The 230,686-nt window shown below is 40.1% G+C and carries 173 protein-coding genes and 2 tRNA genes (2 of these 175 only partly in view); 119 read left to right on the top strand and 56 right to left on the bottom strand.

Going from position 1 to position 230,686, the window contains the following annotated elements:
• From ESA94_RS01140 to ESA94_RS01090, 11 genes are all read left to right on the top strand, one after another.
• On the top strand, nucleotides 1-2,261 hold the 3' portion of the coding sequence (locus tag ESA94_RS01140; RefSeq protein ID WP_164972591.1) for a DUF4979 domain-containing protein. It extends 1,852 nt beyond the left edge of the window; only the last 2,261 of its 4,113 coding nucleotides appear in the window; the start codon falls outside the window, past its left edge; the stop codon is at nucleotides 2,259-2,261.
• Between the two features lie 160 nt (nucleotides 2,262-2,421).
• Entirely contained in the window at nucleotides 2,422-3,642 is a 1,221-nt protein-coding gene (locus ESA94_RS01135; RefSeq protein WP_129129022.1) for a glycoside hydrolase family 88 protein, read from the top strand.
• Between the two features lie 4 nt (nucleotides 3,643-3,646).
• Nucleotides 3,647-5,548 (top strand): glycoside hydrolase family 97 protein, encoded by a 1,902-nt coding sequence (locus ESA94_RS01130; RefSeq protein ID WP_129129021.1) that lies wholly within the window; start codon nucleotides 3,647-3,649, stop codon nucleotides 5,546-5,548.
• A 39-nt stretch (nucleotides 5,549-5,587) separates the two neighbouring features.
• Complete coding sequence (locus tag ESA94_RS01125) at nucleotides 5,588-6,475, top strand: ROK family protein (protein ID WP_164972589.1); 888 nt, start codon at nucleotides 5,588-5,590, stop codon at nucleotides 6,473-6,475.
• Between the two features lie 46 nt (nucleotides 6,476-6,521).
• Nucleotides 6,522-7,904, top strand: a complete 1,383-nt coding sequence (locus ESA94_RS01120; RefSeq protein WP_129129019.1) for a sugar porter family MFS transporter — start codon at nucleotides 6,522-6,524, stop codon at nucleotides 7,902-7,904.
• Nucleotides 7,901-9,334 carry a glycosyl hydrolase family 28 protein gene (locus tag ESA94_RS01115; RefSeq protein WP_129129018.1) on the top strand — a complete coding sequence of 478 codons (1,434 nt, stop codon included), beginning with the start codon at nucleotides 7,901-7,903 and terminating at the stop codon, nucleotides 9,332-9,334. Before ESA94_RS01120 ends, ESA94_RS01115 begins: the two co-directional genes overlap by 4 nt.
• 66 nt (nucleotides 9,335-9,400) lie before the next feature.
• Nucleotides 9,401-10,486 (top strand): serine hydrolase domain-containing protein, encoded by a 1,086-nt coding sequence (locus ESA94_RS01110; protein ID WP_205755889.1) that lies wholly within the window; start codon nucleotides 9,401-9,403, stop codon nucleotides 10,484-10,486.
• Between the two features lie 34 nt (nucleotides 10,487-10,520).
• Nucleotides 10,521-11,909, top strand: coding sequence for a DUF1593 domain-containing protein (locus ESA94_RS01105; RefSeq protein WP_205755888.1), 1,389 nt, complete (start codon nucleotides 10,521-10,523; stop codon nucleotides 11,907-11,909).
• 56 nt (nucleotides 11,910-11,965) lie between these two features.
• The gene (locus ESA94_RS01100; protein ID WP_129129016.1) at nucleotides 11,966-13,891 is read left to right on the top strand and encodes a glycoside hydrolase family 127 protein; all 1,926 of its coding nucleotides are present in this window, start codon (nucleotides 11,966-11,968) and stop codon (nucleotides 13,889-13,891) included.
• A gap of 29 nt (nucleotides 13,892-13,920) precedes the next feature.
• The gene (locus tag ESA94_RS01095; RefSeq protein WP_129129015.1) at nucleotides 13,921-16,263 is read left to right on the top strand and encodes a heparinase II/III domain-containing protein; all 2,343 of its coding nucleotides are present in this window, start codon (nucleotides 13,921-13,923) and stop codon (nucleotides 16,261-16,263) included.
• Nucleotides 16,264-16,285: 22 nt separating this feature from the next.
• Nucleotides 16,286-17,887 (top strand): hypothetical protein, encoded by a 1,602-nt coding sequence (locus tag ESA94_RS01090; RefSeq protein ID WP_129129014.1) that lies wholly within the window; start codon nucleotides 16,286-16,288, stop codon nucleotides 17,885-17,887.
• 261 nt (nucleotides 17,888-18,148) lie between these two features.
• Here the strand turns inward: ESA94_RS01090 and ESA94_RS01085 are convergent, their stop codons facing one another.
• Nucleotides 18,149-20,944 (bottom strand): hybrid sensor histidine kinase/response regulator transcription factor, encoded by a 2,796-nt coding sequence (locus ESA94_RS01085; protein WP_240670949.1) that lies wholly within the window; start codon nucleotides 20,942-20,944, stop codon nucleotides 18,149-18,151.
• Between the two features lie 217 nt (nucleotides 20,945-21,161).
• Between ESA94_RS01085 and ESA94_RS01080 the strand changes: the two genes are divergently transcribed.
• The 6 genes from ESA94_RS01080 to ESA94_RS01055 all read left to right on the top strand — a co-directional run bounded on the left by ESA94_RS01080 (nucleotide 21,162) and on the right by ESA94_RS01055 (nucleotide 30,500).
• Nucleotides 21,162-22,547: a sugar porter family MFS transporter gene (locus ESA94_RS01080; RefSeq protein ID WP_129129013.1), complete on the top strand. Its 1,386-nt coding sequence runs from the start codon at nucleotides 21,162-21,164 to the stop codon at nucleotides 22,545-22,547.
• A 34-nt stretch (nucleotides 22,548-22,581) separates the two neighbouring features.
• The gene (locus ESA94_RS01075; protein WP_164972588.1) at nucleotides 22,582-23,490 is read left to right on the top strand and encodes a carbohydrate kinase family protein; all 909 of its coding nucleotides are present in this window, start codon (nucleotides 22,582-22,584) and stop codon (nucleotides 23,488-23,490) included.
• Nucleotides 23,491-23,539: 49 nt separating this feature from the next.
• Nucleotides 23,540-26,677 carry a SusC/RagA family TonB-linked outer membrane protein gene (locus ESA94_RS01070; RefSeq protein ID WP_129129011.1) on the top strand — a complete coding sequence of 1,046 codons (3,138 nt, stop codon included), beginning with the start codon at nucleotides 23,540-23,542 and terminating at the stop codon, nucleotides 26,675-26,677.
• 19 nt (nucleotides 26,678-26,696) lie between these two features.
• On the top strand, nucleotides 26,697-28,400 hold the full coding sequence (locus ESA94_RS01065) for a RagB/SusD family nutrient uptake outer membrane protein (RefSeq protein WP_129129010.1): 1,704 nt from the start codon (nucleotides 26,697-26,699) through the stop codon (nucleotides 28,398-28,400).
• Between the two features lie 77 nt (nucleotides 28,401-28,477).
• Nucleotides 28,478-28,951 carry a TlpA family protein disulfide reductase gene (locus tag ESA94_RS01060; protein WP_164972586.1) on the top strand — a complete coding sequence of 158 codons (474 nt, stop codon included), beginning with the start codon at nucleotides 28,478-28,480 and terminating at the stop codon, nucleotides 28,949-28,951.
• Nucleotides 28,952-29,000: 49 nt separating this feature from the next.
• Nucleotides 29,001-30,500 (top strand): glycoside hydrolase family 32 protein, encoded by a 1,500-nt coding sequence (locus tag ESA94_RS01055; protein WP_129129008.1) that lies wholly within the window; start codon nucleotides 29,001-29,003, stop codon nucleotides 30,498-30,500.
• 346 nt (nucleotides 30,501-30,846) lie between these two features.
• On the opposite strand, the gene ESA94_RS01050 is transcribed toward ESA94_RS01055, so the two are convergent.
• Nucleotides 30,847-37,512 carry a glycosyl hydrolase gene (locus tag ESA94_RS01050; RefSeq protein WP_129129007.1) on the bottom strand — a complete coding sequence of 2,222 codons (6,666 nt, stop codon included), beginning with the start codon at nucleotides 37,510-37,512 and terminating at the stop codon, nucleotides 30,847-30,849.
• A 716-nt stretch (nucleotides 37,513-38,228) separates the two neighbouring features.
• Here ESA94_RS01050 and ESA94_RS01045 point away from each other — a divergent pair.
• The 8 genes from ESA94_RS01045 to ESA94_RS01010 all read left to right on the top strand — a co-directional run bounded on the left by ESA94_RS01045 (nucleotide 38,229) and on the right by ESA94_RS01010 (nucleotide 55,392).
• Complete coding sequence (locus tag ESA94_RS01045) at nucleotides 38,229-42,275, top strand: hybrid sensor histidine kinase/response regulator transcription factor (protein WP_129129006.1); 4,047 nt, start codon at nucleotides 38,229-38,231, stop codon at nucleotides 42,273-42,275.
• 139 nt (nucleotides 42,276-42,414) lie between these two features.
• Nucleotides 42,415-43,941, top strand: a complete 1,527-nt coding sequence (locus ESA94_RS01040) for a sulfatase family protein (RefSeq protein ID WP_129129005.1) — start codon at nucleotides 42,415-42,417, stop codon at nucleotides 43,939-43,941.
• A gap of 17 nt (nucleotides 43,942-43,958) precedes the next feature.
• A complete protein-coding gene (locus tag ESA94_RS01035; protein ID WP_129129004.1) occupies nucleotides 43,959-45,455 on the top strand; it encodes a sulfatase in 1,497 nt (498 codons plus the stop codon).
• Nucleotides 45,456-45,472: 17 nt separating this feature from the next.
• Complete coding sequence (galB, locus tag ESA94_RS01030) at nucleotides 45,473-47,959, top strand: beta-galactosidase GalB (RefSeq protein ID WP_129129003.1); 2,487 nt, start codon at nucleotides 45,473-45,475, stop codon at nucleotides 47,957-47,959.
• Nucleotides 47,960-48,094: 135 nt separating this feature from the next.
• Nucleotides 48,095-51,211, top strand: a complete 3,117-nt coding sequence (locus ESA94_RS01025; protein WP_129129002.1) for a SusC/RagA family TonB-linked outer membrane protein — start codon at nucleotides 48,095-48,097, stop codon at nucleotides 51,209-51,211.
• A gap of 5 nt (nucleotides 51,212-51,216) precedes the next feature.
• Nucleotides 51,217-52,779 (top strand): RagB/SusD family nutrient uptake outer membrane protein, encoded by a 1,563-nt coding sequence (locus ESA94_RS01020; RefSeq protein WP_164972585.1) that lies wholly within the window; start codon nucleotides 51,217-51,219, stop codon nucleotides 52,777-52,779.
• Between the two features lie 414 nt (nucleotides 52,780-53,193).
• Nucleotides 53,194-54,351, top strand: coding sequence for a galactokinase (gene galK, locus ESA94_RS01015; RefSeq protein ID WP_129129000.1), 1,158 nt, complete (start codon nucleotides 53,194-53,196; stop codon nucleotides 54,349-54,351).
• Between the two features lie 3 nt (nucleotides 54,352-54,354).
• Nucleotides 54,355-55,392, top strand: a complete 1,038-nt coding sequence (locus ESA94_RS01010) for a UDP-glucose--hexose-1-phosphate uridylyltransferase (protein ID WP_129128999.1) — start codon at nucleotides 54,355-54,357, stop codon at nucleotides 55,390-55,392.
• 69 nt (nucleotides 55,393-55,461) lie between these two features.
• On the opposite strand, the gene ESA94_RS01005 is transcribed toward ESA94_RS01010, so the two are convergent.
• The 3 genes from ESA94_RS01005 to ESA94_RS00995 all read right to left on the bottom strand — a co-directional run bounded on the left by ESA94_RS01005 (nucleotide 55,462) and on the right by ESA94_RS00995 (nucleotide 57,412).
• Nucleotides 55,462-55,545, bottom strand: a tRNA-Leu gene (locus ESA94_RS01005).
• 76 nt (nucleotides 55,546-55,621) lie between these two features.
• Nucleotides 55,622-56,536, bottom strand: a complete 915-nt coding sequence (locus tag ESA94_RS01000) for a DMT family transporter (RefSeq protein WP_129128998.1) — start codon at nucleotides 56,534-56,536, stop codon at nucleotides 55,622-55,624.
• Nucleotides 56,537-56,605: 69 nt separating this feature from the next.
• Nucleotides 56,606-57,412: a 2,3,4,5-tetrahydropyridine-2,6-dicarboxylate N-succinyltransferase gene (locus tag ESA94_RS00995; RefSeq protein ID WP_129128997.1), complete on the bottom strand. Its 807-nt coding sequence runs from the start codon at nucleotides 57,410-57,412 to the stop codon at nucleotides 56,606-56,608.
• A 322-nt stretch (nucleotides 57,413-57,734) separates the two neighbouring features.
• Here ESA94_RS00995 and ESA94_RS00990 point away from each other — a divergent pair, with 322 nt between their 5' ends.
• From ESA94_RS00990 to miaA, 4 genes are all read left to right on the top strand, one after another.
• Nucleotides 57,735-58,889, top strand: a complete 1,155-nt coding sequence (locus ESA94_RS00990; RefSeq protein ID WP_129128996.1) for a glycosyltransferase family 4 protein — start codon at nucleotides 57,735-57,737, stop codon at nucleotides 58,887-58,889.
• A 70-nt stretch (nucleotides 58,890-58,959) separates the two neighbouring features.
• Nucleotides 58,960-60,378, top strand: coding sequence for a CCA tRNA nucleotidyltransferase (locus ESA94_RS00985; protein WP_129128995.1), 1,419 nt, complete (start codon nucleotides 58,960-58,962; stop codon nucleotides 60,376-60,378).
• Nucleotides 60,379-60,468: 90 nt separating this feature from the next.
• Nucleotides 60,469-61,035 (top strand): IS1096 element passenger TnpR family protein, encoded by a 567-nt coding sequence (locus ESA94_RS00980; RefSeq protein WP_129128994.1) that lies wholly within the window; start codon nucleotides 60,469-60,471, stop codon nucleotides 61,033-61,035.
• 112 nt (nucleotides 61,036-61,147) lie between these two features.
• Nucleotides 61,148-62,062 (top strand): tRNA (adenosine(37)-N6)-dimethylallyltransferase MiaA, encoded by a 915-nt coding sequence (gene miaA / locus ESA94_RS00975; protein ID WP_129128993.1) that lies wholly within the window; start codon nucleotides 61,148-61,150, stop codon nucleotides 62,060-62,062.
• Nucleotides 62,063-62,090: 28 nt separating this feature from the next.
• Here the strand turns inward: miaA and ESA94_RS00970 are convergent, their stop codons facing one another.
• Nucleotides 62,091-63,692 (bottom strand): OmpP1/FadL family transporter, encoded by a 1,602-nt coding sequence (locus tag ESA94_RS00970; RefSeq protein ID WP_129128992.1) that lies wholly within the window; start codon nucleotides 63,690-63,692, stop codon nucleotides 62,091-62,093.
• 40 nt (nucleotides 63,693-63,732) lie between these two features.
• On the bottom strand, nucleotides 63,733-64,521 hold the full coding sequence (locus ESA94_RS00965; protein WP_129128991.1) for a hypothetical protein: 789 nt from the start codon (nucleotides 64,519-64,521) through the stop codon (nucleotides 63,733-63,735).
• A 155-nt stretch (nucleotides 64,522-64,676) separates the two neighbouring features.
• On the opposite strand from ESA94_RS00965, the gene proS reads away from it, so the two are divergent.
• The 4 genes from proS to ESA94_RS00945 all read left to right on the top strand — a co-directional run bounded on the left by proS (nucleotide 64,677) and on the right by ESA94_RS00945 (nucleotide 67,280).
• Entirely contained in the window at nucleotides 64,677-66,152 is a 1,476-nt protein-coding gene (proS, locus tag ESA94_RS00960; protein WP_129128990.1) for a proline--tRNA ligase, read from the top strand.
• 85 nt (nucleotides 66,153-66,237) lie between these two features.
• Nucleotides 66,238-66,570 carry a DUF2752 domain-containing protein gene (locus ESA94_RS00955; protein ID WP_129128989.1) on the top strand — a complete coding sequence of 111 codons (333 nt, stop codon included), beginning with the start codon at nucleotides 66,238-66,240 and terminating at the stop codon, nucleotides 66,568-66,570.
• Nucleotides 66,570-66,896, top strand: a complete 327-nt coding sequence (locus tag ESA94_RS00950) for a CCC motif membrane protein (protein ID WP_129128988.1) — start codon at nucleotides 66,570-66,572, stop codon at nucleotides 66,894-66,896. Before ESA94_RS00955 ends, ESA94_RS00950 begins: the two co-directional genes overlap by 1 nt.
• 39 nt (nucleotides 66,897-66,935) lie before the next feature.
• Nucleotides 66,936-67,280, top strand: coding sequence for a CCC motif membrane protein (locus ESA94_RS00945; RefSeq protein WP_129128987.1), 345 nt, complete (start codon nucleotides 66,936-66,938; stop codon nucleotides 67,278-67,280).
• A 53-nt stretch (nucleotides 67,281-67,333) separates the two neighbouring features.
• Here ESA94_RS00945 and ESA94_RS00940 read toward each other — a convergent pair whose 3' ends face one another.
• Nucleotides 67,334-68,116 carry an RDD family protein gene (locus tag ESA94_RS00940; RefSeq protein WP_129128986.1) on the bottom strand — a complete coding sequence of 261 codons (783 nt, stop codon included), beginning with the start codon at nucleotides 68,114-68,116 and terminating at the stop codon, nucleotides 67,334-67,336.
• A 93-nt stretch (nucleotides 68,117-68,209) separates the two neighbouring features.
• Here ESA94_RS00940 and ESA94_RS00935 point away from each other — a divergent pair, with 93 nt between their 5' ends.
• The 5 genes from ESA94_RS00935 to ESA94_RS00915 all read left to right on the top strand — a co-directional run bounded on the left by ESA94_RS00935 (nucleotide 68,210) and on the right by ESA94_RS00915 (nucleotide 73,584).
• Nucleotides 68,210-69,217, top strand: coding sequence for a stage II sporulation protein M (locus tag ESA94_RS00935; RefSeq protein ID WP_129128985.1), 1,008 nt, complete (start codon nucleotides 68,210-68,212; stop codon nucleotides 69,215-69,217).
• Nucleotides 69,214-70,008 carry a DUF4129 domain-containing protein gene (locus ESA94_RS00930; RefSeq protein ID WP_129128984.1) on the top strand — a complete coding sequence of 265 codons (795 nt, stop codon included), beginning with the start codon at nucleotides 69,214-69,216 and terminating at the stop codon, nucleotides 70,006-70,008. The genes ESA94_RS00935 and ESA94_RS00930 overlap by 4 nt, the downstream gene beginning before the upstream one ends.
• An 86-nt stretch (nucleotides 70,009-70,094) precedes the next feature.
• Entirely contained in the window at nucleotides 70,095-71,219 is a 1,125-nt protein-coding gene (locus ESA94_RS00925) for a DUF4350 domain-containing protein (RefSeq protein WP_129128983.1), read from the top strand.
• A 6-nt stretch (nucleotides 71,220-71,225) separates the two neighbouring features.
• Nucleotides 71,226-72,203 (top strand): AAA family ATPase, encoded by a 978-nt coding sequence (locus tag ESA94_RS00920; protein WP_129128982.1) that lies wholly within the window; start codon nucleotides 71,226-71,228, stop codon nucleotides 72,201-72,203.
• A gap of 1 nt (nucleotide 72,204) precedes the next feature.
• Entirely contained in the window at nucleotides 72,205-73,584 is a 1,380-nt protein-coding gene (locus tag ESA94_RS00915) for a DUF58 domain-containing protein (protein ID WP_129128981.1), read from the top strand.
• A gap of 46 nt (nucleotides 73,585-73,630) precedes the next feature.
• Here the strand turns inward: ESA94_RS00915 and ESA94_RS00910 are convergent, their stop codons facing one another.
• A complete protein-coding gene (locus ESA94_RS00910; RefSeq protein ID WP_129128980.1) occupies nucleotides 73,631-74,185 on the bottom strand; it encodes a lysozyme inhibitor LprI family protein in 555 nt (184 codons plus the stop codon).
• A gap of 207 nt (nucleotides 74,186-74,392) precedes the next feature.
• On the opposite strand from ESA94_RS00910, the gene truB reads away from it, so the two are divergent.
• The gene (gene truB / locus ESA94_RS00905) at nucleotides 74,393-75,100 is read left to right on the top strand and encodes a tRNA pseudouridine(55) synthase TruB (protein ID WP_129128979.1); all 708 of its coding nucleotides are present in this window, start codon (nucleotides 74,393-74,395) and stop codon (nucleotides 75,098-75,100) included.
• A 129-nt stretch (nucleotides 75,101-75,229) separates the two neighbouring features.
• On the opposite strand, the gene ESA94_RS00900 is transcribed toward truB, so the two are convergent.
• The gene (locus ESA94_RS00900) at nucleotides 75,230-77,683 is read right to left on the bottom strand and encodes a BamA/TamA family outer membrane protein (RefSeq protein WP_164972584.1); all 2,454 of its coding nucleotides are present in this window, start codon (nucleotides 77,681-77,683) and stop codon (nucleotides 75,230-75,232) included.
• Between the two features lie 61 nt (nucleotides 77,684-77,744).
• Between ESA94_RS00900 and ESA94_RS00895 the strand changes: the two genes are divergently transcribed.
• Nucleotides 77,745-78,485 carry a TrmH family RNA methyltransferase gene (locus ESA94_RS00895; protein ID WP_129128977.1) on the top strand — a complete coding sequence of 247 codons (741 nt, stop codon included), beginning with the start codon at nucleotides 77,745-77,747 and terminating at the stop codon, nucleotides 78,483-78,485.
• A gap of 86 nt (nucleotides 78,486-78,571) precedes the next feature.
• Here the strand turns inward: ESA94_RS00895 and ESA94_RS00890 are convergent, their stop codons facing one another.
• Nucleotides 78,572-79,201, bottom strand: coding sequence for an NAD(P)-dependent oxidoreductase (locus tag ESA94_RS00890; RefSeq protein WP_129128976.1), 630 nt, complete (start codon nucleotides 79,199-79,201; stop codon nucleotides 78,572-78,574).
• 127 nt (nucleotides 79,202-79,328) lie between these two features.
• Here ESA94_RS00890 and ESA94_RS00885 point away from each other — a divergent pair, with 127 nt between their 5' ends.
• The 4 genes from ESA94_RS00885 (at nucleotide 79,329) to ESA94_RS00870 (ending at nucleotide 82,206) form a co-directional block, all read left to right on the top strand.
• Nucleotides 79,329-79,748, top strand: coding sequence for a hypothetical protein (locus ESA94_RS00885; RefSeq protein WP_129128975.1), 420 nt, complete (start codon nucleotides 79,329-79,331; stop codon nucleotides 79,746-79,748).
• Between the two features lie 290 nt (nucleotides 79,749-80,038).
• Nucleotides 80,039-80,593 (top strand): HEPN family nuclease, encoded by a 555-nt coding sequence (locus tag ESA94_RS00880; protein WP_129128974.1) that lies wholly within the window; start codon nucleotides 80,039-80,041, stop codon nucleotides 80,591-80,593.
• Nucleotides 80,594-80,754: 161 nt separating this feature from the next.
• On the top strand, nucleotides 80,755-81,615 hold the full coding sequence (locus tag ESA94_RS00875) for a PD-(D/E)XK nuclease family protein (RefSeq protein WP_129128973.1): 861 nt from the start codon (nucleotides 80,755-80,757) through the stop codon (nucleotides 81,613-81,615).
• A 12-nt stretch (nucleotides 81,616-81,627) separates the two neighbouring features.
• A complete protein-coding gene (locus ESA94_RS00870) occupies nucleotides 81,628-82,206 on the top strand; it encodes a hypothetical protein (protein ID WP_129128972.1) in 579 nt (192 codons plus the stop codon).
• A 141-nt stretch (nucleotides 82,207-82,347) separates the two neighbouring features.
• On the opposite strand, the gene ESA94_RS00865 is transcribed toward ESA94_RS00870, so the two are convergent.
• The 8 genes from ESA94_RS00865 to ESA94_RS00830 form a co-directional block, all read right to left on the bottom strand.
• Nucleotides 82,348-83,352, bottom strand: a complete 1,005-nt coding sequence (locus tag ESA94_RS00865) for a hypothetical protein (RefSeq protein WP_129128971.1) — start codon at nucleotides 83,350-83,352, stop codon at nucleotides 82,348-82,350.
• Between the two features lie 38 nt (nucleotides 83,353-83,390).
• The gene (locus ESA94_RS00860; protein WP_240670948.1) at nucleotides 83,391-84,011 is read right to left on the bottom strand and encodes a D-glycero-alpha-D-manno-heptose-1,7-bisphosphate 7-phosphatase; all 621 of its coding nucleotides are present in this window, start codon (nucleotides 84,009-84,011) and stop codon (nucleotides 83,391-83,393) included.
• Between the two features lie 3 nt (nucleotides 84,012-84,014).
• Nucleotides 84,015-84,599: a D-sedoheptulose-7-phosphate isomerase gene (locus ESA94_RS00855; RefSeq protein ID WP_129128970.1), complete on the bottom strand. Its 585-nt coding sequence runs from the start codon at nucleotides 84,597-84,599 to the stop codon at nucleotides 84,015-84,017.
• Between the two features lie 107 nt (nucleotides 84,600-84,706).
• The gene (locus tag ESA94_RS00850) at nucleotides 84,707-85,855 is read right to left on the bottom strand and encodes a glycosyltransferase family 4 protein (protein ID WP_129128969.1); all 1,149 of its coding nucleotides are present in this window, start codon (nucleotides 85,853-85,855) and stop codon (nucleotides 84,707-84,709) included.
• Nucleotides 85,856-85,895: 40 nt separating this feature from the next.
• Nucleotides 85,896-86,279 carry a GxxExxY protein gene (locus ESA94_RS00845; RefSeq protein WP_129128968.1) on the bottom strand — a complete coding sequence of 128 codons (384 nt, stop codon included), beginning with the start codon at nucleotides 86,277-86,279 and terminating at the stop codon, nucleotides 85,896-85,898.
• Between the two features lie 60 nt (nucleotides 86,280-86,339).
• Nucleotides 86,340-87,284: a glycosyltransferase family 2 protein gene (locus ESA94_RS00840; protein WP_129128967.1), complete on the bottom strand. Its 945-nt coding sequence runs from the start codon at nucleotides 87,282-87,284 to the stop codon at nucleotides 86,340-86,342.
• Nucleotides 87,285-87,291: 7 nt separating this feature from the next.
• On the bottom strand, nucleotides 87,292-87,837 hold the full coding sequence (locus ESA94_RS00835; RefSeq protein ID WP_129128966.1) for a DUF4199 domain-containing protein: 546 nt from the start codon (nucleotides 87,835-87,837) through the stop codon (nucleotides 87,292-87,294).
• Nucleotides 87,838-87,847: 10 nt separating this feature from the next.
• A complete protein-coding gene (locus ESA94_RS00830; RefSeq protein ID WP_129128965.1) occupies nucleotides 87,848-89,113 on the bottom strand; it encodes a dihydroorotase in 1,266 nt (421 codons plus the stop codon).
• Between the two features lie 194 nt (nucleotides 89,114-89,307).
• Here ESA94_RS00830 and ESA94_RS00825 point away from each other — a divergent pair, with 194 nt between their 5' ends.
• Together ESA94_RS00825 and ESA94_RS00820 are read left to right on the top strand one after the other, a co-directional pair.
• On the top strand, nucleotides 89,308-89,550 hold the full coding sequence (locus ESA94_RS00825; protein ID WP_129128964.1) for a GIY-YIG nuclease family protein: 243 nt from the start codon (nucleotides 89,308-89,310) through the stop codon (nucleotides 89,548-89,550).
• A 3-nt stretch (nucleotides 89,551-89,553) separates the two neighbouring features.
• A tRNA-Pro gene (locus ESA94_RS00820) sits at nucleotides 89,554-89,627 on the top strand.
• 515 nt (nucleotides 89,628-90,142) lie between these two features.
• On the opposite strand, the gene ESA94_RS00815 is transcribed toward ESA94_RS00820, so the two are convergent.
• The 9 genes from ESA94_RS00815 to ESA94_RS00775 form a co-directional block, all read right to left on the bottom strand.
• Nucleotides 90,143-90,379: a hypothetical protein gene (locus tag ESA94_RS00815; protein WP_129128963.1), complete on the bottom strand. Its 237-nt coding sequence runs from the start codon at nucleotides 90,377-90,379 to the stop codon at nucleotides 90,143-90,145.
• 113 nt (nucleotides 90,380-90,492) lie between these two features.
• Nucleotides 90,493-91,800, bottom strand: coding sequence for a gluconate:H+ symporter (locus ESA94_RS00810; RefSeq protein ID WP_129128962.1), 1,308 nt, complete (start codon nucleotides 91,798-91,800; stop codon nucleotides 90,493-90,495).
• A gap of 41 nt (nucleotides 91,801-91,841) precedes the next feature.
• Nucleotides 91,842-93,002, bottom strand: a complete 1,161-nt coding sequence (locus ESA94_RS00805; protein WP_205755886.1) for an endo-1,4-beta-xylanase — start codon at nucleotides 93,000-93,002, stop codon at nucleotides 91,842-91,844.
• A 31-nt stretch (nucleotides 93,003-93,033) separates the two neighbouring features.
• Nucleotides 93,034-93,864, bottom strand: coding sequence for a fumarylacetoacetate hydrolase family protein (locus ESA94_RS00800; protein WP_129128961.1), 831 nt, complete (start codon nucleotides 93,862-93,864; stop codon nucleotides 93,034-93,036).
• 17 nt (nucleotides 93,865-93,881) lie between these two features.
• Nucleotides 93,882-94,778, bottom strand: coding sequence for an alpha/beta hydrolase (locus ESA94_RS00795; protein ID WP_205755885.1), 897 nt, complete (start codon nucleotides 94,776-94,778; stop codon nucleotides 93,882-93,884).
• A 10-nt stretch (nucleotides 94,779-94,788) separates the two neighbouring features.
• On the bottom strand, nucleotides 94,789-96,507 hold the full coding sequence (locus tag ESA94_RS00790; RefSeq protein WP_129128960.1) for an IlvD/Edd family dehydratase: 1,719 nt from the start codon (nucleotides 96,505-96,507) through the stop codon (nucleotides 94,789-94,791).
• A gap of 38 nt (nucleotides 96,508-96,545) precedes the next feature.
• Complete coding sequence (locus ESA94_RS00785) at nucleotides 96,546-98,132, bottom strand: aldehyde dehydrogenase (NADP(+)) (RefSeq protein ID WP_129128959.1); 1,587 nt, start codon at nucleotides 98,130-98,132, stop codon at nucleotides 96,546-96,548.
• 222 nt (nucleotides 98,133-98,354) lie between these two features.
• On the bottom strand, nucleotides 98,355-99,950 hold the full coding sequence (locus ESA94_RS00780; protein ID WP_129128958.1) for a SusD/RagB family nutrient-binding outer membrane lipoprotein: 1,596 nt from the start codon (nucleotides 99,948-99,950) through the stop codon (nucleotides 98,355-98,357).
• A gap of 4 nt (nucleotides 99,951-99,954) precedes the next feature.
• Entirely contained in the window at nucleotides 99,955-103,176 is a 3,222-nt protein-coding gene (locus tag ESA94_RS00775) for a SusC/RagA family TonB-linked outer membrane protein (RefSeq protein WP_129128957.1), read from the bottom strand.
• 218 nt (nucleotides 103,177-103,394) lie between these two features.
• Between ESA94_RS00775 and ESA94_RS00770 the strand changes: the two genes are divergently transcribed.
• From ESA94_RS00770 to ESA94_RS00750, 5 genes are all read left to right on the top strand, one after another.
• Entirely contained in the window at nucleotides 103,395-104,282 is an 888-nt protein-coding gene (locus ESA94_RS00770) for an AraC family transcriptional regulator (protein ID WP_129128956.1), read from the top strand.
• 10 nt (nucleotides 104,283-104,292) lie between these two features.
• A complete protein-coding gene (locus ESA94_RS00765) occupies nucleotides 104,293-105,810 on the top strand; it encodes a gluconokinase (RefSeq protein ID WP_129128955.1) in 1,518 nt (505 codons plus the stop codon).
• A 102-nt stretch (nucleotides 105,811-105,912) separates the two neighbouring features.
• Nucleotides 105,913-106,998 carry a bile acid:sodium symporter family protein gene (locus ESA94_RS00760; protein WP_129128954.1) on the top strand — a complete coding sequence of 362 codons (1,086 nt, stop codon included), beginning with the start codon at nucleotides 105,913-105,915 and terminating at the stop codon, nucleotides 106,996-106,998.
• A gap of 43 nt (nucleotides 106,999-107,041) precedes the next feature.
• Entirely contained in the window at nucleotides 107,042-107,986 is a 945-nt protein-coding gene (locus ESA94_RS00755) for an RraA family protein (protein WP_129128953.1), read from the top strand.
• Nucleotides 107,987-108,026: 40 nt separating this feature from the next.
• A complete protein-coding gene (locus tag ESA94_RS00750) occupies nucleotides 108,027-109,304 on the top strand; it encodes a mandelate racemase/muconate lactonizing enzyme family protein (protein ID WP_129128952.1) in 1,278 nt (425 codons plus the stop codon).
• Between the two features lie 107 nt (nucleotides 109,305-109,411).
• Here the strand turns inward: ESA94_RS00750 and ESA94_RS00745 are convergent, their stop codons facing one another.
• The 3 genes from ESA94_RS00745 to ESA94_RS00735 all read right to left on the bottom strand — a co-directional run bounded on the left by ESA94_RS00745 (nucleotide 109,412) and on the right by ESA94_RS00735 (nucleotide 115,131).
• Nucleotides 109,412-109,747, bottom strand: a complete 336-nt coding sequence (locus tag ESA94_RS00745) for a hypothetical protein (protein WP_129128951.1) — start codon at nucleotides 109,745-109,747, stop codon at nucleotides 109,412-109,414.
• A gap of 32 nt (nucleotides 109,748-109,779) precedes the next feature.
• A complete protein-coding gene (locus ESA94_RS00740; RefSeq protein WP_129128950.1) occupies nucleotides 109,780-110,856 on the bottom strand; it encodes an SMP-30/gluconolactonase/LRE family protein in 1,077 nt (358 codons plus the stop codon).
• A 141-nt stretch (nucleotides 110,857-110,997) separates the two neighbouring features.
• Entirely contained in the window at nucleotides 110,998-115,131 is a 4,134-nt protein-coding gene (locus ESA94_RS00735; RefSeq protein ID WP_129128949.1) for a hybrid sensor histidine kinase/response regulator transcription factor, read from the bottom strand.
• Between the two features lie 718 nt (nucleotides 115,132-115,849).
• On the opposite strand from ESA94_RS00735, the gene ESA94_RS00730 reads away from it, so the two are divergent.
• The 18 genes from ESA94_RS00730 (at nucleotide 115,850) to ESA94_RS00645 (ending at nucleotide 145,321) form a co-directional block, all read left to right on the top strand.
• Nucleotides 115,850-116,425 carry an RNA polymerase sigma-70 factor gene (locus tag ESA94_RS00730; protein WP_129128948.1) on the top strand — a complete coding sequence of 192 codons (576 nt, stop codon included), beginning with the start codon at nucleotides 115,850-115,852 and terminating at the stop codon, nucleotides 116,423-116,425.
• 288 nt (nucleotides 116,426-116,713) lie between these two features.
• Nucleotides 116,714-119,725 carry a SusC/RagA family TonB-linked outer membrane protein gene (locus tag ESA94_RS00725; RefSeq protein ID WP_205755884.1) on the top strand — a complete coding sequence of 1,004 codons (3,012 nt, stop codon included), beginning with the start codon at nucleotides 116,714-116,716 and terminating at the stop codon, nucleotides 119,723-119,725.
• Nucleotides 119,726-119,742: 17 nt separating this feature from the next.
• On the top strand, nucleotides 119,743-121,572 hold the full coding sequence (locus ESA94_RS00720) for a RagB/SusD family nutrient uptake outer membrane protein (RefSeq protein ID WP_129128946.1): 1,830 nt from the start codon (nucleotides 119,743-119,745) through the stop codon (nucleotides 121,570-121,572).
• A gap of 110 nt (nucleotides 121,573-121,682) precedes the next feature.
• Nucleotides 121,683-124,652, top strand: coding sequence for a SusC/RagA family TonB-linked outer membrane protein (locus ESA94_RS00715; protein ID WP_164972582.1), 2,970 nt, complete (start codon nucleotides 121,683-121,685; stop codon nucleotides 124,650-124,652).
• A 29-nt stretch (nucleotides 124,653-124,681) separates the two neighbouring features.
• Entirely contained in the window at nucleotides 124,682-126,439 is a 1,758-nt protein-coding gene (locus tag ESA94_RS00710; protein WP_129128944.1) for a RagB/SusD family nutrient uptake outer membrane protein, read from the top strand.
• A gap of 31 nt (nucleotides 126,440-126,470) precedes the next feature.
• Nucleotides 126,471-127,499, top strand: coding sequence for a DUF5627 domain-containing protein (locus ESA94_RS00705; RefSeq protein WP_129128943.1), 1,029 nt, complete (start codon nucleotides 126,471-126,473; stop codon nucleotides 127,497-127,499).
• A gap of 104 nt (nucleotides 127,500-127,603) precedes the next feature.
• Complete coding sequence (locus ESA94_RS00700) at nucleotides 127,604-128,719, top strand: endo-1,4-beta-xylanase (RefSeq protein WP_129128942.1); 1,116 nt, start codon at nucleotides 127,604-127,606, stop codon at nucleotides 128,717-128,719.
• 177 nt (nucleotides 128,720-128,896) lie between these two features.
• Nucleotides 128,897-130,903: a family 43 glycosylhydrolase gene (locus tag ESA94_RS00695; protein WP_240670946.1), complete on the top strand. Its 2,007-nt coding sequence runs from the start codon at nucleotides 128,897-128,899 to the stop codon at nucleotides 130,901-130,903.
• Between the two features lie 59 nt (nucleotides 130,904-130,962).
• A complete protein-coding gene (locus ESA94_RS00690; protein ID WP_205755883.1) occupies nucleotides 130,963-133,428 on the top strand; it encodes a glycoside hydrolase family 95 protein in 2,466 nt (821 codons plus the stop codon).
• A 260-nt stretch (nucleotides 133,429-133,688) separates the two neighbouring features.
• Nucleotides 133,689-134,852, top strand: a complete 1,164-nt coding sequence (locus ESA94_RS00685) for an alpha/beta hydrolase (RefSeq protein WP_129128941.1) — start codon at nucleotides 133,689-133,691, stop codon at nucleotides 134,850-134,852.
• A 7-nt stretch (nucleotides 134,853-134,859) separates the two neighbouring features.
• Entirely contained in the window at nucleotides 134,860-135,936 is a 1,077-nt protein-coding gene (locus tag ESA94_RS00680) for an esterase (RefSeq protein ID WP_129128940.1), read from the top strand.
• 40 nt (nucleotides 135,937-135,976) lie between these two features.
• The gene (locus tag ESA94_RS21650) at nucleotides 135,977-137,200 is read left to right on the top strand and encodes an alpha/beta hydrolase-fold protein (RefSeq protein WP_240670945.1); all 1,224 of its coding nucleotides are present in this window, start codon (nucleotides 135,977-135,979) and stop codon (nucleotides 137,198-137,200) included.
• Nucleotides 137,201-137,214: 14 nt separating this feature from the next.
• Entirely contained in the window at nucleotides 137,215-138,507 is a 1,293-nt protein-coding gene (locus ESA94_RS00670) for a glycosyl hydrolase family 8 (RefSeq protein ID WP_129128939.1), read from the top strand.
• Nucleotides 138,508-138,525: 18 nt separating this feature from the next.
• Entirely contained in the window at nucleotides 138,526-140,451 is a 1,926-nt protein-coding gene (locus ESA94_RS00665; protein WP_129128938.1) for an alpha/beta hydrolase-fold protein, read from the top strand.
• Between the two features lie 13 nt (nucleotides 140,452-140,464).
• Entirely contained in the window at nucleotides 140,465-141,307 is an 843-nt protein-coding gene (locus tag ESA94_RS00660; protein ID WP_129128937.1) for a sialate O-acetylesterase, read from the top strand.
• A gap of 49 nt (nucleotides 141,308-141,356) precedes the next feature.
• Nucleotides 141,357-142,313 carry a glycoside hydrolase family 43 protein gene (locus ESA94_RS00655; protein ID WP_129128936.1) on the top strand — a complete coding sequence of 319 codons (957 nt, stop codon included), beginning with the start codon at nucleotides 141,357-141,359 and terminating at the stop codon, nucleotides 142,311-142,313.
• Between the two features lie 46 nt (nucleotides 142,314-142,359).
• Nucleotides 142,360-143,934, top strand: a complete 1,575-nt coding sequence (locus tag ESA94_RS00650) for a glycoside hydrolase family 43 protein (RefSeq protein WP_129128935.1) — start codon at nucleotides 142,360-142,362, stop codon at nucleotides 143,932-143,934.
• A gap of 46 nt (nucleotides 143,935-143,980) precedes the next feature.
• On the top strand, nucleotides 143,981-145,321 hold the full coding sequence (locus ESA94_RS00645; RefSeq protein WP_129128934.1) for a family 43 glycosylhydrolase: 1,341 nt from the start codon (nucleotides 143,981-143,983) through the stop codon (nucleotides 145,319-145,321).
• Nucleotides 145,322-145,819: 498 nt separating this feature from the next.
• Here the strand turns inward: ESA94_RS00645 and ESA94_RS00640 are convergent, their stop codons facing one another.
• Together ESA94_RS00640 and ESA94_RS00635 are read right to left on the bottom strand one after the other, a co-directional pair.
• Nucleotides 145,820-146,998, bottom strand: coding sequence for a Gfo/Idh/MocA family protein (locus tag ESA94_RS00640; RefSeq protein ID WP_129128933.1), 1,179 nt, complete (start codon nucleotides 146,996-146,998; stop codon nucleotides 145,820-145,822).
• A gap of 106 nt (nucleotides 146,999-147,104) precedes the next feature.
• Nucleotides 147,105-148,133, bottom strand: coding sequence for a GntR family transcriptional regulator (locus tag ESA94_RS00635; protein ID WP_129128932.1), 1,029 nt, complete (start codon nucleotides 148,131-148,133; stop codon nucleotides 147,105-147,107).
• Nucleotides 148,134-148,304: 171 nt separating this feature from the next.
• Here ESA94_RS00635 and rhaT point away from each other — a divergent pair, with 171 nt between their 5' ends.
• The 9 genes from rhaT to ESA94_RS00590 all read left to right on the top strand — a co-directional run bounded on the left by rhaT (nucleotide 148,305) and on the right by ESA94_RS00590 (nucleotide 159,527).
• Nucleotides 148,305-149,396 (top strand): L-rhamnose/proton symporter RhaT, encoded by a 1,092-nt coding sequence (rhaT, locus tag ESA94_RS00630; protein WP_129128931.1) that lies wholly within the window; start codon nucleotides 148,305-148,307, stop codon nucleotides 149,394-149,396.
• Nucleotides 149,397-149,419: 23 nt separating this feature from the next.
• Nucleotides 149,420-151,540, top strand: coding sequence for a bifunctional aldolase/short-chain dehydrogenase (locus ESA94_RS00625; RefSeq protein ID WP_129128930.1), 2,121 nt, complete (start codon nucleotides 149,420-149,422; stop codon nucleotides 151,538-151,540).
• Between the two features lie 88 nt (nucleotides 151,541-151,628).
• A complete protein-coding gene (locus ESA94_RS00620; RefSeq protein WP_129128929.1) occupies nucleotides 151,629-152,903 on the top strand; it encodes a sugar isomerase in 1,275 nt (424 codons plus the stop codon).
• Nucleotides 152,903-154,279 (top strand): FGGY-family carbohydrate kinase, encoded by a 1,377-nt coding sequence (locus ESA94_RS00615; RefSeq protein ID WP_129128928.1) that lies wholly within the window; start codon nucleotides 152,903-152,905, stop codon nucleotides 154,277-154,279. Before ESA94_RS00620 ends, ESA94_RS00615 begins: the two co-directional genes overlap by 1 nt.
• Before the next feature lie 110 nt (nucleotides 154,280-154,389).
• Complete coding sequence (locus ESA94_RS00610; protein WP_129128927.1) at nucleotides 154,390-155,127, top strand: (Fe-S)-binding protein; 738 nt, start codon at nucleotides 154,390-154,392, stop codon at nucleotides 155,125-155,127.
• Complete coding sequence (locus tag ESA94_RS00605; protein WP_205755882.1) at nucleotides 155,124-156,503, top strand: lactate utilization protein B; 1,380 nt, start codon at nucleotides 155,124-155,126, stop codon at nucleotides 156,501-156,503. Before ESA94_RS00610 ends, ESA94_RS00605 begins: the two co-directional genes overlap by 4 nt.
• A complete protein-coding gene (locus ESA94_RS00600; RefSeq protein ID WP_129128926.1) occupies nucleotides 156,500-157,084 on the top strand; it encodes a LutC/YkgG family protein in 585 nt (194 codons plus the stop codon). The genes ESA94_RS00605 and ESA94_RS00600 overlap by 4 nt, the downstream gene beginning before the upstream one ends.
• 184 nt (nucleotides 157,085-157,268) lie before the next feature.
• Nucleotides 157,269-159,191: a glycoside hydrolase family 97 protein gene (locus ESA94_RS00595; RefSeq protein WP_129128925.1), complete on the top strand. Its 1,923-nt coding sequence runs from the start codon at nucleotides 157,269-157,271 to the stop codon at nucleotides 159,189-159,191.
• Between the two features lie 69 nt (nucleotides 159,192-159,260).
• Nucleotides 159,261-159,527, top strand: a complete 267-nt coding sequence (locus tag ESA94_RS00590; protein ID WP_129128924.1) for a GIY-YIG nuclease family protein — start codon at nucleotides 159,261-159,263, stop codon at nucleotides 159,525-159,527.
• Nucleotides 159,528-159,932: 405 nt separating this feature from the next.
• Here the strand turns inward: ESA94_RS00590 and ESA94_RS00585 are convergent, their stop codons facing one another.
• Nucleotides 159,933-160,811: an AraC family transcriptional regulator gene (locus tag ESA94_RS00585; RefSeq protein WP_129128923.1), complete on the bottom strand. Its 879-nt coding sequence runs from the start codon at nucleotides 160,809-160,811 to the stop codon at nucleotides 159,933-159,935.
• A gap of 165 nt (nucleotides 160,812-160,976) precedes the next feature.
• On the opposite strand from ESA94_RS00585, the gene ESA94_RS00580 reads away from it, so the two are divergent.
• The 12 genes from ESA94_RS00580 to ESA94_RS00525 all read left to right on the top strand — a co-directional run bounded on the left by ESA94_RS00580 (nucleotide 160,977) and on the right by ESA94_RS00525 (nucleotide 171,842).
• Nucleotides 160,977-162,620: a UxaA family hydrolase gene (locus ESA94_RS00580; RefSeq protein ID WP_129128922.1), complete on the top strand. Its 1,644-nt coding sequence runs from the start codon at nucleotides 160,977-160,979 to the stop codon at nucleotides 162,618-162,620.
• Nucleotides 162,621-162,637: 17 nt separating this feature from the next.
• Nucleotides 162,638-163,414, top strand: a complete 777-nt coding sequence (locus tag ESA94_RS00575; RefSeq protein ID WP_129128921.1) for an SDR family NAD(P)-dependent oxidoreductase — start codon at nucleotides 162,638-162,640, stop codon at nucleotides 163,412-163,414.
• A gap of 31 nt (nucleotides 163,415-163,445) precedes the next feature.
• A complete protein-coding gene (locus ESA94_RS00570) occupies nucleotides 163,446-164,291 on the top strand; it encodes a fumarylacetoacetate hydrolase family protein (RefSeq protein WP_129128920.1) in 846 nt (281 codons plus the stop codon).
• Between the two features lie 69 nt (nucleotides 164,292-164,360).
• Complete coding sequence (fucP, locus tag ESA94_RS00565; RefSeq protein ID WP_129128919.1) at nucleotides 164,361-165,632, top strand: L-fucose:H+ symporter permease; 1,272 nt, start codon at nucleotides 164,361-164,363, stop codon at nucleotides 165,630-165,632.
• Nucleotides 165,633-165,646: 14 nt separating this feature from the next.
• A complete protein-coding gene (locus tag ESA94_RS00560) occupies nucleotides 165,647-165,988 on the top strand; it encodes an L-rhamnose mutarotase (RefSeq protein WP_129128918.1) in 342 nt (113 codons plus the stop codon).
• Nucleotides 165,985-166,827, top strand: coding sequence for an amidohydrolase family protein (locus ESA94_RS00555; protein ID WP_129128917.1), 843 nt, complete (start codon nucleotides 165,985-165,987; stop codon nucleotides 166,825-166,827). Before ESA94_RS00560 ends, ESA94_RS00555 begins: the two co-directional genes overlap by 4 nt.
• Before the next feature lie 61 nt (nucleotides 166,828-166,888).
• Nucleotides 166,889-167,677 carry an SDR family oxidoreductase gene (locus tag ESA94_RS00550; RefSeq protein ID WP_129128916.1) on the top strand — a complete coding sequence of 263 codons (789 nt, stop codon included), beginning with the start codon at nucleotides 166,889-166,891 and terminating at the stop codon, nucleotides 167,675-167,677.
• Between the two features lie 116 nt (nucleotides 167,678-167,793).
• On the top strand, nucleotides 167,794-169,128 hold the full coding sequence (locus tag ESA94_RS00545) for an alpha-L-fucosidase (RefSeq protein ID WP_205755881.1): 1,335 nt from the start codon (nucleotides 167,794-167,796) through the stop codon (nucleotides 169,126-169,128).
• 131 nt (nucleotides 169,129-169,259) lie between these two features.
• Nucleotides 169,260-169,901, top strand: a complete 642-nt coding sequence (locus ESA94_RS00540) for a murein L,D-transpeptidase catalytic domain-containing protein (RefSeq protein ID WP_129128915.1) — start codon at nucleotides 169,260-169,262, stop codon at nucleotides 169,899-169,901.
• 46 nt (nucleotides 169,902-169,947) lie between these two features.
• Complete coding sequence (locus ESA94_RS21720; protein ID WP_164972581.1) at nucleotides 169,948-170,559, top strand: M23 family metallopeptidase; 612 nt, start codon at nucleotides 169,948-169,950, stop codon at nucleotides 170,557-170,559.
• A 170-nt stretch (nucleotides 170,560-170,729) separates the two neighbouring features.
• Nucleotides 170,730-171,347 carry a TrmH family RNA methyltransferase gene (locus ESA94_RS00530; protein ID WP_129128913.1) on the top strand — a complete coding sequence of 206 codons (618 nt, stop codon included), beginning with the start codon at nucleotides 170,730-170,732 and terminating at the stop codon, nucleotides 171,345-171,347.
• A 9-nt stretch (nucleotides 171,348-171,356) separates the two neighbouring features.
• Entirely contained in the window at nucleotides 171,357-171,842 is a 486-nt protein-coding gene (locus ESA94_RS00525; protein ID WP_129128912.1) for a TlpA disulfide reductase family protein, read from the top strand.
• Between the two features lie 20 nt (nucleotides 171,843-171,862).
• Here ESA94_RS00525 and ESA94_RS00520 read toward each other — a convergent pair whose 3' ends face one another.
• The 9 genes from ESA94_RS00520 to miaB form a co-directional block, all read right to left on the bottom strand.
• A complete protein-coding gene (locus tag ESA94_RS00520; protein ID WP_129128911.1) occupies nucleotides 171,863-172,690 on the bottom strand; it encodes an SDR family NAD(P)-dependent oxidoreductase in 828 nt (275 codons plus the stop codon).
• Between the two features lie 160 nt (nucleotides 172,691-172,850).
• Complete coding sequence (locus ESA94_RS00515) at nucleotides 172,851-173,453, bottom strand: redoxin family protein (RefSeq protein ID WP_129128910.1); 603 nt, start codon at nucleotides 173,451-173,453, stop codon at nucleotides 172,851-172,853.
• A 32-nt stretch (nucleotides 173,454-173,485) separates the two neighbouring features.
• Nucleotides 173,486-174,457: a YihY/virulence factor BrkB family protein gene (locus ESA94_RS00510; protein WP_129128909.1), complete on the bottom strand. Its 972-nt coding sequence runs from the start codon at nucleotides 174,455-174,457 to the stop codon at nucleotides 173,486-173,488.
• 27 nt (nucleotides 174,458-174,484) lie between these two features.
• Complete coding sequence (gene mltG / locus ESA94_RS00505; RefSeq protein WP_129128908.1) at nucleotides 174,485-175,507, bottom strand: endolytic transglycosylase MltG; 1,023 nt, start codon at nucleotides 175,505-175,507, stop codon at nucleotides 174,485-174,487.
• Nucleotides 175,508-175,651: 144 nt separating this feature from the next.
• Nucleotides 175,652-175,987 carry a preprotein translocase subunit SecG gene (gene secG, locus ESA94_RS00500; RefSeq protein ID WP_129128907.1) on the bottom strand — a complete coding sequence of 112 codons (336 nt, stop codon included), beginning with the start codon at nucleotides 175,985-175,987 and terminating at the stop codon, nucleotides 175,652-175,654.
• 3 nt (nucleotides 175,988-175,990) lie between these two features.
• Nucleotides 175,991-176,995: a hypothetical protein gene (locus ESA94_RS00495; RefSeq protein ID WP_129128906.1), complete on the bottom strand. Its 1,005-nt coding sequence runs from the start codon at nucleotides 176,993-176,995 to the stop codon at nucleotides 175,991-175,993.
• 22 nt (nucleotides 176,996-177,017) lie between these two features.
• Entirely contained in the window at nucleotides 177,018-177,599 is a 582-nt protein-coding gene (locus ESA94_RS00490; RefSeq protein WP_129128905.1) for an LptE family protein, read from the bottom strand.
• A complete protein-coding gene (locus ESA94_RS00485; protein ID WP_205755880.1) occupies nucleotides 177,580-178,833 on the bottom strand; it encodes a sigma-54 interaction domain-containing protein in 1,254 nt (417 codons plus the stop codon). Before ESA94_RS00485 ends, ESA94_RS00490 begins: the two co-directional genes overlap by 20 nt.
• 5 nt (nucleotides 178,834-178,838) lie before the next feature.
• On the bottom strand, nucleotides 178,839-180,251 hold the full coding sequence (gene miaB, locus ESA94_RS00480) for a tRNA (N6-isopentenyl adenosine(37)-C2)-methylthiotransferase MiaB (RefSeq protein WP_262708008.1): 1,413 nt from the start codon (nucleotides 180,249-180,251) through the stop codon (nucleotides 178,839-178,841).
• A gap of 154 nt (nucleotides 180,252-180,405) precedes the next feature.
• Between miaB and ESA94_RS00475 the strand changes: the two genes are divergently transcribed.
• Nucleotides 180,406-182,829, top strand: a complete 2,424-nt coding sequence (locus ESA94_RS00475) for an outer membrane beta-barrel protein (RefSeq protein ID WP_129128902.1) — start codon at nucleotides 180,406-180,408, stop codon at nucleotides 182,827-182,829.
• A 10-nt stretch (nucleotides 182,830-182,839) separates the two neighbouring features.
• On the opposite strand, the gene ESA94_RS00470 is transcribed toward ESA94_RS00475, so the two are convergent.
• The 4 genes from ESA94_RS00470 to ESA94_RS00450 all read right to left on the bottom strand — a co-directional run bounded on the left by ESA94_RS00470 (nucleotide 182,840) and on the right by ESA94_RS00450 (nucleotide 185,182).
• Nucleotides 182,840-183,682: an META domain-containing protein gene (locus ESA94_RS00470; RefSeq protein WP_129128901.1), complete on the bottom strand. Its 843-nt coding sequence runs from the start codon at nucleotides 183,680-183,682 to the stop codon at nucleotides 182,840-182,842.
• Nucleotides 183,683-184,011: 329 nt separating this feature from the next.
• Entirely contained in the window at nucleotides 184,012-184,278 is a 267-nt protein-coding gene (locus ESA94_RS00460; protein ID WP_129128900.1) for a hypothetical protein, read from the bottom strand.
• A 200-nt stretch (nucleotides 184,279-184,478) separates the two neighbouring features.
• Entirely contained in the window at nucleotides 184,479-184,925 is a 447-nt protein-coding gene (locus ESA94_RS00455) for an energy transducer TonB (RefSeq protein ID WP_129128899.1), read from the bottom strand.
• A gap of 74 nt (nucleotides 184,926-184,999) precedes the next feature.
• Nucleotides 185,000-185,182, bottom strand: coding sequence for a hypothetical protein (locus ESA94_RS00450; protein ID WP_129128898.1), 183 nt, complete (start codon nucleotides 185,180-185,182; stop codon nucleotides 185,000-185,002).
• Between the two features lie 275 nt (nucleotides 185,183-185,457).
• On the opposite strand from ESA94_RS00450, the gene ESA94_RS00445 reads away from it, so the two are divergent.
• From ESA94_RS00445 to ESA94_RS00415, 7 genes are all read left to right on the top strand, one after another.
• Entirely contained in the window at nucleotides 185,458-187,350 is a 1,893-nt protein-coding gene (locus ESA94_RS00445) for a DNA topoisomerase IV subunit B (protein ID WP_129128897.1), read from the top strand.
• 101 nt (nucleotides 187,351-187,451) lie between these two features.
• Entirely contained in the window at nucleotides 187,452-188,240 is a 789-nt protein-coding gene (locus ESA94_RS00440) for a class I SAM-dependent methyltransferase (RefSeq protein WP_129128896.1), read from the top strand.
• Between the two features lie 5 nt (nucleotides 188,241-188,245).
• Complete coding sequence (locus ESA94_RS00435; protein ID WP_129128895.1) at nucleotides 188,246-189,091, top strand: DUF1835 domain-containing protein; 846 nt, start codon at nucleotides 188,246-188,248, stop codon at nucleotides 189,089-189,091.
• Between the two features lie 20 nt (nucleotides 189,092-189,111).
• Nucleotides 189,112-189,486, top strand: a complete 375-nt coding sequence (locus ESA94_RS00430) for a DUF4260 domain-containing protein (RefSeq protein WP_129128894.1) — start codon at nucleotides 189,112-189,114, stop codon at nucleotides 189,484-189,486.
• Between the two features lie 130 nt (nucleotides 189,487-189,616).
• Entirely contained in the window at nucleotides 189,617-192,130 is a 2,514-nt protein-coding gene (locus tag ESA94_RS00425) for a DNA gyrase/topoisomerase IV subunit A (protein ID WP_129128893.1), read from the top strand.
• Nucleotides 192,131-192,142: 12 nt separating this feature from the next.
• Nucleotides 192,143-193,102 (top strand): hypothetical protein, encoded by a 960-nt coding sequence (locus ESA94_RS00420; RefSeq protein WP_129128892.1) that lies wholly within the window; start codon nucleotides 192,143-192,145, stop codon nucleotides 193,100-193,102.
• A 157-nt stretch (nucleotides 193,103-193,259) separates the two neighbouring features.
• Nucleotides 193,260-193,928: a porin family protein gene (locus tag ESA94_RS00415; RefSeq protein ID WP_129128891.1), complete on the top strand. Its 669-nt coding sequence runs from the start codon at nucleotides 193,260-193,262 to the stop codon at nucleotides 193,926-193,928.
• Between the two features lie 148 nt (nucleotides 193,929-194,076).
• On the opposite strand, the gene ESA94_RS00410 is transcribed toward ESA94_RS00415, so the two are convergent.
• The 8 genes from ESA94_RS00410 to ESA94_RS00375 all read right to left on the bottom strand — a co-directional run bounded on the left by ESA94_RS00410 (nucleotide 194,077) and on the right by ESA94_RS00375 (nucleotide 203,308).
• Nucleotides 194,077-194,487, bottom strand: a complete 411-nt coding sequence (locus ESA94_RS00410) for an SET domain-containing protein (protein WP_129128890.1) — start codon at nucleotides 194,485-194,487, stop codon at nucleotides 194,077-194,079.
• A gap of 43 nt (nucleotides 194,488-194,530) precedes the next feature.
• A complete protein-coding gene (gene smpB / locus ESA94_RS00405; RefSeq protein ID WP_129128889.1) occupies nucleotides 194,531-194,965 on the bottom strand; it encodes an SsrA-binding protein in 435 nt (144 codons plus the stop codon).
• A 150-nt stretch (nucleotides 194,966-195,115) separates the two neighbouring features.
• Nucleotides 195,116-196,033, bottom strand: a complete 918-nt coding sequence (gene accD, locus ESA94_RS00400) for an acetyl-CoA carboxylase, carboxyltransferase subunit beta (RefSeq protein WP_129128888.1) — start codon at nucleotides 196,031-196,033, stop codon at nucleotides 195,116-195,118.
• Between the two features lie 36 nt (nucleotides 196,034-196,069).
• Complete coding sequence (gene fbaA, locus ESA94_RS00395) at nucleotides 196,070-197,137, bottom strand: class II fructose-bisphosphate aldolase (protein WP_129128887.1); 1,068 nt, start codon at nucleotides 197,135-197,137, stop codon at nucleotides 196,070-196,072.
• A gap of 112 nt (nucleotides 197,138-197,249) precedes the next feature.
• Nucleotides 197,250-198,761 carry a hypothetical protein gene (locus ESA94_RS00390; protein WP_129128886.1) on the bottom strand — a complete coding sequence of 504 codons (1,512 nt, stop codon included), beginning with the start codon at nucleotides 198,759-198,761 and terminating at the stop codon, nucleotides 197,250-197,252.
• On the bottom strand, nucleotides 198,745-199,572 hold the full coding sequence (locus ESA94_RS00385; RefSeq protein ID WP_129128885.1) for an ABC transporter substrate-binding protein: 828 nt from the start codon (nucleotides 199,570-199,572) through the stop codon (nucleotides 198,745-198,747). The genes ESA94_RS00390 and ESA94_RS00385 overlap by 17 nt, the downstream gene beginning before the upstream one ends.
• Nucleotides 199,573-200,347: 775 nt before the next feature.
• Nucleotides 200,348-201,706 (bottom strand): pyridoxal-phosphate dependent enzyme, encoded by a 1,359-nt coding sequence (locus ESA94_RS00380; RefSeq protein WP_129128884.1) that lies wholly within the window; start codon nucleotides 201,704-201,706, stop codon nucleotides 200,348-200,350.
• 99 nt (nucleotides 201,707-201,805) lie between these two features.
• The gene (locus ESA94_RS00375; RefSeq protein ID WP_240670944.1) at nucleotides 201,806-203,308 is read right to left on the bottom strand and encodes a S41 family peptidase; all 1,503 of its coding nucleotides are present in this window, start codon (nucleotides 203,306-203,308) and stop codon (nucleotides 201,806-201,808) included.
• A gap of 209 nt (nucleotides 203,309-203,517) precedes the next feature.
• On the opposite strand from ESA94_RS00375, the gene ESA94_RS00370 reads away from it, so the two are divergent.
• From ESA94_RS00370 to ESA94_RS00290, 17 genes are all read left to right on the top strand, one after another.
• A complete protein-coding gene (locus ESA94_RS00370) occupies nucleotides 203,518-204,363 on the top strand; it encodes an N-acetylglucosamine kinase (RefSeq protein ID WP_129128882.1) in 846 nt (281 codons plus the stop codon).
• A 9-nt stretch (nucleotides 204,364-204,372) separates the two neighbouring features.
• Nucleotides 204,373-205,194, top strand: a complete 822-nt coding sequence (gene murQ / locus ESA94_RS00365; RefSeq protein WP_129128881.1) for an N-acetylmuramic acid 6-phosphate etherase — start codon at nucleotides 204,373-204,375, stop codon at nucleotides 205,192-205,194.
• Nucleotides 205,195-205,312: 118 nt separating this feature from the next.
• The gene (locus ESA94_RS00360; protein ID WP_129128880.1) at nucleotides 205,313-206,524 is read left to right on the top strand and encodes a T9SS type A sorting domain-containing protein; all 1,212 of its coding nucleotides are present in this window, start codon (nucleotides 205,313-205,315) and stop codon (nucleotides 206,522-206,524) included.
• A 287-nt stretch (nucleotides 206,525-206,811) separates the two neighbouring features.
• The gene (gene thrA, locus ESA94_RS00355) at nucleotides 206,812-209,253 is read left to right on the top strand and encodes a bifunctional aspartate kinase/homoserine dehydrogenase I (protein WP_129128879.1); all 2,442 of its coding nucleotides are present in this window, start codon (nucleotides 206,812-206,814) and stop codon (nucleotides 209,251-209,253) included.
• Between the two features lie 5 nt (nucleotides 209,254-209,258).
• Entirely contained in the window at nucleotides 209,259-210,185 is a 927-nt protein-coding gene (locus tag ESA94_RS00350) for a homoserine kinase (protein WP_129128878.1), read from the top strand.
• A 134-nt stretch (nucleotides 210,186-210,319) separates the two neighbouring features.
• The gene (gene thrC / locus ESA94_RS00345) at nucleotides 210,320-211,615 is read left to right on the top strand and encodes a threonine synthase (RefSeq protein WP_129128877.1); all 1,296 of its coding nucleotides are present in this window, start codon (nucleotides 210,320-210,322) and stop codon (nucleotides 211,613-211,615) included.
• Between the two features lie 599 nt (nucleotides 211,616-212,214).
• Nucleotides 212,215-213,660 (top strand): circularly permuted type 2 ATP-grasp protein, encoded by a 1,446-nt coding sequence (locus ESA94_RS00340; protein WP_129128876.1) that lies wholly within the window; start codon nucleotides 212,215-212,217, stop codon nucleotides 213,658-213,660.
• 126 nt (nucleotides 213,661-213,786) lie between these two features.
• The gene (locus ESA94_RS00335; RefSeq protein WP_129128875.1) at nucleotides 213,787-214,728 is read left to right on the top strand and encodes an alpha-E domain-containing protein; all 942 of its coding nucleotides are present in this window, start codon (nucleotides 213,787-213,789) and stop codon (nucleotides 214,726-214,728) included.
• Nucleotides 214,729-214,740: 12 nt separating this feature from the next.
• Nucleotides 214,741-215,694, top strand: a complete 954-nt coding sequence (locus ESA94_RS00330; RefSeq protein WP_129128874.1) for a transglutaminase family protein — start codon at nucleotides 214,741-214,743, stop codon at nucleotides 215,692-215,694.
• Nucleotides 215,695-215,804: 110 nt separating this feature from the next.
• On the top strand, nucleotides 215,805-216,056 hold the full coding sequence (locus ESA94_RS00325; protein WP_129128873.1) for a Rossmann-fold NAD(P)-binding domain-containing protein: 252 nt from the start codon (nucleotides 215,805-215,807) through the stop codon (nucleotides 216,054-216,056).
• 68 nt (nucleotides 216,057-216,124) lie between these two features.
• Nucleotides 216,125-216,691, top strand: coding sequence for a hypothetical protein (locus tag ESA94_RS00320; RefSeq protein WP_129128872.1), 567 nt, complete (start codon nucleotides 216,125-216,127; stop codon nucleotides 216,689-216,691).
• A gap of 80 nt (nucleotides 216,692-216,771) precedes the next feature.
• A complete protein-coding gene (locus ESA94_RS00315; protein ID WP_129128871.1) occupies nucleotides 216,772-217,569 on the top strand; it encodes a DUF3575 domain-containing protein in 798 nt (265 codons plus the stop codon).
• A gap of 134 nt (nucleotides 217,570-217,703) precedes the next feature.
• Nucleotides 217,704-218,411, top strand: coding sequence for a succinate dehydrogenase cytochrome b subunit (locus ESA94_RS00310; RefSeq protein ID WP_129128870.1), 708 nt, complete (start codon nucleotides 217,704-217,706; stop codon nucleotides 218,409-218,411).
• Between the two features lie 66 nt (nucleotides 218,412-218,477).
• A complete protein-coding gene (locus tag ESA94_RS00305) occupies nucleotides 218,478-220,448 on the top strand; it encodes a fumarate reductase/succinate dehydrogenase flavoprotein subunit (RefSeq protein WP_129128869.1) in 1,971 nt (656 codons plus the stop codon).
• A 17-nt stretch (nucleotides 220,449-220,465) separates the two neighbouring features.
• Nucleotides 220,466-221,131, top strand: a complete 666-nt coding sequence (locus tag ESA94_RS00300; RefSeq protein WP_129128868.1) for a hypothetical protein — start codon at nucleotides 220,466-220,468, stop codon at nucleotides 221,129-221,131.
• 15 nt (nucleotides 221,132-221,146) lie between these two features.
• Nucleotides 221,147-221,911, top strand: coding sequence for a succinate dehydrogenase/fumarate reductase iron-sulfur subunit (locus ESA94_RS00295; protein WP_129128867.1), 765 nt, complete (start codon nucleotides 221,147-221,149; stop codon nucleotides 221,909-221,911).
• 277 nt (nucleotides 221,912-222,188) lie between these two features.
• The gene (locus ESA94_RS00290) at nucleotides 222,189-225,587 is read left to right on the top strand and encodes a hypothetical protein (RefSeq protein ID WP_129128866.1); all 3,399 of its coding nucleotides are present in this window, start codon (nucleotides 222,189-222,191) and stop codon (nucleotides 225,585-225,587) included.
• A gap of 137 nt (nucleotides 225,588-225,724) precedes the next feature.
• Here ESA94_RS00290 and ESA94_RS00285 read toward each other — a convergent pair whose 3' ends face one another.
• Nucleotides 225,725-226,711, bottom strand: coding sequence for a hypothetical protein (locus tag ESA94_RS00285; RefSeq protein ID WP_129128865.1), 987 nt, complete (start codon nucleotides 226,709-226,711; stop codon nucleotides 225,725-225,727).
• A 38-nt stretch (nucleotides 226,712-226,749) separates the two neighbouring features.
• On the opposite strand from ESA94_RS00285, the gene ESA94_RS00280 reads away from it, so the two are divergent.
• The 4 genes from ESA94_RS00280 to ESA94_RS00265 all read left to right on the top strand — a co-directional run.
• On the top strand, nucleotides 226,750-227,484 hold the full coding sequence (locus ESA94_RS00280; protein WP_129128864.1) for a 3'-5' exonuclease: 735 nt from the start codon (nucleotides 226,750-226,752) through the stop codon (nucleotides 227,482-227,484).
• Between the two features lie 79 nt (nucleotides 227,485-227,563).
• Nucleotides 227,564-228,559, top strand: a complete 996-nt coding sequence (holA, locus tag ESA94_RS00275; RefSeq protein WP_129128863.1) for a DNA polymerase III subunit delta — start codon at nucleotides 227,564-227,566, stop codon at nucleotides 228,557-228,559.
• A gap of 214 nt (nucleotides 228,560-228,773) precedes the next feature.
• Complete coding sequence (glmM, locus tag ESA94_RS00270; RefSeq protein WP_240670943.1) at nucleotides 228,774-230,135, top strand: phosphoglucosamine mutase; 1,362 nt, start codon at nucleotides 228,774-228,776, stop codon at nucleotides 230,133-230,135.
• A 190-nt stretch (nucleotides 230,136-230,325) separates the two neighbouring features.
• On the top strand, nucleotides 230,326-230,686 hold the beginning of the coding sequence (locus tag ESA94_RS00265) for a cysteine desulfurase family protein (RefSeq protein ID WP_129128861.1). The gene runs 767 nt beyond the window's last position; only the first 361 of its 1,128 coding nucleotides appear in the window; it begins with the start codon at nucleotides 230,326-230,328; the stop codon falls past the right edge of the window.

Below are 230,686 nucleotides of genomic sequence, written 5' to 3'. Positions count from 1 at the left end.
AAACGAATGGAACTTATCGTGGCGATTTTAAACGAAGCGCCGGAGCAATTGTTCATGCAGGTAATTATCCAATACTGGCCATTAAACTTAAAAAGCCAGCTGTTGTAAACATGACCTTTGATACCAATCTTGGCGCTTATGGAAACGGTGCAAATAAATGGACAGGAAAAATCGGCTCCGATATTTATTATTTCGATCTAACGAAAGGCTTTGGCGCCGCTCCAAATTTTCTGTCAACAGTTGGACAAACAAGTCTGAGTACATTTCAATTTAAAATGGCAGATGTTCCTGCAGGTGGAGATACAGTTTATACTGTAGATTGGGTGAAAACATTTAAAAGCATCAATGAAATTCTTGCTTACGATCCAAATACAGGATTGATCAATGATAATTTCACCTCAACAACTGATGGATGGTCTACACCAACTGCAGCGGCAACAGTAACGGCAGAAAATGGCCAGTTGAAAGTAGCGCTTGCGCAACAAAGTAACAGCAGTTACCGTGGCGATATCAAACGCAATGCAGGTGCAATGCTTTATGCAGGTAACTATCCCATTATTGCAATCAAATTGAAGAAGCCCGCTGTAGCTAATATTACATTCGATACAAATCTTGGCTCCTTTGGTAATGGCTCCAATAAGTTTACAGGCAAAGTAGGCGAGAGCATTTTCTATTTTGATCTTTCAAAAACAGGTTTTGGTTCAGCTAATACCTTGTTAACAAGTCCCACGAACCTTACTTTGTTCCAGTTTAAAATTGCAGATATCACATCAGGTGAAACAGGTTACCAGGTTGATTGGGTAAAGACAGTAAAGACAGTTGAAGAACTGCAGCAGTTTGTTTTGCCAATGTACCAGACAATTACGTTTCCGGCAATTCCTGAAAAGAAAGTAGGTGATGAAGATTTTTCTCCCGCAACTTCCAACTCAGGTTTAGCAGTAGTTTACACTTCATCGAACGAAGCTGTTGCGAAAATTGTTAATGGAAAAATTCAGATTGTTTCCGGAGGTTCAGCTGAAATAACTGCAACACAACCCGGCGACAATAATTATTATGCTGCCGATGCAGTTAAGCAAACATTACTTGCATTTGTTCCACCATTGGTAAAAGCTAAGAATATCCAACTATTGGTTGATGAAAATGGCAGTGCCCAGATTTCAGTCGACGATGTAAACGACGGGTCACAAAGTTTTAATGGCGAGCTTACACTTAGTATTGACAAAACAATTTTTTCTTGTGCTGATATTAATAACCCCGTTGAAGTAATGCTTACGGGAACTGATGCAAAAGGCTATAGCAACACTGCAAAAGCGATTGTAACAGTTGTTGATCAACTGAAACCAAAACTTTCAGCTATTCCAGATCAGTTCTTTTGTTTTAATACAACAAAGCAATACACAATACCACTTCTTTCAGCAAGTGATAATTGTGCAATTGCAGAGATGAAGTATAGCATTGCCGGCGCAACATTACGCACTGGTGAAGGAAACGATGCTTCGGGAATATTTGAAGCCGGTGAGTCGATCATAACATGGACGGTTACAGATGCACATGGCAATAGTGAAACATTAGCTGTAAAAGTTGTTGTAAATCCTGCTTTGACTGTTTCAATTCCGGATGTATATGCAATGAACCCATTAACCGATGTAAAGAACAGTATTTACCTTGGCTATGGGTCCGGTACACTTTCTCTTTCGGTATTAGCAGACGGAGGAGCGCCATCCTATAATTATCTATGGAACACAAATGCAACAACATCTTCCATTGTAGTAAACAATGCAGGCTCTTACTCTGCCACTGTTACTGATCAGCAGGGTTGTTCACAAACTGCAACTATCGAAATTAAACTGATCGATGTGCGCTGTGGTAGTGGCAGCAACAAGGTAATGATCTGTCATAACGGAAAAGAAATCTGTATTACTTCATCATCTGTAGAAGATCACTTGAATCACGGTGATCACCTGGGAAGTTGTACGCTTGTTTCAACCCGTACTGCCAACGAAGGAGCAATTGCATTGGAAAATAATGGCAATGGAACATTTATCTATCCAAATCCTGTTGCAGATAAGTTTACACTCAAGGTTAACAGTTTAAGTACAGGTGCACTGGTTAAGATATACAATACAACCGGTACTGTTATCAAAACAATCAGGCTTACAAATCTTGCACAGGATATTCCGGTGCAATCACTGGCTCCGGGAGTTTACTTTGTGCAGATCATTAATGGCGCTGTTACAACCAGGAAACTGGTTAAACTATAAGTGTGGATCAATTGACTATGTGAAGTTGATATTGCGTTTAAAAATTGAACAACATCGTTATCTCCGGCCGGATAAAAACCGGCTGGAGCTATAATGAAAAACGGAATGAACAAAACAGGTTTTCAACTTGCAATTACATTATGGCATTAAATAAAGTTAAATGAGAAGTATTTTGATTGAGATAGTAATCTGTGGCATATTGATAAGTGGATGTAAAAATGCAGACACAACAAAGCTGAATATTGAGGAAGCATTGAACTACTGCATTACTCAAAGTTCAAAAGCACTTAACGGACTTGATGCCGATTCTTCACGCATTCCCCGCAGTATTGCCAACGGAAAAACAGAATGGCGTTATGTAAGCTATCGAGATTGGACCTGTGGTTTCTGGCCGGGCATTCTTTGGTACGATTATGAATACTCGAAAGATGAAAAGTGGAAAGCGACGGCAAAACGTTATTCAGCTGCATTGTTTCCATTGGTAGATTCAGCGGCTATTGATCATGACTTAGGTTTCCAGGTATTTACAAGTATTGGTAATGGTTACCGGCTTACTGGTGATTCAATTTATAAATCTGTTTTGCTGCGTGCTGCTGATACTGTTTCAAAATTATTCAATCCCAAAGTAGGTACCATGCTTTCATGGCCAAGAGAAGTGCCGGGTGTTGATTGGCCTAAGAATCATAATACGATCATGGATAACATGATCAATCTTGAGTTGTTGTTCTGGGCTTCAAAAAACGGCGGCAGTAAACAGTTGTATGATATGGCTGTTAAACATGCTGAAACAACGATGAACAATCACTTTCGTTCCGATTACTCTTCTTACCATGTAGTAGTTTATGATACTGCAACAGGAAAGAAAATAAAAGGCATCACACACCAGGGACTTAACGACAGCAGCATGTGGGCAAGAGGGCAGAGCTGGGCTATTTACGGTTACACAATGGTTTATCGTGAAACAAAAGAGCAACGCTTTCTTGACTTTGCACAAAAAGTAACAGATGTGTATTTGAAAGATCTACCCGATGATTTTATTCCCTATTGGGATTTTAATGATCCGGCTATTCCAAACGCACCAAGAGATGCATCTGCTGCCTGTGTTGTTGCTTCTGCATTAATTGAATTGTCAACCATGCTTGCAGATAAGGCTAAAGCAAAAGAATATTTGGATAAAGCAGGAAAGATGCTTGTTTCACTTTCATCTGAAAAATACCAGAGCAGAGATGTAAACAATGCATTCCTCTTGCACAGCACTGGGCATAAACCAAACGGTGGTGAAATTGATGCTTCGATCATTTACGCCGATTATTATTACATCGAAGCATTACTTCGTTTAAAACGCTTAAAGGAAGGAAAACAATTAACAGACAAATTGTAAATGCATGAAACAGGTATTTGTTACGATAGGATTTCTTTTTTTGTTTACACAGGTTTTTTCGCAACAGCTCATCGATTCAACCAAAATATCGGTTAGCTCTCCCGATAAAAAATATGTGTTTACTTTTTACCAAAAGCAGCATACTGATGGTACAAGAACCATGTTTTATAAACTCGACTACAAAAACCAACCGGTTATTCTTGAATCGGTGCTCGATATTCAGTTGGATAATAATCTTTCTGAAAGAGCGATGGCGTTGAAAGTAGATAAACATGCGAACTGGTGCGAAAATCTTGTTGTAAAGAAAATCGTCACTTCATCTGTCAACAGTTCATGGAAACCTGTTTATGGTGAACGAAATATTATAACAGAAAATTACCAGGCAGCTACCATTGAAATGGTAAAGGATGATAACCCCATTTACCCGGTTAGTGTTGAATTACGTGTGTACAACGAAGGAGCAGCTTTTCGTTTTTTCTTTCCTGAAAACAGTAAAGGCACTTACTATCGCATCATGAATGAAAACACATCGTTTACATTTCCGTCAGGAACAAAAGCATGGCATCATTCATGGGCACAGGCACCTTATAAATTATTACCATTAGAAAACTGGCCCGATGAAAGTGAGCGGCCACTGATGTTGGAATTGCCGAATGGCATGTTTGCATGTTTAGCAGAAGCACAGATGGTTGATTATGCACGAACGAAATTTAAACTGAGCAAAGAAAAACCAAATACGATCCTTACCTCAATGTACACGCCCGCCGATCTGATTTCTCCATTTGCCACACCGTGGAGAGTAATCATGGCAGGAGAAACAGCTGGCGAACTTGTACAAAACAATGATCTTATTCTCAACCTGAATCAACCATCAAAAATTACTGATCAGAGTTGGATCAAACCCGGGAAGATCATGCGTGTAATGACGCAAACAACAAAAGATGCTTATGAAAACATCGATTTTGCCGTAAAACACAATCTGCAGTACATCCTGTTCGATTGGAAATGGTATGGGCCTGCCTTTAGTTTTTCATCGGATGCAACAAAAGTGGCGATCCCTGATTTTGATTTGCCTGCCATTATTAACTACGGAAAAGAAAAAGGTGTTGGCGTTTGGTTGTATTGCAATTTACAGGGTTTGTATGCACAATCAGATTCGCTGTTTCGTGTGTATAACAGTTGGGGTGTAAAAGGTGTAAAGTTTGGTTTTGTACAGGCTGGCTCACATCGCTGGACAACATGGATCGAAGAAATGTTTAAGAAAGCTGCAGAGAATAAGATCATGGTAAACGTACATGATGACTGGCGGCAAACAGGTGAACAACGCACATGGCCTAACTTAATGACTGCTGAAGGTATTCGTGGCAACGAAGAAATGCCCGATGCTACGCACAATACTGTTCTGCCATTTACACGATACATGGCAGGTGCGGCTGATTATACGCTTTGCTATTATGATAAACGTATCAAAACAACACATGCACATCAATTAGCACTTGCTGCTATTTATTACAGTCCCATTCAAACGCTTTACTGGTACGATAAACCGGCAATGAGCGCAGATGAACCTGAGCTTGAGTTCTGGGATAAAATTCCAACCACGTGGGATGAAACAAAAGTATTACAGGGAGCCCCGGGGCAGTTTATTTCAACTGCAAGAAGAAAAGGGGAAGAATGGTTTGTAGGTACTATTACCAATAACGAAGCAAGAACCGTTCAGTTAAAATTCGATTTCCTTCCCAAAGGAAAAAAATACACAGCAAGTTTTTACAGCGATGATGATAATGTTTCAACCAAGACCAAAGTAAAGGTTGAAAAAAAACAGGTGACACAGTCAACGGTAATAACAATTCAATTAAAGGCATCAGGCGGCCATGCAATTTGGATTACTCCTGAAAAAAAGTAAAGCGCAGAATAATTAATAATCAAAAATAACCGGAAGAACGTGAATAAGAAGTACGTAGCAGGAGTTGACATTGGAGGATCACACATAACAGTTGCATTGATTGATATGGCTGATGCAAAAGTGATCAAATCATCCCTGCTTAGAAACAAGTTAGACAGTAACGGAACAGCACAGGAAATTTTAGATGTATGGATAAGCACTATTCGACAAGTGATAGAGAAGAGTGAGGTTAAAGTTGAAAAGATTGGATTTGCAATGCCTGGCCCATTTGATTATGCAAACGGTATTTGTTTGATAAAAGGGTTTAATAAGTATGAGTCGTTATTTGGAATGAATATCAGGGAAATTCTTGCGGAAACTTTTTGTTTGAATCCGGAAAACATTCAATTCCGAAACGACGCAGAAGCATTTTTGGCAGGTGAATTAAATGGTGGTGCAGGTAAAGGGTTCAACAATGCAATTGGAATAACACTTGGTACTGGTTTAGGCTCTGCCAAAAGCCATAACGGAATTACCGTTGATGCAGAGTTAAGTGTAACTGAATACGGAGGTGAAATAATTGAGGAGCTTGTTTCAACCCGTGGCTTGCAGCACATGTATGCTGAGCTGAGTGGTAAAAAAGTAGAAGATGCGAAGGAACTGGCGGTTCTGGCCGAAACTGATCTGCATGCAGCGAAAACATTCAAGCTGTTTGCTGAACATCTGGCTTGGTTTCTTGAAAAGTTTATCAAGGCAGAGAGTCCTCAGTTGTTAGTGGTTGGAGGAAATATTGCAAATGCTTGGGATTTATTCATGCCTGCAGTAAAAGATACTTTAAAAAAGAACCTGCAGACGGTACCGGATATTGTAAAAGCATCTCTTGCAGAAGATGCGGCATTGGTTGGTGCTGCCTGCATTTTTGAAACAGCGTTGGCAAAAGTTCAATAATAATAAAACATAGCGTTAATTTCAGTTTACAACAAACAACAACATTATGCAAACAATTGCATCAAACGAAAGTCTTGCCAAAGGAGGAAAAAATCTTTTCGGTATTTCATTAATAGCAGCATTAGCCGGTTTTATTTTTGGCTTTGACACTGTGGTGATCTCAGGCGCCAATTTGCCCATTAAAGAACTATGGCATACTTCGCCTTGGTTTCATGGTTTTTTTATTATGAGCATGGCATTGTGGGGAACTGTTGTCGGTTCAATTTACGGTGGTGTACCAACAGAAAAGTATGGCCGCAAAAAAACATTATTGTGGATCGGTATTCTTTTTAGTGTATCGGCAATTGGTTCTGCCTTAGCAATGGATCCATATACCTTTTCATTCTTTCGTTTCATAGGTGGATTAGGTATCGGCGTTTCATCAGTTGCAGCACCAACCTATGTTTCTGAAATATCTACACCTAAAACAAGAGGTCGGTTAGTGGCCATGTACCAGTTTAATATTGTGTTTGGTATCCTCATTGCTTTTTTATCGAACTATTTTCTTGAAGGTGTTGGTGGTGTAAACGATTGGCGTTGGATGCTCGGCGTAATGGCTGTTCCATCGTTGATCTACACCGTAATGGTATTAAGCATTCCTGAAAGTCCACGTTGGCTTGTGTCGAAGAAGAACGATTTAACCGCTGCAAAAAATATATTCACACAATTGGGTGTACAAAATGCGGATGAAGAAATTGCATCTATTTCCGCAAGTATTCAACATGAAGAACATGCCGGCCAGAAAGGTTTCTTTTCTTCAAAATATAAAACCATTCTCTGGCTTGCATTCTTAGTTGCTTTTTTTAACCAGTGGAGCGGTATCAACTTTATACTATACTATGCACCGGAAATATTGGAACGTGCTGGACTGGCCGCAAAAGATTCTTTAGCCAACTCCATCCTCATTGGAGCTACCAATCTTCTGTTCACATTTGTTGGTTTGTATTTAATTGATAAAGCAGGTAGGAAAACACTGCTCATTATTGGCTCTATTGGATATATCATCAGCCTTGCAATGGTTGCCTTTGCTTTTTACAGCGGAGCAAGCTCAGGCTTTTTGTTATTCTTCCTCTTATTATTTATTGCAGCACATGCAGTAGGACAAGGTGCTGTTATCTGGGTATTTATTGCGGAGATATTCCCCAATAAAGTTCGTGCAACCGGCCAGGCATTTGGTGCAAGTGTACACTGGGTATTTGCTGCAATCATTACATTGATCACTCCGGTTTTCTTAGATGCCGACAATGGAATATTTAAAGATAATCCCTGGCCCATCTTCGCCTTTTTTGCATTTATGATGGCTTTACAGTTAGTATGGGTATTAACAAAGGTTCCTGAAACAAAAGGAGTGTCGTTAGAAGGTCTTGAAAAGAAACTGGTAAAAGAATGAACTATTTAAAAAAAGTTATTGCTGTTTCGTTTTTGCTTGTGTGGCAGTTTGTTGCTTCCGCACAGCAACTGGTAGTGTATCCGTTTCCTGTTTCGGAAACAGATGCAATGCATAATAATGATTTTTCTGTACAGGTGCGTAAACCAGGTGGCAAATGGCAGGATCTGTTTGAATACAATGTAAAAGTGGATGAAGTGAAGAATACAAAACATCATGTTGAAAATGCATCGATGTGCAGTTTTGATTTCGCAGGTGAAGTGGAAGTGGCTGTAACAAGTAAGAGATCGGCAATAAAGAAGGTAAAGATCAGGCCGCTTTCTTATGATATTAAACATGAAGTAAAAGGCAACACAATTTATTTCCGTTTATCAAAACCAGGCAACTTATCGATTGAGGTGAATGATGATATTTTTCACAACCTTCATTTGTTTGCAAATCCTGTTGATGCATTTGCAGTAAATAAACAAGATACTAACCTCATTTACTATGGTGCAGGTGTGCATAAAATAGAGGGCGGAAAAAAATATATTCCATCCGGTAAAACAGTTTATATAGCCGGTGGTGCTGTATTGATGGGACAGTTATTGGTAGAAGGCGTACAGGATGTGAAAATACTTGGGCGAGGAGTGATCGATCCTTCCGTAAAAATGGGCGTGCATATTGCCAACTCAAAACGGATAATGGTTGAAGGTATTTGTTTAACGCAATGCGCAACAGGCGGTTCAGATAGTGTAACGATCAGGAATGTAAAAAGTATCAGTTATTATGGCTGGGGTGACGGACTGAATGTTTTTGCGAGTAATAATGTTTTATTCGATGCTGTGTTTTGTCGTAACTCAGATGATTGTACAACTGTTTATGCAACACGTAAAGGCTTTACCGGCGGGTGCAGAAATATTACAATGCAGAATTCCACACTTTGGGCTGACGTGGCACATCCGATCATGATTGGTTTGCATGGTAACACTCCTAAACCGGATACAATTCAGGATTTGAAATACAGCAACATCGATATTCTTGATCATAAAGAAGCACAGATCGATTACCAGGGCTGCATGGCTATTAATGCCGGAGATAACAATTTGGTACGTAATGTTCAGTTCGAAAATATTCGTGTTGAAAATTTCAGGCAGGGGCAGCTGGTACATATCAGAATAACATTCAACAAAAAATATTGTACAGCACCGGGACAGGGAATTGAAAATGTTCTGTTCAAAAACATTACTTATACAGGCAATAACGCAACGCTGTCAATTATTGATGGTTATGATACGACACGAAAGGTTAAAAATATTGTATTTGAAAACCTGGTTGTCAATGGTGTTGTAATTACGGATGACATGCCAGCAAAACCCAAATGGTATAAAACTTCCGATATGGCAAACATCTTTGTAGGAGAACATGTGGAAGGAATAGAGTTTAAGAAGTAAATAACTGAAATAAGAGATCCTGTTGTTTAAATGAAATTCAGAAACAGACATACTGCAATCTTATTGATGTTGACATTCATAATGCCGCTGGTTGTTTTTACACAGCATTATGAGAAGGAACATAAAACGCTCAACTTTAAACCACTTGAAAACAAAATCCAATCCTGGGTTGACAGTGGTTACTATAATGGAGCGTCGATCATTATCGCAAACGACAAACAAATCTTATATAATAACTACTTCGGCAGTTACAAGCCAGAAACAGTTGTCTTTATTGCATCAGCAGGTAAATGGCTGGCAGCAGCCGCAATTGCAAGACTTGTTGATCAGGGCAAACTCAACTGGAATGACAAGGTAAAAAAATGGTTGCCGGAGTTTACAGATAGTAAAGGTGAAGCAACATTAGCACAACTGTTTTCACATACTTCAGGCTATCCCGATTATCAACCGGCCAACAAACCCGTTGATATGTATCAAACCTTGCAGGAATCGGTGAAACATATTGTTTCTCTTCCTGCTGATACATTACCAGGAACAACATTTAAATATGGAGGCTTGGGAATGAATGTAGCCGGACGCATGGCAGAAGTTGCAACAGGAAAAAAATGGGAAACAATTTTTCAGGAACAGATTGCAATACCTCTGAGCATGCAGTCAACAAGATTTACGCCGGTTGATTCCAGTGGCGGCCATGCACCCATGTTGGGAGGTGGTGCCAGATCAACATTACAGGATTATATGAACTTCCTTTCAATGATCTTTCATAAAGGAATGTTTGAAGGAAAGAGAATTTTATCAGAAGCCGCAATTGATTTTATGGAAGCAGATCAGGTGAAAGAAGCTGTTGTACTCAAAGACGATCTTGTACGAAAAGTAAGACATGAAGTTCGTACTGATATTTATGGATTAGGCGAGTGGAGAGAAGAAGTTGATGAAGCCGGTAATGCAACACTCATCAGCAGTCCATTATGGGCAGGTGCATATCCGTGGATTGACAGAAGAACAAATGTGTATGGCTTTTTTCTTACGCATATAGTTCAATTCAAGAATGGGTTTAATTCATTCCTTGCAAGTCCGGCTATTGTGAACGATGTAAGAAATGCAATTGAAGAAAATAAATATGACAAAATTTCGAAAAACAGGAAAAGATAATTGCTGTAAATTATTTATCGTGAATATGAAGTTAATGAAGCAGTTTCTCACAATAGTATGTTTGTTTGGGGCTACTTTTTATTCAATAGCGCAGGAACGTCTTCGTGTGGCAGTGTTAAGTGATATTGAAAATGAACCGGATGATGCCGAATCGTTTGTACGGTTGCTTGTCTATTCAAACATGTGGGACATAGAAGGATTGATTGCAACAACATCTATCCACCAAAAAAACAAAATTGCTGATTGGAGGATGCATGAAATTGTAACTGCCTATGGAAAGGTGAGAAATAATTTACTAAAACATGAAGCAGGTTTTCCAGAGGAAAAATATTTGCACAGCGTGATAAAAAAAGGATTTGCAGATTATGGAATGAAAGCTGTAGGCGAAGGAAAAGATTCAGAAGGTTCAGAATTGCTTATTTCTTTACTTGAAAAAAAAGATAACAGACCGCTGTGGGTTACAGTTTGGGGAGGCACAAACTGCCTTGCACAAGCTTTATGGAAACTAAAAATGAATAAGGATCCGAATGAAGTTTCAAAGCTTGTTTCAAAATTGCGTGTTTATACAATCAGCGACCAGGACGATTCGGGTGTATGGATAAGGAAAAATTATCCTGAGCTATTCTATATCGTAAGTCCTGGTATGACAACTTATGCATATCATTATTCAACCTGGGCAGGTATTAGCGGTGATGTAAGGCATAAGTTCAACGGCCCTGATTCAACAATTGTCAGCAATCAATGGCTTAATGAAAATGTACGTTTTAATCATGGACCATTGGGAGAACAATATCCGGAATGGAAGTTTCTTATGGAAGGAGATACCCCAAGTTTTCTTTACCTGGTGAGCAATGGATTAAATAATCCCGAACATCCCGATTGGGGTAGTTGGGGTGGCAGGTATGAATTGTATATTCCACGACAAAGAAAGTGGATGCCCGAACCCGAAACAAGACCAATTTGGAGCAATACAGAAGACGAAGTGAAAGGTTATGACGGGAGATGGTATATCAGTGACAAAGCAACAGTATGGCGATGGCGTGAAGCTTATCAAAACGATTTCGCTGCAAGAATGGATTGGTGTGTTAACGATTTTAAAAACGCCAATCATCCTCCAATACCAATTGTGCCAAACAAAATTATTTCTGTTAGTTCAGGAGATACAGTTTATATGAACGCAAGCAAGAGTTACGATCCGGACAGTAATTCACTAAGCTATAACTGGATGCATTACAAAGAAGTGGGTTCCTATGGTATGACTGAAAACTCTGTCAGGATAGCGAACGAAAAAAATGCGCTGGCATGGTTCGTTGCACCTAGTGTTAACAAAAGTGAAACATTGCATATTATTTTATCAGTTACAGATAACGGAAAGCCTGCATTAACACGTTATCAAAGAATAATAGTAACAATTATCCCTTAAAGAAAAGTGGAAATAAGTTTGATCGTTTTTTATGTCTAAATAGTGAAATGTGTTTTATGAAAATGATATACATTATTTTTTTTACAGTATTAAGTAACCTCATTTACTCACAATCGCATTATCCTGGCCAGCATAGTGGAAAATTTAAGTTGCAGGATCAGTTTGACCCGGTTGTAAAGGCATTTGATTTAAGTGATGTAACGATGTTGCCAAGCCGCTTTACAGAAAATACAGATCGGGAAATAAAATGGATCATGTCAATTCCTGTAAAAAGCCTGTTGCATAGTTTTCGAACTAACGCCGGAGTTTTTAGCGGACTGGAAGGTGGATATTCCCCAACAAAAGGAACACAAAAATTTGCAGGCTGGGAGTCGCTTGATTGTGAAGTTCGTGGACATACAGCCGGGCATATACTTTCAGGGTTAGCATTATTATATGCCACAACAAAAAGAGAAGAGTTTAAAATAAAAGCTGATAGTATTGTTGCAGGTTTGGCAGAAGTACAGGAAGCATTAAAGCAAAACGGATATTTATCCGCTTATTCACAAGGACTGATAGACCGGAACATAGCCGGTAAATCTGTATGGGCTCCCTGGTACACGTTGCATAAAATTTATTCGGGGCTTATTGATCAGTATTTGTATTGCGATAATAAGCAGGCACTCGATATTGTTACAAAAATGGGTGAGTGGGCTTACAACAAATTAAAGCCCTTAACCGAAGAACAACGAATCAGGATGTTGCGAAATGAATTCGGAGGTATGAATGATTCGTTTTATAACCTGTATGCTATAACAGGTAATGAACAGTTTAAATGGCTTGCCGGGTTCTTTTATCATAACGAAGTACTTGATCCATTAAAAGAAAAGAAGGATGTGTTGAATCCGAAACATGCGAACACGTTTATTCCAAAATTGATTGGTCTTGCAAGAGATTATGAGTTAGAAGGAAAAGGTGACGGAATGAGTGTTGCAGATTTTTTCTGGAACACCGTTATCGATCATCACTCCTTTGCGACAGGAAGCAACAGCGATAAAGAACACTTTTTCACACCAGATAAAATCTCTGAACATCTTACAGGTTATACCGGCGAAAGTTGCAATACCTATAACATGTTGAAGCTGACCCGTCACTTATTCATCTACAATCCGGATGCAAAATATGCTGACTATTATGAGAAAGCATTGTTCAATCACATCCTCGGTCAGCAAGATCCAGCAACAGGAATGGTCGCTTATTTTCTCCCGATGTTGCCGGGCGCTCACAAATTATACAGCACACCCGATAGCTCTTTCTGGTGTTGTGTAGGAAGTGGATTTGAAAACCAGGCGAAGTATGGCGAAGCAATTTATTATCATTCCGCCAATGATGTTTATGTGAATTTATTCATTCCTTCGAAGCTAACCTGGAAAGAGGCAAGCGTTGAACTGCAACAGGAAACAAAATTTCCGGAGAACGGAACTGTTGTTTTTACAGTACAGAAAACAAGTGAAGTACTGCAAAAGATTCGTGTGCGTTATCCATCATGGGCAAAAAATGCATCAGTAAAAATTAATGGCCAAAAGCAAACAAAGATCAACAAACAAAACGGGTACATCGTTCTCGACAGGAAATGGAAAGCCGGTGATAAAATAGAAATTAGCTATACAATGGAATTGCAGTTGATTGCCACGAATGACAATGCTGATAAAGCGGCAATTGCTTATGGCCCGATTATTCTGGCAGGCGAAATGGGAACAAAAGGATTCACAGGCAGAGCGCCTTATTCAGATCCAACACAGCACAATGATTACTATACGTATGATTTTAAAGTGCCGCAGGATATTTCAACATCGTTAACAATTAACCGTGCAAATCCTTCAGCTGATATTAAACCTGCAGAAGGAAGAACGTTGACATTTAAAACAAAAGAAGGAATTACGTTGCGGCCTTTGTATGATATACACAGAGAGCGATATGTGGTTTACTGGACGATTCAATAACATTAAAACAACAGATAAGTATGTTCTTCATGACTATAAGAAAACAAAAGCAGAATTTGTTTTTACTGCTTTGTTTCAGTGTTTTCTTTTCAAGTGTAGCAGCAAAAAATCACCCATATCTTTTTTATACCAACGATCGGGTGAATGATCTGAAGCAAAGAATTAAAATCGATTCAGCAACAGCAACTGCCTGGAAAAACATGCTGGCAAAAGCTGATGCTGCTGTGGCAGCTGGAAAAGGTGGCGATATGGAATTGCTAAGTCTGGCGTACAAAATAACAGGCGATAAAGCGTATGCCTTGCAAGCAAAAAAAATACTGGAAGCATTGCTTGCAAGAGAAAAATGGGATTTGCTTGAAGACAGAACTCCTGTTTGGCGCTCTGCATTAGGTACAGCGCACAACAACAATGTTGCAAGTACTGTATTTGATGCCATTTATGATATACTTACAGCATCTGAACGAAAAAACATGGCGCAACGTATTGTTGTGCTCGGCATTGAACCATCATTAAGTGAATGGATATCTGCTGACAAACGGATTCATACACTCAACAGCATGGGTCATAACTGGTGGAGTGCTATTGTATTCCAGGCAGGCATTGCATCGTTAGCTGTAATGAACGAAATTCCTGAAGCAAAAAAATGGGCAGATGATGTGATGCTTGCTGCCGATGAATGGTTTGCTTTTTCAGGAAGTGTATTAGAAAACAAACCTTCAAATTTCGATCCGGCAGGTGGGTTTTACGAGAGCATTAATTATGCAAATTTCGGAGTGGGAGAGTATTTGTTTTTTCGTCTTGCATGGACGAATGCAATAAGCAAATTAAGTAAACCATACGATGGTCTGCTTCAAAAAACAATGGATTGGTTTATTCACATGAGTTATCCAACCAATGGAATTTTAGAGTCGGTAAATTTTGGCGACGGTTCACATACAATCAATGCAGACAGACCTGTAAAGTTGATGAAGGCACTCGGATTTGAAAGTAAAAATTACGACTGGTATCTGAGCAAAACAAAAAGAAGCCGGTTAAGAGAAGATTTAAACAACAGCACACCAATGGGGCTGCTTTTAAGTTTGATTATTTCGGATAAAGAACCGCTGCCATCGTTAGCAACATCTTCCATTTATGAAAACATGGGATGGGCTTCATTACGTTCATCATGGAATGAAAATGCAAGTATGATCGCTGTAAAATCAGGTTACACCTGGAATCATGCGCATGCTGATGCGGGTTCTTTCATCCTGTACCATAATGGAAAAAATTTATTGATAGATGGAGGCAATGTAAATTATGGAAACCCGGCTTACAGTAATTATTCTGTACGCAGCGATGCACATAATGTAATTCTGTTCAATGGTAAAGCACAGGAATATACAGATCAGTATAATGCAGTTAAAACTCCCGGTCGCCTGTACAACCTGATTGATGGAGGTAACTTCAAATATATTTTATCTGATGCCACGGGCCCTACATCCCGTTACTTTCTGCGCAATTACAGAAATGTTGTTTGGGTGGGAAATGTTATACTCATTATTGATGATGTAAAAAGTTATGAAGCAGGAAAGTTTGAATGGCTATTGCATACTGCAGTTGATGCAAAGAAAAAAGGAATTGACCTGGATGTAACAGATGGCAATGCATCGGTTTTAGTACGACCGCTGTTTCCTGAAACATTACCGAATGGTTATCCGCACGACTTCCCTGAAAAAATGAACCTGGAAGAGAAGCAAGGCGTTAAAGATCATGACCCGAATACAAAAGTTACCTACTATTCCATTTCTCCTGCAGAACAGTTGAAACAAACAAAGTTTATAACAGCCATCATTTTACTGGATGATAAAAATAAACCGGTTGAAGGGCCTGCATTATCAAACATGGCCAGTGCAAAAGAAATGCGTACCGGTTTGCCGAAAATAGAAAAACTGGAGGGGAACAATTACATCGGTGTGCGTGTTACAGAAAACGGAATTACAACAGATGTTTATTTTAACCTGATGGCGGATGGACGGATTATGCACCGCAACAGTCATAACGAAATAAATGGCTGGGAAACGGATGCTTATTTGATGAGTATGAGTTACCCGGAAGGCAGTATTCCTTCAACTTCAAATGTGAAATCCTGGTTTGTTGCAAACGGCAGCTATGTCAGAAAGAACGGAGAAGTGGTATTGCATTCCTTATCAAAAATATTTATGCATGCAGATTTTACTAATGAAATTCCTCAAGTGTTGCTTCAAGGTCAACCGCTGATTCGTGCTTCATTATTAGTTAATAGAAAGGGAAGTAATCTCAAACTGAATGGACAGCTGATAAAAGCTGAGTTTAATGCCGGCAATATGTTGCAATTAAAATCGGATAGCAATTAAACTTAACAGAAAGATTTATTGTATGAAATACTTTTTGTTATGCTTGCTGTTTTTGATTACAGGTTATACTGAAACCAACGCTCAGGTGTGGCAATGGAGTGTTTCTGTAGATTGTGTTATTTCATCAGAAACAAATGATCATCCACAGGCTTATTTGTGGATACCGGAAAATTGTAAGCAGGTAAGGGCAGTTGTATTTGCACAACATAACATGATTGAAGAGGGGATGTTAGAACATGCGCATTTCCGTAAAACAATGCGTGAACTTGGAATTGCAGAAGTGTGGGTTACGCCTGGAATAAATATGTCGTTTGATTTTACAAAAGATGCCGGCGAAGATTTTGAATACATGATGAAGAAGCTTGCGGATGTATCAGGATACAAAGAACTGGCGAGTGTACCGGTCATTCCGCTTGGACATTCTGCTTATGCAACTTTTCCCTGGAACTTCGCAGCATGGAACCCGCAACGCACACTTGCACTTGTATCAATTCATGGCGATGCGCCGCAAACTCATCTTACAGGTTACGGCAGAGCAAATGTAGAATGGGGCAACAGAACTATTGACGGTGTTCCTGCTTTATTCATCATGGGCGAATATGAATGGTGGGAAGACAGGATAACACCTGCATTCAATTACATTGCAAAACATCCCAACAGTGCCATCAGTTTGTTTTGCGATGCAGGACATGGGCATTTTGATTACAGTGATGAGATGATTACTTATGTATGCATGTTCATTAAAAAGGCTGCAGCAAAAAGACTTCCATCTTCAATGTCTATACACAAACCGAACATCCTGCTTCCTGTAAAGGCAGAACAAGGATGGTTGATGGATCGTTGGCATAAGGATAGTTTGCCGGAAGCAGCAGCTGCAAAATATTCAGCATACAAAGGCGAAAGAAAATTTGCATCCTGGGTATTTGATAAAGAAATGGCAGATGCAACTGAAGCGTTTTATGCGAAGGTGAGAGGCAAGCAACAGCAATATATTGGGTTTAAACAAGAAGGCGCAGTAATACAACCAGACAAGTCGCATGCAAATTATAATATTAAGTTCAAGCCACAACCCGACGGAATAAGTTTCACCCTTTCCGCATTTTTTTCCGACTCAACAAAATTGAAAAAGGCAAATAAGTCTTCAAACCAAAAGCTGATAATTGATCGCATTTGCGGCCCGGTAAAAAAGATCAACGATACAACTTTTCAGATAAGTTTTAACCGACTTGGGTTTAATAACGCCAAGCGTAGTTTCGATGTATGGTTACTGGCAAGCAGTAAAGCCGACAATCATTATAAAAGTAGTGTACAGCAAATCAACATGAAGATTCCACACATCAACAATATAGGCACAGATCAACATATTCAATTCGATAGTATTCCCAGTCAGAAAAGTACAGTTAAGTCTTTGAACCTATCTGCAAGATCATCTGCAGATGAAAAAATTCAGTTCTTTGTAAAAGAAGGACCGGCATTTATCTCGAATAGTACGTTGCATATTACCGCTATTCCGCCGAGAACAAAATTTCCGGTTAAAGTTACTGTCGTTGCCTGGCAGTATGGTATTGAAGGAAAAACAAAAACAGCAGCACCTGTAACACGAACGTTTTACATCTTAAAGTAAACAAGAAAATGCCTTCTTTTTGCAAATTGAGCGGGCCTGAGAACTTTGCCTCCCATTAAAGAACAGTATGAACACAAGCAGAAACGATGACTTGATTACAGTGGGCTATTAAAAATGGAGTAAATAAAAAAGCAGTTCATTTGAACTGCTTTTTTTTATTCGTGCCCAGTGCTAGCCGGAGTTCGGGAATATTGTTCGCCGATATATACTACCTCTTAAATTAGTAAAATTTCCCGGCGTCTTAAAGGTTAAGAGAATAAATCAAGCGCTTCCTTTTTCCTTAAATGCTTTGGGAGTTAATCCTGTTTTGTTTTTAAACACTGTAGAAAAATAAGCAGCCGTGGAGAAGCCGGTTTTGTAAGCCACTTCAGCAACAGATAATTCTTCATGCTGCAAATAGTATTTTGCTTTTTGAATACGGGTATTCAAGACATACTCATTTATATTGGTATCCATCAACGATTTTATCTTTCTATGCAACTGTATTTTCGAAAGATTAAGTTCTTTGCAGATGTCATCAACAGAAAGATTTTCATTGGATATATTTCTTTCAATAATCGAAATAAAATCGGCAACCAAACGGCGGTCAGTTATTTTGCCACTGCTCTTTAACTCCACAGGTATTTCACTGCTGTAATGGCTTTTTATTTTTTTACGGTTTGCAAGAAGGCTGCTGATATTTTTTTCAAGTATTGAAAAGTTGAATGGCTTGGCCACATAGGCATCAGCTGCAATTTCAAGACCTGTCATTTGCTGCTGTGCTGATGTTTTTGCAGTTAATAATATTACCGGTATGTGAGAAGTGCGGATATCTTTTTTTAATTCTTCGGTTAACGTAAATCCATCTTTTACCGGCATCATTACATCGCTGATAACCAGGTCGGGCATTTGATCAAATACAATCTGTAAACCTTTTGCACCATTTTCTGCTTCATAAACATAATAGGTTTCTGAAAGTCTTTGCCTGAGAAATTTTCTCATTTCAGGATTGTCTTCAACAATTACAATGGCGCCAAGTTTTTCTTTTTTGCTTTCTTCATTGCCGGGTATAAAAAGATCATCTGAATAAAGATCCGACATAAATATTTCTTCTTCCTCGCTGCTGAACTTTTGTATATCGTTCGCAAGAGATAATTCTGTTTCAGTAAAGTGTTCTTTCCCAAGCGGAAGTCTTACAGTGAAAACGCTGCCTTTACTTTTTTGGCTGCTCACAGTTATACTTCCATGGTGCAATGCTATCAGTTCTTTTGTTAATGGCAAACCAAGCCCGGATCCTTTATGACTACCATAATCTCCCTGGTAAAAGATATCAAACACCTGGTTCATTTCTTCAGGAAGCATACCTCTGCCATTATCTTCAACTTTAATAATTGCACACGCAGCAACAGGATCTTTTTCCAGCGATACAGTAATGAAGCCACCCTCTGCAGTAAACTTAAACGCATTGGAAAGCAGGTTAAATAAAATTTTATCAAGCATTCCCTGGTCGGCCCAAATATATAAGGCTCTTTCCTGTGTAATAAGTCTGCAATCAATATCCCGTTTCTCTGCAATGGGTTGAAATGTTTGAATAATCTCGTTTACAAAAAGCACAAGATCTGTCTCAGTAGCTTTCACCTGCATTTTGTTAAACTCGATCTTTCGAAAATCGATCAACTGGTTTACCAGTCGCAGAAGACGTTGTGTGTTTTTTTGAATAAGCTGCAATGGCTGTTTGGTTGATGGAGGGAGTTTTGAGAAATCGAGCAATTCTTCAACCGGACCAAGTATAAGACTGAGTGGCGTTCGAAACTCATGCGAAATATTGGTAAAAAAATTAAGCCTTGCTTCGTGTGCAACTTCTGCCTTCGCCGACATTTCCATCAACTGTTCACTTTTCTTTTGTACCTCTTCGTTCTTTTGTGCAAGCTGCTTGTTCATGCGCCTGTTTACCTGGCGTGAATAAAACAGAAGTCCGGCAAAACAAAACGTCAATGCCAATGTAATCCCCAGCACATATAAAAGATTGCGTTGTGTTTGATAGGTTTGCTGCTGCTTATCCATCACGATTTGCTGCTGCTCAATATCTTTTTGTTGTTCTAATATTTTATCGGCCTGCAGCGATGTCATCCGCACATTTGCACTATCAACAATCAAAGTCTGTAAAACCGTTTCTTTTGGTACAGGTTGGTTGTTTAATAGACTTACCGCATTACGGATCGATTCTGCCCCGCCTGTTGGATATAATACTGAAGCAGTGATGATACCGTTGTTCACATATTCCATTCCTGCGCCTTTGCCTGGCAATGCATCTACACCAATTATTTTTACCGGAGGCAACTGTTTTTCTTTAAACACTTCATATGCACCAAGCGCCATTACATCGTTGTGTGCAAATACCAGGCTTGGAGTGGTTACGTTGTCAATTACTTTTAACAGGGCATCCTTGGCTATTGGTTTTACCCAGTTGCCATTCACTTGTTTTACAACCTTGATATTTTTATGCGAGGCCAAAGCATCAGCAAATCCTTTCCGCCGTTCAATGGCAGGTGATGAAGCTGGTAATCCGCCAATTTCAACAATGTTTCCCGATTCGCCCAGGAGTGAAGCAGCATAGTTGCCGGCTATTTTACCGATCTCATAATTATCGGCGCCAATATAATTGTTGTAAAGCTGTGAAGCGATCTTACGATCAACCACGATAACAGGGATGCCTTTATTATATACTTCTTCCACAATAGGGGTAAGAGGGGCGGCTTCGTTTGGAGAAATAATCAACAGATCGATATTCTCTTTCAATAACTCTTTTACCTGTTTTATTTGCACCGCACTATTATCGTCGGCTTGTTTGTATAATAATCTGAAGTTCGGGTTAAATGCCAATTCTCTCCGCATCTCTCCAATCATGGCTTTGCGCCAGTTATCTGCATCGCCACATTGCGAAAAACCAATGACATATTCCTTCTCTTTCTCTGTTTTACAGGCAGTAAAGCAACAAACCAACAGCAAAAGAAACATCCCTTTGCTCCAATGTTTAGAAAAAGGAATAATCCTGGAGATAATGGCAAAGCAGTTCATGATCTAAATGTAGGATTATTGATATTATTTTAGAAGAAGCAGATATAAAATTAAAAGCAACCATTTGGTCATTTTTTGAAATCAGGAATCTAACTTATTGATTTTCTTCAAAATTTAATTGTTTAAGCGAATGAAATAAAATCGAAACAATATGATGAAAAACCGGAACTATTTTCCTGGCCCTGCGCCCTAAGTTGTGTGAAATTGCTTTTGCCATATGAATCAGAAACTTGTTTTTTGGAGTATCGTCGTCGCTCTTGGCGGTTTACTTTTTGGGATGGATGTAGCCGTTATCTCCGGAGCAGAACAGGAAATACAGAAACTTTGGAATCTTAGTGATGTGGTACATGGCCAGGCCATTGCTTCTGCTCTTTACGGTACTATTATCGGTGCTCTTTTTGGTGGCATTCCGGCCGAAAAATTTGGACGAAAAAAAGTATTGATCTGGATCGGTATCCTCTTTTTTGTATCTGCAATTGGGTCAGCATTGGCTGATGATGTTGTATCATTCATGATATTCCGGTTTTTAGGTGGTTTGGGTGTCGGGGCATCTTCCGTGGTGGCACCTATGTTTATATCAGAGATCGCACCTGCGAAAAACCGGGGCAAGCTGGTTGCCACTTTTCAATTCAATATTGTGTTCGGCATATTACTCGCTTATTTCTCCAATTATTTTTTAAGCACTATCGGCGAAGATGCATGGCGGTGGATGTTGGGCATCCTGGCTGTTCCAGCTTTACTGTTTGTTGCACTTATGTTTTTTGTACCGGAAAGCCCACGTTGGTTAATGGTGCACAGAAACGATTACACAAAAGCCCGTGAAATTTTACAGGTATCAGATCCCGAAGGAGTGGATGATGCAATTCAAGCTATTCATAAAACCATAGACGAAGAAAAACAACAGGCAACACTTGCTTCGTTCTTCACAAAACGATTTACAAAACCGATCATACTTGCATTTCTGATCGCCTTCTTTAACCAGATGAGTGGTATTAATGCCATCATCTATTTTGCTCCACGGGTTTTTGTACTGGCAGGCATTGGTAAAAGCGCTGCGTTTTTGCAAAGCGCAGGTATTGGTTTGGCAAACCTTGTATTTACGATGCTGGGTTTGTACCTCATTGATCGTATCGGCCGTAAAAAATTAATGCTTATTGGTTCCATCGGCTATATTATTTCGTTGGGCGCAGTAGCTGCTGCTTTTTATTTTCAATGGCTTGGTGGAATAGTTGTACCTGTTCTGTTGTTTCTTTTTATTGCTGCACATGCAATCGGGCAGGGTGCTGTTATATGGGTGTTTATTTCAGAAATTTTTCCCAACCAGGTAAGGTCGTATGGTCAATCGCTGGGTAGTTCAACGCATTGGGTAATGGCAGCTATTGTAACAAGTGTGTTCCCGTTTTTTGCGAACAATCCTTCAATCGGCCCTTCGAAAATCTTTTTCTTTTTTATGCTGATGATGTTGTGGCAATTGTTCTGGGTGTTATTTAAAATGCCCGAAACAAAAGGAGTTCCTCTTGAACAATTGGAAGCTCAATTGCTGAACAAGTCGTCACAAAAAGGAAATACTGTAACTGAAAAACCTGCAACGATCGCCAGGTAAAAAATTCTTCTTTCACAACTAAATGCTTGCTGTTATGTCTCAAACTTCTTCTTACAATGTTGTTTGCTTTGGCGAAATACTCTGGGATATTTTGCCCGACAAAGCTGTGCCCGGCGGTGCACCAATGAATGTTGCCTACCACTTACACAGGTTGGGTGAAAGACCTGCTTTGCTTACACGTATTGGTATTGATGAACGTGGCAAAGAACTGCTTACGATTATGGAAAGCATGAACCTTGATACAACATTTATACAACTCGATTATGAATTACCAACCGGTATTGTTCATGCAACACCAAATGAACATGGTGAAATGAGTTATGAAATTGTAGCACCTGCAGCATGGGATAATATTCAATACGATCATGATGTTGAAACGGTGGTTAAAAATGCAGAATACTTTGTGTTTGGAAGTTTGGCCACACGTAACAAACAATCGAAGGAAACTTTATACAAACTGTTAGAGATAGCCAGCAGCAAAGTGCTTGATATAAATCTGCGTCAACCATTCTTCACAAGAGAAAGTGTAGAAGAGTTGCTCCGCAAATGCGATGTGGTGAAAATGAATATCTCGGAGTTGGAACTGATCACCGGTTGGTTTGCTGATTATAAAAGTATTGAAGAGCGCATACAACTGATACAGGACAGGTTCAACATCCGCTCCATCATTGTTACAATGGGTGCCGATGGCGCTGTCGTAAACTTTCGTGGCAATTACCACAGGCACAATGGCTATAAAGTGCAAGTGGCCGATACTATTGGTAGTGGCGACAGTTTTCTTGCTGCCTTTTTATCAAGCGTATTACAAAACAAATCACCTGAAGAAGCTCTCACGTTTGCGAGTGGTCTTGGTGCATTAGTAGCATCTAAAAGCGGCGGCTGGCCTGCTTATAACATTTCCGATATCGATTCTGTCATTAACAACACACAAACCATCCAATAATTATAAATCGACTGCTATGCTGAATTTTTCAATTTTAAAATTAACGATTATGAGAAAGTTGTTTTTTCTATTGCCATTTTTTCTGTCTGCGATCTGCTCGTTTGCACAGGTAAAAACAATTACGGGTACTGTTACAGCGAAAGCAGATAAAGCACCGCTTGCAGGAGTTTCCGTACAAAGTAAAACTGCAACAGCTGTTACCGATGCTTCAGGAAAATTTTCAATTACTGCATCTGTAGGTGATGATCTGACATTCAGTTATGTTGGAATGAAACCTGTAACCATTAAACTAAATGCCGGCGATGCAACGCTGACTGTTGAAATGGAACCGTCCATTAAAGAAGGTGATGTTATTGTTATTACAGGTTATACTGCTCAGCGTAAAAAAGATGTAACCGGTGCTGTTGCAGTGGTTGATCTGTCAGCCGTTAAAAACAATTCATCCGGTAATCCTATGCAGGCACTGCAAGGCCGTGTTGCAGGTTTGTATATTGAAAGAGGAAGTGGTTCACCAAACGGCAGCAACGGAAAAATTTTAATTCGTGGTGCAAACACACTGGGTAATACTGATCCTTTATACATCATTGATGGTGTGCCAACCACCAGGCCCGAAGTATTTCAGAATATCGATCCTGCAACTATTGCATCTATGCAGGTATTAAAAGATGCATCTGCAGCATCTATCTATGGTTCACGTGCCTCTAATGGTGTTATCATCATTACAACAAAAAATGGAGGCAACACAGAAGGTAAAGTAAACTTCCAGTTTAATACAAGCGTTGCAGCGCAATCGGAAAAAGGTGTGCGTTTTAAAATGTTAAATGCAATTGACAGGGGAAGAGCTTTGTGGCAGGCTTCAGTAAATGATGGTGTAAAACCCGAAGATGCTTATGGTGAGATCTACAATTTCGATTGGAATAATAATTTAAGCAATCCTGTATTAAATGCTGTTACGGTAAAACCATTTGTTGGTGGAGATCCGAATACACCTGCAGGTAATACCGATTGGCAGGATGTTATGTATAAAACAGGACTGGTGATCAATAATAGTCTTACAGTATCAGTAGGAAATCGCAATTCTTCTGTTGAACTTAATTTAGGACAGTTCAGAAATACCGGCATGCTCAGGCATACAGGTTACGAACGTTTAAACGGCAGCATCAATGCTATTACAAAAGCCTATAACCAACGGCTTATTGTTGGCGTGAATCTGCGTGTTGCCAATTCAAACGAAACACTTACTTCAAGAGACATTGGTGGTGCGCTTACAACAGCATTGGCCGTTTTCCAGGCACCAACAATTCCTGTTTATCAAAAAGATGGTGTAACGTTTGCCGGCGCTTCTGGTGGTGGTTACTCCGACAGGAATAATCCGTTGCATATGCAGTATTTATCAAGATGGGATAACGCCAACAGGTTAACAGCTTTTGGAAATGTATTTGTTGAAATACAACCTGTCAAAAATTTAGTTTTCAGAACAAGCGTAGGTACCGATTACTCTGCCTATTTAAGCAAAGTAATTTTGCCAACGTTTACAGAAGGTGCGTTTAACCGGACAACCAACAGTGTTACGTTCGATCAAAACAAATTAGTAAGTACTACATTTTCGAATACACTTCGTTACAATTGGGATGTCAACCGAAAACATAATCTTAAATTCCTGGCAGGTACAGAATACATCAAAACAGATCTTAACTTTCAAAACACACGCAAGGAAGGATTTGCTGTACAAACCGAAGAGTATTTTACAATTAGCGCCGGCACAGGAAACTCCAGTGTGTTTGGTGGTTCAACAGGTAACAGGTTATTCTCCTTGTTTGGCCGTGTTGATTATAATTTTTCCGACAAGTATTTAGCAGCGTTCACACTCCGTCGTGATGGTTCATCCCGTTTTGGTGAAGACAATCGTTATGGTCTTTTCCCTGCTGCATCTATTGGATGGAGAATTGACAGAGAAAATTTCATGGAAAATAACACGTTGTTTTCTGAGTTGAAATTACGTTTGGGTGCAGGTCGTGTAGGTAACCAGCAAATCGGGGATATCAGTCGTTTCGGAATATTTGAAGCAAGATATGGAACTGCGTTATCGCAATTAGTGGGTGGCTTTTGGGAGCAGTATATGAATATTGGAACAGCTTATTCATTAAGCGGCGCCAACACGGGCACACTTCCTTCCGGCTTTGTGCAAACACAGGCAGCCAATACAGGACTCAAGTGGGAAACAACAGATGAATTGAATGCCGGTTTGGATTTTGCATTTCTGAAAAACAAAATTTTCGGTTCATTCGATTATTTCACAAGAAACACAACCGGTATATTGATTACTCCTCCCGTTGCATCTGCATTGGGTGAAGGACAATCGAAACCGGTAAATGGTGCATCTAAAACCAACCAGGGATGGGAATTTGTAATTGGTTACCGTTCTGACAAATCAGATGATTTCAGTTATAATGTACAATTAAACTTTGCGCATTTCAGAGATAAGATAACAGAATTGCCGGAGGTTGTTCGTCCCGCTTATGCAGGTAATCTTGTGAATACAATTATTGGTCATTCACAGTTCGATATTTTCGGCTATAAAACCAATGGTCTTTTTCAATCGCAGGCAGAAGTGAATGCTGCACCCACGCAAATTGGTGCAGGCCCCGGAAGAATCAGGTACGTCGATATTAATAAAGACAATGTGATCAACGATCTCGACAGAACATGGATTGGAACAACGCTGCCCGATCTTGAATACGGTGTTAGAATTGACGCTGTTTATAAACATTTCGATCTGTCTGTTTTTGGCTCTGGTGTTGCAGGCCGATCTGGTTTTGATGTTTATTCAATTTTTAATAATCTCATGCGTGGCAGAGAAAATGTTGGCCCCGGTGTTTTTAACGGCTGGACTCCGCAAAACACCAACACAAATGTACCTGCGCTTACGTTGAAAGATAATAACAACGAAACACGTACATCCGATTACTTTATGGTAAATACTTCTTTCTTTAAAGTGAGAAATGTACAGTTAGGTTATAATGTTAAACCAAAATCTGTTTTTTCCGGATTACGTTTTTACCTGATGGCCGAAAATGTTTTCTGGTTTAAAAACAAAAAGTATTTGGGGCCGGATCCTGAGCGGATCGATTTCAACCCAATTCCAATTCCTAAAACGTACACATTGGGTATTAACGCATCTTTCTAACAATTAAAGACAAAGCAACATGAAACATAAATTCTTTATCGGTATAGCAGCAATGCTCTTATTAAATGCCTGCCAAAAGCAGTTGGATTATACACCAACAGGTGTATTGTCATCAACCGATCTTACAACAACAGAAGCAGCAGAAGGACTTGTAACTGCAGCTTATGCTGCCATTGGTAATGGTGATATGATCGGGCCCATTTACAGCAATTGGGCTTATGGAAGTGTGCGATCAGATGATGCATACAAAGGCGGCGGCGGTACAGGCGACGTTGGTGAAATTGACGCAATGGAACATTATAACCTGGTCACTCCAACTATGGGTGCATTTGTATCACGCACATGGCAGAATTTGTTTAAATCAATTTCGAGAGCCAACGTTGCGATGAGGGCTGTGAATGCATTTTCTGATGCTTCATTTCCGCAAAAGAAAACAAGATTGGCTGAACTGAAATTCTTAAGGGCACATAGTTATTTTACAATGAAACTATTGTATAAGAACATCCCCATCTTTGATGAAACAGCAACAGAAGCGGATATCCTGAAGACAAAAAATGATTTAAGCAATGATGCTTCATGGAATAAGATTGCAGCCGATTTTCAATATGCAATCGACAATCTTCCTGCAACGCAAACACAAATTGCAAGGGCGAATAAGCATGCTGCGCAAGCATACCTTGCAAAGCTGCGTTTGTTCCAGGCATATGAACAGAATGCAACGCACCAGGTAACATCTATTAATACAACAAGATTGCAGGAGGTAGTAAGCTTAACCGAAGCAGTAATTTCATCGGGTAAGTATAGTTTAAGTGCTGATATTGCGGATAACTTTTTACCTGAAACTGAAAACGGACCCGAGTCTGTTTTTGCAATTCAGTTCACCATTAATGATGGTACAACATCCGGCCGTCTTAATTATGAGGATGGATTAAACTATCCGCATGGTGCTCCGCAATATGGTTGCTGCGGTTTTCATGCCGGCAGTCAGAATCTTGTAAATGCACATACCACTGATGCAAATGGATTGCCTAATTTTTCAACGTTCAACAACAGCAATGCTGATTTAAGCACTGCATCTGTAGATGTACGTTTAGATCATACAGTTGGTATCGACGGGCATGTTTATAAATATGATAATACAAAACCGTTCAGCAACAGTTGGGTGCGTGACCCCGGTGTGTATGGTTATTTTCATACCATGCGTAATCAACAACTGGCAAACAGTTCTTCTTATTTCAAGAACGGACCGTTTATGGGTGTTGCAAAAAACTACGATATCATTCGCTATGATGATGTATTGCTGATGCAGGCAGAAGCATATATTGAATTAGGACAGCCAGATAAAGCGTTGCCGATCATCAACAGCATCCGTAACAGGGCTGCCGCAAGTACAGGCCGGTTGAAAAAAGCAAATGGAACGTTTGCATCAATCTATAATGTAAAGCCATATCCTGCAGCTGGATGGACACAGGCTTACGCACGCCAGGCTTTACAATGGGAAAGACGTTTGGAATTTGCTACAGAAGGTCATCGCTTTTTTGATTTGGTAAGATGGGGTATTGCAGCACAGGTGTTGAATCAATACATTTCTGTAGAAAAAACAAGACGCCCATTTTTAGCAACAGCTGTGTTTACAGCCGGTCGTGATGAGTATTTACCTATTCCACAATCGGAGATTACGTTTACCAACGGTTTGTACAAACAAAATCCTGGTTATAATTAATTGATAATTGAAATTCCCTTTCGTGCTGCATGAGCATCATGCAGCACCAAGCAGGGAGAAACATAAATTCAGAGATCATGCAAAGGTTATTATTGTTTGTACTATTTATTGTTGCATTGAATGCAGTTTGCGCACAGCAAAAGATTCCGCCTTTTCGTATGGCTTTGTCAGATGGGAAACTGTTTAGCGCAAGTAACCTGCCGATGGGCAAACCTGTTATTGTTATTTATTTTTCACCGGAATGCGATCATTGCCAGGTGTTGATGAAAGAATGGTTTAAACGATCGAATGATTTCAAAAAGGCTTCGGTTGTAATGATCACTTTTTTGCCAGTTACCAGCGTAGCTTTATTTGAAAAAGAGTATAAAACAAAACAACATCCCAATATTTTTACCGGTACAGAAGGCACAGGTTTTTTTGTGCGGAATTATTACAAAGTGCTGGATATGCCTTTTGTTGCTTTGCATGATAAAAATGGCAATCTTGTTAGCACTTATTCAAAAGATATTCCGTTAAACACATTAGCTGCTAAACTTCGGCAACTTAACTGAAAACAGACCACAGCAGCTTTCAACTTATTGTACACCTTGAATAAAAAAAATGAAAAAAAATATTTTAATGCTATGCTTCTCTCTTTTACTTGTTTCTGCAAAAAGTCAGCAGGCAGTAGCAGAACAACATCGTCCTCAACTTCATTTTTCACCAAAAGAAAAATGGATAAATGATCCGAATGGATTGGTTTACCACAAAGGCGTTTATCATTTGTTTTATCAATACTATCCCAATAGTACAGTTTGGGGACCTATGCATTGGGGGCATGCTACCAGTAAGGATTTGCTGACCTGGCAACATCAACCGGTTGCTTTATATCCTGATAGTTTAGGTTATATTTTTTCTGGAAGTGCAGTAGTTGATGTAAATAATACTGCAGGTTTTGGCAAGGGGGCTATCGTTGCCATATTTACACACCACAATCCGAAAGGAGAGCAGGAAAAACGAATCGATTTTCAAAACCAAAGCATTGCTTATTCGCTCGATGATGGTAAAACCTGGAGCAAATATGCAGGCAATCCGGTACTGAAAAATCCGGGCATTGTTGATTTCCGTGATCCCAAAGTAATGTGGTTTGAAAAAGAAAACAAATGGGTAATGACGCTGGCGACAAAAGACAGAATAACGTTTTATTCATCTCCCGATCTTAAAAACTGGAGTAAGGAAAGTGAGTTTGGTGAAACACTTGGTGCACATGGTGGCGTATGGGAATGCCCTGATTTGTTTCCGTTGACTTTAAATGGCAAACAAGTTTGGGTATTGTTGGTAAGCATTAATCCGGGAGGACCAAACGGCGGCTCGGCTACACAATACTTTACAGGTGAGTTTAACGGAAAAACGTTCACGCCTTTTGAAACAGAAACTAAATGGATGGACTATGGTACTGATAACTATGCCGGTGTTACATTTTCAAATACGGCAAACAGAAGAATACTTATTGGCTGGATGAACAACTGGCAATATGCACAGGCAGTGCCAACAAAAAGCTGGCGTGGTGCTATGACCATTCCACGGGAACTTTATTTGAAAGAAGTGAATAAGAAAATTTTCCTTGCATCAAAACCGGTGAAAGAAGTTGATAAGCTGCAGGTAAAATCAACAACGCTTTCAAATATCAACATAAAGAACAGCTACAACCTCAGTTCAAAATTAAATGCAAAAAGCAGCGTGTTTCAACTTTCGTTAAATGAAATTGCAGCGAATGATTTTTCTATTGTATTATCAAATAAGAAAGGCGAAGAACTGGTGATCGGCTATGATAAAACCTCCAACCAATATTATATTGACCGAAGTAAATCAGGTGCCGTTGATTTTGAAAAAGGCTTTGCAAAGAAACATGTAGCGCCGAGAATATCAACCAACAAAAACATCAGCTTAAGAATAATCGTAGATGTTGCTTCAGTGGAATTGTTCGCCGATGATGGACTGACAGTGATGACGGATGTTTTTTTCCCTGCTGAGCCTTATTCTTCTATCAGCATCCGTTCTGTTAAAGGCGTAACGTTAAATAGCATTCAATACATGCCGCTAAAATCAACAATGAAATAGTTGTTTTTGAAATCGAGAGTTAATGAATAGGATTACTAAACACATTCATAAATAATTTATAACAAACTTGCGGGAATAAGAAAAGCCTCGACAACAATTGCGGTCAAGGCTTTTCGTTTTATCGTGCCCAGAACTAACCGGAGTTCGAAGTTTTTCCAAACAGATTTACAAAGCATTTTAAATATTTAAATTAATCAATTCAGTTGTTCTTAAGCCTTGTAGAAACAATACTATTCTAAAGGGCTGTTCATTTATTAATATAGCCATCTATTTAATTAAAAAAAGACAAAGTTCCCACATGAGCAGGAACTTTGTTTGATTTGCATAGGAACAGGACAAACTATTCTTACTGTTTTATCAGCTTCATTGTTGTTTTCCTTTCTCCTTGCATTACTTCAACTATGTACGTACCGGGGTAATAGCCATTGCCGATTTCAATCGTTTGTCCTGCTGTTACGTCTTTTCTCAGCTCTATTATTTTGCCATCAATACTAAGAACCCTCACATTAATTGGCTTCTTAGTGTCGCTGCTTTCTATTTTAATTATAAAGTACGAACTACTTGGATTAGGATATGCCTTTATTGCAAAGTTGATTACTGGCAATAACTCAATATTCTCAACAGCCTTATTAGCTCTTAATGGTGTAGATGAGCAAACACCACCACCTGCAACAGCTACTTCACCACCGTTCAAACTTTGTTTCACTGTTGCTGTTCCATTCCATTTGCTGGAATACCAAATACCACCGGCTTTCCTGTAAAGTGTAATCGCTACTTTCTGATCACATGCATTCTGATAAACAACCATTTCAAATGTTGATCCGCCTTCTATTTGCACCAGGCTCAAATCAGGCATTTGTTCATACAAATTTGCTTTTGCAGTAAACGTAGCCGTAGCAGTTGGTGCGCCAACGTTTAAGGAAGAAATAGCAGTGGTAGCAATAATATAAGTATGAAGTTCTGTATCCAATGTTCCATCTGTTTTATAATAACTGCGTACTAATACATTGGCTTTACCTTTTGGATTTGTTCCCGATTTAGTATAAGATATATCAGCCTGGAAATCTGTATTCAACCCCGTTTTACCTTTAATGTACCCGGAAGAACTGATGTTTTCAATTCTACCTCCACCTACCATATAACCACCCGGCACCGGTTTTGAAACCGTAACTATTGTTTGTGCCAGTGATGAGTTTGGATTATTTGTATAAGCACCGGATACTCCCACTGCAATCAAAAAGTTTTGTGCATTATTTGTACCAATATTAAAGTTCACAATTGCACTGGCTGTACCAATAGAGCCATCGTTAACATCAATTAAGCCAACAGGCAGATTTTGTGCACCATTGATAGGTGTTAACGAACTGCCATTAACGAGATAGAAGGTAACTCTTGCACCTCTCATATCACCTCTTGGTGCATTATTATCTTTAATAGTAGTAGATAATGTAACAGATGCAGTAGTTGAGTTAGGCCCTGAAGTCCATGCAAACAAAGTGCCTGTATAAAAACCTACAAACTCATTGTATGGACTTGCATTGCGTTGCAATACTGTTACAGATTTTGATTGATTGCTTCCACCGTAATTAGTATTTGTGCTTGCAAATACAGCCGTTACACTGTAAGGATTTGCAGATGGAAGATTTGATACCTGTGGCATCATTGTGGCCTGCACCATACCTTCTGCATCGCCTGGTACAGGAACTACTGTAACAGGTGAACCATAATTAACACCACCGATTGAGAATTGTACAGTACCTGTTAAAGCCTGGGCGGTATTTGCTGGTTTTATTTTTGCCGTCATGGTTAATGGGTCCATGTATTGAACAGTTGCAGCACTGGTAATAAGTGTTGTTGTTGTACCGGCCTTGTTAATTGTTGCATTTGTTGATGCTGAAGAATTCAACAATGTGTAATTACCTGCATCGTTTCCGGATATAGCGATACCTTCTACTGAAACCTGCCATGTTCCTTCATTAAAGTCAGCAAAGTTGGCTGAGCTGAATGATGCTAACACATCATCTCCTGCAACTTTATCTGTAGATAATGTAACTGTGGCTGTTGTATTTCCATCAAAGTCTTTATCAACACCTGTTGCAGAAACGGTTAAGTCTTTAGGTGTAATAACTGCATCGTTACCTGTGCTCACTTGTGTTTGTGAAAATTCATAATTGTCAGCACCTGCGCCGGTAATGTTAAGACCTGAAACAGTAATAACATGATTTGTTCCAACTGTTTTAAAATCAAAATAAGCGCTACCGTAGTTAATACTGAGTACATCATTATTCACCCTGTTATCAGACAGCTTCACATTGGCTATTGTATTTGCAGCATCTGTAGTTACACTTGCATCGGTGGTTCCATCATATACTTTTGAATGATTACTTGAAGCAGTTACAGTAATTGTTCTTTTTTCTACCAGCAAGCTTCCGTTTGTTGCTGCAATCGTATAGTTTGGATTAGAACCTAATGTTACAGTGATTGGATAATTACCAACGCCTGAAAACTTCTGCGCTGTTGTTGAAACCGAGTAATCTAACATATCGCCATTTACTGTTCCGCTTACAACCGCATCAAGAGTTGGATTATCATCACCATAGGTTTTTGATTTGTTGTTTGCAGTAATTGCAGCATTACGGGTTTCAATAGACAAGCTGCCATTGTTAACAGCAATAGTGTAATTGGAATTAGAACCCAATGATACAATAATGGGATAATTACCCACTGGTGAAAACTTCTCAGCAGTTGTAGTTAACGTATAATTCAATACATCGCCATTAATGGTGCCGCCAACAACTGCATCAAAAGCAGGGTTGTCATCACCATACGTTTTTGATTTGTTATTTGCTGTGATGGTTGCTGCAACCGGGTTCACAGTAAGACTAACTGTATTGCTTGTAATAGTTCCGCAACTGTTTGTTACTATACACCTGTATTGATAGCCGCTCATAGATACTGTTAATGAAGCAATATCTAATTGTGCGGTATTATAACCTGTGTAGATGTCTCCCGGATTATTAGCAGAAGCAGTAATGTCTGAAAAGCCACTACCTGTATTGATTTGCCATTGGTAAGAAACAGTTGTTCCTTCTGCAACAAATGCAAACCGTGCTGTATCACCATAGGTTTTTTCTCTGTCAACCGGCTGTGTTGTTATGGAAGGAACAGCGCATGTTAATTCATAAGCACCGGTTATGGTACGTGGTTGTGTTGGAACAAACTGGTTGTTATATCCTTGTTGTGATGAAGCTGAAATATCTCCACCGCTTGCAGTTACACCTGTAAGTGAATACACATTTCCACCGGGAACAATAAAGGTTGACGGATATGAGAAATAGATTTGTTTATTGGTAGCCACAGGTGCTGTAAAATCAGTAGCAAGCACCAATGGAGCACTAAGTGTAGTAGGGTTTGTATAATATTGATGATTCACATTTACAGAAGTAGCGCCTGCAGGTAAACCGCTTGTTGTAAATGTAACATTGCTGATAGGCTGTTCTCTGATCAATATCTTATCTAGGAAAGGAGCATCCGCAGCTGTTGCACGCATTTCAATGGTATTAACACCTTGTATCAATGCCAGTGGTATTGTTTTTATTATTGGCGAACCACCTTCGAAACACCAGTTACCTGATGGGCCAAATGAATATGTAACATAAGCGCCACCGTTTACTGAGATTCTTAAATTGCGTGCCACTTTACTGATGTAAGAAACATCAACATCATAAGTTTTTGCTTCAGAGCATAGAAGGTTATTGTAACGAATTCCGTTAGCAGTACCTAATGGCAAATTAGCCAATGCCGTATTTGAAGCAGTGTTACAAGCTGTTATACTAGTAGTGCCAACAAATTCTGCCAACTCTGCTTCAAGCGTAACATCTGTAAGTGGAGCTTTTTCCAGTTTTATTTTATCAATAAAAGGTGAGTTGGGAAGTGGAGTTCCTGCGCCCCATGGTTTAATATCAATTGTGTTGATACCACGATTCAGATTTACAATCACTTCATGAATTGCAGGAGAACCTAATGTTGGATTTGATGCATCTATGAAACACCAGTTACCTGATGATACAGTTATTTGTCTGCCTAAAGTAGTGCCATTTACAATTACCTTAAAACTCCTGCTGTCCTTACTCATGTAGGAAACTTTCAGTTTGTAAGCACCAGGAGTTGCAGCAACGATATTCGAAAACCGTACACCATTAGCAGTTGCTGTGCCCATATTTACTTGTATTCCATTAGAAGAGTTTACACAATTTTGCTGAATAATTGTTCCAAGGAAAGTAGCAGTCTCAGCTTCAAACTCTAAGTTTTCAGTAAGCAATAACACATTCGGATCGGTTGTTTCAGGATTTTTTCCTTTTGTTGCAACCGCTAAACGATCTACCTGTACGTTACCACCTGCAATAGCAATTTTAACTGTATGCTGACCTGCTGCAAGAAAATAAGTGAAGCTTCTGTCCTGCGTTCCATAACTATAATGAAACTTTTTCCAATACCATTCAAACGTTGTACTGCCTAAACGATCCCATTTGCGGTATGGCTCATCATCAACAGCAATCCATAAACTATTCTCACCTGCATTAATGGCCTTGATCTTTGCCCAAAGCTCATATTCATCTGCTTTTGCAACATTGATGGCGAATGTCATTTGATGATCGGTGCCTGTTGGTGGTTGTGCTGAAGTAATATTATCTGCACTCTTTAAATAAGCACCAGCTCCTGTGTTTGTAGAAGTTTGAACACTCCAGTTAATGCCATGTACAGCATTTTCAGCTTCATAGAATGTAAGTACATCTGTTAAGTCTAAACCAAATTTCACATTTGATGGAGTACAGTAGCCTTCAGGTTTCATGTATGCATCTAAATTTTCCTGGCCATTCGTAATCACAATCTGGTCGAGTTTGATATTGGAGTTGGGGAACTCAACTGTTAAACGGTGCAAGCCTGTTCCTAAATCATAAAATCTTGGAATCTGAAACCATGTAAATGCAGTGCTTGTAAATGGCGACAATTGTTCCGGCACTGCACCATCCATTCCCATTTTTATAGCTCCAGTTCCTGTTGAAGCTGAACGGATATAAACACGGTAAGAACCTGCTGTTGAAGTTTCAAATTCAAAATGAATTTGTTTAGCGATTGTTGTAGCGCCTGCAAGAGTTGCATCACCTTTTATAAACATTCCATTTGATGCTGCTGCATCATTTGTAACAACCCATTGGTTGCCGATGTACTTTCCACACTCAGCTTCAAACGCTGCTGTATTTACTGTTGGTGGCGTATAGGGTTGATTTAGTCCATCTAAGTTGTTGGCACATATTTTTGTTAATGCAGTTATTGATGCTGTAGATGTGTGATTTTTATAGAGTGTACCGATATTGGTAAGATTACCTCCGGCATCATAATAATTCCCTGTATTTGAAACGGGTTGAAAATAAGCATACCGTTCTACATAATCTAAGCTTTCTAAATAAGGTAATGCTAAGTTGAGAAATGCTTCCTGTGTTGCATTGGGTCTGTTTGGATTGGCATTGAACTCTGTAATCCAAATAGGTAATTGATAAATGTTGTACACATTTTGCAGGTAAGCTTTAAAACGATTAAAGATTTGCTCCGCCGTTGCATTGGGTGTTGAGGCAGGATTGCTTGCCCAATCGTACCAATGCACAGCAACAAAATCAAAACGCACATCTTTTGCTTTGGCAATTGTGTTGAAATCTCTTAACCATCCGGTTGGTCCTTCCTCCCGTGGTGCAGGAGAGCCCAGCCTTACTCCAAGACTCATGAGATTTTCATAGTAGGCCACTGCAACCGCAGGCTGACAAAGATTATTGAATTGTCCGGATTGGTCGTTACAATTATCCGATTCATTAAAGCCCAGTACCTGTGTTGTTTTTTTCTTTGCAATCATTTGGCTTAATGCAGAAGGGAATGTTCCGCTGGCGCCCCATGCCATGGGAACGTATTCTGTATTTGGATAGGGATTGCCATTTAAATTCCAGTTGTAATACCAGCCAGCATTTAAATCATAATAAAAACCGGTTCCTTTTTTAGCAACCCAGTTCCAGGGCACCACTCTTATAAAACTTACATTGCCCTGTAAGGCAACATCAAGTGTATTCACTGTAAGGTCTGTTTCTGATGCGATGTACACCCGGCTTTTCCCGGTGCCATTATCGTTTATAGCCAGGGTGGCCATAAAACCTCTTTTTAATTTAAATGAACCAATATTATTATTCATCCCATTGGGAACAGCAGAGCCTTTGTAAATAATATCTTCATTTACACCAGCAGAAGAACCTTGTAGATTGCTATTGCTGTAAATTGTTGCAGGAGCAAATGAAGCGGAGAGTGGTCTTACCACAGAACCTGTTTGGTAATAATTATTGACACGGAAATTATTATCTAAAACACCAACAACATCATTCACAAATATGTTACTCAATCTTGCCTGGAGACCAAGAGGTGTATCTTGTTTTATATAAACCCAGGAAGCAGCATCTAAAAAGTTTAAAGAAAGTGAAGAAGACATGGCTCCTTCTTGCAGATACACGGTGCTCTCATTGTTTAGAGACAGTACGCCCTGTGTAACTGTTCCGTTCGTGATTGTAAGTTTTGAACCAACCAGCGTTAACCCTTTTTGAGCACAGGCAAAAACAATATCACCACTTGCTGCAACAGTTGCAGATGAAATATAGAGATTGAAATTGATCGGTGCACCGGGCTCCAAAGTATTTGCATCAGGGTGAGGGTTGTTTACAAGGTCGGGAGCAGACGGACATATTTTATATAACAACGGGCTGGACACATCACAAGACCCACCGGCATTATCTTCCACGCCAACTCTCCAGTTATTTTCATTAAAAAAATCATTGTCAGTCTCACCGGTCCAGTATAAATAACTTGTTGAAGCATCGCATGGGTTTCCGCCCTGAGCAAAAGTTGAGAGTGATACGGTGCATAAAAGGGAGATTGAAAAAAGCAGTACCCGGAGCTGATGACTGAATGTACGCATGGCAAGTAGTTTTGATTTTTACAGTTAAGCCAAAACTATTTAACCGGTTATACAAGCATGGTAACATTTGAATCAAGAAAGGGGGCTATTTTTTCAAATTTTGTTTTTGTTTAAGATTGGACTCTGTTAACAACAACAAGCACTGTAAGGTTATTCTTTAAGAAAATATCAGGAAATAGTTTTTGTCAAACGTTCTGTTGACAGTTCGATGTTTATTTTGAACAGAATGCCCCCCTTATTTGAGAATACAGCAACACTCAATTAAAAAGAATAAATATAGTTTTAACACATTATTTCTTTCTATGAATAAAAACTGTTGTAGCAGGAGATCTGTTTGGTTGATTTCTTTTGAATCCTTAAGATATTCACCAAACGACAACTTAAACCTTGCGCAGAAGAAACAGAAAGAAGATTTTACTTTAAAAGATCGAAAACGTTCAGCAAACAATCAGTAATAACTTATAACAACACGCCTCATGCACATACCACCAAAAAAAGAAACGATTGCCCGAAATAATAAACAGTTAAATATCAAACTTGCTGTTATCTATTTTTTATTGGTACTGCTATTTATTTCGTTAATCGTTTTTTTGTAATACCCAGATAATATGTTAACAGAACCTTACTGAATTCATTTATATTGTAAGTTCGTATTAACGATTAATTCAGTACGCTTGCCTCACATTGTTAAACGATATGTTTTTCTTCTTCTATTCATGGGAGTGGCCCTGAAGTTTTATGCACAGGAGGCCGGTAATTTTATTCGCATTTCTGATGAACTGGTGAACAACGAAGTTACTTCCATCATCCAGGATAAAAATGGATTTATCTGGTTTGGCACAAGGGGAGGGCTGCAGCGTTTTGATGGTTATGAAATGAAACTGTTGAAAAGTGATTTTACAACAGGCAATAATTTATTAAGCCAGTCAATTGAAGTATTACTCAACGGTAAACAAAACAATATCTGGATTGGTACAAAATCAGGCGGCTTAAGTTCGTTTGATTTAAAAACCGGCATCATCACCAATTATCCCAACAACAATAAAACAAACAGCGGATTCAATGCTGATTATATTCTTTCACTGTATGATGCTGATGATGAAAAACTGCTCATCGGTACCTGGAGGGGTTTTCAATACTTAAATAAAAAAACCGGCAGGTTCACTATCCTCAACAGCAGCTGGAAAACTTTTGATATACAGGCCGATGGACAAAATGGTTACTGGCTTGCTACCAACAGCGGTTTAAGACATCTCAATAAACAGTTAGTGAATGATGTTACGTATGAGTTTGATAAGCCTGATATTAATATTACTTCCATTGTTCATGATAAGCAATATAATTGTTTGTGGTTAGGCACATGGAATGAAGGATTGATTCAATTTCATCTCCAAACAAAAGCATTTAAACAATACAAACACGAAGAAAATAATCCTGCATCAGTAAGTTCAAATAATACGTATCGTTTACATCTTGATTCAAAGGGTAGTTTATGGGTTGCTACATGGGGTGCGGGGTTAAACCTATTCAACAAAGCAACAGACAGTTTTGAAAAAATGGATTTAAGCATTCCCGGTCTTAATACAAGTGATAACCGAATCATCTTAACAATTCGTGAAGACCCATCAGGATTATTATGGATTGGTACAGATGGTGCAGGTGTTTTTAAAATGGACCTCAACCAAAAAAAGTTTTCAAATATCGGGGTTAAATCCAATGCACTCATTGGTAGCACACATATCATTTCAGTTTATACAGACCCGTTTCAAAAATTATGGCTGGGAACAAAAGGAGGTGGTATTCAATATTCAACAGATGGTAAAACATTTACACAATATCGTATTAACTCCAAGCAGGATATTGCAGACCCCATTTCTTCTTACGTAAGCCGTTCATTTTTGCAAGATGGAAATTATTTGTGGGTAGGCACTAACAAGGCATTGATGCGGATTGTTAATTCCGGCACTACGCTTGGTGCGTTTGAATTATTTCTGCCGGATAGAAATAATCCTGCTTCCATCAGTGATAAAAAAATTAATGCGTTGGTGAAAGATGCAGAAGGAAAAATATGGATAGGCACGCAGGAATTCGGTCTCAATTGTATTACGGGGTTTGATAAAAACAATAAACCGATATTCAAAAAATATTTACATGCATTTGGAGTGAAAGGCGCTTTGCAAAACGAAAGGGTAAGCTGCCTGTTGGTTGATTCAAAGAAAAGACTTTGGGTTGGTACTTATAAAGGTTTGCATTTGTACAATCCTTCTGATGATTCCTTTAAAGTATTTGTTCAAACAGGCGATGGAAAAACATCTATCAGCAACAATACCATTCTTTGTTTAACAGAAGATAAAGCAGGAAATATCTGGGCAGGTACACAAAGCGGTCTCAATAAAATTTCGGTTGATAGCAATGAACAGCTGCAGGTAATAAGATATAACACTCGTGATGGATTGCCCAATGATTATGTTCATGCAGTTCTTGCTGATGATAAGGGCAATATCTGGGCAACAACAAACAAGGGGCTTGTAAGAATCAATCCCGTAAATCAATCCATTGCTGTTTTTGATAAACGGGATGGTGTGCAATCTGATATGTTTTCTGAAAATGCTTCGTTTAAAGATGCAAATGGTCAATTGTTTTTTGGTGGGTTAGAAGGGCTTACTTATTTCAAACCTGATAGTATCCGCATCAACCGGTTTCATCCGCCGGTATATTTTACCAATCTCACTATCAACAATGAATCCTATGAATTTGGTAAAAAGGAAGGCGATAGTACAGTGTTGAGTCGTCCTTTTTATGAAACAAAAAGTATTACGCTCAACTATAAAGAAAATATCTTCTCCATCGGGTTTGCTGCACTTGACTATCATGCGCCTGATAAAAATGAATACATGTACCAGTTGGAAGGTTTTCATGATGATTGGGTATATGCAGGCAATAACAGAACTGTTTCATTTACAAATTTAAAAGCAGGCACCTATACGCTGAAAGTAAAAGCAACCAACAGCGATAAAATATGGAATGATGTTCCGCATGAATTAAAAATTATTATCCTGCCACCACCATGGCGCACCTGGTGGGCTTATACCATTTATGTATTGTTGTTTATTTTCCTGTTGTGGCTTACACGTTATTTTGGGTTGAGACAAGTGGCGTTGAAAAATCAATTAACGCTTTCAAGAATGTCGAGACAGCAGGAGAAAAAGCTGTCTGATTTTAAAGAGCGTTTGTTTACCAATATCTCACATGAGTTTCGCACACCGCTTACACTCATCTTAGGCCCGTTGGAAGATTTATTGCAACGGACGAAAGTAGAAGCACCTGTTGAAAAAAGTTTACGGTTGATACAAAAACAATCCAAGCGATTGCTGCGGATGGTGAATCAATTACTCGATTATCAAAAAGCAGAAGCCGGAAGTTTAAAGCTGATATTGCAACCAGGTGAGCTAGTTACTTTTTGCAACGAACTATTTTTACTGTTTAAAGACGAAGCTGCAAGGCGAAACATGCAGTATAGTTTTCATGCACAGGAAAAATTCATTTCGTTTGTGTTTGATTTCAACAAACTGGAAATTATTGTGTTTAATGTATTGGCCAATGCGTTTAAGTTTACCCCGGATGGAGAAGCGATACACATGGAGATTATTCGCCATGCAGATAAAAGTTGTGAAATTAAAATAGCTGATACGGGTAAAGGCATTCCTGAAAATGAACGGGATAAGATTTTCGACAGGTTCTATCGTGGTAAGGAAGATGATATTGCTGCCATTTCGGGTTCAGGTATTGGCTTGTCATTTGTAAAGGAACTCGTTGAACTGCATGGCGGCACTATTACAGCAACCTATAATAAACCCAAGGGAACTCTGTTTACCATAACACTTCCACATAAAGAGCTTATTGAAAAATACCCAACAGTTGCTGAGCCTTTACAGTTCAATCAACAATTACAAGAAACAAACTTAAATATAGAAGTTATGTCAGAAGAAAATGAAATGCTGAACCAGGAACAGGAGCTGCCCATTATTCTTGTTGTAGAAGATGAAACGGATATTCAGCAATACGTGTATGAAATTCTTTCACCATCATTTAAAGTCATTACAGCTTCTAATGGTAAAGATGGATTAAGCAAGGCGCTTGAAATTATTCCTGATTTAATTGTAAGTGATATTATGATGCCGGAGATGGATGGTATTGAACTCTGCCGTACGGTGAAATCGCATAAAGACACATCACATATTCCGGTGATTCTTTTAACGGCACTGAGTGATATGGCGCATCATGTGCAGGGCATACAGGAAGGGGCAGATGTGTATTTGCCCAAGCCATTCAACTCACAATTGCTGCTGGTGCATATTCATAACCTCATTAACTCCCGTAACAAATTAAAAGAGCTATATGCAAAACGTATTTTGCTGGGCACAGGCAGTTTTGAAATTAAAACCTACGAAGAAGAATTTCTTTACAAGCTCATGAAGCTGGTGGAAGAAAATATTTCCAATAGCAATTTCAGTAATGATGAACTGGCCAATCTGATGTTTATGAGCCGTTCTACATTTTACAGGAAGTTGAAAGCAGTAACCGGCATGTCGGGCAATGAGTTTATACGAACAGCCCGTTTAAATTTTGCTGTTAAGCTGCTGGAAAGTGGTAATTACTCTGTAACCGAAGCGGCTTATGAAGCAGGGTTTAATGATATCAAGTATTTCAGAAAACGCTTCCAGGACCAGTTTGGAGTATCGCCGTCAGATTATAAGAAATAGATTTTAATAGCGGCGATTTTTATGCATTATGTAGTTTTTTTAATGCTACATCAGCACCCCTTTTTTGAAATAAAAGCTAAACCTGCTTTTGATAATTTAGCAATCATTATTATCACCTGTTTAAAAAATAAATCAGGAAATGGTTAACCGATTCTTGCTTGCAATCATTCTGCTGTTTGCGGCTGTTGCAACAAATAGCCAGTCAGTCAAAAATAAAAAACCAAACATCATTTTAATTTATACAGATGATTTAGGGTATGGTGATTTGGGTTGCTATGGCGCAACTGCTATTGCCACTCCCAATATGGATGCATTGGCAAAAAGCGGAACAAGATTCACCAATGCACATACTACATCAGCAACCTGCACACCATCACGTTTTTCATTGTTAACAGGAAAATATGCATGGCGCAAACAGGGAACAGGTATTGCTCCGGGTGATGCTTCATTAATCATTCCTGTTACTACAACCACATTGCCGGGCATGTTGCAAAAAGCGGGTTACCATACAGCAGTGATTGGTAAATGGCATTTGGGTTTGGGTGATGCAAAGGGTATTAACTGGAATGAACCAATTAAACCCGGCCCAAAGGAAATTGGATTTAATTATTCATTTTTAATTCCTGCAACCGGCGACCGTGTTCCCTGTGTGTTTGTAGAAAATCAACAGGTCATCAATTTAGATAAGAGCGACCCCATTAAAGTAAGTTATGCTGCACCGCTTGATTCAAACGCAGCTACCGGTAAAAAAAATCCGGAGTTGTTAAAGATGCATCCTTCGCATGGTCATGATATGACGATTGTAAACGGCATCAGTCGCATTGGTTATATGACCGGTGGTACAAGTGCACTTTGGAAAGATGAAGACTTTGCTGATGTGCTGGTGCAAAAAGCAAACGCTTACATCACATCACAAAAAAACAATCCCTTCTTTTTATATTTCGCTACGCATGATATTCATGTGCCAAGAACAGCACATGCACGTTTTGCAGGCAAGAGTGGCATGGGACCTAGAGGCGATGTGTTGTTGCAGTTAGATTGGACGGTTGGTGAAATCATGGCCATCCTCAAAAAAAATAATTTGCTGGAGAACACTCTCATCATTTTTAGCAGTGATAATGGTCATGTAATTGATGATGGTTATAAAGATGATGCAGTTGAAAAATTAGGAACGCACAAACCCGGCGGTATTTATCGTGGTGGCAAGTACAGTGCGTTTGAAGCAGGTACCAGAGTTCCGTTTATTGTAAGCTGGAAAGGAAAAGTGGCAGCTGGTAAAACCAATGACGCATTGTTCAGCCAGGTTGACTTGTATGCATCGTTTGCAAAGCTTGCAGGTGTAAAAGTAGAAGCTGGCCAGGCACCCGACAGTAAAAACTATTTGCCGGTATTACTCAATCAAACAAAACAATCAAGAGAGTATTTGGTGGAGCAATCACTCAACTCAACATTATCATTAATTGTAGGGCAGTGGAAATATATTGAACCATCCAAAGGACCAAAGATGAACAAAGACACCAACACCGAGTTGGGTAATTTACCTGAACCGCAGTTGTATAATTTAACCGATGACCCCGGCGAAACAAAAAATGTAGCAGCAGCACATCCGGAAAAAGTGAAAGAGATGCAGGCATTACTTGCAAAAATTAAAGAAGGCAGCAATTAAAATCATGTTTATAAAAGATGTTTACGTTCTTAAAATATCTGCTTGCTTTTGTTTGGAGTAGTGCAGTCATTTCAATTGCACAAGCACAACAAAAAAACAGCAAGCCCAATATCATCATCATTCTTGCAGATGATTTAGGTTGGAAAGACCTTACTTGCTACGGAAGTACATTTTACGAAACACCCAATCTTGATGCGTTGGCAGCAAAAGGAGTACGGTTTACGAACAGCTATGCTACCAGTCCTGTATGCAGCCCCACACGTTCAAGCATTATGACGGGTAAAAATCCCATCAACACAAAAGTAACAGACTGGATTAAAGGCCGGCAGGAAAACGGAAAAGCAAAACCATTTGAAAAATTAATTGCACCGGCAACAGCTTACGAGTTATCGCTCAAAGAAAATACCATTGCGGAGTATGCAGTACAAAATGGCTATCAAACTTTTTTTGCAGGCAAATGGCATTTGGGTGAAGAAGAGAAGTACTGGCCATTAAGCCAGGGCTTTCAAACCAATATTGGTGGATGGAGTAAAGGTGGGCCAACAGGAAAAATAAACGACAGCACAGGTGGTTTCTTTACACCTTATAATAATCCAACATTGCCCGATGGCCCCAAAGGTGAATACATTACTGACAGGCTTGCGAATGAGTGCATCAGCTTTATTCAGCAGCAAAAGCAATCGCCTTTTTTAATGATGTATTCATTGTATGCTGTACATAATCCATTGCAGGCACCATCAGCATTAATTAAAAAGTATAAAGAAAAACAGCAACAATTGGGTTATACTGATAAAGACCGTTTCATAAAAGATGAGGCTTGGATGAAGAATGAAAATGATTGGAAACAACGTTTGGTACAAGACCATGCTGTATATGCAGCAATGATTGAAAACATGGATTGGAATATTGGTCGCATCATTCAATCATTAAAAGAAAAAGGATTGCTGGAGAATACACTTATCATCTTCACATCTGATAATGGCGGATTGAGTACGGCAGAAGGAAGTCCCACATGCAATGCGCCTTTAAGAGCAGGAAAAGGTTGGTTGTATGAAGGTGGGATAAGAGTGCCGATGATTATGTATTGGAAAGATAAACTGCAACAGGCAGTTGTTACTGATGTACCCATAACCACATCAGATATTTATTCAACTATTGCAACCGCCATCAATAAAACTTATAAAAAAACAACAGCAGTTGAAGGCGAAAATATGTTGCAGCTTTTATTAAAACCAACGCAAGCGGTAAACAGAACACTGTATTGGTATTATCCGCATTACAGTAACCAGGGAGGTAAGCCGGGTGCAGCTATCCGCAAAGGAAATTATAAGTTGATTTATAATTATGAAGATAGCAGCACCGAGTTGTATGATATTGCTGCTGATGTTTCTGAAAAGAAAAACATTGCTGCTGAAAACGCACAAACAGCAAAGCAATTAAAAGAACTATTGGATAAATGGCTTACAGTAAACAAAGCAGGCAGTTTTACCCTTAACCCTGCTTACAAACAATAACGAAAAGGAGAAACAACATGAGCAACAAGTTCACATATAAATACTATCTTCTTTTATCCATTTGTTTATTCATTGTTGTTACTCTTTCAGCACAAAAATTACCTAGAGAACGAAAGCGGTTTACGGAAGAATGGTTGTTTAAAAAAACGACTGATTCATCCGCATCACAAATTCAATACAACGATAAAGATTGGCGTAAGTTGTCATTACCGCATGACTGGGCTATTGAAGGCCCTTTCAAACCTGAATACAATCCACGTACAGGAGGTCTTCCCATTTTTGATAAAGCATGGTATCGTAAACATTTTAAAATAGACGCATCAGCAAAAGGCAAAATAATTACGCTGGAGTTTGATGGTATTATGTACAACTCATCGGTGTACATCAATGGAAGTAAAGTGTATGAACGGCCTTATGGTTACATCGGTTTTGAAATTGATATTACACCGTATGTAAAACTTGGCAGCGATAATGTAATTGCCGTAAAACTAAATCCTGAAATGCTTGCATCAAGATGGTATTCCGGCGCAGGTATTTACCGGAATGTGTGGATGGAAATAAAAAACCCGGTGCATGTAAAACACTGGGGCAATCATATCAGCACACCTGTTGTTGAAAAAGAGAAAGCAAAAGTGAAGGTCGAAACAATGGTATCATCCAAACAAAAAAATCATGTTGGTAAGTATCAAATCAAAACAAGTATTGTGGATGCTGATGGTGCAGAAGTTGCAAAACTGATGGCTGATTTTAAATTTATTTCAGGAGAAGCAAAAATAATACAAGAGCTGGAAGTGGTTAATCCCAAGTTGTGGGATATGGAAACACCGCATTTGTACAAAACAGTTTCCAGCATTTACAAAAACAATATTGTTGTTGATACATACACTCAACAGTTTGGCATACGTACCATCAGCTATTCAAGAGAAGGTTTCTTTTTAAATGGCCGACGTGTAAAATTAAAAGGTGTTTGTTTGCATCATGATTTAGGAGCGTTGGGTACTGCTGTTAATTACAGGGCAACGGAACGGCAACTGCAAATCATGAAAGCAATGGGAGTGAATGCCATCCGCACATCACACAATCCTGCATCGCCGGAGCAATTAGATTTGTGTGATAAGATGGGGTTGTTGGTGCAGGAAGAAGCGTTTGATTGCTGGGCAATGCCAAAAGTAGAAAATGATTACAGCAAATATTGGGCGCAATGGCATGAGCAGGATTTAAGAGATATGATTCGCAGAGACAGGAACCGGCCATCGATTATTATGTGGAGCATTGGTAATGAAATAAGGGAACAGAATAAAGAAGATGGTTACCTGCTTGCCCGTTCACTTTCAAAAATTTGTAAAGAAGAAGACCCGAACAGACCCACTACGGCGGGCTTTAATAATTTTTCGGTTGCTATTAAAAATGGTCTTGCTGCTGAAATAGATTTAGTAGGAGCTAATTATAAACCGTCAGATTATGCAAGCACCATGCAGCAACATAAAGATTGGATTGTGTATGGTTCTGAAACTGCATCCTGCGTATCATCAAGAGGCGTTTATCATTTGCCGTTAGAAAAGTATGACAAGCATCCTTCGTTGCAGGTGAGTAGTTATGATAATCAAAGTCCCGGCTGGGCCTACCCACCAGATGTTGAATTTCATTTCCAGGATTCATTACCCAATGCAATTGGTGAATTTGTGTGGACAGGTTTTGATTATCTCGGCGAGCCAACGCCGTATGGTGGAAAAGATAATCTTACACATGGCAATTGGGATACAGATTGGCCATCGAGAAGTTCTTATTTCGGTGCAGTGGATTTAGCAGGTTTTCCCAAAGACCGTTTTTACCTGTATCAAAGTCGGTGGACTACAGAGCCGATGGTGCATGTATTACCACACTGGAATTGGGAAGGAAGCAGCGTTACAGAAATACCGGTGTACTGTTATACCAATTGTGATGAAGCGGAATTATTTGTAAATGGAAAATCGTATGGAAGAAAAAAGATGGGTGTTGATAAAACCATCGTACCTGTTGCTTTCAATGCATGGAAAAACCGGCCAAAAAATTTTGAATCACCTTACCGCCTTAACTGGAATGTGCTGTATGAAAAAGGCGAACTGAAAGTAGTGGCCTATAAAAATGGGAAAGAAGCAGCCGTAAAAACAATCAACACCGCTAAGACCCCAAATCAAATCAAATTAATACCTGATAGAAAAGTCATCAGTGCAGATGGTGAAGATTTGTCTTTCATCACGGTAAAGATTGAAGATGAAGATGGAAATTTTTGCCCTCTTGCTGATAATAAAATTGAATTTAAGCTTTCAGGCCCTGCAACCATAGCAGCGGTTGATAACGGCAATGCAGCATCAACCGAACCATTCCAGGCCAATTACCGCAAAACATTTAACGGGCTCTGTTTGTTAGTAATCAGAAGTAAGAAAGGAGCGGCTGGTGAAGTAAAGATTGAAGCTTCATCGGCGGGGTTAAAGACTTCAGCTATTATTATCAGCATTCAATAGACCAACTCCTGAACATTTCAAGCCTGTTTTGTTGACCTAAATGCACCGCTTTTTTGAAGTGTAAGCACACCCTGCAAATAAAATATTGTGCTTTACTTAGTCTCTGTAATTATTAATCAAACTAAAACGAAAGCGATGCTTGTGTTTAAAAGAAAATTCCACAACCGGTTCTGCTTCTTATCCTTGTTGTTGCTGATCAGCTTCAGTTTATTTGCACAAAACAGAACTGTAACCGGCACAGTTGTAAATGCAACTGACAATACTCCACTTGCAGGCGTATCGGTTACAGAGCAAGCTAGCAGTAAAGGAACTTCTACTGATAAAGATGGTAAGTTCAGTTTAACTGTAACGAAAGCAAAGCCGGTACTTGTTTTTTCAAGTGTAGGGTTTCAATCCTTTACATTGGCATGGGATGGCAGTGCTGATATTTCAGTAAAGCTCGAGTCATCTGCATCTACATTACAGGATGTAGTAGTTGTAGGTTATGGTACGCAAAAGAAAGTAAATCAAACAGGCGCAACACAAACGCTTAAATTAGATGATGCCGTAAACCAGCCTGTAACCAATTCAGGCCAACTCATGTACGGCAAATTTTCCGGTGTGCAATTAACGCAATCAAGCGGCTTACCCGGTGCAGATGGTTCAAGTATAAATATCAGGGGAATTGGAACATTTGGTTCATCAACACCATTGTTGGTAATTGATAATATTCAATACAGTGGGCTGGAAGTGTTTAACAATTTAGCTCCATCAGATATAGAATCTATTTCAGTTTTGAAAGATGCATCTGCCAGTGCTATTTATGGTGCCCGTGGTGCCAATGGTGTTATTGTGGTAACTACTAAAAAAGGAAAGAGCGGTGCGATGAGTGTGATCTACAACAGTTATATCGGTATGCAGGAAGTAACTGTGGTTCCAAGATATCTCGATGCAATCAATTATGCTACGCTGAAAAACGAAGCCGACATTAATCGAAACGGACCTTCAGCAGCATTAAGATATTCTGCTGCTGATATTTCAGCAATCTCTAATCGATTATCACCAGATCAATATGCAAACACTAACTGGGCCAATGAAATATTAAGAAGGGCACCCTTACAAAATCATTACATTGCTTTTTCGGGCGGCAACGATAAAACTACATACCGAACTTCTCTTGGTTACCAACGACAAGAAGCGGTAGTAAAAGGCAAGTTTCAATCAGAACGTTTTAATTTAAGTCTTAATTTAAACTCAAAGATCAAAGAGTGGTTAACGATCAGTAATGTTACCAATGCTTATTGGGCAATATTCAAAGGACCGCAAGGTGGGGCTGATGCTATTACCGGTGAAACAGGTATCATCAACCAGTTTCAACGTTCAGCACCAACGGTTCCCGTATTTTATTCGAATGGGAAATATGGAACGGTTGATGGCTCTTATTTGAAAGCAAACAACCCAAGCTTTCCTATTACGAATCCCTTGCAAAGAGGATTTCTTGGTAACTACAAAAGTGATGATATTAATATCGCAGATCGTTTTGGTATAAAAGTCGACTTTACAAAATCATTGTCTTTTGAAACAGCAGGAAGTTTAAATCTTGCTTATGGCATGGTCTCCAACTTCACACCTACCAATGATAATTATGATTGGGCAGGAAATGTGGTAACGGGTACATCTGTCAATTCATTAAATAACAATACCAGTTTTAACTATCGTCTGTTAAATGAAAATCTGTTAAGGTATAACAAGAACTTTACAGGTGATCATGATCTTTCAGTTCTTTTAGGCCATTCCGTTATTTACAACCGCAATGATGGGTTCAGTGGATCATTACAAGGCTTCCCGACAAATGATATAGAAGAATTTGATGGAGGAGGTGTATTAAATCCTGCTGTTAGTGGTAGTGTTGCAGAAGAAGCATTACAATCTTTCTTTACGAGAGTTAATTACATCTATAAAAGCAAATATTTGCTGGAATTAAATTTCCGTCGTGATGGTTCATCCAAATTCGGATCTACTAATAAGTATGGCAACTTTCCGTCTGCTTCCGCTGGTTGGAGGATCAACAGGGAAAAATTTATTGAAAGGATCAAATGGATCAGTGATTTAAAATTAAGAGCCAGCTGGGGTATTACCGGTAATGATAATATCAGCAATTATATTTTTGATCAAACTTATGGCAGCTCTAATATTGATTATTTTTTAGGCACCGCTACGGTTGTTCCGGGTGTAGCATTAACAAGGTTGGCAAACCCCACCATTACCTGGGAAACAGTGGAGCAATATGATATTGGTTTGGATGCCGGTTTGTTTAGAAACAGGTTATCCGTTACTGCAGATTATTTTAAACGTACCAGTACAGATGTATTGTATGCTAATTTTCCAATTCCTGCTACCATTGGTGTAACCAATTTAGCTGCTCAAAATGCAGCCAGCATGGTAAATAGTGGTTGGGAGATTTCAGTGAATTTTCGCAACAGCCATAAGACGTTTAACTATAGCGTGGGTGGTAGTTTAAGTTTATTTGCTGATAATAATGTAACAGGCCTCGGCAAAGATGGTGCGCCCACAGTAACAGTAGAGAATATTATTACAATTGGAGTTCCTTTTAATGCTTACTATGGTTTGAAAGTGATTGGTATTTTTCAAACGACTGATGAAGTCACAAATTCTCCAAGACAATTTGGTAGTACAACAACTGGTCCCGGCGATTTTAAATATGCTGATCTGTCTGGACCTGAGGGAAAACCGGATGGTATCATTGATGATCGTGACCGCACAGTCATTGGTAATCCGTTTCCGAAAGCCATTTACAACTTCAATACAAATTTGAGTTACATGGGAATTGATCTCAACATTTTGTTTGAAGGCTTAAACAGAGTCGATCGCTTACTCAATGATAATGGACAACTACCGTTTGAGGGCGACAGAAATAATGCACTTACTTACTGGACCGGCAGGTGGACAACTTCAAATACAGCTTCTAAACTTCCCCGACTCGGTGGACAAAACAATCAACGGGTTTCTGATTTCTATATTGAAGATGCTTCTTATTTACGCTTAAGAAATATTGAAATAGGTTACACAATACCTGATGGCATCATTCGAAAAGCAGGCATTTCAAAACTAAGGTTTTATGTAAGTGGCCAAAATATACTCACATTCACTAAAATGAAAAATTTTGATCCTGAAAGAGCAAGGGGAGGAAATACAGATCAGTTAGCGCCACTTAATAAAGTTTATACCATTGGCTTAAACCTCAAATTTTAATGAACATGAAAAAAATAATTATTATAGCGATTGTATTTGTTTTTGCAGCCTGTTCGAAAGACTATTTGGAAAGACGTTCGTTAACACAGATCAGTGAAGCCAATTTTTTCAGAACAGAGCAGGATTTTGTATTGGCGCTGAACGGCACCTACGAAGTATTGCAAGACAGGGTTCAGTACAGTGGCAGCTTAAATGGCACCGCAGGTTTTCCCATGTACGATAATTTGGGTGATAATGCCTTCAATTCATTTAAGTTTGAAGGTCCAGGAAATTTTATGGAAGCAAACATTACCCCGGATCATGACATGTTTACTTCTCTATGGAATTCGTTGTATAAAGGCATTCGTCGTGCAAATACCGTATTGGAAAAAATTGAAGCAGCACCAACCTCAGTAATACCTGATGCAAGAAAACAAATCATCAAAGGACAGGCTCTATTTCTTCGTTCACTTTTTTATTCGCATCTCGCCATCTATTACCAGGATGCTCCACTTGTTTTAAAAGTGCAGGAATTAGAAGAAGCCTATGTACCCAAGAATACTTACCAGGAAATTTCAACGCAGGTGATAAAAGATTTAAAGGACGCTGCTAATTTTCTGCCACAGTCTTATCCTGCAGCTCAATATGGCTATGCTACAAAAGGCGCAGCGTTAGGACTACTTGCAAGATTTCTTCTTTATAACAAAGATTACCAGGGTGTGTTAGATGCAACAGCTTCCGTGTTAACGCTTGGCTACACATTAAATCCAAGTTATGCGCAGCTGTTTACAGAACAAGGTGAATTATCAACTGAAATTATTTTCTCGGTAAGATTTATTCAGGATGCATCGAATAATGGAGAATTGTTTTCCGGTGTTTTTCTTACTGCACCTAAAGTAGATCAGCAACCTATGCCCAATCTTGTAAAAGATTACTATTGCACAGATGGTAAACCAATTACTACATCACCTTTATACAGTCCCGGCACTGCCACAAACAATACACCGCAAAAAAATAACAGGGATCCCCGTTTATTAGCTTCTGTCTATTTCAGAGGTGATGCATTTTTGGTTGACAGAATTGCACCTGTTGGTGTGTTTACAACAAATGCTACCACTTATGGCCAGAAGAAATATATACGCAATGCAAATTCGCCTACAGGTATTGCACCGTTTAATCCGGGAGGACAAGATTTTATTGTAATTCGCTATGCTGATGTGTTACTGATGCGTGCAGAAGCAATGGTAGAGTTGGGGCAACTTACAGGTGTGCCTGCATTGGTGAACCAAGTAAGAGCAAGAGTGAACATGCCAACAGTTGAAGTTGCAGAAGGAACTGGTTTAAGTCAGGCTGTATTAAGAAATATCGTTCGTCATGAACGGAGAGTAGAATTAGCCTTTGAAGGGTTGCGTTATTATGATTTAAAACGATGGGGTACAGTGCAGGATGCTTTTAACAGGGCAAAGGCAGATAACATTGCTAACTACAGTGCCCGTATCGGTTACCTGGACAGATCGACTATATTTCCAATACCAACAGCAGAGTTAAGAGCTAATCTTAAATTGGAACAAAACCCTGTTTGGAAATAATGACAACAATAAAATATGATTAACCGGTAATAAAGCACTTCATTGATGCATATAAGGAAAGCGTAACCCGATACAACTGAGAAACAAATTTTTATCTGTACTGTGAGAACCACAATCTTTCAATCATCGCAGATGAAGTGCTTTTCTTTAGTCTTATTTAATATATCGTTCTTTACCATCCTGCTGTGCAGCAGTTGCGGTAACAGTAACCGACCACCTGATCGCAATCGTACAAAGGATAGTATTCATTCCTGTATGCCAACACCGAAAAGGTTTGCGACTATATAAGAAGTCGTTTACATCGCTGCTGTTTTTTAAGCAACTGGTACATCCTTCTCCCTTAAATGAACAATTTATTACAAGTGCGGATTTTATATTTACTCTGGTAAGAATAACAATCATTCAAAAAAGTTCATGCAAATAAAAGAATCAATAAGAAAAGTATTCCTGGAAAAATTTCAGGAAGAACCAGTCATTGTTCGCTCTCCAGGCAGAATCAATATCATAGGTGAGCATACGGATTATAATGATGGATTTGTATTGCCTGCTGCGATTGATAAAGCTGCTTATGTAGCCATCTCTCTTCGGAACGATGATGAAATACATTTAGTGGCGCATGACTTGCATGAAACGTTTTCTACTTCGCTTGTTGGTTTAAAACCTGTGGGTGATGTAAGCTGGCCCAATTACATTTTAGGTTCAGCCATTCAGTTTTTTAAAATGCAGAAGTTATTTCGTGGGTTTAATGTTGTGCTCTCCAGTGATGTGCCGATGGGTGCCGGTCTTTCTTCATCTGCTGCTGTTGAATGTGCTACGGTTTTTGCATTAAATGAATTGCTCAACACACAACTAGATCGTATTACCATGGTTCAAATGGCACAAAAAGCCGAGCATGAATTTGCGGGTGTAATGTGTGGCATCATGGATCAGTTTGCAAGCATGATGGGCAAGAAAGATCATGTGATACGTTTGGATTGTCGCTCATTAGAGTATGAATACAAACCGTTTAAACTCGATGGGTACAAAATTCTTTTATTAAATACCAACGTAAAACATTCGCTTGCTTCAAGTGAATACAATACCCGTCGTAAAGAATGTACACAAGCTGTTACATGGATACAACAACATCACCCAAATGTAAAAGCATTAAGAGATGCAAATGAAGAAATGCTCAATCAATATGTATTACCAGAAGATGCGTTGGTTGATAAGCGAAGCCGTTTTGTAGTGCGGGAGATCAACCGCTTACTACAGGGGTGTGATGATTTGGAACACGGACAAATAGAAGCATTAGGCGCAAAAATGTTTGATACACACAAAGGGCTGAGTGAAATGTATGAAGTGAGTTGCAAAGAACTGGATTGGTTGGTTGATCGTGTAAAAAGTAATGCTTCAGTGATGGGTGCACGTATGATGGGTGGTGGTTTTGGTGGCTGCACCATCAATTTAATTAAAGAAGAAGCCATTGAGCCATTGATCAAAAATATTCAACCGCTATATGAAGCAACCATGAACCTGCCTTTGACTTATTATGTGGCCACTATTGAAAACGGAACAGAACGAATTGCATAAACCATGTTTGATTTAAAAGAGCATTCGCATACAAGGCTTAACATACTTACGGGTGATTGGATTTTGGTATCACCACATCGTATGAAGCGTCCGTGGCAGGGGAAGGTAGAAGATTTGCCTGCTGATAACAGACCTGCTTATGATGCCGGTTGTTATTTATGCCCCGGTAATAAACGTTCTGATGGGAGTATGAATCCGGCGTATGAAAATGCGTATGTGTTTACCAATGATTTTTCTGCGTTGTTGTCTGATACTCCTACAGGTGAATATAACAACAGTCTCTTACAGGCAAAAAGTGAAAGCGGTATTTGCAGGGTTATTTGTTTTTCACCTGATCATAGTTTAACACTGCCGCTCATGAGTGAGCAGGCAATTGAAAAAGTAATTGAGCTGTGGCAAAATGAATTTGCAGAATTATCAAAACATTCATTTATCAAGTACATCCAGATTTTTGAAAACAAAGGTGAAATCATGGGATGCAGCAATCCGCATCCGCATGGCCAGGTATGGGCATCTTCATCCATACCATTGGAGCTTTCAAAAGAAACTACACAACAACAAAATTATTTTCAGCAGCATGGTAAAAGTTTATTGAGTGATTACCTGCAAACTGAACTGCAACAACAGGAACGTATTATCATAGAGAACGAACATTTTGTGGCGTTGGTTCCTTTCTGGGCAGTATGGCCTTATGAAACCATGATTGTAAGCAAGCGTCATGTGCAGCATGTATTACAATTTACTGATGAAGAGAAAACAGCGTTGGCATCAATCCTTAAACAATTAACTGCCAAATACGATAATCTCTTTCATGTATCATTTCCGTATTCAGCAGGGATGCATCAATCACCCGTAAATGACGGGGTGCATGAAGAATGGCACTGGCACATGCACTTTTATCCACCATTGTTGCGAAGTGCTACCGTAAAGAAATTTATGGTGGGTTATGAAATGCTGGCTAATCCGCAACGGGACATCACTGCAGAAACTGCAGCAGCTACACTCAGATCTTTATCTGCCATACATTATAAAGAGCAATAGGCATCTATTATTATAAGAAACATCCGAAGTAAACAAAAAAGCAGTTCAAATGAACTGCTTTTTCTATCGTGCCCAGGACTGGATTCGAACCAGCACATCCTTGCGAACGCTGCGACCTGAACACAGTGCGTCTACCAATTTCGCCACCTGGGCAACTTGTCCCGACAATATCGGGGTTCAGGGGGTGCAAATGTAACGGGCTTTCAGGAAAGTAAAAAATTAAAATCGCTTAGGTCTTTTGCTTTTTCAACCCCAATATCAGGATGCCTGCAATCACCAATCCTGTGCCTACCAATTGCGACCAGTGAATCGTTTCGCCCAAAAACCACCATGCCTGTAAGATAGTTGATACTGGGCCAATGCTGGAAATGATGGCCACATTATTACTGCCGATGCGTTTAGTGCCGCCTGCAATTAAATAGGATGGAAGTACAGTTGCAATAATGCCCAACAACAAACCATATTGCCAATGTTGTTTAGCAACCGATACCAGCAACGATGCATCGTGCCCAACAAGGAAATGAATAAAAATACCGGCCGTTGCTGCAAGCATGGCGTAAGAAGTAAATGCAGTAGCACCTGTTAACGGAATTAAACGACCACTGCCTACAATATAAAGTGCATACGTAATAGAGCAGAGAAATACCAGTAAGCCACCCCAAAAGAAACCGGGCTGCAAATGATAAAGATTAAATTCACCTGCATAGGCCAACGCAATTCCGGAATAGGTGAGCAGCAATGCCAATCGCTGGTTACTGTTTATCTTCTCCCGAAAAACAAATGCATTGATCAACACCACAAAACTGGGGTAGAGGAAAAGGATCAATCGTTCAAGACCGGCTGAAATATAACGCAGCCCTTCAAAATCAAGATAACTGCTTACATAATAACCGAGCAAACCAACTGCAACCAGCTGCAACCATTTTTTTAAACTGAGCGTTGTTGTGTTCGTACGTTTTGTAACAAATAATACTGCTATGTAAAACGGTAATGCAAACAGCATACGCAATGCCAGCAGCGACAATGCATCCACTTCAATGGATGCAAATGCTTTTTTAACAATAATGGCCTTGGTTGAAAACAGGATCGATCCTGTAAACGTCAACACAAAACCAATGAATGCAAGTGATTGTTTTTTCGACATAAGGTTAAAAAAAAGAGTCCTGCATATTACAACAGGACTCTTTTAAAAAGCTAAAAAGATATTCGCCTGTTATACACTCACGTTAAAATCACGCAGCGCATCATTCAAACTTGTCTTCAGATCGGTACTTGGTTTACGCTGACCAATAATCAATGCACAACCAACACCATATTCTCCTGCGGGGAATTTTTTTGTATAAGAACCCGGTATCACCACACTGCGAGCAGGAACACGGCCTTTCATTTCAACCGGTTCAGCGCCACTCACATCAATGATCTTTGTTGATTGTGTCAATACCACGTTTGCACCAAGCACAGCTTCTTTCTCTACACGCACACCTTCCACTACAATACAACGACTGCCTACAAACACGCCATCTTCAATAATTACCGGGCTTGCCTGCAATGGTTCCAACACACCACCAATACCAACACCACCACTCAGGTGAACACCTTTACCAATCTGAGCACAGCTACCAACTGTAGCCCATGTATCAACCATCGTACCTTCATCAACATACGCTCCAATGTTTACATAACTTGGCATCAACACCACATTCTTCGCCAGGTAAGCACCGTAACGTGCTACTGCATGTGGTACTGCACGTACGCCGAGGTCTTTATAATTTTTCTTCAGCAACATTTTATCGTAAAACTCAAACGGAGCCACATCCCATGTCTGCATTTGCTGAATACCAAAATACATCAGGATGGCCTGCTTTACCCATTCGTTTACCTGCCAGCCATCACTAACTGGTTCTGCTGTACGTAAACGGCCTTTATCTACTTCTTCAATAACAGCACGCACCGCATCACTGTATTTATTATCCTTCAAAAGTTCACGGTTACCCCATGCTTCAAGAATCAAATCTTTCATTGTTGTTTCAAATTTGCTGCGAAAATAGTCAATAGTGAATTGTCAACAAGAGGATTTAAAAATTCGAAAGAATATTTTATATGTTATACCAGCGCCTGTATTTTATAGCATCGCCTGTTGCCACGCAAGCTCTTGTACGTCCGGGAATACTATTCATCAAAAACCCACCCCTGCAGTCGTTGCCTATGTGCAACACGTTGCCGCCCCTCCCGAGGAGGAGATAAGCTCCATGCCGTTTGTACAGCAATTTACAAAAACAGCACCCCATTCACTATTCACCATTGACAATTCACTATTGCACAATATTCCGCACCTTTGCGCCATGAATATTGGCTTCGATGCAAAACGGGCATATCATAATCAAACAGGGTTAGGGCACTACAGTCGAACATTGATCCGTTCGCTGGCAACAGGCTTTCCGCAACATCAGTACGTGCTCTTCAATCCTAAATCTTCTTCACTTTTCTTTTTTGATGACTTGAAGAATGTACAGGAAGTACAGCCGCAAACATTCATTAGCAAAAAACTATCATCGTTGTGGCGCAGCAACTGGATCAAGTCCGATTTAAAACGATTGAACATTGATCTCTATCACGGACTCAGCCACGAAATACCTGTAAATATTCAGCGCACCGGTATTAAGTCGGTTGTTACCATGCACGATCTTATTCATGAACGTTATCCTGAGCAATATAAAGCCATCGACAGAAAAATTTATACAAATAAATTCAGGTACGCTTGCGAACATGCCGATCGTATCATTGCCATCAGTGAACAAACCAAAAGCGATCTCATCGAATTTTATCAAACAGCTCCAGATAAAATTGATGTATGCTACCAGAGTTGTAATCCTGCATTTGCACAAACAGTTTCTGCCGATACGAAAGAACGCATCCGTAAACATTACCAGCTGCCAGAGAACTATTTCTTATACGTTGGTTCCATTATTGAACGCAAGAACCTGCTCAACCTTTGCAAGGCAATGCAGTTGATGGGCAATGAAAATCCCTTGCCGTTGGTGGTAATTGGTAATGGTGGCGAATACAAACAAAAAGTAAAAGACTTTGTTACGTTAAACCGCCTCGATGAAAAGATCATTTTTCTTTCCGATAGCAAAACAGCAAAATATTCTCCGGGGTTTCAATCGGCAGAAGATTTTCCTGCCATCTACCAAATGGCAACAGCCATGATCTATCCAAGTGTGTTTGAAGGTTTCGGTATTCCTGTACTGGAAGCGTTGTGGAGCCGCATTCCGGTAATAACGTCGAATGTTTCCTGTTTGCCCGAAGCAGGGGGGGAAGGAGCTTTTTATGTTGATCCCAATAAACCCGAAGAAATTGCAGCGCAAATGAAACGCATTTTAAACGATAGTACGTTTGTTGCACAACAGGTAGAAAAAGGTTGGCAACATGCACAACGCTTTACCAATGAAGCAACTGCTGCTAGCGTAATGAACGTTTATAAAAAATTGTTCTAAACAATTGTAACAAATCTTACTTCTAACCTCGTACTTCAAACTTGTTTTGTCTTTCTTATTTTTGCAGCGTATGATGATTGATTGTTCAAAAGAAGAGCTGAAGATTCTGCAGATAATTGGTAACTGTGCACAGAAAATGCAATTGCCCTGTTATCTTGTTGGCGGCTTTGTGCGTGATAAATTACTGCAACGTGCCTGTAAAGATATTGATGTTGTTTGCGTAGGCGATGGTATTGAATTGGCAAACGAAGTAGCGAAACAGTTTAAACCAACACCACAGGTTGCTTTCTTTAAAACATTCGGTACAGCCAATATTAAAGTTGGTGGATTTGAAATTGAGTTTGTAGGTGCACGTAAAGAAAGTTATGCTGCACATTCACGCAAGCCAGAAGTGGAGCCCGGTACTTTGGAGGATGATCAGCGTCGAAGAGATTTCACCATCAATGCACTTGCCATCAGTTTAAACAAAGATGATTTCGGTGCGTTGATCGACCCATTCAATGGAGTGGAAGACCTTAAACTGCAACTCATCCGTACACCATTAGAGCCCGGCACAACTTTCAGCGACGACCCCTTGCGTATGATGCGTGCCATTCGTTTTGCATCGCAATTAAACTTCAGTATTGTTCCGGAAACATGGCTGGGTATTATTGAAAATGCACATCGTTTACATATCATTTCAAAAGAACGTATTGCCGATGAGCTGAACAAAATTGTACTCAGTCCGAAACCATCTGTTGGCTTCGATCTGTTGTACAAGAGCGGTTTGCTTAAATTATTCTTTCCGCAAATGATCGATCTTGCCGGTGCCGAATACATTGACGGTAAAGGACACAAGGATAATTTTTATCACACACTCCAGGTGCTGGATAATATTGCCGAACATACAAACGATTTGTGGTTGCGTTGGGCAGCTATTCTTCACGATATTGCCAAACCTGCAACCAAACGTTTTGAAAAAGGTCATGGCTGGACATTTCATGGGCACGAAGTTGTTGGAGGCAGAATGGTACCGAAAATTTTTGCACAGTTAAAACTTCCAGCAAACGAAAAAATGAAGTTTGTAAAGAAGTTGGTGGAGCTGCATCTTCGACCCATCAGTTTAACCAAAGAAAACATAACGGACAGTGCTATCCGCCGTTTACTGTTTGATGCGGGTGAAGATTTTGATGCATTGATGTTGTTGTGCAATGCCGATATCACTTCAAAAAACCAACAGAAAGTACAGCGTTATCTGCAGAATTTCGAACTGGTGCGCCAACGTTGCAAAGAGGTGGAGGAGAAAGATCATATCCGCAACTGGCAACCACCCATTACCGGCGAACTGATCATGCAAATATTTAATGTGCCGCCGTCACGCATAGTAGGCGACCTGAAAACGGCCATTAAAGATGCTATTCTCGATGGTGCAATTGAAAACAGTTACGAAGCGGCATATGCCTTTATGCTCCAAAAAGCAAAAGAAGTAAATCTTGTTCCTGTGAGTTAATGTTTTTACTTTTGTAAGTGACCGTTTGAAGAGGAAAGCGATTGCATTTCATTCTCAAATTTTCAAATTCATTCATTTTCAAATTACGTTATGGCTGTTTTACGATTCAGAATTTATTGGGAAGAAGATGATGCCATTTATCGTGATGTTGCTGTAAAGCACACACAAAATTTCAGAGATCTGCACGAAGTGATCCTGAAAGCATACGAATTCGATAACAAACATAAGGCTACGTTTCATCGTAGTAACGATCACTGGCAGCGGGGTCGTGAAATATCATTAGAAAAATACGAGAAGGATTATAAGGCAGAACCTTTGCTGATGGAAGAAACGGCAGTTGGTACTGAAATACGTGAGCCTAATCAGAAGTTCATTTTCGTTTACGATTTTAATAAGAACTGGACATTCCTTGTTGAGTTGATCAACGTAAGCAAAGATGATAATCCGAAACTTACATACCCTTGCGTTGTTCGCAGCGAAGGCATTGCACCAAGTCAGTACGGTACCAAAGGTTTGGTTGGCGATAAGCTGGCCGAAATGGAAGAAAAATATGATTTGAGTGCAGTTGGCGAAGGCTTTGGTGAAGAAGGCGAAGAAAGTGAAGGAGCAGAGGAAGAAGAGGATAGCGCAACAGAAGAGGATGATGCCGCATTTTAACACATCCGTCTGACGGATATCAATGTTACTTTTTTTATTTACGTTTATAAATGTGTCGGAAGCTCCTTGAGACGCTGGACACTTGCTGAGTTCTTTACAAACTCATCAAAACATGAACAAAACAGTTATTCTTATTGCAGGGCCTACAGCAGTTGGCAAAACAGCTTTGGCTATACAGCTTGCACAGCATTACAATACTGCAATTATTTCCGCCGATTCAAGACAGTGTTACAAAGAAATTACGATTGGCGTAGCCAAACCGTCAGCTGAGGAATTAGCAGCGGTAAAGCATTATTTCATCAATTCACATTCCATTACAGGAGAGCTTACGGCAGCGTCATATGAGCAATATGCGTTAGCTGCAGCTGATAAAATCTTTACAACAAATGATGTTGCAGTAATGGTTGGTGGAACAGGGTTGTACATTAAAGCTTTTTGTGAGGGCATGGATCAGATACCTGCAGTACCGGATGCATTGCGAATGGAGTTGCAGCAAGCCTATCAGCAGCAAGGCATCAGTTGGTTACAACAGCAATTACAACAGCACGACCCGTTGTTTGCAGCACAGGGCGAAATGCAAAATCCGCAGCGTATGCTCCGTGCATTGGAAGTTGTTTTGGCAAGCGGTGAATCGATCATCAAATTCAGAACAGGGGAGAAGCAACAGCGGCCGTTCAATGTAATTAAGATAGCGCTTGAACTGCCAAGAGAAGAATTATATAGCCGAATAAATCTGCGTGTAGACCTGATGATGAAAGAAGGTTTATTGGAAGAAGCAAAAGCAGTTTATCCGCAACGGCAGTTAAATGCATTACAAACAGTTGGCTACAGGGAGTTGTTCGATTATTTCGACGGAAGCATTTCATTAGAACAAGCCATCGACAAAATAAAACAGAACAGCAGGCATTATGCCAAGCGACAACTTACCTGGTTTAAACGGGATACAGCAATGAAATGGTTTCATCCATCCAATACTGAAGCGATCATTCAATTTGTTACTGCAATAAAAAAAGAGCATTCGAAATGAATGCTCTTTTTTCTATAAAGCTGTTTGCTTAGAATTTAAACCCAACAGTTGCTACAACCTGTCCGTTTGAAATATTGTTTTTTGCAAACGGGTAAGATGCATCTTGTAAAGTGTAAGGAACATGAAAATTTCTGCCGAACGCATGTGCATAGGTCAGATCAAAAAACACACCTTTATCTCTGTAACCTAAACCAAGACTTGGCGTCATTCTCCAGCCGGGTAAATCTTCACCAAATACATCGTTTACAAAATTGCGGTTGTACGGGCTTCCCATAAAATTGAAACCTGCACGCACCATCAATGTTTTAAACTTCAGTTCTCCACCAATACGTGCATTGATCGCCATTTTGTACATCTCATCAATCTGGCTGTTTAAGCCATTGAAGTATTCTGTTTCACCAACATCGGGCGACCCCTGGCTGCTGCTGTACTTCATTGCTTTGTAATTGATCAACTCAACATCACCTGTAATAAATGCTTTTTGTTTGGTTACATCGCTTATTTCACGAAAAACATACGATAAACCTAAACCTGCACGCCATGGAGTAACGATCTGGTACGAATACCTGTTTTCATCGCCGCCACCTGTAAGTTCATTTACATCTTTTGTGTTGTACGTGTAAGATGTAGGTTTACTCGGATCGTTATTCAAGCGGCGTGAATAGTTTTCAATATTACTTGTAATGGTCGCATCAGCATAATCTGTAAGCGACATAATCGTAGGTGTATGAAAAGTTAAACCGATACGGAAATATTCAACGGGTTTAAACAAAACACCAAGCTTCGCATTAATACCACCACCTCTTGTTGCAAGATTTTCAGTGAATGTGAAACTTTCAAAATCATTATCTGTATTGCCCGTTCCGTCATTTTCCGTTACAACCGTTTGCCTGTCGTACTGAACAATCGGAATACCGATGGTAACACCATAAAGTACTTTGTCGTTGCTGTTCCAGGCAAGAGCAATAGCACCTTCCGTCATACCTCCTTTTGATTCGTATGCAAAATGCTGCGTAATATTTTTGCTGATGTCGGCATTGGTGATCAACAGATCGCCGTTAGGAGAACTGACAATATCGATGAGGTACGATTCATAAGCCTGGCTTGCACCTAAAGGAAAACTGCTGCGAACTCCATCAATTGTTGATACATTACTGTACTTGATCTCTTCCAACCATTTTTCGGTGTACGAACTGTTTAAGTTCCGTCCGCCATAAGAAAACCGTGTATTAAAGTTGGCCGTTTGGTTTACAGCAAGCGCAAGGGTGGTGTTATTTCTCGAACGGCCATATCTTCCTCCACCAAAACTAAAAATCACGCCACTTGTACCGCCATTCAATTTGCTTTTATTTCCTTTGGTGATGGTATCGTTGTAATTGATCTTGTATTTATTGAAATTGAAACCCGGAGAAAGTACAAGCTCATTGGTTTTAAATTGAGCAATACCGGCTGGATTAATAAAAACCGAACTGATATCGCCACCCAACGAAATATTTGTTCCTCCAATGGCTTGCGTACGTGCAGTTCCTGAACTTATGGGGTAAGAATAGCGTAAGGCATCAAATACATCCTGGGCATATGAGCTTTGAAGAAGGCATACAGCTATCCCCGTTATGAAAATTCTTTTCATATTCGTTTTTTGATTCTTCGTATCGTCTTATGACTTGTTATTAGTTACGGCGTCCTCCGGCTGAGCTGCCACTTGAGCTGCTTGATGAAGAGGAAGAAGAACTGCTGGATGATGATGAGCCTGAACTAATGCTTCTGCTGCTACTGCCGGAAGAAGTATTGTTATTACTGTTTCCGAACGAACGGCTGCTCGATGTTCTGTCGCCACTCCATGAGCTGTTATTATTGTTTCCGCCAAAGTAACCACTTCTGGTGCTGTTGGTATTGTTACCAAAGTAACGGCTGCCCGAACCTGTACCGGTAGGTTTGCCGTAAGTGAAGTTTGTTCCTGAATTAGGGAAACGTTGAATAGGAGCTGAGTAACGAATACCAGTGCTGTATTTTGGAGCACCGGGGCCTGCAATTACAATCAGGTTATTGCCGCCGGGTATGCAGATGTATGGGGAACTCCATTTGTTATAGTAACCGGTGTTCCAGCCACTGTTCCATGCCCATGAATTATAAGGACTGTTCCAGCTGTTCCAACCCCAGGTATTGTACGGGCTGTTCCAAGTATTCCAACCCCAGCTGTTGTAGCGTGGCGTGTTCCAGTAAATATCGTCTTCAAAACGGAAGCGTGAATCACGGATCTGCTGACGTAAACGACGGTCTTCCAAACTGCGGTCGTTGTAAGAATAACGGTCATCTTCATCACGGTCTATCTGCACATAAGTTTCCTGTGGCCGCTCGGGTGAATAATAAACGTCATCAGGAGTTTGTCCTGTACGATAGGTGGCGCAGGAGGTCAGCCCTGCTGTTACCAAACCAACGAGTAAAATTCTGGTTACCATGATGTTTTGAATTTGAGGTTTGTAATGTGAAGTTACTACTTTTGCAACTCCTTAGATAGTTCAATAAATATTTTAACAAATAGCAAGCCATTGCACTTTTTTTCGTGTATCTGGCCTGTTAAACTAACTGTAAACTTTTATAAAGGCATTCAACAATGGCAGCGGCAATTACATCTCGTGAGCAGGATTATTCGCAATGGTATAACGATCTTATCTTAAAAGGCGGCTTGGCCGATTATTCCGCTGTACGTGGCTGTATGGTGATTAAACCCTACGGCTTTGCACTTTGGGAGAATATGCGTGATCAGTTAGACAGGATGTTTAAAGAAACAGGCCATGTTAATGCCTATTTTCCGTTGTTTATTCCAAAGAGTTTTTTAAGCAAAGAAGCGGCACACGTGGAAGGTTTTGCCAAGGAGTGTGCGGTTGTTACGCATTACCGTTTAAAGAACGATCCGAATGGTGGGGGTGTAGTAGTTGACCCGGAAGCAAAGCTGGAGGAAGAACTGATTGTTCGCCCAACTTCTGAAACCATTATCTGGAATACATATAAAGACTGGATACAATCGTACCGTGATTTGCCGATATTGGTAAACCAATGGGCAAATGTTGTTCGTTGGGAAATGCGTACACGTTTATTCCTTCGTACTGCTGAGTTTTTGTGGCAGGAAGGACATACCGCCCATGCAACTGCGCAGGAAGCAGTGGAAGAAACAAGAAAGATGTTGGATGTATATGCACAATTTGCAGAAGAGTGGATGGCCGTACCGGTTATTAAAGGTGTGAAAACAGCCAATGAACGTTTTGCAGGTGCAGAAGACACGTACTGTATTGAAGCATTGATGCAGGATGGCAAAGCATTGCAGGCAGGCACTTCACATTTCTTGGGACAGAATTTTGCAAAAGCATTTGATGTAAAATTCAGCAATAAAGAAAACGAACTTGAATATGTGTGGGCTACCAGCTGGGGCGTAAGTACACGTTTGATTGGTGGTTTGGTGATGGCGCATAGCGATGACCAGGGATTGATTCTTCCACCAAAAATTGCTCCATTGCAGGTGGTGATCGTTCCTATTCACAAAGGCGAAGAACAATTGAAGGCGATTACCGAAAAGGTAAACGTATTGATGAGCGAACTGAAAGCATTGGGCGTTCGTGTTAAATACGATGACAGCGATAATGCAAGACCGGGCTGGAAATTTGCAGAGCATGAATTGAAAGGGGTGCCTGTGCGTGTGGCAATAGGCGGTCGTGATCTTGAAAATAATACGGCTGAGGTTGCAAGACGGGATGAAAAAACAAAAGCAACGGTAAGTCAGGATGGCCTTGCAGCTTACCTGCATGGATTGCTGGAAGAAATTCAGCAGAACATGTTTAACAAAGCAAAAGCTTATCGAGACAGCCATATTAGCAAAGCTGATACATGGGAAGAATTTGTTGCAGCATTGGAAAACAAAGGTGGTTTTGTATCGGCACATTGGGATGGCACTGCTGAAACTGAAGAAGAGATCAAAGCAAAAACAAAAGCAACCATCCGTTGTATTCCGTTGAACAACGAACAGGAAGAAGGTAAATGTATTCTTACCGGCAAAGCTTCGAAAGAAAGAGTATTGTTTGCATTAGCATATTAAAAAACAAACCGCATATTATTCTAAGGCCGGCTCATCGCCGGCCTTTTTATTTTGAAAAAAAGTGCAAGCCCTGTATGTTTGAAGTATGCAACTACTTCTTAGCTTTTTTGCTGATATTGTTCTTTGGCTGGAGAAGCATATGCTTACCTGCCCAAGCAGAAAGTTCCTGCATATTGATTGCCCGGGTTGTGGTTTGCAACGCAGTTATATTGCATTGCTCAAGGGAAACATTGCTGAAAGCATTCGTTTGTACCCGGCAGCTATACCCATCCTGTTACTTTTTCTTTATCTTTTGACGCATATAGCTGTGCGTTTTAAAAACGGCGCCAGAATACTTACAATCGGTTATATTTTTTGCGCACTAATAATTGTGGTACATTATATTTACAGAGTAACAACAAACCAAATACTGCATTAATGGAACAAAATCAACAACAGGATTATTTATCCAGTCAACAAACACAACAAGCCTTACCAAACGCCACAGCCGTACTTGTGTTAGGCATTTTATCCATTGTTATTTGCTTTATTACCGGCATTATAGCCTTGGTATTGGCCAACAAAGACATGGCATTGTACAGAGCAAACCCCGGTGCATATACAGCACAGTCGTACAGCAATATTAAAACCGGGCGTATCTGTGCAATCATTGGTATTGCGTTGCAGCTAATCGGCTTCCTGGTGTATATTATTTTCATCGTTTTCCTGGTTACCGCTGCAGGAGCTGCAGGTGGTTTCAATTAATCTCAGCAATCAATTCAATTCATCAAAACCAACTTTAACATGGATCAATTTCAACAGCAACGTCCGTTACCAAATGCAACAATTGTATTGGTACTGGGCATTCTTTCCATTATAGCCTGTTGCTTTTATGGCTTGGGTATTATTCTTGGTATTGTAGCTATTGTTTTGGCTGCAAAAGACAAGAAATTGTTTGCAGCGGAACCCGAACTGTATACAGCTTCAAGTTTAAAAAACTTAAATGCAGGAAGAGTATGTGCTATTATTGGTTTAATTCTTTCAGCATTGTATCTTATTCTTATCATTGTTATGATTGCCACTTTCGGTATTGAAGCCATGCGCAATCCCGATGAAATGATGCGTCGTATGCAGGAGCTGCAAGGATAAAAATCATCAGCTTTATAAAAGAAAAGCCGCTTCAACTGAAGCGGCTTTTCTTTTTATTCTTTTGTTGCAAGATAATTGTAATCGGCGATCATGCGTTCCAGAAAAGCATCTACTTCCAGGTCGCTTTCAATTTTCAGTACCGATTTTATGCGACCTGCAATACGATGAGCTGTTTCAAAATTTCCCCGTTTGTAAGAATCGTTTAAAACAGTTTTGATGGTATTGATATCCCTGTCGCTCAGTTTTAATACCTGTGGAAAAAGCACCTTGTAATCCTTCTGGTTAATTTCCATAAACACCGTATCATGTATAGAACGGTTAATACGGGTACTTACAATAGCAGTATTGGCTGCAAGATCGCCAAGCCGCTGATTGTTTTTTGTTACGGCAACAATAATCACAACTACTATTCCGAATACGCAAACGATTATGATCTGGTAAAGAATCAACAAGCCCGGTAATACAAATGCAAATACCAGTGGCCATTCCCACACACGAAAAAACCAACGTAACAGGTATTGGCTGATGGCAGGGTCGCCACCATCCAGACTCATCACCCTTATGCCCATTGCCATTTTGCCAAGACTTTGTCCGTGAAACAGAATTTCAAATACAAGGTGATACAGGAGCAGAGGAATAGATACAGCCAGTATATCAATACCAGTTGCTTTTTCGCCGCTGAGCAATAAAACATCGTACAGTACAAAGCGCATGAGCGATGCATATACAACCATCAACGTAAGATCGAGCAATGTAGCAACAAGCCGTTTGAAAAAGGGGGCTATTTCAAAGTCGAGCGATATATTAAAAGGTGTACTGATTTGTACGTTAGACATAGATCTGTTTGTATTTGTAAAATAAAGGAATAATTTATTGCACAGTTGGCTGTAATTAAAAATTACTTGCTATTTTCAATTTTCCGACTCACCATGAGAGAAGCACTCTTTATTAAAAAAAATGCGCAGAAGTGGAACGAATACCAATATCTGCAAACCGAGGACCCCGATCAGATGGCCGAAAGGTTTATTACCCTGCTCGACGATCTGAGTTACTCCAAAACGTTTTATCCGCACAGTAAGGTTACACAATGGATCAACAGTTTGGCGGTAAGCATTTATCAAACTATTTATCAAAATAAGAAACAGCGCTTCTCCCGACTCATTACATTTTGGCGTTATGAGTTGCCGTTGATGTTCCGCAAGTATCACAAAATGTTTTTGTATACGTTTCTCTTATTTGCATTGTTGTGTTCAATAGCTATACTGTCTTCGATGAAAGATGATGGTTTTGTAAAAGGTGTGTTGGGTGAGAACTATGTGGCCATGACGGAAGAGAATATTGAAAAGGGTGATCCTTTTGGTGTGTACAGCGATGAAAGCAGGTTTTCGATGTGGGTACGTATTGCATTCAACAATATCAAAGTTGGTTTTTTAATTGTTGTAAGCGGTATCACATTCGGATTCGGAACCTTGTATTTCTTCTTTCAGAACAGTATTATGGTAGGCAGTTTTCAATACATGTTCTTTGCAAAAGGTTTAGGCTGGCAAAGTGTATTGGTGATCTGGATACATGGTACACTCGAAATTTCAGGAATGATCATTGAAGCCTGTGCCGGCTTTATACTTGGCAGCAGCATTGTATTTCCGGGCACCTATTCCCGCTGGGTTTCGTTTAAACGGGGAGTGAAGGATGCGATGAAGATCTGTGTAAGTCTTGTACCCATCACCATTCTTGCAGCTTTTCTTGAAAGTTATATTACACGTTTAAGCTCTAATGCATTTGATAAAACAACCAATACCTCTTTACCAGTAGCAGCAAGCATCAGTATACTGGCGGTATCGTTGCTGTTCATTGTTTGGTACTTTGTTATTTATCCTATTCGTTTAGAAAGAAAATTGCGTAACAATCCGGCCTTTGCAGAAAAACTAAACGCATGAGATATCCTTCGTTTTTACTGGTACTGTTCTTTCTTCTGTTTTCTGCCAACATCAATGCGCAGGAGAATGATACCGTTGTTGTAAACCCACCTGTTGTTGACACATCAGTTGTGGTGGAGGATGAAGATTACGAAGAATCAACTGAGGATACAAGAGTTTACGATACAACACTTCTTTTTCAACAATGGTTTTACCCGGCAGACAGCATCAATCATCTGCGCAGAGAAAAAGATTTCAGCTATGCAAACAACCTCGACAGTTTATTAAAACTGAGGCAGGAAGAATTAAACAAACAACAAAAAAAAGTAAGCAACAGTACAGGTACATCGGTTAATATCGGAGGCGTATTACAAATTCTGCTCTGGGGCATTCTTATTGCAGCATTGTTATTTGTGTTGTACCGTGTTTTCCTTAGCGACAAAGGTTTGTTTACATCACCAACCAAAAACAAGCAGATAGAAGTAGAGGAGGAGCAGTTAACCGACGATGCATATCTCGATCAACAATTAAAACAGGCGCTGAGCGATCAAAACTACCGGTTGGCCATTCGTTATTTATACCTGCAGTCGTTAAACAAACTCAGTCAACGCAACTGGCTGCATCTTTCGCCCGACAAAACCAACTATCAGTATGTTCGTGAACTTGCAAAACCACAACTGCGAAATGGTTTTTCCAGAATTACTCTTCATTATGAATATGCATGGTATGGCGATTTTGAAATTGATGCAACGGTATACCAACAGGTAAAAAATGATTTTGATTTATTCAACCAATCTGTAAAACAATTTTGATAAAACTGCTACGATACGGCTTTTTCCTTTCAGCACTTCTCTTTTTTACATCCTGCGGAAGCAAAAACAAAGTAAAGCTGCCCGACATGACACGTAGCTACTCGAAAAGAAGCAAGAAACCGTTTGGTGCTTATGTTGCATACAGCATGCTTTCAACCAGGTACAGACAATCAACTGTACTTACAATGACAAAACCGTTTTCCGAAACATTTGCTTTTCATAACGAAAGTGGAAACAGTTTGTATGTAATTATTGCAAAACGGGTGTTAATGGTTGAAAAAGATGTGGAACTGTTGCTGAACTATGTAAGCAACGGTAACCAGGTTTTTATTTCTGCAGAATATATTGATGAACAGCTGCTCGAAAAATTAGATATTGAACCGCAATACTACACCGTTAAAAGTATTTTTCAGCAAAAGGCCGATACGGCTGGCCCAATGCGTTACACTGCAGTTTCGGTAAAACGAACCGACTCGTTAAAACCAAAACAATACAATTTCTTTTATTTTCCGTTCGATGCACATTTTGTTCGCCCCGAAGAGAAAGGAGCTGTTGTACTTGGTCAGAACGACGAAACTTCTCCCAACTATATTTCATTACAACATGGCAATGGGCGCATCTATCTGCATTTAAACCCGGAAGCATTCAGTAATTATTTTTTACTGCAAAATCAGAACAAAGGATACGCTGAAGAAGCATTTGCTTATTTACCATCGTCAAGAACAATGGTATACTGGGATGATTATTATCGCATTGGCAGTACACCTAATGAAAGCTTTTCGATGTTTGATGTGTTTCTGAAACACGAAATGCTGAAGTGGGCGCTGTTGCTTACTATGGCCTTACTCATTTTTTATGTTGCGTTTGCAAGTAAACGCAGGCAACGTTTTATTCCAATAAAAACAGTGAACAGTAACGATAGTATTTCATTTGTTGAAACAATCGGACGTTTGTACCTGCAAAAGAAAGACAATGTAAATATTGCGCATAAAATGACGACTTATTTCCTTGAGTATATCCGTACGCATTATTATCTTAATACGGCACATCTCAATGCAGAGTTTATGTCGTCGCTATCGAGAAAAAGCGGAGTAGCAGAAATAGAAGTGAAAGATTTTTTCCGCTTCTTGCAGCAACTACAGGAGAGTCCGCAGGTTTCTGACCAGGAATTATTAGAATACAATAACAGAATGCAACAATTTTTAAAATAAGCAGGCATGGAATATTCATTTTTTGAACAACGTACAGATTTGTCGCAACTCAATAACGCTATTGCAACTATAAGAGAAGCAGTTGGAAAAGTAATTGTTGGGCAGGAGCAAATGGTAGAACTTATGATCGCAGGAATTTTAGCCGACGGGCATATTCTTATTGAAGGCGTACCCGGCGTTGCAAAAACACTTTCGGCTAAACTGATGGCCAAGCTCATTGATGCAGGCTTTTCACGCATACAGTTTACGCCCGATCTGATGCCGAGCGATGTATTGGGTACATCTGTGTTTAATCCGAAGGAAGCAAGCTTTCAGTTTAAAGCTGGACCGTTGTTCAGCAACATTGTGTTGATTGATGAAATTAACCGTGCCCCGGCAAAAACACAATCGGCATTGTTTGAAGTAATGGAAGAACGGCAGGTTACAGTTGATGGTACAACCTATACGATGAATACACCGTTTATGGTACTGGCAACACAAAATCCCATCGACCAGGAAGGAACTTATCGTTTACCCGAAGCACAACTCGACCGTTTCCTGTTTAAAATAGAAGTGGGTTATCCAACATTGGAAGAAGAGGTGATCATTCTCAGCAATCAGCACCAGGCCGATAACAGAAACCTGTTGAACGAAGTGGAGAAAGTTTTATCGGCAACTGATATTGCACAATACAGGGAAACCATCCGCAAAATTGTTGTTGATCAGAAATTGCTTGAGTTTATTGCACGTATTGTATTTGAAACAAGAAATAATCCATCCTTGTTTCTCGGAGCATCGCCAAGAGCATCGCTTGCAATTGTTAAAGCATCGAAAGCATTTGCTGCAATGCGTGGCCGTGATTTTATTACTCCCGAAGATATTATTGAAGTGGCTCCGCATGTATTACGTCACCGCATTATTCTTACACCTGAAAAAGAAATGGAAGGACTTACTGCCGACGAATTAATTGACCGCATCATCAAATCGCTGGAGGTACCACGTTAATATGTTCTGGCTGCTGTTACTTTCCGGAGGTTTATTGTATGTACTGTCGCACTACGTGCTAAAGACAGTGTACCTCAGCAACCGTTTTTATGTGTTGCTGTCAATAGCTGCTGTGCTGTTCCTTGTGGCATTTTTCATTCCCGAAATTGAAACTGCAGCCCGCATCTTTTTTGTTGTACTCACGGCATTGTTTGCAGCCGATCTGTTTTTCTTATTTGTCATCAACCGTAAACCCGTAGTTGAACGGATTGTTCCCGAACGTTTGAGTAATGGTGATAATAATCCCATAAAAATTACGATACACAACCGATATCCGTTTAGAATACATGCAGAGCTGATTGATGAATTACCCGAACAGTTTGAGCAACGGAACTTTAAACTAAGTCTTACGTTGAAACCGGGCGAAACCAAAGAGCAACATTATGTTGTACGTCCGTTGGAAAGAGGTGAATATAAGTTTGGTGTTGTTCAACTCTTTGCATCTTCGTTAGTAGGTTTGGTTGAACGGAAGTTTGCAGGAGCAAGCGAAGAAATGATTCCCGTTTATCCTTCGTTCATCCGTATGCGGCAATACCAGTTACATGCAGAAGCAGCGCAAACAAAAGAAGCGGGCAACAGACGTTTACGAAAGATCGGCCACAGTATGGAGTTTGAGCAGGTAAAAGAATATGTGCAGGGCGATGATGTGCGGAATATAAACTGGAAAGCAACAGCACGCAAAGGATCGTTGATGGTGAATTCGTACACAGATGAGAAAAGTCAGCAGGTGTATTGCATTGTAGATAAAGGCCGCCTGATGAAAATGCCTTTCCAGGGATTGACCTTACTCGATCATGCCATTAATGCAAGTCTTGTAATGTGTAATGTTGCGTTGAATAAACAGGACAAGTTTGGATTAATGACCTTCAGTAACAAAGCAGGTTCTATGTTGGCTGCCGATCGTAAACCGGTGCAGCTGGAAAAAGTGTTGCAGCTTTTGTACAATCAGCAAACTGCTTTTCTTGAATCGGATTTTGAATTGCTTTACACACGTATCCGTGCAACCATCAAACAACGCAGCTTAATTATTCTCTTTACCAACTTCGAATCGTTAACGGGTATGCAACGACAGATGCAATACCTCAAACGTATTGCAAAATACCATTTGCTACTGGTTGTGTTTTTCGAAAACACCGAATTAAAAACAGTAAGCATGCAGGATGTGAACGACCTTGAAGATCTGTATGTAAAAACCATCGCCGGTAAATTCATGCACGAAAAACAACTCATTGTAAAGGAGCTGCAACATGCAGGCATTCTCAGTATTCTTTCTGCACCGGAAAATGTAACCGTCAATACGATTAATAAATACATTGAAATAAAGACAAGGCAGGCGATATAGAAGTACGAGGTTGGAGCTACGAGGTACGAAGTAAAAAGCACCCACACTAATAACTTTGTGTTGCCCGCATGTAATGTTGAAAAAGAGTAATTGTTCTTTTTTCAATAAGATCTAAATATTCAGAGGCATCAATCAATTGTTGTATTGTACCGCCGCCAGAATATTCGTCTTTACCAATAACGTCGATCAGTTTCCGTTCGTTATCCCGAAAAGTAAGCCACGCTTTTTGTGCAGCAATAAGTGCTTTCTTATCCTCCGGTTTGAGAACGTCCATCAGTCTTTTATAATATTTATTGAGCAAGCTATCATATTTTGCCGCCGCTTCATAAGTAGCCATACGCATTCCAGCAGTTGTCCAATCGTAATTTATATAAAGTTGCATGTAACGGTGCACTCGAAACGTATCTAATTCAAATTCGATACTATATTCATGATCATTGTCCTTGATTAATTTAGCTTTTAGCACATCAGCTTCTTTTGCAATATCGCTTGCGATTTTCTTTTCAATTGCAACTGTAACTTCCACAGGGTCCTTTGTTTTTTGAGAGAAAGCAACAATAGAAAATAATAAGAACAAGGCTATCAATCCAAGTTTTTTCATTTGGTTTTTTTCCAAATTTAATGGAATTAGTTATTGATTTTTTTGCTCTTCCTGACGATGCGCAAAATATAAAAACCAAAGAATAAGACACAAGGTTCAAGTTATAAAGAACCAAAAACGATAAACCATAAACAGGAAACGGCTAAGGACAACTGATTACTCATTCAACTTCACGCATCGCTCTCCATTCCCTACCTTTGCCCACGCATGAAACAGGAAGAGCAAACTATTTTTACCGAAGGGCAAGTGATCTTAGTTGATAAACCACTCGAATGGACATCGCATGATGTGGTGGCAAAAGTGCGCAGTACTATCCGTATAAAAAAGGTAGGACATGCAGGCACGCTTGATCCATTGGCTACAGGTTTGCTTATTCTCTGCACGGGCAAGTTTACCAAACGCATTAACGAATACCAGGCACGTGAAAAAGAATATACCGGTACGTTTACCATTGGTGCAGTAACACCAACGTATGATCTTGAAAGTACGCCTGAACAGGAGAAAGATTATTCGTTTGTAACCGAAGAGCTCATTCACGAAACAACAAAGCCATTTATTGGCGATATTATGCAGGTGCCGCCAACGCATTCGGCTATTAAGCGTGATGGTAAACCTGTTTACTTAATGGCAAGAAAAGGAGTGGATGTAGTGCTTGAACCAAGGCCCTTACACATTGCAGCTTTTGAAATTACAAAGATCGAATTACCTGTTTTGCATTTCCGTGTGGTATGTTCTACAGGAACCTATATCCGTAGTCTTGCCCACGATTATGGAAAAGCATTGGGTTGTGGCGCTTACCTCAGCAGCCTGCGTCGTACACGCATTGGCGAGTTTACAACCGAACATGCAAGAACATTACCTGAAACATTGGCGTGGATAAAAGAAGTGAAGGCGGGAATGATGAATGATGAATAATAAGTGCATTCAGAAATTTTAGCGAACAAGTGAATCAATGAGCAATGCTTACCATTGTATTTTCCCTCACATAGTTACCGTGAGCAAATCGCTCAGGATTTTACCGCTCTCATCATTCATTACTCATCATCAGAACTGGAACGGCAAGCCAATGCCCAACGAAATATTCATGTTTTCGTAACGCCAGTTTCTGGCAGCTTCCGAACCGTTGAAAAGATTTGCAGCATCACTGAATTTAGGAATACGCCATCCATCGTTGGTAAGTACAAAAGGATAAGCAGGGTTTTTTAAGCGGTAACCAACATCAACACGTATCAGGAAAAGGCCAACAAAATCCAAACGGAAACCGGTTCCAACACTTACACTCAAATCTCTGTACAGATTCTTTAACTGAAACACAACGGTATCGTTACCTCTGTTACTTTGATTACGGAAGTTCCAGACATTGCCGATATCGGTAAAGAGTGCTCCACGCAGAATAAGTGTGTTGGGCCATATGCTCCAGATATTGTAACGGTATTCAATGTTTCCTTCAATAAGCATATCGCCCGAGCGACTGAAGAACTGGTTACGACCTGTACGTGGATCGTTACGGCTTGCACCCGGACCTAAACTTCGTAAAGGCCATGCACGCATACTATTAGGGCCACCACCTGCAAACTGTTTAAAGAACGGCATGTTCGAAGTATCATTATCGTACAAATAACCTGCGCCAACAGCTCCACGAAAAACCAATTCCCTGTTTCGTGCAGGATTAGTAATAGCATAACGAAACTCTGCATCGGCTTTTACATACTCAAACAATTGTTCATCGAACAACTTCACCGATTTTTTAAAGCGGCCAAACAATGCACCCGACTCTTCAAAATTTACACGCAGTGCAGCAGTATGATTGTCGTGCTTTTTAATACGGAATGGTTGCTTATACCCAACATTTACAACACCTAATACAAAACCCTGGTTAAAAGAGTTACGTAAAAACGGATTATTATTCAGCTGTTCCTGGAAGTTGGTGGAAATATCGTAAAGGTTTACATATTCAACATTCAACGGACTAACACGCCACAACGCATTCTTAGGCGTTTGAAACTGCCAGCCAAATGTTGAGCTTACCGTGGTTAACGCAAACGATCCATTCTTGTTAATATTTCTATCGATGATGGAGATATTGGACGTTAAGAATGTTTTGCGATTTAGCCAACGCCGGCTTTTACGTGTAAACAACTTATCCGGTATACGTGGCCATGTAATGGAATTGCTGAAGGTTAATTCTGTTGCCTGCAAACCTGCATTAATAGGAGGTAAGCCAAACTCAATACCAGTACGAAGTGTATTGGTCATTTGAATACCCTGTTTTGCAATGTTGCGATCCTGCAAGCCAAAGTTTACACCTAAACCCACAAGGTTACCCGCACCTGTTAACTGGTTTAATGGTTGATTAAACACACCTTCGAGGTTAGTACTGAACGTGTATCGTTTGTAAGGAATCAACAAAATATCGTAATCAATTTTTGCTGAATCTTCTGTTGAAAGTTTTGGCTGAATACGGATAACCTGCCACACATTTAATTTGTTTAACTCTTCGGCAGTTTGGCTAACCTTGAGTGCACTGTACAAACTGTCTGTCCGCAATTTCAAATTGCGACGGATAAATGACGGTTTATATTTTCCTTCGTGAAAGCGAACAATAATACTGTTTCGAACGCTATCGATATAGGGGATGGAATCAGACTTATCACCACCTTTAAATTCGGGATAAACAACAATTTTGTTATTGGTGAATTGCTGAAAAACAGAAGGGTTCAGATTAGGTTTTGTGCGGATGTACACATTGATAACCGGATTCTTTCTACGTTCCTGTGCTTCCTGGAAAACTTCAAACTGGCGGATAGGGTCTAAGGCCAGCAAAGGATCGAGCAGTGCCAAAAAAACAGTATCAACATCTGCATAAATAGCATCCCTGCTGAAATTGTAATAACCATTGTTACGGAACAGTTCAACCAGGCGATTCATTTCTCCCGATACCAACTGCTCAGAAAAAGGTTTTCCTTTTTTCAGCAAACTTTGCGACAGATTGCGATTCGAAAGTTCCTGCAAAGGCAACAGGTAATTACGTCCCGAATCGTTTGGAATAATGGCAATGGAATCAATACGGAATACAGGCCCGGTGTTGGCAATAAATTTAGTTGCCACACGTATCTGTTCCTTTTCAGGATCTCCTTTGTAGATGGTATCGAAAGGAAATAATTCGTAATTAACCTTGCCGTTATAGTAACCTTCTGTCTTTAAATAGATCTCCATGTTACGGGCACTGTTAACAGCATAAGCCGTATCGTAAACTGCAGGCGATTCAAGCTTCTTAAAAAATACAAACGACTCCTTTACCACTGTTTGTAAACTATCGTCGAGTTGTGTGCGCAACCCATCACCCAAAACTGTTTTCTCATCTTTGCTCAGCTTATCGTTTACAACCTTTATCTCGTTGTAATAAACAAAGGGCTTATCTATGGGATATTTCTTTACTTTGGTATATTGACGCCGGGTTGGTTTTTTAAATGCAGCACAGGAAACAAATAACTGCATTGCAATGAAGCTGACTAATATGGTAATAACTGCCCGGGTTAATTGCATAAAAAGATGATCAATGCTCAGTAAAAACGAAGTCAAATATATCCAAAGTTTAGGCCACAAAAAAAGAAGGGACGAAGAAAGGCTGTTTTTGGTAGAAGGAAGTAAGATGGTTGCTGAGTTGGTACAGCAGTATGCAACGCAAATAGTGCGTTTATTCGCTACCGAAACCTTTTATACCAATTGTGCTGAAGCAAAAACGATTCAACAACATTTTGTTATCAGTAACGAAGAGTTGGAGCGTATTTCGCAACAGCAAACCCCTAACCAGGCACTTGCGCTTGTACATTATTTTCCGCAACAGGAGTGGAGCCCTTCTTCAACAGAATGGACACTGGTACTCGATGCCATCCGTGATCCGGGAAATATGGGCACCATCATCCGCCTTGCCGACTGGTTTGGCATTAAACACATTGTTTGTTCGCCCGATTGTGCAGACATCTACAACCCCAAAGTAATACAGGCTACCATGGGCAGCATTATGCGGGTTGCAGTACATGAAGCTGAACTGACTTCTTTTCTCAGCCAGCAGCAAGTACCTGTTGTTGGTGCCGTATTGGGGGGTACCGAATTAGCATCGTATAAATTTCCAGGCGGTGGCATCTTAGTAATTGGCAACGAAGCAAATGGCATTAGGGAAGAAGTCATTCCAATGCTTACAGATGCATTAATGATTCCACGTTTTGGTGAGGCTGAATCGTTGAACGCAGCAATAGCTACAAGTATCTTTTTGTGGGAGTTGAAGAGAGGAAAATAGAGTCACAGATGACAGGGATCAAAAAGATTTACGCAGATTTTTAAAATCAGTGAAAATCAGTTTTATCAATATACGCTGCCATTCTGTTAAATAGCTGATATGCCAACTCTGCTTTTTACATAAGCATTCTCTTCAAGTTCGGTGAGCATAAACTGGGCAAGATCGCCTGCGTTGATGCGGTATAAATTCGGTTGCGGCGGATAGTCTTTGCCGGTAATATAGTTTCCGGTTGGGCCATCATTGATAATATCCGGACTGCACACAAATGTCCAATCGAGCGAGGAAGCGTTTAAGTATTCATAAGCTTTGCGATGTTCGTTGCCAACGGGTAAATATTCCTGCGGATAATCTTTCTGATCGATGAGCAAACCCTTTTCATCTGCATTTAAAATACCCATGCCCCCCAATGCAACAATTCTGCGCACAGCAGCTTTTGTCATTTGTTTAATAATGTTTTTCATACCTAAGGAACGGGATTTATCGGCGCCATCAAATGCTCCGCCGATAACACTGATTACCGCATCGCATCCTTTTATTGCATCATACACTTCAGCTTCATCAAACAAAGCACCTTTAATCAACTGCAGCTTCGGGTCTCCGTCTGCCAATTGATGCACATTGCGGCCATATGCTTTTACTTCGTGTCCACGCCACAAAGCCTGTTTCACCACTTGCACTCCAACTTGTCCGGTTGCGCCAAATACGATGAGTTTCATGTTGTACTGTTTGTTGTACAAATTACAACAGGAACACGAATAAAATTCTGTGGCGATGGCCTGTTAATTTTATTTAACAGCCAACCACATTGCGGTTTTTACAATCTTTGCAGGTAAATTCAGTTGCTTGAAGCAGGTACTTTGTTCATTGCTGTTCCTTTGTTTGTTTTCTGTTGTTAAAGCACAGAAGATCGACAGCCTGTTTTTTAATCTGTACACCGACAGTTTAAAGAAAGGTTCCTGGAATTATATTAATGTAGATGCCAAACTGAGTAACGGCAAATACATGCCGCTAACTGCCGAACAACTCAACTTTAAAGTAAGTGCCGGCAAGCTAGAACGAAATACAGTCTGGCTCGACTGGACTTTTCCTTACGACAGTATTGTTGTTGAAGTGAGTTTGAAACAGGAACCTGCAGTACGCAAAAGCATTACGATATGGGTGAAGAAAAAAGATGAGCAACTTGATGCACCCGTGAATGATTCGTTGTTGCAACAGATCAACAACAGACCTAAAGCATCAACCAAAAAGAAAGGGAAGGGATAACCTTTCAGGCCTTCGTTGGTCGTTAACCCTTAGTTGGTCGCCTGACCAATGAACGAAATGCTTTAATCCATTTAATGAAACTTTTACGAAGGCGATACTCGTGTAACAGATAATGGATGAACAAAAGTCTGTGCCGCTTTTTTCTGCCTGTTGATTTGGTGAAAAGCAGGTTGCAAATGAATGGTTATTTAAACAAGAAGGTGCGTACATTTATGTGTTAGCGGCAAGTTTAGAAGACAGTGCTAACCTAATCCGGAAAGCGTTTTATTGGACATAGAAAAAGTAAATAAATGAGTGAGATTAAAAACTATAAGATTGATTTTGTAACCAGAACAAAAGAATTGCTCAACGACAACTTTGCTGACTTTAAGAGCAAAGACAAGGAAGTAACATTTTTACTTAACTGTTTGTTGGGCCTCATTGTAAATGTTTCAGAAAATGAGAAAAAATCAAAATTGACATTTAATGGCAAAATAGACCATGCCTTTATTTCACTACTCCCAGACAAAGTTGGTTTCATAATTAAGAAAAGACATTCAGAAGACTTGACAGATGAAAGAGTTGAAAAAATAGAAACTAAAATTGGGCATAAGTCCGACCTAAAATCTCAGGACAAATTTTGGTTTATAAATAAATTGAGAAATGGTATTGCACATCAAAACATTGAAGGTATAAATGAAGCCAACAAATGGGTTGGTGTAAAACTTTGGAATACATACAACGAAGAAAGAGACTTTGAAATTATTTTCACTGTTGACCAATTAAAAAGTTTAGCTCTAAAAATTGCTGACGACTACTTGACAAAACATAAACCGACAAATGAGAAGAAAAAAACCAGCCGCTAACAAGGTATTGCCAAAAGCGGGGGTGACGTGCCTCTATGAAACTTTTGTGCTTAACCGAGCTTTAGTTTTTCAAATCAACAGTAGTGCTGAAACGCCCCGCCTTCGGCAATACCCTCAACGTTGGGCGTAAGCTGACAAAACCCGCTTCAATAACTAAATGTATGACAACAATAGACACTCAATTAGCAGACAAATTACTTGAGGTTTTGTCAACTCAAAAAAATGTTATTACTGCAAAACGTTTAAATGAATATCACCAAATAATAAATCAACCTTTCAAATCAAATAAATTAGACACATCTCTTAAAAAAATAATTAAAGCCTACTCACATATTAAACTTCAAACTAAGAACAGAGTAATTAATGAAAACAAAGAACTGCTTGACAAATTTCAGCTAATTGAAAAAAAAGCTGAACAAAAAAATAAAGAGACTTCCTGCGACTTCAACGTTTTGAAATTATTTAGTATCAATGAACCAATGCACAGTTTTTTGCTTGCTAACATATTAAATCCTAATTCTGAACACGGACAAGGCAATTTATTTCTTCTTTCATTTTTACAAAAATTAGGCATTGAATTTCCAGAGCAAGGTCAATGGACAATTACCGCTGAAAAAGGAAGAATTGATGTTTTGATAAAGCGACAACACCCACACAGTGTAATAGTAATTGAAAATAAATCCAACTATGCTGGTGACCAGCCTAATCAACTTTATAGATATTGGTATCGTGAAATATACTACCCAAACAGACATAGGGAAAATGATTACTCTAAACATCATCCTGAAAAATATCAAGTAGTATTCTTAACCCCTGCTGATTGGAAACAACCAAGCGAAAACACAACATTAAGACCAAACAATTGGGATACAAGTTTGCCAACCATAATGCCTCTTGAAACAAAAATTTGGAAGTTTAGTAATGAAATTAATAGCTGGTTGAGCGAAACTTATAACGACATTCCAAAAGAAAATCATAGACTTAAAGAATATATCAAGCAATACATTGAATTTTGGCAATAACTATATATTAAAATGCAAAAAGAATTAATACACCAAGCAATGCTGATGTTTGACACAGCAGACAAATGGAACTCATTTTTAGAACTTTCAAGTAGTAAAGATGAAATAAGAAATCAATGGTATCAAAAAATGAAAACCCTCGTAACAAAACGATTTTGTGAAGAAGACGTTGTAAACGGTTGGTCATTTTCAAGTTGGAATTCCTGGGATTTCAGATGGTATTTGACTGAATTTGGCAGAGAGTCATTTTGTATATGGATGTTTGGAAATCGTATTGGACTATGGGTAAATCCAAACGTATTTAATTCTCAAAAAATAACAGAACTATTGAATACTGATACTTATTCTATAGTTATGTCAGTTTTTAGACCAGATGAAGTTTTTTCAGGTGATTGGAAATTAGTTGAATATGGAAATTTTGATTTTGACAGTCCTTTCAATGGTCACTTTGATAACGACAAGTTAGGATGGTTTGCAGGGAATGAATCAGAAAAATTTTCAGACCAACTTTTAGAAAAAGTAAACAAAATAAGAAAGAACGAAAATATTACGGGGCTTTTTGCAGACCTAAACAGGATTGCCAAAAAGTAAAAGCCTATACCAACATGAACTGTGTAAAAACCAAGAAGAATTTTTTTTTAAGATTTAGCTGAACTGTAATTGGCTTGGTATAATCTACGTCTTAGTTGGTAGCCTGAAGAATACAAAAGCCACTTGCTGTGGCCTTTATTTTTAATTCCCTGTTTTCTTTTTCACCGGTGGTTTTGCAACCGGCTTTTTCTGCGGTTGTTGTTTGGGCGCTGTTGGAGGTGCTTCCTCAATAATTTCACCACGTAATAGACGGTTGTTGAAATCAATTGCTTCAGGTACAGGTGCCTGTCCGTCTTCTAATTTAAAGTTGAAAACTTTATCGATGTGTTGCCATTGCCCGTTTTCCCATTTAAAGCCTTCGTAATCGCCATCGGGGATGAGTGTGTATTTTTTGCCGGGTTCACTTGTTTCTGATACAAGATGATCGAAGATGATCATATCCAATTCTTCATCGTATTGCACACGTGCACGGCCATCTTTTTTGTACTCCAGCAAAAAACGATTCGTGGCAGGCTTTGGTACAGAATCCTGTGCAAACGAAAACGCACCCTGTTTACCAAACACGGGTTTTTCATTTTCATCGAACCACATTACATCGAGCCATTTACGGGTTGTACGTGTATCGTTCTCATCGTAACCAAACAGTGTGTAATATTTTTTACCGTTGAATTCTTTTTCTACAATGCGGTAATACACTGCACCAATCCACCACAGATTGTTGGCAATGGTATCTACGTCGTTCGCAATAAACTGATCTGCATCACGCAGCGGAATAAATTTTTCAGCACCTTTGGGGTTCCGAAACTGGATAAATCCTTTTTGCCTGCAATAATCATCATCCTTTACTACCTGCCAGGTAAATATGCGGAACGAACTGTCTTCACTATAAATTTTCGAAATGGTCTTCAACGAATCGAACGGATATTGAAATGATTTATCCTGAACGATTGCTCGAACAAGAATACGTGTAAAGTTGCTGTCGCTGCGGAAGCGAACGGCTGCATCTTTACCACGCACAATTTCATAACCGAATTTTTTCAGCGAATCTTCACGCAAACGAAACTGCTTTAACTCAGCAGGAGTAAATTTCTGTGCCGAAGCAGTTGCTGCAATAAAAAGCGCAAGAAAGGTAAACAGGTTCTTCATTGATGCTATTAACTGTTTAAAGGCAAAATTATTGTGTTTTAAGCCTTGCTGCTGAGAGCTTGTGCAAATGCTAACAAATCTTTATACTGTGCATCCACAGTGGAGGGGTCGGGCTTTTCTTCGGGACGGGTAGGAAGATAAACAGTAAATGCGCCGAACTTTCTGCCAAACCACATATCGTTAGGCATGTTACCCACCATGATCGATTTCTTTAAATCAATTTCCGGAAAATCCTGCTTGGCCTGTAAAGCCATACCGGGATTGGGTTTGCGGTTGATGTGTTTGTTATCGGTTGATGTGCAGAAATAGATCTTATCAATACGTCCTCCGGCTGCAACAATTTCCTGTAGCATGTTTGCATGAATTTCTTCCAGCGTTTCTTCGCTCATCAATCCTTTACCAACACCTGCCTGGTTGGTAACCACAAAAATGCAATCGAATAATTTCGATAATGCAGCAATAGCATCCAATGTTCCTTCGGTAAAATGGAATTCGCTCCAGCTTTTAATGTAATCGCCCACCACATCTTTATTAATAACACCATCACGATCGAGAAACAAAGTCCATTCGTTTGTAACAGCTGGTAATTCTTTATGTGGCAAAGGCATAAAATAAGCGGTATTGGCCGGAACGTTTGTTGTAAGTGTTGTGTGGATCATGCATCAATTCTTTGGATTGAAATATCGCTCTTCGACCAACTGACAGATAATATGGCCGAGCATAATGTGGCTTTCCTGTATGCGTGGCGTAACAGTTGATGGCACATTGAACAGATGATCGCTCCATTCTTTCAGTTTGCCGCCGCTTGCGCCGGTAAAACCAATGGTGATCATTCCTTTTTCTTTTGCTGCCTTAAATGCTTCGATAATGTTGGTTGAATTACCGGAAGTTGATAAACCAACAAGTATATCGCCTGCATGTCCAACACCTTTAATATAACGTGCATAGGCCACTTCAAAACTGTAATCGTTGGCAATAGCTGTAAGGTAGGATGTGTTTACATGCAAGGCTTCGGCAGGTAATGCATCCCGATCGAGGTAGAAACGACCGCTGAGTTCTGCAGCCAAATGTTGCGCATCGGCAGCACTGCCGCCGTTGCCGCAAAAAAGAATTTTCTTTTCTGCACGAAATGCATCAACAATTAAATTACTGATGTCGTTGATCTTTGTAAGCATTGCTTCATCGCCAAGTAATTGCTGTTTTACAGCTATTGAATCGCTGATGATCTGTTTGATCTGTTCGTTCATTGTGCAAATGTAAATGAAAAAAGCTGCTGGCTGTTCGTACGATAGGTATGCCATACCTATCAATATTCATGATTATATTCAGCCTGGTAATAGGTATGGCATACCTGTTACACCGATGCAGCCAGTTGCAGAATAGCCACTGTCATTTTATCCCAGCCGTATTTCTTTTTCTCTTCCTGCAGGTAAGGTAGAAAATGTGCGGCTCCTGTTTGCACGTATTGCTGCATTGCTTCTGCTATTGAAGCCGCATCGGGCTCGCAAACCAACCCCACTTTTCCCTGTGGTACAAATGCAGGGAGGCCACCCACATTGGTAACGATCATGGGAATTTCAAAGTGATAGGCAAGGGGAGTAACACCACTCTGTGTTGCATTACGGTAAGGTTGTACCACCACATCAGAAGCACAGAGATAATATTTCACTTCACTGTCGGCAATGAATTCTGTTTTAAGAATCAGGTCGTCTGCAATGCCCAGTTGTGCAATCAGTTCATCGTAGTGTTTTCGGTCTTCGTAAAACTCACCAGCGATAAGAAGTTTATAGTTTATCGTTTTTTGTTTATGGTTGTTCAGCTTGCTGAAAGCTTCAAGCAGCATATCCAGTCCTTTGTATTTACGGATAAATCCAAAGAACAGAAAGATGAAATCGTTTTGATTGATGTTGAGGTGAGTTCTGGCTTCTTCTTTTGAAACAGCATTACCAAATACATCGTATAACGGATGCGGTTGCAATACTGCTGGTTTTGTGTGGGTAAAGCTGCGCAGATCAGTCATCACTTTTTCGCTCATGGTCACAAATGCATCCACAGGCTTTATAAAATACTTTGTGAATGCATGATCGCCTGTACGTTTTTCGTGTGGCACCACATTATCGGCTATGCAGACAATTTTTGTATGGCCGTTCGATTTTATTCGACGAAGAATAGTACCCAATGCGGGGCCCATTAACGGCAACCAGTAACGCACAATCAACAGATCGGGCTTTTGCGTTTTGATTTCGTTGCCAACTAAAAGCCAGTTGATTGGATTAATGGAGTTGACTTTAATGTTGATGTTGAGATCGGCAGGTGCAGGTTCGGATGAGTATTGTGTTGTACCGGGAAACAAAAAGCCGGGATATTGCAGGCTGAAAGAATAAATACTTACATCATGTCCTTCGTTTTGAAACTGCCTTGCCAAACGCTCATTAAAAATGGCGATACCACCACGAAGGGGATGAGCAGGACCGAGGATGATTATTTTTTTGGATGAATGCAATGGAGTCACTGATTAAACTGATTCTGCTGATTGAACAGATTTATTTTAGATCGTTAGTGAAAATTTTTCGTTTAACCTGCGGTTTGGTACCAAATAACAGCAAAAGACCGACTTCGTAATTTGTAGCTTTTAGATAGTTTGTGATCTGCAATTCATGATTAAGAATTGTTTCCTCCATATCGCCTGCTTTTAATTCAAGTATCACCTTACCTTCTACTAAAATATCCGCATAATAACTACCCACTTCTTTTTCCTGATAATATACTTTGATTGGGAACTGACTTTCAGCACTAAGCCCGTTATTTCTCAACTCAATCAGCAAATCATTTTCATATACTTTTTCAAGAAAGCCGTACCCGAGTTCATTGTATACGTTATAAAAACAACGAATGATTTTTTCGGTCAGCTCCTGATGAAGATACATAGATCTAAAGTTGAGTAATCAGTGTAAATCTATCCAATCAGTCAAATCTGTGTTTCTATTTTATTCTATCCCTGCTTTCTCTCCAATTAAATAAAAATTTCTTTCGGAAGAACTTCGACTGATCAACTCTCCAATAAAACCGGCAAGAAATAATTGTGTACCAATAACCATTGCCACCAACGCAATAAAAAATGTTGGACGATTGGTGATGGAGAAGTTAAAATCAACCAGCTTGGCTATAACGAGATAAGCACTGATTCCAAAACCCAGCAGAAAAAACAAGGAACCCCACAAACCAAAAAAGTGCATTGGGCGTTTACCAAACTTGCCCACGAATGTAATGGTTGCAAGATCGAGGAATCCATTTACAAAACGATCCCAGCCAAACTTGGTTACACCGTATTTGCGTTTACGATGTTCAACAACTTTCTCCCCAATGTTACGAAACCCTGCCCACTTGGCTAACACAGGAATATAGCGATGCATTTCGCCATATACTTCTATGCTTTTTACCACACGACCATTGTATGCCTTTAGTCCGCAATTAAAATCGTGCAGGTAAATGCCACTCATTTTACGGGTAGCTGCATTAAACAATTTCGACGGAATATTTTTTGTGAGCGTATTATCATAACGCACTTTTTTCCAGCCACTCACCAAATCAAAACCATCAGCTGTAATCATTTTATATAACTCAGGAATTTCATCGGGACTATCCTGCAAATCAGCATCCATTGTAATCACAACTTCACCAAGTGCAGCTTTAAAACCTTCGTTCAACGCAGCAGACTTACCATAGTTCCGTTGAAAGCGAATGCCTTTAATGTTGCTGTTGGCCGAACGCAATTCCTTGATCACTTTCCAGGAATCATCTGTACTGCCATCATCAACCAAAATAATTTCGTAGCTCAGCTGCTGTTCGTTTACCACACGTTCAATCCATGCACAAAGCTCCGGTAACGATTCGGCTTCATCTTTCAGGGGTATAACTATGCTTAAGTTCATGTGTAGTTTAAAGTGTTTGTGGCATTTCGTTTTCGGGATTCTTCTTTTTCACAATTGCAGCAATAATCAAAGAGAAGAGGAAATAAATAAAACAACTGAAAGCAAAACCCAGCAGCATGTTGCCAATACTGAAGCTGTCTTTCTTTCTTGCCTCATCCATAGCTTTTTCTATCTGATCCTGCGATGCACCGAATTTTTTCAGCATCTTTTCCGACATATTCAACGATTCTTCAACCATTGCCTGTTTAAATTCAAGATCAATGAAATTAAAAAGTATATAAGAAAGAACAGAAACGGCCAGTGCAGTAAGCACAAAAACACCAAAGCTTATTTTTAATGCTTTACCAAATTCAAGAAATCCATGATTTTGCTTTTTAGCCGCAATGCAGGCCATTACAGCAAAAATAATCGGCAGTACATAACTGGTAACAAAAGCCAACGGACTCATTAAAATTTTTACACCGCCCAGATACAAACCAATATAAGCGATAACACCAATAAGAGCCGACAAAAGACCGAACTGTAATAAGGGATTTGATTGCTTTGTTTCCATAAACAAAAGTTTAGTTGAGTTTTAGTTGATTGTTATTGATGATGCCAATCACTTTACCTTTTAATTCCTTACCAACAAAGGCAGAATTTTTCGATTTGGAACGAATGGCATCTTCAGTAAACACATATGTCGCCATCGGATCGAAGATTGTTACATTCGCCGGTTCACCTTCTTTAATTACAGGTTGCGAAAGCTGCATCAATTTACGTGGATTGCTGCAAACCAGCTCAACCCAACGTTCTGTACTCAACGCATCAGCAAATACAGCCCCCATTACACCGTAACATGTTTCAAGACCAATCATACCGGGTTTTGCATATTCAAACTCACACACTTTACTATCATATTCATGTGGCTCGTGGTGTGTAGTAATACAATCGATGCCACCATTTAAAACAGCTTGTCTTAAAGCATCACGTTCATTTGCTGTACGCACCGGCGGATATAATTTAAGGTTGGTATCGTAGGTCTGCAGATCTTCATCGGTAAAATAAAGATGAGCAGGCGTTACCGAGCAACTGATAGCTGCACCGCTTTGTTTTGCACGGTTAATATAATCAATACTCTTTGGCGATGTAATACCTGTGAAATGCAGTTTCGATTCAGCATAACGTGCAAGTTTAATATCTCTGGCAACCTGAATTTCTTCTGCAAGAATTGGTTTGCCCGGCAAACCCAGTCTTGTACTGATGATGCCTTCATTCATTAAACCATAAGTGCCGATCGTTTTATCGTCGGGTATTTGGATGATCGTTCCCTCAAATGCTTTCACATACTGCAGTGCTTTCAACAACAAACCTGCAGATTGTACAGGGTGTAATCCATCAGTAAAAGCAACAGCACCTGCAGCTTTCATATCGTACATTTCTGCAAGCTCTTTACCCTCTGTTTGTTTGGTAACTGCACCCAACGGATGTACACTCACCACTTCATTTTTTGCTTTCTGCACCATGTACTCTACCTGCGACTTACCTGTTACGATCGGATTGGTATTAGGCAAGAGGAGCACTTCGGTAAAGCCACCAGCTGCTGCAGCTGCAATACCTGTTTCCAATGTTTCTTTAAACTCAAAACCCGGATCGCAAAAATGAGCAAACACATCAACCCAGCCTGGTGACAGATGCAGGTTATTTGCTTCAATCACTTTATCGGCTTGCTGATCGGGTAGTGAACCGATTTTGCTGATGCGGCCGTTCTCAATAAAAACATCTTGTGTACTCTTATGAAAAGTTGAAAGCGGATCGATAATATGCGCCTGACGAATAAGAATAGTCATGTACCTATAGGATAATTATTGCGCCGCTAAGATCGTTTTTTTTGATTGATTTTGTGTCAAATAGATAGAATTCTTACATTTGCAACCCCGAATGAAATCCAGGGGTGGATTTTCGTTCTTTGTTCGGGACGTAGCGCAGCCCGGTAGCGCATCCCGCCGGAGGCGGGAGGGCTGCTGATCAAAATAGAGAGTTTATGTTTTACGTATATATTCTCTTTAGTAGTTCTTTAGAAAAGTATTATGCTGGCTATACTGAAAATGTAAGTATCAGATTAAATCAGCATAATGCAGGAAAAGGTAATTATACATCAAAAGGTATTCCTTGGATTTTAATTACAACATTTGAATGCACTTCTCGATCAAGTGCAGCTCAACTGGAATTGAAAATAAAAAAAAGAGGAATCAAAAGATACTTACAGGATCAAGGTCTTGTATGAGTTCGGGACGTAGCGCAGCCCGGTAGCGCACTTGCATGGGGTGCAAGGGGTCGCTAGTTCGAATCTAGTCGTCCCGACTGAATAAAAAGCTTCACTGAAAAGTGAAGCTTTTGTGTTTCATAAAACATTGAACGGTAACGCATCCCGCAATAGGCGGAAGATCGCTAGTTCGAATCCAGTCATCCCGACTATGGTGATTCTAAGTTGAATCAATCTCTATAGAATCAGCTGATTTGCAGTCTTTTTTATTTTGTCTCTGTCAAATCATATTAAAAAAACTCAAAAAAATGGTGTAAATCGGTGAGTACATTCAGGCATTTGAATTGTACTCACTGAGAAGCATCTAATTCATTGCAATCCATACTGTCGTCTCAAATTTAGTCAAGACGAAACAGAGGATTCGAAATGGATTTGAAACTGCGGACTGGTATTTCGTGAAGAGTGAATTTCAAATCATTTCAAACCTCAAACGAGACAACGTTATGGAACGACAAACATTCAGCGTTGTTTTCTTTTACGAAAATGCAAGGCAGATAAACAGGGAGCACATATTTATGTGCGCATTACAGTTGATGGCGTAAACGCAGAATTTTCAGCAAAAGAACAAATCAACACCTGTAGCAATAAATCCGGCATCTTCTTTTATCAGGTAATGACTGGTCCAGATAGAAAAACGTCCCTCGTTCACTTCATGGAAAAGTATATTGCCAAATGAATCCGTTGCCACAATATTGTTTGCAAGTTTTGGCTGGTAGTGTTTCAAGTCTCCAGGTATTTCGATCAAGTACGTAATGACACGCTTTTCAGCAGAGATAATGTTGATTTCCATAAGCTCCCATTTTAATTAGTTAGTATCCGAAATTCATAGGTGACTGATCTCAGAATCCAATTGCTTTATAACAGGAAAGAAAACACTGCGGAATAAATTACGTTATCCAGTGATCAGATAAAATAGTTTAATAACAAAACACCTATCAACCCCAAAATTGAAATCATTGTTTCCATCACCGTCCACGAAAGAAATGTTTGTTTGAGTGATAGTTTGAAAAATTCTTTATACATCCAGAAGCCGGAATCGTTGATGTGCGAACCAAATACACTGCCACTACCAACGGCCAATACCATTAACTCGGGTGATGCAGTTCCACTCGTTACTAGCGGTGCAACAATACCCGCAGCAGTAATACCTGCAACTGTTGCTGAACCTATGGTGACACGAAGTAATGCAGTGATCACCCATGCAAAGATCAACGGAGGCATTTGCCATTTGCTGCTGAACGATGCAATGTAATCGCCGGTGCCACTATCCTGCAACACCTGTTTAAATACACCACCAGCTGTAATAATGAGTAAGATCATGGCAATGCCGGAGATACCATCGTTGAGCCATTTCATTTGCTTGTCCATGCTGATCTTCTTCCGCACACCAAACACATAAAATGCAAGCAATACTGCAAGTAGTAAGGCAATGGTTGAATCGCCGATAAACAGGAAAGCGGTTTTCAGTAATCCATCTGCCAGGAAATTTTGTGCAAGAACAGCCAGCGAAATAAGTAAAACAGGAAGTAAGGCAATTAAAAAACTTGGTAAGGCTGCAGGCAGTTCTTTCCATTCTGTTTCTATTGACGTGAACAGGTTCGTTTCTTTTGATGTGATGCCTTTCACCAATCGCCCAAGGAATGGGCCGGCAACTATTACCGCAGGTATGGCAATAACAATTCCATACATCAACACCGTTCCCATATCTGCTTTAAATGCATTCACCAATACAACAGGACCCGGATGTGGTGGTAAAAAACAATGCGTAGTGCTGAGCGATGCAGCCATGGGTATAGCGATATACAACAGCGGCAATCCTGTTTTGCGTGCCAGCATAAATACCAGCGGCACAAGAATAACAAAACCAGCGTTATAATATAACGGAATACCAATTAAAAAACCGGTGAGCAATACTGCCCATTGAATATTTTGTTCGCCGAATTTTTTTATAAGGGTGATGGCAATTTTTTCCGCTGCACCGCTTGCTTCTAAAATTTTTCCAAGCACTGCACCGAGGCAAAGGATCAACGCCAATCCACCTAATGTATTACCAACTCCTTTTTCAATTGATTTCAGCAAAGCAGGAGCGGGCATGCCTAATGCAAGGCCTGCAAGAATTGCCACAATTAATAAGGAGATAAACGGGTTGATCTTTTTTACAGTGAGAAATACCTGTAAAAGAATAGCGCTAAGTATAATGAATAACTGCATGCAAACAATCGTTGAGGGCTGCCGTATAAGACAGCAAATTTTTATTTACCGGGAACTGCCATTATTGCCTGCAAGGCAGGTTTGGATTGTCGTTGACGATCCCATAACAAAGGATAATTTGTGCGTCGTGGTATGGGATAATCATTTTTCCAGTTCATTCCATCGTGCACTCCCCACAGTGTTACACGATCGATCTTATCTCTTCGTTTGTAAAAGATACTGAAAAACTCTGCATATCTATTTGTTAGTAAACGTTGCACACTATCGGGTAAACCTTTTTGATAAGGATCCAAAAATGTTTTGAACTCTTCAAGTTGAAATTGTTTATCAGCCATCCCTTGACCAATGATCTGTCCTTCTTTTGTTAACGGCAGTACATCCACATCCAGTTCCGTGATCATCACTTTTACATTACAGCCAGCATATGCATCAATCGCCTCTTCAATGTATTTTGTTTTAGGATAATTCAATCCCCAATGACCTTGCATACCCACACCATCAATACGTATGCCTTCCTTCTGCAACATTTTTACCAGCCGAACAATGCCATCCCGTTTTGAAGGACGCCATGCATTGAAATCGTTATAATACAATTCTGTGTTGGGCGCATATTGTGCAGCAAACTCAAATGCATATTTCACCAATGTATCACCGTTACCAAATGCATTTACCCATGTTGTGGGCCGGTAGTTTCCATCTTCATCAATTACTTCGTTCACCACATCCCATGCATGTACACGACCGGCATATCGTCCGGCAACAGTTTGTATATGACTCCGCAACCGTTCGATCTGTTCTTCTTTTGTATTTGGTTTTCCCTGTGCATTTGTAAAAAACCATGCAGGACATTGATTGTGCCATACCAATGTGTGACCGATGATAAACATCTTGTTCTTTTCGCCGAAGGCAACAAAATCATCTGCAGGTTTGAAATTAAACACACCGGGCTCCGGATTGATCAGGGCAGCCTTCATCACATTTTCAACGGTAATGGTATTGAAATGTTTTACTACAATATCCTGCGAAGCTTTATCGGCACCTGATGTAATGGCTGGGGTAACGGCCGCACCAATGAGGAATGCATCCTTGTACACATCTTTTAATGTTTGATCGGGAGCAATCGTTCGATTTACTTTTTTCATGGAGGCGAAGCCAATAACAATAAGTGGTAATACAAATAATAAATAGCGTAACTGTTTCAACGGAACTTGTTTTTTTATTGATGGCAATTGATTACTTCACGGTGTTCACTAATTCGCCAATACCCTCAATTGAAATTCTTATTTCATCACCGCTTTGTAAAGTGAAATCACTGCCGGGCACAATGCCAGTACCCGTCATAATTAAACAACCATGCGGAAAACTGCTTTCACGATAAATAAATGAACCCAATTCCTGTGCTGTGCGTTTCATTTGACTAATGGCAATAGTTCCTTCAAATACCACAGCAGCATTACGTTTGATTATAAGTTGAATAGTTGTATCTGGATCGAGTGGATCGTTTGTAAGATAAACACATGGACCAACTGCCGCACAGGCATCGTATGTTTTTGCCTGAGGCAAATACAATGGATTTTCTCCTTCAATACTGCGGCTGCTCATATCGTTTCCCACTGTGTAACCAATAATTTTTCCGGATGATGTTACTACCAAAGTCAATTCGGGTTCAGGCACATCCCATGTACTGTCTTTACGGATGCGTACATAATCGTTGCTACCAACAACACGATGAAAGGGGCTTTTGAAAAAACATTCAGGGCGTTCGGCTTCATATACTTTGCTGTAAAAATCGGCACCGCCTGCTGCTTTGCTTTCTTCCTTGCGGCCCACCATGCTTCTGTAATAGGTAACACCACAAGCCCATAATTCCTGGTTGCTGCCCATAGGCACCAGTACTTCATTTACTACTGAAGGATCAACTGTAGGAAGATTTGCAACTAGCGATGTTGCTTTTACAAGTACGTTATCATCATTAATGAATGTATCCCAACTTTCGTTTGCTACTAAAAAAAACTGGTTGTTCTGTTCAATTACAACGCCTGCTTTCGTTTTAAATAATTTCATGTTTGTATGATTGCTATTTATTTGTTCATTGCATCGCTCCATAGCCAGAGCAGCGACTCAGGTAATATACTGCCGCCATGTTTACCACTATGTGTGCCTGATCCTTTTTCAAATTTAAATTCATAGCCTTTAAATTGAAAGGCAGATTCCATTTCAAGGTTTGCCAACCACCAGTTGCCATGTTCATTGTCCAGATCGTTAGTGCCATCCTGCATAAAGATCTTAATATCTTTCTTTTTATGTTTACGAATGATCGATGGATAATTATTTCCTCCACGGATATTTGTATAGCTACCAATATGACTAAGCACCTTGCTGAAATATTCAGGATGTTCCCACGCTACGGTGAAAGCACAAATTGCTCCACTCGATAAACCGCCAATGCCATGCATCTTCGGATCATTGCTGATATTGTATTGCTTTTTTACTTCCGGAATAATTTCATCTATCAACAGCGTAGAATAACGATCATCCAGCACATCATATTCATCTGCACGGTTTCTTGCTGCAAACCTGTTAGGTGGGTAATCATTTGTAGGATGACCAGGATTCACAAACAAGCAAATTGTGACAGGTAATTTTTTCTGATGAATTAAATTATCATAAACAACCGGCACACGAAAGTCGCCTGAATCATTTACATAGCTATGCCCATCCTGAAATACCATTAATGCTGCAGGTTTAGTTGCATCATATTGAGCCGGCACATAAATGTAATACTCACGAAAATTATTATAGAGCCTGCTTTTCCATTCATGCTTTGTTACGGTTCCTTTTGGAACGCCATCTTTCGGATGCGAATGAGGGCCTAATTTGTAAATCGAATCCTGAGCAAACAGAGTTGAACTGAAAATCAGGAAGACAAAGCACAATACTTCTTTCATGAATGTGTTTTCAATTTTTTCATTCATCATCAAGTTGGATTTAATGTGAATCTCTTGTTACTTCACTGCCGCTGCTTCCTTGTAAAAAATCAAGATCAGCACCTTTATCTGCACCCATCACATGTTTAATATACATACTTACATAACCACGAGTAGCTGCAGGTTTAGGTGATGCCCAGGCTGCTCTGCGTTTAGCCAATTCTTCATCACTAACATGCAAGTGCAATAATCGCTTCTCAACATTTAGTTCGATCATATCACCATTCTGCACCAATGCCAATGCACCACCAATTGCGCTTTCAGGACTTACATGCAATACAGCCGTACCATACGCAGTACCACTCATTCTTCCATCGCTGATGCGCACCATATCTTTAATTCCCTTCTCCAATATTTTTTTCGGCAAAGCCATATTACCCACCTCCGGCATACCCGGGTAACCAACCGGGCCAACATATTTCAACACCATTACACAGTTTTCATCAATATCCAATTCAGGATCATCCACACGTGCATGATAATCTTCAATACTTTCAAACACCACTGCTCTGCCGGTATGTTTCATTAATGCAGGTGTTGCAGCCGATGGTTTAATAACAGCACCATTCTCTGCAAGATTGCCTTTCACCACCACAATGCCAGCTTCCGGAATAAATGGTTTGTTGTATGCAGCAATTACATCAGCATTATAGTTATCTGTTGTGCCAACAATATTCTCCTGGTGATTTTTTCCTGTAACAGTAATAACGTTTTGATGCAATTCTTTTTTCAGTTCATTTAAGATCACTGGTAATCCACCTGCATAATAAAAATCTTCCATCAAATATTTTCCTGAAGGCATCAGGTTGAGCAGGAGAGGGATCTTACTACCGATCGCATCAAAATCATCCAACTTCAGATCAACGCCAATTCTTCCGGCAATGGCAGCGAGATGAATAATAAAGTTTGAAGAACCACCAACGGCTGCATTTACTTTAATGGCATTTTCAAATGCTTCTCTTGTTAATATTTTATCGATGGTTAAATTCTCTTTCACCATTTCAACAATGCGCCTTCCACTCAACTGTGCCATTACTTTTTTACGACTGTCAGCTGCAGGAATAGCAGATGCGCCACTCAATGTTAAACCCAATGATTCAACCATCACAGCCATGGTACTTGCAGTGCCCATCGTCATACAATGACCAATGCTACGGCTCATACAACTTTCTGCATATTCACATTCTTCCTGCGTCATCTTTCCCGTCTTCATGTCTTCATCAAACTTCCACACATGTGTACCACTTCCGATGGTTTGTCCTTTGTAACGTCCGTTTAACATTGGTCCACCCGGAACAACTATCGTAGGCAAGCCAACACTCGCTGCACCCATCACAGTACTCGGAGTTGTTTTATCGCAACCGGTCAATAACACCACGCCATCGATCGGGTTACCACGAATACTTTCTTCTGCATCCATACTTGCCAAATTGCGAAACAACATCGCTGTTGGTTTTAGCAAAGTCTCACCCAAACTCATGATCGGAAACTCAACAGGAAAACCACCTGCTTCCAACACGCCACGTTTCACTGCTTCTGCATGATCACGAAAATGTGCATTGCAAGGTGTGAGTTCACTGAACGTATTGCAAATGCCGATCACCGGTCTGCCATCAAACATATCTGTTGGCATGCCCTGATTCTTCATCCAGCTGCGGTAAATAATTCCGTCTTTGTCTTTGCGGCCAAACCAATCGTGGCTTCTCAAATGTGTGCTCATCTTTTTCTGTTTATAAATTTCACGGGGAACATTGCTGTCTATTCAACATCTTTATTGGTTCTTACACCATTAATTAAACGCCAAATACCCAACGTGTTTTTGTTTCTTAATTCTGCCGGCAATAAAGCGTCAGGCATATTTTGATAACATACCGGTCTTGTAAAACGATTGATAGCTGCAGTACCAACCGACGTGTGCTTGCTATCGGTGGTTGCAGGGAATGGGCCACCATGCACCATTGCGCTGCATACTTCTACACCTGTTGGAAATCCATTAATAACAAGTCTCCCAACTTTCTGCTCAAGAATATGTATGAGATCTTTATACTCCTCCAATTCGTCTTCTGTTCCATGAATAGTAGCAGTGAGGTGTCCTGAAAGTTTTTTAGCAATCTCGATCATCTCTTTTTTCCCTGTAGTATTGATGGTAATGCTTGCCGGACCAAATATTTCTTCGCTTAATTCCGGGTTGTTGTTAAATGTTTCGCTACTTGTTGCCAGCAATACCGGTGTAGCATAATTGCTTTCATTTCCTTTTGCTGCGGCACCGGTTGCTAATTGAACCACACCGTTTACATGCAACTGTTGTTCTACAGCCTTTGTATACGAATGATAAATTGCAGGAGCCAGCATTACACCTCCGTTTGCTTTTTCAAATTCCAGTTTCAATATGTTTTTGAATTTACTTTCATTCTCTTTGTAAAACAGGAGACCGGGATTGGTACAAAACTGTCCAACACCCAATGTAATAGATGCAGCATAACCTGCGGCAATAGCGGCGCCTCGTTCATTCATCGCTTGTGGTAAAATAAAAACAGGATTACTGCTGCCCATTTCTGCATATACAGGTATGGGCTCAGGACGACTAACAGCTGCATCATACAACGCTTTTCCTCCTTTGTATGAACCAGTAAAGCCAACTGCTTTAATGTCTGGATGTTTTACCAACTCCATGCCGGCAGCTGGGCCATCGCCAAACAGCAATGAAAAAACACCATCGGGCATATTGGTATTTATTGCGGCAGTTTGAATTGCTTTGCCGATAATGGATGAAGTGGCAGGATGTGCACTGTGTGCCTTTACAATAACCGGGCAACCTGCCGCCAATGCAGAAGCAGTATCGCCACCCGCAACAGAAAAGGCCAATGGAAAGTTACTTGCTCCAAAAACAACCACCGGGCCAATTGCAATTTGTATATATCGTATGTCAGGTTTAGGAACAGGAGCCCGATCCGGTATAGCAGTATCAATGCGAGCATCCACCCATGAACCTTCACGCAACAATGCAGCAAACATTTTCAATTGATTCACCGTACGTCCTCTTTCACTTTCAATGCGTGCCGGGGGTAAACCGGTTTCGCTGCTGCACACCGTTATTAAATGCACGCCGGTGTTGCTAATTTCTTCTGCAATTGCTTCTAAAAAAGAAGCTTTTTCTTCGCCGCTTTTTTTATAATACAATTGAAAAGCAGCCGCCGCTTTTTCGGCTGCTGTATTTACTTCCTCCTTTGTTGCTTTGGGAAAAACATATTCGTTATTTGCACCGCTAGCAGGATTTAACGAATAAAACGTTTCAGTTCCTTCTATTGATGTGTTGAACCCAATGATCTGCGTTTTCTTTATCATACTAAATGTTGATTAATTGCAAGCGTCGGTATGGAAAAGACCCTTTGTAGATACAAAAGGTCTATTTCTAACGATAATGCTATGCAAGTTGGATCTTACTTCAGCTATTTGTAGTAAACTATTCCAGTCTTATTTTCTCCGATCGTTTTGAATTGCATTTAAAAAGTTTCGCTATCGACTCAAACAAGAAATAAAATCCCGAGGAAACTTTTTTCGATGTTACTATAGTTTGTCCCAAAATACTCTTGATGTTAATTTATCTCCGCCAATAGCTGCAGCTCCATTGTTATAGTGTGCTGTATTGGATGATGCTTCAAGATCAGGATATGAAAGCCTTCTTGCAAAACCTACACTGCCAAGTGCCCCTGCAACAGGGTTGGGTGTTAATGCAGGAAAGCCGCTTCTTCTGAAGTTGGCAAATGCCTCTGTTCCGTTCCTGATATTAATGATCCAATATTGCGTGTTGATCAACTTCAACGCATCAGCAGGAGTATATGCCACACCGGGATCATTTGTATATGCAAGAACTTCTGCACCAGAGATAGGAGTGGTGCCGGTGTAAAGAGAATAGGATGCCATGTCAGCTGCAATTGCATTGTCATAATAGATCTTTGCTTGTGCATCTCCTCCGGGAATCCAACCTCTTTTTGCTGCCTCTGCCAGTAACAAAGATGTTTGCGCATAAGTAACCCAAAACTCAGGTACACCCGGTGCAGCAACAATATTTACATTGAACTGAGAGTAATTAAGTCCTGATCCTCTTGCTCCTCTGTAAGGGCTTCCTGTAGCTAATATCTGATCGCTGGTAACGCCGATTGGTACACCATATTGATTTGCCAACACCATATCAGGAGTGAGATTATTTGCAATAGCACCAGGATCGGGGTATTGTGCTATCAGGAATTTACCACGAGGATCATTGGTAAGCTTTAATTGATTAACAAATGGCTCTGCAGCATAGTTAAATTGGGAGAAGTTCCGTAATGCTGCATTATCTGCCTGCGAAAAAGCTGTTCCATCATTTTTTACAAATGCATTATCTGCGTTTGATGTCATTACTCCTCCGGCAAATGCTTCGGCTACAATGGTTGCAGCTTTTGCAGGATCAAGCTTACTGTAACGCATTCCTAAGCGTAGCAATAATGAATTACCTAATTTTTTCCATTTTGTTGCCTGGTCTGCCACAGTTGAAGTTTTAGTTGATGCCTGCGCATTTGCACCATAGAAAAGATCAGCAGAAATATATTCACCTGTTGTACTTATTGCTGCTGTTGATTCTTTGATCTCTTTATACAGGTCCTCATAAATGGCTGCATCGTCATCGTATTTCGGAAAGAATTTTGCATCGATTACTGCCTTTCCTGCTTCTGAGTAAGGAACATCTCCGTAGTCATCAACCAATCCCATGAACACCTGTGCTTTCCAGATGCGGATCATGCTCTTTAGATTGATGCGGGTTGTGTTAGCACTCAAAAGTGTCAAAGCCTGTGTAAGGTTTTTTACGGGAGGTGCATTGCCATTATTCACTGCGGAATATGATTGATCCCATTTGGGATTACTGTTCCCATCAATGTCAACATTGAAACTGAAACCCTGGTTGGCCCCGGTGTTGTATGGAACAATAAACTGCTGCACAATGATATGTTCTGCATTCCATGTGCCGATATGTGTACGTTGTGCACCTGCTAACAAAAGAGCAGGGTCAATTGATGTTACAGCGTAGGGGTTGGTATTTATTTTTTCAAAATCCTTATCACAGGCTGTAAGTAAACAGCCACTGCAAATAATAAGGATGAGTTGTTTAAATATCTTCAGCATGTTGTTAGAATTTAACATTTAAAGTAAGATTGTAATTGCGTGTTGTTGGTAATGATGAATTCTCATAACCAGCCCTGATATCACCAGATGATTGGATAGCTTCAGGATCAAGACCAGGCAGATCTTTGTAAAGAATTGCCACGTTGCGGCAGGAAGCAGACAGAGATAATCCTTTTACGAATTTCAATGCCGATACTTTACCAATAAGACTGGTGAAATTATATGCTAAAGAAATGTTTCTGAGTTTTACAAAATCTGACTTGAATGTAAATGGATCACCTATCTGATCATTTCTGTAACCTGTCCATAAATTTTGTAAACCATTAGCTGCAACAGTAACCACAACAGTGTTGGGTTGTCCGGTGTTAACGTTAACACCAGGGAATACATAACCACCTTCACGACCAGTTAAAGACAACTTGCTATGACCTTGCCTTGTCATGTTCAACAGTGTAGATGATAATACGGTACCGCCGAATTTATAATCGACATGAACACCGAGGCTAAGATTCTTATAGGAGAACGTATTGTTCCACCCTCCGGTGAACTTAGGGATTGCACTGCCTACAGGAACAAAACCAGTAGTAATACCTTTGGGATTTGTATTTGATGCCAGAGGACGGCCATCGTTACCTATCAGGATATCGCCATTGGCATTTCTTCTATACGTTCTTGTGTACAGTTGATTCATAGCTAAACCTTCTGTGTACCTTATTTCTCCAAGGAATTCATTACCTGTTCCATTAAAATAAAGCAGAAGAATTGTTCCGCTGGGATTACCAACATTCAACACTTTTGTTTTAAGAAATGCGTTGTTCCAGGAAGTGGTCCAGTTGAAATTTTTGCCTTGTACCGCTTTATATTCAATCATTGTTTCCAAACCACTGTTCTTTAATGAAGCTGCATTTTGTTTGGAAGTATTATAGCCCGATGCAGTAGAAAGATTAACATCAATGATTTGTTCAGTTGTTACTTTATCAAATGCTGCAACATCTAACATCAACCTGTTCTTAAACAATCTTAATTCAAGACCTAATTCTTTTTCTGTTACTGTGAACGGCTGTAATAATGGGTTTGGAGCGCCGGTTCCGTTAATGCTTGCGGTGGTTTGTCCATTAAACAGGTTTGCACCAAGTCCATAAGTAAGCACACCATCATAAGGATTTACCGAAGCTACACTACCCACCTGTGCCCATGAAGCTCTTAGTTTACCAAATGATAACCAGTTCACATTTTTTAGGAGCTGGGAGAAAACAAAACTTCCTGATACAGATGAGTAGAACTTACTGTTGTTTTCAGGATTGAGGATCGAAAACCAATCATTTCTTGCTGTACCATTGATGTATAAAAGCCCGTTGTAACCTAACTCGAGCACACCATAAAGTGAATTCACACGTTGCTGGCTGTAGTTAAAACCATCACCTGCACCTTTCACAGTACCGTTGCGGTATGAATAAAGATCAGGAACAGTAAAGTTAGTGGCACTTTGCACCATGTTCTTCCATTCTGAACGTAATGTGTTGCCACCAAAGCTTGCATCAACAGAAAACTTACCAAATTCGTGGTTGGCACCAACCAGGAAATCAGCATTTATGTTTGTTGTTGTTGTTTGGCTGAGATTATACGCACCTCTGTATGTAACAGTAGGAGTAGTAGTAGCAATAGTAGTGTTGGCGCCCTGACCATTCAATGTGTAAGATTCCATGAAATTATCGCCACGATCGTAGTTAAATCTTCCCTGTGCATACAACCAATCAGTGATGTTGTATCGTAAAGTAGTTGTACCGAGAAGACGGTTTCTGTCTTCCTTATATTTTTGTCCGTATTGCAAAGCAAAGTATGGATTGTTCACTGTTCCCTGGAATCCGCTTGTTCTCCATTCTGCATTGGTAGCAGGATCTTTTGCATTATCACGATAAGCTTCAATAGGAACAGAAATGGGCATCCTGTTAAAGAAATTGACGGCACCATCACCTTGTGTACCTATTTGCGGAGGGTTAATATAATCTTCATCAGCATAGTTAACGTTTACCTGTAACCGAAGTTTTTTTGCAATGGTTTGATTCACGCCGATATTGAAGATCCTTCTTTTATATTCATTGCCCGGAACAATACCTTTTGCGCTTGTTGTAGAGAGTGATGTTCTGAAACTTCCATTAGTTCCGCCACCTGATAACCCAAGCGTATTGGTAAGATTTGTTCCTGTTCGTAAATAGTCAAACAACTGGAAAGGATGAGCAGAGTAGGGACGCATTTTACCATCGAAATTGATGGTTGGTTGTCCATCTAATTTAGCACCCCATCCCCACTGACCATTACCTTGGATCTGTGCAGCGGTTGTAAACTTTACACCACCTTGCCCCTGGCCATATTGCGTTTGAACGATCTCATCCATAAAATTCAAAGCCTGCGAACTGGTATAGCTCGATGTAAAATCAACACCAATACCTTGATTTTTTTGACCTGATTTTGTGGTGATGATAATAGCGCCAGCAGCAGCTCTTGAACCATAAATAGCCGCAGCGGCTGCTCCTTTTAATACGGTCATACTCTCAATATCATCAGGGTTAATATTTGCCAGGTTATCACCACGGTCACGTGATGGATTGTTTCCTTCGTTGTTTCTTGCTTCTTGATCTAGAGGAAGACCATTCACAACTAAAAGTGGGGCGTTGTTAGCTCCTGCAAAACCAACCTGTCCACGCAAACGGATCTGGTTACTCGCACCAGCACCTGCAGCAGGTGGTGTAATATTTAAGCCCGCAACCTTGCCCACAAGTGATTCACCAAGATTTGTAGTTCGCTGTCTTACCATTTCATCTGTATTAACTGATGTTGTGGAATAACCCAGCTTTTTTGCAGCTCTTCTTTCGCCCAATGCGATCACTACTACTTCTTCCATATTGGTTTCGCTCTTGGCCAATGTAACAGAAACAGTGGCTCTGCCATCTACAGGCACTTCCAGTTTTGAAAATCCAATAGAGCTGAATACAAGCACGTCGTTTCCTGCAGCAGCAATACTAAAATTGCCTGAAGCATTTGTAACAGTTGCTTTGTTTGTGCCTTTTACTGCAACGGTGGCTCCGTTAACGGGTTTATTTTCCTCGTCGAGCACAGTACCTGTAACTGTTTGCGCATTTGCAGCAGTAAAAAAAGTGAGGAGGAAGAGTGAGAAAAGTAGTCTGATCAAACCCGTTTTAAATCCGGGTTGGAGATTTTCCTTCATAATGCAATCGTTTTGGTTAAGTGATGAGTAACCTGGTAAATTAAAATAACTTACAGGGTCTTATAATCGTACGCTAAAGTATTTACAGCTGCAGGCAAAAACTTCCATTAAAAAACTTCGTTGAATTTTATAAATGCAGCTGGGATAAATTCATTTTCTTTATAACATACTGCCGTAACAGGTACGATTGCATCGAACAGAGTTGTACAGTATTACACATGAATCAATTTGTGCTTAGCCATACCACTGCTTCTGAGTTGCGCTTATTTCCTCACATTATAGAAATAGGTGCAATTAAAAATACGGCAATTCGTCTCAACGGCTTTCCTTTATCTGCAGAGCGTTCATTAAGATTATACTATATACAAGAGGGAAAATTTGAATGGAGTATCAATGAAAGACGTTTCACACTTTTTCCCGGAGACGTTGCATTAGTATTACCAGGTGTTGAATTTGGAAATGAAAGTGCAGTACTGGAGATAGGGAGTTTTTCTTGGATATGTTTAGAAATAAGTAAAAACGAAAAAGGCGAGCTGGAGCCAGGGGCATGGAGCAGTTTAACGCAGGTAGAAAGCTATGCAATTGATAAAATACTGCAAACCGATCAATCACCCGTTCTGCAAAAATTTACAGATGCAGGTGTTATACTCAAGTCAATACAAACTGAGTTATTTAAACAGGAGTTAGGATTTCAAACGAGAGTAAATCATTTAATCGATGAGATACTGATACAACTGTGCAGGCAGTTTACAAGAATGTTGAATCCCGGTCGTGATTTCCCCAAAACATTTATGAAACTGGAGCAGGAGCTACGTCAGAATTTGTCGCATCAATGGACGGTGGAAGAAATGGCTGCATTGGTTGGCTTAGGTACAACACTGTTCAACGAAAAAGTAAAAAGCTACTCGGGCTTTTCGCCGTTGAACTATCTTATCAATATCCGAATATCAGAAGCAATTAAATTATTGAAGATGCCCGATATAAGCTTAACGGACATTGCTTTGGACACCGGCTTTTATTCATCGCAGCATTTTTCAACAACATTTAAAAAACTAACCGGCTATACACCCAGTCAATTCAGAAAAAATCATTTGGGAACAAACTAATTTATATCAAATGGAATGTATCATCACCATAGAACTCGGCACGAATGCAGTAAGAGTTTATGCATTTGATCTCAACGGAAATATCATCGGGTCGCTGAAAGGATATTGCCCTACGTTTCACAGCGAGCCTGATTACAGTGAGCAGGATGCCGACCAGATTTTTATTACCATGCTGTATGTATTAAAAAATCTCCTGAATGATGTATTGCATCCAAAGAAAATTAAAGTGAGGTGTATTTGTTTCAGTTCATCGATGCACAGCGTGCTGGCGGTTGATAAGCGTGGGAATCCAATGGGGCATGCAATTATCTGGGCCGATAACAGGGCGAATAAAGAAGCAGCAGAACTGAAAAGCTCATCACTTGGAAAAAGTATTTACAACGCAACAGGTACCCCGCTTCATCCCATGTCGCCGCTTACAAAAATTGCGTGGATCAAAAACCAGGAAAATGAAAAGTTCAAGCAGGTAAGTAAATTTTTATCGCTTAAAGCATATATACTGCAACAGCTTACCGGGGAATATGTAATTGATTACAGTATTGCTTCAGCAACCGGCTTGTTGAATATCCATAAAATTAAGTGGGAGGCAGAGTCATTAAAGTTTGCAGGAATTACTGCAGCCATGTTACCTGAATTAGTACCCGTAGATACAAAGGTTGGCAAATTAAATAAAGCATACCAGGCTTCATTGGGTCTATCGGCCGATACAATCATACTGGCAGGGTCAAGTGATGGATGCATGGCGGTTCTTGGTGATGGTGTTACCGGAGAAGGAGTGGCAACTATTACTGTTGAAGATAGTGGCGCTGTAAGAGTTGTGAGTGATAAAGTAATGCAGGATGATAAGCAACGATTTTTTAATTACCTGCTTACGGAAAATAAATATGTATCAGGTGGCCCAACGAATAACGGTGGCGTCATCTTCGAATGGTTCACACGACAGTTCGGGGATTTTAAAAATCCATTCGACATTGAACATACAATGCTGGAGTTGATCAATGAAGCATCGAAAGTGCCGGCAGGTTCAGATGGGTTATTGTTTCTTCCATACCTGTTAGGCGAACGTGCTCCTATCTGGAATGCCAATGCACGTGGAGTTTATTTCGGTTTAAATATCAAACATGAAAAATCACATTTTGTAAGAGCAACCATTGAAGGTATTTTATACGAGCTCTATAGCATTGGAAAAACATTGGAAGAACACAGAACCATTAACAGCCTTTCGATCAATGGTAGTTTTGGAACCTTGCCCTTCTTTACCCAAATGGTTGCTGATATTTATAACAAACCAGTTCGTTTACGACAACAGTATCACAGTGTGAGTTATGGCGCTTACTTATTAAGTGCAACAGAGATGGGAATTTATAAATCGCTTGATGAAGCTGCTAAATCGGTTGTATTGCCCGACCTCGCTACACCAGATAAACAAAACAACAAAACGTATTTGAAGTACTTCAAAATATTCGAAAGGTTAAGTACAAAGCTGGCGAGTGAATTTGCTGACATTGCAGCGCTGCAACATGAGTAAGATCATTTCATCGTAAGTCGATTGTTGCCAATTAGCAAATTAATAAATACACTCAATCAGGAATTAAAAATCTCATATCACTGATAAAAGAATAAAATAAAAATGGAGCGTAAAAGGAAACCAGTTCTTTATTCTGCAATTGCTGTCGTACTTGCAACATTAACGATTGTACTTTGGCTGACGAACAATATAACCCTGGCAGGATGGTCCCTGGCATTATTTTTTTTAAGTCTTGCATTTGTTTTCAGAGGCATTCCATTATTAAAAGGGCTTTCGTTTACTGCTATCATTTTGGCTTCAGTTGTATTGGCTATGTGGCACCCTGAATATTTTACCAACTGGGGTAATTTTTCATTAAGCAGTACCATTATTCCATTTATTCAATTGCTGATGTTTGGAATGGGGTCGTCAATGAGTGTGAACGATTTTGCAGCAGTTGTAAAATCGCCAAAAGGAGTTGTGATAGGTGTTGCAAGCCAGTTTATTATTATGCCGTCGCTTGGTTTTATATTATCCAATGTAACAAACTTTCCTTCCGAAATAGCTGCAGGTATTATTTTGATTGGATGTTCACCAAGCGGATTGGCTTCAAACGTAATGGCCTATTTATCAAAAGCCAATCTTGCGTTATCGATCACCATTACATCCATCACTACATTAATTGCTCCATTTGTTACACCATTACTAATGAAATTATTTGCAGGAGCCTTAATTGAAATAGATGTATTGAAGATGATGTGGGATATTTTTAAAATGATCATCCTGCCAATTGGTGCGGGATTAATCTTCAACAAACTGCTGAAAGGAAAAATTCAATGGCTTGATAAAGCCATGCCGTTGATCTCAATGTTTGCTATTACAGCTATTGTTACAATTATTGTTGCCTCGGGAAGGGATAACCTGTTAAAGATTGGATTGCTCTTAACTGTTGTTGCAATAGCACACAACACATTTGGATACCTGTTAGGCTACTGGAGTGGACGTTTATTCAACATGAGCGAAAGAGATTGCAGAACCATTGCCATTGAAGTAGGTATGCAAAATGCGGGACTTGCATCCGGCATTGCAAAAGAGCTTGGAAAAATTTCAACCATCGGGTTAGCCGCCGCTGTGTTTGGGCCACTCATGAATATAACAGGGTCGGCATTGGCCAGCTGGTGGCATAATCGCCCACCCGTAGAAAAATAAATGAAAAAGAATTAAACCAGGTCACTCAATAAAAATAATCGCCATGATAAAATTTAAAAACGGCTTGCTTGCGTTGTGTTTTTTTTTATTGCTTCAACCATTGCTAGGCCAGGAAGTACAAATCAGCAAAGAACAACTGATTGCATTAACGCCACTTTGGACAGGTGAGCGTTTTCCTGACGGTCGGCCAAAAGTTCCTGATCAGATATTACAGCGAATGAAAAATGTAAGTGTGGAAGAAGCATGGGCTGTAATGAAAAACGCTGGCTATGCCTATCAAATTGCAGAAGGCTGGCAGCTCATTCATCCAGATAGTGTTTTAGTTGGTCGTGCTGTAACAGCAACGTTTATGCCTGGCCGGCCCGATGTTTGGAAAGCAATTGATTCGGTTGGAAAAAAAGCAGGCAAACGTGGACAAAATACCTGGGCTGTTGACATACTTGTAAAAGGCGATGTATATGTGGCCGATCAGTTTGGTGCACAAAAGAACGGTCCCACCATTGGTGATAATGTTGGTAATGCGATCTATGCAAAAACCGGAAACGGAATTGTGTATGATGGCGCTTTGCGTGATGTTGAAGGACTAAAAGATATCCCGGGCTTTACCTCTTTTTATACAAGCTATGATCCTTCTTATCATAATCCTCCCGGTGATTTGACTACAATGATCGTTGGCATTAATCATCCGACACGTATTCGAACGGTTACAGTTATGCCGGGTGATGTGGTGCTCGGCAAATTAGGAGTTGTTGTTTTTATTCCTCCACACCTTGCAGAACGTGTTGTTACAACTTCAGAGATTGTAAGGTTGAGAGATATGTTTGGTCATCAGCGTTTGCGTGAGGGGAAATATACCGCCGGACAAATTGATGCAAGATGGACTGATGAAATTGAACGTGATTTTTCAAAGTGGCTGAATGATCACATCAATGAATTGCCGGTAGGCAAAGCACAGATTCAAGAATATTTGAAAGATCGTACCTGGTAAGATCAATAATCAAACTATCACCATAGAAAAAAATCATACAATGTCAAATTCAAGAAGATCATTTATAACAAAAGCTGCTGTAGCTGCAGCCATGGCGCCACTAGCACCACTTGCGTCATTTGGCAAACCAATGGAAGATGCTATTGAGAAAACATCAAAATCATCAGCTCCTTCCGATCTGAAAATAGAAAATGTAACGCCTGCATATTTGCCGAATAACAGGATGTATATTAAAATAACCACTAACCAGGGTTTAGTAGGTTATGGAGAAGGTGTTGATGCTATACCAGGCACTTATCATCTCGTTAAAAATTTTGGTATTCGTCTAAAGGGTAGAAATCCGTTGGATGTTAACCGCATATTTGAAGATATACGCAAGCAAGGAATTTTCCAGGGAGCACAAGCCGGAATGTACATAGCAGTTTTGTCTGCTATCGAAATTGCTCTTTGGGATCTTGCAGGCAAAGCACTGGGTGTACCCGTGTATCGTTTGTTAGGCGGAAAGTTTAGGGATAAGATCAGGGTATATTACGATACTGTTTTTTATGCAATCAGAAATCCACCGGTTAAAGAATATGTAGATGCAGGAAAAAAAGGAGTAAGCATGGGTTTTACTGCTATTAAGTACGATATAGATGAGGCGAATGATCCAAATAAATATGATCGTTATAACTGGACGATGAGCCCCGGTGAGTTAATACGTATGGAAGAGCAGGTTGCGGCAGCAAGAGAAGCAGTGGGACCAAAGGTTGACATCTGCATTGATATGCATGGAAGGTATGATTATGTAACGGCACAAGCTGTTGCTCAGCGTTTAGAGAAATATAATTTGATGTGGCTGGAAGAACCAATGCCAACAGAAAATGTTGATATTTATAAATCGCTTACAGAATCAACCAGCATTCCGATCTGTTACGGTGAAAACAATTACCTGGCTTATGGTTTCAGAAGAGCATTGGAAATTGGAGCTGTAGATATTGTAATGCCCGATTTGCAAAAATGCGGAGGTTTGGGAGAAGGACAACGTATTGCCAATCTTGCCAATTTATATTACAAACCGTTTTCGCCACACATGGTAGCTTCCTTTCTTGGATGCATGGCCACCTGTCATGTTTGCGCATCGGTACCTAACTTTATGATACTTGAATGGCAAGCTTATTTCCATACTGAGCAAAAGTGGAAGGACATTATAAAATATGATGGCGAATGGGTAAAAGATGGATTCATTACTGTTTCAGAAAAACCGGGAATAGGTGTTGATGTAAATGAAGAAGGAGTGAAAAAGTATGCGATACCCGGCGTGCCAATTTTTGAATAAATGATCCGGAATTTTTATTGTAATCCTGCAGCATGTGAAATTACTGCAGGATTTTTTATTACAAAGATCAGTACGCTTATTGATGTTTTCTTTTCAATAGCCATTGCTTATTTAACTCTTGTAAGTTTCATTTCTCCTCTGTCATTTTTTATCAGTATTTCATTTTCACTTACAAGTTCTGCAGTGCTGCTCAATTTGTTTTCATTAAAGGAAATAGTGAAAGAAAACTTTTTCCCATCTATTTTCCCTTCCTCAAGTTTAGATTCGCCGAATTGTGTTTTCCAAATGCCGGTAACCACTTTGCCTTCAACCTTAAACGTGTACTCAACTTCAAACGTGCCGTTAGGTGTTTCACGGGTGCCTTTCCATTTACCGTCAATAGCATTTTGAGCAAAAACATTGAAACCACCTAATAAGAACAATACACAAAAAATGAATTTCATATAAACATATATTTTAGTGTGAAATAAATAATTTAAAATTTCTCTACGCCCTTAACGTTCATTTTTACTGAAGTAATCCTGTCCGGACTAGTCATGAATAGTATTTTGTTATTTGCCCCTGCAAAAACATTGTTTGTACCTCCACCACCGGGAATCGTTAATATCTTGTTGCCTTTTTTATCATAAGCATTTAATCCCGGACCGCCACTTACATAAATGTTTCCACGTTCATCAAGCGACATGCCATCACAGAAATTTAAATTGTTAACCAATGTCTGCATGTTAGAAAGTGTACCATTAGCATTGATATCAAAAACTTTGATTTGCCCAGAACCATCGTATGTCCAATTGTTCACATACAGTTTTTTACCATCAGGAGTTCCTGTGATGCCGTTAGGCCATATATCGGCATTCCAACCCGCCATTGTTGTTACCCTAACCAATGTGTTGCTACCTGGAGCGAGGTAATAAACATGACCTCCTTTGCCTGTTGCGGCCTGCTCAGAGTGTGTGGGTTCCCAATTTTGTTTGCGTGGATCAGATGCATCCCAGTAATCTCTTGGAAATATAGGGTCGGTAATATAAATGCCTCCATCTTTGGGGTTGATCCATATATCATTGGGGCCATTTAACAGTTTGCCATTGTAGTTATTTACTAATACGGTGTGAGAGCCATCCGGAGCTATCTTCCAAAGTTCTCCATGCATATCTGCACAAGCAATGAGATAGCCATCTTTGTCAAAAGCCATTCCATTAGCACGGCCTGTACCGGTTAAAAACGTAGAGATCTGCCCGGTAGATGCAGTCCATTTGTAAATTTTATCATTGGGCTGATCAGTAAAAAACACATTACCGTTTTTATCAACAGCTGGACCTTCGGTAAAACGAAATCCTTTTTGAACAGTGTCTAACACACCGTGCTGGCTTGCAGAAATAAGACCAGTGGGATCAAAAAAAGTAGTGGCAGGAAAAACCTTGCTTTCAAAAACAGAAGATTGTACTTCTTTAAGATCATTGTTTTCATTTTCAGCATAGATCATGTTTTTGGTACAGGAAAGAAAAACGAGCGTGCATAACACTCCCAGGAGAAAGAATGTTTTCTTTTTCATACAACAAACAATTTTAGATTTAAAATAAAGTCTGCAACATCCGTTGCCAATGCAGAATTCTGAATTGAAACGAAAAGTATTGTTTCCCAAAAGCAAAAACTACCAATAGAATCCAGTGGAGAATTTTAAACAACAGTGTGACTACGACTTTCTCATCCTTTGTAAGTATTCTGATGGAAGCAAATTGAATTTCGCTTTAAATGATTTGGCAAAATAATTGGGTGTAGAAAATCCAACCGAGTAGGCCACTTCAGCAATTGTCAGATCACTTTTTTCCAGCAATTGCGCTGCTTTATCAAGCTTAACAGAGCGGATAAATTCAACAGGCGTTTTGCCGGTTAATTCAAGTAGCTTACTGTATAAAGTACTTCTGCTCATTCCAACATGCTTGCTGAGATTCTCTACCGATAATTGAGTGTCTGTGAGGTTGTCTTCAATATACTTTGTAATGGAAAGAAGAAGTTTATCAGAAGCCGATTCAATTGCAATCTCTGGCGAAAGAATATCTACACGCTTACTGTAGGTATTCTTTAAAGTATCATTTAGCTGAAGAAGGTTTTTAATTTTTGCATGGAGCACCTCTGAATTAAATGGCTTGATAATGTAATCGTTTGCGCCTGTTTTTAATCCACGTATCTGCTCATGTTCTTCGGTTAATGCAGTTAAAAGGATAACAGGAATATGACCTGTGCGCTTATCATGTCTAATTTTTGTACAAAGTTCAACTCCATCCATATGCGGCATGCTGATGTCGCTCACGATCAGGTCAGGATGTTGTGCCAATGCTTTTTGCCAGCCTTCCAATCCGTTTGCAGCTTCAATAACTTTGTATCGCTGACGAAGATTGTCTTTCAAATAGAATCTGAAATCATCATTGTCTTCAACGAGTAATATCGTTGCGAATGTTTCTCCGCTATTATCTTCAAGGTTTATATCATCTTCAGGTTCTAGTTGGTTTTCAGTTTCAGCAACTGCTTCGTTTAGTTGCACAGCAATTGGGGTTATTTCGGAAGCCAATGCTGCTTCTTTCAACGGAAGATGAACAGTAAATGTGCTGCCAACTTCTTCTTCACTTTCAACTGTAATAGAACCATCATGCATTTTTACAAATTCTTTTGTAATCGAAAGTCCAATACCCGAACCCTGGTTAAGGATGGATGCTGCTGTTGGATGCTGAAAGAAGCGTTCGAAAATTGCTTCTTTCTTATCGGCAGGGATACCAATGCCGGAATCTTTTACTTCAATGGAAAACGAGGTTTGGTTTGTAATGAGGTCGGTTTCTTTTTTTTCTATTACAAGCGTTATCTCTCCGCCGGTAGTGGTAAACTTAAATGCATTCGACAACAGGTTAAAAAGGATACGCTCTATTTTGTCATGATCAAAGCTTGTATAAAATTTTTCTGCGTTACTGCTAAACCTGTATTTGATTTTTTTTCGTTCAGAAAGATCAAGAAAAGAATCGAATACCTCTTTTACAAACAAGATCAGGTCGCCATCTTTGGGTTGCAATTTTAATTCCTGCTCTTCCATTTTTCTGAAATCGAGCAACTGGTTTACAAGGTTCAGCAACCGCCGGCCATTACGTTTTATTATTCCAAGCTGGTCTTTTGATCCATTTTGATTTTCTTTTGAAAGTAATGTATCAACAGGACCTAATATCAACGATATCGGTGTGCGGAATTCGTGACTTAGATTAGTTAAAAACTTAAGTTTAAGTTGATCCAGTTCATGTATACGCTTCGCTTCTTTTCGTTCCTGCTCTGCACGAAAACTTTCCTGCTCAAGCATAAACTTGCTCCTTATTTTTTCAATTCCTCTGTGCCGGAAATAAATTAATGTACCAGCAATAAGCAGCGTATAAAAGATATAGGCATAAATGGTTCGCCAAAAGGGAGGACGAACATAGATCTTTATTGATGTTCCTTTTGTATTCCATACGCCGTTATTATTACTTGCTCTTACCCTAAACACATAATTGCCGGGAGAAATATTGGTATACGATACGGTTGAGACGTTACCAATGTTGATCCAATCCTTATCAAATCCTTCCAGTTTATATTCATATTGGTTTTGTTCAGGGGCAGTATAATTTAAGCCTACAAAGGAAAGAGCAAAGTTTTGTTTGTAGTCAAGGTTTATTTCGCTTGCTGTAGTTATGTTTTCTTCTATAGGTCCATCTTCTGATGGCACTACTGATCTGTTGGAAATTTTAAGATCTGTTATAATAACGGGTGGTATAGTTTTATTCTTTTTGAGATTCGCAGGATTGAAATAGTTGAAACCTTCGTGTCCTCCAAAAAACAGATCTCCGTTTCGTAAACGCAGACCAGATCCAAGAATAAATGTATTATGCTGAATGCCGTTGTGATAGTTGTAGTTATTGATTTTTTTGCTTTGTGTATCAAAACTGCTCAGGCCTTTATTAGTGCTTATCCAGAGCAGCCCGTCATTGTCTTCAATTATCTTATAAACATTATTATTGGTAAGTCCTTCTTTTTCTGAATAAGTAATGAATTGGTTTGTTTTGCGGTCAAATAACGCTAAGCCGCCTCCAAACGTACCGGCCCAAATATTTCCATACCTGTCTTCCAGTAATGTCAACACTTTGTCGTTAGGCAATTTGCTGTTCTGTGTTGTGTAAATGGTAAACTTTCCCGACGCAGGATTATAAATTGCAATTCCTCCGCCATGTGTTGCGATCCAGATATCGCCATTTTTTGCTTCAACAAGATCACGTATATATCCATTGATCGGTAATTTAATTTCGTTAGCTAAAGTTGGGTTGGGAGTTAACCTGGCTGTTACTTTGTTGTTATTATCCAGAATTAGAATACCGTTCCCGTTTGTACCAACCCACCTGTTTCCTTTTCTGTCTTCTTTAATGCTGTAGATATAGTTCGAATTGATATCAGTTATCTTTTCTCCCTGCAGCAGTTGTTCGTATCTTCCCGACGATTGATCGTAAGCAAATAATCCATCACCAAACGTACCGATCAGTAATTGATTATTTCTTGTCATTGTCAGGGTCATGATCGTTAGGTTATTGCTTCCTGTACGTCTTGACTTGAGATTGATTTGCTGAAACAATTTCGTTGCAGGGTCAAATAAACTAAGCCCACCGTCGTCAGTACCTACAAAAACTTTGTTGTCTTTTGCTTCTGCAAAGGAAGTAACAATTGGCGCATTCAACCCTTGTTTATCGAATGGATTACTTTGAACCAAATTAAAAAGCGTAAGGTTCTTATCATATTTATTAACGCCACCCAAAAGTGTTCCGAGCCAGCAAATACCATCATCAGCCAGGTACACATAACGAATACTGTTGCTCGACAGGCCATTGGTATTGCGGGGATTAAAATTATAACCGGTGATCTTTTTTGTTTCAGGATCAAGTATGTTCATTCCCTCCGATGTAGCGATCCACAGTTTATTGGCAGCATCAACGGCTATTGAAGAAATAATGTTGCTGTTTAATGTTTGACTGTTGCCCTGTGTGTGCTTAAACCGCACAAATTTTTTATTGATCCAGTCCAACATATTTAAGCCATCAGCAGTGCCAATCCAAATGGTGCCATACTTATCTTCCTTAATTGTTTGCACATGATTGCTGCTTAAACTTGCAGGATCATTTGCCGAATAGCTGAAACGGGTAAAATTGTTTGTTTCTTTTATATATAGGTATAACCCTTCACTTGTTCCAATCCACATTCTATGCTTGCTATCTTCAAAAAGCGCATTGCATGTTTTGTTGAATCTTGATCGGTTATCTGGTTTGAAGTCAGTAATACGTTGCGTTTTTTTATCCATGATACTGACGCCATCAAAATGACCGATCCACAATCTCCCCGAAAAATCCGTACAAAGATTCATAATCACATTATTACGGATTGAATTTTCGTCGGGTCTGGAAGTAAAACTGGTAAAAGCGTCCTTCTTTCGATTATACAGGCTTAATGAACCGCCACTTGTTCCCACCCATAAATTTCCTTCTCCATCTTCATGAAGTGATAAAATTTCATTAGCCTGTAAGCTTGATGGATCAGCCGGTTTGTTGCGGTAAACCTTAAAGTTGGCACCATCGAAACGGTCTAAACCATCATCGGTTGCAAACCACATAAACCCGTACCGGTCTTTTATGATCGCATTTACATTATTTGAAGACAGCCCGTCTTTAGTAGTCAGCGAGGTAAAATTAATATCCTCTTGCGCAGTTGCCTGAAACAGCCTGGTAAATAAACAGGCGCAGAAAAACAGGAGGGGTTTATTAATTGACATTTGTGGCTGCAGGTAATTTTTAAAGTAATATCAAAAGCACTTCTTCACTCCCCGGGGTATCATTAAATAACAATCGATTATTCAATCTTTCTCACGGTAAAACAGTACTGGATTTGTTTTCTTTTCCCGATTTGACAAGTAGAGTTTCAGTTTTTTCTAAACGCTGCTTGGCATCAGAATTTTAAAACAGAAGGCAACAAGTTTCAACAGGAATCTTTACCAAAACTTGTGATATAGTTTTCTGTCGAAACGCATTTTTTAATTCAACCCGAAAAGCAAAGAACAAATGCTAATGTAAAACTTGTTTGCAAATAAAAATGCATTTTCAAAAGTAGTCAAAAAATTAACTTATTGATTTTCAATCAATCTAATCGGTTGCATTAATTGAAACAAAACATTTCTTCTATAAGTTTCAACAAATGAGCCAGCCCTGCCGGAACGCAGAAATTAGTTTTGACAGGTAATGATTTTTTAAAGCTTCAAAGGTTTGCGTTCGGTTTGCTTTCTGAAATTTTTACATCACAAGAAGGGTATAGGAGGTTTAAAAAAAGAGAGACAACTCAACATTTGACTTTCCTTGAATTGACTGCAACCTGACTTGTTTTAACACGATTGTTTAGTAAAACATAACCAACCTTGATTAACTGCTTTGCACATTGCATAGTATTTCTATGCGGGTCACTGCATGTGATTAAGGGTCATTACTGCTGATTGCCATATGGAAGTATTAAAAGATTTACAACTACAAATTGCGCTGCACAACGACATTCGGGCATACAGGCAACTGTATCTGCTTTTGTCGGATAGGCTTCAACATTTTTCCTTTTCAATTACCAAGTCTCGTGAAGGTGCAGAAGAAATCGTTTCTGATGCATTTATTAAAATCTGGCAAAAGCGCAGCCAGTTACATGGCATAGATAATCTGAAAGCCTACCTGTATACTACAACCAGAAATCTATCGCTCAACTACATCGCAAAACAATCGAAGAGCCCGGTAAGGGTGTTAAATGAAGTACCTGCTGAAACAATTATAGAGCTCAACAGCCCGGAAGAAATGTTGATCGCAAAGGAAACATTTATCAGCATCGAACAGGTAGTTCATAGGCTTCCGGCACAATGCAAAGCGGTCTTTCAACTGGTAAAAGAAGAAGGATTGAAGTACAAAGAGGTGGCTTCGGAATTGAATATTTCTGTTTTTACAGTTCGTAATCAAATGTCGATCGCTACTAAAAAAATAGGAAAGGCACTCTTCGTTGTTGTACAGGAACCGTTTGCACAGGCGGTTTCAAATTAAACAAAAGATTGAAGCGCTTTGGTACATAATCAGGTTCTGATTGTCTTTATAAAGGGCCAATAAAGAATTGCTTAACATAAAAATGATTGCTTTAAGATATGGATACTTCCTGAACACGATTTCTCAGCATTTGGTATAGCATGTTTTAAAAACATAAAACGAAATCAAGACTTTCTACAATTTAAAAAATCAAGTATGAAATGCGTGGCTAAAAACTGGCTGCTTAGGCTAACGATTGCTCTCTGCTGTATTTTATTAACAGATTTACATGCGTCGGCACAAGGAAGTTTGAGAACAATTTCCGGTACCGTTAAAGATTCATCAGGTATACCTCTTGGTGGCGCAACAATTAAGGTGAAGGGTACCGAAATTGCATCTTCATCCGACTCAACAGGTCATTTCAAAATAACTCTTCCGGCAAAAAATAAAATGCTTGTGATCAGTTATGTTGGAATGGATGAAATGGAAGTAAGCATTACCGACCAAACTGTAATTGAAGTGAGGCTTGGTATTGCCCGCACATTATTAGAAGATGTGGTGATTGTTGGTTACGGCAAACAAAAGAAAGAAAGTGTAGTGGGTGCCATCAGCCAAACAACCGGTAAAGTTCTTCAACGTGCAGGTGGTGTATCAAATATTGGTGCAGCTTTAACCGGCAATGTTCCCGGTGTAATAACTATACAAGGTACCGGTATGCCCGGTGCAGAAGATCCGCTCATTTATATACGTGGACAGGGAACCTGGAACAGTGCAGGTCCGCTCATTTTAGTAGATGGTATTGAACGTTCTATTAACGGCGTTGATATTGGTTCTGTTGAAAGTGTTTCTATTTTAAAAGACGCATCTGCCACTGCAGTATTTGGTGTAAAAGGTGCAAATGGTGTTGTACTTATTACAACTAAAAGAGGTGTAGAAGGTAAAGCCAATATTAATGTTACTGTTAACTCTACTATTAAAATACCTTCACGTTTACCAGAAAAGTATGATGCGTATGATGCGTTAACCATCAGAAACATGGCCATTGAACGTGAGCTTGGCGTTAGCCCTGCATCGTGGCAGGATTACACACCACAGGCGATCATCGACAAATACCGCAACCCTGCAAATGCACAGGAAGCACAACAATATCCAAATATAGATTGGCAGGCTGAGTCGTTAAAGAAAATGGCAATGGCTCAGAATGCCAACATCAATATATCAGGCGGCTCGAACTTTGTAAAATATTTTACTTCTGTTGACTTTTTACATGAAGGCGACATTATGAAAATACCCAACAATGGTAAAGGGTATAAGCCGGGCTTTTTTTACGACAGGTTGAATATTCGTGCAAATCTTGATTTTAAATTAACCCGCACTACAACTTTATCTTCAAACGTATCTGCTCTTTATGGTAAGCGCCAGGATACATGGAGTGGTTTTGAATATTCATGGTACCAGGGTATTTATGGTCTTGCTCCCGATCTTTTCTACCCTGTTTACAGCGACGGTTCTTTTGGTTATTATCCGCTTGATCCTGTATCAACCAATAACCCATCACACATCCTTTCAAACAACGGTGTACGAAATACCAAAACAACACAAATGACTACGGACTTTATCCTTACACAGGATTTAAGTGCACTACTCAAAAACTTATCGTTCAAAGGTTCGTATTCATTAGATAATACATTCGTTGCACAAGGTGGCCAGTTTGATGATGGTAGTGCAATTGTTAAATGGATTGCGCCAGACGGAAGAGTACAATACCGCAACACTGCAGGACCTAACCAGTTTGATTATATTTTACCACAATGGTCTGTTAGAGCTGATGCTTTCCAGAACGGACAAACAAGAAGAAGACGTGTTTATCAGCTGCAGCTGAACCATGCAATAAAAGTTGGTAAGCATAACATTACTTCTATGGGTTTGTTCATGCGTAATGAAAATGCAGTGGGTAGCTCTTTCCCCGAATTCAGAGAAGATTGGGTATTCAGAACTACATACAATTATGGAAACAGATATTTTGCAGAAGTAAATGGTGCTTATAACGGATCGCAACGTTTTGGCCCCGATTACAGATTCGACTTTTTCCCATCTGCAGCTGTTGGCTGGACATTGACAAATGAAAAGTACATGAAAAATATTTCATGGTTATCTACACTGAAACTGCGTGCTTCTTATGGTTTGGTAGGTAACGATGCAGTTGGCGGCAACTATCTGTATTTAACACAATGGTCTTATGGTGGACAGGCACGTATGGGCGATAACAATGCAAACAGTCCGTATGTATGGTTCAGAGAAAATACAATTGGTAATCCTGATATTCATTGGGAAACTGTGGCTAAGGCAAACCTCGGTATGGATTTTACTTTGTTCAGAGGTTTGCTTGAAGGTAGTCTCGAATTTTACAGAGATCACCGTACAGATGTACTAATCAGCGGTAGCCAACGTGCAGTACCTGCATATTTCGGTGGCACACCTCCAACAGCAAATCTTGGTCAAACCATTGTACAGGGGTATGAACTTGAATTGAAGTTCAATAAAACTTTCAATAAACAACGTGATATCCGTTTGTGGGCTAACATTGCTATGACGCATGCTAAAGATGAAATCATTGATCGAGATGATCCGAAATTATTAGACGATTATCTGAAACAGGCAGGCTATCAGATCGGTCAATACAGATCGCAATTACGTGCCGGTTATTACAACACATGGGACGAAGTTTATGGCAGCAGCATTGTTGATCAAAACGACAATAATAAACTCCCCGGTAATTTTAATTTAATTGATTTTAATGGTGATGGTGTCATCAACAACTTTGATAATGTACCATATGCTTATCCTGAAAGGCCACAGAATACATACACAGCCAGCATTGGTTTCGATTATAAGCGTTTCTCCATTTTTGTTCAGTTCTATGCTGTAAATAATATAACAAGGAATTTAACACAAACAAACTTCGCTGCTGCATTGAACTCTGTATTCAAGCAAGGCGATTACTGGACAAAAGATAATACAGATGCAGTTTCTCCGCTTCCACGCTGGAAATCGAGACTTTACAGTTACGGCGACTTCTTCAATTACGACGGATCTTATGTTCGTTTGAAAACTGCAGAGATCTCTTACACATTAAATCCATCATGGTTGAAAAGAACAGGGATGCAATCAATGCGTTTGTACATCAACGGTAACAATCTTCTTTTCTGGAGTAAAATGCCCGACGATCGTGAAGCAAATGTTGGTTCCAGCAACTTCTCCGGACAGGGTGCATACCCAACTGTTCGCCGTATCAATTTCGGACTTAACCTAAGCTTATAACTGCAAAAGAATTATTTATGACAAAGCATTTTAGAAAGTTAAACTTAGCAGCAACTGTATTGCTGATTGTATTGAGTTTGGTTTCGTGTAAAAAATATTTAGACAGACCTCTGGATGCAAACATTTCAGAAAAAGATGTATTTACCAGTTTTCGCAGCTTTCAGGGTTTTACAGAAGAGCTGTATGCATGTTTGCCCGATATGTCGAAATCTACCTGGAACAGTGAATGGAATATGGGCGATGATATTTTGTCCACTACCAACGCAAACTACAGGTTGAATGCAGAATTTGATAACGGCAACTACAGAGCCTGGCAAACCGGTGGCGGTGGTTGGGATAATAGCTGGCTCGATGACAGAACTGCATCAACAAATCCCAACGAATGTCACGACAAAGGTCTTTGGCCTTTATCATGGTATGGCATACGCAAAGCAAATCTTGGCTTGGCAAATCTTGATAAATTAACAACTGCAACACAGGAAGAAAAAGATGTATTAAGAGGGCAATTGTTGTTCTTCCGTGGTTTCTTTCATTTTCAGTTAATGAGTTACTGGGGCGGATTACCCTACATCGATACAGTGCTTTCAAGTTCGGAAAGACTGGAGTTGCCACGTTTGAGTTATAGAGAAACGGCATTAAAAGCTGCAAAAGATTTTGAAGAAGCTGCAGCTTTACTGCCAAGCAATTGGGATAATTCACCTGTTGGTCAAACAACATTAGGCAATAATCAGCAGCGTGTAACAAAATCGATGGCGCTTGGATTTAAAGGAAAGGATTTGCTTTATGCTGCAAGCCCAATGATGAACAAGGAGTCAACCGGAAAAGATGGATACGATGAAGAATTATGTAAGCAGGCAGCAGATGCTTTTGCCCGTGTAATTAAAATGTCTGAAGCGGGAGAATCGTATCATAAATTATTAACGTGGGATAAATACAGTGAAAACTGGTACACCATATCTTCTTACTCAAAACATCCCGGTTATCCCGAAGTAATTTTTGGTCCTCCCACATTTGTTGGTTGGAAATCACGTTGGTCGTTAGTGAACATGTTTATTCCTCCACCATTAGGAGGCGAGGCTGGTATTTCATCTCCTGCAGCCAATTATGTAAACTATTTCGGTATGGCGAACGGTCTTCCGCTCGATGCAGTTGGTTCAGGTTATGATATAGCTGATCCATGGACCGGCCGTGATCCACGTTTCTACAAAGCAATTACCTATGATGGTGTACGGCTCATCCGTGGTACTGCTAATGCAGCTTATCGTTTTGCTAATCTTCATACCGGTGGCAATCTGCGTTTGGAGAATACAGCAAGCCGCAGCGGATACCTGGTTCGCAAGTTTGTAACCGATGGCTGTAACAACACAGACAATGAATGGAACAATATCAATATTGTTATTCCATACCTGCGTTTAGGCGATGTTTATTTAATGTATGCTGAAGCAGTATTACAGGGTTATGGTACCGCACAAAGCAGCGTACCTGGCAGTATTACTGCATTAAGTGCTATTAATAAAATAAGAACAAGAGCAGGTGTGCCGGATATAGATGTCCGTTTTCTTGGATCGAAAGAAAGTTTGATGAGTGAATTGATGAGAGAGAGAGCAGTTGAATTGGCGTTTGAAGGTTTAAGATGGCACGATCTGCGCCGTTGGGGTGTGGCAGGTGAGAAAAAATATACAGAAAAAACGGTGATCGATTTTGACAGGGGTGGTAATGGAAAGCCGCTTAACCTTAGAGAGCGGGTAGTTGTAACAAGAGTGTTTGAAAAGAAACACAACTGGCTTCCTCTGCCTACCAACCAGGTAAATCTTTATCCATCGTTTGGTCAAAATCCCGGATGGTAATCACTAAGTAAACGAACGCTTACGAACAGGATTTAAAACCTGTAACGTGCCGTGTTATCGTAAAATTCAAGTTTAAAATTTAGTTAATGAAGTATTTTAAAATATGTTGGATGCTCTGTGCAGTTATCTGTCTTTTTTCAACAGGAATAAAAGCGCAGGACGTAACACAAATCAATATTTCATCTGTAGTGTACGATGAAAAAGGAAACCCGGTTGAAGGAGCCATTATTTCTGGTAACCAGGGCAAGACTGTTGCTTATTCTGATAAAGCCGGAAAATTCCTGATTAATGTTCCGATTAATTCAGACGTGGTTATTACAGCAAAAGGTTTCAGAACACAAACAGTAAAAGCAACTGCGGGTTTTGAAAACATTATTCTTGCAGGCAACGATGCAATGTATAATGAAGTATACCTGCCCTTTACTAAAATAAATAAAAAAGATGTAGCCGGCGCTATCAGTACGTTGAATCCTGAAACATATATCGACCAGGATTTTAACCTGTCGGTTACCGGTGGTATGAATGGCAGGGTAGCAGGTATGCTTTGGAGTAACAATATCTGGGGTTTGGAAAATGCAATTGTAATTATCGATGGGATACGTCGTGAGTTTACAGATATCAGCTTTAACGAAGTACAACAGATCTCTGTTCTTAAAGGTATCAATGCAGTTGCACTTTACGGAAGTCAGGCAGCAAAAGGTGTTATTTTCATTACAACAAAGAAAGGCGAAGTGAACGGTCGTAAAATCGGTATACGGGTTAACTCTGGTGTTGCTTTGCCAAGTGAATTGCCCAATTATCTCAACTCATCTGAGTATATGACTTTGTATAACGAGGCAAGAAATAATGATGGCCTTACCAATCTTTATGATGCAACCACCATTCAGAATCATGCAAGCGGTAATCCATATCGTTATCCAAGTGTAGATTACTATTCATCACAATATTTGAAAAAGCATCAAAATGCAACTGATGCCAATGCAGAATTTTCCGGTGGTAACAGGAATGCAAGATTCTATTCTAATATCGGATGGTCGAACAGTTCTACCTTATTAAATATCGGAGAAGGTAAAAACGAAAACGATAACCGTTTAAACGTTCGTGGTAATGTTGATTTGAAGCTGAACGAGCACATATCCAGTTCGGTATATGTATCGGCAATTTTCAGCGAAAGCCGCAGGGCACGTGGTAACTATTGGAGTAATGCCGCAACATTATTACCAAACAGATTTACTCCGCTGATCCCGATCGATTTGATTTCTCCAAACGATAAAACATCGTTGGCATTGGTTGCTGCAAACCGTAATTTAATTGATGGCAAATACCTGCTGGGTGGTGCGCAACAGTTTCTTACCAACCCAATTGCAGACTTGTATGTTGCGGGTTACGACATGAACATCAGACGAGTATTCCAGGTAACAAACGAAATTAATGCAAGCCTCAACTCTGTCATCAAAGGGTTATCGTTTCATACACTGTTTAATTTAGATTACGCTAACTCTTATCTGCAATCGATCAACAATACCTATGCTGTTTATGCGCCAACATGGAGTGCTACTGCAGATACGTTAACAAGATTGCAGAAGTTTGGAGAAGATGCACGCCCGGGTATACAGAATATCAACAACACAACTCAAAGACAGAACATTGGTTTTTCTTCCTGGTTCGGTTACGATAAAACAGTTGCGGCCAATCATAACATTTCAGCCAAACTGCTTGGGTTTACTTCATCTGTTTCTGTGAATGATGTTTACCAGCCCATCACGAATTCGCATATTGCGTTGCAACTTGGCTATAATTATAAACACAAGTACTGGGTTGATTTCAGTGCTGCATATGTGAACTCTACAAAATTACCGGAAGGAAACAGAGCAGCATTTTCACCAACCTTTAGTCTTGGATGGTTATTAAGTTCAGAAAAATTTTTAGCAAGAGCTAAAGCCATTAATCATTTAAAATTATCTGCTTCAGGCGGTATTTTAAATACTGATCTTGATATCAGTGGTTATTATCTCTACGAGAATATTTATCAGCGTGGTTCATTTTTTACCTGGAACGACGGTGTGCAGGCACAGAACCAGGCAACTGCTGCAGCATATGGCGCAAGTCCAAACCTTGGTTTCCCAAGAAGAAAAGAAGTGAATGCAAGTGTTGAAGCTGCTTTCTTTAATAATCTGCTTACAATGCAATCAACTTTCTTTATTACAGAAATGGATGGATTGCTGACACAGCGTTTTTCGCAATATCCTAACTACTTCAGTTCATTTATTCCTTACACCAATTACAATGCCTATAAACGCTCAGGATTTGATCTGATGCTGAATGTAAATAAGCAGTTGGGTGATGTGCAACTTAGTTTGGGAACAAACCTTGTGTACACAAAATCTACTGTAACAAAACGTGATGAACTGTTTTTGGATAGTTACCAGAACAGAAACGGCAAACCACTTGATGCAATTTTCGGTTTGCAAAATGCAGGTTTCTTTATGGATCAGGCTGATATCAATAACAGCCCTCGTCAATTGTTCAGTGAAGTAAAGCCCGGCGATCTGAAGTATGTTGATCAGAATGGAGATAATGTAATCGACAGTCGTGATGAAGTGATGATCGGCAGGTACATCGCTCCGTTTACTTATGGAATTAATTTTTCAGTAGCATACAAAAACTTTAACCTGTTTGTATTAGGTACCGGAAACAACGATGGTTATGGACTTACCAATAACAACTATTACTGGGTAAGCGGCGATCTGAAATATTCTGATGTTGTACGCAACAGATGGACAGAAGCAACAAAAACTACTGCTACGTATCCACGCTTAAGCTCCCAACAAAACAATAACAATTTCCGCAGTTCTGATTTTTGGGTTTACAAAACAGACCGGTTTAACCTGAGCAAAGTACAGCTTACGTATAACTTTTCGAACACCATGCTTCGCCACTCTTTTGTGAAAGGATTACTGGTTTATGTTTCAGGCTCTAACCTGTACACATTTGCACAAAACCGTAAGATCCTGGAATTATCTGTTGCAAGTACACCACAGTTCAGAAGTTACAACGCAGGAATCAGAGCACAATTTTAATGTAAGATCCACACCGAAAATTGAACATTATGGTTAACAAATTACTGATACTTTTTATAACAGTGCTTGCATTGAGTGGTTGTAAAAAAATACTTGCACCACTTGATGACAACCACAGAACATTAAGCGATATCTATTCCGATCCTGCATATGCAGAAGGTATATTAATGAATGCGTACACCAGGCTCCCCACAAATGGTTACACATTCAACGAAGTAGCAACAGACGATGCGGTTACAAACGATAAGTTTAATCCGTTACTGAATATGGCTACAGGATCATGGTCGGCAGCAAACAATCCTGTTGATCAGTGGAACAACTCGTACTCTGCTATTTTGTATTTAAATCTTTTTTTGAAAGAGGTTGACAGTGTAAACTGGTCACCAATGAATAAAGATGTACGTATACTTTTTACCGATCGTTTAAAAGGCGAAGTGTATGGCTTGCGTGCTTTGTTCATGTATCATCTGTTACAGGCACATGCAGGTTACAGTGCAAATGGAGAGTTGTTGGGTGTGCCCATTATTACAGAAGTATTAACGCCCGATTCGGATTTTACAAAACCACGTAACACATTCGATCAATGTGTGCAGCAGATCTATACCGATTTAACCGAAGCTGAAAAATATTTACCGCTTGATTATACAAATATTGCTGCCGGTCAGCTTCCTGCAAAATACAGCACAATGGCTGTTGCAGATTACAACCGTGTATTCGGAACATTTAACAGGCAGCGCATGTCGGGTCGTATTTTAAAAGCAGTTAAAGCACGTACAGCTTTGCTGGCGGCAAGTCCTGCTTTTAATCCACAATCAACAGCAGCGAAATGGGAGAAAGCAGCAAACGATGCCAGTGAAGTAATAAACCTGGGCGGTGGCATTAATGGTTTAGATCCGCAGGGTGCGTTATTTTATACAGCAGCAAATGTAAACGCAATCAATATCAGCCCTTCTTCAGGTGCGCCTATTGAGCAAAAGGAAATGTTATGGAGAGGAAATATTGTTAATACAAACACACTGGAGATCAATAATTTTCCACCAACACTTTTTGGTAACGGGAGAATAAATCCAACACAGAATCTTGTTGATGCATTTCCAATGGCAAATGGATATCCTATTACTGATCCGGCAAGTGGTTATGTAGCAACAAATCCTTATGCCAATCGTGATCCCCGCTTAAGAAACTATATTGTTGTAAACGGAGGAACGATTTCTAACAAAACAATTTTCACAAAAACAGATGCTCCTACCAACGATGCTGTAAACTTACTGCCTACATCTACACGTACCGGTTATTATATGCGTAAACTGTTAAGAGAAGATGTGAATGCAAATCCTACAGCAAGTTCAACGCAAAAGCATTATCCGGTGCATGTCCGTTATACCGAACTGTTTCTTATTTGTGCAGAAGCCGCAAACGAAGCATGGGGGCCCGATGTTGCAACTACACATGGCTATTCTGCAAGGAGCATTATCCTGGCAATCAGGAAAAGAGCAGGCATAGCACAGCCAGATAATTACCTGACATCTGTTACAACAAAAGAAGATATGCGTAAGTTAATCCGTAACGAGCGCAGACTTGAGTTATGTTTTGAAGGATTCCGTTTTTGGGATATGCGCCGCTGGAAAGAGAATCTTGCTGAACCTGCAAAAGGTGTTGTCATCAACAACAATGTATTCACCATACAAAATGTGGAGAACAGACAGTACACAGATAACATGTACTATGGCCCAATACCATTAACCGAAGCACTCAAAGCAAATCTTTTACAAAACAAAGGCTGGTAATATTTGAACTATAACTATTAATGCTAGAAATATGAAACGAGTTTTTTTAATATCTGTTATTTTACTCTCAATCATTACTGCCTGTAATAAAAAATGGGAGTTTCCTGATTACAAATATTCAACGGTTTATTTTCCGTATCAATCGCCCGTAAGAACGCTTGTGTTGGGAGAAGATATCATTGATAACACACTGGATAACCAGCGCAAGTGTTTAATTATGGCAACAATGGGCGGTGTATATGAAAACAAGAAAGATGTTACGCTTACTGTAGCAGTGGATAATACACTCACACAACGCTTACGATTTGGGTCGGCAACCGGAACTGATGTGATTGCAATGCCTGCTAACTACTATACACTTCCACAGGACATGAAGATTGTTATTCCTTCAGGAAAGGTGATGGGCGGTATTGAAGTGCAGCTCACTGATGCTTTTTTTGCTGATCCCCGAGCCATCAAAAATACCTTTGTTATTCCGATGAGGATTACTTCTGTTGTTAATGCAGATTCTATTCTCAGGGGCTCAACAACAAAAACATCTCCCGATCCACGCCTTGCTGCAGATTGGGGTATTGCACCAAAGGATTACGTGTTGTATGCAATAAAATACATCAATCCTTTTCATGGTGTTTACTTACGCAGAGGTGTTGCAGAAGTGAAAGGTAATAATGGCAATACAGCGTTAGATACAACTGTAGTTTACCGTAACCAGTTTGTAGAAAAGGATGAAGTATGTAACCTGTTCACCAAGTCGATGACACAGGATAGTATTTCCTTAAATGCAAAGAACAAGGGTAATATCAATGCAGCATTTCAATTGGTATTAAACTTCGACAATGCCGGTAACTGTTCAGTTGCAGGGCCTGCGTCTGCAAGTTATACAGTGAGTGGGAATGGAGCTTTTGTAAAGAAAGGTGATATGTGGGGAAATCAAAAACGTGATGTATTGCATTTGAAATACCAGGTAAACTTTGGCACAACAACACACAGTTTTACTGATACACTTGTATTAAGAGACAGAGGCGTAAAATTCGAAACTTTCAATCCGGTAGTTTATTAAGCGCAAACGTTAATCACAGTGGTTGTTTTATGAACAGACATCAGCATGTTCATAAAACAACAGGGTAATGTCGTATATGAATGACATTTTTAATAAAGTACAACATGCAAAAAAGATTTGTAAAAAGTATAGTAATAGCAGTAGGTGGATTTGTTTTTCTTAACTGCAGCGGAATAAATGATGGCCCTTCATTGAAGGAGAGTTTTAAAGGAGACTTCTTTATTGGCACAGCATTAAATACTGCTCAGATCGAAGAAAAAATTCCGGGTGCGGCTGCGTTGGTTCCTCAGCAGTTCAATGCAGTAACACCTGAGAATATTATGAAAGCGGAGGTGATGCATCCTGAATGGAGTAGATATAATTTTGAGATGTCTGATAAACTTGTGGCTTATGCTAAAAAACATAACATCGTAGTGAATGCACATACGCTGATCTGGCATAGTCAATTACCACAATTTGTGCGCCGTATAAAAGATGCAGACTCAGTTCGTCTTTTCTTCACCGATCATATTAATACCATTGCCGGCCGATACGATGGCCAGGTGTATTCGTGGGATGTGGTAAATGAAGCATTGAATGAAGATGGTACAATGCGTAAATCAATTTTCCTGGATAAGCTGGGTGATGATTTTGTAGTGGAAGCATTTCGACTGGCGCAAAAAGCTGCACCAAAAACCAAACTTTATTACAACGACTATAATATTGAGCAGCCTAAAAAGAGAGCAGGTGCCATTGCACTTATTAAAAAAATACAGGCCGCAGGTGTGCGTATTGATGGGGTAGGCATCCAGGGGCATTGGCACATTAATCATTTGCCATTAAAAGATATTGAAGAAAGTATTCTTGAATTTTCTGCTTTGGGTATTGATGTAATGTTTACTGAACTTGATTTAAGTGTATTGCCCAACCCTCGGGACATTGTTGGTGCAGATGTAAATCAACGTGCAGCATATGAAGCAAAGCTAAACCCTTATACAACAGGTTTGCCCGATTCTGTGCAAACACAGCTTGCTAAAAGTTACGAAGATGTGTTTCGCCTGTTCTTGAAACACAAGGATAAGATCAGCCGTGTTACACTTTGGGGTGTTGATGATGGACAATCGTGGCTCAATGGCTTTCCTGTTCGTGGCCGAACAAATTATCCTTTACTTTTTGATAAAGAGTTTAAACCCAAGTCTGCTTTTTACAAAGTCATTGCATTAAAAAATAAAAGTAAATAATCTGTTCCCTGTCTTATTCAGCCGGATGATTTATTGAAGTTATTATAAAAAAGCTTTTATCACGTATAGCAATCAATAGTTAATCGTCCGCCGTTTCTACAGCGGACTTTAAATTAAGCGTATTCAAGCAGATGCCGGGCAAGAGTCTCTGCCTTGCAAAAAAGAAGTGAAGAAAAAATGGAATCACAAAAATTGAACATACGAAAGTATAAACAGAACGGTATGAATGTAAACATTCGTCGAAGTATAGCAGTTGCAAGTATATTAATAGCAAATGTATTTGTTGCGCTGGGACAGAAAGATGATATTGATTCTTCTGTTTTTTATAATCAGGTAAAAACCTATGTTAATCCTGTTTTGCCCGGCGATCATCCTGATCCTACCATGTTACGTGTTGGAGATGATTTTTACCATTGCGGTTCAAGCTTTCATTTTACACCTTACCTGCCCATTTATCATTCAAAAGATATGGTGCATTGGAAACTGATCAGTCGTGTGGTTACGCCTGCAAAAGCTTCGTTTGTTACTGATCGTCCTTCTGCAGGTATCTGGCAGGGAGCGATTACATATTTCTATGGTTCGTATTGGATCTATTTTTCAGCCAATGGTCAATGGTTTAGCAAAGCAGATTCACCTGCAGGTCCCTGGTCCGATGCTGTGCAGGTAAAATCAAATCCTGTTACCGGGCCTTTAGGATATGATAACTCCATTTTTGTTGATGATGATGGTAAGCCTTACATGGTGATCAAGAACGGACAAAAAGTAAACCGCATCCAGGCACTTGGCAGAGATGGGCAGCTAACCGACACCGTTATTAATCTTGATTGGGTGAATGCGAAGCTGCAATACAGTTGGGCCGAAGGTCCTGTTATGTGTAAGCGTAATGGTTATTACTATTATTTTCCTGCAGGTGATGTATCAGGTGGTCAATATGTATTAAGAGGAAAAGCACTTACAGCCGATTCCACACAATGGGAACGTCTGGGAGAATTTTTCAAACCAATAACCGATCCCAATGTTGGTTTTCGTCGTCCCAATCACATATCAGCTCCCATTCAATTAGCAGATGGTTCCTGGTGGACAATTGGACAGAGTTATGAACGATATGGCAATGATGATTGGTCGGGCAAAGGCCGTCAAACATCACTCTATCCTGTAATATGGGAAGACGACAGACCTTGGGGCATGGCACCAACAACGCACCCGGTTAAGAAACCCGATCTTCCAAAATCAGGTATTGCATGGAGAAGCGTGCATACTGATTATTTTGATAAAGACATCCTTGATCTGAACTGGCATTTCTTAACAAAAAATGATATTGCAAATTATTCTGTCAATGCAAGAAAGGGATGGGTGCGTCTCATTCCCGATAGCGGCAGAACAAGCCTTGTACAAAAAGAAACCGATCATTATTATTCTGCAGTAACCAAAGTTGATTTCAATGCAACAGATACTGCAGCAAAAGCCGGTCTGTATCTTTCAAATGGTAATCAGAAAACAGTTGTGCGTTTGTACAGCGCATTTGAAAATGGAAAGCAGTTGATATTTTCATTCGATACTGCTGTGCGGAAAATTTCAAACACAACCGGAAATGTTGTTTGGCTGAAAGTAGAACGGCAACTGCATAAATTATTTGGCTATTACAGTGCCGATGGAAAAAAATGGTTATCAATGGGTGCACCTATCAGTGCGATTAGTTTAGATAAGGTGCAGCCCAATTACAACTCATGGGTTGGTACAAGTGTAGGTTTGTTTGCAGAAGGCAAGCCGGCGGATTTTGATTTATTTATTTGCAAAGACGGTTTCTCTACAATGCCTGCAGTTGGCTACAGCAATTATTATGCTGTTGAAAAAGTGACTGTTGGTGATGATGTGGTTGTAACAAATAATTCTGAACATGGTGGTTGGTTTATGATCTCAGGTGTGGAAACAGGAAACAGTGCAACAAAAATTGAACTTGTTGTATCAGCATTGAAAGCAGGAGAGTTGGAAATATGGATCGACGATTTAAAAACAGGTAAGTTAGTTGCAACTATGCCTGTTGCAGCAACGGGTAAAAATCAATGGAAGTCTGTAAGCAAAAATTTAAAAAATGTAACAGGCAAACACGACCTGTTTATCAGGTTCAGAAGTGGAAGCGATCACCAATTATTTGTAAAGAGCATTCGTTTTTTGGGTAAATAAACAGCAGGTAATTGTTTGAAAGGATGATTACATTTAAACAATTGCCAGTTCATAAGTTTATGATGAAATATTTAGTATTTGTTTCGTTTCTTTTTGCTCACAGTATTTGTTTCGCTCAAACAAATACTGCTTTAAAATTGTGGTACAATACCCCTTCGGGCAGCACGTGGGAAAATGCATTGCCCATTGGCAACGGACGGTTGGGTGCAATGGTTTACGGAAACGTATCCAACGAAATTATACAGTTGAATGAACATACATTGTGGAGCGGAAGTCCGAACAGAAACGATAACCCGCTTGCATTGGATTCTTTGGCTGAAATGCGTAAGCTCATCTTTGATGGTAAACAAAAAGAAGCGGAACGGTTAGCCAACAAAGTCATCATCAGCAAAAAATCACATGGGCAGATGTTTTTACCTGCCGGTGAATTGCATCTTCATTTTGATGGGCATGACAACTACACTGATTATTACCGTGAACTCGATATTGAAAAAGCAATCACTAAAACATCTTATAGTGTTAACGGTATCAATTATACAAGAGAAGTATTGGCTTCTTTTCCCGATCGTGTAATTGTAATGCATCTTAGTTCCAGCAAACCAAACAGTCTTTCATTTACTGCTTTTTATAAAACTCTTTTGCCGAATGCACAACGTACTACAATTGCAGGCAATCAATTGACCATCGCCGGCACCAGCAATGATCACGAGGGAGTAAAAGGAATGCTTCGCTATAAAGGCATTTCAGAAATCAAAACAATTGGTGGTTCAACTTCTGCAACCGATACATCCATCAGTGTCAAAAATGCAACAGCAGTAACCATCTATATTTCTATTGCTACCAGTTTCAATAATTATAACGATGTAAGCGGGAACGAAAACGAACGTGCAGCATCTTATCTCAACAAAGCAGTTGCAAAATCGTTTCAACAGATCAGGCCGTTACATATTGCAGCGTATCAAAAATATTTTAATCGTGTAAAGATCGATCTGGGAGTAACCAATGCTACAGCACATCCAACCAATGAACGCTTGAAAAATTTTGCAAGCGTCAACGATCCGCAATTTGTTGCATTGTATTACCAGTTTGGTCGCTACCTGTTGATCTCTTCTTCACAACCCGGCGGACAACCAGCCACCCTGCAAGGAATCTGGAACAACAAACTCCGTCCACCTTGGGACAGTAAGTACACCATCAACATCAATACTGAAATGAACTACTGGCCGGCAGAAAAAACAAATCTTTCGGAGCTGCATGAGCCGTTGTTGCAAATGGTGAAAGAATTATCGGTAACGGGAGTGCAAACAGCAAAAGATATGTATGGCGCAAGAGGTTGGATGGCGCATCACAACACCGACATCTGGCGTGCAACCGGCGCAGTGGATGGTGCATTCTGGGGTGCATGGGCCAATGGTGGTGGCTGGCTCAGTCTGCATTTGTGGGAACATTATTTATACAACGGTAATAAAACATTTTTAGCAACAGCATATCCGGTACTAAAAGGTGCTGCGTTGTTTTATGTTGATTTTTTGGTTGAGCATCCAACAAAAAAATGGTTGCTGATGAATCCTGATATGTCGCCGGAGAATGCACCAAGAGCTCACCAGGGTTCTTCACTCGATGCAGGTACAACCATGACAAATCAAATTGTGTTTGATGTATTCAGCTCAACGATACGTGCTGCAGAAATTTTGCAGAAAGACAAAGCTTTTGTTGATACACTAAAAAAAATGCGTGACCGTTTGGCTCCGATGCATATCGGTCAGCATGGGCAATTGCAGGAATGGCTCGATGATATTGATGATCCCAACGATAAGCACCGGCACATTTCACATTTGTATGGTTTGTTTCCTTCGAACCAGATCTCTGCATACCGCACAGCACAATTACACAATGCAGCCAAAATTACATTGCTGCACCGTGGCGATATTTCAACCGGCTGGAGTATGGGATGGAAAGTAAACTGGTGGGCAAAAATGCTGGATGGCGATCATGCTTTTCAACTCATCAAAAATCAACTCACACCGGTTGGAACAAACGAAGGTGGTGGTGGAACTTATAATAACCTGTTTGATGCGCATGCACCGTTCCAGATCGATGGAAATTTTGGTTGCACATCAGGCATTACTGAAATGCTGATGCAGAGTGCGGATGGCGCTATTCATTTGTTGCCTGCTTTACCAACTGTTTGGCAAAATGCCGGAAGTATTACTGGCTTACGTGCAAGAGGCGGTTTTGAAATCATCAGCATGGAATGGAAAAACGGAAGGGTAGTAAAAGCTGTGATCAAATCAGCCATCGGAGGAAACTTACGGGTACGGACTCCCAATGAGTTGAAAGCAGCAAGTGGTGTTGCATTCAAAAATGCAATTGGAGAAAACAGCAACCATCTTTATGTAGTTGAAACAATTAAAGAACCGGTTGTTTCTGAAAAAGCAACTCTTGCACCTGTTGTATTAAGTAAAACGTTTTTGTATGATATAGCTACAAAACCCGGTCAAATTGTAACAATGGTTTTAAAATGAGTATTACCTGAAATAGAAAAAAGCCCGGATGTTTATAGCCGATTTGCTGACAATAAAAGATCAGATACTACTGTTTGTATAATATTTTTCGCTGTGGTTTTATGGAAGTTTAAGAGGAGTGAGCTTTATAACTTGTAACCTTCAATACATCTTAATCAACCATTACAGAACATTGCTTGAAGCCGAACGACTAAGGCCATTTCTTCTTTATTTATCAAGCCAGGTTTGTACAAAAATGTTAACGAAAGCAATCAAAAAAAATGACATCAAGTTTAATTCAACGGTTTGTTTTTGCAGTAATTGTGATTTCATGTTCTTTGCATGCGACCGCACAACCACCACGAGGGCCGTTTGTAATTTCTCCACAGGTGCATGCAGATAAAAAAGTAACGTTTCGTTATCTCGCTCCTTCAGCAAAAGAAGTAAAACTTGGAGGCAGCCAGTTTGGTGCAGCACAAGTTGCAATGACAAAAGATTCCATTGGCATCTGGAGTATAACAGTAGGTCCAATTAAACCTGATATCTATCCTTATAGTTTTGTGGTGGATGGTGTAACGGTGATGGACCCGGCGAACGTTTCTTTTTTTCCCAACGAACGATTTAAAGCAAGTCTTGTTGATATTCCCGGTGAAACGCCGTTGATTCATTCAATAAAAAATGTTCCCCACGGAACTGTTAAGTATGAATATTATCCTTCTGTTGAAGGTTCTACAGGTTCAGTGGTAGTTTACACTCCGCCGGGTTATGATCAATCAGCAGGAAAAACATATCCTGTCTTTTATCTCATCAGCGGAACTACTGATACAGAAGAAACTTTTTTTAAAGTAGGCAACAGCAATTTTATTCTCGACAATCTTATCGCAGAAGGTAAAGCAACTCCAATGATCGTGGTGATGCCATACGGCAATCCCATGGCAAGAATAGCCGAGCAGAAAAAACAACCGAAGCCTGCTGATATTGTTGGGAGAGATAGTGAAGATGCTATCACCCGTGCCAAACTGTTTGAAACAGATCTCGTCAACAATGTTATTCCTTACATCGAAAAAAATTACCGCACCATCAACAACCGTAACAGCCGGGCCATTGGTGGATTTTCAAGAGGCGGCGGCCAAACTTTACGAACTGCCTTCAGTAACACTGATAAGTTTTCCTGGATCTGCTGTTACAGCGCCTATCTATCTCCACAAGAAATGGACAGCAGGTATAAAAAATTAGTTGATAATCCAACGCAAACAAATAAAGACTTTAAACTGCTTTGGGTGAGTGTTGGTAACGAAGATTTCTTATACAAATCAACCGTAGAGTTTATTGATTATTTAAAGGCAAAGAATATCAATCACAAAAGTTTGATCACTGGTGGAGGACATACATGGATGAATGTAAAGGACTACGTGGCTCAAACAGTACCGTTACTTTTCAAATAATTAACGCATGAAATCATTCTTTATAACAACTGCATTTTTGTTCATAGGCTGTATTGTATTTGCACAACAACGACCACCTGTTATAAGCTCACCTGATGTGAATGCTGATGGCAGCGTTACATTCAGGTATTATTCAAGAACAGCACAAGCCGTGGTATTGAAAGGCGAATTTCTTTCTGCGCCTCTTCCATTTGTAAAAGATACCTCGGGTGTTTGGTCAGTTACAGCAAAAGATATTAAGCCCGACATTTATCCTTACAGTTTTAACGTCGATAATGTTGAGCTGGCTGATCCAAACAATACGTATGTTTTCGCCAATGAACGTTTTAAAAGAAGTATTCTTGACGTGCCGGGCAAAACGCCACTGGTTCATTCCTTGCAAAATGTACCACACGGAAAGATCAGTTACCGTTATTATAATTCCGCAACATTAGGTACCACACGTCAATTGCTGGTGTATACACCGCCGGGATTCAATACAAACAGTAAAACAAAGTATCCTGTCTTATATCTCATTCACGGTGGGTCTGACACCGAAGAAACGTGGACTAAAGTTGGCAACGCAAACTTCATTGCAGATAATCTCATTGCGCAAAGCAAAGCGGTGCCCATGATCATTGTAATGCCTTATGGAAATGTTCGGCCCAAGCCAATGCCCGACTTCACAAAAGATGTGATCAATGATATCATTCCTTTTATTGAAGCAAACTATCCTGTGTATACTGATAGTAAACATCGTGCAATTGCAGGGTTCTCCGTTGGTGGTGGGCAAACGCTCAATATAGGTTTAACCAACACCGATAAGTTTGCTTATGTCAGCTCGTATGCTCCGTTTACAGCAACAGAAGAGTTTCAGAAAAACTTTGCCAACTATTCACCAGATGCTGACAAAATCAATCAACAGTTAAAACTCTTTACAATCAGTGTAGGTACAGAAGATTTTTTATACGAACCAGTAAAAAAGAATATCGCCCTATTTGAAGAGAAGAAGATCAAACTAAAAAGCTACATCGTACCCGGCGGGCACACATGGATGAATTGTAAATTGTTTTTAGCTACAACACTTCAGGAAATTTTTCGATGAGCAAAAACAAACACTTCTTAACCATCATAAAACAAGTAATATGAAAATAAAATCAATCGGTATGCTGGCAGCAGCACTTGTTGCAAACAGCATAGGCTTTGCACAAACAACCATAATAGAAGATTTTAAACCATCTCCATTTAATCAACCATTTCAGGCATACCCACAGGTAAACTCACAAGGGTATGCAAGGTTTAGAATTCATGCTCCCAATGCAGACAGTGTTCGGGTTAGTCTTGGTCTTGGTGGACAAGGAGGCACAAAATTATTGAAGGCAGATAGCGGTTATTTTATTGGCACTACTGCAGGTCCAATGGATGAAGGTTTTCATTACTATCGGGTAAACGTTGACGGTGCTACGTTTAATGATCCCGGCACCGGATTTTTTTATGGATCACAACGTTGGGAAAGTGGCATTGAAATCCCTTCTAAGGACCAGGATATTTATGCATTGAAAGATGTGCCGCATGGCAATATGCAGCACATCATTTTCCCATCGAAAAGTACCAACACCCAAAGGGCAGCAGTTGTATATACTCCTCCCGGTTATGATAAGGACAATACCAAATACCCTGTGCTATACCTGCAACATGGTTGGGGCGAGAATGAAACCTCATGGGCTGTGCAGGGAAAAACAAATCTCATCATGGATAATATGATCGCATCAGGAAGAATAAAACCTTTTATTGTTGTGATGACATATGGTATGACGAATACCGGTATGCCAATCGGTCGCAGACCAACGCCACCACCTCCTCCAGCTGGTACTACTACTCCTAATCCTGCACCTCCTGCAGGCGGAGGAATGGGTGCACAAGGCATGGTTGCTACTGGAATTACTGCTGGTGAAATAACAGGGGTAGGCGCATTTCAAACTGTGTTACTCGATGAATTAATTCCATACATCGATGCACATTTCCGCACAAAAGCCAACAGAGATAATCGGGCGATGGCTGGTTTGTCGATGGGTGGTTTTGAAACGCATACTATCACATTGGCAAAGCCGGAAGTATTTAGTTACTGGGGATTATTAAGTGGCGGCAATTACACTCCTGCGCAACTGGAAGGTAAAATGAAACCAAAATTTATTTTCATTTCTTATGGAAGTAAAGAAACCCGTGGCGCTGAAGGATTATCTAAAGTAGAAGCAGATTTAAAAGCTGCAGGTTATAAAGTGGCTACCTATGTTTCACCCGGCACAGCTCATGAATTTCAAAGCTGGCGGAGAAGTTTATACGAAATGGCACCATCTCTTTTTAAATAAGATAGTAACGATAAATGAACAACCTTCGAATCTCTCAACAAAGTCAACGTTTCTTACTACTGATATCGTTAACTGCATGTGCATTGATATGTTCATATAAACATGCGGATGCACAGCCCCCAAAAAACAAGCAAAAGAATACTGCACCTGCGTACAAAAATATTTTTAAACAAGCCGGGTATAAGCAGGCTGATATAGATGCAAAGATTGAAAAAGCATACCATGATCTGTTTGAAAGTCAGCAGGGAATTTATTTCAACGTGGGCGATACCATGGGCTATGTTTCTGATCTGAAAAATCATGATGCAAGAAGTGAAGGTCTTTCATACGGTATGATGGTGGCTGTGCAGATGAATAAAAAGGAAGTGTTCGACAAGATTTGGCGATGGACGAAAAAATATACACAGCACCAGGAAGGACCGAGAGAAGCATACTTTGCCTGGAGCATTAATCCGCAAACATTAAAACGCAATTCGCAAGGATCTGCATCAGATGGAGAATTGTATTTTGTAACAAGCCTTCTATTTGCAGCAAACAAATGGGGCAATAACACGGGCATCAATTATTATGGTGAAGCACGCCGCATACTAGATGCCATGTGGAAGAAAGATGGCACCGGAAATATTTTTCATGTCATCAACAAAGAACACAAGCAGATCAGTTTTGTTCCGGAAGGCAATGGTTACTCATGGACAGATCCTTCGTATCATCTTCCTTCCTTTATGGAAGTATGGGCCATGTATGCAAAAGATGGTCATGAAGATTTTTATAAAGAATGTGCTGATACGTCGAGAGCGTATTTGCATCGTGCTTGTCATCCCGTCACCGGTTTAAATCCGGACTACAGTGAATTCAGCGGAGCTCCACACAATACAAGATGGATACCGGTTGCATTTCGATACGATTCATGGCGTGTGCCCATGAATATTTCAATGGACTATGCATGGTACAAAAAAGATGCAGCATGGCAACTCAATTATGCAAAACGTATTCAAACATTCTTCCGTTCAAAAGGCATCAACAGCTTTGAAGATCAGTTCAACATGGATGGCACAAGGCCCGATTCTATTTTACAGGCAGGAGGCTTTAAAAAACTTCGTCACTCAATCGGACTTGTATCTACGCTGGCCACAACAGAAATGATCTATTCAGAAAATAATCGTTACGATTTTGTACATGCATTGTGGAATGCAAAGTTAGAGCCATATGAAGATGGCTATTTCGATCCTTACTACGATGGCTTATTGTATTTATTCAGCTTGCTGCATTTGAGCGGCAAATATCAAATCATAAAACCGGTTAATTAAAGCAGATAAATTTCGATCATGATAAAAAAACTATTTAGTGTTGTTATTATAATCAGTTCTTTCTTACACCTGAAGGCACAGGAAATACTGAAACAGATGCCGAAAGGTTATGATGAAGTGCGTACAGAAAGTGCAAAAGGAAAAATTGATACCATCACTTATAATTCAAAAACAGTTGGCGTAAACAGAAGAGCACTTGTTTATACTCCACCGGGCTATTCAAAAAAGAAAAAATATCCTGTGTTGTATTTACTGCATGGTATTGGTGGCGATGAAAAAGAATGGCTCAACGGAGGAAAACCACAGGTGATTCTTGATAACCTCTATGCTGAAGGGAAGCTGCAACCAATGATCGTTGTTCTGCCAAACGGCAGAGCGATGAAAGACGACCGTGCAACCGGCAACATCATGGCACCGGATAAAGTGCAAGCCTTTGCAACATTCCAGCAGGATTTATTAAATGATCTAATTCCTTTTATTGAAAAGAAATTTTCTGTTTATAGTGATCGGGAAAATCGGGCTATTGCAGGTTTGTCAATGGGCGGTGGACAATCATTGAATTTCGGATTAGGCAATCTCGACAAGTTTGCATGGGTGGGAGGCTTTTCATCTGCCCCGAATACGAAGTTGCCGAATGAGTTAGTGCCTAACCCGGAAGCAGCAAAACAAAAACTAAAACTCTTGTGGATTTCATGCGGTGATAATGATGGTTTAATCAGTTTCAGCAAACGTACTCATGATTACCTGCGTCAAAACGATGTACCACATATCTATTATATTGAACCAGGTGTACATGATTTCAAGGTTTGGAAAAATGGATTGTATATGTTTTCGCAATTCCTTTTTAAGCCGGTTGATGCATCAAAGTTTTCTAAATACACCATACTGGGTACAGCCGCAGCAAGTAATATACGTTCAGCAAAATATCCGCAAATACTACCCGATAGCCGTGTGATGTTTCGCATAAAAGCTCCTGATGCACAAAAAGTGCAAATTGATTTAGGCAAGAAGTATGACATGCAGAAAGATACCGGAGGCTATTGGATCGTTACCACCGATTCAATCAGTGAAGGATTTCACTATTATTCATTGATCATTGATGGAGTTGCAGTAGCTGATCCTGCAAGCGAAACATTTTATGGTATGGGACGCATGGCAAGTGGTATTGAAATTCCATTTAAAGGTGATGGTTATTATGCGTTGAAAGATGTGCCACATGGTGATATCCGCATTAAAAAATATTATTCTGCAGTTACACGTTCATGGCGTCAATGTTATATCTATACACCGCCGGGTTATGATGCAAATACAACCATTAAGTATCCTGTTCTCTATTTATTACATGGGGGTGGCGAAGATGAACGTGGCTGGGCTACACAAGGTAAAACAGATATCATCCTTGATAATTTAATTGCTGAGCAAAGAGCAAAACCCATGATCATTGTCATGATGGATGGCAACGTTTCAGCAGGTGGCCCGGGTGGTTTTGGCGAACAGGCCTTGCGTGTTTTTGAGAATGAATTAAAGCAAACGCTTATTCCTTTCATTGAAAAAAATTATCGTGTTGCAACTGATGCAAACAACAGAGCATTGGCCGGTTTATCAATGGGTGGTTTGCAAACATTGCATGCAGGTGTAAGAAATACTGACCTGTTTTCTTATCTCGGTGTATTCAGTTCAGGATGGTGGAGTAATCAACCTGTGCTTTCCAATCCACAATATGAATACATGAAAACAAATGCAACCACCATCAATAATAATGTAAAACAATTCTGGATCGCAATGGGCGGTAAGGAAGATATTGCTTACAACAATTGCAAGATCATGCTTGCAAAATTTGATGAGCTGAATATTAAATATAAGTACAGCGAATATCCCGGTGGACATACATGGCCGGTATGGCGTAACAACATTTACAACTTTGCACAATTGCTCTTTAAATAATACGAACTATAGAATGAAAAAATTAATTGTAGCTGCATTTATCCTGGTTTCAACCTGTACAAGCGCTGTTGCACAGGATCCAAACTTTTATATTTTCCTCAGTTTTGGTCAATCCAATATGGAAGGCTATGCAAGAATTGAAGCGCAGGATACAGTGAATGTTGATCCACGCTTTAAAGTATTAGAGGCAGTTGATTGTCCGGCAATCGGCAGAGAAAAAGGAAAATGGTACACTGCAATTCCTCCGTTATGCCGTTGCAGAACCGGCCTTACACCTGTTGATTATTTTGGAAGAACATTGCTGGCGAACCTGCCGGCCAATGTAAAGATCGGAGTGATCAATGTTTCGGTTGGTGGTTGTAAGATTGAATTGTTCGATCGGGACAATTATCAAACATACACAGCAACAGCGCCAAACTGGATGATGAATGCATTGAAAGAGTATGATGGAAATCCTTATGGACGTTTGGTTGAAATGGCAAAGCTTGCACAGATGGAAGGTGTGATCAAAGGAATTTTATTACACCAGGGTGAGTCGAACACAGGTGATACAACGTGGCCGAAAAAAGTAAGCATGGTATATAAAAATTTGCTCAGCGACCTTCAGCTCAATGCAAATAATGTTCCGTTGCTGGCGGGTGAGGTAGTGCATGCAGAACAGGGTGGTGTATGCGCAGGTATGAATAATATCATCAATCAATTGCCTGCTGTTATTCCAACTGCACATGTTATTTCATCGAAAGGATGTGCCGATTCACCGGATAATCTTCATTTCAATGCAGAGGGCTATCGTGAATTTGGAAACCGTTATGCAGAAAAGATGCTGGCGATACTTGGTTATAAACTCAGCAAATAAATACATCCTTCAGGTCAAAGTAAACAATCGAACTAAATATAAATCGAAAATGAAAAAACTACTTACAATTGCAATAACAGTAATCATTGGATCAGCAACTGCCTTAGCACAAAATCCCATTATCAAACACGTTTTTACTGCAGATCCTTCGCCAATTGTACACAAAGGCACTTTATACTTATACACTGGACATGATACTGCATCGGTAACTGCTACCAATTACAAAATGCCCGACTGGCATGTGTTCTCTACAACCGACATGAAGAACTGGAAAGATCATGGTGTATTGCTTTCACCTCATACTTTTTCGTGGGCTACAGGCGATGCGTATGCAGCGCAGTGTATTGAACGGGATGGAAAATTTTATTGGTTTGTTTCAACGTTTCATAAAAAAGACAGTGTAAGTGGTGGTGGCGCAGCAATTGGTGTTGCCGTATCTGACAAACCAACAGGCCCTTTTAAAGATGCAATTGGTAAAGCACTTGTAGTTAACGAAATGACAACGGATAAAAAACATTCATGGGACGATATTGATCCTACCGTAATGATCGACGATGATGGACAAGCTTATATGTATTGGGGCAACGGAAGTTGCAAATGGGTGAAGTTGAAAAAAAATATGATTGAAATTGATGGCGGCATCAATGTGGTGAGCATTAAAAATTTCATTGAAGGTCCATGGATTTACAAACGCAAAGGATGGTACTATCTTGTTTATGCAAGCGTTGGCACCAAACCTGAAATGATTGAATACTGTATGGCCAAAAGCCCAACAGGGCCATGGGAATACAAAGGCATTATACAGGAAAATGTACCGAATAGTTTTACGACGCATCCCGGCATCATTGATTACAAAGGCAAATCGTATTTCTTTTATCACAATGGTACTTTGCCAACAGGTGGCAGTTACAGGCGGTCGATTTGTGTTGATTATATGTATTACAATGAAGATGGAACCATTCAAAAAATCATTCAAACTACAGAAGGGGTGAAACCTGTTAAGTGATCGTAATTAGTTTTTGAAAATATCTTTCGCAGAAATATCGATATAAATGAACAAAAATTTTCTTTTAGTCTTTGGCGCACTTGTTTGCTGTCTTAATTTATTTGCACAAACAAATCAGGCCATCAATCCTGTTATACATGCTGATGTTCCCGATCTGTCAATGATACGTGTTGGCAACAACTATTACATGAGCAGCACCACCATGCACATGAGTCCTGGTGTGCCTATAATGAAATCAACCGATCTCGTTAACTGGAAACTGATCGGCTATGCATATGACACATTGGTGAGCAATGATGAAATGAATCTTGTAAATGGAAAATCTACTTATGGTCGAGGTTCGTGGGCCAGTAGTATCCGTTACCATAAAGGCACGTACTATGTTTCAACATTTGCTGCTACAAGTGGAAAAACGCATATCTACAGTACGAAGAATATTGAAAAAGGGCCATGGAAAGCTATTACGTTCAAACCTGACCTGCATGATCACTCTTTATACTTTGATGACGATGGCAAAGCATACATGATCTATGGCAACAGAAAATTAACGCTGGTTGAATTAAAAGATGATCTGTCGGGCATTAAAGAGAACGGTATCAAACAGGTGATCATTGAAGATGCAACCCAACCCAGCCAAAGCGTTGGACAAAGTGGTTTGGGTGAAGGCTCGCAGTTGTTCAAAGCAAACGGCATGTTTTATCTTTTCAACATCACATGGCCAAGAGGAGGGATGCGTACAGTGGTGATTCATCGTGCAAAAAAACTTACCGGTCCATGGGAAGGTAAAATTGCATTGCAAGACCTTGGTGTTGCACAAGGTGGATTAATTGATATGCCCGATGGCAGATGGTTTTCATATTTGTTTCGTGATTATGGAGCTGTAGGTCGTATTCCATATCTTGTTCCTGTGAAATGGGAAGATGGTTGGCCTGTGCTCGGTGAAAATGGGAAAGTGCCTTTAACACTCAACTTACCTGCGAGCAAAGGATTGATTCCCGGCATTGTTGTTTCTGATGAATTCAATCGCATAAAAGCTGAAGCTGCTCTTCCACTTGCGTGGCAATGGAATCATAATCCTGATAATCGTTTTTGGTCTGTTACAGCACGAAAAGGTTTTTTACGCTTAACAACTGGTAGAGTTGATACAAGCTTTCTTTCAGCAAGAAACACATTAACACAAAGAACGATTGGCCCTGTTTGCACAGGTGTTACAGCATTGGATGTATCAAACATGAAAGATGGTAATGTTGCCGGATTTGGTCTTTTGCAAAAGAATTATGGCCTGGTGGCTGTTAAAGTAACAGGAGGAACAAAAGTGATTGTCATGATCAATGCAAGTACCGGGAAGCCTGTTGAAGCAGAAAGTATTCCTTTCAATCAAACAACAGTACACTTTAAGGCTGAGTGCAATTTTACCGATAGAAAAGATGTGGCAGATTTCTTCTATAGTCTTGATGGGAGAACCTGGAAGCGAATTGGAACTCAATTAAAGATGGCTTACACTCTTCCGCATTTTATGGGTTATCGTTTTGCATTGTTCAATTATGCAACGAAGCATGTGGGTGGGTCTGCCGACTTTGATTATTTCAGAATCAGTGATACAATATCTAAAAGTGAGTAACAATAAAGCGTGAATAAGGATCATCATTCACCTTAAATAAATTGAAATGAAAAAAATTATTACAGCTTGCGTGAGTTTGCTGATTTGTGCAAATAGTTTATTTGCTCAAAATCCTTTTATCAGAGATCAATTTACTGCCGATCCATCTGCAAGAGTCTTTGGCAACAGAGTTTATGTTTATCCATCGCACGACATACTTGCAACAGAAGGTAAAGGCCGTGTAGGTTGGTTTTGCATGGAAGATTATCATGTGTTTTCATCGGATAATCTAACTGACTGGACTGATCATGGGATGATCGTAACCCAAAATAAAGTACCATGGGTTAGACCCGATAGTTACAGTATGTGGGCGCCTGACTGTATTGAACGCAATGGTAAATATTATTTCTATTTCCCAACAGCAGCAAAAGATACGGTTGCGTACGGACGAGGATTTACTATCGGTGTGGCAGTGGCCGACAAACCTGAAGGGCCATATATTCCGCAAGAAACACCTATAAAAGGAGTGCGGGGCATTGATCCAAATGTGTTTATTGATAATGACGGACAGGCATATCTCTATTGGTCGGCAGGAAATATTTATGGTGCAAAGTTGAAAGCAAATATGCTGGAGCTTGATTCGGAAGTGAAAATATTAGGTGACTTGCCAACAAAAGGTTTGAAAGAAGGTCCTTACGTGTTTGAGCGCAATGGTATTTACTATATGACCTATCCACATGTTGAAAATAAAACTGAACGCCTGGAATATGCAATTGGTGATAATCCATTTGGGCCTTTTAAAATTGTAGGGGCTGTTATGGATGAATCGGCAAGCGGTTGCTGGACCAATCATCATTCGATTATCCAGTTTAAAAATCAATGGTATCTTTTTTATCATGATAAAGACTATTCTCCAAGGTTTGATAAAGCAAGGTCGATACGGATAGATAGTTTATCATTCAATGCAGATGGAACGATCAGGAAAGTAATACCCACGCTACGAGGCGTAGGAATTACAAAAGCAACTTCACAAATTCAAATCGATAGATATACGCAATTAAGTACGGATGGTAGCTCCATTGCATTTCTTGATACGATGAATAGGTTTAAAGGATGGGAAACAATTTTTGCTAAACCGGGAGCTTGGTCGCAATACAACAAAGTTGACTTTGGAAGCAAGCCGTTAAAATCAGTAACAATTAATGCAAGATCTGTTGATGGCGGCATATTAGAAGTACGCATTGACAATTTAAACGGGCCGGTCATTGCTGAAATTAAAATTCCTAAAAGTAATGAGTGGAAATTGATAGAAGCGCCGGTATTAAACTATAAAGCAGGAATTAAAAATCTGTTTGTGATTTTAAAGAATGGCACCCAAACCGGAACAGATTGGATAAGTTTTAAATAGACTCGAAGAAGCACAACTACTTTTAATCTGCAAGCTGTTGTGTTTAAAAAAATTGCGGGACGATCTCTAATTGATTCTGCAACGATATCAGTCACAAAATGACTGAGTTTTGAAACAGTACGAAGGCCGCTTTCCAGCGGCTTTCTTTTTAACATCAGTGATGGTAATTGATTCATTTGCGATACAAACTCTGTGTTACAGAATTTTAATGCACAGGAACCGCCTTCCTGCTAGATCCCAGGTGTTAGCAAGCAATTCAATATTTTATTACTCAGGTGCAGTCTTAAGAAAGTATCTATCTGTTTTCCTAACTTATATACCTTCGGGTAGTTCTTCATAATACTACTTAGTGAGTAGTTCAGTGAGCATGTTTTGAAACATTTTACAAGGTATTGATCGTCATCATATTTTGGGACTGGCTCGAATCTAGTCGTCCCGACAATTAAAAAAGCTTCACAGCAATGTGAAGCTTTTGTTTTTATATCGCATCTGTTTCTTTTATTTTTTCAGAGTCAGCGTTTTTGCATTTTTCTGTGCCAGCAATGCCAGCTCTGTTGCAAGAAAACAATGGGCTTGGCTCATGGCAGTTTCTGTACGGTTCAATACATCATCCACTAACAACGGACCAAAGGGTAGTGCTTCGTTGTTGCAATCCATGTGAAGCATTTCTTTTTTATTGACGAGGTATAACTGATTACCGCCTTTTTTACCTGAAACAATATCAATGTTCTTTCGCACTTCAATGGTTCCTTCTGTTCCCATAATGATCAATCGTCCATCGCCCCAGCTATCTAAACCATCTGGTGTAAACCAATCGACACGGATATAACCCACGCCACCATTACCACTTAGCATCACATCGCCAAAATCTTCAAACAAAGGAGCTTCCGGGAAATGCACATTGCCTACCTGCGACATCAATACTGTTGCTTCAGTTGAGTTGGTAAAATGCAAATACTGATCAAACTGGTGCGAGCCAATGTCAGTTAAAATTCCACCATAACGTTTTTTGTCCCAGAACCAATCCGGCCGCACGGCCAAACCCGAAGTACCATATTTATTGCTGATCCTGTGTGGCGCTAAATTGATCGTTTGTATTACATTGCCAATTGCACCTGCTTTTACTAACTGACTTGCTTTTTCTGTGCCTTTGTTTTCCAGGCGCTCACTATACATAATAGAATAGATGCGTTTGGTTTCTTTCTGCACTTTTTTTACAGCAGCTAATTGTTCGAGGCTGATGATACCCGGCTTATCTGTTAAATAATCTTTGCCGTGCTGCATTACACGAATACCTAATGGTGCTCTTTCATCGGGTATGCCTGAGCTCAACACAAGTTGTATAGAAGGATCTTCTAAAATCTCTTTTTCGCTTTTTGCCAGTTTTGCTTCGGGGTACGCTTTTGAAAATGCTGCAACTAAATCTGCTTCTTTAGCATATAACGCAACCAATTCTCCACCACCTCTTTTGATAGCATCCGTCATACCATAAATATGCGGATGGTTGATATTAATAACTGCAAATCGGATGCGGTTGGGAGCGGTAATGATCTCTTTTTGTTTTGAAGAAGACTTGACCGTCTTAAAATTTTCCATCATCGGCGTCATGAAGAGTAAGCCCGATGCTTTTACAGAGTCTTTTAGAAACTGTCGTCTGTGTTTTGTTTCGTTATTCATTTGGCAAGTAGTGGTTTAATTATTGTTTGCTAAAAAATATAACATTGAAAAAAGGAGTTAACTCAACAAGAATGTATTATACAGTAGAAGCTATAGGAAGCAAATGCTACAGCGAATCTCTTAACACTAACGAAAAAGGAACTTCTGCCCGTTTCGGCTCACCTTTCAAAACAACTTCGGCAGCCATTTCGCCCATACGTTTAAAATCGGTAGATATCGTGGTGATGCCATTCAGGATAAAACGTTTCCAGGGTGTTTCGTTGTACGAAATAATACCAATATCTTTTCCAACAACAAGATCGGTCTCCTTTATTTTGTCGAGTAATACAACCAAATCATCTTCCATCAGGTTAATATATACTTCACCTTCCTTAATAGGCTCTTTTGCTATTTCATGTACCACTTTATAATTGAAAGCGTATTCCATGCAAAAATGTTCAAAGCCACGTAATATTTCATCGGGGAAATAAGTGTACGAAGGAAATACCAATTTAAGGTTCTGGTAATTGCTCAGCTTTGGCAGCGCATCTTTCAATGCATTGAACAGATCCTTTTCAAAATTTTCATACACTGCTGCATAATCCCGTTTAATGCCGGTTATCAGTTTATCTAACAAGATCAACTGTCCATCGGTAATTTCATTAATTACTTCGTAGGCATTTTCGCCACCTTCAAGAAAATGGGGGATGATTACATAATGCGTATAACCTTCTTTACGGTTTTGCAGCAGCTTACGAAAGAGGGCATAATCATTATTGTAAATATAAAAGTCTATGGCAGCTTTATCACCAAGGGTTGCCACAAATGAATCGTAAATAAGCTTCTTATGGGAGCTTAGCTTGTTGAAGATGAGAAACACCTTTACATCCTGCCGTATGTCGGTTTTCGAAATAAAATAACCCTTGCCCGGTACCGAACCCACCACACCAAGTTGTTTCAACTGGCGGTAAGCTTTTTCTGCAGTATCTCTTGCTATGCTTAATTCAAAACTAAGATCGTTGATGGAAGGCAACAGGTACTCTTTTTGAATTTTGCCCATTTCAACCGCCTTCAGAATGGAGTTTACAATTTGTACATACTTGGGGGTAATGGACTGCTCATCTATTACGATATGGCGGTAAATATTGTCGCTCATAAACAGGGTTTGTAGGCAATTATAATCGGTAAGGGATGTAAATGTACAGTTTATGACCGAACCAAATGCGGCTTCACTTTTTCTTCAGCTCAGGATAGTACATGACGGAATTTATGCTGTTGCGAACTACTTTTATCTTTTCATGTCTTGCCATATAAATCAAGGATTACAATGCAGGTATTATTAGGCGTTATTTTTCACTTCATCGGCGGTTTCGCATCGGGCAGTTTTTACATTCCTTATAAAAAGGTAAAAGGTTGGCATTGGGAAAGCTACTGGATTGTTGGTGGTTTATTCTCCTGGCTCATTGTACCTCCAATTGCTGCGTATTTAACCATTCCCGGTTTTGGCGATATCATCAGCGGAGCTGCAAGTTCGGCTTTGGCACTCACTTTTATGTTTGGTGTACTGTGGGGCATCGGTGGTTTAACCTATGGCCTTGGGGTGCGTTATCTCGGCGTATCGTTGGGCAGCAGCATCATCCTTGGGTTATGCATGGTGTTCGGCGCATTGATTCCCGCTATTTATTACGATTTTAATCCTGTTGCAGGAAAAGATACATTCAGCGCAATGGTTGGCTCTACCTGGGGTTTAACCATTATTGGCGGTTTATTGGTTTGTGTTCTCGGTATCATCATTAGCGGTAAGGCAGGTGTGATGAAGGAGAAAGAACTGAAAACTTCGGGCACTGATTCGCATGGTGCGGAAACAAGCACCGAATTCAAATTCGGTTTGGGTATGTTCGTTGCCATTGTTTCGGGTGTGTTGAGCGCCTGTTTCAATTTTGGTTTGGAAGCAGGGCAGGAAATGGCAACTGTTGCCAACGATGCATGGAAAGCCGCCAACCCCGGCGAAGGCGAATTCCTTTACCGTAACAATGTTATTTATGTAGTGTTGCTTTGGGGTGGGTTAACTACCAACTTCATCTGGTGTATGATCTTAAATGCACGCAACAAAACCTTTGGCGATTATACCAATCAAAAAGCACCCTTATTTAAAAACTATCTCTTCTCCGCATTGGCCGGTACAACCTGGTTCCTGCAGTTCTTCTTTTACGGAATGGGCGAAAGCAAATTAGGAAACGGTCCCAGTTCATGGATCTTACACATGGCATTTATTATTCTTATTGCCAACATGTGGGGGCTTGTGTTGCGTGAGTGGAAAGGCGTAAGTAAAAAAACCATAACAACCATAACAGTAGGCATTGTCATCATTATCCTGTCGGTATTACTGGTAGGACGTGGTAACAGCCTCCATATATAATAATCAACTGAAAAGAACAGCGTATGTCAGTAGCAACTAAGAATTTTAAACATGTAAGCTATTTGTGGGATGATGCAAAGGCTGCAGAATTAGCCGGTGATGAAGTGGCTTTATTAGTATATCGCTCCAACCTGTTGGGTGCCGATCTTCGTTTAACCAATTACGGTGGTGGTAACACTTCGTGCAAGGCCATGGCAAAAGATCCGCTTACAGGTAACGAAACGGAAGTGATGTGGGTGAAGGGTAGTGGCGGCGACCTCGGTACCATGAAGCGTAACGGTTTAGCAGCATTGTATGTTGATCGCTTGCGCAGCTTAAAAAATATCTATCGTGGTATTGAACACGAAGATGAAATGGTAGAACTCTTCAACCATTGTATTTATGATCTTGCTTCAAAAGCTCCATCAATCGATACACCGTTACATGGCTTCCTTCCGTTCAAACACATCGACCATTTACATCCCGATGCTGCCATTGCAATTGCAGCTGCAAAAGATGGCGAAAAGATCACTAAAGAATTATTTAACGGAACCATTGGTTGGGTAAAATGGCAGAAGCCCGGTTTTGATCTTGGTTTGCAATTGAAGCAATGCTTAGATGAAAACCCCGGCATCCGTGGTATTATGCTCGGCTCACATGGTTTGTTTACATGGGGCGATACCGCTTACGAATCATACATAAACACACTGGAAGTAATTGAGCGTTGTGCAGAATATTTGCAGGATAACATCAGCAAACAAAAAGCAATATTCGGTGGTGCAAAGATCGAATCATTGCCGGAAGCTGAACGTAAATCGCAAGCAGCTGCATTAGCACCTGTACTCCGTGGTTTCTGCTCATCGCAAAACCGCATGATCGGTCATTTTACCGATGATGCCCGTGTATTGGAATACATCAACTCAAATGATCTTGATCGTTTGGCTCCTTTGGGAACAAGCTGTCCCGATCACTTCCTTCGCACAAAAATTTCTCCGCTTGTATTAAATCTTGAAGCCGGAGAAAGCCTGAGCGATGTAAAAGCGATCAAAGAAAAAATTGCGCCTCTGTTTGAAGCATACCGTGCCATGTACACAGAGTATTATAATACCTGTAAGCATCCAAACAGTCCGGCTATTCGTGATACAAACCCTGTTGTAATTATTTATCCGGGTGTTGGTATGTTCACGTTTGCAAAAGATAAACAAACCGCACGTGTAGCAGCAGAATTTTATATCAATGCCATTAATGTAATGAAAGGTGCAGAAGCAATTTCTGAATACACTTCATTACCTCGCCAGGAAGCTTTCAACATTGAGTACTGGTTGCTCGAAGAAGCAAAGCTGCAACGTATGCCTAAGCCGAAAGCATTGAGTGGTAAAGTTGCGTTGATTACCGGTAGCGGTGGCGGTATTGGCAAAGCCATTGCAAAACGTTTTGCTGAAGAAGGCGCATGTGTGATCCTGAACGATATGAACGCAGAACGTTTAGCTGAAGCAAAAGATGAATTTGTAAAACAGTTTGGTAAAGATGTGGTAGCTGCCGATGTATTGGATGTTACCAAAGAAGCTACCATCCTCGATACACTTACAACATCTGCACTGGCATTTGGCGGTGTTGATATTGTGGTGAACAATGCAGGTTTGTCCATCTCTAAATCAATCGAAGATCATACCGAAAAAGATTGGGATATTCTATACGATGTATTGGTAAAAGGCCAGTTTGTGGTAACACAAAAAGCGGTAGAAGTAATGCGCAAACAGGGTATTGGCGGCGATGTATTGAACATCGTTAGCAAAAACGCATTGGTAAGTGGCCCGAACAATGCAGGTTATGGATCTGCAAAAGCAGCACAACTGCATTTATCAAGATTGAACGCTGCAGAATTAGGCAAGGATAAGATCCGTGTAAACGTGGTTAATCCTGATGCGGTAATTGCAGGCAGTAATATCTGGAGTGGTGGCTGGGCCGAAGGTCGTGCCAAAGCTTATGGTATTACTGTTGAAGAATTACCGGCTTACTATGCAGGTCGTACATTATTAAATGAAATCATTTTACCGGAAGATATTGCAAATGCCTGCTACGCTTTTGTTGGCGGCTTATTAGGCAAATCAACCGGTAACGTATTAAATGTGGATGGCGGTGTTGCCAACGCATTTGTACGCTAAGATTTTTTGTTCATAATCAATAGTTGACGGGTTGGTAGTTCCCTATCGACCCCTTTTTTTAACTTCACACAACATTTAAACTTGCTTTATGATTCTCGATAAAAACAGGATTGCTGAATTTAACGGATTGCATGCATCTGCTCACAAACGCAAATTCGATTTTCTTGCTTCCGAAATAAATAATGTTGAAGATGTGCTGCAAAAGCTTATCGATTTCCAGGTAGCCATTCCCAGCTGGGCTTTGGGTACAGGTGGTACACGTTTTGGCCGTTTTGCAGGCGCCGGCGAACCTGGCAGTCTTGAACAAAAATTAGAAGATGTTGGTTTGCTGCATGCGCTCAACCAATCGAGTGGTGCAATCTCATTGCATATTCCCTGGGATATTCCTGAGAACTATGCTTCTATTAAAGCACAGGCTGCACAACTTGGATTGCAGTTCGATGCAGTTAACTCTAACACGTTCCAGGATCAGAAAGACCAGGAGTTGAGTTATAAATTCGGTTCACTGCAACATGTAAACAAAGCAGTTCGCAAACAAGCCATTGAACATAACATTGATGTAATTAAACATGGTGTGGAACTTGGCTCAAAATCACTTACTGTTTGGTTAAGCGACGGTAGCTGTTTTCCAGGCCAATTGAATTTCCGTAAGGCATTTCAAAATACACTGGAAAGCTTACAGGAAATTTATGCAACACTGCCCGAAGACTGGAAAGTGTTTGTTGAATACAAAGCATTTGAACCCAACTTCTATTCAATGACAGTAGGGGATTGGGGACAATCATTACTGTATGCAAACAAACTTGGTCCGAAAGCGTATACATTGGTAGATCTTGGTCATCATCTTCCCAATGCCAACATCGAACAGATTGTTTCGTTGTTGCTGATGGAAGGTAAACTGGCAGGTTTCCATTTCAACGATAGTAAATATGGTGATGATGATTTGACCGTTGGCAGCATCAAACCTTATCAACTGTTCTTAATTTTTAACGAACTGGTTGAAGGAATGGATGCAAGAGCAATGGATCATGCAACCGATCTTGGTTGGATGATTGATGCAAGTCATAATGTAAAAGATCCGCTGGAAGATCTGCTGCAATCTGTTGAAGCCATTATGCTGGCTTATGCACAGGCATTAACTGTTGACAGAAAAAAACTCAACGCAGCACAGGAAGCGAACGATGTTGTAGCAGCACAGGAAATTTTACAAAATACATTCCGCACCGATCTGCGTCCATTGGTTGCAGAAGCAAGATTGCGCAGTGGTGCAGCATTGTATCCTTTACAATTCTTCCGTGATCAGCAATTGCGTGCTGAATTGATTAAAGAACGTGGAACTAAAACAATTGCAACAGGTTTATAATGACAAAGCTTCCGGTTATAGCAATTTTTGATATTGGTAAAACCAATAAAAAGCTATTGCTGTTCGATGAACATTATAAAGTTGTACACGAAGAAAGCACACAACTGGAAGAAACAGCAGACGAAGATGGCTTTGCATGCGAAGACGTAACACTGCTTACCAATTGGGTAAAAGAAACGTTTGAAAAAGTTTCGCAAGACGAACGTTTTCAAATAAAGGCAGTCAACTTCTCGGCATATGGCGCCAGTTTTGTTTATCTCGATAAAAACAATGAAGTCATCCTCCCGCTTTACAACTACCTCAAACCTTATTCACCCGAGTTACAGAAATTTTTCTACGATACATATGGTGGAGAGAGTATGGTTTCGAAAGAAACCGCATCTCCGGTTTTAGGTAATCTTAATTCGGGCATGCAGCTGTACCGTTTACGTTACGAAAAACCGGAAAAATTTGCACAGATCGCATACGCATTGCACTTACCACAATATCTCAGTTTTGTATTAAGCGGCAAACTGCATACCGATATAACCAGCATTGGATGCCACACCAATCTTTGGGATTTTCAGGAAAAAAGATACCACGAGTGGGTAAAGGCAGAAAGCATTGCAGAGAAGTTTGCACCCATTTTAAAAAGTGATGCCATTGCAGGTTATACAGAAGAAAAAATTCCTGCAGGTGCCGGTTTGCACGACAGCTCATCGGCATTAATACCTTATCTCGCTTCATTTCATGAACCGTTCGTACTACTTTCAACCGGTACATGGTGCATAACGTTGAATCCGTTCAATCATTCGCAACTGAGCGATCTTGAATTGCATCAGGATTGTTTGTGTTATCTTTCGTACGAAGGCAACCCTGTAAAAGCATCCCGTTTATTTGCAGGTTACGAACACGAACAGCAAACCAAACGTTTGGCAGAATTTTTCAATGTACCAAACGATCATTATAAAACTGTAGAATACAACCCGGCGATTGTTCAAAGCATCATCGAAACAAAAACATTTGCAAAAACAAGCGATGATGATGTAATGATCAAAGAATCGGCTTTTGCCAACCGTGAGCTGTTACAGTTCAGCAATTACGATCATGCTTATCATCAATTTATTGCTGATCTTATAACACAACAGGTGTACAGCACCAATCTTGTGTTGAAAGGCACTAAAGTAAAACGCATTTTTGTAGATGGCGGTTTTGGAAAGAACCCCATCTTTATGCATATGCTGGCAGACGCATTTACAGATGTTGAAGTGTTTGCGGCATCGGTTGCGCAAGCTTCATCGTTGGGTGCAGCACTGGCTTTTCATAAAAACTGGAACACAAAAGCATTACCAACCGATATCATCGAGTTGAAATTTTATGCTGAATCAAAGCAATAAAGTGCCAATCGTATAACACTTGTTATAAAAGATAATCACATAGTTTTGCTTTGCGAATACAGATGATCCTTGATAAATAACATCTGTAAATCATTATAAAGGACGTAGAGATGAAAGTTGGATTATTTATTCCCTGTTATATTGATCAGTTTTATCCGAATGTAGGTATTGCAACATTGCAGTTGCTGGAAAAACTGGGGTGCGATGTAAGTTTCCCTCTCAATCAAACCTGTTGCGGTCAGCCGATGGCCAACAGTGGTTTCGCTTCACTCAGCAAATCATGCGATAAAAATTTTGTGTCAAACTTCCGTGGCTTCGATTATATCGTTGGGCCGTCGGGTAGTTGTGTGTTGCACTTAAAAGAACATCTGCATGATGAGCAACATCCGGGCGAAGCAGAACATATCCGCAAACATGTGTACGAGCTCACTGAGTTTTTAGTAGATGTGTTGAAGGTTGAAAAACTCAACGCATCATTCCCTTATAAAGTTGGGTTGCATAACAGTTGTCATGGTCAGCGTGGGTTACATCTTTCATCTATGAGCGAACGCAATCTTCCTGCATATTCCAAACCGCAGCAACTGCTCAACATGGTAAACGGCTTGGAATTAAAGATGCCAACACGCAGCGACGAATGTTGCGGTTTTGGCGGAACGTTTTGTGTGTTTGAAGAAGCGGTGAGTGTGAAGATGGGGAAGGATCGTGTGGCGGATCATCAACAAAACGATGTGCAATACATTACCGGTGGCGACACCAGTTGCCTCATGCATTTAGAAGGAATTTTAAAACGCAACGGCAGTAAAGTGAAAACCATTCATATTGCAGAAATTTTAAACAGCAACGCATGAGCCACAACAGTACAATGAAGCATGCCGAAGCTGCTGCAAACTTTATTAAAGACGAGCCACGTACTAACTGGCACGATGAAACGCTTTGGTTTGTTCGCCAGAAAAGAGATAAAGCCGCACATGGTTTACCCGAATGGGAACAGTTGCGTGAATGGGCTTCGCAAATAAAACAACACACACTTTCCAATCTCGATAACTATTTACTGGAGTTTGAACGCAACGCCAAAGCAAATGGTGTTACGGTGCATTGGGCAACCGATGGTGCTGATCATAACCGTATCATTTACGATATCATTCAGAAAAACAACATCAGTAAGATTGTTAAGAGTAAAAGCATGCTTACGGAAGAATGTGGTTTTAATGAATTTCTGCATGCAAAAGGAATTGTAACAGTTGATACAGATTTAGGCGAACGCATTGTGCAGTTGCGTAACGAAGCACCAAGTCATATTGTATTACCTGCTATTCACTTGAAGAAACAGGATGTGAGTGATACGTTTCATGAACATCTCAATACTGAAAAAGGAAATAACGATCCGCAATATTTAACAGAAGCTGCACGTCAGCATTTGCGTGAAAAATTTATTGAAGCTGAACTGGCCATCACCGGTGTAAACTTTGCCGTTGCAGAAACAGGTGGTTTTGTTGTTTGCACCAACGAAGGCAATGCCGATATGGGTGCACATGCTGCACCAATTCATATTGCCTGTATGGGTTTTGAAAAAATGATTCCGAAAGCGGAACATCTTTCTGTGTTTTTGCGTTTGTTGGCACGCAGTGCAACGGGCCAGCCCATTACAACTTACTCCAGTCACTTCATGAAACCGAGAGAAGGGCAGGAGATGCACATTGTGATTGTTGATAACGGCAGAAGCAGACAACTTGGTCGTGCCGATTTCAGAAATTCATTGAAGTGCATCCGTTGTGCTGCATGTTTTAATACTTGTCCGGTTTACAGAAGAAGTGGCGGACATAGTTATCATACTGCAGTTGCAGGTCCTATCGGTTCTATTCTTAATCCAAATATTGATATGAAAGCAAATGCTGATCTTCCGTTTGCTTCTACACTTTGCGGCAGTTGCAGCAATGTATGCCCGGTGAAAATTGATATACACGATCAGTTGTGGAAATGGCGACAGGTATTAGTGAGTGAAGGTTATGTTGATTCAACAAAGAAGGCTGGATTGAAAGGAATGGCTTTTTTATTGGCAAGACCTGGGCTGTATCGCTTTGCTGGAAAGATGGGAAGAAGCGTGATGCGTTTATTTCCGTGGATCGTGAACAACAAACTCAATCCCTGGTATAAACAAAGGAAAATGCCTGCGCCACCCAAACAAAGCTTCCGTGACTGGTATCTTCAAAACAAGAAACAATGAGTGCAAGAGAATCGATACTGAAAAATATTACTGCCAATAAACCACAACTTGTGGAACTTCCTGCAATTGATTTGAATGACGTTATTCAATACAATGATCTTGTACAGCAATACAAAACCGTATTGCAAAGCATTGGCGGTGGTACGGTTGAATTGCAGGAGCTTTCTTCACTGCAAGAGGAGTTTGCAACAAAGAAAGCCAATGGCGATTTTGTGGTGAATCGTATTGAAGCATTGGGCGAAGTAAGTGATTCGCTTAACACATTAACCGCAACTGATCTTGCAGCTGTTGATACAGCTTACATTAACGGCAACATTGCCGTTGCGGAGAATGGCGCTATCTGGTTGTACGAAAGCAATATGGGTAATCGTTTGTTGCCTTTTATATGTCAGCACTTGGTGATTGTTATTGAAAAGAAAAACATTGTGCCAACCATGCATCATGCCTACAATCAACTTGAAACTGCAAAAGAAGGCTTTGGTGTTTTTCTTGCAGGCCCATCGAAGACAGCAGACATTGAACAATCACTGGTAATTGGTGCACACGGTGCAAGAAGTTTGATCGTGCATATTGTTGGATGACAGAATCACAGATGACACGGATTTTAGCTGATTATACACTGATTTAATCCGTTTTCATCCGCATCAATCTGTGTCATCCGTGTTTCTATTTTTAAGCACACATTCGTTAGGGTTTTTATTTTCCTCCGCTAACAATCTTTCTGTTTCTTTGCGGCAATTATTGTTAACCCTTAATTGATTGTTTATGCGCTTTTTGATTGCTGTATTTCTTCTCGTTTCATTGCATACAACTATTAGTGCACAGGTTGGTATTACAAGTCCCGATAAAAAAATAACTGTACAGGTTTCTGTAAACAAAGAAGGAGCTATTAAGTACAGTGTGCATCATCTCGAAACAGAAGTATTGCGTACTTCCTCACTCGGTATTCAAACAGCAACGGTTGATTTTTCAAAAGGAAATAATCTCTTAGGCGCAACACCGGTACAGCAGGTAAACGATTCATACAGCTTATTGCATGGCAAGAAGAAACAAAGCATTTACAAAGCCAACAAACGCATCGTACAATTTAGAAACAGCAATGGTAAATCGCTTGACATTATTTTCCAGGTATCGAACGATGCAGTTGCTTTCCGTTATCAATACAAGGAAGGAAATAATTTTACCGATAACATCACAAATGAATTAACCAGCTTTCATTTTCCATTAACAGCAAAGGCATGGTTACAGCCGATGCAGGTTTCAAAAACAGGATGGGAGCAAACCAATCCTGCGTATGAAGAGCATTATGTGCAGGATGTTGCAGTAGGAACAAAATCACCTTCTGCAGCAGGATGGATCTATCCTGCTTTGTTCCGTTCAAACGATGTGTGGGCACTCATCACCGAAGCATCATTGGAAGCAGGCGATTGTGCCACACGATTAAAAGCTGAATCTCCTGATGGTGAATACTGCATTGGCTATCCCGATCCACGTGAGATCATTACCGGCAAAGGTTTGTTGCCAACTTTTCAATCAACTTATACCTCGCCTTGGCGCATCATCACTGTTGGAAGTTTGGCAACCATCATCGAATCAACTGCAGGAACTGATCTTGCAAAATCATCAACCATCAAGAACACTGCATTTGTAGTGCCGGGTAAATCATCATGGAGCTGGATCAACTCAAAAGACAATTTCATTGTGTACGATGAGCAGAAGAAATATGTTGATTTTGCATCAGCTATGAAATGGCAGTATTGTTTGATTGATGTAAACTGGGATACCAAGATCGGTTACGATAAAATGAAAGAACTGGCCGATTATGCCAAAACAAAAAATGTGAGTTTACTGTTGTGGTATAATTCTGCAGGCGATTGGAATACGGTGAAATACACACCAAAAAACTTATTGCTTACTGCGGAAAGTCGTGCAAAAGAATTTCAGCGATTGAAAGAGATGGGCATCAAAGGTGTGAAGATCGATTTCTTTGCAGGCGATGGTCAATCAGTAATTGCTTACTATCTTGATATTTTAAAAGATGCAGCGAAGTATGAACTGTTGGTGAATTTTCATGGAGCCACATTGCCAAGAGGATGGAGCCGTACCTATCCGCAGCTGATGACTACAGAAGCCGTACGTGGTTTTGAAATGGTAACATTCGAACAACCTGATGCTGATAAACAGGCTACACATTGCGCTATGCTTCCGTTCACACGCAACGCATTCGATCCAATGGATTTTACTCCGATGAACCTGTATAAAATTCAAAGCAAGGTGCAGCGCAAAACAACCGCTGCATTTGAATTGGCAACATCGGTCTTATTTCTCTCCGGTATTCAACATTATGCAGAATCACCCGAAGGCATGCAGCATGTGCCCGAAAACATTCAACAGTTTTTACGTACGTTGCCCAACACGTGGGATGAGGTAAAATTCATCGATGGTTTCCCCGGTAAATATGTGGTGATCGCAAGGCGTTCGGCAAATAAATGGTACATCGCCGGTATCAATGGCGATGCAACCGCCAAGACCATTCAGCTCGATCTTTCTTCATTTAAAAAGAAAGCTGCAAAACTGATCACTGAAGCAGAAGGCGAAAAACTGTTTGCTGAAAAACAGGTGAACGCAAGAAAAACACAAACCATTACCATGCCTGCGGCTGGTGGTTTTGTGGTTGTGTTGGAGTAACAGTATTATTTTCCGCAAATACGTTAGTGCAATATTTCATTCGGGAATTTTATTTATTAATTTGAACGGATGGCAAAAGGCGGAACGGTTTACATAATAAGTAGTTTAAACAATACAACTATTTATACAGGCGTAACCAGCGACCTTTTAGTTAGAGTGCAGCAGCATAAGAACAAAACCAATCCCAATTCCTTTACAGCCACGTACAATTGCATAAAGCTGGTTTACTATCAATTTTACGAAACGATAGAAGCTGCAATTGAAGAAGAAAAAAGAATAAAAGGCGGTAACAGAAAACAAAAGGAAATGCTCATCAGTAGAATGAATCCTGAATGAAAGGATTTATGGGAAGATATTAAAGACTGGTGATCACATTGCAAAAAACATTGTTATAGGAAAGTCAGCTCATAGAGGCTACGTCATTGCGAGGAACGAAGCAATCTACCACAACCAAACAGATTGCTTCGCCAAACAACAGGGCTCGCAATGACGCTACGATTGTTGCATTCTTCGTAGTAATACTCTACATTCACCCGCCCAATCATAAGAATCAACTGGAAGGATTGGGAAGACATTTAAACAGGCAATGCCATTGTAAAACATTCAAAGGCAAAATAAGTCAGCCATAGAGGCTTCGTCATTGCGAGGAACGAAGCAATCTACCTCAACCAAACAGATTGCTTCGCCAAACAACAGGGCTCGCAATGACGCTCCGATTGTTCATTCGCTTTTCAACAAACTCTATTCTCCCGCAGTTGTATTATACATCTGTTGAAATGCCAATGGCGTTTGTCCCGTAAACCGTTTAAAGGTTTTATAAAAGTTGGTAACGTTATTAAAACCGCTTTCGTAACAGATCTGCGAAATGGAAAGTTTGTTTTCAATCAACAATTTACTTGCATGCCCAACACGTAACTCATGCAAGAAGTTACTGTAGGTTTTACGTGTATGCACTTTAAAATACCGGCAGAAAGAATTGGGACTGATATTCGATACTTCAGCGATCTTCTTTAAACTGATCTTCTCTTTAAAATGTGCCAACGTATAAGCATACACCGAATTGATCTTATCCGTTGATTTCTGTTCCAGTTGTGTACTGAAGCCTGCAGATGATATCAGCTTCAGTTGTTTGCTTTGTGCAATCCGTCCTAATATCTGCAACAGCAACACTATACGGTCACTGTCTTTTGCTTCAAGCATCTGCTCCATCTGTGCAATCACAAACTGCCGGGTAGCGCCACTAATACTGATGCCACGCTTTGCTTTCTCCAGTAACTGTTTCAGCTTTTTATTTTCCGGCAATTCTAAAAAACGCTCACCCCAAAAATCTTCTTTAAAGTGGATCACATTCGATTGCGCCCTTAGCGTTTTACTCTTTTGAAAATACGCATCATCACATCGCCACAAATGGGGAAGGTTAGCGCCCACCAGTATCACATCATCTTTTTTAAACCGTTGAATGGAATCGCCGATAAACTGCAAACCTGTTCCTTTCTGAATATGCAGCAGTTCAATTTCCGGGTGAAAATGCCAGCGGTTATAGAAATACTGAACCACATCGTGCCGGATATTGAAACTCTGGTGCGGCCCTGTACTTACTTTGAGGAGATGCGGATTCATTACAGTATTTTATCACAAAATAACGAAATATGCCAGCAGGTTGCCAAAATAGTACAACACAAAGCCAATAAAAGTAAAAGCAGAAGACGGTCATTTGATTAATTTTACTTGCTTAAACTGCCGCTGTAAAAGCCGGCATTTCTTTTTGATAAAGCATTTTGCTATATGAAACAAAACGTATTAAAAGTCCATCCTTCGGACAATGTACTGGTAGCGCTGAAAGATCTGAAACAGGGCGAAACCATCAGCTTTCAAAACGAATCCATCACGCTCACAGAAGATATTGCAGGTAAACACAAGATCTTTATGCAGGACATGCAGCCCGGCGAAAAGATCATCATGTATGGTGTAACGGTTGGTACCATTGCACAACCTGTTTTAAAAGGTGCACGCATGAGTACGGAGAATACCAAGCATGCAACTGATCAATTCGATTATCATGGTTCAAACTATACATGGACAGCTCCGGATGTATCGAAGTTTGCAGGTAAAACATTCATGGGTTATCATCGCAAAGATGGTCGTGTGGGTACAGCCAACTACTGGATCTTTATTCCAATGGTGTTTTGTGAAAACCGTAATCTCGATGTAATTCGTGAAGCCATGCACAACGAACTTGGCTATGCGGTTACTGATAAATACAAAACTTATACTCGTAAACTTGTTGATGCTTATCAACAGGGACAGGATATTACACAGGTAGATATTACTTCTGTGCTATCAACACCCGGCAGCAGTCGTGTATTTAAAAATGTAGATGGTATTAAATTCTTAACGCACCCCGGTGGTTGCGGTGGTACAAGACAGGATGCAGAATTACTTGGTAAACTGTTAGCGTCGTATGCCGATCATCCAAACGTTGCAGGTGTAACGGTGTTGAGTTTAGGTTGTCAGAATTTACAGGTGCGTGATTTTGAACGTTACCTTGCTGAACGTAATCCAAACTTCAGCAAACCAATTCTTATTTATGAACAACAGCAAAGCAGAAGCGAACCGCAAATGATCGCTGAAGCTATTCAACAAACGTATGTAAACCTCATTGAAGTAAACAAGATCGAACGTAAACCTGCACCATTATCTGAATTGGTAGTGGGTGTGAAGTGCGGCGGCAGCGATGGCTTCAGTGGTATCTCTGCAAATCCTGCAGTTGGTTATTGTGCTGATCTGGTTGTTGGTTTAGGTGGTAAAGTATTGTTAGCAGAGTTTCCTGAATTATGTGGTGCAGAGCAAGATCTTATTGATCGTTCGGTGAACGAACCAACTGCACGCAAGTTTATGAAGCTGATGACCGATTACAATAACCAGGCAATTGCAGCCGGTTCAGGCTTTCATATGAATCCATCGCCCGGTAATATCAAAGATGGTTTGATCACTGATGCCATTAAAAGTAACGGCGCATGTAAGAAAGGTGGCACATCACCCGTAACAGATGTGCTCGATTATACAGAGCCTGCAGTGAAACCCGGTTTGAATTTGGTATGCACACCCGGTAACGATGTGGAAGCAACAACAGGTAAAGCAGCAAGTGGTGCTACACTTATTTTGTTTACAACAGGGTTGGGTACACCAACAGGTAATCCTGTTTGTCCGGTTATTAAAGTATCAACCAATACCAATCTTGCAAAACGCATGGGCGATATTATTGATATCGATACAGGCAGCATCATTGAAGGCGATAAAACAATTCCTGAAGTGGGAGAGGAAATACTGGAGTATGTGATACGTGCAGCAAGTGGCGAAGTAATTCCGAAAGCTGTGCAACTGAACCAGGACGATTTCATTCCATGGAAACGTGGTGTATCTCTCTAACATTTTTTAATTAGTACATGTTTCAACTTACGAACAAAACAACGATTGTTACCGGCGGCGGCAGCGGTATTGGCCGTGCAATTGCAAAACTGTTTGCCAAACAACGATCAACGGTTTACATTTTTGATATTGATAAAAAAGGTGCAGAACAATCGGTGGAAGAAATTAAAGCCGAAGGTGGATCTGCGTATGCTATTGTTTTAAATATTGCCGATCAGCAGGAAGTAAAAAAAGCGGTAGAGCAAATAAAAGCAAACGGACATAGCATTGATATCCTCATCAACAATGCCGGCGTGGCACATATCGGCACAGCAGAATCAACAGGTGAGGAAGATTTCACCCGCATCTTTAACATCAATGTAAAAGGTGTGTACAATTGTTTGCACGAAGTATTGCCGGTGATGAAAGAACAACAGAAAGGAGCGATCCTTAATATGTGTTCTATTGCTGCATCGGTTGGTATTACTGATCGTTTTGCATACAGCATGAGTAAAGGTGCAGTGCTTGGTATGACATTATCTACTGCAAGAGATTATCTCAGTAGCAATATCCGTTGCAATTGTATTTCGCCTGCACGTGTGTTTACACCGTTTGTAGAAGGTTTCCTTGCAAAGAATTATCCGGGTAAAGAAGAGGAGATGTTTGAAAAATTATCGAAGAGTCAGCCGATTGGCCGTATGGGTACAACCGATGAAATTGCTTATCTATCATTGTATCTCTGTAGCGACGAAGCAGGTTTTATTACCGGTTGTGATTACCCGATTGATGGTGGATTTATTAAACTGAATAATTAATTACAACACAAAACATATAAACTGAATAGAGATGAAACTGATCCGCTTTGGTGAAGCAGGTAAAGAGAAACCAGGTGTCATGCTAAGCACCATTTGTTACGATGTGTCTGCACATGTAAACGATTACGATGAAGATTTTTTTGCAAATGATGGGTTGAAGAAATTAGAACAGCTTGTCGCTACTGCTAAATTGCCTGTGGTGAATGTTGATCGTTACGGTAGTCCGGTAAAGCGTCCATCAAAGATCGTTTGCATTGGTTTGAATTATAGCGATCATGCAAAAGAAACTGGTGCAACGCCTCCAAGTGAACCGGTGATCTTTTTTAAATCAACATCAGCTTTGATTGGCCCGAATGATGAAGTGATGATTCCACGTAATTCAGTAAAAACAGATTGGGAAGTGGAACTGGCAGTTGTCATTGGTAAGAAAGCATCGTATGTGGAAGAAGCAGAAGCGATGGATTATGTTGCAGGTTATTGTTTGCACAACGATATCAGCGAACGTGAATTTCAATTGGAACGTGGCGGTACATGGGATAAAGGAAAAGGTTGCGATACGTTTGCACCAATCGGTCCATGGTTGGTGACTAAAGATGAAGTGGAAGATGTGCATGCACTTCGTTTGTGGTTAACACTCAACGGACAAAAAGTACAGGATGGTTCAACAAGCAATCTCATCTTCAATGTTCCATTCCTTATTTCGTACGTAAGTAAATTCATGACCTTGTTGCCCGGCGATATTATTTCAACGGGTACGCCTGCAGGTGTAGGTTTGGGTATGAATCCGCCAGTATATCTCAAACCCGGCGATGTAATGGAGTTGGGTATTGATGGACTGGGAACATCGAAGCAGACTGTAATTGCTTTTAAAAAATAAACAAATGAAAGCGTCTGATAAAATTATCAGACGCTTTCATTATCAATAAAACAGAACGACCACTTGCATATGAAATCAAAACAATCCTTTTTGGTTGCCTTTATTATGGTGACCAGTCTTTTCTTCCTCTGGGCATTTTTACACAATATCAATCCCATTTTAATTCCGCATCTTAAGAAAGCCTGTACGCTTACCGACACAGAAAGTGCTCTCATTGATTCATCGGTTTACTTCGGCTATTTTCTTGTGGCCATTCCTGCCGGATGGTTCATGCATAAATATGGCTACAAAAAAGGAATACTTGTTGGCCTGATACTTTATTGTGTAGGTGCGTATTTGTTTATTCCTGCGGCTTCTGCAAGAAGTTATAGTTTCTTTCTTGCCGCATTATTTGTAATGGCAGCAGGTGCAACGTTTCTGGAAACAATTGCCAATCCCTACATCACCAAGTTGGGTGAAGAAGAAGGAGCAGCAAGGCGTTTGAATCTTGCACAATCGTTTAACGGTGTTGGTGCATTTATTGCGCCGCTCATTGGTGGTAAGTTTATCTTATCAGGCATTGAGCATACCGAAGCGGAATTAAAACAAATGTCGACCGAGCAGTTGCAATCTTATTTAAGTTTTGAAGCAGGCACTATCAAAATGCCCTACATCGTTATTGGTTCTGTTGTATTGGTGATCCTGATCTTGTTTGCGTTGATCAAGCTTCCTGAAATTGAAGAGAAGCATACAACAGATGGTAAATCAGAATTTTCTTTCCGTGTATTCCGCTTTCCGCATTTTCGTTGGGCAGTGATTGCACAATTTTTTTATGTAGGCGCACAGGTTGGCGTGGGTAGTTTCTTCATCCGCTTTTCGAAATACACGATGAACATGGGTGAAAAAGAAGCAGCCTATTGGTGGGGCTCCATTGCGATGGTTGGTTTTATGGCCGGTCGTTTTGTTGGCACCTTCCTCATGCGTTACTTTAAACCTGCAGCATTGTTAAGTGTTTATGCACTGATCAATATTGCATTGCTTGCAGTTGCGATTATGAGCAAAGGAAGTGTGGCGGTGTATGCAATGATGGCGGTACCGTTCTTTATGAGCATCATGTTCCCAACCATTTTTGCATTGGGTATTGATGGTTTGGGTGAAGAAAGTAAAATTGCTTCTTCGTTTATTGTGATGTCAATTGTGGGCGGCGCATTGTTCCCTGTATTGATGGGACAACTGAGTGATGCAAACGGTGGCAATATCCAGATCGCTTACATCGTTCCGCTCGTCTGTTTTGCAGTCATTGCATATTATGGTGCAACGCAATTGAAAAAAGCAGCTGTAAAAGTTTCTGTTGGTCACTAATTAAATCTATTTGAATGAACCGTTATTGCCTTGCTGTTGATTTAAAAAATGATCCAACACTTATTGAAGAATACGAGCAGTATCATGAACGCATCTGGCCCGAGATCGAAGCATCGATCAAAGACTCAGGAATTGTAAGCATGGAGATCTATCGCATCGAAAACAGATTGTTCATGATCATGGAAACAAATGATGCGTTTTCGTTTGAAGCGAAAGCAGCCGCAGATGCCTCCAGTGAAAAAGTACAGGAGTGGGAAACGCTGATGTGGAATTACCAGCAGGCATTGCCCACGGCGAAGAAAGGAGAGAAGTGGATGTTGATGAAAAAAATGTTTGACTTAAAACATTCTTCATGACGATCATTGATACACACCAGCATTTCTGGAAATATGATCCGGTGAATTACAGTTGGATCAACGATGACATGCAGGTGATACGCAGAGATTTTTTACCCGGCGACCTGGCTGTTGTGCTGAATGAAAACAAGGTGCAGGGTTGTGTGGCAGTGCAGGCCAATCAGACAGAAGAAGAAACAGATTGGTTAATTGTGCTGGCTGCAAAGAACGATTTTATCAAAGGTATTGTTGGCTGGGTGGATCTGCGGAGTGATAAAATTGAAGACCGTTTGCGACATTACATGCAGTTTGAAAAACTTGTTGGCTTTCGTCATGTATTGCAGGGCGAAGAGCCTTCGTTCATGTTGCAAAAAGATTTTCTGAATGGTATCAGCAAACTCGATCAGTTTGGTTTTGCTTATGACATTCTCATCTTTCCACATCATCTTGAAGCAGCATTGCAATTAGTGGAGCAATTTCCGCAACAACGATTTGTTGTTGATCATGCAGCCAAACCATACATCAAAGACGGAAAGATCGATGATCCGATAGCTATCGGATGGAAAGCAGGCATGCAGCAACTGGCTGAACACAACAATGTGTATTGCAAGATCAGCGGCATGGTAACCGAAGCCGATTGGAAGAGCTGGACTGCAGATCAATTGAAACCATACCTTGATGTAGTTGTAGAATGCTTTGGTATCGACCGTATCATGTTTGGCAGCGATTGGCCTGTTTGTTTAGTTGCATCATCGTACAACAGATGGATCGAAACCGTGCAGGAATATTTTTCATCATTTACAAAAGAAGAACAGGAAAAAGTTTTCAGCAGCAATGCTATCAAATTTTATCAACTATAATCAATATCCGAATATTTAGAAGCATTCACAACTCATTATTCATCACTCATAACTCATAAAAATGAATCTCCAGTTAGCAGATAAAGTAGTCATCGTAACAGGCGGTGCAAAAGGCATCGGTAAAGGCATTGTAGATGTATTGGCAAAAGAAGGTGCCATTCCTGTTATTGTTGGCAGAAGCGAAGCAGACAATCAACTTGCAGTAAAAGAAGTGGAAGCTGCCGGTGGTAAAGCATGGCAGGTAGTTGCTGAATTATCGCAACCGGAAGAATGTGAGAAAGCAGTAAAAGCTGTGATCGAAAAATTCAACCGTATTGATGGACTCATCAACAACGCCGGTGTGAATGATGGTGTTGGTTTGGAAAGCGGCGATTATAAACGTTTCATGGAAAGTCTGCATAAGAATGTGGTGCACTATTACTTGATGGCGCATTTTGCATTGCCTGAATTAAAAAAATCAAAAGGCAGCATTGTGAACATCACATCCAAAACGGCTGAGACAGGACAAGGAAATACATCCGCTTACGCTGCTGCAAACGGCGGACGTAATGCGTTGACAAGAGAATGGGCTGTTGAGTTGGCGAAATATTCAATTCGTGTAAATGCATTGGTGGTGGCCGAATGTTATACTCCGCTGTATGATAAATGGATCAAAACATTGCCAAACCCCGAAGAGAAATTAAAAGAGATCACTTCCAAAATACCGTTTGAACAACGCTTTACCACTGCTGAGGAAATAGCGAACATGACGGTGTTTTTATTATCGCCTGTATCGAGTCACACAACCGGTCAGTTGATCTATGTGGATGGTGGTTATGTGCATCTCGACAGAGCAATGGCGAATGCATGATCTTATTAATAAGGCACAAAGAAAACAAAAGCTGAACTGTTTTCTTTGTGCTTCTTAGTGACTTTGAGCCTTCGTGGCGAACCCGCTGTTTGTAATCAATCTTTAAATCATAAAACATGAAACTGTTTCGATTGCTGTTTACCTGCTATGCAATGCTGAGCATAGTTAGTAGTTCCTTTGCCCAAACGTATACACCTTCTGCAACAAATCTTGCTGCACGGGAAGAATTTCAAAATGATAAGTTTGGGATGTTTATTCACTGGGGTGCATCAAGTGTGCTTGGTCATGGTGAGTGGGTGATGAATAACCGTAACATCCAAGTGAAGGAATACCATCGTCTCATCAACATTTTTAATCCGCAGAATTTTGATGCAGCAAAATGGGTTGCCACTGCAAAAGCGGCGGGCATGAAGTACATCACTTTCATCACACGTCATCACGATGGTTTCAGTAACTGGGATACCAAGCAAAGCGATTGGAAGATCACCAAGACGCCTTATGCAAAAGATGCATTGAAACAATTGGCCGATGAATGTCATAAACAAGGCATCAAACTCTATTGCTATTATTCGTTGCTCGATTGGTACCGCACCGACTATCAATACGAAACTGGTAAAACAGGAAAGGGAACTGGCCGCAAACAAAAAAGCGATTGGGAAAGTTATATCCGTTTTATGAAAGCACAGTTGACTGAACTGCTTACCAACTATGGTGAAATCTCCGGTATCTGGTTCGATGGACATTGGGATCAACTGGATAATGATGTTGACAAAACACTCAAGTCGAAAGTGAACTGGCATTACGATGAAATTTATGAACTCATTCATCGTCTGCAACCGCAATGCCTCATCAGCAACAATCATCATCTCTTACCAATACCCGGTGAAGATTTCCAGGCATTTGAAAAAGATCTTCCCGGTCACAATACGACCGGCTTTGGCGGACAATCCGTTTCGCAACTTCCATTGGAAACATGCGAGACCATGAACGACAGCTGGGGTTTCAATATTACCGATCGTAATTACAAAACATCAAAGAATCTTATTCAATACATGGTAAAGGCTGCTTGCTACAATGCCAATTTTTTATTGAATGTTGGCCCCATGCCTGATGGTACTATTCAACAGGAGTTTACAGATACACTGGCTTTGATGGGCAAATGGCTGCAGCAATACGGATCAACAGTGTATGGTACAAGAGGAGCGATCACAACGCCAAAGAACTGGGGTGGTTTTACACAAAAAGGCAAAACAGTGTACATGCATATTCTGCAAAAACAAGAAGGCGATTATATTTTCATTCCTGAATTAAAACAAAAGATCAAAAAGACCACTACGTTTGATGGAAAGACCGAAGTAAAATTCAAACAACAACCCGAAGGAACGTTCATCTATTTGAACGGTATCAGTTGGGATAATGTTGATACCATTTTAGAGCTGCAGTTACAATAGTAAACAGCATTAACCGGACAGCATTTGTAAAGCTTTTGTGAAAAAGAGTTTTGCAGATGCTGTTCTGTTTTTATACAACGTTTGATGGTATGGATTTATAACCCGGCTGCATCTCCTCCTCAAACAATTACATGAAGAAAACCATCATCCTGCTGTTTTGTGCACTACTGGCTGCAACAGTTTACTATTTCTACAAGAATGTTACGACCCAACCATCATCCGTTAACATCAATAAAGAACTAAAGAAAGACGATACGGAAAACACAGCCGTAAAAGCATTGCTTACAAAAGCAGGCATCGCCAGGAAATTCATAAAAAGAAACAACTATAACCAGCAAGTTTGTTTTTTGATTGATATGAAGATCCGTTCGGGAGAGGAACGTTTTTTTGTTTATGATCTGAAAGCAGATTCGGTCATCCGTTCCGGTGTAGTTACTCATGGCCGCTGCAATGAACGTTGGCTGGTTGGAAGACGATATGGCAACGAGCCGGGCTGTGGTTGTACATCCTTAGGAAAATATAAAGTCGGCAACGCTTATAACGGCCGGTTTGGGTTGGCTTACAAACTTCATGGACTTGATTCATCAAACAACAATGCATTTAAACGGTTTGTGGTGTTGCATGCACATGACTGTGTGCCGGAAGAAAAAACATTCTCAGAAATTTGTCAGAGTGATGGTTGTCCAACTGTTGCACCGGGCTTTCTGCAGGAGTTAAAAACGATCATCAATAAGTCAAAGGAACCTGTTCTGTTGTGGATCTATGAATCGTAACTACAGGGTTGCTACCAAATAAATGCAACCCTTAAATTTGTACTCTATGTACAAACCAACCTTGTACCTTATTGCTACATGCTGCATCTTGTTTTTGTTCAGCAGCTGTGCTGTCAACAAAAGTGCCGAAGCCGTTCGTTTCCGTGCTTTGCAAAAAGGAAAGATCAAAGACGACAGCAGTTATGTGTATTCACTTCCGTTTGCAGTTGCTGATAAACACCGGTTGGTGCAGGGATATTTCAGCAGGTTTACACATCGCAACAGAGCAGCACTTGATTTTAAGATGAAAAAAGGAACAGCCATTTATGCAGCAAGAGGCGGGGTTGTTATGCGGGTGAAAGAAGATGGTGATAAAGGCGGACTCGATGGGCATTACAGGCAATATGGCAATAACATCATCATTAACCACAACGATAGTACACGTTCGGGTTACTGGCATTTGCAATACAACGGTGCTGTGGTGAATGTGGGTGATACTGTGCAGCAAGGTCAACTCATTGGTTATAGCGGCAACACAGGTTATACGGCATTTCCGCATCTGCATTTTATTGTATGGCGATCGGAGCGTGGCAATTGGCGCCAGATCGGTACACGTTTTCAAACAAGAAAAGGGGCGAAGTATCTGCGACCGTTTAAGAAATATAAACGCCTAAAGTAAAGAAAGATAGCGCCACCAAGACCCTAAGACGCAAAGGAACACCAAGAAGAAAAAACACCACGTAAGCACGGAAACATAGATTTAATCAGTGTTAATCCGTCGCATCCGTGTTATCAGCGTTTCTATTTCTTAACCCACGCTGCGGCTGCAAATTCCCTTATTTTCGTGGCATGACTACAGAACGCAGAGAACGATTACTATCTGTATTACGCAAACGGCAACCTGATCTTACAGTTGTGTTGGAAAATGTGTTTGATCCACACAACATTTCTGCAGTAATGCGTACCTGCGATGCGGTGGGCATACAGGAAGTGTATGTATTGACGAATAAAATTCCCCGACACAAAAAATGGGGAGCAAGAAGTTCATCCAGTGCTGCCAAATGGTTAACCGTTCATCAGTTTGAAAGTGCAGAAGAATGCTTTGCAGCCTTGCGTAAGAAATACAAAAAAATTTACACCACACATCTAAGCAGCGATGCTGTTAGTTTGCATGAAATTGATTTTACCGAAAGTGTGGCGTTGGTATTTGGGAATGAACATGCAGGTGTAAGTGAGGAGATCATTGCAATGGCTGATGGTAATTTTATTATTCCACAGATGGGCATTATTCAATCGCTCAATATTTCTGTTGCGTGTGCGGTGAGTATTTATGAAGCGATGCGACAAAAGAAGAATGCAGGCCACTACGATCAGCAACGATTGGATGATGGAACGTTTAACACACTATTGGATGAATGGGGTTTCAGGGCCGATGATTTGGAAGCCATTAACAAAGAAGAGCAGTAACTTTAATAAATGAAAAACTTCTTACTAACAGCAATACTTGCAATGATCTTTGTTGCAGCAGACGCACAACCCATCAAACGATGGAAAATGGATGACTTGTTGCAATATGCTGATACAAACGATTCTGTACTCGTTATTAATTTCTGGGCAACATTCTGCGGGCCTTGCATTGCTGAGTTACCTTACTTTCACAGCATCACCAACAAATACAAAAAGCAAAATGTAAAGTTGTTGCTGGTGAGTCTTGATTTTGAAGAATATTATCCAAAACGTATTCGTGATTTTGCCAATAAACGGAAATACACAGCCGAAATCGTTTGGCTGGATGAAGAAAAGCCCGATGAGTTTTGTCCACGTATCGATCCAAAATGGACAGGCTCCATGCCGGCCACCTTATTCATCAATAAAAAAACAGGCTACCGCAAATTTGTGGAAGCAGAGATGAAACCGGAAGATGTAGAGAGAGAAGTGAAACTTGCTGCCGGTATTAATTAAATAACTTTACATCGCTCAAACTACCCGAACGTATTTCTCTCTTTTAAGAATGCTATTTGTGTTACATCGTAATTAATTGCAGCCGTAGTGCCTGCTGTAACATCAATGGTACAACCGGTAATTGTAGCAGCCATATTTGATGCAAGAAACACAGCTGTATTAGCAACATCCTTCATCAGCGGAAGTTTTTTCAGCATTGTATCGTCTCTTAACTTCTTCAAAAATTCAGGAACCAGTTCTCCACCCGCATCAATCGCTTCTTTGAATACTTTTGAATCGGGAGAACCACCTGAACGGATATTCACCACCCGCACACCATGCACACCCAATTCCGATGCAAGGTTGCGTGAAAAACTTTCCACCGCACAACAAGCCACACCGAAACCACCGGTGTTAGGATAACCAATACCGCCGGGTGTTGCAGTTAAAGAAAGAATAACACCTGTGCCTTGTTTCGACATGACTCTGCCCGCAGCAGTAGAAGTAATAAAATTTGTTTGCGTCGAAATGTTGATCGGCCGCATGAAATCGGCCAACTCCATTTCCGTTAACGGGAAATTCTGTACGTCTTTCCAGCCAATGGCATTAAATGAAATATCGATGCTATGCCCATCTGCCACTAATCCCGTCAGGTATTTATTTACTTGCTCTTCATTCATAGCATCAACTTCTGCTGCAAATGCCTTTCCACCTGCGGTGTTTATTTCATCGGCAAGTTGTTGCACCGGTTCTATATGATGACCTGATAAAAACACCGTTGCGCCTGCATCTGCAAACGCCCTTGCAAAAGCACCACCTAATGATCCGCCTGCTCCATAGATAACTGTATTCTTATTTTTCAGCAACATAACATATGAGTTTAAGTTTCCTAAAGTTAAAATCACTGCCCCTGATCATACAAGTACGAAAGCGACATTATAAGGGTCAGATACGACAACTATGTCTTAATGAAAAAACCTGCCAGGTTTTCATCCGTAGCAGGTTTTTGTTATAAGTGAATCTTTTTTGTTATGATTTACGCTTAATACCGCAGCCCATTGCTTTTGATGTTTTCATGCTCACATCTTTACCACCTACGATTTCATCAATCGCTACTTTTAAATGATCACGTGTGCTTTCTGATGGAGTCTTTGGATTATCGGTAATTGCACCATGATAAACCAGCTTCATATCCTTATCAAACAAATAGCATTCAGGTGTAACACGTGCACCAAATGCATCGGCCATTGTACTGTTATCATCCATTACATAAGGATATTTATAACCCTGTGCTTTTGCATATTCTTTCATTTTTTCCTGCGAATCGCCATCGCCACGGCTTGCTTCGTTTGAATTCAACACAATTACACCAACTTCCTTACCCAGCGCATAACCATAACCTTCAGCAGCTACCTGCTGGTTTTTGATCACCCAGGGACATGTATTACAACTGAACACCACAAGCAGTCCGTTTTTCTTTTTCACATCGCTGAACGAATATTCCTTACCGGAAATATCCTTCATTTTTTTATTTGCATTGGGAATGCTGCTGCCGATGGTTAACTCTTCGGGCAAAGCAGTAAATGCGAAAGCTGCCATTACTATAACAGCTGAAAAAAGGATCTTTTTCATATCAATATCTGTTTAAGTGTGTATTAAAGTTACTACGATTGCAGGTCTTTTACAGCACCGCTTATCTCTTCTTTCAGCCTTTTATCGCTCTGCCGTTTCAGGAGTTTGATGCTTAAATTCAATTCGAAACCAATTAACAATACCAGTGAAATAAAATTGATAAAGATCATGAGGATGAGGATCGTACCGATTGATCCGTAAATAGAATAGGCTGCAAAATTGTTGATCCAGAACGAGAACAGGAACGTAAACAAAATAATAAGCAGGCATGCAACAATAGAACCCGGGGAGATGAGTTTCCATTTTTTCTCAACCGAAGGTGCATGCTTGTAAATAAATGCAATGGAATAAAAGAACAGGCCGATAATTACCACCCACCGTAAAATAATGATGAGCCATTTTACAAATGCATTATCAATATTTAACAATCCCAGCAACCAGTTAAACAATGCACCCTGTGTAATCAGGAGCAGCATGCTGGCAATAAAGATGAAAATGATCACAAATGTTAAGCGGATCGCTTTCCAGCGATAGGCAAAGAAATTTTTGCTTTCCACCTCGTGTATTGACTGATTAAAACTGTGAATGATTCCCAACACAGCATTGGAAGAAAAATATAACGATGTAAGGAAACCGAGAGAAAGCAAACTGTTTTTCGGTCGCTTAAAAAAATCATCCAAAAAATTTTCTACAATATCTCTTGTTGCAGCGTTTGGCGTAAGATCACGTACAAACGAATTGACTTCGTAATAAAACTGATCTGCAATGGGAAACAAAGGCACCAGCGAAAACAAAAAGATACAGGCTGGGGGAAGTGCCATAATAAAGTTGAATGAAATGGCAGCAGCACGTTGATTTAAACGCCCTTGTTGAATCTGGCGTACAAAGAAATTGGTTACTTCATACAAGGTTACACCTTCGAAACCGGGTGGACGAAAACGCTTACTGAAACGGATCACCGAGCGGACAAGAGGCAGCTGATATATAAATTCACCAAAGGTCATGCAGGCCGAAAGTACTTGTTTTAGTGCTTATTTTATGTTTAAACTATCGAGCCATTGCTGGTAAGTTTTGGCATTTTTTGCGTGCTCAATATCGTTCGATGCAAATGCATGGTACCCGTTGCCGTTAGGCTTTGCACAAAAGAACAGGTAATCGGTTTTAGCAGCATTCAAAACAGCATCAATGGTTTTTTCAGATGGTGTACAGATTGGTCCGGGAGGCAGCCCTTTGTTACGATACGTATTGTACGGCGATGAAGCAGTTGAATTAATGTGACCAAAAAGAATGCGCTTTAAACTGAAATCACCAACTGCAAACTTTACTGTAGGATCGGCACCAAGATTCATTCCCTTATTTAAACGATTAAGATATACACTGGCAACAGTTGGCTTTTCATCGTTGCGTAAGGTTTCTTCTTCAACAATCGATGCAAGCGTATGCACTTCGGCTGTGGTTAATCCAAGTGCTGCTGCTTTTTGTTTGCGTTCAGTCGTCCAGAATTTTGTACGTTGTTCATTCAGCTTACGGAATATCTTTTGCGGTTCCGAATTCCAAAGCAGGGAATAGGTATTGGGAAATACAGTCGTCATTACTGTATTTGTATCCAGATCAAATTTCTTCAACGAATCATTGCTGTTCATAAACTGCAACATCGCTGTTGAGTCCGATTCGAATTTGCGGCCGACCAATCCTGCAAAATCGTTTCTTGTACGCAGTTTGGTTATAACGAGGTTAACCGGAGTTTGCGAACCGTTACGCAGCTTGCGTGCAAGTGTAAACAGGCTGCTTCCTTTTTCAATTTCATATTTACCGGGACGTAAACGCTCCCACACATCTAAACGACCGGCAACTGTTTCAAACAACGCCGGATTTTTTAAAAAGCCGGAATCCTTTAATGATTGCATCACCGCTTTTTGATTGGCGTTGCCTGTGTAGATGTAGAGATATTTTTTTGAGTCTTTAAATGCAGTAGCACTGCCGAAGAACTTCCATGCAAAAAATAAGGCGATAAGAGAAAGAATTAGAAAACTATAGCCGATAACTTTTTTCATTTGAGAGATAATGGTTTATTCAGAGCATTGGTCTTAGAGAAATTATTATGCCATAAACGAACGACAAGCGATCGTTTCGTCCGTTTTCAAAATAAAACAAAAAACCCCGACGCAAGGCCGGGGTTTCGTAAAATATTTTTACAATTATTTCTGTTGTGCTGGCGCAGCAGGAACAGTTGTGTTGTTTGTTGCAGGACGGCTTTGTTGTGTTGCAGGCACTTTATCGAGGTTGCCTGAACCACCTGAACCCTCAACTTCTGAAATGAATAAAGAAGATACAAGGCAAAGAACCGCAATGATGGTTGCAAATAACCAGGTACCTTTTTCCAATACATCAGTTGTTTGTTTAACACCCATAAACTGGTTGCTGAAACCGGCAACAGAACCACTGAGGCCACCGCCTTTCGGGTTTTGTACCAACACCACGAATCCTAATAATGCACTGGCCAAAACTACCAGTATAATGAATAACCAAGTCATTGTTTATTGTTTTAATTCTTCAATACGGGAGGCAAAATAAACGCTTTTTTCGGGATGCAGCAAACTTAATTTACTGTACAAATCAATGGCTTGCGCCTTTCGGCCTTGTTTAGCCAGTACTTCGGCCATTGTTTCGGTAATAACATCTTCCTGCTGGTTGCTTTCGGTAGCCTTGGTTACAACCCGTTCTTCTTCGTTCGAGTCGAGTTGTTTCTTCTCTTCAACATAGATCTTCTTCATTGAACGGAGCCATTGGGTGAAGCTTTTTACCTGGTTGCCCAATACATCGTTACCAAGACGGTCTTCTGTGAGTTTAATTCCCTGCGAAGCAAAATAATCAACAGTATGAAAAGGTTCGAAGGTAAACACCGGTTCCAGCGGCTGTGCAGCAGGGGCAGGGGTTGCAGTTATTATTTTATTGATCGATTCCTGCATTGCATCCTGTGCATCTGCACTTTCAATTGCGGCATCAGCAGCCAGTTCTGCATCTGTTTTTTCAATAAAGTCGGCCACTTCACGCTCTGCATCTGCTGCGATCATGGCTTCGGCGGCCGCTTCAGCTTCGGCATCTTCCAGCAATTTTGCAGTTTCTATTTCAGCTTCGGCATCGAGCACTACTGCCGCATCGTAGGCAGTTTCATCTTCTGCAAATTCAACTTTCTCCCGTGTATCTTCAGCTTCAACAAGTACCATTGCATCAATAGCCGCATCGTTTTCGTCTGCAATTACAGTTTCCTTTTCAGCAACAGCAGTTTTACCTGCCAGTGCATTTGAAAATAATTTATACCTGTTGGTAAGCCATAAAGGTTTAGCTGTGTAAGCAACTGCTTTCTGCAATTGTTGTTCTGTATCGGCTACATTGTTTTGTTGCTTTTTTGCAGCAACCAATAAATGTGCGGTGCTGAACCATGGATATTCGTAGGCCAGCTGTTCGAGTTCTGCAAGTGAAGTTTCTTTCAGTAAAGAAGGTTGCTGCAGCAATCGGTTAAAAGCATCTGCATTCATCATTGCGGCAAAGTAAACGAAAAAGTTACCAGTTAGAAAAAATGCGGTTAAAAATTTCGTCGGTTAAGTTTTGTACAACAAGATCGGTTAAGGATGCTTCGGCCTGGTTTAACGAAAGACTTGCAGAAAAATCGAAGTTGCGTGTAAAGTCTGTTTCAAAACTTTTCTTATCGTCGATACGGTTTTTAAAGATGATGTGCACCGTTACGTTTAAACGGTTTGTTGCAGCCTGCTGATTGGATATACCCGATGTTGTTACATAGTAATCGGTAATTTGTCCGCTGATATCGTAATGCGCTTCATCGTTATTGGTTTGTGATAATCTTGTTTGATTGACTACTTTCTGACGAAGTTTATCGGTTAACCGTTGGCTGAGATTTGGATTGATGATTTTTGCACGGTTATCGATATAACTGATACGAACCGTTTTTGCTTCGGGCTCTATTGAAACATCTTTAAAGGAATAGCAGGAGGAAAGGATGTACGAGGTAAGAAGTACGAGGTACGAAACAGTTGCCAACTTGTAAAGCTTTACAAATTGCGGAGTACCGTACTTTGTACTTTGTGCTTTGTACTTTGGATTTTTATTAAAGTTCTTCAATATCATACTCCTTCAATTTTCTGTACAGTGTGCGTTCGCTGATGCCCAAGTCGAGTGCAGCATCTCTACGTTTGCTTTTATGTTTCTTCAGTGCTTTAATGATGAGTTCTTTTTCTTTATCCATGATGTTGAGACTTTCTTCCACCTCCACATGTTCATGAATATCGCCATTGCTGCCAATGATCATTGGTTGATTTGGTTGCACCGGACTCAATACCGGTTGCGGGGCAACTTCCATCGGCTTATGTTCCGGCATCAATGTTTCATTAAAAAAATTGCCAGGCATTTGTACGGCAGTACCACCGTGCTGCAACACTTCTAAAAACATTTTCTTCAGCTCGGTTACATCACGCTTCATATCGAAAAAGAGCTTGTATAAAATCTCCCGTTCGTTGGCAAATTCTGTTCCGCTTCCGGCAACCGGTTGTTGATGCGCCAATACCGGAAGACGGTTAAAGCTACGTTCGGGTAAAAACACAGTCAGATCTTTCGATGAAACAATTTTATTGATCGAAAGAACTGAGATCTGCTCTGCAATATTCTTCAATTCCCGCACATTACCGGGGAAAGGATAACTGATTAACAGATTTTTCGCATCCTCTTCCAGTTGTACGGGTGTTGTTTTATAACGTTCAGCAAAATCAACCGAAAACTTACGGAAAAGGAGTGGAATATCTTCTTTCCTGTCTCGCAATGCAGGTACACGAATGGGCACTGTATTTAAACGATAGTAGAGATCTTCTCTGAACTTATTGGTTTGTGTGTACTCCAGTAGTTCTTTATTGGTAGCTGCAATAACACGTACATCGGTCTTTTGCACTTTCGATGAACCTACACGTATGAACTCACCTGTTTCCAATACACGCAGCAAACGAGCCTGTGTGCCCAATGGCATTTCACCAATTTCATCAAGGAAAATAGTACCGCCGTTTACTGTTTCAAAATAACCTTTACGTGTATCTACCGCACCGGTAAACGAACCTTTTTCATGACCAAACAATTCCGAATCAATCGTTCCTTCGGGTATAGCACCACAGTTAACCGCAATAAACGGGTTGTGTTTGCGTGCCGATAAGGAATGAATGATCTGCGAAAACACTTCTTTACCTACACCACTTTCTCCATTGATCAATACCGTTAAATCCGTTGCACTCACCTGCACTGCCACATTCAACGCATGGTTGAGGGCGGGGGAGTTACCAATAATGCCAAACCTGTTCTTTATTGTTTGTAAATCCATGATTGTTATTTTTCAATTACAGCAAGCAACGTTCCTTTGGTGCAGTCGGTTACAGTTACATTGATGTAATCGCCTTTCTTTAAATCGTACTGCTCTTTTGCAAATACAATTACTTTGTTTTGTGAGTTGCGGCCCATCCACGCATTTGCATCTTTTTTGCTTTCGCCTTCTATCAATACTTTGTAGGTGCGGCCAACATCCCGTTTGTTACTGTCTAATGAAAGATAGTATTGCTTATCTACGATCTCCTGCAAACGACGTTTCTTCACATCTTCCGGCACATCATCTTTATAACGGCGTGCTGCCAACGTTCCCGGACGCTCACTGTAGAAGAACATATAGCTGTAATCGTATTGGCTGTAATCCATAATACTCAATGTATCCTGGTGTTCTTCTTCCGTTTCAGAACAAAAGCCTGCAATGATATCGGAACTGATACCGCAATCGGGAATAATTTCCTTAATGCGATCCACTTTCTTCATGTACCATTCACGGGTGTAGGTTCTGTTCATCAGCTGCAGCACACGTGTGTTACCACTTTGCACCGGCAGATGAATATAGTTGCAGATGTTTTCATACTTCGCCATTACATGCAGCACTTCATCGGTAATATCTTTCGGGTGCGAAGTTGAAAAACGAACACGCAGATCGGGAGAGATCAGCGCCACACGTTCCATAAGGTTGGCGAATGAAACCGTCTCATTACTCTTTTCATCCACAAAATAATAGCTGTCTACATTCTGCCCGAGCAAGGTTACTTCACGAAAGCCACGATCAAACAGATCCTGTGCTTCGGCAACAATTGATTGTGCATCACGACTACGTTCTCTGCCTCGTGTAAACGGTACCACGCAAAAACTGCACATATTATTACAGCCACGCATGATAGAGATAAATGCACTTACACCATTGCTTTCCAAACGCACCGGCGAAATATCAGCATAAGTTTCATCACGGCTCAGCAATACATTCACCGATTTTTGTCCACCTTCTGCTTCTACAATCAAGCCGGGCAATGTGCGGTAAGCATCGGGGCCAACCACCATATCCACCAGCTTTTCTTCTTCCAGCAGGTTTGCTTTTAAACGTTCGGCCATACAGCCCAGTACACCTACCAGCATTCCGGGTTTGCGCATTTTAGCTTTGCGGAATTCGGTAAGGCGTTTGCGGATAGTTTGCTCGGCCTTTTCCCTGATGGAACAGGTGTTGAGCAAAACCAAGTCGGCTTCTTCCATATCACGTGTGGCACCATAGCCCGCACTATTGAGGATGCTGGCTACAATTTCGCTGTCGCTGAAATTCATCTGGCAGCCATAGCTTTCGATATAAAACTTCTTTTTGTATTGATTGGGGTCGTTGGCAAAAGGCGCATAAGCTTCACCTTGACGGCTTTCGTCGTGTACCTTGTTGTCTGTCATCAGATCCATCATATTCATTCGCAAATTGAGCAGGCAAAGTTAGCGAAAGAATCCCGAAGTAGTGACAGATTGACAGCAAAAGATACCGCTGATGGAATAGCAAGCCTGTTGAGTAGCTTTGAAAATTATCTTTACTCAAAATCAACCCTTTCATTTGAGATTTAGTTTCCTTTTTATCATTCTAACCTTGATTTCCTGCTTAGTAAGCGCCCAACAGCTTAAAAAAGACGGGCTGCTTGTTGGAACAGTTATCGATACAAGCAACCAGAAAGCTGTGATGGGAGCTACCGTTGCGGCCATTCCTTATACCGATACAAGCAGGCAAACTGTGTTTTTAACCGATAAAAACGGGGGCTTCCATTTAGCGAACCTGCAATTGGGCTATTACAAAATTCGTATCAGTGCTGTTGGTTACCGTACATTGACCATCGATAGTATTCATCTGCGTACAGACCGGGCTGATTTTAACTTGAACGATATTTCGCTCAGCAACCAATCGGTTGAGCTTTCGGAGGTGGTGATCTTTGTAGAGAAACCTTTGATCGAATCGAAGGAAGGAAATATCACGTTCAACGTTGGCGAAAGTGCTTTGAGCAATGGCAGCACCGCTACCGAATTGCTGAAGCAAACGCCACTTGTAACAACCGATGCCGATGGAAAAATTGCAGTGCGTGGCAAAGAACCCAAGATTTTAATTGATGATAAACCTGTTGAATTAAATGCACAACAACTGCAGGACTTATTGGAAAGTATGCCCGGCAGTATGATTGAAAAAATTGAAGTACTCACTAACCCTCCACCACAATACGCAAACGAACAGGGAGGGGTAATTAATATTGTAACAAAAAAAGGAAGAGTAGGCTTTGGTGCAAGAGTGAATTTGTATGCCGGTACAAGAGGACAAACAGGCATCAGTACCAACTTCAACTACCGCAGGCAAGGCTTTGCTGTAAACCTGAATGCCGGTGTTGGTTACAACGAATTTCAAACAGATGGTTACAGCAACCGCACCAATATTTACAAAGACTCCAGCAATCAGTTGAATACAATCAACAGCTCGTTCAACAAAAGTATACGACCAAACCTCCGGTTAAATATTGATTACGAAGCAAACAAATGGAACAGCTTCAACTTTGTTGCACAGTACAACCAAAGCAACAGTAATAACAGTGGATTTAACCGTTATACCAATATCGATCGCTTCAACAATATTTCGAGATTAAGTGAACGTACTATTGCTTCGGAAGCTGCCAATCAAAATCCATCGATCAACTTTACGTACATCCACAAAAGCAAAAGACCAGGTGAATCGATACGGTTGATCTCTGCTGCGAACTTTGGTTGGAGCAGGAACACACGTAATTATTTTCAGGAATTTCTCTACGCCGATAATACACCCACAGGAGTTGACAGTACACAACGGCAAACAAACAAAACCAAATCGAACGGGTATAGTGTTAACATTATTTACGACAGGCAGCTGAGTAATAAGAAAACAAGTCTTTCAACAGGTGTTGCTTATTATCGAACAAACAGCGATGTGCTGCTAGTAACAGAGTTTATGAAAAAACCGGAGTACACATTCTTAAAGTCAGATCTGTTGAGTAATGATTTCATGTTTCACCAGGACATCATCAGTGCTCGGTTATCGATGAAACATATTTTTAAACCGGGCTTTTCGGTAACAGCAGGTTCAGCAGTTGAGCAAACGAATTTTTTGTTTGAATTATTCAGAGATCAGAAAACAGAATACAACCGCTATTTAAACTTTCTGCCTTTTGCTAACGTAAATCGAAGCTGGAAGGATGGAACCAATCTTACATTCTCTTACCGGAGAACAATGCGGCGCCCCGGCATTGGCGAATTAAATCCCGCTATTGACTATGGTGATCCTTACAACCTCCGTTATGGCAATCCTGATCTGTTGCCATCACAATCGCATACGTTCGATCTGGTAGCAGGTAAAACAAAAAGCAAGTATTTCACAAACATCAGCATTGGTTACAACCTGGTTGAAGATGTATTCAGCCAGATACGTACGCTGCAAACCGATGGCAAAACAATTGTTACATGGAATAATGTAAGCAACCGACAGGAGTTTGAAGCAAGTACATGGGCAGGACTTACCATCAGTCGTAAATTAAGAGCTAATTTAAGTGCCAGCTATTCGTACAACAAATACGATGCATACGATAAACTGGTGCGTAAGTTTCGGGATGGCGGAACATTTACTTCCAACTTCAGCACCAACTATAATCCCAACGACTTGTGGACGTTTACCGGGGCATTTTCACTTAACCGTTTTGCCAATCCGCAGGGAACTGTGCGCAGCAATATTTCGATGAACATTGGAGCACAACGAAAACTGTTTAAGAAAAAGATCATTGTTTCCATCAATACAACCGATCCCTTCATTCAACAGAACAACAGGGTATTTACCTACGGACCGAATTTTAATTTAGAAAGTTACAGCCGCACACAAACAAGAAATTATCGCATTACACTCAGTTATAATTTTAATAAAACATCCACTGTTAAACGTAAAACAGCGGATGTACTGAAGACGATTAAGAAATAATGCGAATGTTCTATTTCCGTACAAAACGCATTACAGCCACATCATCAATTAAAAAGTTGAGAGTGTTATCATCGCTTAATGCATAGCGGTTTACTTTCTTCAACATTTCGGTAAATGTTTTTTCTCCATTGCCGGGGCAGGCCATCATGGTTGAAATGCCGGGTGTAAACTTTATGGTATTGCCGTTAATACTGTATTTGCTGCTGAAACCATTGCAACCGGTATTGCCGTTTATCTGGCTGTTAGCTAAATCGAAACGGATAAACGGTTTCTTTTCCGGGTATAATCCGTCAAATGCAATGCGGATACCGGAGATATAATTCAATTCCCAATTGCCTTCAAGTTTAGCAAGTGCAGCATCAACAGATGCAAACTTTACAAGCAGTTTATCTTCTTCATAGAAATAAAGTGTTTGGTTACGGATAATCCATTTGCTTGTTTTATTCAAAGCGACAAGAAAATCTGACTCCATATTGCCTGTATTTAAACAAGCCATTTTAGTTACAGCCAAAGGAGAAAATTTAATCACATTATCCTTCTGCAATTCAAAACGGCCATTCAATCGGTTACAGCCGGTAAATCCTGCAACAGAGTTCACCTGGCCGGAAGTAAATAACAGATGTGCCGCTTTTGCATTATCGCCCAAGCTAACCGGCTTACTGTTTAATTCGGTTACATACCACCGATACATGTATAAATATTCGCTTCCTTCACTTACAACAGGAGCAGCAATGGTGGGAGGGTTTACTACTTCGCCGGAAGAAGGAGTTGATGTATTTGTTTTACTCGTTTTACAAGAAAAAGCCTGAATAAGAAATAAAGCAAGCGCCGGGACAAAAAGTTTATAATTCATGTTCTGTTTTTTTGTTGATGCTATTATTAATTCTTTTACACAAGCGCAGGTAATGTTGTTATCTTTTTGGCAATCTGTTAGCAATTATAGAACTATTAAGGTAAGCATTCTTGCTGCAAGCGTTAACTATGCGTTGCGAAGTACGGAATAAACTTACGCATGAGTCTATTCTTACCATCAATAAAATTGTATTTGTAAATGTAGATGAGGAGGGTTAACCTGCTCCTCATGGTAAAACAGAAATCACTTACGTAAAAGACAGGATTAAATAAACAGCTTAAAACAAAAACAACCGAAAGCAAAGCCTTCGGTTGTTTTTGTAATGAAGTTTATTCCTCATCGTCTTCTTCGTAATAAGCATCCTGACTGTAATACAATTTTTCCCAGGCGGCAACAGCCTGATCATCTAAACACTCAACAATGTCGAGTATCGGATCAGCTTTTTTCTTCCACACAATTTCTTCGCCTTCTGCAAAAGAAGAAGTACAAACTGCATAATCACTTTTAAAATGCAGCTTAATAAGCTTGATCGGTTCCTCTTCTTTTTCCTGAATAAGGTAATAGCACCCTGCCTCTAACAATTCGTACGTAAACATAGCTCTCTCCGTTTAAAAAATTCAACAATAGGTTCTTCAGAATGTAATGGGTAGAAACGTGTACCGGGCGGGGTTTGTAAGTACGGGTTAAGTACAAAACAAATGTACCACGTTTCATTGTTGGCAGAGCTGTTAATCTGTCACAAACGGGGCTTTCACAAAAAATTAATTGAGCACTATTGTAAACCAACGGCTTACACTTAATCGAGTTCGGTTATGGTTATTTTCTTGCCTTCGAAGCTGATCTGCAGGGTTTTAAACGAACGAACCGGCTTTCCGTTGTTGATGGCGGGTTCCCATTCGTACATGTCCATCCAGGCTTTTAGTTTGGCCATATCGGGACGCACATTGCTGTTGGGCCGCACTTCGTAGGTGCAAGGCTTACCATCACTGTTAACCAGCAGGCTGATGGTTATTTTTCCACCTGCCCTTTTTTGGGTGTAATCGTCGAAGAATTTTTCAAGATGCGATTCAAGAGAAGGTTTTTTGGTTTTCCATTTGGCTGTTTGTTGCACACGTACCACCACATCGTCGAAGGGATTTGCGCCAAATTGAACACAGCTGTCGAGTTTATAAACTTCCTGTTGCTGCTGAGCGGTTACAGATAGGCCAACGAAAAGAAGGATAAAGGATAAGTATATTTTCATAGCATAAATATAATAAAGCAGCCTTAAGCGTGGCTTAAGGCTGCGAATAAATTTATCGGAAAAGGACGATTTGCTTACCCTTCGTGTTTGCGGTTGAGCATCCAGATGAAAAACGCAATCAGGAAAATACCAATACCCACACCACCGAAAATGAGTGCAGTCAGCACTTTTTGCGCACCTGTTGACAATACCATTGATAAAGCAATTACCAGGTAAACGATGTAAATGGTAAGAAGGGTATAAATCTTTTTGTCCATGATTGTGATTTTGTTGCTGCGAAATTGAGAAATAAATAGTTACAGGCCAAAAATTATTCACAGGGTTGTGAACAAATTTGGGAATGGGATGGGAGGTGTGTTTTGTTATATTTGCCCGTTCCGGTGAAGAAGGAAGTACGAGGTAGGAGTTACGAAGTACGATATGAGCAGTTGCCCGGCATTGTACTCCTGTACAAGGGTGCGACGCCAATGCAGCCGATAGACATTCTGCTGCCGGTAACAAAAACTAAGAACTGAAAACTATAAACATCTCAATGGCTGAAGAAAAAAAGAATTTGTTTGATTACGACGAGAGCTCCATTAAAACCCTCGACTGGCAGGAACATATTCGTTTGCGCCCCGGTATGTACATTGGTAAACTGGGCGATGGCAGCAGTGCCGACGATGGTATTTATGTGTTGCTGAAAGAGGTGGTGGATAACTGTATTGATGAACACACGATGGGCTATGGCAAATCGGTCGACATTGCTATTGAAAAAGGAACGGTAACTGTGCGTGACTATGGCCGTGGTATTCCGTTGGGTAAAGTAGTGGATGTGGTGAGCAAGATCAACACCGGTGCCAAGTACGATAGCAAAGTGTTTCAGAAATCGGTTGGTTTGAATGGTGTGGGTACAAAAGCGGTAAATGCATTGAGCAGTTATTTTAAAGTAACCGCTTTTCGTGATGGCAAACAAAAGACCGCCGAGTTTCAAAAAGGTATTTTAACCAAAGAGCATAAAGAAGAAAAAACAACCGAAGGCAACGGAACAGAAGTGTTGTTTGTTCCTGACGATTCGGTCTTTAAAAATTATCACTATATCCATGAGTACATGGATAACCAGTTCTGGAACTATTGTTACCTCAACGCTGGATTAGTGATCAACTTCAATGGAAAGAAATACGTTTCGAAAAATGGTTTGCTCGATCTGTTGCAACGCAAAACCAACGAAGATGAATTGCGTTATCCCATCATTCATTTGAAAGGCGAGGATATTGAAATTGCCATTACACACGAAAATCAATACGGCGAAGAGTATTACTCGTTTGTAAACGGACAGTTCACTACACAAGGTGGTACGCACTTGGCTGCTTTCCGTGAAGGCTTTGTAAAAACCATTCGTGAGTTTTACAAAAAAGATTATGATGCGGCTGATATACGTGGCAGCATTTGTGCAGCCATCAGCGTACGTGTACAGGAACCGGTATTTGAAAGTCAGACGAAAACAAAGCTTGGTTCAAACGTGGTATATGAAGGCGGTCCGACGATGAAAAACTTTGTCGGCGACTTTCTTGCACGTGACCTTGATCTGTTCCTGCATAAAAATCCATCGGTTGCTGAAGCGTTGAAAAAACGTATTGAGCAAAATGAAAAAGAAAGGAAAGAATTAGCAGGTATTAAAAAACTGGCAAACGAGCGTGCGAAGAAAGCCAACCTGCACAATAAGAAATTAAGAGACTGTCGTTTTCATTACAACGATGAAGCTACAGGCAAGGATAAAGATAAAGTTATTGAGAAGCAGAAAGAGACCACCATTTTTATTACCGAAGGTGACAGTGCGAGTGGTAGCATTACCAAAAGCCGCAATGTTGAAACGCAGGCGGTGTTCAGTTTGCGTGGTAAGCCGCTTAACTGTTATGGCTTAACAAAAAAAGTGGTGTACGAAAATGAAGAGTTCAACCTGTTGCAACATGCGTTGAACATTGAAGACAACTACGAAGATCTCCGCTACAACAATATTGTGATTGCTACCGATGCTGATGTGGATGGTATGCATATCCGTTTGTTGTTGATGACTTTCTTCCTGCAATTCTTTCCTGACTTAGTGAAGAACGGGCACGTGTTTATTTTAGAAACACCATTGTTTCGTGTGCGCAATAAACAGGAAACCATTTATTGTTATGATGAAGGAGAGAAGCAGGCTGCAGTAAAAAAACTCGGCGGTAAACCGGAGATCACACGCTTTAAAGGTTTGGGTGAGATCAGTCCCGAAGAGTTTGGTCGTTTTATTGGTGCAGAAATGCGCAAAGAGCCGGTGATGTTATTACCTGAAACACATATACAGCAGGTGCTGGAATATTATATGGGTAAGAATACTCCCGACAGACAGGAGTTTATTATCGACAACCTGAAAGTGGAACTGGATAAAGTAGAAGAAACAGTGTAAATAATGATCGTCACTGCGAGGAACGAAGCAGTCTGTTGAGATTGCTTCGCCAAATACAAGGCTCGCAATGACGTTCTTCGTAATTAAAATGATTTGATTGAATGTTTGAATTTCACGCCGACCGGAAACGTTACTTCGACATACAGATACTGAACACAGAAAAGTATGTGTTGCCTTTTATTGAGAAAGTATTCTCTTTAAAACCGGGTATGCGTGTATTGGAGATTGGTTGCGGTGAAGGTGGTGTGTTGAAAGCATTTGTTGACAGAGGTTGCACAGGTGTAGGTATTGAGCTGGATGAAAGCCGTTTGGTGAATGCAAGAGAATGGATGAAAGCTGAAATTGCAGAAGGCAAGATCACTTTTCATTCAAAAGATATTTACAAAGCAACCGATGCCGATTTTGGTGGTGCATTTGATGTAATTGTTTTGAAGGATGTAATTGAACACATCCACGATCAGCCAAAGTTGATCGAGTGGATGAAAAGTTTTTTGACAACAAATGGTGTAATCTTCTTTGGTTTTCCGCCCTGGTATATGCCATTTGGTGGTCATCAGCAGATCAATAAAGGAAAGTGGTTGAGCAAAATTCCTTACTATCATTTGCTGCCAACGCCTATTTACAAATGGTTGTTGAAATCGAATGGAGAGAACTGGGAAGAAATGCTGGAGATAAAAGAAACAGGTATTTCCATTGAGCGTTTCGAACGTATCTGCAAGGAGAAAGGATACAACCTCATCAACAAAACACATTTTTTAATTAACCCAATCTATGAATACAAGTTTGGCTGGAAACCGAAAGAACAGTTTGGTTTGGTGAAAGCCCTTCCGTTTGTACGGAACTTTTTCACCACTTGTGTTTATTATCTGATACAGGCAAAACAGAATTAGATTTTATGATACATATTGTTTTTAACGAAGCTGATATTGACGTACTGCAAAAAGCCATTGAACTGGATGAAACATTACAAGGCGAAGTGTTGCAGGTGGAAGATGATTATGCTGTTGGTCCGCTGAAGGACATATACACAGAAGAAGGAATTACTGCACGCCGTGCATGGTGGAAAGAAGTGTTGACCGGCACCGATCTTGAAAAGAAAGTAGATGAAGGTGATGTGGATGACAACAAGCTCATCGCTTTTATTGTTGAGCGTTTGCAGAAAGATGAAGAAGAGAAAGTTTGGATATGGGCTGCACAGAACAAACACGATGTGAGCGGTTATTACTGGCTTATCAGTCAGCTGAAAGATTTCCAGGGCCGCATTTATATTTTGTACCTGAACAATCTGCCGTTCATTAATGAAAAAGGACAGTTGTTTTACCCGGAGTGGATCAGCACTATTCAGCCGAAGGAAATGACCAAAGCCAAAAAGCTTGCACGCCTTGTTACACCGAGTGAATTTGAGGTTGATCCGGATGAGTGGACCAAACTCTGCAACGAAGAAAAAGGAGTGCGTTTATTGGAAGGTGGTAAAAAGCTTGGACAAAAGGATTATGATTTTTACGATGCTGATCTGAAGAATTTTATTACAGGTGATTGGCAGAAAGCAAGTAAAGTCATCAACCAGTTTTTAAGTAAGAACAAACACACTACCGGTGATATGTATGTGCTGTGGCGAATCAAACAACTCATTGCAACAGATTTATACGATGTGCAAGGAGAGTTGAAGAATATGAAAGATTTTGAGTTGAAGAAAAAGTCGGGACAGTTGTTTGAAACAGCACAGCCGGCTGAACAATAATTGAATCAGAAAGTCCAAGCATGAAGACAATACTTAAACTGGAAGAGCTGGCGATGCTGTTGGTAAGCATCGCATTGCTTTACATTTCAACTGTAGAGTGGTGGTGGTATTTGTTGATGTTTATTGGTCCGGATATAAGCATGCTTGGATATTTGGCAGGAAATAAAACAGGAGCAATCCTGTACAACATCTTTCACCATAAAGCAATTGCAATATTGGTCATTGCAGTATCACTTGTATTAAAACTGCAGTTTCCTTTCTTCGACTCCGACCCGTTTATTCAGGCCGGTATTGTTTTGTTCGGTCATTCATCAATGGACAGGGTATTCGGTTATGGTTTGAAATATGAAAACGGATTTAAGTTTACGCATTTAGGTGAAATAGGAAAGAAGTAATAGCAAGATGTTGATCCCCTCTTGGGAGGGGTGACAAGTTGATGAACTGAATTACCAACCGATGAAGTGAGTGACACAACAGAAGCATAATAGTAGTACAAAAGCTAAGTACACAAATTGATTTTAAGAAATGAGTGCATCTAAAAAGAAAGAAAATGTTTTTGACAACGATGGCGGTATCCAGGGACAGTATAAAAACTGGTTTCTCGATTATGCATCGTATGTAATTCTGGAGCGTGCCGTACCTGCCATTGAAGATGGTTTGAAGCCGGTGCAACGCCGTATCCTGCATGCCATGAAAGAAATGGATGATGGTCGCTTTAACAAAGTGGCGAACATCATTGGTCAGGCGATGCAGTATCACCCGCATGGTGATGCAAGTATTGGCGACGCATTGGTGAACATGGGACAAAAAGATCTGCTGGTTGAAACGCAGGGTAACTGGGGCGATGTACGAACAGGTGATGATGCGGCTGCAGCTCGTTACATTGAAGCACGTTTATCAAAATTTGCATTGGATGTTGCATTCAACAACAAAACAATTGAATGGCAATTGAGCTACGACGGTCGTAAGAACGAACCCGTAGTGTTGCCGATGAAGTTCCCGTTGTTGCTTGCGCAGGGTGCAGATGGTATCGCTGTTGGTCTTTCAACAAAAATTCTTCCGCATAACTTTTGCGAACTCATTGATGCGTCTATTAAATCGTTGCGTGGCAAACGTTTTGAACTGTTGCCCGATTTTCAAACAGGCGGCATGATCGATGCCAGCAATTACAACGATGGTAAGCGTGGTGGTAAAGTGAGAGTGCGTGCACATATTGAAGAGTTCGATAAAAAAACATTGCTGATTAAAGATGTGCCTTACGGTGTTACCACAACGCAGTTGATGGAAAGCATTGTAAAAGCAAATGACCAGGGAAAGATCAAGATCAAAAAAGTAACGGATAATACCGCAGCAGAAGTTGAGATACAGGTTGATCTTGCGCCCGGTATTTCGCCCGATATTACCATTGATGCATTGTATGCATTTACTGATTGTGAAGTTTCTATTTCGCCCAATGCATGCGTGATCGTCAATGACAAACCACAATTCTTATCTGCAAGTGATTTGTTGAAATTCTCAGCAGAGCAGACAAAAGAATTGCTGAAGAAAGAACTGGAGATCAAGCTGGGTGAGCTGCAGGAGAAATGGCATTATACTTCACTCGAAAAAATATTCTTCGAAGAACAGATTTACAAAGAGCTGGAGAAGAAACATGAAACATGGGATAAAGTAATTGAAGCAATTGATAAAGCATTTGTTCCATTCAAAAAACACCTGAAGCGTGATATAACAAGAGAAGATATTCTGAAGCTCACGGAAAAACCTGTGCGTCGTATCTATCGTTTGGATATTGCTGAACTCAACGAACAGATCAAAGGACTGGAAGCAGATATCAAGCAGGTGAAATACGATCTTGATAACATCGTTGATTTTGCTGTTGCATACTATGAAAACCTGTTAAAGAAATATGGTAAAGGCCGTGAGCGTAAAACGGAGATCAAACCATTTGAAGTGATCCAGGTGAAACAAGTAGCTATTGCCAACACCAAATTGTACATGAACCGTGAAGATGGTTTTGTTGGTACATCGCTGAAGAAAGATGAGTTCATTACAGATTGTTCCGACTTTGATGATATCATCGTGTTTACCAAACGTGGTATTATGAAAGTGGTGAAGGTGAGCGATAAAGCGTACATCGGCAAAGACATTATACATGCTGCCGTTTTCCAGAAGAATGATGAACGTACTACGTACAACATGATCTATGCTGACGGAAAAACAGGTATCAGCTATGCCAAGCGTTTTAATGTAACCGGTGTTACACGTGATAAGGAATATGATCTCACCAAAGGCGATCCGAAAAGTAAAGTGCATTACTTTACAGTGAACCCGAATGGTGAAGCAGAAGTAGTTAAAATATTATTGAGCCCAAGTGCAAGTGCCCGTATTAAAGAGTTTGATTTCTATTTTGAAGAACTCGATATTAAAGGTCGTAGCAGCATGGGTAACCAGGTGACCAAGTATGCGGTGAAGAGTGTGAAGTTTAAAGAGAAAGGCCGTGCAACATTGAGCGGTAAGAAAATGTGGTTCGATGATAAGTTTGGTCGCTTGAATACCGAAGAGAAAGGAGAGTACCTCGGCAAGTTTGAACCGGACGATCGTATTCTTGTGGTGTACAAGGATGGTAACTATGAAATTACGGATCAGGAGATGACACAGAAATTCGATCCTGAAAATATTCTGTTGATCGAGTTGTTTAAACCAGACCGGATTATTACTGCTGTTTATTTAGATAACGATAAGCTGCAATACAATGTAAAGCGTTTCAAAATTGAAACAACTACACTCAAAAACAAATTCTTCTTTATTAAAGAAGGAGCAAAGAATTATGTAGAAGCGGTAACAACAGATGAAGAACCTGTTCTCTCTGTAAAAAGCGGAAAAGGTGCACAGGTGCGTAGTGCAAAGATCAAGCTGGCGAAAGTTGCTGAGATCATGGGCTGGAAAGCAGTCGGTGCCAAGCTTACCGATTTCAACAAGAGCATTGAAATGGAATGGGTGAAAGAAGATCCGAATGCACAACCGGAGTTGTTTGAATAATATTTATTAAAAATGAATACTAAAGAGATTTTAAATGCCATCGGTACAATTGTATCTTTAATAGCAAGTATTATTGCTATTGTAGTCTTCTTGGTAAAAGGATTTGAACTTGAAGACCGAGAAATAAAAATACAAGCCACTACCTGGCAAGATTTAACAAAATCTCCTAGGATTCAGGATTTTGAAGCTTCATATTCGTTTCAAGGCAAAAAAGTTGAGGGAATATGGCTATTAACGCTAAAGTGTAAGAATGTAGGCAACAAACCAATTATCGGTTATGGGAAAAATAGCAATTTTCAAAATGACTACATTTTAATAAATATTGACTCTAATTATAGACTCTTAGCCTCTCAGCCTGTGGAAAATCAAATTCAGTCGGACTTAAAGGTTACTAATGATAATTCTGTTGCATTACGATTTCAAAAATGGAATCCAAACGAGTTACTTGTTTTGCAATTCTATCTAGAACCCAAAAAAAAGGATTCAATGATTTATCCATCACTTGCTTTTAATCATCGAGAACTTATTGACTGCAACTTTTCGTTTAGCAGTGAAATTGAAGATTATTTCATTCAACATCCATTAAATAAAGTAGCAAAAATATTTCCATTATGGAGTATTCCTTTTTTGATTGGAGGATCACTATTTAGTATAATCCTATGTTTTATGCCTCTACTCATTTTCTTAATTGTAAGTGTAAAACAAAAAATTTCATACAATTTATGGTCGAAGAATTATCTCTCTACTCTGATTAAAAAAATAGACTCAAGCATTTATGATGATATAGAAAAAACAATCTATAAAAATAACCATTCCAAAATTCCACAAGAAGTCTGGAATGAATTCAGGATTCCTAAACCTCATTTCCCAACACCAAGGCTTTTAGCTCTATTTAATCTCTTTTCGGCTTCACTAATGGCAATTATCGGTTTTTTCAACCTCGTCGTGTATTTCTCGATTTTCTTTTTGTAAAACAGAACAGCGGTTGCTTTGAAACCGCCGTTCCTGTTTAAAAGATTCTGTTAAGAGCTTTACCCGTTAACAAAAGTTTAGAAACCGTCATACATCCGTAGAAATAATTCCTGCATCTGAATGAGCAAGCAGCTACTAAAATCCTGCTACCATTTATATGAGGAAGATCTACCTGAGCTTACTTGTAGTGTTTACTACCGCAGCCATTACAACCAACGCACAAGTAAAACCTGTTATCAAAGCAGGTGTTATTCAATCAACATGGAAAGGAGAGGCCCGTCAGTCATTCGATCAGTTAATAGATAAGACTGATGGTTACATTACCACAAGAAACCGCACAGCATTTTATGTGGGTGCAGGTATTGAATTACCATTGGGCGATGTTGTTTCTCTTGAGCCTTCACTTGTTTATTCACAACGTGGTTATGGCATTAAAGGAAATCTCACCATCAACGATATGAAGATCGATGCACTGGATGCAAGAGCAACCTCACAAATGCACTACATTGATCTGCCTGTGCTGCTGAAAGTAAAGCCAGCTGCTGGTTTGCAGTTGTTTGCCGGTCCGCAGGTTTCTTACCTGGTGAAGAATAATTTACGAGCCGATGTTTCTGTACTGGGCTTTTCATTGATCAATACAGATATGGATATTACCGAGCAATTCAATCGTTGGGATGTAGGTGTAACAGGTGGTATTGGTTATGAATTTGCAAATGGTATTGGCATTACTGCAGCGTACGAAAGAGGATTTCAACGCCTGGACAAGAATCAGAACTTCAAAGCATTTAATGAAGGATATAAAGCAGGATTGACCTATCGATTCTAAATAAAAGATGTCAGTCATCTTTCAGGTGAACAGACATCAACTTATCAACTGTGAAAACCTCGGCTGATGATGCAATACCCGGCATCATCGGCTTTTATATTTTATGCTGAACCACTGTCTGGGTTCTAAAATCATCACTCATTCTTCATCATTCATCACTATCAACGATCTCTCCATAATTGATCAATAATTCTTCACCTGCTTTTATTTCACGAAGTGTTTCAAAATCTTCACCATCATTAATGGAAATAATATTTGGCGTATCGTCGTGATTGAGAAAGTTCACAATATCCATCACTTTAAAACCATAATCAGGAACATAATAAAACTCATCATCAAACAAACAATAGGTTTCAACCAACTCTTTGCTGTGTGCAGGCAATGCATCTATTTCAGTTCGTTCGATCTTTATCCATTCACCAATGTTTTTGGAGAACAGTCCTCGTTGCCCCTTTGGAATATCCCTTAACGCAAACACACCATTCCCATGAATGGGAGAAGGCTTCATCATTACCCATGTATCATGTCTCAGTTCATTCAGCAGTTGTTCTTTGGTCATACTGTAATGTATAAAAAAGCCGGCATTCGCTGGCTTGCTTGCTTTATTTTAAGTATCGTTTTATTTCACGTTCTGCATCTCTGTTCTTGATGGTCTCCCGTTTATCGTGCAGCTTTTTACCTTTTGCCAAACCAACTTCCATTTTTGCCAGGTTGTTTTCATTAAAGAAAATCCGCAAGGGCACAACGGTATAACCTTTATCCTTCAATTTGTTTTCCCATTTCTTGATCTCACGCTTGTTGAGCAACAGTTTACGATCGTGTACTGCAATATGATTGTTGGTGGTGCCCAAACGATACTCTGCAATGTGCAGACCTTTCACCCACAGTTCATGTTTATCAAAAAAGCAATACGCATCGGCAAAACTTACTTTACCGTCACGGATCGATTTTACTTCCGTTCCCACCAATACCATACCTGCCACGAGTTTATCCTCGATGTAATATTCGTGAAAGGCGCTTCTGTTCTTCAGTTCCATACTTTTTTCAACCTGTGCAGGTATGCCATACTTATGATCTACTTGATAAATCTAAAACCGGCAGAAGTATGGCATACCTTACCGGCGTTAAATAAAAAAGCAATCAGCAAAAGATTTCGCTTTTACTGATTGCAAATATAAAAGGTTCGTTTAGTTCTTAAGCAAAGAGAAGATAACGCCGAACTTTTGTTTCATTTCCTTGCGGTCGATGATCATATCAAGGAAACCATGCTCCAGTAAAAATTCGCTCCGTTGGAAACCTTCGGGCAAATCTTTCTTGATGGTTTCTTTAATAACACGTGGACCAGCAAAACCGATCAATGCACCGGGTTCACCAATGTTGAGATCGCCCAGCATACCAAAGGAAGCAGTAACACCGCCAAAGGTTGGATCGGTAAGCAATGAAATGTAGGGGAGTTTCGCATCACTTAACTGTGTAAGCTTACCCGAAATTTTGGCTAACTGCATCAATGAAAATGCACTTTCCATCATACGGGCACCACCACTTTTACAGATCATGATCATGGGAATATTGTGCTCAATACAGTAATCGGCACCACGGGCAACTTTTTCGCCCATTACACTACCCAGCGATCCGCCAATAAAATCGAAATCCATACAACAGATGAGTACTTCGTTTCCTTCAATTTTACCAACCGCTACACGAATAGAATCATGCAGATCAGACTTTTTCCAGATATCTTCCAAACGCTTCTGGTAAGGTTTCAGATCGGTAAAGCCCAGGTAATCTTTTGAGCGGATGTTGGCAAAAAGCTCTGTGTATTCATCGCCATCAAATAATATGTCGAAGTATTCGCCACTGCCGATGCGGTGGTGGTAATTACATTTCGGACAAACATATTTGTTTTCTGAAAGTTCAGTTGTTGTACAGGTGTACTTGCACTCCGGGCACTTAGCCCAAAGTCCTTCCTGGATCTCTTTCTTTTCAGAAGTTGAAGTAAGAATTCCTTTTTGTACCCGTTTAAACCACGATGAGCGACTGGCATCTTCTTGCGGAAGATCATCACCCGTCAGGTTTTTTTCAATATCCTCTTCTTTTTTAGCCATCGTTCCTTTATTTGAAAAGTGGGTAAAAGTAAGCAATTAAGCGTTTCTGTTCACACAGTTCAAATCTTCGAACGCAACTTCCAAACGCTTAATGAAACTTTCTTCACCCTTACGCAGCCAAACACGGGGATCGTAGTATTTTTTATTCGGGCTATCCGGACCTTCAGGATTACCCAACTGGCCTTGGAGATAACCTTCTTTTGCTTTGTAATTGTCTAATACACCTTCCCAGAATGCCCATTGCAGATCGGTGTCAATATTCATTTTAATAGCACCGTAGCTGATGGCTTCACGGATCTGGTGTTGAGGCGAACCGCTACCACCGTGGAATACAAAGTAAACAGGCTTTGGACCAGTACCTAATTTCTTTTCGATATGCACCTGGCTGTTGTGCAGAATAATTGGCGTTAACTGTACATTACCGGATTTGTAAACACCGTGTACGTTACCGAAAGCGGCAGCAACTGTAAACAATTTGCCAACCTTGCTCAATTCAGTATAAGCATATTCAACATGCTCGGGTTGCGTATAGAGCTTATCGTTTTCAATATCGCTGTTATCAACACCATCTTCTTCACCACCTGTAACACCTAATTCAATTTCAATACCCATGCCCAATGGCGCCATGCGTTTGAAATATTCAACAGAAGTATGGATGTTTTCTTCAATTGGTTCTTCACTTAAATCCAGCATGTGTGAGCTGAACAAAGGCTGACCTTTTTCTTTTTTAAATTCAACACCGGCATCAATCAATCCGCTGATCCAGGGCAACCATTTTTTTGCAGCATGATCGGTATGCAAAACAACAGGAACACCATAATATTTTGCAACGTTGTGAATATGTAAAGCACCTGAAATAGCACCACGGATATTGCCTTGCAGCTGATCGTTTGGCATGCCTTTACCTGCAATGAATTGTGCACCACCATTTGAAAACTGAACAATAACAGGCGAGTTTACTTTCGCTGCTGTTTCCAGTGTAGCATTAATTGTATTGGTACCGATTGTGTTTACTGCTGGTAATGCAAACTGATTTTCTTTTGCATCATTTAATAACGCTTCCAGTTCTTCGCCAAAGAGGACGCCGGCTTTGTACTTGCTCATAATTGGTTTGTTAATAGTTGAAAAAGACAGATTAAAATCTGTGTTTAAGCGCCGCTAAGATAGTTAAAATGCGAGTTTAAATTCTTAGGAAATTTCGTTTAGCAAACACACATTAGTAAAGCTGTATAACAAGCAAGCTGGGCAACAATTCTGTTTGTTTTATACCGGTTGCAGCAATGCTTCCTTTTAAAAATTCTTCTTTGTCTTGTTGTGTGCTATAATAATAAAAATAATACCTGATCTTGTTTTGCTTTAATTCCGTAATTAGATCCGCAACTGCATAAGTAGGTTTGTAAATGGTGTAGTATGGATTGTTGCTGAGATAAGCATACACCATACATTCGTCAACACGTTGGTTGGAAGTGAAGCGACCCTGGATATGCTGTTCTTTAATTTCGGCTGCTGCTTCAAAAATATTTTTATGATGATGGATCTGATCCTTTAACAGGTTGATCGGTTCGATAAGAAAACTACCAAAGAAGATTAACCACATGAATAATTGTTGCAGTTTACGAAGCGGATAAACTGCAGTTAACTGTTGCAGTAATAACGCACCTGCAATAAAAAAGATAAATGTTGTTACCCATATAAATCTTGTTTCGAGATGAAGCAGCAAATAACCCGATGGCAAAACCAACATACCAACAAGCAAATACAACCATTGTTTCGACCGTTGTTTGAAATACATATAGCCTGACAGAAATAAAATTGCCGAAGCAAGAAAACTCAGCTCATGTATGCATTTTAACCATTGTTGAAAATTGAAAAGTACAACACGTATTTGATGCAGCACCAATGTCAGCAATGAAGCTGAAGCAAGATTATCTGCACGCATATGCCAGGGATCTTCCCAAACAGAAGATGAACCTTCGTGTGGCGGGGGGTGCAGGATGGGGCCGGGCAGCGGCGCATCGCCAAACTGCCAATGTGCATTAAATTTTCCAAATGCGATCATCCACTCTCCATACTTCCAATGTAAAGCATATAGCCACGGAAATATACACACTGCAAATACCAACAGGCCAATAAGTAACTGTTTAACTGTAGCAAGCCGGTTAAACAAAAGATGTATTACAACAAAATGAAAAATAAAGAAAGGAAAACCATACGACTTTGCGAAGTATAACATGGCTCCAATAAAACCTGCAAGAATATTTTTGCCCGTGCTTGTATAAAAATCGTCTTGCTTAATAAGATTGAAATAGCATAACAGCAGGAATACCAATAAGGCATCTGCAGCAAGTTCAAAATAACAATAGTGCAAAAGAATAATGATGCTGCAATATTGAATGGCAGCTTTTAACCACAACGAAAGCTCAAACTTATTAAGCAATGAATGCAGCACATACAATGAGCCCAACGAGAAAAACAGGTTACTTATTTTAAATGCAGTCCAATCATTTAAACCCAACTTTAGTAAAGGAAGTACCAGCCAGGAATGCAGAGGATTCCAAAAACCATTTACTGCCAACTTCCATTCTCCTTTAAGATAATGATGGGCTACTTCCATATAACCGATCGCATCCAGGTCGGAAACATATTGATACAATGGCCATGTTACTGCAAAAAGGATACAGAATGTTGCAAGTGAAAATGGAAGACGTTGCTTAATGAGTAAATTCATCGCTTAAAAATAAGCTTTCCCGCAGTTTTTTAAAATATTCAGCAGCATACAATAAGCGGCTGCCATACCAACTGAAAAATTCTCCATCAACTATTTGCAGTGCAGGCATTTTTATTTGCGGCATTTGGTACTGCCATTCGCTTGTAAACGCATCTATATGTTGTTGTTTAAATGGAAATGGTTCTGATGAAAAGAAAACAACATCAACATTTAATGCTGCTATTTGCTCCAGGGTAATTTCGGGATAACGTTTTTGTTCCTGCAGTACATTTTCAAAACCTGCGGCAGTAAGCATCTCGTTAATAAACGTATCGCCTCCTGCACTCATGTAGGGCTTTTTCCAGATAAGATAAATGCAGCGCAGGCTTTGCTTTGCAATTGTTATTTGCGCAAAGCGTTGCTTAATTTGCTGCGTTAATTCCTTTGCGTGTGCTGAACGATCTGTAAGTAACCCTATCTGTTCAATCGCTTCATATGCATCATTCAAATTGGCTATATCGGAGCAATAAACGGGGCAAAATGCGGCTATTGCTTCTACCTGTTCTTTTACATTTTCTTCTTTGCTTGCAATTACAATGTTGGGTTGTAATAGTTGCACAGCGTTAACATCAACATTTTTCGTTCCGCCAATACGTTTTTTTGTTCTGAACCAACTCTCCGGGTGAACACAAAATTTTGTAATGCCAGCTACCTCATTTTCCAGCTGCAATGAATAAAGTAATTCGGTAAGCGACGGCACTAACGATATAATCCGCAAAGGTGGGGATGGTATAAAAACACGTTTGCCTGTTTGATCGTGAAAATTTTTCATTTCATTTTTCAAACAGGCAAATTAATTAATTGAACGGTTCCTTTGGTGTTTAGTTTTCTTGGTACAGAATCAGGTAGCTCATTCTAGGATTTTGGAACGTTCCATCTTTCTTTCAAAATATCTTCGTTTAAATGCAGATAAAAAGAAAAAAAGATCTGGATTTCAGAGGATATTACGTTTGGATTTTACGTTGGTTTTCTTAGGATCCAGATCTTTTAGATAAAGCCTTTTTGGTCTCTTGGTTTTCCGCAACAGAGGGATTAATTCTGATCCGGTTGGCTTTTTTTGGTTTTTCAGGACTTAGGATTGGTCTTTCTTCCTAGGACGCTTGGATTTTTCGTTTGGTCTTTCTTTAGGATTTGGTGCGGTTCTTTCAGTTAGGATTTCATTTGGATTTTTCAACGGTTGTTTTGGTTCTCTTACAGGTTTATTGGATTTTTAAAACTGGTTTTTCAAAAAATGGAAGTCAATTGATATTGGATTAATTAGTTACGGTTTTTTAATGGATTTGGATTTTCTAATTCAGGTGTTTCTCGTAGTCTAGCAGCGATTGTGTTTCAATCAACTTCCGATACAAAAGTATAAGCAATGTTAAAAGTGTACAAGAGCAGTATTTCTCTTTTTCAAACCATCGGTATTTACCTCCGATAACGTAAAACTACGTGTACGCACTCGTGTAGTTACGTAAATAACAGTTTCTTTAGCTTAAAAAGCAATAACCGACATTAAAAAAGCCGCTGTTGAGCGGCTTTTACGTGTTTATACAATTGTGTTTTTATTTCGTAAGCGACTGTATAATGTCGTATTTGGTAACAATATGGTAGTTGCCCGCTTCATCCTTACTAAGCACAGCTCCGTTTTCTCTGGTAATAAGTGAACTGATGCGTTCAATTGGCGTATCGAACGCAACAATAGGTAAAGAAACCTCCATTACCTCTGCAACGGCTGCATGTTTTATTTCGGGATTAGAAAATACTTTATTGAACAAGCCATTTTCCGAAATAGAACCAACCTGCTCACCATCCTTAATAACAGGTAAATGTTCAATATCGTATTTCTTCATCAGCTCCACCGTTTCGGCAACAGTATTTGCCGGCTCAACACTTATTAAGCGGTTGTGAGCACGGGATGAAACAATATCCTTAAACGTTTTTACATCGAGGAACCCACGTTCCATCATCCATTGATCATTATAAATCTTTCCTACATAACGGCTGCCATGATCGTGCAGAATACAAACCACAAGATCATCTTTCTTCAGGCGATCTTTCAGTTGCATTAATCCCTGCAAACAACTGCCGGCACTGTATCCACAGAATAAACCTTCTTCTTTTGCTAAACGACGGGCCATAACAGCACCATCTTTATCGGTTACCTGTTCAAAATGATCGATAACACGCATCTCATAATTTTTAGGAACGAAGTCTTCTCCAAAACCTTCGCTGATGTATGGATGCACTTCACCCATATCAATTTCTCCGGTGCGGAAATACTTTGTAAGTAATGAACCATACACATCAATTGCCCATACCTGTATGTTTGGGTTTTTCTCTTTCAAATACATAGCAGCACCGGTAATAGTACCACCTGTACCCGCTGTACAAACAAGATGTGTAATTTTTCCATCGGTCTGCTTCCATATTTCAGGACCGGTTGTTTCGTAATGCGCCAACCTGTTTGCAAGATTGTCGTATTGATTCATATGATAGGAGTTGGGTACTTCCTTTGCCAAACGTGCAGCAACACTGTAATAACTGCGGGGATCTTCGGGAGCAACATTTGTGGGACAAACAATTACTTCCGCACCAACAGCTTTAAGTATATCAGCTTTCTCTTTCGATTGTTTATCGGTAGTAACAAAAATGCATTTATAACCTTTTACAACAGCTGCCAATGCCAGGCCCATACCGGTATTACCGCTGGTGCCTTCAATGATGGTTCCACCGGGTTTTAGTTTGCCTTCCTTTTCAGCAATTTCAACCATCTTCAACGCCATGCGGTCTTTAATAGAGTTGCCGGGGTTGAAATAATCAACCTTTGCTGCCACAGTACAAGGAAAATTGCGGGTTACTTTGTTTAACCTGATGAGGGGTGTGTTTCCAATCGTTTCAAGAATGTTATTCTTAATATCCATAGTATTTTCTTCTGTTAAGTGCACAAATGTACAAGGAATAACTGTACACTAACGGTTAGTAGCCCGTTGTTAACAAAGTAGCAATACGAAAGAGGGATATTACTTTTTAATTTCCTGCAAAGCTTTTAATACAATCGGGTCGGAACTGTTTTTAACACGGGCATAACCCTCGTTATACCAAACATACCAACTGATCATACTGATAAAGTTTTCAGTAAGATTTTTTTGTTGAGGGGCAGTAAAAGCTGAGAGATTCACACTGTCTTTCGCCAGATTAGTTGTAAGAAAAGAAAGTGCATCGGCATTTGCAGCAAGATGCTGTTGCAACTGAGAAGCCGATTTGAAAGCACTGATCTGCTTTTTGTTTTTGATGAAATACAAATAAGCTGCATCGCTTACAAAGCCTCTTATTTTCGGACGTTTATTGCGGGGTAAAACAGCTGAAGTATCAATTGCAACATACACATCCGGCGAAATACCACCACCACCATATACAACACGCCCGCCTTTTGTTTTGAAGGCTTTTCCATTGTGTGCAGACGAATCGCCGTGAAACACTTCACCATTGGTAAAACGGTTCTGCACTTCCGCTTCATATTTTTCACGATCGGCTCTGCTGTAAGGCTTTTGAATACTGCGGCCAATTGGTGTAAAATATCTTGATACGGTTAAACGTACTGCGCTTCCATCGCTTAAACTGAATTGTTCCTGCACCAGTCCTTTGCCAAATGAACGGCGACCAATGATGGTTGCCCTGTCCCAATCCTGCAATGCACCTGCTAAAACCTCACTTGCCGATGCTGAGTTTTCATCGATCAGCAACACCAGTTTTCCCTTTTCAAACAGACCAGGGCGACGGGCAGAATAAATTTGTTTGGGGTAGGATTTACCTTCTGTGTAAACAATTTCTTTGTTGCCGTCTAAAAACTCATCTGCAATCTGCACAGCATCATCCAGCATACCGCCGCCATTGCCACGCAAATCGAGAATGAGTTTTTGCATTCCTTCTTTCTGCAGGCGCTCCAGGTTTTCCATAAACTCTTCGTAAGTAGTGCTGGAAAACTTATTTAAACGTATGTAAGCCACAGTTGGCTCAATCATGTAAGCTGCATCAACACTTTTAATAGGTATGATGTTCCGTACAATGGTATAGTTTACTTTTTTACCGTCACGAATTAAAACACCTTTTACTTCGGAACCTTTCGGGCCCCGGAAAATGCGGCGGATTTCATCGCTTTTTCTCTTTTTGCCAGATATGGTTGAATCGTTAGCGGTAATGATCTGATCGCCAACTTTTACACCCGCCACTTCAGAGGGTCCGTCAGGCATTACATAAAGTATATTCAGCGTGTCGTTCAGCATTCCAAATTCAATTCCAACACCTTGAAAATTGCCTTGCATTTTTTCATTTACCATATCCAGCTCAACAGGCGGAATGTAAGTAGAATGCGGATCGAGCTGGCTCAACAAATCCTGAATAGCAAATTCGCCCAGCGAATCAACATTTACCGTATCAACATATTTCTGTTGTATGAGTGTAAGAATTTCCTGAACAGGATTTTTCTTTGTACGATGGAAAAAAGAAGGGGCATAGCTGCCCATATTGTCCCGGAGTTTATAACCAAAAAACATCCCCAAAACCAAGGTAACGGACAACACAACCGGCAACCAAACTTGAACTTTCTTTTGATTCATGAACTTATTATCTGGTAAAAGACCCGCAAATTTCATGAAAATAAAGCATATTGTCTTCCTACTTTTATCCCGATTTTAATAAATTACAGTAAAGGCCCGAAAAACGTAATAACGGTATGAGTTCGATTAAATTAATAGCAGATAGCGGCGCTACTAAAACAGAATGGAGTGTTTTAAGTGGAAAAAAGAAGAAAACGCTTTTTACACAAGGCATCAGTCCTTACTTGATGACGACGGATGATATTCATAAAATGCTGCTGAAAGAGCTGAAGCCAAAGCTGAAAAAGGAAAAAATCACCGAGATCTATTATTACGGTACAGGCTGTAATAATCCGGAAAATGTAAAAAACGTACGTTCCGCTTTAAAAGAAACCTTTTATACAGCCAAAAAAATTAAGATTGACAACGATATAATGTCGGCTGCAAAAGGATTATGCGGCGATAAAAGGGGAATGGTTGTAAACCTGGGCACAGGCTCTTTCTGCTGCTATTACAACGGAAAAAAGGTCGCCAAAAACAGTCCGGGTATTGGCTATATTTTGGGCGATGAAGGCAGTGGTGCATATCTGGGCCGGAAAGTAATTCAGCATTTTCTCTACAATACCTTCGATGAAGAACTGATGGCCAAATTCAATGCCAAGTACGCAACCGACCGTACCGATATCCTCAACCATGTTTACCGCATGCCTTTAGCCAATCGCTATATTGCATCTTATGCACTTTTTTTGAGTGAGAACCGTGGGCACTACATGGTTGAAAATATTGTTGAAGATTCGCTCAACGAATTTTTCTATACACACTTATATAAGTATCGTGAAAGCTGGTTACACCCCATTCATTTTACAGGTGGCGTAGCCTTTGCATTTAAAGATGTGATTAAAACACTTTGTAATACCTACGAGTTACAGCTTGGCCGCATCCTTAAAAATCCAATGCAGGGTTTAATCGAATATCATAGCTAATTTTGCAGCATGGCAGATCAATTTGTACGGATTACAGAACAGGAATCGCATTATCATCACCTCGAAAACATGAGTGCAGCTGAGTTGCTGCACAACATCAACAAAGAAGACAGTATTGTACCTGCTGCTGTTGAAAAAGCAATTCCTCAAATAGAACCATTGGTTTCTGCCATTACCGATAAGATGTTGATGGGTGGCCGTTTGTTTTACATTGGCGCAGGCACAAGCGGCCGTTTGGGCATTGTTGATGCCAGCGAATGTCCGCCAACTTACGGTGTTCCTTATGGTTTGGTGATCGGTATCATTGCAGGGGGCGAAAAAGCCATTACCAATGCTGTAGAATTTGCAGAAGACAGCAAGGAACAAGGCTGGGCCGATCTTGAAGCTTATACTATTTCCGACAAAGATGTTGTAATTGGCATTGCCGCAAGCGGTACAACACCTTATGTAATTGGTGCACTGGAAGAATGCCGTAAACGAAATATCATTACCGGCAGCATCAGCTGTAACCCCAACTCACCTGTATCGCAGGCAGCCGATTTTCCTATTGAAGTAATTGTTGGGCCCGAGTTTGTAACCGGCAGCACCCGTATGAAAAGCGGCACCGCCCAAAAACTTGTGCTGAACATGATCTCCACTTCCATCATGATACAGCTTGGCAGGGTAGAAGACAACCGTATGGTAAATATGCAGCTGAGTAACGAAAAGCTGGTAGACCGTGGAGTAAAAATGCTCATGCTCCGAAGCGGCATTACTAATTACGAAGAGGCAAAAGATCTGCTGCTTACACATGGTACCGTAAAAAAAGCACTTACTGCTATAGGCGGATAAATCAGTCCATCCGCCCTTATTCTCGTTCATAAAAATGTACCCGAAAGGGTTGCAATTGGCTGCGAATGGTTGTAACTTATATCTTCCATTTCGGTAAACACCAATAAAACTGCACATTATGAAAGAGAATTTTTTACTCTCCGCTTTCCTTTTCATTGCTTTATCATCAGCAGCGCAAAAATCATCGTTTGTTTATATGATCAGTGCTCCCGAAAACCAGGCGAGCTGGCTGAATATTGAATTGATGAACAGTAAAAAAGGAGAGTTGGTACAAACCATCTACGATTACAGGAAACAACATGCTGCAGTAGTTGATATTGAAACTAATCAGCAACGTACAACAACCGGCAATGCTTTGCCAACTACTACAACTGTTGCGGCAGCAGCTTACGATGGTAAAACACAACGCATGTTTTTTATTCCGATGCGTGTTGCAGAATTACGTTGGGCCGATGTGCGTACGCCGGCTGAAGCAAAATATTATACAACATCATCTGCGGTATTGAATGAGCTTAATTTAAACGATCCTGCAAATCATATTACCAGAATGGTGATTGGAGCAGATGGATACGGTTATGCAATAACCAACGACGGTAATCATCTCTATCGCTTTACTACGGGCAAAAAACCACAACTTACCGACTTAGGCAATCTTGTTGATGCAGCTGCTAACGGTGCAATGTCGGTACACAGCCAATGCAGCAGTTGGGGTGGCGATGTTGTTGCAGGTACAGATGGTTTGCTTTACCTCATTTCACAAAGACAGCAGGTATTTTCAATTGATCCGGAAACAAGAATTACAACGAACCTTGGAACAATTAAAGGTTTGCCTGAAAACTTTACGGTTAACGGTGCTGCAGTAAACGATGAAGGAATGATATTGCTTTCCTGCAGCTACGGCAATCAACCTTTTTATCAAATCGAGCTTGATCAGCTGCAGGCAAAACTTGCATTTACAAAAGACCAACGCATCAATGCATCAGATCTGGCAAGCAGCAATCTTGCACTTCGTCCGGCAATTAATAATGGACAATACGTACAAGGCCGTTCTCCATTTGAAACAGCAAATCAAAAGATCAGCATGTATCCCAATCCTGTAACAGAATATCGTTTTCAATTAAACTTCGAAGAAACAACAACAGGTATTCATACAATTCAGGTTATGGATATTTCAGGCAAACTGTTGCTGAATAAAATCGTAAACATCAGCGGGCCCGGACAATTTGAAGGAGTTGAACTCAACAAAAAAATAAGCAAGGGCATGTACTTTGTAAAAGTGCTCAACAGCGAATTGAAAGCAGTGTATACTTCTAAATTTATTCTTCAATAAAGCGAAAAATCAATACGGTAAAGGGCTGCAGCAATGCAGCTCTTTTTATTTATTTCAAATATATTTTAAGACTAACGCTTGTTGAATGGAAACCGCTGTTTAACTTCACACCATAATGAAACAGACAGTTGTACATACAATCTCCACTCCAGTAGCTATTTCGGCTACAGGTACAACTACGTTTACAACAACAATCCGCTAAGCGGATTGTACATTACCATATTACCCCAAGGGCACAAATTGCTGCAAGAACAGAAACTCTACTGATCATTTAACGTTAATCTTATATGCTGGTTTTAAAATTTGGCGGCACTTCAATGGGAAGTGCAGAAGCAATTAAAAAGGTTGCTGACATTGTAAAAGAAAAACTTCAACACGAATCGTTGTTTTTAGTGGTAAGTGCTATGAGCGGCACTACCGATCTGCTCTTAAACTGTGGCGCAAAAGCTGCTGCAGACGATGAATCGTATAAAGAACTTTTAAAGCAGATCGAAACAAGACATCTCGATGCAGTGAAAGCGCTTATTCCGGTACAGCATCAAAGCAGTGTACTGAGTATGGTAAAGAAATACTGTAACGAAATTGAAGATATCTGCAACGGTATTTATCTCCTCAGCGAATCTTCTTTACGAACAAAAGATAAACTGGTAAGTTATGGCGAGTTGCTTTCTTCTACCATCATCAATGCAGCATTGAATCATGCAGGTATTGTTGCTGTTTGGAAAGATGCACGTGAACTCATTCGCACAAATGCCAACTACGGTAATGCAGCAGTTGATTTTGCTGTAACCAATCAACAGATAAAAGATTATGTACAACAAGCGAACGCCAAATTGATTGTTGTACCCGGTTTTATTGCAGGTAATGAAGAACAGATTACTACAACCTTAGGTCGTGGTGGATCGGATTACACAGCAGCAATTCTTGCAGCAGCAGTAGATGCAAGTGCTTTGGAAATATGGACCGATGTAAGCGGTATGATGACAGCCGACCCACGTTGGGTTGCCAATGCAAAGATCATCCCATCCATTTCTTACCAGGAAGCAATGGAGCTTTCGCACTTTGGAGCAAAAGTGATCTATCCGCCAACCATTCAACCGGTGTTGTCGAAAAATATTCCAACATGGATCAAGAATACATTTGCAGCAAATGATCATGGAACGGTGATTGAATTCAAATCGGAATCAAGCAATATTATCACAGGCATATCAAGCATCAACTCTCTTGCTTTATTAAGCCTCGAAGGAAGTGGTATGATCGGTATTCCCGGTTTCAGCAGCCGTTTGTTTGCTGCATTGGCAAATGCACAGATCAACGTTATTCTCATTACACAAGGCTCATCTGAACATAGTATTTGTGTAGGTGTTGATGCTGCTTTGGCTGGTCGTGCAAAAGAAGTGGTTGACAAAGCATTTGAATACGAGATCAACAGCGATAAAGTAGAGCCATTGCAGATAGAAGAACAATTATCGATCGTTGCATTGGTTGGCGATCAGATGCGTCATCACACAGGTATCAGCGGACGCATGTTTTCTGCATTGGGACGTAACGGTATCAACATCCGTGCAATTGCACAAGGTTCAACCGAAAGAAATATTTCTGCAGTAGTTGCTGCGGCCGATGTACGCAAAGCAGTAAACGTTTTACACGAAGAGTTTTTCGAAACAACAAAAAAACAGGTGAACCTGTTTATTGTAGGCACAGGTAATGTAGGCAAGAAATTACTCGATCAGTTAAAGCAACAGCAAAGTTTTCTTGAACAGCAGTTACGTTTACAGGTAAACATTGTTGGTTTAAGCAACAGTCGTAAAATGCTCATCGATGAAAACGGTATTGATCTTGCGAAATGGGAAGACAGTCTGGCTAATGCAGAACAAGCCGATCTGCAGGCATTTGTGCAATCGATCATTAAGCGCAATTTGCGCAACTCAGTTTTTGTTGATGTTACAGCAAACGCAGCCATTGCCGGAGTATATGCATCGCTGCTGGAGAAAAGTATTGCCGTTGTTGCGTGTAATAAAGTAGCCGCATCATCGCAATTAAGTAATTATAAAAAACTCAAACATCTTTCATCGGAATTTAATGCGCCTTTCTTGTTTGAAACAAATGTAGGTGCAGGCTTGCCCATTATCGGTTCATTGAATGACTTGATGCGTAGCGGCGATCGTGTACATAAAATGGAAGCGGTATTAAGCGGTACACTCAACTTTGTGTTTAACAACTACGATGGAAGCAGACCGTTTGCAGAAGTTGTAAAACAGGCACAGGACGAAGGATATACCGAACCCGATCCTCGTTTGGATTTAAGCGGGGTGGATGTAATGCGTAAGATATTGATCCTTTCTCGTGAAGCAGGTGTGCAGATGGAAATGGAAGAGATCAGCTGTAATGGTTTCTTGCCCGACAGTTGCATGCAGGGTAGTGTCGCTGATTTTTACGAAGCAATGAAAAAAGAAGAAGCACACTTCAAAGCCATTTACGATAAAGCACATGCAGAAAACTGTAAGCTGAAATTTGTAGCAAGTTTTGCAGATGGTAAAGCAGGTGTAGGCTTGCAGCATATTCCGCCGCAACACGATCTCTATCATTTGTATGGTAAAGACAATGTGGTGTTATTTTATACCGATCGCTATAAAGAACAACCGATGGTGGTGAAAGGCGCCGGAGCCGGTGCCGAAGTTACTGCCAGTGGTGTATTTGCAGATATTTTAAGAGCAGCTCAAAAATAAGACCGATGAAAGAAGTAGTAGTGAAATGTCCGGCAACTGTTGCCAACCTCGTTTGTGGTTTCGATATATTGGGTATGGCGCTGAAAGAGCCATACGATATTATGAAACTGAAACTGATCAACGAACCCAAAGTGATCATCACCAATAAAGATGATTACAACTTACCAACCGAAGCAGAAAAAAATGTGGCAGGTGTGGTATTGTTATCGATCATGGAAAAGCTGGGCGATAATATTGGCTTTGAAGTTGAAATTGAAAAGCATATTAAACCCGGTAGTGGTCTTGGCTCCAGTGCTGCAAGTGCTGCCGGTGCTGCGGTTGCTGCAAACTATTTACTGGAGAATCGTTTTACAAAAGATGAACTGGTGCAATTCGCCATGAATGGTGAAAAGCTGGCGAGTGGTGTAAAGCATGCCGATAACATTACACCTTGCATTACCGGTGGCGTAACACTTATCCGTTCTATTCATCCGTTGGATATTGTGCCGCTTAACTCACCTTCGTTGTTTGTAACAGTTGTGCATCCGCAGATAGAAGTAAAAACAAGTGATGCAAGACAGATCCTTCGCAAAGAAGTGTTGTTGAAAGATGCCATTAAGCAATGGGGAAATATTGCAGGGTTGGTTGCAGGTTTTGAAAAAGGCGATACCGATCTTATCGGTCGTAGTTTGGAAGATGTAATCATTGAACCTGTACGCAGCATTTTAATTCCCGGCTTTGATGAAATTAAAACCAGAAGCAAAGAAGCCGGAGCATTAGGCGGCGGTATTTCGGGCAGTGGACCATCGATCTTTATGTTGAGTACCGATGAAGCAACTGCAAAAAGTGTTGAACTGATTATGCAGGAAGTGTTTCAGCGCCTGGGCATCGATTATAAAACTTATGTTACTTCTATTGCGCAGGAAGGAGTAAGTGAGATAAGTACGAAGTAAGAAGTACGAGTTACGAAGCTTCTCCGTCACCTCGACGCAGGAGAGGTCTCAAAAAATATTCCTGCCTGCAATTGCAGAGATGCCTCGTTCCTCGACATGACGTTTAAAATCGAATAACAAAAAACTTTTTCAAATTGAATTACTACAGCTTACATAAACAATCGCCCATTGCTTCGTTTAAAGAAGCAACCATACTTGGCCAGGCCCCCGATAAAGGATTGTACTTTCCCGAAACTATTCCACAGGTTGATAAAGAACTTATCAGTAACATCGAAAACATCAGCAACGAAGAAATTGCTTTTCGTGTTATTAAACCTTATGTGGGTAACGAAATAAAGGAAGATGACCTGTTTCGCATTGTATCCGAAACCGTCAACTTTCCGATTCCGTTAGTACTGGTAACAGAAAACATCTCATCACTTGAATTATTTCACGGGCCAACACTGGCGTTTAAAGATGTTGGTGCAAGGTTTATGAGCAGGTGTCTTGGTGAGTTTGTAAAAGGTGCAGGCAAAAAAGTAACTGTGCTTGTTGCCACCAGCGGCGATACAGGCGGCGCTGTTGCAAATGGTTTTTTCGATGTGGATGGAGTAGATGTGGTTATTCTTTATCCAAGTGGTAAAGTAAGCAGTGTGCAGGAGAAACAGCTTACAACGCTTGGTAAAAACATTCATGCCCTGGAGGTAAACGGTACATTTGATGATTGTCAGCAAATGGTGAAACAGGCGTTTACAGATGCGGAGCTCAACAAACAATTATTTCTTACCTCGGCAAACTCCATCAACGTTGCAAGATGGTTGCCACAGCAGTTCTACTATTTCTTTGCATATAAACAATGGAAACAGAAAGAGCAGGCGCCGGTTATTGCTGTACCAAGCGGCAACTTTGGTAATATCTGTGCAGGCATATTAGCACACATGAGCGGTTTACCGGTACAACATTTTATTGCAGCCTGTAATGCCAACAATGTTGTGCCTAATTACATGCAGAGCCAGCAATACCAACCCAAAGCTGCCGTTGCTACTATCAGTAATGCAATGGATGTTGGTAATCCCAGCAACTTTGTACGCATACTTGAATTATTCCATCAACAGTTTCCGCAGCTGAAAGAAAAATTCAGCAGTGTAAGTATTACCGATGAAGCAACTAAACAAACAATGAAACGTGTGTTTGATGCAACAGGCTATACACTCGATCCGCATGGTGCTGTTGGATACCTTGCGTTGGAAGAATACCTGCAGCAACATTCGTTATTAAAAGGTATGTTCCTCGAAACAGCACACCCTGTAAAATTTTATGATGTGGTGGAACCGGTTTTAAATGAAACAGTACCATTACCCGAATCTGTAAAAGACATCATTGATCTGCCAAAGCAGTCAACAAAAATTAATGCTACGTTTGAAGCCTTAAAAGATTTTTTAAAGCAATAAGGATAAAGTAAAAAATCAGGCAATGAGCTTTATCATACTTGGGTTCGTTATTGTACATTTATTCTTTACTTTCATCTTCACTCAAAAGTTGTATAGTAAAAAAATAATATCCTCTGCGATCCTGATCAGTCTTGTCTTCCCTTTTTGTATTTTTCTCTTTTATGGTAGAAAAGTACAGTTTGCGATTTTAAATGCAAGTATGATCCCATTTTACTATTCTGTATTCTTATACATCATCAGCAAATATTATCATAGAGTAAATAATTACTTGCTATCAAAAGGAAAAATTTCAAAGCTTTACAAAGACAAGGATTACACTTTTGTTAACCAAACTGAAGAAGGGAAGTTGTGGAATACAAACCTTTCCTCTCAACCTTCATGGCTAGACAGTACAATAACTTTTTTTCTCATTGTACTGCCAATATTGTTCTTTGCCCTTCTAAATTTCATTTTTTCTTTATTTCTTAATAACAACGATTTTAAGAGCATTTAATAATTTATTTCATCAACTAAGCTGTTTTCCTTAAATTGAGCGAAGAGTTGTTTGCCGTACAAATTTGTGCGCTGGCAACTCTTTTTCATTAACACTAAAATCGATAATGGAGACTGAAACACTGATAAAGTATTATCAGACAAACCCTGCTTTGTTTGATGAAATGCAGCAGAACGGGCATATCCGCCTTCCTTACCAAAAATTAGTAGAAGCTTTGGGCGTACACAGTATTGACGAACTGCGTACAAAAGACAAACTCGCCGGCGAGTTGTTTATGAACCAGGGCATCACATTTACGGTATACAGCGATAATGCCGGTATTGAGCGCATTTTTCCCTTTGATATTCTGCCACGCATCATCACTGCTGCCGAATGGGATCATATAGAAAAAGGAATTACACAACGTTTAAAAACACTAAACCTTTTTCTGAAAGATATCTACAATGAGCAGCAGATCATTAAAGACAAAATCATCCCTGCCGAACTCATTGCATCCTGCCAGCATTACCTGCGGGAAGTAGCAGGTATAAAAGTTCCCCATGATATTTATGTACATATTTCCGGTATCGATCTTATTCGTGGCGAAGATGGCACATTCTATATCCTGGAAGATAACCTGCGTACGCCATCAGGCGTATCGTACATGTTAGAGAACAGGGAAGTAACCAAGCGACTTTTCCCAGATCTGCTGGTTAAAGCCAATGTACGTATGGTGAATAATTATCCATTGTTGCTGCACAATAACTTAATGGCATTGTCGCCACGTGCAATAAGCAAACCAACAGTGGTATTACTTACACCGGGGGTTTATAATTCGGCTTATTACGAACATACATTTCTTGCACGGCAAATGGGAATACAGCTGGTTGAAGGAAGAGATCTTGTGATCGACAACCACAAAGTGTACATGAAAACAACAGGTGGCTTGCAACAGGTTGATGTAATCTATCGCCGCATTGATGATGAGTTTATGGATCCGTTACTTTTCCGTCCGGATAGTATGTTGGGTGTACCTGGTATTATGGGTGCCTATCGTAAAGGAACTGTTGCTTTGGCCAATGCGGTTGGTAATGGTGTGGCCGATGATAAAGCGGTTTATGCCTATGTACCTGCAATGATCAAATATTACCTTAACGAAGAACCCATTCTGCAGAACGTACCAACATACCAAATGAGTAATGAAGACGAACGCAAACATGTGTTTGAAAACATGAACAAGATGGTAGTGAAACGAACCAACCAAAGTGGAGGTTATGGTATGCTCATGGGCAACAAAGCAACAGACGAAGAAATGCGTTTGTTTAAAAATGAAATTGAAAAGAACCCGAGAGAATTTATTGCACAACCGATTATTCAATTATCAACTGTTCCTTGTTTTATTGATGGGCAGCTAAAAGCACGACATGTAGATCTTCGTCCTTATGCTTTATGCGGACCCGATGGCGTAAAGATCGTTCCGGGTGGTTTAACACGTGTTGCATTGAAAGAAGGTTCACTTGTAGTTAACTCATCGCAGGGAGGAGGAAGTAAAGACACTTGGGTGATTGATTAATTAAGTACGAGATACAAAGTTGGAAGTACGAAAATCAAAACCGTTTCAAGTTACTGGTTACATGTAGGAAATACCGCATCATTGAAACCAGAAACAAAATCATAAATCTAAAATCAGAAATCATAAATGCTTAGTCGTGTTGCCGATTCAATGTTCTGGATGAACCGTTATATGGAACGGGCCGAAGGTTTGTTGCGTGTATTACTAACGAATTATTTTATATCGCTCGATAAAGGACCACACGGTGTGTATTCGTGGAAACCGGTGCTGGAAATGTTCGGCACACTAAATGCCGAAGAAATTAAAGCAATTGAATATTCGCCAGCCGATGCATTGCAGTATCTGATCATGCGGCCTTCGAATCAAAATTCTTTACGCTGCATTATTACCAAAGCAAGAGAAAATGCAAGGGGCATGCAGGATCATATTACAAAGGAGGTGTGGGAAGAAGTAAATCTTATTTATCACACCGTTAACCAGGCCGGGCTCGATAAAAAACTAACCGGTTCGGAAGCATTACCAACCATCGATCATTTTCTTAAGCTCTGTTTAACTTACGTAGGCGTTACCGATACAACCATGCCACGTGGTATGGGCTGGAACTTTATGAGTCTTGGTCGTTTTATTGAAAGGGCCATTCTTACTACCGATGTAACAAGCAAACACTTTGAGCAAATTGGTTATGATCTTGACGATAACAAGGACATTTTATTTTGGCGTAACCTTTTGTTTTCACTCTCAGGTTATGAACTGCATCTGAAAAGTTACCAGGGTGCAAACATTAACTCCAATGTGTTACACCAGGCAATGCTTAATCATTTATACCCACGATCGGTAGTTTATTCTTTATCCCGTGCAGAGAAGTATCTGAAGGATGTATTGGAAGACAATGAACCGCCGCAAAAGCAAGCCTTGTACCGTGAATTTGGCCGTATTTACAGCCGTGTAAAATTTGCAGATGAAAGCTCCATTAAACAAGCTACATTGCAGCGCTTTTTGCAGGAAACAAAAACAGACCTGCTGAGTTTTTCGCACATGCTTGGTCAACAATTTTTCTCGTACACTTAGTTTTAGGATTCAATGCCCGTTTTTAAAATACAGCACGTTACAAAATATACATACAACCGACCTGTAAAGGAAAGTGTAAACCAGTTACGCATTTACCCGGTTGCTTCTACCCAGCAGGAAATACTGCAGCACGAAGTAAGTATTTCAACCGATCCGGAATTATTCTTCTTTATTGATTACTGGGGAAACCGTTGTGCCGATTTCAGTTTGCTGGAAGCACATACTTCACTTGTAATTGACAGCAGGGTAATGGTTCGCACGTTGGGTTCAGAAAACATTACACAGGTTAACAGTACCAAAGAAGAACTGCAGGAACTGGTAAGCAACGATTTTCAACTGCTCGAACTTTCACGTGCAGAAGAAATAAAGTCAACCAAGGCTATTAACGATATTATCGAACAGCTGAACTGTTCGCAGCAATTAGTAATGCAGATAGTAGAAGCCTGTTCGGCCTATATCTTCTCCGAATTTAAATACATTAAAGGCATCACCAATATTGAAACAACAGTTGATGAAATTCTCGATCATCGCAGTGGTGTATGCCAGGATTTTGCACATGTGTTGTTACAATTGCTGCGTACAATGGGCATTCCTGCACGTTATGTAAGTGGCTATATCTGTCCAAATAAAAACGGTATGCGGGGCGAAGGGGCTACACATGCCTGGGTTGAAGCTTATATACCACAGTATGGCTGGGCTGGTATCGATCCTACCAACAATGTTTGGGCTACAGCGCACCACGTAAAACTGGCAGTTGGCCGTAACTTCAACGATTGTTCTCCGGTAAAAGGAACATTTAAAGGTATTTCACGGCAAACCTTATCGGTTTATGTTTCGGTTGGTTACGAAGACGGGCACATGTTTGAAGAAGTGAATGATGTGCAAATGATCGTGTCCGAAACAGATAAGGAAGCCGAACGTCAGCTGGCCGAAGCAGAAGAACAGCAGCAACAGCAGCAGCAATAAGCGATTGGTTTACAAAAGAGTTGATGTTATACTACAGGTAAAGGCAATTTTACGGGCTATATTTACGTTGTTATTGTATCCAACATCTGTTAAACCAAAATCTGATTCCGATGAAACGCCATTACTTCGACGATCATTCGCACATTGCCGAATCCTTCGCCATCATTGAAGATCACACAAGCCGCCTTGCTTTTCTTGCGTATCACAAAATCCATGCATACAAATTATCGCTCAGCAGCGAATCGTTTTGTGTAAGCCGGCAGGAGCTTGCAGAACTTATCACTACTACATTGTTTAACTACGTACATCCCTGCACCATTTTGCAAACGGCCGACTATTACAATAACAGTAACGATAATTAATTTTTTGTTTTGCGTGCAAATTTGAAATTTGCAGCAACGGCACTAAAGCCTGTTGTTGATTTGAGGATATGCACGATATAGAACCTTTTTATAACTGGCGACATATTTACGTTAGCGAAGAAGATGAACGATCGCCATTCTATGGCCGCCAATACTCCGAGTTTGAATTTTCGCAAACAGTATACAACTACTATATCCATCCGCAATGGGATGAGTTTGGCAGCCGTACATTATACCTGAAAATATTAATTGCAGATTACATAGAAAAATATGCAGTGATTGAATTGATTGGTGAATGGAACGATGCTATTGAAAACGATGTAATGGAATTAAAGCGTGAGGTAATTGAAAAACTAATGAATGAAGGCATTTACAAATTTATTCTTATTGCCGAAAACGTACTCAACTTCCACAGCAGCGAAAAAGATTACTACGAAGAGTGGTACGAAAACTGTGCAGATGAAAACGGTTGGACGGTAATTCTGAACATGCCGGAACAAACACAATACGATTTTAAAAAACTTAAACTGAATCGCTATCTCGAACTGAAAGAGATTGATAACTGGCGTATTTACAAACCCTATCATCTCTTTAAAAAAATTAATGACGAATTAGAACAGCGTCTTCTCGATTAATAGTTAAAATACCCATTAATTGGTATAGGGTAGTTTGGCCATTTACCTATCTTCAATTTCCAAACCCAAAACAACTTGTTATGCAACTTATAAAACAGTTTTGCGCTATCGCATGTATTTGCAGCCTGGCATTAAATGCAAACGCACAATCGCTCGATCAATCGGCCGGCAAGAAACCGGCAAAAAGTGAAAAAACAGGAGAGAAGATGAATATCCTGAAAGTAAACCTGTTTGCTTTGCCTTTAAAGAATTTTTCTTTTCAGTACGAACGTGTGTTGAACAAACATATTTCCCTGGCACTTGGTGTACGTACTATGCCTTCATCCACATTACCTTTTCAATCAACTTTTGTAAAACTTGCCGATATTACCGATCAACAAACCATCGACAACCTGGCTAAATTCAAAACAGGTAATCTGGCCATTACTCCGGAAGTTCGTTTTTACCTGAGTAAAAAAGGATACGGCCGTGGTTTTTACATTGCCCCGTATTACCGTTATGCAAAATTCAGCTCAGAAGAATTACCGGTTGAATATGAATCTGGCGTAAGCACAACAAACACCATTCGTTTAAAAGGAGATATTACAACAAACTCAGGTGGTTTACTATTTGGTGTAAATTGGAAAGTAGGCAAAGCTGTTTCAATTGACTGGTGGATACTTGGTGCACATTACGGTAAAAGCAGCGGAACATTGAGTGGTGTTCCATCGCAACCATTAACACAACAGGAACAGGAAGATCTCCGCAATGAAATTGAATCAATAGAAATACCACTTACAAAGATCAAAGCCGAAGTAAGTGCAAACAGTGCAAAAGCAATTTTTGATGGTCCATGGGGTGGTATCAGAAGCGGACTAACACTTGGTATCAGATTTTAAATAATACCGGTTTATGATTAAAATAGAATGCTCCTTTGAAAGGAGCATTTTTTTATTACACAAATCTGACTTATCTGCATTTTGCGTTTGTTCATACCCTAAATTTGCAGCGGCTCCCCAAAAACTAATTTGTTATGACATTCAAGCAGATGTTTACCTCTTCGATTGGTAAGAAACTTGTGATGGGACTTACCGGCTTGTTTCTGATTTCTTTTTTAATTGTACATGTAAGTATTAATGCTACCATTTTTGCCGATCTGTTTAATCCGGATGATAACGGCGAAATGTTTAATAAAGCAGCCCACTTCATGGGTTCTACTGTTCTTATCCGCATTCTCGAAGTTGGTTTAATGGCCGGCATTGTGTTGCACATTGTGCAGGGTTATATGCTTGAAATGCTCAACCGCAAAGCACGTGCTGTTGGTTACGATAAACCAATGGGCAACGCAGGCAGCAAATGGTACAGCCGCAGCATGGGTTTATTAGGCACATTGCTGTTATTGTTCTTTATTCTGCACTTCAGTCATTTTTGGGTGCCTGCACGTTTTACACACCAGGGTTTAGATATGCCTGTTAATTATAATGGTGTAGACATGCACGATATGTTCAGCTTAATGAAAGTAACCTTCAGCCAGCTGTGGGTAGTTATAGCTTATATTATTGGTTGTATTTCGCTTTTCTGGCATTTAATGCATGGTTTTCAAAGTGCGTTCCGCACTGTAGGTGTAAGCAACAACCGTTACCTTGTTTTGTTAAGCAGTATCGGTGTTGGTTTTTCATTGATTGTTTCATTACTGTTTGCTTTAATGCCAATTGCAATGTACCTCGAGTGGATCGGGTAACATCCGTAATAGCTGACTTCGCAAAAACTACCATATTAATTGTACGATAACCGAATTTGATACGATATGCTCAATTCAAAAATTCCTGCCGGTCCGTTAGATACTAAATGGGTAAATTATAAAAACAGTTGTAAACTGGTGAACCCTGCCAACAAACGCAGTCTTGAAGTGATTGTGATTGGTACAGGTTTGGCTGGTGCATCTGCTGCAGCTGCATTAGGTGAACTTGGTTATAAAGTAAAAACATTTTGTTTCCAGGATAGCCCACGTCGTGCACACTCTATTGCTGCGCAAGGTGGTATCAACGCTGCTAAAAATTATCAGAATGATGGTGACAGTACTTACCGTTTGTTCTACGATACCATTAAAGGTGGCGACTACCGTGCACGTGAAGGTAACGTTCATCGCTTGGCAGAAGTAAGTGCAAACATCATTGACCAATGTGTGGCACAAGGTGTTCCTTTTGCACGTGAGTATGGTGGATTGTTGAGCAACCGTTCTTTTGGTGGTACACAGGTACAACGTACATTCTATGCTGCAGGCCAAACCGGTCAGCAGTTATTAATAGGTGCTTACCAAGCATTGGAGCGCCAGATTGCATTGGGTAATGTAACGCAGTATTCACGTCACGAAATGCTGGATATTGTAATGATCGATGATAAGGCCCGTGGTATTATTGCCCGTAACCTGGTAACAGGTGAGCTGGAGCGTCACTTCGGTCATGCGGTACTGTTATGTACAGGTGGTTACGGTAACGTATTCTATCTTTCTACAAACGCCATGGGCAGTAACGTTACTGCTGCATGGAAAGCGCATAAGAAAGGTGCCATGTTTGCCAACCCTTGCTTCACACAAATTCATCCAACCTGTATTCCTGTAAGTGGCGATCATCAGAGTAAGTTGACGTTGATGAGTGAATCGCTTCGTAACGATGGACGCATTTGGGTTCCGAAGCAACAAGGCGACACAAGAAAATCAATTGAAATTCCTGAAGAAGAAAGAGATTATTATTTAGAAAGAAGATATCCTGCATTCGGCAACCTCGTACCACGTGACGTGGCAAGCCGTGCAGCAAAAGAACGTTGCGATGCCGGTTACGGTGTTGGTACAAGTAAGCAAGCGGTTTATCTCGACTTTGCTGCCGCCATTCAACGTTACGGAAAAATTGAAGCAGGTAAACGTGGCATTAATGCCGACGCTGCAACCATTACACAAATGGGTAAGGATGTGGTGAAAGAGAAATACGGTAACCTCTTTGATATGTATGCAAAGATCACCGGCGAAGACCCATACGAAGTACCCATGCGTATTTACCCTGCGGTACACTATACTATGGGTGGTTTGTGGGTTGATTATGAATTGATGACAAATATTCCCGGCTTATATTCTTTAGGTGAAGCAAACTTCAGCGACCACGGTGCAAACCGTTTGGGTGCAAGTGCGTTGATGCAGGGTTTGGCCGACGGATACTTTGTTATTCCTTACACAATCGGTAACTATTTAGCTGATGAGATTCGCACCAAAGCAATACCAACAGATCATCCTGCATTTGCTGAAACAGAAAGCAAAGTGCGTGACCGTATTCATATGCTCATGAACATCAAGGGTACAAAAACCGTTGAAAGTTTCCATAAGCGTTTGGGTAAGATCATGTGGGATAAATGTGGTATGGCCCGTAATGCAGAAGGATTGAAACAAGCCATCAAAGAAATTCAGCAGTTGAAAAATGAGTTCTGGAGTGATGTGCGTATTCCGGGTGAGATCAATGAAATGAATCCTGAGCTGGATAAAGCGAACCGTGTGGCCGACTTTATTGAACTGGGTGAATTGATGTGTCTTGATGCATTGAACCGTGAAGAAAGCTGTGGTGGTCACTTCCGTGAAGAATCACAAACAGAAGAAGGTGAAGCATTACGTCATGATGATAAGTTTATGTATGTAGCAGCCTGGGAAATGAAAGGCGATCATGAATGGCAGTTGCACAAAGAAGATCTGAATTACGAAGTGGTGAAACCGAGTCAGAGAAGCTACAAGTAATTTGAAAATTTGAAAATGTGGTAAAATCAGTAAAGATCATAGCATTCTTTCTTAGTCTTTACTTTTCATCATCCGCACAAGAAGTTCTTTTAAATATTCCTGTTACAGGCAAAACAATTGCATCATTCATCCCAAAAGGATACGATACAATTGAAGTTGCAAGAGGTGATCTCAATAAAGATGGAATTGCCGACGTAGTCATGGCATTGAAGAACAATGGTGAAGACAGTTTTGAAATGGATGAGGAACCAAAGCGATTGCTCTTGATTTTGTTTCAACAAAAAGCAGGTTACAAACTTGCCGGAAAGTCTGAGAATGCATTGATGTGTAGAGCATGTGGCGGAATGTATGGCGATCCATATAATGGGATTATTATAAATAAAGGTATATTGTCTGTAACTCACTATGGGGGTAGCAACTGGCGTTGGTTCGACATACAGAAATTCAGATACCAACAAAATGGCTTTTTTTTAATAGGGTCAACAAGTGACTCGCACTGGATTGGAAGCGATTGTAACGGTAAGGGGATTGGTGATTCAGGAAGGAAATTCCAAGATATGAATTGGTTAACAGGAGAGGAGGAAGTAATTGAAAGAGATGAGAATTGTAGACTAATAAAGAAAACAAAACGAAAATTAACACGAAGTCCTTTAATTAAACTTGAGAGCTTCGAACACGAATAATAAAAACGTTGTTCAATGGAACATAAGAATATCAATGTAAAGCTGAAAGTTTGGCGTCAAAAAAACAGCAACGATAAAGGTTCATTTGAAACCTACGATGCAAAGAATATTTCGCAGGAAATGAGTTTCCTCGAAATGTTTGATGTATTGAACGAAGAACTGATCGGCGAAGGAAAAGACCCGATTGCTTTCGATCACGATTGCCGTGAAGGTATTTGTGGTATGTGCAGTATGTACATCAATGGTCGTCCGCACGGACCTTGGGAAGCAAACACAACTTGCCAGTTGCACATGCGTGCGTTCAACGAAGGTGATACAATCGTTGTTGAACCCTGGAGGGCAAATGCATTTCCGGTGATCAAAGATCTGATGGTTGATCGTACAGCTTTTGATCGTGTGATTCAAGCTGGTGGTTACATTAGTGTAAATACTGGTAATGCAGTTGATGCAAACGCACTGCCTATTGATAAAGCAAAAGCAGATGCTGCCTTTGCTGCTGCTGCCTGTATTGGTTGCGGAGCCTGCGTAGCTGCTTGTAAAAACTCTTCAGCAATGTTGTTTGTGAGTGCTAAAGTTGCTCACCTTAACCAATTGCCACAAGGTGAACCGGAAAAAAATACCCGTGTAATTAATATGGTTGCACAGATGGATAAAGAAGGTTTTGGTGCATGTACTAATACCGGTGCTTGCGAAGCTGTTTGTCCGAAAGAAATTTCGTTAACAAACATTGCCAGCCTTAACGCAGATTATGCTGTTGCAAGTTTAACTGCAAATAAATAAGTTGAGTGTTCACCCCAAGGGTGAATGAACCTCATATAAAAGAAAAGACTTCCGAATGGGAGTCTTTTCTTTTTGTTTTAAGAAAATATACAGCCGTTCCTTGGCAAGAATTATCAATTTAACGGAGAATACCGTCAAACGAGGACGTTAGACGGTGTGTTACACAATAAATTCTATTTTTACACATTCTTATCCTGAAAACCACTGCTTTATCAGAAAACTCGTTTTTGTCATAGCGTTGTTGCTTTCCTTTCTTCTGGCAAATGCCCAGCAGCTGATGCCGTTATCCAACCTTCGCACAAAAAAGATCAGCACAAAAGTTAGTCCGGTAAAAATTGATACGATCAGTATTGTACCACAATCCTTAGTTATTGCGGGTATTGGAAACGATGCCTTTGTTGTAGATGAAATAAACGCAAAGCTTACATGGCTGCAACAGCAAACGCTCGATTCGGTTGTAATTACTTATCGTGTGTTTCCTTACAAGCTGAATGCACAAGTACAACGATTGCGTTTTGATGATGTAAAGAACAACTTTATGACCACGCCCATTACACTCGACGATAATCCGGGCTTTGGTAAAGGTATGTTCGACTTTGGCAATGTGAATTACAACGGTAGTTTTGGCCGGGGCATTTCGTTTGGCAATAACCAGGATGCTGTTGTGAATGGAGTGTTGAATCTGCAGATCAATGGCATGATCGGCGACAGCATGATGCTTTCTGCTGCATTAACCGATAACAATATTCCTGTACAGGCAGAAGGTAATACGCAACAGCTGAACGAATTTGACCGTGTATGGATTCAATTAAAAAAGAAAGGCTGGCAATTGAATCTCGGCGATATTGATATTCGTAAGAACGATGCCTACTTTCTGAGTTTTTATAAACGCCTGCAGGGCATTTCGTTTCAGAACGAAAGCAAAGTATTTGCAAAAGGAAAAAATACAACACTTGTTTCCGGTGCTATTGCTAAAGGAAAGTTTAACCGTTATGTTTTCCAGGGACAGGAAGGTAACCAGGGGCCTTATCGTTTGCAGGGGCCGAATGGTGAATTATTTTTTATAGTTCTTGCAGGAACAGAACGTGTATTTATTGATGGTGAGTTGATGCAGCGTGGCGAAGATCAGGATTATGTGATCAATTACAACACTGCTGAAATTACATTCACGCCACGGCGCATGATCACCAAAGACCGAAGGATACAAGTGGAATTTGAATATGCCGACCGCAACTTTGTAAACTCGCAATTTATAGTAGGTAATGAACTGAAGATAAACAATAAGGTTACTGTAAGAGTAAATGCATTTTCAAATGCTGATGCAAAGAACACGTCGGTCAACCAGTTTTTAAATACAGAACAACGGCAGTTTTTATTTGATATCGGCGACAGGGTAGAAACAGCTTTGTATCCATCAATCGTTAAAGACACATTTGCTGCCAACAAAATTGTGTACCGTTTAACAGACAGCACGGTTAATAATATTTTATACGATTCGGTATTGGTTTACACAACCATCGATCAGCCCGATGTATATGGCGCCTCCTTTACCGATGTGGGTATTGGTAATGCCGATTACATTTTAGAAGAAGCAGGCACCAATGGACGTTCCTATAAATGGGTTGCACCTGTAAATGGCGTCCGGCAAGGACGTTATGCACCTGCCCAGCGTTTGGTTGCACCACGTACACAACAAATGATGACGGTTGGGGCCGATTACCAACTTACAAAACAGTTCCTTGTAAAATCAGAAATTGCCATCAGCCGTTTCGACATTAATACACTTTCCCGAAAAGACAAACTGAATGATGATGGTGCAGCCGGCCGTGTTGCAGTACAGTACAATAACACTATTAAACATCAAACCAAAAAGCCACTCAACTATAAACTTACCGGCAGTTACGAATATGTACAGCAAAGTTTCCGTGCACTGGAACGCTTACGGCCTGTGGAGTTTACAAGAGAGTGGGGCTTACCCATTTTTCTCCAACAGGAAAAAGAACAACTGGCAAATGCAGGTATAGAGTTGATGCGCAGCAGCGATCATAAATTCAGCTATACCATACAGAATTACCGCAGAGGAGAATTGTTCAAAGGCTTTCGGCATATTGTGCAGCACAGCTTTCAGCAAAAAGGTTGGACATGGATGGGCAATCTCAACTATTCTTCAACCGACAGCGGTTTCAACAAAGGATTTTTTCTGCGACCTACTGTTGATTTGAAAAGACGTTTTGCAAAACTTGACAATATTGAAATTGGTGGGCAGTATTATCTTGAACACAGTGAAATACGCAACCGAAGAACCGATTCACTTGGAGCACTTACATTCAGTTGGGATACATGGACGCTTTATCTTCGTTCGAAAGAAGCTGCCAACAAATGGGGGCTTAACTTTTTTACACGCAGAGATAAACTTCCTTTAGGAAAACTGCTTGAGCAAACCGACCGCAGCTTCAACTACAATGCTTACGTAGAACTGATGGCAAGTGAAAAACATCAGTTTCGTTTAAATGCAACAGTGCGTGAACTAAAAGTATACAACAGTCAACTTACGGGTCAACGGCCCGAACAAACGCTGCTTGGCCGTGCAGAATATTTTGTAAACGAATGGAAAGGTATGCTTACCGGTAATCTTTTGTACGAAGCAGGAAGCGGACAGGAACAACGCAGAGATTATTCGTTCCTGGAAGTTCCGGCAGGGCAGGGCGAATATACCTGGAACGATTACAATGCCGATGGTATTCCGCAGATAAACGAATTTGAAATAGCTTTGTACCAGGATCAGGCCCGTTACATTCGTGTGTTTACACCAACACTCGATTTTATAAGGGCCAATTACAACCAGTTTAACTACAGCATTAATCTTAACCCAAGAGCTTTGATTGATGTTAACAATGCAAAAGGGTTTAAAAAATTTCTTACACGTATAACCGTTCAATCGGGTTTGCAGATATTTAAAAAAGAGATATCCGATAAAAGCATCAGCTTCGATCCGTTTTCGAAACCAAAAGAAGATACCAGCTTAATATCATTGAGTTCTGTGCTTACCAACACCTTGTTCTTTAACCGATCAAGCACTGTATGGGGAGTAGATTTTACACATATTGAAAATGTTGGCCGCTCCATTCTTACATACGGTTTAGAAACAAGAACTATAAGAGATCTTTCGGCACGCATACGGTGGAACATGAGCAAAAGTTTTTCAACAGGAGTATTGGTAAAATCGATCAGCAACCGGTTAGAAACACCCAAATTCGGTAACCGCAATTATAACCTGCAGCAGTTTGTTACAGAGCCATCCATCAGCTTTCAAAAAGGAACTAAGTACAGGTTTGCGTTAAACTACAAACTGGAAAACAAAACCAATACCGAAGGGCAAAAAGAAAAAGCAACCATTAATTCCATTATTACAGAAGTCCGGTACAGCGTACTTTCAAGCAGTACGTTAAATGGAAAATTCCAGTTCAGCAATATCAATTTTACAGGTGCAACCAACACAACAGTTGCATTTATTATGCTCGATGCATTATTGCCCGGCAAAAACTTTTTATGGAACATCGATTTTACCCGCCGCCTTTCTAACAACATGGAAATTAATTTTACTTACGAAGGAAGAAAACCCGGCGAAGCAAAAGCAATACATACCGGAAGGGCAGGAGTAAGAGCATTGTTTTAAACAGGTATGCCATACTTTTAGTAACCTCCGTAAAACAATTCTGGTTTGCCAAGTATGGCATACCAGAATACCAACCAAAAAAAGAGCGGCAGGAGAACCTGCCGCTACACCAATAAACCATCAACGTGTAAGTATGTTTAGCTGAATAAACCGCCTTTACGTAATGTTTTTGAACCTTCGCCAATTTTGAAACCGTTGTTATAAATTTCAACTTTGTAAAGACCTTCTACAAATTTTGCACCTGGTTTCCATTCGATAGATACAGGAACAGTTTTGTTTGCAGAGAAAGTTAAGCTTGTCATTTTTGTAAACACTCTTTCACCTTCTTCTCTTGTTGTAAAACGACCGCTACCCAAAGCTTCGTTGCTTACTACCTGGCCGGTAGGATCGGTAATTACTACATATACATCTTTTGTACCTTCTTCACCAACACGGTTAAATACATTAAAAGACAGACGGATTTTATCAACACGCTTAGCTACATCTTTTTCTTTTTCTTTACCGTTACGGCGTTCGTCGATTGTTACAATATTGATAGATGAAGCGTTAAGTGTAGAAGCTACATCCAGTTTTTCTTCAACTACTTTCTTTTCAGCACTTGTTTGATCGTACTGTACCTGCAAAGCTTCTTTCTGTGTAGTTAATTCCTGCTTTTCTGTTTTTAACTGCAGATTTTCGCCACGTAATGTTTCTACTTCTACAACATAACCACTGATCTTTTCATTCAGGTCGTTGATTAAACGTTTTGCTTCAGCCAGGTCTGCTGCCGTTTTATTTTGTTTGTTCAACAGCGTTTGAATTCGGCTCTTCATGTTAGCGATTTCGCCATTCTTTGTTTTAACCAGGCTATCCATGCTTGCATTCATGCTTGTTAATTCGTCAAGGCGCTGCAATGCTGCATTATATTCTGTTTGAATAGCTCCTTTACTGCTATCACTGGTACTTAACTGCGCCTGAAGCTGCGTAGTCATTTCTTTTGTTTTTGATTTATCCCAGATGATATAACCCCATGTTCCGAGTAATGCGGCAATTAACAAACCATAGATAAGGCTACGATTGTTTTTCTGAGGCGCAGATGGAGTAGGTTCCTGCGGATTTGCTGAAGGATAATTTGAATACGACATACTATTTGATTTTAATTTTTAAAAAATTACATTTATCCATGGCTAACCAGTCGCATATTCTTCCCGATCGTATTATGGTACTCGATATCGAAACAGTACCACAGTTTGCATCGTTCGAAAAGTTACCGGAAGTATGGAAAGATCTCTGGGCAGACAAAATTTCCAAAACCATGCCAGAAAATTTTTCTGCGGCTGACAGTTATCAGCAAAGAGCTGGAATTCAAGCCGAATTTGGTAAAATTATTTGTATTTCCACCGGGTTCTTTTACACAGATAAAGGAGGTCGCTTATGTTTCCGTTTAAAGTCGTATGCGGGCGACGATGAAAAAAAATTGTTACAGTCCTTTACTATCGATATTGAAAAATTTCATCATACAACACCCGATATGCATTTTGCCGGGCATAACATTAAAGAATTTGATATACCATACATCAGCCGCCGTATGCTCATCAACCAATTATCCCTGCCTGCCTTCTTACAGTTTAGCGGAAAAAAACCGTGGGAAACAAATCTTATAGACACAATGCAGCTTTGGAAATTCGGCGATTATAAAAACTATACTTCACTTCATCTTTTAGCCAATTGCCTGGGCATTGAAACACCAAAAGATGGTATTGATGGCAGCATGGTAAAAGACGTTTACTACAAAGAGAAAGATATACGGCGCATTGTTGAATACTGCCAGAAAGATGTGGTGGCAGTAGCCCAGATTTTTCTACGCTTTCAACAATTACCTTTGCTGCCGAAGGAAAATATTTTTATTGCCGGATAAAAGCCAGAATAGGTATGGCATACCTATTCGTATTTTGATTAATCATAAGCATGCCACATAGGTATGCCATACCTAAGTAATGAGCGTAGAAAAAATTCTCAACGACTGGAAAAAGAAAAGCTTTAAACCCGTTTACTGGTTCGAAGGCGAAGAAGATTTTTATATTGACCAGTTAATTGATGTTGCCGAACATAAAATTCTCGATGAAGCAGAAGCCGGTTTTAATCTTTCTGTTTTTTATGGAAAAGATACTGTATGGAGTGATGTGGTAAATGCCTGCATGCGTTACCCGATGTTTTCGGAAAAACAGGTTGTGATCTTAAAAGAAGCACAACAGATGAAAGACATTGATAAGCTTGAAGCTTACATCAACAAACCACTTGCATCTACCATTTTTGTGGTGGCGCATAAAGAAAAAAAAGTAGATGGTCGCAGTAAGCTGGCCAAACTGCTGAAAGAAAAAGGCGAACTGTTCAGCACTAAAAAAATGTACGACAATGAGCTGCCTGCATGGACACAGGAGTTCATAGAAAAGAAAGGTTATCAACCCACGCAAAAAGCAGTTCATCTGCTGGTCGATCATATCGGCAACGATCTAAGCCGCATTGCCAACGAAATAGACAAAGTAATTCTTAACCTCGGCAATCGTAAAACAATTACCGAAGATGATATTGAAAACTTTGTCGGTATCAGCAAAGAGTATAATGTATTTGAGTTGCAGAATGCAGTTGGCAGAAAAAATCTGGCAAAGGCACTGCAAATCGTTCAGTATTTTGAAAGCAATCCTAAAGCTGCCCCCATACAACTTGTGCTGCCATCGCTCTACAGTTATTTTTCCAAAGTGTTTATGTTGTTTGGCGTACAGGGCGATGATAAAGCCGTAGCTGCACAAACAGGCATCAACGCATGGTTTATGAAAGACTATAAAGCAACAGCCAATGCATATGGCTATGAAGGTGTGCAATCGGCCCTTTTGCTGATGCATCATTACAACTTACGCAGTGTTGGTGTGGGTGATGTTGGAACTGAAGACGGCTCGTTGTTGAAAGAAATGATTTATAAGATGATGATGTAGGAAGAGCTGAGTAGCTAGTAGTCCTGTGCGTCCTTCGACTTCGCTCAGGCTTAAAGGACTCTCACCAACAATAAACTAAAAACTATAAACCATAAACTAATATCCACGCATACGGTTGCACCATGCCTTTTCAAACAAACAACAACCATTACCTTCGCAGCAAATCATAAATCATAAATCGTAAATCCGAAATCATAAATCACTTATGGCTTTAATGAAATCGATCTCCGGTATTCGTGGTACTATTGGTGGTGCACCCGGCGATAATCTTACTCCTGTTGATATTGTAAAATTCACAGCAGCGTATGCTACCATTTTAGGCAAGGGCAAAAAAGTAATCGTTGGTCGTGATGGACGTATGAGCGGCGAAATGGTGCGTAGCCTTGTGGTGAATACATTGCAGGGAATGGGCTTGCATGTAATTGATCTTGGTTTAAGCACAACACCCACCGTTGAAATGGCGGTTGTATTTGAAAAAGCAGATGGCGGCATTATCCTCACCGCATCACATAACCCCAAACAATGGAATGCATTAAAGCTGTTGAATGAAAAAGGTGAGTTCATCAGTGCCGAACTGGGACAGCAAATGCTGGGCATAGCAGAAAAAGAAGCATTTGATTTTGCAGCAGTTGATGAGTTAGGTTCTTATGCAGTTGGTACAACTTTACTGCAACAACATATTGATGCAATTTTGGCTCATCCCTTAGTTGATAAAAAGATCATTGCTGAAAAGAAATTTAAAGTGGTACTCGATGCCATCAACAGTTCAGGAGCAGAAGCAGTGCCTGCTTTATTACATGCATTGGGTGTTACTGATATTACAGTACTGAATGCAGAAATGCACGGCAACTTTGCACACAACCCTGAACCATTGGCCGAAAACCTGGTTGATCTCTGCAAAGCAGTTGTTGATCAAAAAGCTCATTTGGGTATTGCAGTTGATCCCGATGTGGACCGTCTTTGCTTTGTAAGTGATGATGGCAGTTTGTTTGGTGAAGAATACACTTTGGTTGCTGTTGCAGATTATATCTTATCAAAACAAAAAGGAAATACTGTTTCCAATCTCTCATCAACCCGTGCATTGAAAGATGTAACAGAGAAACATGGCGGCGAATATTTTGCCAGTGCAGTAGGAGAGGTGAATGTGGTGAAGATGATGAAAGAAGTAAATGCAGTGATCGGCGGCGAAGGCAATGGCGGCATCATTGATCCGCAATTGCATTACGGCAGGGATGCATTGGTTGGTATTGCGTTGTTCTTAACGCATCTTGCACAAACCGGATTGAGTACTTCGGCACTTCGCAAAACCTATCCGGACTATTTCATGAGTAAGCAAAAGATCGATCTGCCAAAAGGCACTGATGTAAAAGCGATTCTTGAAAAAGTAAAAATACAATACGCAGCACAACCTGTGAATACCGTTGATGGCGTAAAGATCGAGTTTGATAAAAGCTGGGTGCATTTACGCAGCAGCAATACAGAGCCCATCATTCGTGTTTATTCTGAAGCATCAACAATAGAAAAGGCGGATGCATTGGCAAACGAAGTGATGGAGGTGATTAAAGGGTTGATGTAACCCCTCCATCTGTTTACTACATGAATTTATTTTTATGGCGCAAAGAAAGGAGTTAAAGAAGTTTACGCAGAGCCCTCTGCGCAAACTTCGGTTTCTTATTTCTCTGCGCCATAATCTTTAAGTCAACATGTTTGATTGAGCTAATAATCGATAGTAATCACCTTATCTTTGCAACTCTATTTTTCTGTGTATGAACCGTATTTATTTCGACAACGCCGCCACAACAGCTATTGATCCCCAGGTAGTAGAAGCTATGTTACCTTTTCTGCAAAACGGGTTTGGTAATCCTTCATCGATCTATTCCTTTGGTCGTGAAACAAGATTAGCCATTGAAAATGCCCGTAAAAGCGTGGCAAAAATTTTGAATGCACACCCGGCAGAAATTTTCTTTACCAGCGGTGGTACCGAAAGTTCAAATACAGCCATCACAGCATCTGTTCGTGATCTTGGTTGCAAACGCATCATCACCTCTAAAATAGAACACCACGCTACATTACACACTGTTGAGTATCTCGATAACCGTGATGAAGCCAAAGTAAGCTATGTTGATC

The organism is Lacibacter luteus (genome assembly GCF_004118265.1).
GTDB classification, from domain to species: Bacteria; Bacteroidota; Bacteroidia; order Chitinophagales; family Chitinophagaceae; genus Lacibacter; species Lacibacter luteus.
This window is presented reverse-complemented; position numbering and strand designations above follow the sequence as displayed.

What these genes read in the sequence shown, in the direction of transcription:
- ESA94_RS01135 (WP_129129022.1), top strand. Translation starts at nt 2,422, where the DNA reads ATGAGAAGTATTTTGATTGAGATAGTAATCTGTGGCATATTGATAAGT.
- ESA94_RS01130 (WP_129129021.1), top strand. Translation starts at nt 3,647, where the DNA reads ATGAAACAGGTATTTGTTACGATAGGATTTCTTTTTTTGTTTACACAG.
- ESA94_RS01120 (WP_129129019.1), top strand. Translation starts at nt 6,522, where the DNA reads ATGCAAACAATTGCATCAAACGAAAGTCTTGCCAAAGGAGGAAAAAAT.
- ESA94_RS01115 (WP_129129018.1), top strand. Translation starts at nt 7,901, where the DNA reads ATGAACTATTTAAAAAAAGTTATTGCTGTTTCGTTTTTGCTTGTGTGG.
- ESA94_RS01110 (WP_205755889.1), top strand. Translation starts at nt 9,401, where the DNA reads ATGTTGACATTCATAATGCCGCTGGTTGTTTTTACACAGCATTATGAG.
- ESA94_RS01105 (WP_205755888.1), top strand. Translation starts at nt 10,521, where the DNA reads ATGAAGCAGTTTCTCACAATAGTATGTTTGTTTGGGGCTACTTTTTAT.
- ESA94_RS01100 (WP_129129016.1), top strand. Translation starts at nt 11,966, where the DNA reads ATGAAAATGATATACATTATTTTTTTTACAGTATTAAGTAACCTCATT.
- ESA94_RS01095 (WP_129129015.1), top strand. Translation starts at nt 13,921, where the DNA reads ATGACTATAAGAAAACAAAAGCAGAATTTGTTTTTACTGCTTTGTTTC.
- ESA94_RS01090 (WP_129129014.1), top strand. Translation starts at nt 16,286, where the DNA reads ATGAAATACTTTTTGTTATGCTTGCTGTTTTTGATTACAGGTTATACT.
- ESA94_RS01085 (WP_240670949.1), bottom strand. Translation starts at nt 20,944, where the DNA reads ATGAACTGCTTTGCCATTATCTCCAGGATTATTCCTTTTTCTAAACAT.
- ESA94_RS01080 (WP_129129013.1), top strand. Translation starts at nt 21,162, where the DNA reads ATGAATCAGAAACTTGTTTTTTGGAGTATCGTCGTCGCTCTTGGCGGT.
- ESA94_RS01075 (WP_164972588.1), top strand. Translation starts at nt 22,582, where the DNA reads ATGTCTCAAACTTCTTCTTACAATGTTGTTTGCTTTGGCGAAATACTC.
- ESA94_RS01070 (WP_129129011.1), top strand. Translation starts at nt 23,540, where the DNA reads ATGAGAAAGTTGTTTTTTCTATTGCCATTTTTTCTGTCTGCGATCTGC.
- ESA94_RS01065 (WP_129129010.1), top strand. Translation starts at nt 26,697, where the DNA reads ATGAAACATAAATTCTTTATCGGTATAGCAGCAATGCTCTTATTAAAT.
- ESA94_RS01060 (WP_164972586.1), top strand. Translation starts at nt 28,478, where the DNA reads ATGCAAAGGTTATTATTGTTTGTACTATTTATTGTTGCATTGAATGCA.
- ESA94_RS01055 (WP_129129008.1), top strand. Translation starts at nt 29,001, where the DNA reads ATGAAAAAAAATATTTTAATGCTATGCTTCTCTCTTTTACTTGTTTCT.
- ESA94_RS01050 (WP_129129007.1), bottom strand. Translation starts at nt 37,512, where the DNA reads ATGCGTACATTCAGTCATCAGCTCCGGGTACTGCTTTTTTCAATCTCC.
- ESA94_RS01045 (WP_129129006.1), top strand. Translation starts at nt 38,229, where the DNA reads ATGGGAGTGGCCCTGAAGTTTTATGCACAGGAGGCCGGTAATTTTATT.
- ESA94_RS01040 (WP_129129005.1), top strand. Translation starts at nt 42,415, where the DNA reads ATGGTTAACCGATTCTTGCTTGCAATCATTCTGCTGTTTGCGGCTGTT.
- ESA94_RS01035 (WP_129129004.1), top strand. Translation starts at nt 43,959, where the DNA reads ATGTTTACGTTCTTAAAATATCTGCTTGCTTTTGTTTGGAGTAGTGCA.
- galB (WP_129129003.1), top strand. Translation starts at nt 45,473, where the DNA reads ATGAGCAACAAGTTCACATATAAATACTATCTTCTTTTATCCATTTGT.
- ESA94_RS01025 (WP_129129002.1), top strand. Translation starts at nt 48,095, where the DNA reads ATGCTTGTGTTTAAAAGAAAATTCCACAACCGGTTCTGCTTCTTATCC.
- ESA94_RS01020 (WP_164972585.1), top strand. Translation starts at nt 51,217, where the DNA reads ATGAAAAAAATAATTATTATAGCGATTGTATTTGTTTTTGCAGCCTGT.
- galK (WP_129129000.1), top strand. Translation starts at nt 53,194, where the DNA reads ATGCAAATAAAAGAATCAATAAGAAAAGTATTCCTGGAAAAATTTCAG.
- ESA94_RS01010 (WP_129128999.1), top strand. Translation starts at nt 54,355, where the DNA reads ATGTTTGATTTAAAAGAGCATTCGCATACAAGGCTTAACATACTTACG.
- ESA94_RS01000 (WP_129128998.1), bottom strand. Translation starts at nt 56,536, where the DNA reads ATGTCGAAAAAACAATCACTTGCATTCATTGGTTTTGTGTTGACGTTT.
- ESA94_RS00995 (WP_129128997.1), bottom strand. Translation starts at nt 57,412, where the DNA reads ATGAAAGATTTGATTCTTGAAGCATGGGGTAACCGTGAACTTTTGAAG.
- ESA94_RS00990 (WP_129128996.1), top strand. Translation starts at nt 57,735, where the DNA reads ATGAATATTGGCTTCGATGCAAAACGGGCATATCATAATCAAACAGGG.
- ESA94_RS00985 (WP_129128995.1), top strand. Translation starts at nt 58,960, where the DNA reads ATGATGATTGATTGTTCAAAAGAAGAGCTGAAGATTCTGCAGATAATT.
- ESA94_RS00980 (WP_129128994.1), top strand. Translation starts at nt 60,469, where the DNA reads ATGGCTGTTTTACGATTCAGAATTTATTGGGAAGAAGATGATGCCATT.
- miaA (WP_129128993.1), top strand. Translation starts at nt 61,148, where the DNA reads ATGAACAAAACAGTTATTCTTATTGCAGGGCCTACAGCAGTTGGCAAA.
- ESA94_RS00970 (WP_129128992.1), bottom strand. Translation starts at nt 63,692, where the DNA reads ATGAAAAGAATTTTCATAACGGGGATAGCTGTATGCCTTCTTCAAAGC.
- ESA94_RS00965 (WP_129128991.1), bottom strand. Translation starts at nt 64,521, where the DNA reads ATGGTAACCAGAATTTTACTCGTTGGTTTGGTAACAGCAGGGCTGACC.
- proS (WP_129128990.1), top strand. Translation starts at nt 64,677, where the DNA reads ATGGCAGCGGCAATTACATCTCGTGAGCAGGATTATTCGCAATGGTAT.
- ESA94_RS00955 (WP_129128989.1), top strand. Translation starts at nt 66,238, where the DNA reads ATGCAACTACTTCTTAGCTTTTTTGCTGATATTGTTCTTTGGCTGGAG.
- ESA94_RS00950 (WP_129128988.1), top strand. Translation starts at nt 66,570, where the DNA reads ATGGAACAAAATCAACAACAGGATTATTTATCCAGTCAACAAACACAA.
- ESA94_RS00945 (WP_129128987.1), top strand. Translation starts at nt 66,936, where the DNA reads ATGGATCAATTTCAACAGCAACGTCCGTTACCAAATGCAACAATTGTA.
- ESA94_RS00940 (WP_129128986.1), bottom strand. Translation starts at nt 68,116, where the DNA reads ATGTCTAACGTACAAATCAGTACACCTTTTAATATATCGCTCGACTTT.
- ESA94_RS00935 (WP_129128985.1), top strand. Translation starts at nt 68,210, where the DNA reads ATGAGAGAAGCACTCTTTATTAAAAAAAATGCGCAGAAGTGGAACGAA.
- ESA94_RS00930 (WP_129128984.1), top strand. Translation starts at nt 69,214, where the DNA reads ATGAGATATCCTTCGTTTTTACTGGTACTGTTCTTTCTTCTGTTTTCT.
- ESA94_RS00925 (WP_129128983.1), top strand. Translation starts at nt 70,095, where the DNA reads ATGACACGTAGCTACTCGAAAAGAAGCAAGAAACCGTTTGGTGCTTAT.
- ESA94_RS00920 (WP_129128982.1), top strand. Translation starts at nt 71,226, where the DNA reads ATGGAATATTCATTTTTTGAACAACGTACAGATTTGTCGCAACTCAAT.
- ESA94_RS00915 (WP_129128981.1), top strand. Translation starts at nt 72,205, where the DNA reads ATGTTCTGGCTGCTGTTACTTTCCGGAGGTTTATTGTATGTACTGTCG.
- ESA94_RS00910 (WP_129128980.1), bottom strand. Translation starts at nt 74,185, where the DNA reads ATGAAAAAACTTGGATTGATAGCCTTGTTCTTATTATTTTCTATTGTT.
- truB (WP_129128979.1), top strand. Translation starts at nt 74,393, where the DNA reads ATGAAACAGGAAGAGCAAACTATTTTTACCGAAGGGCAAGTGATCTTA.
- ESA94_RS00900 (WP_164972584.1), bottom strand. Translation starts at nt 77,683, where the DNA reads ATGCAGTTATTTGTTTCCTGTGCTGCATTTAAAAAACCAACCCGGCGT.
- ESA94_RS00895 (WP_129128977.1), top strand. Translation starts at nt 77,745, where the DNA reads ATGCTCAGTAAAAACGAAGTCAAATATATCCAAAGTTTAGGCCACAAA.
- ESA94_RS00890 (WP_129128976.1), bottom strand. Translation starts at nt 79,201, where the DNA reads ATGAAACTCATCGTATTTGGCGCAACCGGACAAGTTGGAGTGCAAGTG.
- ESA94_RS00880 (WP_129128974.1), top strand. Translation starts at nt 80,039, where the DNA reads ATGAGTGAGATTAAAAACTATAAGATTGATTTTGTAACCAGAACAAAA.
- ESA94_RS00875 (WP_129128973.1), top strand. Translation starts at nt 80,755, where the DNA reads ATGACAACAATAGACACTCAATTAGCAGACAAATTACTTGAGGTTTTG.
- ESA94_RS00870 (WP_129128972.1), top strand. Translation starts at nt 81,628, where the DNA reads ATGCAAAAAGAATTAATACACCAAGCAATGCTGATGTTTGACACAGCA.
- ESA94_RS00865 (WP_129128971.1), bottom strand. Translation starts at nt 83,352, where the DNA reads ATGAAGAACCTGTTTACCTTTCTTGCGCTTTTTATTGCAGCAACTGCT.
- ESA94_RS00860 (WP_240670948.1), bottom strand. Translation starts at nt 84,011, where the DNA reads ATGATCCACACAACACTTACAACAAACGTTCCGGCCAATACCGCTTAT.
- ESA94_RS00855 (WP_129128970.1), bottom strand. Translation starts at nt 84,599, where the DNA reads ATGAACGAACAGATCAAACAGATCATCAGCGATTCAATAGCTGTAAAA.
- ESA94_RS00845 (WP_129128968.1), bottom strand. Translation starts at nt 86,279, where the DNA reads ATGTATCTTCATCAGGAGCTGACCGAAAAAATCATTCGTTGTTTTTAT.
- ESA94_RS00840 (WP_129128967.1), bottom strand. Translation starts at nt 87,284, where the DNA reads ATGAACTTAAGCATAGTTATACCCCTGAAAGATGAAGCCGAATCGTTA.
- ESA94_RS00835 (WP_129128966.1), bottom strand. Translation starts at nt 87,837, where the DNA reads ATGGAAACAAAGCAATCAAATCCCTTATTACAGTTCGGTCTTTTGTCG.
- ESA94_RS00830 (WP_129128965.1), bottom strand. Translation starts at nt 89,113, where the DNA reads ATGACTATTCTTATTCGTCAGGCGCATATTATCGATCCGCTTTCAACT.
- ESA94_RS00825 (WP_129128964.1), top strand. Translation starts at nt 89,308, where the DNA reads ATGTTTTACGTATATATTCTCTTTAGTAGTTCTTTAGAAAAGTATTAT.
- ESA94_RS00815 (WP_129128963.1), bottom strand. Translation starts at nt 90,379, where the DNA reads ATGGAAATCAACATTATCTCTGCTGAAAAGCGTGTCATTACGTACTTG.
- ESA94_RS00810 (WP_129128962.1), bottom strand. Translation starts at nt 91,800, where the DNA reads ATGCAGTTATTCATTATACTTAGCGCTATTCTTTTACAGGTATTTCTC.
- ESA94_RS00800 (WP_129128961.1), bottom strand. Translation starts at nt 93,864, where the DNA reads ATGAAATTATTTAAAACGAAAGCAGGCGTTGTAATTGAACAGAACAAC.
- ESA94_RS00795 (WP_205755885.1), bottom strand. Translation starts at nt 94,778, where the DNA reads ATGATGAATGAAAAAATTGAAAACACATTCATGAAAGAAGTATTGTGC.
- ESA94_RS00790 (WP_129128960.1), bottom strand. Translation starts at nt 96,507, where the DNA reads ATGAGCACACATTTGAGAAGCCACGATTGGTTTGGCCGCAAAGACAAA.
- ESA94_RS00785 (WP_129128959.1), bottom strand. Translation starts at nt 98,132, where the DNA reads ATGATAAAGAAAACGCAGATCATTGGGTTCAACACATCAATAGAAGGA.
- ESA94_RS00780 (WP_129128958.1), bottom strand. Translation starts at nt 99,950, where the DNA reads ATGCTGAAGATATTTAAACAACTCATCCTTATTATTTGCAGTGGCTGT.
- ESA94_RS00775 (WP_129128957.1), bottom strand. Translation starts at nt 103,176, where the DNA reads ATGAAGGAAAATCTCCAACCCGGATTTAAAACGGGTTTGATCAGACTA.
- ESA94_RS00770 (WP_129128956.1), top strand. Translation starts at nt 103,395, where the DNA reads ATGAATCAATTTGTGCTTAGCCATACCACTGCTTCTGAGTTGCGCTTA.
- ESA94_RS00765 (WP_129128955.1), top strand. Translation starts at nt 104,293, where the DNA reads ATGGAATGTATCATCACCATAGAACTCGGCACGAATGCAGTAAGAGTT.
- ESA94_RS00760 (WP_129128954.1), top strand. Translation starts at nt 105,913, where the DNA reads ATGGAGCGTAAAAGGAAACCAGTTCTTTATTCTGCAATTGCTGTCGTA.
- ESA94_RS00755 (WP_129128953.1), top strand. Translation starts at nt 107,042, where the DNA reads ATGATAAAATTTAAAAACGGCTTGCTTGCGTTGTGTTTTTTTTTATTG.
- ESA94_RS00750 (WP_129128952.1), top strand. Translation starts at nt 108,027, where the DNA reads ATGTCAAATTCAAGAAGATCATTTATAACAAAAGCTGCTGTAGCTGCA.
- ESA94_RS00745 (WP_129128951.1), bottom strand. Translation starts at nt 109,747, where the DNA reads ATGAAATTCATTTTTTGTGTATTGTTCTTATTAGGTGGTTTCAATGTT.
- ESA94_RS00740 (WP_129128950.1), bottom strand. Translation starts at nt 110,856, where the DNA reads ATGAAAAAGAAAACATTCTTTCTCCTGGGAGTGTTATGCACGCTCGTT.
- ESA94_RS00735 (WP_129128949.1), bottom strand. Translation starts at nt 115,131, where the DNA reads ATGTCAATTAATAAACCCCTCCTGTTTTTCTGCGCCTGTTTATTTACC.
- ESA94_RS00730 (WP_129128948.1), top strand. Translation starts at nt 115,850, where the DNA reads ATGGAAGTATTAAAAGATTTACAACTACAAATTGCGCTGCACAACGAC.
- ESA94_RS00720 (WP_129128946.1), top strand. Translation starts at nt 119,743, where the DNA reads ATGACAAAGCATTTTAGAAAGTTAAACTTAGCAGCAACTGTATTGCTG.
- ESA94_RS00715 (WP_164972582.1), top strand. Translation starts at nt 121,683, where the DNA reads ATGCTCTGTGCAGTTATCTGTCTTTTTTCAACAGGAATAAAAGCGCAG.
- ESA94_RS00710 (WP_129128944.1), top strand. Translation starts at nt 124,682, where the DNA reads ATGGTTAACAAATTACTGATACTTTTTATAACAGTGCTTGCATTGAGT.
- ESA94_RS00705 (WP_129128943.1), top strand. Translation starts at nt 126,471, where the DNA reads ATGAAACGAGTTTTTTTAATATCTGTTATTTTACTCTCAATCATTACT.
- ESA94_RS00700 (WP_129128942.1), top strand. Translation starts at nt 127,604, where the DNA reads ATGCAAAAAAGATTTGTAAAAAGTATAGTAATAGCAGTAGGTGGATTT.
- ESA94_RS00695 (WP_240670946.1), top strand. Translation starts at nt 128,897, where the DNA reads ATGGAATCACAAAAATTGAACATACGAAAGTATAAACAGAACGGTATG.
- ESA94_RS00690 (WP_205755883.1), top strand. Translation starts at nt 130,963, where the DNA reads ATGATGAAATATTTAGTATTTGTTTCGTTTCTTTTTGCTCACAGTATT.
- ESA94_RS00685 (WP_129128941.1), top strand. Translation starts at nt 133,689, where the DNA reads ATGACATCAAGTTTAATTCAACGGTTTGTTTTTGCAGTAATTGTGATT.
- ESA94_RS00680 (WP_129128940.1), top strand. Translation starts at nt 134,860, where the DNA reads ATGAAATCATTCTTTATAACAACTGCATTTTTGTTCATAGGCTGTATT.
- ESA94_RS21650 (WP_240670945.1), top strand. Translation starts at nt 135,977, where the DNA reads ATGAAAATAAAATCAATCGGTATGCTGGCAGCAGCACTTGTTGCAAAC.
- ESA94_RS00670 (WP_129128939.1), top strand. Translation starts at nt 137,215, where the DNA reads ATGAACAACCTTCGAATCTCTCAACAAAGTCAACGTTTCTTACTACTG.
- ESA94_RS00665 (WP_129128938.1), top strand. Translation starts at nt 138,526, where the DNA reads ATGATAAAAAAACTATTTAGTGTTGTTATTATAATCAGTTCTTTCTTA.
- ESA94_RS00660 (WP_129128937.1), top strand. Translation starts at nt 140,465, where the DNA reads ATGAAAAAATTAATTGTAGCTGCATTTATCCTGGTTTCAACCTGTACA.
- ESA94_RS00655 (WP_129128936.1), top strand. Translation starts at nt 141,357, where the DNA reads ATGAAAAAACTACTTACAATTGCAATAACAGTAATCATTGGATCAGCA.
- ESA94_RS00650 (WP_129128935.1), top strand. Translation starts at nt 142,360, where the DNA reads ATGAACAAAAATTTTCTTTTAGTCTTTGGCGCACTTGTTTGCTGTCTT.
- ESA94_RS00645 (WP_129128934.1), top strand. Translation starts at nt 143,981, where the DNA reads ATGAAAAAAATTATTACAGCTTGCGTGAGTTTGCTGATTTGTGCAAAT.
- ESA94_RS00640 (WP_129128933.1), bottom strand. Translation starts at nt 146,998, where the DNA reads ATGAATAACGAAACAAAACACAGACGACAGTTTCTAAAAGACTCTGTA.
- ESA94_RS00635 (WP_129128932.1), bottom strand. Translation starts at nt 148,133, where the DNA reads ATGAGCGACAATATTTACCGCCATATCGTAATAGATGAGCAGTCCATT.
- rhaT (WP_129128931.1), top strand. Translation starts at nt 148,305, where the DNA reads ATGCAGGTATTATTAGGCGTTATTTTTCACTTCATCGGCGGTTTCGCA.
- ESA94_RS00625 (WP_129128930.1), top strand. Translation starts at nt 149,420, where the DNA reads ATGTCAGTAGCAACTAAGAATTTTAAACATGTAAGCTATTTGTGGGAT.
- ESA94_RS00620 (WP_129128929.1), top strand. Translation starts at nt 151,629, where the DNA reads ATGATTCTCGATAAAAACAGGATTGCTGAATTTAACGGATTGCATGCA.
- ESA94_RS00615 (WP_129128928.1), top strand. Translation starts at nt 152,903, where the DNA reads ATGACAAAGCTTCCGGTTATAGCAATTTTTGATATTGGTAAAACCAAT.
- ESA94_RS00610 (WP_129128927.1), top strand. Translation starts at nt 154,390, where the DNA reads ATGAAAGTTGGATTATTTATTCCCTGTTATATTGATCAGTTTTATCCG.
- ESA94_RS00605 (WP_205755882.1), top strand. Translation starts at nt 155,124, where the DNA reads ATGAGCCACAACAGTACAATGAAGCATGCCGAAGCTGCTGCAAACTTT.
- ESA94_RS00600 (WP_129128926.1), top strand. Translation starts at nt 156,500, where the DNA reads ATGAGTGCAAGAGAATCGATACTGAAAAATATTACTGCCAATAAACCA.
- ESA94_RS00595 (WP_129128925.1), top strand. Translation starts at nt 157,269, where the DNA reads ATGCGCTTTTTGATTGCTGTATTTCTTCTCGTTTCATTGCATACAACT.
- ESA94_RS00590 (WP_129128924.1), top strand. Translation starts at nt 159,261, where the DNA reads ATGGCAAAAGGCGGAACGGTTTACATAATAAGTAGTTTAAACAATACA.
- ESA94_RS00585 (WP_129128923.1), bottom strand. Translation starts at nt 160,811, where the DNA reads ATGAATCCGCATCTCCTCAAAGTAAGTACAGGGCCGCACCAGAGTTTC.
- ESA94_RS00580 (WP_129128922.1), top strand. Translation starts at nt 160,977, where the DNA reads ATGAAACAAAACGTATTAAAAGTCCATCCTTCGGACAATGTACTGGTA.
- ESA94_RS00575 (WP_129128921.1), top strand. Translation starts at nt 162,638, where the DNA reads ATGTTTCAACTTACGAACAAAACAACGATTGTTACCGGCGGCGGCAGC.
- ESA94_RS00570 (WP_129128920.1), top strand. Translation starts at nt 163,446, where the DNA reads ATGAAACTGATCCGCTTTGGTGAAGCAGGTAAAGAGAAACCAGGTGTC.
- fucP (WP_129128919.1), top strand. Translation starts at nt 164,361, where the DNA reads ATGAAATCAAAACAATCCTTTTTGGTTGCCTTTATTATGGTGACCAGT.
- ESA94_RS00560 (WP_129128918.1), top strand. Translation starts at nt 165,647, where the DNA reads ATGAACCGTTATTGCCTTGCTGTTGATTTAAAAAATGATCCAACACTT.
- ESA94_RS00555 (WP_129128917.1), top strand. Translation starts at nt 165,985, where the DNA reads ATGACGATCATTGATACACACCAGCATTTCTGGAAATATGATCCGGTG.
- ESA94_RS00550 (WP_129128916.1), top strand. Translation starts at nt 166,889, where the DNA reads ATGAATCTCCAGTTAGCAGATAAAGTAGTCATCGTAACAGGCGGTGCA.
- ESA94_RS00545 (WP_205755881.1), top strand. Translation starts at nt 167,794, where the DNA reads ATGAAACTGTTTCGATTGCTGTTTACCTGCTATGCAATGCTGAGCATA.
- ESA94_RS00540 (WP_129128915.1), top strand. Translation starts at nt 169,260, where the DNA reads ATGAAGAAAACCATCATCCTGCTGTTTTGTGCACTACTGGCTGCAACA.
- ESA94_RS21720 (WP_164972581.1), top strand. Translation starts at nt 169,948, where the DNA reads ATGTACAAACCAACCTTGTACCTTATTGCTACATGCTGCATCTTGTTT.
- ESA94_RS00530 (WP_129128913.1), top strand. Translation starts at nt 170,730, where the DNA reads ATGACTACAGAACGCAGAGAACGATTACTATCTGTATTACGCAAACGG.
- ESA94_RS00525 (WP_129128912.1), top strand. Translation starts at nt 171,357, where the DNA reads ATGAAAAACTTCTTACTAACAGCAATACTTGCAATGATCTTTGTTGCA.
- ESA94_RS00520 (WP_129128911.1), bottom strand. Translation starts at nt 172,690, where the DNA reads ATGTTGCTGAAAAATAAGAATACAGTTATCTATGGAGCAGGCGGATCA.
- ESA94_RS00515 (WP_129128910.1), bottom strand. Translation starts at nt 173,453, where the DNA reads ATGAAAAAGATCCTTTTTTCAGCTGTTATAGTAATGGCAGCTTTCGCA.
- ESA94_RS00510 (WP_129128909.1), bottom strand. Translation starts at nt 174,457, where the DNA reads ATGACCTTTGGTGAATTTATATATCAGCTGCCTCTTGTCCGCTCGGTG.
- mltG (WP_129128908.1), bottom strand. Translation starts at nt 175,507, where the DNA reads ATGAAAAAAGTTATCGGCTATAGTTTTCTAATTCTTTCTCTTATCGCC.
- secG (WP_129128907.1), bottom strand. Translation starts at nt 175,987, where the DNA reads ATGACTTGGTTATTCATTATACTGGTAGTTTTGGCCAGTGCATTATTA.
- ESA94_RS00495 (WP_129128906.1), bottom strand. Translation starts at nt 176,995, where the DNA reads ATGATGAATGCAGATGCTTTTAACCGATTGCTGCAGCAACCTTCTTTA.
- ESA94_RS00490 (WP_129128905.1), bottom strand. Translation starts at nt 177,599, where the DNA reads ATGATATTGAAGAACTTTAATAAAAATCCAAAGTACAAAGCACAAAGT.
- ESA94_RS00485 (WP_205755880.1), bottom strand. Translation starts at nt 178,833, where the DNA reads ATGGATTTACAAACAATAAAGAACAGGTTTGGCATTATTGGTAACTCC.
- miaB (WP_262708008.1), bottom strand. Translation starts at nt 180,251, where the DNA reads ATGACAGACAACAAGGTACACGACGAAAGCCGTCAAGGTGAAGCTTAT.
- ESA94_RS00470 (WP_129128901.1), bottom strand. Translation starts at nt 183,682, where the DNA reads ATGAATTATAAACTTTTTGTCCCGGCGCTTGCTTTATTTCTTATTCAG.
- ESA94_RS00460 (WP_129128900.1), bottom strand. Translation starts at nt 184,278, where the DNA reads ATGTTTACGTACGAATTGTTAGAGGCAGGGTGCTATTACCTTATTCAG.
- ESA94_RS00455 (WP_129128899.1), bottom strand. Translation starts at nt 184,925, where the DNA reads ATGAAAATATACTTATCCTTTATCCTTCTTTTCGTTGGCCTATCTGTA.
- ESA94_RS00450 (WP_129128898.1), bottom strand. Translation starts at nt 185,182, where the DNA reads ATGGACAAAAAGATTTATACCCTTCTTACCATTTACATCGTTTACCTG.
- ESA94_RS00445 (WP_129128897.1), top strand. Translation starts at nt 185,458, where the DNA reads ATGGCTGAAGAAAAAAAGAATTTGTTTGATTACGACGAGAGCTCCATT.
- ESA94_RS00440 (WP_129128896.1), top strand. Translation starts at nt 187,452, where the DNA reads ATGTTTGAATTTCACGCCGACCGGAAACGTTACTTCGACATACAGATA.
- ESA94_RS00435 (WP_129128895.1), top strand. Translation starts at nt 188,246, where the DNA reads ATGATACATATTGTTTTTAACGAAGCTGATATTGACGTACTGCAAAAA.
- ESA94_RS00430 (WP_129128894.1), top strand. Translation starts at nt 189,112, where the DNA reads ATGAAGACAATACTTAAACTGGAAGAGCTGGCGATGCTGTTGGTAAGC.
- ESA94_RS00425 (WP_129128893.1), top strand. Translation starts at nt 189,617, where the DNA reads ATGAGTGCATCTAAAAAGAAAGAAAATGTTTTTGACAACGATGGCGGT.
- ESA94_RS00420 (WP_129128892.1), top strand. Translation starts at nt 192,143, where the DNA reads ATGAATACTAAAGAGATTTTAAATGCCATCGGTACAATTGTATCTTTA.
- ESA94_RS00415 (WP_129128891.1), top strand. Translation starts at nt 193,260, where the DNA reads ATGAGGAAGATCTACCTGAGCTTACTTGTAGTGTTTACTACCGCAGCC.
- ESA94_RS00410 (WP_129128890.1), bottom strand. Translation starts at nt 194,487, where the DNA reads ATGACCAAAGAACAACTGCTGAATGAACTGAGACATGATACATGGGTA.
- smpB (WP_129128889.1), bottom strand. Translation starts at nt 194,965, where the DNA reads ATGGAACTGAAGAACAGAAGCGCCTTTCACGAATATTACATCGAGGAT.
- accD (WP_129128888.1), bottom strand. Translation starts at nt 196,033, where the DNA reads ATGGCTAAAAAAGAAGAGGATATTGAAAAAAACCTGACGGGTGATGAT.
- fbaA (WP_129128887.1), bottom strand. Translation starts at nt 197,137, where the DNA reads ATGAGCAAGTACAAAGCCGGCGTCCTCTTTGGCGAAGAACTGGAAGCG.
- ESA94_RS00390 (WP_129128886.1), bottom strand. Translation starts at nt 198,761, where the DNA reads ATGAATTTACTCATTAAGCAACGTCTTCCATTTTCACTTGCAACATTC.
- ESA94_RS00385 (WP_129128885.1), bottom strand. Translation starts at nt 199,572, where the DNA reads ATGAAAAATTTTCACGATCAAACAGGCAAACGTGTTTTTATACCATCC.
- ESA94_RS00380 (WP_129128884.1), bottom strand. Translation starts at nt 201,706, where the DNA reads ATGGATATTAAGAATAACATTCTTGAAACGATTGGAAACACACCCCTC.
- ESA94_RS00375 (WP_240670944.1), bottom strand. Translation starts at nt 203,308, where the DNA reads ATGGGCAGCTATGCCCCTTCTTTTTTCCATCGTACAAAGAAAAATCCT.
- ESA94_RS00370 (WP_129128882.1), top strand. Translation starts at nt 203,518, where the DNA reads ATGAGTTCGATTAAATTAATAGCAGATAGCGGCGCTACTAAAACAGAA.
- murQ (WP_129128881.1), top strand. Translation starts at nt 204,373, where the DNA reads ATGGCAGATCAATTTGTACGGATTACAGAACAGGAATCGCATTATCAT.
- ESA94_RS00360 (WP_129128880.1), top strand. Translation starts at nt 205,313, where the DNA reads ATGAAAGAGAATTTTTTACTCTCCGCTTTCCTTTTCATTGCTTTATCA.
- thrA (WP_129128879.1), top strand. Translation starts at nt 206,812, where the DNA reads ATGCTGGTTTTAAAATTTGGCGGCACTTCAATGGGAAGTGCAGAAGCA.
- ESA94_RS00350 (WP_129128878.1), top strand. Translation starts at nt 209,259, where the DNA reads ATGAAAGAAGTAGTAGTGAAATGTCCGGCAACTGTTGCCAACCTCGTT.
- ESA94_RS00340 (WP_129128876.1), top strand. Translation starts at nt 212,215, where the DNA reads ATGGAGACTGAAACACTGATAAAGTATTATCAGACAAACCCTGCTTTG.
- ESA94_RS00335 (WP_129128875.1), top strand. Translation starts at nt 213,787, where the DNA reads ATGCTTAGTCGTGTTGCCGATTCAATGTTCTGGATGAACCGTTATATG.
- ESA94_RS00330 (WP_129128874.1), top strand. Translation starts at nt 214,741, where the DNA reads ATGCCCGTTTTTAAAATACAGCACGTTACAAAATATACATACAACCGA.
- ESA94_RS00325 (WP_129128873.1), top strand. Translation starts at nt 215,805, where the DNA reads ATGAAACGCCATTACTTCGACGATCATTCGCACATTGCCGAATCCTTC.
- ESA94_RS00320 (WP_129128872.1), top strand. Translation starts at nt 216,125, where the DNA reads ATGCACGATATAGAACCTTTTTATAACTGGCGACATATTTACGTTAGC.
- ESA94_RS00315 (WP_129128871.1), top strand. Translation starts at nt 216,772, where the DNA reads ATGCAACTTATAAAACAGTTTTGCGCTATCGCATGTATTTGCAGCCTG.
- ESA94_RS00310 (WP_129128870.1), top strand. Translation starts at nt 217,704, where the DNA reads ATGACATTCAAGCAGATGTTTACCTCTTCGATTGGTAAGAAACTTGTG.
- ESA94_RS00305 (WP_129128869.1), top strand. Translation starts at nt 218,478, where the DNA reads ATGCTCAATTCAAAAATTCCTGCCGGTCCGTTAGATACTAAATGGGTA.
- ESA94_RS00295 (WP_129128867.1), top strand. Translation starts at nt 221,147, where the DNA reads ATGGAACATAAGAATATCAATGTAAAGCTGAAAGTTTGGCGTCAAAAA.
- ESA94_RS00290 (WP_129128866.1), top strand. Translation starts at nt 222,189, where the DNA reads ATGCCGTTATCCAACCTTCGCACAAAAAAGATCAGCACAAAAGTTAGT.
- ESA94_RS00285 (WP_129128865.1), bottom strand. Translation starts at nt 226,711, where the DNA reads ATGTCGTATTCAAATTATCCTTCAGCAAATCCGCAGGAACCTACTCCA.
- ESA94_RS00280 (WP_129128864.1), top strand. Translation starts at nt 226,750, where the DNA reads ATGGCTAACCAGTCGCATATTCTTCCCGATCGTATTATGGTACTCGAT.
- holA (WP_129128863.1), top strand. Translation starts at nt 227,564, where the DNA reads ATGAGCGTAGAAAAAATTCTCAACGACTGGAAAAAGAAAAGCTTTAAA.
- glmM (WP_240670943.1), top strand. Translation starts at nt 228,774, where the DNA reads ATGAAATCGATCTCCGGTATTCGTGGTACTATTGGTGGTGCACCCGGC.